The sequence below is a fragment of the Bounagaea algeriensis genome (genome assembly GCF_054491375.1).
The window spans coordinates 2,971,484-3,196,319 of the sequence record NZ_CM137102.1 but is presented as its reverse complement, the minus strand read 5'-3'; the positions used below and the strand labels follow the sequence as shown (position 1 = coordinate 3,196,319).

Here is a 224,836-nt window from a genome sequence, read left to right as displayed (position 1 = left end):
TGTCGCTCCGCCCGCGTTGTGCGAGTTCCGAAAATTCCGGCGATTCGAACGCCGGTTTTCGCCTGCTACGCCGATTTGCGCGCCACCGCACCCATGATCGCCGCCGGTTCCTGCTCCGCGGTTCCGCACCACTCCGCGCAGCGAACGAGGCCCGGCGGAACGTACTCCAGGCCTTCGAACAGGAGGTCGAGTTGTTCGGGGGTGCGGAGGTGGTAGGGCACCGGCGCGCTCTCGTTGTAGCGGCGTTCCGCCTCGACCACGCCTTCGTCGAGGCTGCTGCCGTCGTAGAGCGCCAGGTAGCTGCCCGCGGGCAGCGGGGCGAGCAGCGCGTCGACGACCTTCTTGGCCTCCTCCGTGTCCTCGATGTGCCCGAGGATGCCCATGAGCAGCACTGCGATCGGCTGGTTCAGGTCGAGCGTCTCACCGGCGCGGTCGAGGACCTGCTGAGCGTCGTGCAGGTCCGCGTGCACGTAGCGGGTTTCCTCGTCCGGTGCGGAGCGCAGGAGCGCACGGGCGTGCGCGAGCACGAGGGGGTCGTTGTCGACGTAGACCACGCGGCATCCCGGGGCGCTGCGGTGGGCCACCTCGTGGGTGTTGTTCGCGGTGGGCAGACCGGTGCCGATGTCGAGGAACTGCCGCACGCCGAGGTCGGTCAGGCGTTCCACGGCGTGGACGAGGAAATCCCGACCGCCGCGCGCCATCGCGCTGATGCTCGGGTAGTCGCGGTGGATGACATCGCCGAGTTCGCGGTCGACCTCGTAGTTGTCCTTGCCGCCCAGCCAGTAGTTCCACACGCGTGCTGAGTGCGGCACGCTCGTGTCGATCTCATCGGACGGAATGCAGGAAACCATCGGGAGCCCTCCCCAGGGGTGTGATCAACTTTTCCGTCGGGGAGTCTCGCACGGGCGGGGGGCTCCTGTCCTGCGTTCGCCGGCGACCAGCGGGATCCGGAGCCTCACCCGCCGGCCATGGCGCCGATGATGAGGAACGGCTCCCTGCCGGCGGCGACCTCGGTGGGCAGCGGATCGTCCGGGGACTCGTGCGACAGGTCCTGCTGGCAGGCGTAGAACCGGACGTACGCGCGGCGCCGGTACGTGTCCTGGTCGCGGATGGTCCCCCGCAGCATGGGGTAGCGGGCTTCCAGCGCGTCCAGCACGGACCGCTGGGTCGCGTTCCCGTCGACGTCGAGTGCGACCTCGTGCTCGTCGACCTTGGCGAGCGTGCGCAGGTGCGCGGGCAGGCTGACGCGGATCATGAGACCGTCTGCACCTCCACCGAGAGCACCGCGGGCAGGTCGTGGACCACCGGTGTCCAGCTGTCGCCCTCGTCGGCGGAGGAGTAGACCTGACCACCGGTGGTGCCGAAGTACACCCCCGGAACGTCCAGCGTGTCCACGGCCATCGCGTTGCGCAGCACGTTGACGTAGCAGTTCCGCTGCGGCAGCCCCTTCGTCAGCGGTTCCCACTCGCCGCCGCCGGTGCGGCTGCGGTACACGCGCAACCGGCCCTCCGGCGGGTAGTGCAGCGAGTCGCTGGTGATCGGCACGACGTAGACCGTGTCCTCCTCGTGCGGGTGCACCGCGATCGGGAAGCCGAAGTCGCTGGGCAGGTCCCCGCTGATCTCGTGCCAGGAGTCCCCGCCGTCGGTGCTGCGCATCACGTCCCAGTGCTTCTGCATGTACAGCACCTGCGGCCGCCGCGGGTGCATCGCGATGCGGTGCACGCAGTGGCCCACCTCGGCCTGCGGGTCGGGGATGCCGTCGGTGTGCAGCCCGCGGTTGATCGGCTGCCAGCTCGTGCCGCCGTCGGTGGTGCGGAAGGCCCCGGCCGCCGAGATGGCGGTGTACATGCGCTCGGGATCGTCCGGGGCGGGGATGATGGTGTGCAGGCACATGCCGCCGGCCCCCGGGTGCCAGTCGGGCGCGGTGCCGTGCTCGCGCAGCCCGGGCAGTTCCTGCCAGCTTCGGCCACCGTCGGTGGTGCGGAACAGGGCCGCGTCCTCCACCCCCGCGTAGACCGTGTCCGGGTCGCTGCTGAGCGGTTCCAGGTGCCACACCCGGGTGAACTCCCACGGGCGCTGGGTGCCGTCGAACCACTGGTGCGTGCCCGGTTCGCTGGCGTAGGAGAAGTGGTTGCCGACCGGCTCCCACGTCGTGCCGCCGTCGTCGGAGCGCTGGATCAACTGGCCGAACCAGCCCATCGACGGCGCTGCGTACAGCCGGTCCGGATCGGCGGGGGAGCCGGCCAGGTGGTAGACCTCCCAACCGGCGAAGTAGGGGCCGTCGACCGACCAGGAATTGCGATCACCGTCGGAGCGCAGCACGAACGCGCCCTTCCGCGTACCGACGAGAACCCGGACCTGTGTCATGCCTTCTCCTCAAGCATCGTGCGCGGTCCCGCCGGACTCGGCGAGCGCCATCACCGTATGGCGCGCCGCAGCGGCCGGTCTTCTTCGATTTTGCGGTGTTCGCGCGGCCAGCGGCGGCAGTGCCACCAGCACGGGTGACGTCCACTCGGGGGCGATGTCGAGCGCGATCGCGTGGCCGGTGCTGACCTGCTGCGCCCGCACGCGGACCGGGTGCGGGCACTGCCCGACGGCCTGCTGCGCGGGTGCGAGGTGCGCCCGCGGGTCGGCCACGGCGGGCAGTGCCGTGCCGAGCAGCCAGTACTGCCCGGCGGGGACTCCGGTGAAGGTGAATGTTCCCGGGCGGTCGAGCAGTGACCCGGTCACGGGCACGCCGCTGGGGCTGCGTTGGCCGAACAGGCCGACGTAGATCGCGGCACCGGGCAGCTGGGCCAGCGCGGCCGCGCTCAGCGCCACCGTGCCGGTGACGGTGGCGCCGCGGCGTGCCCCGCCGGGCCGGTGCATCGGCTCGTGCGGATTCTCGGTGAGCACGTCGGGCAGGCGGCGGAACGCGGTGGGGCTCATGCCGACGGCGCGGGCGAAGCGGCTGGTGAAGGTTCCCGGGGAGTCGAAGCCGACGGCCAGGCACACGTCGAGCACGCGGTCGTCGCCGGCGAGCAGCAGCGCTTTGGCGCGTTGGAAGCGGTGCGCGGCGAGGAAGCGGCCGGGTGGTTGCCCGATGGCGCGTTCGAACGTGCGGGCCAGGTGGTAGGGGCTGTAGCCGACGTGGTCGGCGACGTCGCCGAGGCGGAGGGGCTCTGCCGCGTGGGTTGTGATGAAGCGCGCCGCTGCGGTGATGGAGTCGGACGCGGTTGCGGTATCGGGCATGGCGTTGCTCCGCGGTGGGGGATGCGCGGGGTGGGGGAAGTGCGGTGGTGGAGGGTGCGTCGGCGCACGGGTGCGTTCGTCGTGCGCCGACCGTAGCGCTGCCCACCGACGACCGCCTGAGCTCGTGCGCCGGTACCTCCGCCGGGCCGGGGACCGGGACCGCGTGTGCTGTTCGGCGTTCGGGCCCGTCCTCGGCGTTCCACGCGCACCAGCAGCGGGGGAGGGTGGCCTTGTCGAGCGCGGCGCGCTGGCCGAGGGCGGTCTGCTCGGTGCCGCGCGGCCCTACGAACCGGTGCCGACGGGCACGGCGGGTTCCTCGGTCCGGCGTTTTCCCGCGTTGCGCGGCAGGAACCGGTCGAGCGTCACGAACAGCAGTCCCAGCAGCCAGAACGCCGCGCCGTAGAGGACCACGTTCTGCGCCACCCCGGCCGGGCCGAGCATGTCGACGTTGATGAACGGGTAGGGGTAGCGCAGCTCGGCGTCGATGAGCGCGCCGCGCGCGAGGGCGAACACGAAGTAGCAGACCGGATAGGCCAGCCAGTACAACCCGTGGCGCCAGCGCAAGCGGCGGTGCTCGTCGAAGAGCAGCCAGTCGAGCACCGCCAGCACGGGCACGGCGGTGTGCAGCAGCCAGGTCGACAGTTCCATCGCCGCGGTCGGGGCGGCATCGCCGCCCTCCAACGTGTCCGCCGGCGCCTCGGCCAGCACGAAGTTGTACACCAGTCCGGTGATGACGATGTACAGGGTGGCCGCGCTCTTGAGCCAGCCCGGCAGCGGCGCGCCCCGCCCGAACGAGCCCCCGGCCGACCACGCGAACGCCGCGGCCAGCAGGACGTTGCTCTGCACGGTGAAGAACACGAGGGAATCACCCGCGCCGTGCTCGTGGACGTTGAGCACCACGCCGGCGACGGCGAGCAACGCGACCACGACGCGATAGAAGCCGGCGAGCAAACTGCCGCGCACACCCCACCCCCGAGATCAGGACGCACAAACAGTCCAACCGTAACCGAGGCGAAAGGTCCCGGATTCCGGTGCGGTGTGTGATGTGCGCGGCAGCGCGCCGCAGAACTGAGCAACCGCGGAACTCGGGATGCCGGAGGAACGTGTCGCCAGCCGCCATTCGTTTCGGTTCGGGTGATCGGTAGCGTTCGCGCATGGCGCGGGAGTTGGATCAGGACGAGCTGGTCGAGCACTGGACGCTGATCGGTGACGATCTGGACCGGGTGGCGGGCAAGCGCGGCGCGGCGAAGCTGGGCTTCGCGCTGTTGCTGAAGTTCTTCGCTGCCCGTGGTCGGTTTCCCCGTGGGCGCAGTGAGCTGCCGCCGGCGGCGGTGGAGTTCGTGGCCAAGCAGCTGCAGCTTTCGGTTGCTGATCTGGGGTTTTACGTGAACACCCGCATGCTCCAGGACGTGCTCGCCGAGGACGCATGGGCGCGCCTGCTCAGCAGCGAGGACTACCGCGGCCTCATCCCGTTGATCTGGGCCACGTAGCCATGCACGGCGAATTCGAACTGAACATGAACAGCCGTCTCGACCTCGGCCAGACACGTCCGTAAGCGAATCCGGCTTGCGTATGTACGGTAAGGATCCCCGAGAGATCCGCCCGTTTATGCCGATGAGGTTTGGCGGTCCGGGTGTTGTGGCTGCTCGTTGTGCTCTTGCAGCGTGGTGGAGCGGGACGGTGTTTGGGTGATGACGGCGGCGGCCAGGATCAACGCGACCGGGTCGTGCGCGATGGCGGTGATCCCGGTCAGATCGGGCGAAGATCAGGATGGGCACGAGGCCGAACGTCACGCGCAGCAGCGTCGTTTGCGCTGGGCTGATGAATGGCGCGGCAAGGTGCACGAACACGAAGTTCGTGCCCTGACCTGCAAGGTTGGACCGCCTCGCTCGAGGTCGAACGCGGCATCCGCGCGGACGGCAAAAGCTCGGACTCGTGGGAAGACGCCATCCGGATGTGGATCGGCAACGGACACAGGCTGTTGATCGGTCTTTGCAGTTTACCCGACAGCGCTGTTGCGCTACTGTAGCGCTATGGCGACGATCCAGATCCGAGAAATCCCGGAAGAGGCCTACGAGACGATCCGCAAGCGTGCACGCGCGGCGGGCGTGTCGATCCAGACCTACATGCGCGACCAGGTGATCGAGGTGGCCAACCGACCTACCCCCGCTGACCTGTGGCAGTCGGTGGAAACCATTCTTGCCTCGGAAAACACCCCGGGTGCCACGCACGACCAGATCATCAACGACCTGCGAGAACTCCGTGGCGACGACTGATCGCGTGCTCGATGCCTCCACGCTGATCGAGGCCCTGACCAGCAAGAGCGATGCCGCCGTCGCCCTCCGGGCGCGTCTAGACGACACCATCTGCCATGCGCCCCATCTCCTCGACGCGGAAGTCGGCAGCGTGCTGCGCAAGCAGGTGCGCCGCGGCGATATCAGCGCGACACAAGCACATGGACTGCTACACGTGGCGCACGCCCTCATCCGCGATCGCTACCCACACGGCCCGCTCGCCGATGCCGCCTGGCGACTGCGCGAGAACCTCACCTTTTACGACGCACTCTATGTCGCACTTGCCGCTCGGCTGAAACTGTCTCTGCTCACGACCGACCAGCGCTTGGCCAACGCTCCGGCCCTGCCTTGCACCGTTGAACCAGCACCGGACCAACCCCCACCGGACAGCCACTGAGGCGGTGTTCCACGGCCCGTGGCCTGCGGCGTCTCACATACCTGGTCCGGTGAAAATCTCACTTGTCGGCTCGCGGTCCCCAAGCTCGACCGGCTGGCCCGATCGATGCCGGACGCCCGCGCTATCGGCGACGCGCTGGCCGAGCGTGGCATCAAGCTCTCCCTCGGCGGGCAGGTCTACGACCCCGCCGACCCGATGGGCAAAATGTTCTTCAACATCCTGGCCTGACTCGCCGGTCGTTCAGCGGCTCAGCCGCTGAACCGCTCAGCCGCGGGTGATCAGCGAACGCGCGAAGAAGCCGAGATTGGCGGGGCGTTCGGCGAGCCGGCGCATGAAGTAGCCGTACCAGTCCGCGCCGTAGGCCACGTACACGCGCAGCCGGTTGCCCTCGGCAACGATGCGCCGCTGCTCGTCCGGGCGGATGCCGTAGAGCATCTGGTACTCGAAGTCCCCGGCGCCGCGCCCGCACCGCGCGGCCAGTTCGGAGGCGATCGGCACCAGCCGCGGATCGTGCGTGGCCACCATCGGATAGCCGTCGCCAGCCATGAGCACCCGCAGGCAGCGCACGTAGGAGCGGTCGACCTCGTGCCGCTGCTGGAACGCCACCGATGCGGGCTCGGCGTAGGCGCCCTTGCACAGCCGCACCCGCGCCCCGCCAGCGGCCAGCTCCCGGCAGTCGCCCTCGGTGCGGCGCAGGTAGGCCTGCAGCACGGCACCGACCCAGGGGAAGTCCACCCGCAGGTCCCGCAGGATGCCCAGGGTGGAGTCGATGGTGGTGTGGTCCTCCATGTCCAGGGTCACCGTGGTGCCCGCAGCGGCGGCCGCCTCGCAGATCGCGCGCGCGTTGTCCAGCGCGATCTTCTCGCCGTCGGGAGCCAGGAACTGGCCCACCGCCGAGAGCTTCACCGACACCTCGGCCTGCTCGGCCAGCCCTTCGGCGTGCAGCGCGCCGAGCACCTGTTCGTAGGCCCGGACCGCGTCGGCGGCCCGAACCCGGTCCACCGCGCCCTCGCCGAGGTGGTCGAGGCTGACGGTCATGCCCTGGTCGACGAGCCGGTGCACGGCGGACACGGCCTGTTCGGTCGTGGTGCCGGCGACGAAGCGGTCGACCACGGCGCTGGTCAGCGGGTTGGATTCGACGAGACGACGCATCTGCGGCGAGCGCGCGGCGGCCAGCAGGGTGCTCCGGAACATGGCTGCTCTCCTGGAGTCGATGCGGACAGGTGGGAGACCGTCGCCGGACCCGCTCGCGGCGGAGCGGGTTCGGCACCAGCGGTGGCGGGCCGGTTCCGCGCTCGGTGTCAGCGCGGAACCGGCGTGGGCCGCGTCAGCCCATGTGCGGGTAGGTGTGCTCGGTCGGAGCGACGAAGGTCTCCTTGATCGCCCGCGGGCTGATCCACCGCTGCAGGTTGAACATCGACCCCGCCTTGTCGTTCGTGCCGGAGGCCCTGCTGCCGCCGAACGGCTGGCGCGACACGATCGACCCGGTCGGCTTGTCGTTGACGTAGAAGTTGCCGGCGGCGAACCGCAGCCGCTGGTGCGCCTGCTCGACCGCGGCCCGGTCGGTGGCGAACACGGCGCCGGTCAGCGCGTACGGGCTGCTCGCGTCGACCTGGTCGAGCACCTCGGGGTAGGCGGCGTCGTCGTAGACGTGCACCGCGATGATCGGGCCGAAGTACTCGGTGGTGAACGCCTCGTCGTTCGGGTCGCTGCCGACGAGCACGGTCGGTTCGACGAAGTAGCCGGTCGTGTCGTCGCAACCGCCGCCGACGAGCACCTCCAGCGAGGGTTCGCGCGCCGCGCGGTCGAGCGCGGCCTTGTGCTTGGCGAACGCGCGGTGGTCGATGACCGCCCCGCCGAAGTGCGAGAAGTCGGTGACGTCGCCGAAGGAGATGGTCCGGGCGGTGTCGGCGACGCGTTCCCGCAGCCCGGACTCCCACAGCGACCGCGGCACGTAGGCGCGGGAGGCGGCCGAGCACTTCTGCCCCTGGTACTCGAACGCGCCGCGCACCATCGCCGTGGCCAAGGCCTCCGGATCGGCCGACGGGTGGGCCACGATGAAGTCCTTGCCGCCGCTCTCGCCGACGATGCGCGGGTAGCTGCGGTAGGTCTGGAGGTTCTCGCCGATGGTGCGCCACAGCTTGCGGAACGTGGCGGTGGAGCCGGTGAAGTGCAGCCCGGCGAAGTGCGGATCGCTCAGCGCGACCTCGCTGACGGCCTGGCCGTCGCCGGTGACCATGTTGATCACGCCGGGTGGCAGGCCCGCGGCCTCCAGCATCCGCAGCGAGTAGTGGGCCGCGAACTGCTGCGTCGGCGTCGGCTTCCAGACCACGGTGTTGCCCATCAGCGCCGGCGCGGTGGGCAGGTTCGCCGCGATCGCGGTGAAGTTGAACGGCGTGATCGCGGTGACGAAGCCGTCCAGCGGCCGGTAGTCCATGCGGTTCCACTCGCCCGGCACCGAACGGGGCTGTTCGGCGAGGATCCGCTGGGCGAAGTGCACGTTGAACCGCAGGAAGTCGGCGAACTCGCAGACCGCCTCGATCTCGGCCTGGTGCACCGACTTGGACTGGCCGAGCATGGTCGCGCCGTTGATCGTGTCCCGCCACGGCCCGGACAGCAGGTCGGCCGCGCGCAGCATCACCGCGGCCCGCTCGTCGAACGGCGTGGCGGCCCAGTCCGCGGCGGACTCGGTGGCCGCGGACACCGCGTCGGCGACGTCGGTGGCCGTGGCCTGCGCGGACGTGCCGAGCACGTGCCGGTGCTCGTGCGGCTGCACCACGTCGAAGCGCGCACCGCCGGCCATGCGCTGCTCGCCGCCGATGGTGCAGGTCAGCTCGACGCGGTCGGCCTCGAGCTCGGCGATGCGCTTCTGCAGCGACTCCCGCTGCGCCGATCCGGGGCGGTACTCGTGCACCGGCTCGTTGGCGGGTGCCGGAACGGACGTGAGCGCGTCCATGGCCATCCTCCTCATCGCGCGGTTCGCGGGTGGTCGTATCTCGCTCGTACCGGAAGATTAGGTGTTTTCCACGTCACGTGTGTTGTTCGATCGTCTATTGTTGTCCCGACTCGGTTGTACTGCTGCACGAACGGACCAAGGTGTGGGAGTGGACGAACAGCACGAAGTGAGCGAGTCGGGTCAGCGTGACTCAGTTCGGGGCGAGCCGGGCCGGCGCGAGCGGACTCAGCACGAGTCGGACCGGGGCGACCCGGCGGCGCAGCATGAGCCGGCCCAGCGCCCTGCCCGGGAAAGCGGGGCGCAGGAGCACGACGCGCGTGCGGGCGAGGAACGCGAGGTGCCGCTGCGGCAGTTGCTCATCGCCGTGGGCGACCCGCTGGTGGAAGTGCTCGCCGCACCCCGCGGCTTCGACGCCGCCGTCGCCGACGTCGTCATCCTCGACCCGGAGGAGGACATCAGCAGCCACCGCGGTGACTTCGTCCTCGTCATCGGCGCGCGCGGGCGGGCGGCGCTGCGTGTGGTGCGCGCCGCCGCCCGCGCGGGCGCGGTGGCCGTGGCCGTCAAGGTGACCAGCGACCAGGACGCGCGGGTGCTGCGCGACTCGGCCATCGACGAGGGCATCGCCCTGCTGGGCGTGCGCGGCGAGGTGCGCTGGGAGCAGCTCGAGTCGTTCGCCCGGTCGGCGCTGCACCACGCCCGGCTGGCCGCCGACGCCGAAGCCGCCGAGTCCATCGGCGACCTGTTCTCCCTGGCGCAGACGGTCGCGGCGATCACCCGCGGCAGCGTCAGCATCGAGGACACCGCCAACCGGGTACTGGCCTACTCGCGCTCCGACGAGGACGTCGACGAGCTGCGGCGCCTGTCCATCCTCGGCAGGCAGGGCCCCGAGTCGTACCTGGTGATGCTGCGCGAGTGGGGCGTGTACGAGCGGTTGCGCTCCAGCGAGGAAGTCGTGCGCATCGACGAGCACCCCGAGCTGGGCATCCGCGGCCGGATGGCCGTCGGCATCCACGCCGGCGCGCAGCCGCTGGGCACGATCTGGGTGCAGGAGGGGCACCGCGAACTGGCCCCCGACTCGGAACGCGCCCTGCTCGGCGCCGCCCGGGTCGCGGCGCTGCACCTGATCCGCCAGCGCACCGAGGCCAGCGCCGGCCCCCGCTTCCGCGAGAACCTGCTGACCGGTTTGCTCGACGGGCGGGTCGACGCCCGCTCGGTGGCCGACAACATCGGCGCCGACGTGGACCGGCCCGCCGCGGTCGCGGTGTGCACGCTGCGACCGGCCGAGGCCCTCGCGTCCGACCACGCGGCGCGCGAGCTGCAACGGGCCGAACTGACCAGTCTCATTTCGGTGCACGCGGCCGCCTACCGGCGCAGCGCGCTGGTGACAGTGCTCGGCTCGCGGGTGTACGTGCTGCTGCCGGACCTGCCCGCACGCGGCGCCGGGACGTCCGCGCTGGGGCTCGTGCAGGAGATCGCGCAGGCGGCGCGCCAGCACCTGCGGGTGCGGATCCGCGCCGGCATCGGCTCAGCGGCGGGGACGCTCGAGGAAGCGGCGGAGTCGCGCGCGGAGGCCGACCGCGTGCTCGGCGCGCTGTCGGCCGAGGACGGTCCGGAGATCGCCACGTTGGACGACGTGCGCGCGCACGTGCTGCTCGGCGAGGCGCTGTCGGTGCTGCGGAGCCAGGACCGGTTCCGCGACGCGCGGTTGGACGCGCTGCGGGGGCACGACGCCGACCACGGGGCCGAACTGACCCGCTCGCTGCTGGCCTACCTCGACGCGTTCGGCGATGTCCGCAGCGCCAGCGCGCAGCTGCACGTGCATCCGAACACGCTGCGGCACCGCGTCCGGCGGGCGGCCGAGATCGCCGGTGTCGACCTCGGCGACGCTTCCGAACGCCTCAACGCCCAGCTGCAACTGCGGGCCTTCGGCACCGGGCATCAGAGCTTGCGCAGGCGCACCCGGTTGATGGAGTGATCGGCATCCTTGCGCAGCACCAGCGACGCCCGCGGGCGCGTGGGCAGGATGTTGTCCACGAGGTTCGGTTCGTTGATGGTCTTCCACAGGTGCCGCGCCTCGTTGCGCGCCTCCTGGTCGGAGAGGTCGGCGAAGTGGTGGAAGTGCGCCTGCGGGTCGGCGAACGCCAGTCCGCGCAGCGCGAGGAACCGGTCGACGTACCACTGCTCGATGTTGTCGGTGTGCGCGTCGACGTAGATGGAGAAGTCGAACAGGTCCGACACGGTCAGGCTCGGGCCCGGCTGGAGCACGTTGAGCCCTTCCAGGATGAGGATGTCGGGTTGGCGGACGACCTGGCGCTCCTCGGGCAGGATGTCGTAGGCGCGGTGCGAGTACACGGGCGCGGAGACCTCGGGCTCGCCGGATTTCACCTCGGTGACGAACCGCAGCAGCTTGCGGCGGTCGTAGCTTTCCGGGAAGCCCTTGCGGTGCATGATGCCGCGGCGCACGAGTTCCGCTTTCGGGTGCAGGAACCCGTCGGTCGTGACCAGGTCGACGCGCGGGTGGTCGGGCCAGCGGGCCAGCAGGGTGCGCAGGATGCGCGCGGTCGTCGACTTGCCGACCGCGACGCTGCCGGCGATGCCGATGACGAACGGCACCTTCGCCGTGTTCCCGCCGTCCCCGAGGAAGGTGGTGGAGGCCGTGTGCAGCTGCTGCCGGGCGGCCACCTGGAGGTTGATCAGCCGCGACAGGGGGAGGTAGACCTCGGCGACCTCGGGGAGGTCCACCGGCTCCCCCAGGCCGCGCAGCCGGTCGAGCTCCTCCTCGGTCAGCGGCAGCGGCAGGCTGTCGCGCAGCTCTCGCCACTGCTCGCGGTGCAGTTCGACGTACGGGCTCTGCTCGCGAACGCGCGTCACGCTATACCCCTCGACGATGAGGCGGGGACAACAACGACCCGTGCTGCCGCAGCGGCAACGCCGGAAGGCTAGACCCGCACGTTCACCGCGTGCAGTGATCCACTGCACTGTGAGAGCAACGGAACAACGCGCCGCGCAGTTGCGCGGGCAGCTGAAGGGGCGGCCCGTGCGGCGACGGCCACCGAACGGCACCGGTGGTCGCCGCCGGATCACTGCCCGCGGTGCAGCGCCGAATGCCGGTAGCTGCAGGCGAAGTGGACCGCGAGAGCGATGGGAAACCAGATGCCGAAGCGTTCGAGGGTGCGTCGAAGGACTACCGTGCTACCGACGAGCAGGCGGCTGAAGACATGCAAGGTGGGTTGCGGCGGTGAACGGGATCAGCCCGTTCCATGCTGGGCGTTTCTCGCCGCTCGATCGCTCGGTACGTGTCGGCGGGGATCTTGGCTCCGGAGTTGTACACGCCGGGCGGGCAGGCCCGGTTCCGGCTGGAGGATGCGCGGGAGCAGCTCCGCGAGCACTCTCGGCGCCAGCGGGAGCAGTGATTCTTCGGGAGTTGCCCCGAGAAAGCAGTTCACCTCCCAATTCGGCGGGAAACGTACGCCGCCACCGGAGATGTGGTGTTGTACGAGTGCACAACCCTGATCGCGATCGGTTGGGCGATCAGATGAAGGGTGGCTGCGCGGGGCGTGTCGCGCGACGCGGAACGGTGCGCTCGTGCGCCCTGCGTGACCGCGGTTGGCCGCGATCGTTAGTGTTCACGCCGGTTCTCACGGCGCCAGGGGATCGTGTTCAGCGGAAGGAAGCAGTCGATGTCCAACTACGCCACGGTCGTCGTCGGCACGGACGGATCGCCGCCGTCGCTGCAGGCGGTCGGCAGGGCCGCAGAGGTGGTGCGCGACGCCGCCTCCGAGCTCGTGGTGGTGTGCGCCTACACCCCGAACGACGAGCGGCAGATCAACGAAGCCCGCGACGAGCTCGGGGACGAGGCCTTCCAGGTCGTCGGTTCCACACCCGCCGAAGACACGCTGCGCGAGGCCGCCGACATCGCCCGCGCCGCCGGTGCGAAGCAGGTGCGCACCGCGGCCGAGGTGGGCAACCCCATCGGGGTGCTGCTCGAACAGGCCGAGAACAACGCGGCGGACCTGCTCGTGGTGGGCAGCCGTGGCCTCAACACCCTCAAGGGGCGCATCCTGGGGTCCGTGCCCTCCGAAGTATCCCGCCGAGCGGAGTGCGATGTCCTCGTCGTCCGAACAGCACGCTGAGTTCCGCGGACACGCCGACGAGGTCGCCGAGGTCCTGCTCGGCAGCGAGCCGCAGTACCGCAAGGCCGAGGTCGCCGCGGCGGCCGGTGTGGAGCTCGAGCGCGCCGAACGCCTCTGGCAGGCCATGGGCTTCTCCCACGTGGGCGACGACGACGTCGTGTTCACCGACGCCGACGTGGGCGCGCTGCGCGCGCTGGTGCAGCTCGTCTCCGCCGACGTGATCCACCCCGAGCTGGAGACCGCGGTCGCGCGCAGCCTCGCGCAGACCATGTCGCGCCTGGCCGAGTGGGAGGTCGGCATCTTCCGCTCGGTGCTGGGCGAGACGTTCACCCAGGACCCGGCGACCACGGCGGAAGTCGCCCGGGCGATCCTGCCGGTCATGGAGCGGATGCAGAGCTACGTGTGGCGGCGGCACCTGGCCGCCACCGCCGCGCGGGAGCTCTCCGACACCGCGTCCTCGGAAGAGCGCGTCCAGGTGATCGGATTCGCCGACATCGTCGGCTACACGCGGCTGATCAGGGACTTCACCGAGCTCGAACTGGCGCGGCTCATCGACGCGTTCGAGGAGCTGGCCACGGGCGTCGTGGCGGAGAACCGCGGTCGCATCGTCAAAACCGTCGGTGACGAGGTGCTGTTCGTCACCGAGCGCCCCGGCGACGCGGCCGAGGTCGCGTTGACGCTCAACGAGCGCATCGCCGAGAGCGAGCTGCCACCGCTGCGCATCGGTCTGGCCCGCGGCACGGTGCTCAGCCGTTTCGGCGACGTGTACGGCTCGACGGTGAACATCGCCAGCAGGCTGACCTCGGTGGCGCGGCCCGCGTCGGTGCTCGTCGACCAGCAGCTGGCCGAGGCGCTGCGCCCCGTGGGCACCTACCGCCTCGCCCCGCTGGGACCGCACAAGGTGCCCAGTTTCCGCGGCGTGCGGGCCTGGGCGCTGCGGCGGGCGAACTGACGAGCGAGTGCGCCGTTCGCACCCTCACCATCGTCCGGAGGAGTGGCGCCCCGGGGTGACGAGCGAAGGCCGGGCGCGCCGGCGAACGTGGGGCACGGCATAGCCGCATGCCGGGGGCTGCTCGTCGGCGGTCGGCGCCCTAGAGTCGGGGTATGCCGGATACCTCCGCGACGCCCGCGCACGCCGACCGGGTCGAGAACCTGCGCCGCCAGTACTCCGCCATCCCGTCCGGACAGCCGGTGCGCCTGGCCAAGCCGACGTCGAACCTGTTCCGCTTCCGCTCCACCGAGGACCGTCCCGGCCTCGACGTCGCGCCGTTCGACCACGTCCTCGAGATCGACCGCGACGCCGACCGCGCCCAGGTCGAGGGCATGGCGACCTACGAGTCCATCGTGGACGAACTGCTGCCGTCCGGATACATCCCGAAGGTCGTGCCGCAGTTGAGGACCATCACGCTCGGCGGTGCGGTCGCCGGGCTGGGCATCGAATCCACCTCGTTCCGGAACGGACTCCCGCACGAATCCGTGCGGGAGATGGACATCCTCACCGGCGACGGCCGCGTGGTCACGGCACGGCCGGACAACGAGCACGCCGCGCTGCTGCGCGGATTCCCCAACTCCTACGGCACGCTCGGGTACTCGTTGCGGCTGGACATCGAGCTGGAACGCGTCGCGCCCTACGTGCGGCTGCGCCACCTGCGGTTCACCTCCGCGGCCGAGTGCGTCGCCGAGCTCGTGCGGCTGTGCACCGAGCGCGACTGCGAGGGGCGCCGGGTCGACTTCCTCGACGGCACCGTGTTCGGTCCGGACGAGCTGTACCTGACCGTGGGCACCTACACCGAGGACGCGCCCTACACCAGCGACTACACCGGTCAGGACATCTACTACCTGTCGCTGCGGCAGCGCCACGTCGACTACCTGCGGACGTACGACTACGTCTGGCGCTGGGACACCGACTGGTTCTGGTGTTCGCGGGCTTTCGGCACGCAGAACCGGTGGATCCGTCCTCTGTGGCCGAAGAAGTACCGGCGCTCCGACGTGTACCGCAAGCTGGTCTCGCTCGACCGGCGCTACGCGCTGACCGACCGGATCTCCGTGCTGCGCGGACGCGGCGGCAACGAAGCGGTGATCCAGGACGTGGAGATCCCCGCCGAGCGGTTGGCCGAGTTCCTCGAGTTCTTCGACCGCGAGATCGGCATCAGCCCCGTGTGGCTGTGCCCGGTGGCGCTGCGTGATGCGCAGGGCTGGCCGCTGTACCCGATGGATCCGGACACGCTCTACGTCAACGTCGGGTTCTGGTCCATGGTGCCGCTGCGGCCCGGCGAAGCACCGGGCACGTACAACCGGCGCATCGAGACCGCGGTGCGCGAACTCGGCGGGCACAAATCGCTGTACTCCAACGCCTACTACACCGAGGACGAGTTCTGGCAGCTGTACAACGCCGAGTCCTACCGCGCGCTCAAGCAGGAGTACGACGCGGACGGGCGGCTGCCGGACCTGTACGACAAGTGCGTGCGCGAACGCTGAGCGAAGCGTCCTGCGCGGCGAGGCCTCCTGCGTGGACTTTCCACAAGGTGGGCGAAGAAAGAAAAAATCGAACGAGCAGGGGAGGAGTCGCGATCATGGGCTGGGCAGACATGGTGCGACGGGTGTTCGGCGAAGATCTCCCGGTCGAGGTCACGGCCTTCGACGGCAGCGGCACCGGGCGAACCGGAGCGGCAGCGAGGGTGGAAATCACGTCCCCGCTGGCACTGGCGCACCTCGCGGCTGCCCCCGGTGAACTCGGTCTGGCACGGGCCTACGTCAGCGGTGCCATCGACGTGCGCGGTGACATGTACACCGCGCTGTCCGGTTTCCCGACCCCGCAGCTGGGGGAGTTGCCGGCCGGGTTGCGCACCGAGCTGCTGACCAAACTGGCCGCGTACCGCGTGTGGTGGCCCGTGTCCGTGCCGGAGGTGGAGCACCGGCCACGCGGGTTGCTGCGCGGACTGCGCCACTCGAAGCGCCGGGACAGCACGTCCGTGTCGTACCACTACGACGTGTCCAACCGGTTCTACGAATGGGTGCTGGGGCCGTCGATGGCCTACACGTGCGCGGTGTTCCCCTCCGCGGATTCCACGTTGGACGAAGCCCAGCACGCCAAGCACGACTTGGTCGCGCGGAAGCTGGGGCTGCGTTCCGGGATGCGGTTGCTGGACGTCGGCTGCGGCTGGGGCGGCATGGTCGTGCACGCTGCTGAGAACTACGGCGTCCGCGCCCTCGGCGTGACGCTGTCGCGGCAGCAGGCGGAGTGGGCGCAGAAGGTGATCGCCGAGCGGGGGCTCACGGAGCTGGCCGAGGTGCGCCACCTGGACTACCGCGACGTGCCGGAGTCCGGTTTCGACGTGGTCAGCTCGATCGGCATGACCGAGCACATCGGACGCGACCAGCTCGCCGGGTACTTCCGCTCGATGGCGGCGAAATTGCGGCCCGGCGGTCGGCTGCTCAACCACTGCATCACCCGTCCGCAGGACGGCTACGGCATCCGTGCGGGCAAGTTCATCGGCAGCTACGTGTTCCCGGACGGCGAGCTGGAACCGGTGGGCACGCTGGCCTCCGAGATGAACGACAACGGGTTCGAGATCCGGCACGAGGAGAACCTGCGGGAGCACTACGCCAAGACGCTGGCGGGCTGGTGCGCGAACCTGGACCGGAACTACAGCGCCGCGGTCGCGGAGGTCGGACCGCAGCGGGCGCGCGTGTGGCGGTTGTACATGGCGGCCTGCCGCATCGGCTTCGAACGCAACGTGGTCCAGCTGCACCAGATCCTGGGAGTCAAGCTCGACGGAACCACCTCGGGCATGCCCCTGCGCCCGGACTGGTAACACCTCGTCCCGGCATCCCAGCACCCTTCCTGCCGGGGAAGCCGCGGCCGGGGGTGTGTACATTTCTCGAGAAACGTCGGCGACTTTTCTCGAGAAATGTTCCACCACGGGGCCGCGGACGGGACGCGGGCTCGGGCAGCACCTCGGCCGGGGCTCCTGGTCAGTGGGAATCCTGGCCAGTGGGGTTCGTGGTCGACCGGGGCCGTCGTCAGCGTGCGAGGTCCTCGCGCGTCTGCGGTGGGATGAGCTCGCCGACGGGTTCGCGCGCCCACCACGCTCCGCTGGATCGGCGTTGCTCGCGCGTGGTGAAGCGGTAGTGGAACATGCGCGCCCGCACCAGCACCGGCGGCTCGTCCGGGAAGGGGTTGTGCCGCAGCAGCCGGAGCACGTTCCGGTCGTTGCGCAGCAGCGCGTCGAGCAGTCGCGGCAGCCATCCGCGCCCGTATCCGGGGGCGATCGCGCAGAACCACATCAACCAGTCCAGGCGCAGGTGGTACGGCGCGATCTGCGGCGGTCGCCGCTGCGGATCCCCCGGTTTGCCGCGGAACTCGTACTCCCACCACCCCTGCTCGGGGTCGCTGGTGCCCTCCAGCACCACCTCGTAGCGGCTGCGGGTGATCGAACCGAAGGCACCGTAGGTGTTGCCCACGTGGAACTTGTTGAACGAACGGTTCATCACCTGCCGCCGTCCGAGCATGTTGCGGACCGGCCAGTAGCTGAGCACCACGATGAGCACGGTGACCGCCGCGACGAGCGCGGCGAACCACACCGGTGGCGCGGACACGTCCTGCGGCACGGGCACGAGCGCACCCAGCCACCGGTCGTCGAGCGCGGACACGGCGAGGGTGAGCGTCACCGCGTTCAGCCACGCGAAGTTGCCCGACAGCATCAACCACGCCTGCGTGACGATGACGCACAACGCGGCGATGCCGGCCACCGGCTGGGGAAGGAACAGCGCGAACGGCACGACGAGCTGGGTGGCGTGGTTGGCGAGCACCTCGACGCGGTGCAGCGGTTTCGGCGCCTGGTGGAACCAGCGGCTCAACGGTCCCGGCATCGGCTGCGTTTCGTGGTGGTAGTACAGCGCCGTCAGGTCCCGCCAGGCGGGATCGCCGCGGATCTTGATCAGTCCGGCACCGAACTCCACGCGGAACAGCAGCCAGCACAGCAGCCATATCGTCGGTGCCGGCGCGGCGACGTGCGCGGGACCCAGCAGCGCCACGAGAAGGCCCGTTTCCAGCAGCAGGGATTCCCAGCCGAACGAGTACCAGATCTGCCCGACGTTGACGATGGACAGGTACAGCGCCCACAGCAGCAGCCACCACAGCAGATTCGCCCACACGGGCAGGATTTCGGTGAGTCCCAGCAGGGCGAGCGCGCTGAGGGCGATGCCGGCCCACGCCACGGCGGCGAACCCGCGGTCCGAGTAGTGCCAGTGGAAAATGCTGGGGCTGCCGCGGAAACCCGTGGCGGCGAGGTAGCGGGGGATCGGGGTGAGCCCGTTCTGCCCGAGCAGGCCGCGGAACTGGTTCAGCGCGCAGGTGAACGCGAGCAGGTACAGCAGCGCCACCAGCCGCTGCACCACGAAGCGCGCCGCCCAGTAGTTCTCGGCGGTGAACCACTCCCACGTCATGTCCGCACCTCGGTGCGCTCGACGGAACCGTCCGGGCTACCGCGGCGGACGGTCCGGCGCAGCGGCCGGAGCACCGCCGACATACGTCCTCCTTCCGCATGTGCGGGGCGGGACCGGTGCCGTGTCACAGCGTGAGCGGCTGCGTGCGCCCAGTCTGCGTGCGCCCAGTCTAGGACGAGCGGACCGCGCGGGCGCACCAGTCGCCTCGACCGTGCCGGTCCCCGGGGTGGTCCGTGTCGCAGTCGGTCATGCCGCAGGGGCGCCGGTTGGCCGCGGCGGGCCGGCAGCTGCGGATAGACTGGTCACCCGACGGTGCGGCGTGCAGGCCCCGCGGTGGCGCCGCCGGTGATCGACGAGGAGGAGAGCGTGCTCGACGACCTGGTCGGGTTGTTGGCATGCCCGCACTGCGGGGGCGGGCTCGTCGCCGAGCCGGGGAGGTTGTGCTGCGCTGCCGGACACGGATTCGACATCGCACGCCAGGGCTACGTCAACCTCGCCACGGGTTCGTCGAGCCTCGGGGATGCGGCGGAGATGGTGGCGGCGCGGGCCGCGTTCCTCGCCGCCGGTCATTACGAACCCATCGCCGAGTTGCTCGCGGCGCAGGTGGCGGCGCACGCCCCTTCCGGTCCGGTGGCGGACGTGGGTGCGGGCACGGGCTACTACCTGGCGCGTGTGCTCGACCGCCGCCCGGGCGAGGCGGGGCTCGCGTTGGACGCGTCGAAGTACGCCTGCCGCCGCGCGGCGAAGGTCCGTTCCGGTGTGGCAGCGGTGGTGGCCGACACGTGGCGGCACATCCCCGTCCGCGACGGTGCGGTCGCGGCGGCGTTGAACGTGTTCGCCCCGCGCAATGCGGCCGAGATCCACCGCGTCCTGCGGCCGGTGGGGCGCCTGTTCGTGGTGACGCCGCGGAGCGGGCACTTGGCGGAACTGGTACGTGGGCTGGGGCTGCTGACGGTGGAGGAGGGCAAGCAGGACCGGCTGGACCGCCGGCTCGGCGCGTACTTCACGCAGGTCGACCAGCGCGCCTGCACGTTCCGGATGCGGCTGGATGCCGACGAGGTGCGCGCGCTCGTGGGGATGGGGCCGAGCGCGTGGCACGCGGGTGCGCAGAGCTCGGCCGAGCGCGTGGCGGCGCGCGGGCGGTTCACGGAGGTGTCGGCGGCGGTGACGCTGGGCGTGTACCGCCCACGTGCCGAACCGCAGGCCGCCCGCACCGGACAGTAGGCCCGGCGCGGGTGGTGGCGAAGGGACGTTTCTCGAGAAAAGTCGGGTACTTTTCTCGAGAAATGTCCTCACCCCTCGGTCGGGTGGGCCGAACGGGTGTGGTGTCCGGCGAAGCGGGCCGCGTGTGCTCAGCGCACGGTTTGCGGTACGCCCCACGGGTTGTCGCTGCGCACGGGGGTGGGCAGCAGGGCTTCCGGGGTGTTCTGGTAGGTCACCGGCCGCAGGAAGCGTTCGATGGCCGCCGTGCCGACCGAGGTGAACCGGGAGTCGGTGGTGGCCGGGTACGGACCGCCGTGCTGCATCCCGTCGCTGACGGCGACGCCGGTGGGCCAGCCGTTGACGAGCACACGTCCGGCTCGCCCGCGCAGTCGGCGCACCAGTTCGCGGCTGAACGCCGCGTCCGCGTCGCCGTCGCCGCTCGTTTCGGTGTGCACGGTTGCCGTGAGGTTGCCGTGCAGCTCCTCGGCGGCGAGCAGCGCGTCCTGCTCGGACCGGTAGGTGGCCACGATGGACAGTGGGCCGAACGCCTCGTCGAGGAGCGTTTCCCGGTTGTTCAGCAGCGTGCGCACGTCGGTGGTCACGAGCGTGGGCGTCGGCTGCTCGTCGGCGGTGCCCGCGGTGAGCACGCGCACGCCTGGCACCTGGGTGATCTCGGAGCGCCGTCCGCAGTAGCCCTCGTGCAGCCGGTCGTTGAGCAGCGCGTGCCCGGGCACCGCGGCGGATGCCGCGGCCAGGGTGTCCTCGAGCCCGTGGTCCTCCGGCAGGAACAGCAGGCCCGGTTTGGTGCACAGCTGCCCGGCGTTGCCGGAGAACGAGGTGACGAAGCCCTTGGCCAGTTCCTCGCCGCGGGCGCGCACGGCCTCATCGGTGGCGAAGGCCGGGTTGATGCTGCCGAGCTCGCCGAAGAACGGGATCGGCGTGGGCCGAGCGTTGGCGATGTCGAACAGGGCGCGTCCGGCGGGCACGGATCCGGTGAACGCCGCGGCGGCGATCCGCGGGTCGCGCAGCGCCGTGGTCCCGGTTTCGAAGCCGAGCACGACGGCGAACGTCCCGTCACAAGCGCCGGCGCCGCGCAGTGCTTCGGTGACGATCTCACCGGTGCGCACGGACAGGCGCGGGTGCCCCGGGTGGGCTTTGAGTACGACCGGGCAGCCGGCGGCCAGGGCGGAGGCGGTGTCCCCGCCGGCCACGGAGAACGCGAACGGGAAGTTGCTCGCCGCGAAGACGAGCGTCGGTCCCAGTGGCTGGTTTACGCGGCGCAGGTCGGGTTTCGGTCCGAGCGGGAAGTCGCCGTCGGCGCGGTCGATCGTCGCGCCGAGGTAGGTGCCTTCGTCGAGCACCCGAGCGAACATCCGCAGCTGGTAGGTGGTGCGTTTCAGCTCGCCGGTCAGCCGCCCTTCGGAGAGGTGGGATTCCTCCTGGGCGAGCGGTACGAGTTCGGCGGAGGCGGCGTCCAGCGCGTCGGCGACCGCGGTCAGCTGCCGCGCGCGGTCGGCCGGGGGCTGGGTGCCGAAGGCCTCGGCGGCTTCGGTGGCGCGCGTCAGGATCGCGTCGAGTTCTTCCGGTGTCGTGTTGACGAGGGGATCGGTGGCGGTCAACGGTGCCTTCCTCCGGTGCGACGGCGTTCACCGCCACGGTAGTACACGGCGCGCAGCCGTGTGCGGGATGTCGAACCAGGTTCGGCATTTTGTTGGCTGCTCGTGAAGCTGGAGCCACACCAGGTGGGTGACCGACCGCGCTTCGTGTCGCTAGGATTCGAGTCGATCAAGGAGTCACTCTGTGGGATTACGGCGTGCAGCGCGGGCTTCGGGGCGGCGCCGGATCCCGGGAACGGGAGGACGCTGAGCATGCAGCGAAACGACTGGTTGCCGCCCGACATCGATCTGGAGAAACCCAGCGCGGCGCGGTGCTACGACTTCTACCTGGGCGGGGCGCACAACTTCGAGGTCGACCGCGAGCTCGGCCGCGAGGTGATGGAGGTCGTGCCCAACATCCGGGAGATCGCGCAGAACAACCGGGCGTTCATGCGGCGAGCGGTGCGGTACTGCCTGGACCGGGGCGTCCGGCAGTTCCTCGACCTCGGGTCCGGCATCCCGACGGCGGGCAACGTGCACGAGATCGTGCACGCGGTCGACCCCGAGGCCCGCGTGGTCTACGTGGACAACGAACCCGTCGCCGTCGCGCACAGCGAAACGATGCTCGCCGAGGAGCCCAACGCGACGGTGATCCAAGCGGACATGCTCGACGCCGACAAGGTCGTCGGCGCCCCCGAAACGCAGCGGTTGCTGGACTTCTCGCGGCCGGTGGCCGTGATGATGATCGCGGTCGTGCACTTCGTCGACGAGGACGCGCAACCAGGTGAGATCATCCGCCGCTACCACGAGCGGGTGGCACCGGGCAGTTATCTCGGCTTCTCGCACGTCACCGGCGACGACTACCCGGAAGGCACCCGCGGGCTGGTCGAGCTCTACGAGAACAGCTCCAACCCGGGGACCCTGCGCAGCCGCTCCCGCGTCGAGCAGCTGCTGTCGGACTTCTCCCTCGTCGACCCCGGCGTGGTCTACGCCCCCGAGTGGCGGCCCGACGCGCCCGGGGACGTCGGAGACCACCCGGAGCGCTCGATCGTCTACGGAGCCGTCGGGTACAAGGACTGACCCAGCACCGCAGCCGGCAGGCCGCCAGAACCAGGCCGCCATAACCAGGACGGAGAACGCTGATGACGCAGGACGCGAACCGACTGCCCGCGGACGTCGATCTGGACCGACCCAGTCCGGCGCGGTGCTACGACTACTACCTGGGCGGGGCGCACAACTTCGAGGTCGACCGGCAACTCGCGCAACAGGTCGTGGCCGCCGTTCCCCAGGTGCAGGACATCGCGCGGAACAACCGGGCGTTCCTGCGGCGAGCGGTGCGGTACTGCCTGGACCGGGGCGTCCGGCAGTTCCTCGACCTCGGGTCCGGCATCCCGACGGCGGGCAACGTGCACGAGATCGTGCACGCGGTCGACCCCGAGGCCCGCGTGGTCTACGTGGACAACGAACCCGTCGCCGCCGCGCACGGCCGGTCCCTGCTCGCGGAGGTGGACACCGCCACGGCGATCCAGGCGGACCTGCTCGACCCGGCGAGCGTGCTCGAGCACCCCGAGACGCAGCAGCTGCTGGACTTCTCGCAGCCGGTGGCGGTGATGCTGGTGGCCGTGCTGCACTTCGTGCCCGACCAGCAGCGGCCGGACGAGGTCATCCGCAGCTACCACGACCGGCTCGCCGCCGGCAGCTACCTGGCGCTGTCACACGGCACCGCCGACGGCAACCCCGCAGCGGTGGAGGCGGTTTCGAACCTCTACGCTGCCGGTGACACGCCGCTGGTCACCCGAAGCCGCGAGGAAGTCGCCGAACTCGTGCGAGACTTCGAGCTCGTCGAACCCGGAATCAGCTGGGTGACGGAGTGGCGCGCGGAAAGCCCCGAGGACCGCGCGGCGGATCCGGCGGAAACGCTCATCCACACGGCGGTGGGACGCAAGGTGGTGCGGTGACCGACGAAGGCGCGGACGCGAGTGCGAAGTCCCCGGAACGTGACGCGCTCGCGCGGGAGTGGGCCTCGCGGATCCTGGCGACCAGCTACGTGCCGCTGTCCCGCCAGGAGATCGCGGCGCTGCTGCGCGGACACGTGGACACGCTGCTCGACGTGGCCGGCCTGGCGCGGCCGGCGCGCGCGGCTGTCGAGGTGGGCCGGCACCTCGTGCAGCTGCACTTCACCCGCTCGGTGGCGTTGGAGCGCAGTCTCGAGCTGCTCGGTGACCGCCTGCCCGCGTGCCGCTCCGATGCCGACCCGCGGCAGCTGAACGCGGCGCTGGCCTCGTTCGCCGCCGGTTTCGCCGGGCAACTGCGCGAGACCACCCTGCAGCAGCAGGAGAACGTCAAACAGGCGGTGATGAACGCCCGCGACCGAGCGGAGGAGGCGCTGCGCGCCAGCGAAACCCGCTCGCGCACGGTGTTCGAAGCCTCCGCCGTGGGCATCGCGATCGCCGGTCTCGACGGGTTCGTCGAGGAGACGAACCCCGCGATGCACCGCATCTTCCAGGCCTTCCCCGAGGAGCTGCTCGGCACGCACGTGGTGCGGCTCGCCGACGGCGAGTGGGAGCAGGAACTGCGCGAGGGCCAGCAGGTCGTCACCGCGGGCGAGCAGGACTTCCACCAGATCGACCTGCGCTTCACCGGCAGCGACGGCGAGGAGGTCTGGACGCAGCTGTCGGCGACGTTGGTGCGCGACCAGCGGGGCGAGCCGGAGTACCAGGTGCTGCTGTACGAGGACATCACGCACCGGCACATGCTGCAGGAGCACTTCCGGCGGCAGGCCACGCGGGATCCGCTGACCGGGCTGGCCAACCGGACGCTGCTGACCAGCCGCATGGAGTCGGCGCTGCTGCCGGCCCCGCCGGGGCGCCGGGTCGGCATCTGCTACTTCGACCTGGACGGGTTCAAGGCCGTCAACGACAGCCTGGGTCACCCTGTCGGGGACGAACTGCTGCGCCAGGTCGCCCACCGGCTGCAGGCGCTGACCGAGCCGGAGGGGACGCTGGCCGCGCGCATGGGTGGTGACGAGTTCGTCGTGCTGGTGCCGGACGCGAAAGGTGCCGAACCGCTCGTGCGGCGGGTCGAGGAGATGCTCGCCGAGATCACCCGGCCGGTGCGGATCGGCCAGCACGAGCTCACCGCGGAGGCCAGCGTCGGGGTCGTGGAGCGGCCCGTCGCGGACACCGATGCCGAAGAGCTGCTGCGCGATGCCGACATCACGCTCTACCGGGCCAAGGTCGACGGCCGCGCCCAGTGGGTGCTGTTCGACGCGGAGCACAACGCCGCGGCCCGCGACCGGTTCCGGCTCTCGGCCGACCTGCCCAGCGCCCTCGACGGCGAACAGCTCTACGTCGAGTACCTGCCGGTGCGGGCGCTCGGCAGCGAGCGGGTGGTCGCCGTCGACACGCAGGTGTGGTGGGACCACGAGGAGTTCGGCGAGCTGCACGCCGAGCGGTTCTTCGGCTTGGCCGAGGAGACCGGCATGATCACCCGGCTGGGCAACTGGATGCTGGAGCGGGTGTGCGAGCACGTGGCCACCTGGACCGAGCAGCTCGCCGAGCAGTGCCCGGTCGCGCTGGTGCGCCTGTCCGAACGGCACTGCCGCGACGCCGAGGTCATCGGCGACGTGCAGCGTATCCTGACCAGTAGCGGGGTGCGGCCGGACCGCTTGGCGCTAGGCCTGCCCGAGTCGGCGCTGTTCGACGCCGACGGCGATCCCGTGGACGTGGTGGAAATCTTCGCCGACATGGGCGTGCGGGTGGTGGTGCACCGCTTCGGCGAGGACCCGACGCGGCTGCGCGGGATGCGGCAGCTGCCCGTGCACGCCGTGGAGATCGGTGGCAGCTACCTGGACAGCTTCGCCGAGGAGGCGGGGCCCGAGGTCTTCGACGAGCACCACCTGCGCACGCTCACCACCGCCGCGGGCCTGCTGGAGCTGCCGGTGTTCGCCACCGGGGTGCGCACCGCGGTGCAGGCCGAACGGCTGCGCGCCCGCGGGGTCGCGCTCGCGCAGGGTGAGCACACCGGCGGTTTGCACTCCGCGCTGGAGGTCAGCGCCGCGCTGCGGGGCTGATCGCCGCCGTCCACCCGTTCGAGGCAGCGGTGCGCAGCGCGGTGTCGAGCGGACCGCGGTGCGCGGCGCGCGGGCGGGTGGTCTCGGCGACGCGACCGAAACCGGTGCGGAAACGGCGTGCCTGGCCTCGATAGCATCGACAGTGTCCAACGCAACCGTCGTGCCGGCCGTGGAGCCGGCAGCAGCCGAGGAGTGACCCGTGTCCGTACTGCCTGCCCAAGCCCAGAACGCCGCCCGGGTGAAGGTTCCGGCGGGCACTACCGCGGGCGAGGCGGTCGCCGAGGCCGGGCTGCCGGCCAAGGGGCCGGAAGCGATCGTCGTCGTCCGGGACGAGGAGCAGAACCTGCGCGACCTCGCCTGGGCTCCCGAGGTCGACGCGGAGGTCGAACCCGTCCCGGCCAGCACCGAGGCCGGCCGGTCGGTCATCAGGCACTCGGCCGCGCACGTGCTCGCCCAAGCGGTGCAGGAGCGGTTCCCGGAGGCCAAGCTGGGCGTGGGGCCGCCGGTGACCGACGGCTTCTACTACGACTTCGACGTGGCCCGCCCGTTCACCCCGGAGGACCTGCAGGCGCTGGAGAAGCGCATGAAGCAGATCATCAAGTCCGGGCAGAAGTTCAGCCGGCGGCGCCTGGAATCCGTGGAAGCGGCCGAGGAGGAGCTCGCCGCCGAGCCGTACAAGCTCGAGCTGATCGGGGCCAAGGCGGCCAGCGGTCTCGACACCAGCGAAATCATGGAGGTCGGTCAGGGCGATTCCGCGGAGCTGACCGTCTACGACAACATCGACCGGCACGGCGAGACCGTCTGGGGCGACCTCTGCCGCGGTCCGCACGTGCCGCACACCCGGTTCCTGCCAGCGGTGAAGCTCATGCGCGTGGCGGCCGCCTACTGGATGGGCGATCAGAACAACCAGCAGCTGCAGCGGATCTACGGCACCGCCTGGGAGTCGAAGGAACGGCTGGACGAGTACCTGGAGTGGCTGGCAGAGGCGGAGCGGCGCGACCACCGCCGGCTCGGCCAGGAGCTGGACCTGTTCTCCTTTCCCGACGAGATCGGCTCCGGCCTGCCCGTGTTCCACCCGAAGGGCGGCACGGTGCGGCGCATCATGGAGGAATACTCGCGGCGCAGGCACGAGCAGGCCGGCTACGAGTTCGTGAACTCGCCGCACATCACCAAGAGCGCGCTGTTCGAGACCTCCGGGCACCTCAGCTGGTACGCCGACGGCATGTTCCCGGCCATGCACTTGGACGAGGAGCGCACGTCCGACGGCGAGGTGCGCAAGCCCGGCCAGGACTACTACCTGAAGCCGATGAACTGCCCGTTCCACAACCTGATCTACCGCTCCCGCGGCCGGTCCTACCGGGAGCTGCCGCTGCGGCTGTTCGAGTTCGGCTCGGTGTACCGCTACGAGCGCTCCGGCGTGATGCACGGCCTCACCCGGGTGCGCGGGATGACCCAGGACGACGCGCACATCTACTGCATGCCGGAGCAGTTGCAGGGCGAGCTGAAGTCGCTGCTGTCGTTCGTGCTCGGCCTGCTGCGCGACTACGGCCTGGAGGACTTCTACCTCGAACTGTCCACGCGCAACGAGGAGAAGTACTCCGGCAGCGACGAGCAGTGGGAGCGGGCCACCGAGGCGCTGCGGCACGCCGCCGAGGACTCCGGGCTGGAACTCGTGCCCGACCCGGGCGGTGCCGCGTTCTACGGGCCGAAGGTCTCCGTGCAGGCCAAGGACGCGCTGGGCCGCAGCTGGCAGATGTCGACCATCCAGGTCGACTACGACCTGCCGCAGAAGTTCGACCTGGAGTACACCGCGCCGGACGGCAGCAAGCAGCGTCCGATCAAGATCCACCGGGCGCTGTTCGGGTCGATCGAGCGGTTCTTCGGCGTGCTCACCGAGCACTACGCCGGGGCGTTCCCCGCGTGGCTGGCGCCTGTGCAGGTCGTCGGCATCCCGGTGGCCGACGAGCACATCGAGCACCTGCAGCGGGTGGCCGAGGGGTTGCGCGCCAAGGGACTGCGCGTCGAGGTCGACGCCGGTGACGACCGGATGCAGAAGAAGATCCGGACGCACACCACGCAGAAGGTGCCGTTCATGCTCATCGCCGGCAACGACGACGTCGAGGGCGACTCGGTGTCGTTCCGGTTCCGCGACGGCAGCCAGCTCAACGGCGTCGGGGTGGAAAGCGCGGTGGCGGGCATCGTCGACTGGGTTCAGCGCCAGGTCAACGACTCGCCGAGCGCGGAGAACTTCCAAGCGGAGGTGGAGTGAGCGAGCCGCACGGCAAGCCAGAGGGCGTCGAACTCACCGAGCAGGACGGTGTCGGTGTGTCGGACGCTCTGCAGCGACTGTGGACGCCGCACCGGATGGCCTACATCCAGGGCGAGAACAGGCCGGAAGGTGAGACCAGCGACGGCTGCCCGTTCTGCCGGCTGCTGGAGTCGTTCGAACCGGACCGGGACACGTTGATCGTGGCCCGCGGTGAGCTCGTGTTCGCGGTGCTCAACCTGTACCCGTACAACCCCGGGCACCTCATGGTGCTGCCCTACCGCCACGTCGCCGACTACACCGAGCTCACCGCGGCGGAGACGGTGGCGGTGGCGGAGTTCACCCAGCGCGCGATGCGGGTCATCCGCGGCGTGTCCGGGCCGCACGGGTTCAACATCGGGCTGAACCAGGGGCCGGTGGCGGGCGCGGGCATCGCGGCGCACCTGCACCAGCACGTCGTACCGCGCTGGGGCGGTGATTCGAACTTCATGCCGGTCATCGGGCACACGAAGGTGCTGCCGCAGCTGCTGGGAGAGACCCAGGAGCTGCTCGCCCGGGCCTGGCAGCAGGCGTAGGGCGCGGTGGCTCCCCCGTCAGCTGCGAAAGCCGGCGCCGGGAACGATTCCCGACGCCGACTTCCGTCGCGCGTTGGCGTGTCGCCGCGGTCGTGCGGTCGCTCGCGGCGCGGTCTCAGTTGCGCTGCTGGGCCTCGATCTCGAGGGTGATGGTGGCCTTCTCGCTGATCATGGCACCGCCTTCGGGGCCGACGCCGAAGTCGCGGCGGTTGATCGTGGTGCTCGCCGACAGGCCGAGCATGCCCTCGTTGAAACCGCCGGGCTCGACCGTGAGGGTGACCGGCTTGGTCACGCCGTGCAGGGTGAGCTCGCCGTCGACGTAGAAGTCCTCGCCGTCCTGGCGCACCCCGGTCGAGGTGAACGTCATGGTCGGGTAGTTGGCGGTGTCGAGGAAGTCGGCGTTGCGGACGTGGTTGTCGCGGTCGGCGTTGCCGGTGTTGATCGAGTCGGTGTCGATCGTGGCGGTCACCGTGGACTCGAGCGGGTTGTCCGCAGTGGTGATCTCCCCGCGGAAGCTGTCGAACCGGCCGCGGGACTTGCCGACCCCCATGTGCCGGACGGTGAACTCGACGACCGAGTGCACCGCGTCGATGTCCCAGGTGCCGGTGGTGTAGCCGGGGATCGTGGACGTGGCCGTCATGCAGCAGTCTCCTCGTGCATTGAAGTGGACATGTCATCTACTTCCAACTCCTGGGATGCCGGGCGCATTCCTCGCGCATCGAGGTGTGTCTGAGATCATGTTCCACGCGCTTCGCGGGGGCGCAACGGTGGCGGAGGACTCGCCGCGCCCCGGTGCTGATCGCCGGAGGACGGCACGGGAGCTAGTCTGCGGGAGGCACAGGCATTCGAGGGCAGCGGACGATCCCAGGGCACGGTGCGGACTTCGGGCGATGTTGAACCTATTCGCGAGGGCTTCCCTGGCGCGGCTGACCGATCCCGTCGGCATGGTGCTGGTGCGGGCGGGGATCACCCCGAACGCGGTGACGCTCACCGGTGCTGTCGCCGCCTCGGTGGCGGCGCTGGGACTCCTGCCGCGCGGCCACCTCGTGGCGGGCACGCTCGTCGTCGCCGTCTTCCTGCTGTTCGACCTCCTCGACGGGGCCATGGCCCGCGCCGGAGGCGTCGCCTCGGCCTTCGGTGCGGTGCTGGACGCCACCTGCGACCGCATCGTCGACGGGGTGCTGTTCGGCTCGCTGGTGTGGTGGGCCCTCGTCCACGACGGCAGTCCCGGCCGAGGTGCGGGCCTGCTGGTCTGCCTCGTGCTCGCCCAGGTCATCTCCTACGTCAAAGCCCGCGCCGAAGCCGCCGGGTTCGCCGCCGACGGCGGGCCGGCCGAACGCGCCGAGCGGTTCCTGGTGATCCTCGTCGGTACCGGCCTGCACGGCTTCGGCGTGCCGGTCGTGCTCGACGTCGCCATCTGGGGGCTCGTCGTGCTTTCCGCCTGGACCGTCCTCCAGCGGTTGCACACCGTGGCCACGTCCGCGGGCGGGTGATCCCGGGGTGCTGTTCGGCGCTGGCTCCGGCGGGCTGCGTCCCGGCACCGAGCCGCCGTGCGCGCCACCGGGGACCCGCCTGCGGTTCAATCCTGCCGGGTCAGGCTCTCCGGCATCGGCTCGTAACCGTCGAACCGCCGGGTGAACCGCGCAGCACCGGAGCTGAGCGACCGCACGTTCACCGCGTAGCGCACGAGCTCGCTGGCGGGCACGTGCGCCCGCACGACCGTCCAGCCGGGCTCCTCCGGTTCGGTACCCACCACCCGGCCGCGGCGGCTGGAGAGGTCCCCGAGGATCGCACCGAGGTGCTCGTCCGGCAGGTGGACCTCGACCTCGTCGACGGGTTCCAGGGTGACCAGCCCGGCCTTCTCGGCGGCGGCCTTGACCGCCAGCGCCCCGGCCGCCTGGAACGCCGCGTCGGAGGAGTCGACGCTGTGGGACTTGCCGTCCACGAGAGTGACCCGCACGTCCACGATCGGGCACCACCGCTCGGCCAGCCCCTTGGCGAGCTGGGCGCGCACCCCCTTCTCAACGCCGGGGATGTACTGGCGCGGCACGACGCCACCGACGATGCGTTCGTCGAACTCCACGCCGGACCCGCGCTCCAGCGGTTCGATCTGCACGTCGCACACCGCGTACTGGCCGTGCCCGCCGGACTGCTTGACGTGCCGGCCGTGGCCGCTGGCCGCGGCGGCGAAGGTCTGCCGCAGCGGCACGCGGACCGGTTCGGTCTCCACCGTCGCCCCGCCGTCGCGGAGCCGCTGCAGCACCACGTCGGCGTGCGCCTCGCCCATGCACCACAGCACGAGCTGGTGCGTTTCGGTGTCCCGCTCCAACCGGAGCGTCGGGTCGGCGGCGACGAGGCGGTTGAGGTTGCGCGCCAGCGCGTCCTCGTCGCCGCGGCCGCGACCGGTCACCGCGATCGGCAGCAGCGGCTCCGGCATGGCCCACGGCCGCACCAGCAGCGGATCCGACGGTGCGGAGAGGGTGTCGCCGGTTTCGGCGGAGCTGAGCTTCGTCAGCGCGCACACGTCCCCTGCCACGCAGCGGCCGACGGGGCGCAGCCGCGAGCCCAGCGGGGAGTACACGTGCGAGACGCGCTCCTCGGCGGTGTGCTCCTCGTGGCCCTGCGCGTCCACGCCCTGACCGGCGATGGTGATCTCGGTGTCCGGCTGCAGCGAGCCGGAGAACACGCGCAGCAGCGAGACCCGTCCGACGTAGGCGTCCGCGGAGGTGTGCACCACTTCGGCGGCCAGCGGACCGGACGGGTCCGTGGTCAACGTGCGGGCGGCGTCGGTGCGCAGCTCGACCGCGTCCGGGATCGGCCGCTCCGGCGGGGAGGGGAAGCCGCGGGCGATGCCGTCGAGGATCTCCGCCAGCCCGAGGCCGGTGGCCGAACAGGCGGGCAGCACGGGGAACAGGCCTCCGCGGGTGACCGCGCGTTCCAGATCGGTGATGAGCGTGTCCTCGTCGACCTCCTCCCCGGCGAGGTAGTGCTCCATGAGCGATTCGTCCTCGCTTTCGGAGATGATCGCCTCGATGAGCTGCCCGCGGTAGAGCTCGGCGCGTTCCGGCGCGGTGTCCGGCAGGCTCTCGACCTGGCCGGAGACGGTTTCGGTGATGAGTCCGCGGATGCCGGTGTGCTGGCCCCCGAGGTCCCGCTGCGGCAGGTACAGCGGTAACACCCCGTCCCCGAACACCCCCTGGCACGCTTCCAGGGCCGCGTCGAAGTCGGCCTGCGCCTGGTCCAGTCGCGAGATGATCACGGCGCGCGGCATGCCGACCTCGGCGCACTCGTGCCACATCGCGCGGCTGGCGGCGTTGACCCCTTCGGCTCCGGCGAGCACGAACAGGGCCGCGTCGGCCGCGCGCAGTCCGGCGCGCATCTCGCCGATGAAGTCGGCGTAGCCGGGGGTGTCGATGAAGTTGATCTTCAGCTCGCCGTACTGCACCGGCGCCACGGCCATGCCCACCGAGCGCTGCTGCTGGCTCGCGGCGGGCTCGTAGTCGCAGACCGTGCTGCCCTCGACGACCGAACCGGGGCGCGCGATCGTCGCGTTCGCCGCCAGCAGCGCCTCGGCCAGCGTCGTCTTGCCGGCACCGGAAGGGCCGACGAGGGCGACGTTGCGGATGCTCGCCGGTTCGGCGGGCGCTGGCGCGCCCGCTGCATCACCTGTTCTGCCGTTGGAGTGTTTGCTGCTCATCGCTGCTCCGCTCGCGGTGTGCCGATGTGCCTCCTCGTGTCACCGATCACACCCGGTGTTCATGGCTTGCGCAACAGCGGAGCGGTGTGAATCTGCCGCGCAGGCCGAGTGCTCGCAGTGGACTGCTGAAACAGGGCGGAATTGGCCCGTGAACCAGTCCGGCGCACCGCCTAGCGTGACGGGTGTCCAGGCAGTCACGAGCGGAAGGGGAGCACCGGTGACTACTCCCGCGAACGGGCACGCGCGCACCACCGGCACCGAGGGCGTCAAGCGCGGCATGGCCGACGTGCTCAAGGGCGGTGTGATCATGGACGTGGTCACGCCTGAGCAGGCGCGCATCGCCGAGCAGGCCGGTGCCGCCGCGGTGATGGCGTTGGAACGCGTGCCCGCCGACATCCGCGCCGACGGCGGTGTGGCACGGATGTCGGACCCGGACATGATCCGGGGCATCGTGGAGGCCGTGTCCATCCCGGTCATGGCCAAGGCCCGCATCGGCCACTTCGTCGAAGCGCAGGTGCTGCAGTCCCTCGGGGTCGACTACGTCGACGAGTCCGAGGTGCTCACCCCGGCCGACGAGGACAACCACATCGACAAGTGGGCGTTCACCGTGCCGTTCGTCTGCGGCGCCACCGACCTCGGCGAGGCGCTGCGGCGGATCTCCGAGGGCGCGGCGATGATCCGTTCCAAGGGCGAGGCCGGCACCGGCGACGTCGTCGAGGCCACCCGGCACATGCGGCAGATCCGCGCGGACGTCCGGCGGCTTTCGGTGCTGTCCGACGACGAGCTCTACGTCGCCGCCAAGGAGCTGCGCGCTCCGGTGGAGCTGGTGCGCGAGGTCGCGGCGAGCGGCCGGCTGCCGGTGGTGCTGTTCACCGCGGGCGGCCTCGCCACTCCGGCGGACGCGGCGATGATGCGCCAACTCGGCGCGGAAGGCGTCTTCGTCGGCTCCGGCATCTTCAAGTCGGGGGAGCCGGCGCGGCGCGCCGAGTCGATCGTCAAGGCCGCGACCTTCCACGACGACCCGGACGTGCTGGCCAAGGTCTCCAGCGGGCTCGGGGAGGCGATGGTCGGCCGCAACGCGGACGGCCTGGACGAGCAGCAACGCCTCGCCCAGCGGGGATGGTGAGCCCGCGGCGGTGAGCCCGGTGCGCGGGCCGGTGGGTTGCGGGCCCGGCCGGTGGCACCGAGCGCGGCGGCGTCGGACTCAGGTGTGCTCCATGATCAGCACTGCCGCGGTCTCCGGCGCCAGCGCCTCGTAGAGGTGCGGTACGTCGCCGGAGAAGGTCACGTAGTCGCCCGGATCGACGTCGACGGGCTGCTCCTGCGGGCCGACCCGGGCGCGACCTGCGGTGAGCAGCAGGTGCTCGACCGTTCCGGGGTTGTGCGCGGCGGCCAGTCGCGGTTCGCCGGGGGACAGTTCGAGCAGGTAGAGATCCCGCCGCGCCCCCGGCGGGCAGGAGGACAGCAGGGCCGCGGTGTAGGGCGCCTGTTCGGAGCGCACCACCGGAGCCTCGCCGGCGCGCAGCACGTGCAGGTGCGGTCGCGGCGGGTCGACGAGGCGGCTGAACGGGGTCTGCAGTGCCACGGCCAGCGCCCACAGGGTTTCCACGCTCGGGTTGCCGGTGCCGCTTTCCAGCTGCGACAGCGTCGACTTGGCGATGCCGGCCTGGCGGGCCAGCCCGGTCAGCGACATGCCGGCGCGGTCCCGCTCCCGGCGCAGCGCGGCGGCGATCGTGGCGAGCGGGGGGCTGTCGGCCTCGGACATCGGGACTCCGGTTCGAGAGACTGCGTTCGCTGGAACGTACATTCGGTCGTCTTTGACGAACACATCGCGTGCGTTCATTATAGTGGACGTGCGTACGTTACAGCGAACAGCAGCTGTGTGGCGGGACTCCACGGTCCGCAACGCCCTGTCCGTGGCGCTCGCCCTGGGCATCGTCGCCGCCTCGCTCGGCGCGATCGCCGTGACCAGCGGCGTGCCGCTCTGGCTCGTCACCGTCATGGGCGTGCTGGTCTTCGCCGGCGGCTCGGAGTTCCTCGTCGTCGGCATGATGACCGGCGGTGCCTCCGCGGTCACCGCCGTGGCCGGCGGGCTCATGCTCAACGCGCGGCACCTGCCGTTCGGCTTCGCCGTCGGCGGGCTGCTGCGCGAGTACGGCTGGGGCAAACGCCTGCTCGCCACCCACCTCATGGTCGACGAGAGCGTGGCCGCAGCGCTGGCCCAGCAGGACCCGCGCGAGCGCACCCGCGCCTACTGGATCACCGGGATACTGCTGTACAGCGCCTGGGGACCCGGGGTGCTGCTCGGCGGGCTGCTGGGTCGGGCCATCGGCGATCCCGACGTGCTGGGGCTCGACGCGGCCCTGCCCGCGGCGCTGTTCGCGCTCATCGCCCCGGCCCTGCGCGAACACCGCGTGCTCCGCGCCGCCGCTCTCGGCGCCGTGCTGGCCGTGGTGACCACGCCCGTCCTGCCGGAAGGGCTGCCCGTGCTGGTGGCGCTGCTCGGCGTGGCCGCCGCGCTGCCGCTGCCCGCGCAGGGCGGGGACCCGCCCGCCGGCGGTGGTTGCGCCGAGGCCTCCGGGGAGGTGCGCTCATGACGTTGCCCGTGGTGTTGGCGCTGGCCTGCGGGACCTACCTGCTGCGGCTGGCCGGACCGCTGCTGCGCGAGCGGATGCGCCTGTCCCAGCGCTGGGAGCGCGGCATGTCGATCGGCGCGATCACGCTGCTCGGCGCCTTCGTGGTCACCAGCGCCGCGTTCGACGCCGGCGAGTTCGCCGGCGTCGAACGCGTGGCCGGAGTCGTCGTGGGCGGGGTGCTGGCCTGGCGCCGCGCACCGTTCGCCCTGGTCGTGCTCGCCGCCGCGGCCACCACCGCGCTGCTGCGGTTGGCCCTGCCGCGCTGACCGGCTGCCGCCCTGACCGCTTGCTGCCTTGACCGGCTGCTGCCTTGACCGGCTGCTGCCCCGATCGTCTGCCGCGCTGACCGCCTGTTTTCCGGTGCCGAGAACGGCGGGGAGAATGCGGTTCCATGACGACGCGACCGAGGATCGGCGTGCTCGCCCACGGATCCTGCGCGGGCAGGATCCTGCTCGCCGAACGCGTGCTCGACGACGACCAGCGGGAAGACGTGCGGCCCCTGCAGGCGTTGGACATCGTGGTACGCCGCAACGCGTTCGGCCGCCAGGTGGACTCGTTCGAGATCGACCTCGACGTCGCGGGAATCCCCGGTCCGCCCGTGCGCGGCGTGTTCATCCGGGCCCCGCAGGTGGTCAAGGCGGGAACCGGAGTCGACGTCCTGGCGACCGTGCCATCCCCGGACAGCGTCGACGGTGCTGACGGCGACGATAGGATCGTGCCGTTGCGCAGGGGCCCGTGCTCGCGACCGCTTTCCACCCGGAGCTGGTCAGCGGTGACGAACGCGTGCACCGGTATTTCGTGCAGACCGTACGCGCATCCTAGAAGCGCCGGGGAGGCGTTGCCCCGACCGGCGCGGAGGCGACGTCCGAGGAAGACGGAGGAGAGATGAGCGGCCACTCCAAGTGGGCCACCACCAAGCACAAGAAGGCCGCAGTCGATGCCAAACGCGGCAAGCTCTTCGCGAAGCTCGTCAAGAACATCGAAGTCGCCGCGCGGACCGGCGGTGGTGACCCGGAAGCCAACCCCACCCTGTACGACGCGCTCCAGAAGGCGCGGAAGAACTCCGTGCCGCTGGACAACATCGAGCGCGCGCGCAAGCGCGGATCCGGCGAAGAGAGCGGCGGTGTCGACTACGAGAGCGTGATGTTCGAGGGCTACGCGCCCAACGGTGTGGCGATCCTCATCGAGTGCCTCACCGACAACCGCAACCGCGCCGTCGGCGACGTGCGCACGGTCATGAGCCGCGGCGGCGGTTCGATGGCCGATGCGGGCTCGGTCGCCTACCTGTTCAGCCGGCGCGGTGTCATCATCCTGCCGAAGAACGGGCTGACCGAGGACGACGTGCTCGACGCGGTGCTGGAAGCCGGCGCCGAGGAGGTCAACGACCTCGGCGAGAACTTCGAGATCCTCACCTCGCCGAGCGACCTCGTGGACGTGCGAAAGGCGCTGCAGGAGGCCGGGATCGAGTACGACTCGGCGGACATCAGCTTCCTCGCCAGCGTCAACGTCCCGCTCGAGGCCGAGGCCGCGCGCAAGGTGTTCAAGCTCATCGACGCGCTCGAGGACTGCGACGACGTGCAGAACGTCTACGCCAACTTCGACGTGTCGGACGAGACGATGCTGCAACTCCAGAGCTAGTTGCCGCGCCGGTTCCGAGGTGGATCAGCTCAGCAGCGACGCGGAAGCAGCGGCGCGGAGTCGCCGACCGCGGTTGCCGCCTGAGTGCTCGGTCCCGGGTGCTCGGCCCTGAGTGCTCGGCCCTGAGTGCTCGGCCCCGGGTGCTCGGCGGAGTCGGACATCCTCCGCGCCCGCCGGTTGGACCGAGTGGCGCGGAGGGTGGTTCCGCACAACGCCTTGTTCGGCCTGCGGCCGGACGGCGGAGCGGGAGACCGGGGCCGCTCGGGCTCGGCGGGAAGCAGGCCCCAGACGTGGTTGCCTGCCCCTCGAGAACATCCCGTTGCAGACAGCAGAACGGATCCGGGCAACGCTTCCAACACCACCGGGGCGCACGACCAGCTCCGTTTCCCCGCACTTGCGCGTCAAGACCGTCTCTTCGACGTGCGCTGGGAACAATTCGACGCCATCTTCCAGGTACCGAAGGTGATCGCCCAGCACGTGCGGAGTGATGTGCAGTCGGAGCGTGGCGGGGATTTCTGGATCGTCCCACTGCCCGCTCAGCTCGATCCACCTGCCGCCCTCGGCGGCTCTGATGTTTCCGCCCGACTCGCCTCTGAGACGAGCGAGTGGTTCCTCGTGGAGTTCTTGGTCGTTGTTGCGGTCGAGGTTCACCGGCGTCTCCGCTCACCAACGGGTCGCGCGGTGAGCACGTTTACATGCGTTCCCGAGATCACCTCGGGGCCGTATGAGGGCGTGCAGGGTCGGCCGATTATCGGGCGGTCCACCGCTCGCCGGTCTTCTCCTCCACCCAGGAGGCCGAGACGAACCCGTCGTCGAAGAGCTGGACGGCGATGTGTTCGGCGGTGTGCTGCTCGGAAATGGCGGTCACGAACACGTGCGACTCGGAGTCTCCGTCATTGGTTCGGTACACGACGTCGTACACGGAGCCCCCTCCCAGCATCGGATGCGAAGCGCAGCGCGCGAGCGTCGGAGGCCGGTCAGGGCCGGCGTGGGCTCGGTGGGCGGGGTCTGCAGCACCGCGCGGTCGTGTTCGACGCGGGCGCGCAGTAGCTCGCGCAGGTAGGCGTTCGACGACTGCCCGGCGGCCGCAGCTGCGGCCTTGAGCGCGGCGACATCGTCCGGGTCGAGGTCGCGGACCGCGAGCCGGTGCGTGGCAGCGTCGGTACTCATGGCCTCATGGTAGGACACCGTGCTGCATCAACATGGCTGCGCTTCTTGGCCACGATCACCAAAGTTCGGCTTTAGCCGAAGTTGACATCGGAGCACGAGTAGAAGGCGTTGCTGGTGTTTGCGATCTCCCAGGCAGCGAAGATCATGTGCTTGCCCTTCTTGCCTTCGGGCAGGGTGATTTCGTGCGCAACAGTGGAGCCGGGCTTCTTGCCTCCGAAGTCGACAGTTTGGAACGCTGCCGGTTCCAGCTGGTCCCGCGTCAGCGGCTTGGTCGGGTCCCAGTCGTCCTTGGTGACGTAGTACCGGAACGACTCGGTCGCGTGTGCGGCGGTGACCTTCCACTTGAACGGGACCGTTTGTCCGGCCTGCACTTCGTTGGCCGGCCAGGCGCCTCCGCGGGGATCGTCCAGGGCTGCGAAGCGCTCGTTGCCGCCGCTGCACAGGTTTCCGTCAGCGGGCCCGCCCCGGGGGAAGTTGCCGGGCCCCTCCACGCTCTGCGGTTCCCACTGGATCGGCCCGCAGTCGCCGACCTTGCCGTCGGCGCACAACATTTGCCGGCTCGGGGGGTTCTGGGTGAAGCCGTGGGCCTGCGCCGCGCCGGCTGTGAACACCGGGGTCGTCACCATGACCAGCCCGAACAGGGCGGCTCCGATCTTCCGGTTCACTTGCTTGGTGAGCACGTGTGCTCCTTTCGGGGTTCTGCAGCACAACATGAACATCAATCATGTCTTGTCGGGGAAGCACAGCTTATAACCTCAGTTCGAAAATGCAACTCCCCGAAGGAGAATCCACTGAACCAACACTGGCACGCACGCAGAGTCCAAGTTGTTGACAGTTCATTTGGAAATAAGGACAACCATGGCTGCCGCCGACCCCCTGTTGGTTGTACGCATACGACAAACACCGAATTTCCCGTGGCCACGCAGAGCTAACGCGCGCACGTTCGTGCGGGTGCCACGCCGTCGAAGCCAGCGGTGACGTGCTGGATGGCCGCGCGGTCTAACTCGACCGAACCGGTCGGATCTCCCGGAACACGAAGGAACGCTGCCGAAAACCGCTGCCGGGCAGCGAATTCATTCGCACGTGACGAGCATGGTCCGTTCCTCAAGTGGTGCTCGTGGCAGCTCTGGTGGAGTCCCAGTGGTCCTGGGCCTTCGCCGCGGCACCGATGAGCCCGGCTCGTCGGCCGAGTTCGGTGCGCACGAAGGGCGGCACGACATGGTTTTCACGATCGCCCCCGACGGATCCGTCGAGGTGCTCGCCACGCTCGCGCCAGGATCCGGACTCGCCGACCTCCCACTGGTCGGCACGCGGATGACTGTGGCCGACGGCTTCGAGAACCTCACGTGGTACGGGCGCGGCCCGCACGAGAACTACTGGGACCGCAGGGACAGCGCGTTCGTCGGGCGCCATGAGAGCACCGTCGACGATCGGTTCGTCCCGTACGCGCGGTGCCAGGAGACGGGCAACGTCACGGACGTGCGGTGGGCGCGGATCACCGGCGACGACGGTTCCGGGCTCGAGGTCGAGGCCGACGGACTCGTGGAGTTGAACGCCCTGCACTTCACGACGGAGGACCTGGAGGCCAGCCGGCATCCGCACGAGCTGACCCGCTCCGCGACGACGCTGCAGCTCAACCACCGCCAGATGGGCGTTGGTGACAACAGCTTCGTCAGCTCCGGCCGCCCGCGTCCGGAGTACCGCCTGCCCGCGGGCCGGCCCTACTCGCACGGCTACACCCTGCGTCCTCACCAGGGCTGATCGGGATTCTCGGCACCGAGGGACCGGAAAGCCCCGCCGGGTGGGACTCGGTTGCTCTCATCCCGGCGTTTCCCGAGATTTCGCGCGCCGCGTGGCATGACACCGGTTGTCGGGCCGACAGCGTAGGCTTGCTCGCCTCGCAACCGCACCGATTCGGGGAGTGGCCATGTCGTTGCCGGAAGCCGTCCAGCAGATGCCGCTGGACGAGGCAGTGGCGGAGTTGCCCGAGCTGATCGGCGACGCCCGCGTCGTCGCGATCGGCGAGAACAACCACCAAATCGGGGAGTTCACCGCCCTGCGCCACCGGATCGTGCGGCGACTGGTGACCGAGATGGACTTCGGCGTGCTCGCGTGCGAATCGGGTTTCGTCGAGGGGAACCTGGTGGATGCGTGGATCCGCGGCTGCTCGGCCGAGCTCGACGCGGTGGCCCGCGACGGACTCACCTTCCGCGGCGGAGACTCCGAGGAGATGCGCGCTGTGCTGCGCTGGCTGCGCGCGCACAACGCCGCGGGCGGCCGGGTGCGGTTCGCCGGACTCGACCTGCCCGCCTCCGGCGGTTCGGCGCAGCCCGCGCTGCGGCGAGTGCGCGCCCACCTCGTCGAGCACGCCCCGGACGCTGTTCCGCTGGCGGACGCGGCGATCGAGGTGAGCGCACCGTACGCAGCCGCGAACAACGGGCTCGCGCTCGGCTTGTACGCCGAACTCGACGACGTGCAGCGCAACACCGCCACCGCTGCGCTGACTCGCCTGGTGCTGCGACTCGACGCGCTCGTCCCCGGTGCCGACCGGTGCGCGCACCGGGTGGCGCGCCACCACGCGCTCGCGGCGCTGCGCCTCGACGAGCAACTCCGGGAGTTCGCGGCGCTGTTCTCCCGCGATTCGAGCAGTCCCGCGCAGCGGGCGGTGTCCTCGCGGGACGTGTACATGGCCGAAACGGCGCGACTGCTGCGCGAGCTGCACGGACACGACGAGCGCATCGTGCTGCTGCTGCACAACGGGCACGCGCAACGCGCACCGCTGCAACTCGTGCCGGGTGTGCAGGTGGACCCGACCGGAAGCTACCTGGCCGACGAGCTGGACGACGACTACGTCGTGTTGGGTCTCACCGCACGCGCGGGCAGCACGACCGAAGCGCGGGTCGACGAAACCGCGCGGCACGGCATCGAGGTGAGCGAGCGGACGCTCGACCTGCCCGAGGAGGGGAGCTTGGAAGGTGCGGTCGCGTCGGAGGAGCCAGTACTGCTGGACCTGCGGCCGGCGCGCGGCGAGGCGGGGCCGACGAGCCTGCGGCACGCGCACACCACCGTGCCGGTGGACGTGCTCGCCGCGTTCGACCTGTTCGCGTGCCTGCCGGAGATGTCGCCGAGCACGCTGGCGGCCGCTGAGGACTGCGGGGAGCGCGCCGCCGAACGCGACCGCGGAGGCCCCGGTTGCGCTGATCCGGGAGGGGAACGGGAGCAGGCATGAGCGAGCAGCGCTGCGTCGCCTTCCTGCGCGCGGTCAACGTGGGCGGGCGGACGGTCGCGATGGCCCGCCTGCGGGAGGCCCTCGCCGGGCTGGATCTCGACGCCGTGCGGACGTATCTGAACAGCGGCAACGCCTTCTTCACCGCACCGGGGGCGGATCGCGGCGAGCTGACCGCGCGGGTCGAAGGGGCGCTGAGCGAGGCATTCGGGTTCGCCGTCCCCGCAGTCCTGCGCACGCTGCCGGAACTGCGCGATGACCTGGCCGCGGCCGAGGAGGGGTGAACGGTGCTCCAGGCGGGCGAGTCCGAACGGGTCCGCGGTGCAAGCGTCCGCGCACGCCCCGCACGCCGACGGGGGTGGCGCCGTCCGCCAGAATGGCGCTCGTGGCCGAGAGTGATGCTCAACTGCGCGAATGGATGGTGCGGACCGCCGAGGAGCACGGCGCCGCGGTGCTGCACGTGGCGGGTGACGACTCCGGTGCGCCGTTCGCCTTCTCCGCGGGGGTGTGGCGCCGGTTCGGAAAGCCCGAGGTGGTGGTCATCGGACTGCCCCGCGAGGTGGCGCACTCGGTGATCAACACCTATGCGCGTCGCGTCGCCGCCGGTGAGCGGTTCGTGCCCGGGCAGCTGTACGAGGGCTTCCTCAAGGGTTTGCCCGTGGTCGCGGAGAACGTGGCGCACGGCCACTACCCGCAGTTCCTCGGCAGCGCGATGCTGCTCTACGAGGGCGACGACTTCCCGGCGATCCAGCTCGTCGTGGCCTCCCCGGGCGGCAAGTTCCCCTGGCAGGACGACGCCCCGGGCGGGTTCGCCGCGTACCAGCCGGTGCTCACCGGCAGCGGTGCCCCGGAAAGCTGGACACCCGGCGTCACGGGTCCGTGAGGAGGTGGCTGGCTACCGGTCCGTGGGGCGAGGGCCGGTGCGCGCGGCGCGTCCTGGGGGTGCGCGGCATCGCCGGCGGAGTGCATCGTTGGTGCGCAGGGTGAGTGAGCCGCGGGGCGTCGGCCCCGCGCGGCGGTGCGCAGCAGAGCTGCGCGGGGTGCCGGCGGTGGCGCGGGCCTGGTCAGGCCTCGGCGTGTCGTCGGCGGTGCACCCCGCCCGTCCGGTAGGATTCGAACGAACGTTCCCGGTGGAATGGGCCGATGCCCACGTCTCGGGGGAACAGCAAGCCGGTGGTGCAGGGCTCCAGTGACAGCAGGGCGCCAGTGACAGCAGGGAGCAGGTGCGGTGTGCGGGTGTTGGGGATCGATCCCGGGCTGACCCGGTGCGGGCTCGGCGTCGTGGACAGCGGACGCGGCGGCCAGGTGCAGTGCGTCGCGGTCGACGTCGCGCGCAGCTCCGCCGAGTCCGAGCTCGCCGACCGCCTGTTGACCATCAGCCGGACGGTCGAGCACTGGCTCGACGCCTACACCCCCGAGGTCGTCGCGGTGGAGCGCGTGTTCAGCCAGCACAACGTGCGCACCGTCATGGGCACCGCGCAGGTCTCCGGCGTGGTCGCGCTCGCGGCGGCGCAGCGCCAGATGCCCGTGGCGTTCCACACGCCCAGCGAGGTCAAAGCCGCCATCAGCGGCTCGGGCCGCGCGGGCAAGGACCAGGTCACCACGATGGTCGCGCGGGTGCTCGGGCTGGGCAGCAAGCCGAAACCGGCCGATGCCGCGGACGCGCTCGCGCTGGCTGTCTGCCACGCCTGGCGGTCACCGATGGTCGGGCGGCTCGCCGACGCCGAGGCCGAGGCCGCGCGCATGGCGCGCAACCACCGGGCGCGGTTGCAGCAGGCGGCGCAGCGCGGCAGGGGTTCGGGGACCACCGCGCGGCAGACGAAGGGATTCCGAGCATGATCGCCTCCGTGCGCGGGCCGGTGCTGTCCGTGGGACTGGACCACGCCGTGATCGAGGTCCAGGGCATCGGCTACGCCGTGTACGCGACGCCGGCGACGTTGGCCGGGCTGCGGCGCGGGGAGGAGACCCGGCTGTGGACCGCGCTGATCGTCCGCGAGGACTCGCTGACGCTGTACGGCTTCGCCGACGCCGAGGCGCGCGACCTGTTCACGCTGCTGCAAACCGCCTCCGGGGTGGGGCCGCGGTTGGCGCTGGCCGCGTTGGCCGTGCTCGCGCCGGAGCAGCTCAGCAACGCCATCGCCGACGGCAACATCAGCATCCTCACCCAGGTGCCCGGTGTGGGGAAGAAGAGCGCGGAACGCCTCGTGCTGGAACTGCGGGACAAGGTCGGCGCTGTCGCGGGCAGCACCGCGGTCGCCGACGGGGCGCAGCAGCAGCTGCGCACCGAGGTCGCCGAAGCCCTCGTCGGGCTGGGTTTCTCGGCGAAGCAGGCCGAGCAGAGCGTGCAGGCGGTGCTCGACGAGAGCGATGGGGAGGCGGACACGGCCACGGTGCTGCGCCGCACGTTGGCCACGCTCGGACCGAGCTGACCCGCGCTGGTCCGGGCCGGGGGTGCGGTCGCGGCTCGCCAGCGCAGTTCGACGACATCGACATGTTTCCCGGACGGAGAGCGATGCACGAGGACGAGCCGGTTGGGCAGGACGCGTTCGAAGCTGGCGGTGCGGAGGACGCCGGCAGTTCCGTCGCGCTCACGCCGCACCAGCAGCCGGCCGAGCACGAGCTCGAAGCGAGCCTGCGGCCGCGGCACCTGTCCGAGTTCGTCGGGCAGTCGCGGGTGCGCGAGCAGTTGGAGCTCGTGCTGCACGGGGCCGTGCGGCGCGGCGACCAGCCGGACCACGTGCTGTTCTCCGGCCCGCCCGGACTGGGCAAGACGAGCCTGGCCATGATCATCGCCGCGGAGCTGGGTGCCTCGATCCGCGTGTCCTCCGGCCCGGCGCTGGAAAAACCCGGCGACCTGGCCGCGATGCTGTCGAACCTCACCGCCGGCGACGTGCTGTTCATCGACGAGATCCACCGGATCGCCCGCCCGGCCGAGGAGATGCTCTACCTGGCCATGGAGGACTACCGGGTGGACGTGGTCGTCGGGAAGGGGCCGGGGGCGACGAGCATCCCGCTGGAGCTCGCGCCGTTCACGCTGGTCGGTGCGACGACGCGGTCCGGGGCGCTGACCGGTCCGCTGCGCGACCGGTTCGGCTTCACCGCGCACATGGAGTACTACGCGTCCGCCGAGCTCGACGAGGTGCTCCGCCGCTCGGCGGGGATCCTCGGCGTGGAGCTGCGCGAGGACGGGGCCGCCGAGATCGCGCGCCGCTCCCGCGGCACCCCGCGGATCGCGAACCGGCTGCTGCGCCGGGTGCGCGACTACGCCGAGATCCGCGCGGACGGCGTGGTCACGCTCGAGGTGGCGCGCGCGGCGCTGGAGGTCTACGACGTGGACGAGATCGGGCTGGACCGCCTCGACCGGGCCGTGCTCGGTGCGCTGGTGCGTTCCTTCCACGGCGGCCCCGTCGGGATCTCCACCCTGGCCGTGGCCGTGGGCGAGGAGTCGAGCACGGTGGAGGAGGTGTGTGAGCCGTACCTCGTCCGCGTAGGCTTGCTGGCGCGCACGCCACGGGGGCGTGTGGCAACGGTGGCCGCCTGGCGGCACCTCGGTCTCACCGCTCCGGAGCACGCTCCGGGGGAGGCGACGCCGAGCCTGTTCGACGAGTGACATCGCGGCCGGTCGCACCAGCGGTGGGGCGGGGCTTCGAAAACTCCGGGTGTTTCCGGCACACTGAGAGGTTGGACATCCGCACAATTCGGGTCGGTGCTCGTCGTGGTCGGGGCGGCCCGGAACGTGTTCACTGAACGGAGCATCATGGAATTTCTTCCCATCGTCCTGATCCTCGCGATCGGTCTCATGCTGTTCTTCCAGGTCCGCAAGCAGAAGAAGATGATGGCGGACCAGCAGAAGCTGCAGAACTCGCTCACCGTCGGTGACCGGGTCATGACGACCTCCGGGGTTTACGGCACGATCACCGCCACCGCCGAGGACACGGTCGACCTCGAGCTCGCGCCCGGCGTGACCACCACGTGGCTGCGGCAGGCGATTCGCCAGAAGGCGAACGACGAGCAGACCGACGCCGCGGACTCCTCGACCCAGGACTCCGCGGCGCAGGGCTCCGCGGAAGCCGAGCCGGCCACGACGGCTTCCGACTCGAACGCGCAGTTCGCCGAGCCGATCGAGAACCAGAAGAACTGATCGCAGGCACGGGCCCGGGAGCGGTGCTGCGGCTCCCGGGGACCGCGCGTGCCGGCGGAGGTCGTGCCACGTGGAAGGCGCCGGTCCGCCGGCGCATGCGCATGTCGCCGCACGCCGGTGCCACCCACGCCGGTGCCACCTGCACCCCGGTGCCACCCCACGCCGGTGTCCGCGAAGCCTGCTGCGTCCGCCCTGTCGCCTCCGTCGCTTCCGGTGCGTCGCCCCTGGGCACACACCGTGTGCACCCAGGGGAGGGGATGCATCGCGGTCCTGTCAGACTGGTCCCGTGCGGTCTCCCGGTGTCGGTGTGCGCGGGTGGCCGCTCACTCTGCCATCCGCGTGAACAGGAGACCGAGAAAGCGTGGCACCTCCGGCCGGTCACATCCGCCCAGGGCGTTATCTCGCGGTTTTCGCACTGATCATCGCGGTCCTGTACTCGTTGGTGTTCTTCACCGGGGACCGCGATCCGTCCCCCAAGCTCGGCATCGATCTGCAGGGCGGCACCCGCGTGACGTTGACCGCGCAGACCCCCACGGGAGAACCGCCGAGCAACGAGTCGCTGGACCAGGCCCGGCAGATCATCGAGACGCGGGTCAACGGCATGGGCGTCAGCGGCTCCGAGGTGAGCCGGGACGGGAACAACCTCGTCATCACGGTCCCCGGTGCGGGTGGTGAGCAGGCGCGCCAGCTCGGGCAGACCGCGAAGCTCCAGATCCGCCAGGTCGCCCAGCAGGTGCCGAACAACGCGCCGCCGCAGCAACAGCAACCTCAACAACAGCAGCAACAGCAGAACGTCGGCGACCAGCCCGAGCGGATCGCCGCGGCGAAGGAGACGCGGCAGAGCAGCGATCCGAACGTGCTGCGGCAGGCGGCGCAGAACTTGGACTGCAACGCGCCCGACCCGCTGCGCGGGCACGCCGACCCGACGAAGCCGCTGGTCACCTGCAAGCGCGACGGCAGCAACAAGTACATCCTGGAACCCGTGCTGCTCGAGGGGCAGCAGATCGAGGACGCCCAGGCGAGCGCCCCGGGTCAGCAGGACCCGCAGTGGACCGTGAACCTGCGGTTCAAGCCGGAGGGCGCGCAGAAGTGGGGCCAGTTCACCTCGGCCAACCAGGGGCAGCAGGCCGCGTTCGTGCTCGACAGCGAGGTGGTCTCCGCGCCGCGGATCCAGAGCCCCTCCAGCTCGAGCACGCAGATCACGGGCCAGTTCAACCAGGAGTCGGCGACCCAGCTGGCCGAGACGCTCAAGTACGGCTCGTTGCCGCTGGCGTTCCAGCAGTCCGAGGCGCAGACCGTTTCCCCCACGATCGGTGTGGCCGCGCTGAAGGCGGGGCTCATCGCCGGGGCCATCGGGTTGGCCTTCGTCGCCGTGTACTGCCTGGTCTACTACCGCCTGCTCGGTGTGCTCACCGTGCTGTCGCTGGTGCTGTCCGGCGCCGTGGTCTACGGCGCGCTCGTGCTGCTGGGGCGCTGGATCGGGTTCACGTTGGACCTGGCCGGCGTGGCCGGGTTCATCATCGCCATCGGCATCACCGCGGACTCGTTCATCGTGTACTTCGAACGGATCAAGGACGAGATACGCGAGGGCCGCACGTTCCGCTCCGCCGTTCCCAGAGCCTGGGAACGAGCACGCCGCACGATCCTCGCCTCGGACGCGATCAGCGTGCTCGCCTCGGTCGTGCTCTACATCCTGGCCGTCGGCGAGGTGAAGGGTTTCGCCTTCACCCTGGGCATGTCGACCGTGCTGGACCTGATCGTGGTGTTCCTGGTCACGCACCCGCTGGTCGCGTGGGCGTCGCGCAAGAAGGCCCTGTCCAAACCCGGCGTGACCGGTCTGGGCGCGGTGCAGCGGATCGCCGCCGCCAGTCGCGGACAACGCAGGCGGACCGCGAACACCAAGGAGGCGTGAGGTGACGACCCCCGGCACCGAGACGACAGGGAGCGAGCAGGGCAGCGAGCAGGCGTCCGCGCGTCGCGGCTCCGTGTTCCACCAGCTGCACACCGGAACCGGCGCGTTCAACATCGTCGGACAGCGCCGCCGGTGGTTCCTCGCGCTCGGACTGGTGGTGGTGATCTGCCTGGCCGGCATCGGTCTGCGCGGGTTCAACCTCGGCATCGACTTCGTCGGCGGTACGCAGATCACGGTGCCCGCCACCGGCGACAACGGGCGGATCACGACCCAGCAGGTGGAGGACGGCTACCGCGACGCGCTGGGATACGTGCCGGAGAACGTCCAGATCGTCGGCGCGGGCGGCAACCAGACGATCGAGCTCCAGTCGCGGACGCTGGACACCCAGGAGACCGACGAGGTCAAGGACTCGCTGTTCAACCAGCTGCGTCCGCACAACACGCAGGGCAACGCGGATCCGCAGGTGATCAGCGACAGCGCGGTCAGCGGCACGTGGGGCGGCGAGATCACCCGGCAGGCGGTCATCGCCCTGGTGGTCTTCCTCGCCCTGGTCACGGCGTTCCTGGTGTTCTACTTCGAGCGGTGGATGGCCGTGAGCGCCGTGCTCGCGCTGCTGTACGACCTGTCGGTGACCGCCGGTGTGTACTCGTGGACCGGTTTCGAGGTCACCCCGGCCACGGTGATCGGTCTGCTGACGATCCTCGGCTACTCGCTGTACGACACGGTCGTCGTCTTCGACAAGGTGAAGGAGAACACCCGAGGTCTGCTCGGCGCCAACCGCCGCACCTACGGCGAGGCGGCGAACCTCGCGATCAACCAGACGTTGATGCGGTCGATCAACACTTCGGTCGTCGGGCTGCTGCCGGTGCTCGGCCTGCTCATCATCGGTGCGTGGCTGTTCGGCGTGGGCGTGCTGCGCGACCTCGGCCTGGTGCAGGGCGTGGGGATGTTCGTCGGCACGTTCTCCTCGGTGCTGCTGGCGGTGCCGCTGCTGGTGACCTTCAAGATGCGCGAGCGGCGTTACCGCGAGCACGCCGAGAAGGTGGTGCAGCGGCGCGCCGGGTCCGGCGGGACCGAGCGGCGTGCCGGATCCACCGGGGACGAGCAGCCGGCCGGTGCCACCGGGCAGCGGGAGGCCGGCGAGGAGGCGCCCGCGCAGCACGAACCCGAGACCTGGAGCGTCCCGGTGAACGCCACCGGCGGCGGTGCCGGCACGTCCGCGCGCAGCGGCACGGCGAGGAAACCGCGTCCGGGACGCAAACCCGCCGGCGGGACCGGCAGGTCCGGTCAGGCGGCGAAGCCCACGGGCAAGGCGGGCCGACCGTCCGGCAAGCGCCGCCGGTGAGCGCGGGGCGGCCGGTGAGCACGGGACGGATGTGACTGTCTGATGCGGGCGACGGAGAACATCGCGGTGGCCGGCAGCGACGCGGAGCTGCAGCGGGCTGCCGAGCTGATCCGCGAGGTACCGGACTTCCCGGAACCCGGGGTGCTCTTCCAGGACATCAGCCCGATGTTCGCCGATGCACGCGCCCTGGCGGCGATCGTGCGCGAACTGGGTCACGGTGCGGAGTTCGACCTGGTGGCCGGCGTGGAGGCGCGTGGCTTCCTCGTCGGCGCCGCCGTGGCGCACGCGTTCGGCACGGGCGTGGTCGGCTTGCGCAAACCCGGCAAGCTGCCCGAGGTGGCCGATCGCGTCGACTACGAACTCGAGTACGGGCAGGCCTCGCTCGAACTGCCCGCGGGCACGTTGCGTTCCGACCGGCGGGTGCTCGTGGTGGACGACGTGCTGGCGACCGGCGGCACGCTGGCCGCGGCGGCCGAACTGGTCCAGCGGGCGGGGGCCTCGGTCGCGGGTCTGGCGGTCGTGCTCGAACTGAGCGCGCTGGGCGGGCGTGCACGCTTCGGCACGTACCCGCCGCACGCCCTGTTCAGCGCGTGACACCTCCGCCCGCGCGGGATCGTGGCCGGCGCGGAGGAGCGGTCCGTGCGGGAGCGCGGTCGGTGCGGGAGTGTCGGGGGCGTGCGTCGGCGCTGGTGGGCGGTGGTGTTGGAGGCGGTGCCGGGAGTGCACCGGGCCCGCTCGTCGTCGCCGACGGGTGTGCGGCTGATCGGTGCGGGCGAAGTGGTGCTGTCGCTCGCAGCGGTACGGGACCGCTCGCCGGACACACGCGCGGGCGGGGGAAGGTCACTGCGGCGAACGGCGTTATTCTCAATGCCCGGGCCATTACGACCGACCCGGGCCGAACGCCACAGTCGCCAGTGCCTCGGGAGCGTGCGGTGAGTCAACACGTGGAATCCCCCGCTTCATCCGGATCGTCCGCGCAGCCGCGGGGTGCCTCCGCGACCCGCCGGGTGCGCGCCCGGTTGGCGCGGCGGATCACGGCGCAGCGCGCCACACCGGTCAAGCAGGTCCTGGAGCCGCTGGCCGCGGTGCACCGCGAGGTGCACCCGCAGGCGGACCTGGGCGTGTTGCAGCGCGCCTACGACACCGCGGCCCACGCGCACCGCCACCAGCAGCGCAAGTCCGGGGACCCGTACATCACGCACCCGCTGGCGGTGGCGACGATCCTCGGTGAGCTGGGGATGGACACGACCACGCTCGTGGCGGGCCTGCTGCACGACACGGTCGAGGACACCGAGTACTCGCTGGACAAGCTCACCACCGACTTCGGCGAGGAGGTCGCCCACCTGGTCGACGGGGTGACCAAGCTGGACAAGGTCAAGCTGGGGCAGGCGGCGGAGGCCGAGACCATCCGCAAGATGGTCATCGCCATGGCCCGCGATCCGCGGGTGCTGGTGATCAAACTGGCCGACCGGCTGCACAACATGCGCACGATGCGCTTCCTGCCGCCGGAGAAGCAGGCCACCAAGGCCCGCGAGACCCTCGAGGTGCTGGCGCCGCTGGCGCACCGGCTCGGCATGGCCACGATCAAGTGGGAGCTGGAGGACCTCGCCTTCGCGATCCTGCAGCCCAAGAAGTACGACGAGATCGTGCGGCTGGTCGCCAACCGGGCGCCGTCGCGGGACACGTACCTGCGCACGGTCATCGACGAGCTGTCCGGCCACCTGGACGCGGCCAAGCTCTCGGCGAAGGTCGAGGGGCGGCCGAAGCACTACTACTCGATCCACCAGAAGATGATCATGCGCGGTCGGGATTTCGACGACATCCACGACCTCGTCGGCGTGCGCATCCTGGTGGACGAGCTGCGCGACTGCTACGCGGCCATGGGCGTGGTGCACGCGCTGTGGCAGCCGATGCCGGGGCGGTTCAAGGACTACATCGCCCAGCCGCGCTTCGGCGTGTACCAGTCGTTGCACACGACCGTGATCGGCCCGGAGGGCAAACCGCTCGAGGTGCAGATCCGCACCCACGAGATGCACCGCACCGCCGAGTACGGCATCGCGGCGCACTGGCGCTACAAGGAGACGCGGGGGCGCAACGGCAGCGGGCAGTCCGGGGTCGAGGTCGACGAGATGGCCTGGATGCGGCAGCTGCTGGACTGGCAGCGGGAAGCCGCCGACCCGGGCGAGTTCCTCGAATCGCTGCGCTACGACCTGGCCACCCGCGAGATCTTCGTGTTCACGCCCAAGGGCGATGTGATCACGTTGCCCTCCGGGGCGACCCCGGTGGACTTCGCGTACGCGGTGCACACCGAGGTGGGGCACCGGTGCATCGGTTCCCGCGTCAACGGCCGGCTCGTCGCGCTCGAGCGCAAGCTGGAGAACGGCGAGGTCGTCGAGATCTTCACCTCCAAGGCCGAAGGTTCCGGGCCGAGCCGCGACTGGCTGTCGTTCGTCGCCTCACCGCGGGCGAAGACGAAGATCAAGCAGTGGTTCGCCAAGGAACGCCGCGAAGAGGCGATCGAGAACGGCAAGGAGTGGATCACCAAGGAGGTGCGCCGGCTGGGCATGCCGGTGCAGCGCCTCGTCTCCTCCGAGTCGCTCGGTGCCGTCGCCAAGGAGATGCACTACGTCGACGTGACCGCGCTGTACGCGGCGGTCGGGGAGCGCCAGGTCTCGGCGCACCACCTCGTGCAGCGGCTGGTGTCGCTCATCGGCGGGCCGGAGCAGGCCGCCGACGAGGTCGCCGAGCGCGCCACGCCCTCCACGCTGCAGGGGCAGCGGCGGGTCTCCGGCGACTCCGGCGTGGTCGTGGCGGGCACGGGCGACGTGTGGGCCAAGCTCGCCCGCTGCTGCACCCCGGTGCCCGGGGACGACATCCTCGGCTTCGTCACCCGCGGCGGATACGTGAGCGTGCACCGCACCGACTGCACCAACGCCGACGACCTGCGCAGCAAACCGGAACGGCTCGTCGACGTGCACTGGGCGCCGTCGGCCTCCTCGGTGTTCCTCGTGGCCATCCAGGTGGAGGCGCTGGACCGGCACCGCCTGCTGTCGGACGTGACCAAGGTGCTCGCCGACGAGCGCGTGAACATCCTGTCCGCTTCGGTGGCCACCTCCAACGACCGGGTGGCGGTGAGCCGCTTCTCGTTCGAGATGGGCGACCCGAAGCATCTCGGCCACGTGCTCAAGGCCGTGCGCAACATCGAAGGCGTCTACGACGTCTACCGCGTCACCTCGGCCACCTGATCCGCGGGTGCCACCTGAGCTGCGGGAACGCCCGCCCCGGCCCCCACCGCCTGCTGATCGGGCAGCGCCTGCTGGTCGGACTGCGTCAGCACGACGTAGCCGCCCGCGAGAGCGGCCGCGACCACGAGCACGGTGACCACCAGGGTCACCACGCGGCGCCGACGCGTGCGCTCGGCGCGCTGCTGCAGCTCGTTCCGCAGCTTGCGCTTGGCCTCCTGGCGACGCTCCTCGTTGTCGTGACCGGTCCCGGTCATGCGCACCTCCGGCGAACGTGGTGACCTCCGCCCGGGAGTGTAAGGACGCGTACTGCCCGGTACGCGTGCGGTACCGCCCGTCGCCGGGGGCCGCCGCCACCGGGCGGTACTCTAGGGTGGCTTCGGTTCCCGGCTGTCGCGTGCACCTCGCAGCCCCGGGTTCGCCCACCAAGACCGCGGAAACGAGAAGGGACCGGCTGGCGTGCTAGTGCTGGGATTCCCCGTCGGACCGTTGCAGGCCAACTGCTACGTGCTCGCTGCCTCCGACGACGCCCCGTGCGTCGTGATCGACCCGGGCCAGGACGCGACCGAGGAGTTGGACGCGCGGCTGGCAGAACACCGCCTCACGCCGGCGGCGGTGCTGCTCACGCACGGCCACTTCGACCACGTGCTCTCCGCGGGCGAGGTCTGCGAGCGCCACTCCGTCCCGGCGTGGATCCATCCCGACGACGAGTACATGCTCGCCGACCCGGCGGCGGCGCTCGGCCCGATGGGCACGCAGCTGTTCGGCGAGGACTTCGCCGCCCACCCGCCGCAGGACGTGCGGCAGGCCACCGCGGGCGCGCGGCTCGACCTCGCCGGACTGCGCATCGACGTGCTGCACACCCCCGGTCACACCGGCGGTGCGGTCGTCTACAGCGCGGAGACCGCGGAAGGCGGGCGGCTGCTGTTCACCGGCGACACGCTGTTCGCCGGTGCGATCGGCCGCACCGACCTGCCCGGCGGTGAGCACAGCGAAATCCTGGACTCGCTGCACACCACCCTGCTGGGCATGCCCGACGAGGCCGTCGTCCTGCCCGGGCACGGACCGACGAGCACGATCGGCCAGGAGCGCGCGGGCAACCCGTTCCTGCAGAACGCCTGAGGACACGCCGGCACTTCGAAGAGAACCGAGACCGATGAGCACATTCACCGCCCCGAAGGGCATCCCGGAGTACTACCCGCCGCGGTCGGCGGCGTTCCTGACCGTGCGCGACACGCTCGCCGACGCCGCGCGCCGCGCCGGGTACGGCTACCTGGAGCTGCCCCTGTTCGAAGACACCACCCTGTTCGCCCGCGGAGTCGGCGAGGCCACCGACGTCGTGTCGAAGGAGATGTACACCTTCCCCGACCGCGGCGGCCGTTCGGTGACGCTGCGCCCGGAGGGCACGGCCGGGGTGATGCGTTCGGTCATCGAGAACGGCCTGGACAAGGGGCAGCTGCCGGTGAAGCTGCAGTACGCCGGCCAGTTCTTCCGCTACGAACGCCCCCAGGCCGGTCGGTACCGGCAGCTGCAGCAGGTCGGGGTCGAGGCGATCGGCGTCGACGACCCCGCGCTGGACGCCGAGGTCATCGCCATCGCCGACGAGGCCTACCGGCGGCTGGGCCTGACCGGCTACCGCGTCGAGCTCACCTCGCTCGGCGACAGCACCTGCCGCCCGGCCTACCGGGCGAAGCTGCTGGAGTTCCTGCGCGGGCTGCCGCTCGACGAGGAGACGCAGCAGCGGGCGGAGCTGAACCCGCTGCGCGTGCTCGACGACAAGCGCCCCGAGGTGCGCGAGCTGCTCGCCGACGCGCCGCTCATGGCCGATCACCTGTCGGCCTCGGCCGAGGAGCACTACGAGCAGGTCAAGCAGCACTTGGCCGACCTGGGCGTGCCGTTCACCGAGAATCCGCGGCTGGTGCGCGGTCTGGACTACTACACGAAGACGACGTTCGAGTTCGTCCACGACGGGCTCGGCGCCCAGTCGGGCATCGGCGGCGGCGGTCGCTACGACGGTCTCATGGCCGAGCTCGGCGGGGCGGAGCACTCCGGCGTCGGCTTCGGCCTGGGCGTGGACCGCACGTTGCTGGCCTGCGAAGCCGAGGGGCTGGACATCGGCGAGACCGCGCACTGCGACGTGTACTGCGTGCCGCTCGGCGAACAGGCCAAGCGCCGGCTGGTGGCCGTTGCCGGGCAGCTGCGCCGCACCGGGACCCGCGTGGACATGTCCTACGGCGACAAGGGGCTGAAGGGCGCGATGAAGGCGGCCGGCCGGTCCGGTGCGCGGTTCGCCCTCGTGCTCGGCGAACGCGACCTCGCCGACGGCACGGTCCAGCTCAAGGAGCTCGACAGCGGTGAGCAGCGCTCGGTCGCGCTGGAGACCGTGCGCGACGAGGTGCTCGGTGCGCTGGCGGAGGCGCGATGAGTGCCACCGAGGAATCGGTGCCGCTGAACCTGCTCGACCGCTCGCTCATCCGGGCCCGGGCGCGCAACGTCGCCATCGCCGCGGTGATCGTCGGGGCGGCGCTGGGCGGCGTGATCGGACTGTTCGCCGGGCCGCTCGGCTTCGTCGTACCGTTCGCGGTCGTGGCGGTGCCGCTGCTGCTGCTGGCGCTTACCGAAGCGCGCCGGGACACGTCGCTGCGCGGAACCGAAGTGCGGGTGCGGGCCCTGGGCACGCGGGTGGTCGACCTCGCCCGGGCGGGGGAGCTGGACCTGCTGGTCACCGACGTGCGCGGGGCGCGGACGATCAGCCTGCTGGCGACCGGTCCGCCGAAGAACAAGACGGTCACCCTCGCGCTGGCGATGTACGCCGGGACCGGTGGGCGCGAGCTGGACATCCTCGCGCTGCGCCGGATCGCCGACACGTTGGCGGGCATCGGCACGGCGCAGGCCCTGGTGCTGTCCGACCTGATCGTGGCCCAGCTGCGGGCCGAAGCCCGCGGCGACGCGGCCGCGGAGCGCCCGCTGTACCGCCTCGGCTCGATGGCACCGGAAGGCCGCGTGGCGCAGAAGCTCGACCCGTCCGCGGTCGCGCGCTTCGTGGCCGCGCTGGACAGCTGACCAACTGAGTCCGCCCGGTGCGCGGTGCCGTCCGCTCCGGATGCCGCTGCTGGTGCTGGGCTGGGTGCTCGGTGCTGCGCGTTTCGGCGGTGCCCTCATCGGGGTGCGCGCGCCGTCTGTGCGGTGGCGGACCGCGCCGACGCCGCCGCACCCGCCCGCACGGCCCGCACGGCGGGGTGCGGACCGGCTGCGGACCCGCTGCGGACCACGGCCGCGGCGAGCGCGGTGGTGACGGGCACCGCGGCGATGATGCCGATGCTGCCGACGAGGGTGCGCACGGCTTCCTGCGCGACGTCCTGCGAGGTCGCGATCGTGCGGAAGTCGCCGCCGGAGAGGCTGTAGGACAGCAGCAGCGGCAGCGCGGCACCGGCGTAGGCCAGCACCAGGGTGTTGACCGAGGACGCGACGTGGTCGCGCCCGATGCGCAGCGCGGCGCGGTACAGCTGCCGCCAGCTCAGCCGGGGGTTGGCCTCGTGCAGTTCCCACACCGCGCTGGTCTGGGTGACGGTGACGTCGTCGAGCACGCCGAGCGCACCGATGACGATCCCGGCCAGCAGCAGGCCCCGCGCGTCGATCGGCGCGTTCAGCGCCCCGATGAGCTGGGTCGTCTCCTCGTCGAGGCCGGTCAACCGCGTCGCGCCGGAGAACACCGCGCTGAGCAGGCCGATGAGGCCCAGGCTAGCGAGGGTGCCGAGCACGGCGGTGGAGGTGCGCGCGGACAGTCCGTGCGCCAGGTACAGCACCGCGAACATGATCACTCCGGAGGCCACCAGCGCCACCAGCAGCGGATCGCGCCCGGCGAGGATCGCGGGCAGGGCGAAGCCGATGAGGACGGCGAAGCTCACGAGGATGCCCAGCAGCGAGCGCAGCCCCTTCCACCGGGCGAGCACCAGCACCGCGGCGGCGAACAGCGCGACGAGCGCGAGCAGGCCGTGGTCGCGCTGGAAGTCCACCACCTGGTACGAGCCGGCGCTTTCCGGAGCGGCACCGGAGTAGGACAGGACGACGCGGTCGCCCGCTCCGAAGCGGGGCGTGCCGGAGTCGACCGGCACGACCTGCTCGACCGTGTTCCCGGCCGCGGGTCCGTCGGACATGCTCACGCGCAACCGGGCGCAGTCCCCGCCGGAACTGCCGGAGCTATTGGAACTGCCGGTGCTGCCGAGCGTGCAGGAGCCGCGTTCGGCGGCGACGACCTCGCCGTGCACCGATGCGGTGTCGAATCCCGGGCCCGCAGCTGAGCGGGGCCGTTCCCCGAACGGGTGGAGCACGAGCATCCCGATGAGCGCGGCCAGCAGCACCGGTCCGAGCACGGCGGTGAGCACTGCCCGCACGCGCGGGGAGGCCGAAGCGGCCGGGCCGTGACCGTGGCCCGCGTTCGGGGCGGCGGTGTGCGCGTCCGGGCCGTGTTCCGCGGGCGAGTAGTGCGGCCGTGCGTGCGGCGAGGTGCGGTGGTCCCGGTGCGTCTCGGCGGACTCCCGATGCCTCGCGAGCGAACGGTGCGCCTCGGACGAGTGCGGGGTGCGGGACCGGTGCGGTTCCGACGGGCGTCGCTCGGGCACCCGATCATTATGCGCGGGCGCGGTCGGAGGGCTGGCCGCGTGGTCGTGCGTTCGCGACGCTCACCGGTGCGCCGACTGCCGCCGGTGAAGCGGCCGGTGCCCTCCTCGCGGGCGAAAGCGCCTCAGCCGTGGGTCGGGAACCGCAGCAGGGCGCCGACGCCGTCCGGCAGAGCGGTTCCGCCGGCGACCAGCGAAAGCTGCGAGTCGGTCTCCGCGCACGCCTTGAGCAGCGAAGCCTCCCGTTCGGCTTCGGCCCCGTCCTCGAACAGGAGCGTGTCGACCGCCGCCATCTCGGCGGCCTGCGCGACGCGCTCGGCTCCCTGCGCCGAATTCCCTTGCGCCAGACCGGTTTCCAGTCGCGCGGAGTTGTCGCTGCGGAGGCGCTCGTTCGCGTTCTGCGCGGTGGTCACCAGTTCCTGGGAGAGGACGTCCTCCGAGGCGCCCTCGTTGCGGCCGCTGCGTTCGGTCTCGGTGAGGATCCCCACCAGGTCGGGCGGCAACACCTCGCGGAGCTTGGTGCGCGCCTGGGGGGCGCCGGCCAGGACGAGCACGTCCGGGGCGAAGTCGGCGGCCAGGTCGCTCACGCGGGAGGCGATGTCCTTGGCGTTGCGGCCGAGGTTCTCGTCGGCGTGCCGTTGGATGTGCTTGTGCGACAGCGCCTGACCGCGGGGCTTGTGCACGCCGGTCTGCGCGCTTCCCTCGACGACTTCGGAGTCCACGTTCCGCGGGTTGTGCTGCTCGGCGACGACCGTCCGGCGCACCTGGGCGCCTTCCTGGTCGATGAGCACGACGAGTTCGCGCACGGCCCGAGCCTGCTCGCGCACGTACGCACCGAGTTCCGGCACGTTGGTCCAGTGCGCGGCGTCCCCGGCGCCGAGAGCGGCGTCCCACTGCTCGTCGAGCACCACTCCGGAGTCGTCGGCCACGAGCACGCGCCCGTCGACCTGCGCCTCACGGGGGGTCGCGCCGGACAGGGCGTCGTCGAGGGCGCTCACCGCGGCTTCGTTCGCCGCCCAGGACTGCAGGCGCTCCCGGAGCGCCTTCCAGCGCAGGCGGAACTGCTCGTTGGCGTCCTCGGCCGGGGGGCGGCTTTCCAGGTACACCGTGGCGAACGGGCCCTGCCTGCCGTACACGTGCCGCAGCGGGGACAGTTGCATCGTGCCCTCCCGATTCGTCGAAGGTCAGCGGTCGCGTGCTGCTCCGGGAGCGGTCACGTCGGCACCACCGGAGCCACCCAGCCGTCGTCGGCCTGCGTCCACTCGGCGTCGGGGCGCCGCGTCCAACCGGCCGCGCGCAGTTCCGCATCGGCCTGCGTCGGCTCGTTCACTCCTGCGGGCAGATCCAGCTCGGTGACGGGGGCGCCGCGGTCGTCGCGGACGGTCACTCGTGCGTGTGCGCCTGCCTGGGAGGTGACGAAGTGGGCGTTGTTCGCCATCGTGGCGGATCACCTTCTTCCCGGCTGGGCGTGCCAGCCGCGTGTGCTCGTTCCGGTTCGCACGTCCCGGAGCTGCGGTGCGTCCTCCTGCGGTGCGCCCTTCTGGTGTGCGCCGCTGGACGTCCCGCACCGGGCCGTCATCGGTAGGAGCGATGTACCCGGTCGCGGGTGGCGGGCAAACGTGAGCCGGGCGGGCCGGTGGGCGGTGCTGCGCTCGCGGCCGTGTTGCAGCTGCGGCGGAGTCCACTCGATCGCGGGACGCGGAGCACCTCGACAGGTTTTCGATTGTTTGTTCGAATAGATCTATGCGTTGGGAACAGCAGCGAGTGCACCCTCCGGTATCCCCGCCGGCAGCTTCTACACCGACAGCATCTCCGCCGGCAGCTTCTACATCGGCAGCATCCCCGCCGGCAGCGGGCTCCGCCGGCACGGCCGGACGGCCACGCACCGCGGAGCTGCCCTTGGAGGTGCCGGACGCGGCGTCGCAGTCGGAGCGCGGGGATCGCCGTGCGGGGCTGCGGCTGCCGGATCCGGTGCCGATCGAAGCGGGGGAGCAGGACGCCTACGCCATCGAAATCCGCGCCAAGTCGATCCTCAATCGCGTTCCCGGCGCTTCGCGGGTGCCCTTCGAGTGGACGATCAATCCTTATCGTGGTTGCACGCACGCCTGCCGCTATTGCTTCGCCCGCAGAACGCACACCTATCTCGAGCTGGATTCCGGCTACGACTTCGACAGCAAGATCGTGGTGAAGGTCAACGCAGGCTCGCTGCTGCGCCGCGAGCTCGCCTCCCCGCGGTGGCGGGGCGACCCGGTCGCGCTGGGTACGAACACGGATCCGTACCAGCGGGTGGAGGGGCGTTACGGGCTCATGCGCGAGATCATCGCCGCGCTGCGGGATCACGCCAATCCGTTCTCGATCCTCACCAAGGGCACTCTCGTGCTGCGGGATCTGGACCTCATCGGCGAGGCGGCCGCTGCGACCTCGGTCTCCATGGCCGTGTCCATCGGTTCGGTGGACGAGCGGTTGTGGCGGCAGGTGGAACCGGGCACGCCCTCGCCGCTGCGGCGCGTTGACGTGGTCCGGCAGTTCGCCGCGGCCGGTATCGGGTGTTCGGTGCTGATGGCGCCGATCCTGCCCGGGCTGACCGACGGGGAGGAGCACATCGACGGGACGGTCGCCGCGCTGGCGCGGGCCGGTGCTGCGAGCATCACGCCGATCGTGCTGCATCTGCGTTCGGGCGCTCGCGAGTGGTACCGCGAGTGGTTGCGGGAGGCCTACCCCGAGCTGCTGCCGCTGTACGCGCGGCTGTACGGCGACGGGGCGTACGCGCCGCAGTCGTATCAGCGCGATGTGCTGGCGCGGGTGCGCGAGGCCGAGCGGCGCCACGGGCTCGGAGGGCCGGCCGGCGAGTCGTTCCGCCGCCCTGGTGGCGAGGAATCGGCGGAAGGTGGGAGTCCGGCCCGCGGCGGGTCTCCGCAAGAGCCCTCCGCGCCCGACGCGGCGGTGGTTCAGGAGCAACTCGCGCTGCTGTGAAGCCCGCCCCGCGGTCGTGGCCGAACCGATTCCCTTGAGCCGTTCCGAGGGGGCTCGAGGGGGCCGCCGGGCGAGGCCTGCCGGAAGCAGGACTGCCGGCGGAAGGGCCGTCGGAGCAGGGGCGGTCACTCCCGGACGGGGCTGGTCACGAAGCGCCGGGAGTTGCCGATAGTCTGAAGGCCTCGCGTGCCCGCTGTGCAGGTCCACCGCGTGGCGGAACCGCGCAGCGAGGCAGCGAACGCGAGCGAGGAACTCGAGCAAGCCGCGACCCGCAAGGAGCACAGTCCCGTGATGCGCACGCACAAGGCCGGATCGCTGCGCGCCGGTCATGCCGGGCAGTCCGTCACCCTCAGCGGATGGGTGGCGCGTCGCCGCGATCACGGCGGAGTGATCTTCATCGACCTGCGCGATGCATCAGGGGTGGCTCAGGTCGTCTTCCGCGAAGGGGAGATGGCCGAACGCGCTCACCGGCTGCGGGCGGAGTTCTGCGTGCGCGTCACCGGTGAGGTCGTGCAGCGCCCGGAGGGCAACGAGAACCCCGAGATCGGCACCGGCTGGATCGAGGTCACCGCCACCGACCTGGAGGTGCTGTCCGAGGCCGCCCCGCTGCCGTTCCAGCTGGACGAGAACCTCGAGGCCGGTGAGGAAGTGCGCCTGCGGCACCGCTACCTCGACCTGCGGCGGCCCGAGCAGACGCGGATCATGCGCCTGCGCAGCGAGAGCAACCGGATCGCGCGTGATGTGCTGTCCGACCGGGAGTTCGTCGAGGTCGAAACGCCGACGATGACCCGCTCCACGCCGGAGGGGGCGCGCGACTTCCTCATTCCGGCCCGGTTGCAGCCGGGCAGTTGGTACGCGCTGCCGCAGTCGCCGCAGCTGTTCAAGCAGCTGCTCATGGTCGGCGGCTTGGAGCGCTACTTCCAGATCGCGCGCTGCTACCGCGACGAGGACTTCCGCGCCGACCGGCAGCCGGAGTTCACCCAGCTGGACATCGAGATGAGCTTCGTCGAGGCCGATGACGTGATGGAGCTCGGCGAGGCCATCATGGCGGGGCTGTGGCGGGAGCTGCGCGGGCACGAGATCCCGCTGCCGATCCCGCGGATCAGCTACGCCGACGCCGTCGCCAAGTACGGCACGGACAAACCGGACCTGCGGTTCGGGCAGGAACTGGTCGAGTTGACCGAGTACTTCGCGGAGACCCCGTTCCGCGTGTTCCGCTCCTCCTACGTCGGCGCCGTGGTCATGCCGGGAGGGGCGGACCAGCCGCGCCGGCAGCTCGACGCGTGGCAGGACTGGGCCAAGCAGCGCGGCGGCAAGGGGCTGGCCTACGTGCTCGTCGGCGAGGACGGCACGCTGTCCGGGCCGGTGGCCAAGAACCTCTCCGATTCCGAGCGGGAGGGGTTGGCCAAGGCGGTCGGCGCCAACCCGGGTGATTGCGTGTTCTTCGCCGCCGGTGAACCCGGCCCCTCGCGGGCGCTGCTCGGTGCGGTCCGGCTGGAGATCGGTGAGCTGTGCGGGCTCATCGACCACGAGGCCTGGGCGTTCGCGTGGATCGTGGACGCGCCGATGTTCCAGTCCACCGCCGAGTCCGACGACGTGGCCGTCGGCACCGGCAACTGGACCGCGGTGCACCACCCGTTCACCGCGCCGAAGCCGGAGTGGGTCGAGGAGTTCGATCAGGATCCGGGCGGTGCCCTGTCGGACGCCTACGACCTGGTGTGCAACGGCAACGAGATCGGTGGTGGATCGATCCGCGTGCACCGCTCGGACGTTCAGCAGCGCGTGTTCGACGTGCTCGGCATCAGCGAGGAGCAGGCGCAGGAGAAGTTCGGCTTCCTGCTCGAGGCGTTCAAGTACGGCCCGCCGCCGCACGGCGGTATCGCGTTCGGCTGGGACCGGATCTGCATGCTGCTGGCCGGGGCCTCCTCGCTGCGCGACGTGATCGCGTTCCCGAAGACCGGTGGCGGTTTCGACCCCTTGACCGGTGCGCCCGCCCCGATTACCGCGCAGCAGCGCAAGGAAGCGGGCGTGGACGCGAAATCGACGCAGAAGAACGCATCGAACAAGTAGTACCTGCCAGACGAGTGGCACGTGCCGGGTCGACCGGGACAGGCGTAAGCGGCCGGTGGCAAGATTCGCGCCACGCGCGATCAGGCGTGCGGCGGCGGGTGTTGAAGGTCACCGCTGTCGGCCGGGGCGGTGGCGGTGTGCCCCTGTTCGGGTTGAACCTGTACGGATCCGGTGACGCCGCGGACGCGGTGTGTGTACTGTTCCCCTGATCATGTGGTGGGTGCGGCGCGGTGCGCACATGCGCGGCGGGCCGCGAGCACAACACGTGGTCGGTACACGTGTCCGGAATGATCAACTTGACCGGTCATGCGCAGCCGTGCCCGGACGAGTCGGGGTAGTGTCGGGAGACGATGAGCGTAGAGATCACCAGCGGTCCTCCGGAGATTCGCGCTGCCGCCGGCGGGGAGGTCACCGACACGGTCGGAACCGCGGAGGCGGTTCTGAGCAAGTGGACCGGGGCCGCGGTGCGGTTGGCCGACGCCGAGGACCTGGGAGGTAGTGGCCGGTCCGTCGTGCTCCGCGTGCGGGTCGCCGAATCGCCGTTCGACCTGCCTCGTACGCTCGTGGTCAAGCATTACGGCGCCTGCTCGGAGCAGGCGCGGTCGGACCCGTTCGCGCACGAGGCGGCGAGTTGCCAACTCGCCACAGCGTTGTCACCGGAAGCACGGGTCGGGCCGGAGCTCATCGCGCACGACGCTGCGCAGCGCATCCTGGTGCTGGAAGACCTGGGGCGCGGGTCCACGCTGGCCGATGTGCTCTTCGCCGATGACGCGCGCGCGGCCGAGCGGTCGCTGCTGGCCTGGGCGCGTGCGCTCGGCAAGTTGCACAGCACCACCGCCGGCTGCGACGCCGATTTCGACGCGCTCATGCGCCGTCTCGGTTCGCAGCAGGCGAGCGACCCGGTCACCGAGGACATCCTGCAGGCCTGTTCGGAACTTCCCGGCCTGTTGGCGGACACGCTGGGCGTGACGGTTCCGGCGAGCGTGTCGGAGCGGCTGGCCGCGGCCACGGAGTTGCTCACCTCGGGGCGGTACCGGGCGTTCAGTCCTTCCGACATCTGCCCGGACAACAGTTTAGTGACCGAAACCGGGGGGCGTTTCCTCGATTTCGAGGGGGGCTGCGTGCGCGACGTGGTGCTGGACGCGGCTTACCTGCAGTATCCGTTCCCGTCCTCGTGGTGCTCCTACGCGCTGCCGGACAACGTGGCGCGCGGAATGCTGGACACCTGGCGTTCCGAGGTCTCCCAGGTGTGGCCGGAGCTCGACGACGATGCGGTGCTCATGCCACGCCTGTTCGAGGCCGAGTTGCTCTGGGTGTGGGTGTCCACGTGGTGGTTCCTGCCGCGTGCCGGTGAGAACGACCGGCCGGTCGACCTGCAAATGCCCTCGCCGCGCCGCAGCACGGCACTCGTGGACCGGTGGCGGCACGTGCGGTCCAGCGCCGAGGGGGCTGAGATGGGGGATCTCGCCGAGTTCGCCGGGGCGGTCGTGGACGCGCTCGTCGAACGTTTCGGCGCCGGAGCGCTGCATCTCGTGCCGTACCCCGCGTTCGGGGAGGGAGAGCGCGGCTGAAGCGGGCGGCACCGCCGAAAATGAAATCGATTCGGTTAATTCGCGTGCCGCACGACCAAGAGTGCTGCGTCGGGAAACACCGCGTTCACGTGTAGTCGAATGCGCATACCACCATCGCGGGAAGTGTCGCGACGCGTGCTTCGGACGAGGCTTTCGGCGCTTTCCCGAAATGTGGGCGGCGGGGTGGATCCGTTGCGTTGATCACCCGTTCCGTGGCTTGCGGGATCACGAGTGCGATCGGTTACCCTGAGTTCAGCCCTTCGTCATTTCCTTCGGCCAGGGTGGTCGCCAGCGAAGGTTGGGCTGTAGTTTCCGGGAGGCTCGGGTGTGCGGAACTCGGCGTGTTGCGCGAGTGGTGGTCTGGGTGCTGCTCGGTCTGGGGCTGGTCGTGCTCTCGCCGCTGGCCGCGACCGCAGAAGTGGATCCGTACACCGTGGCGGAAATGACGAAATCACGCTCCACCGCGGAAATAGCGAAAACCCAGAGCGCTGAGCAGGAGGAGCAGCAGCGCGAGCATGCTTCCGGTGAGGTGCTCAAGCGACGGTTCGTCGTACCGGGCCATGCTCCGCCGTGCTTGTTCGAATTCAATTTCCGCTCCTTCTCCGGTGCCGACCAGGTGCTGTCCTCGGAGGAGCACCTCGTTTTTGGTGACAATTCGCACCAACTGGGCCTGCGAAAGAGACCTCCGGCAGTCGTGCTCAGCGTGTTCCGACTGTGAATCCGTCGGTTCGAAAACAGTTCCGCCCTGTTTGCAACAGGTGGTGCCGACGACGTCGCTGAACACGACTGTGAGGCGAATTGTGAATTTCGAAGCGTACCTCGCGCGTGTCAAAAACCATGCGAGCACGGTGACCGAGGAGTACTGCCACGAGCTCGCCGCCGGGCAGAGTCCGGACGCGCTTTTTGTCACCTGCTCGGATTCCCGCGTGATCCCCAGCCGGCTCACGGGCGCCGAACCGGGCCAGCTGTTCGAACTGCGCACCGCGGGCAACGTGGTACCGGCCTACCTGCCCGACGCGGGCAGCAGTGAGATGGCCACGATCGAGTACGCGGTGCTGCGACTGCGCGTGCCCGAGATCGTCGTGTGCGGGCACTCGCACTGCGGAGCGGTGACCGCGATGGCCACCGCCGGTCGCGGCCTGTCCGACATGCCCGCGTTGTGCACCTGGTTCGAGCTCACCGGTGGTGCGGACGGGAACGACCCGGGCGGGGACGACACCGAGGTCGACCCCGCGGTGCGCGCCGCGAGCCAGCAGCACGTGCGCGATCAGCTCACCAAGCTGCGCGAATACCCCTTCATCCGAGACCGGATCGCCGATGGGGAACTCGGCCTGCACGGCTGGTTCTTCGAACTCGACACCGGTCGAGTCCACACATTGGAGTGTGGCTCCGACGCAGCCGACGCGAACACGGCTGTCTTCCACCCCCTGTGAAGCCGCGGACGACCCGGGCACGGGGAGGAGTGCGCCTCCTTCCGCCGCGAGTCGGGCCGTCCTGTCGACGCGCCTGGAGTGCACAGTGACTCGAACGTCTCAGAACGAGACTCGGAAGCCATCCAACCGGAGCGGTGGCCCCGCGCCTTCCCGCTCCTGGTCCAAACAAACCCTGCTGGCGGACTTCTCCGCCTCCCTCGTCGTGTTCCTCGTGGCCGTGCCCCTCTGCGTCGGGGTTGCGGTCGCCTCCGGCGTCCCCGCCGAACTCGGCATGATCACCGGCATCGTCGGCGGACTCGTCGTGGGCTTGTTGCCCGGTAGCACGATGCAGGTCAGCGGGCCCGCAGCCGGACTGACCGTGGTGGTGTCCTCGGCCGTGGCCGAGCACGGGCTCGCCACGCTCGGCATCATCGTGCTCATCTCGGGACTGCTGCAGATCCTGCTCGGCCTCTCCGGGCTCGGCAGCTGGTTCCGGGCGATCTCACCCGCCGTGGTGCAGGGCATGTTGGCCGGCATCGGCCTGGTGCTCATCCTCGGCCAGATCTACCCGTTCGGCGGGCAGGAGCAGCCCGCCACCACAGGGGAGAAGTTCTCCGGCGTGCCCGATCTGGTCGGCCACGCGCTGACCGCGCCCACCGGCCTCGCCTCGCTCGGTCTGGGGCTGGCCACGCTCGTGCTGCTCGGCACGTGGAAGAAGCTGCCGAAACCGCTCAGCTCCGTGCCCGCTCCGCTCGTGGCCGTGGTCGTCGTCAGCACGGCCGCGGCGGTGTTCGCGCTGCCCGTGAGCACCGTCGAGGTGGGTTCGCTGCTGGAGGCCGTGAACATGCCGTTCCACGGTTCGGCGTTCGACGAGCTGCTCACCCCCGCGCTGTGGGGCACCGTGCTCACGTTCACCCTGATCGCCTCGGCCGAGAGCCTGTTCAGCGCCGCCGCGGTCGATCGGATGCACAGCGGTCCGAAGACGCACTACAACAAGGAGCTCGCCGCGCAGGGCGCCGGCAACGCCGTCTGCGGCGTGTTCGGCGCGCTGCCGATGACGGCGGTCATCGTGCGCAGCTCGACCAATGTCAACGCGGGGGCGGTGACGAAGACCTCGCGCATCCTGCACGGCGCCTGGCTGCTGCTGTTCGTCGTGTTCCTGCCCGAGGTGCTGGCGTTCATGCCGAACGCGGTGCTGGCCGCCCTGCTCATCCAGGCCGGGTGGAAGCTGCTCGACCTGCGCCAGGTCGTGCGGCTGGTGCGCACCAACAGGGCCGAGGCCGTCGTGCTGCTGGTGACCACCGGCATGATCGTGGGCACGGACCTGCTCATCGGCACGCTGACCGGTCTGGCCCTGGCCGTGGTCAAGAGCGCGTTCGAAATGTCCCGGATGTCGCTGCGCTCGCACCACGACGAGGAGCACAACCAGGTGCGGGTGGAACTCGGCGGCAACGCCACCTTCCTGCGGTTGCCGCGGTTGCTGGACCACCTCGAGCGGCTGCCCAGCGAGCGGCACGTGCGCCTGGACCTCACGCGGGTGCGCCACCTCGACCACGCCTGCCAGCAGGCCGTGCAGAGCTGGGCCAGCCAGCGGCGCGGTGAGAGTGAGCACGACGTCGAAGTCGCGTTGCCGCACCAGCAGGACGATCACGAGGGGGAACGGGGCCTGGCCACCACTCGCTGAACAGGCCCGGCGCCAGGTGTTCACCCCGCGGTGAGGTGGAACATTTCTCGAGAAAAGTCGCCGACATTTCTCGAGAAATGTTCCACGCGGGGGCGCGGCGTGCGCGGGCGGGACGCGGGCCGCGGCGGCCGGGGTGTCCGCTGCGGCGGGTAGCGTCGGGGCCGTGAGCGATGGCCTGTTCGACGAGGGGTTGTTCGGCGCCGATGCGGAGGAGCGCGCCGAAGAGCAGTTGACCGAGCACGCGCCGCTGGCGGTGCGGATGCGTCCGCGCAGCCTCGACGAGGTCGTCGGACAGGAGCACCTGCTCGGCGCCGGAGCGCCGCTGCGCCGCCTCGTCGAAGGCGCCGCACCCGCCTCGGTGCTGATGTACGGCCCGCCCGGGACGGGCAAGACGACGCTGGCCAACCTCGTCTCCCAGGCCACCGGCCGCCGTTTCGTCGCGCTGTCGGCGCTGTCGTCCGGGGTCAAGGAAGTGCGCGGGGTCATCGAGGAGGCTCGCCGCAGGCTCGGTCGCTCCGCCGAGGCGACCGTGCTGTTCATCGACGAGGTGCACCGCTTCTCCAAGACCCAGCAGGACGCGCTGCTCGGCGCCGTCGAGGACCGCACCGTGCTGCTGGTGGCGGCGACCACGGAGAACCCGTACTTCTCGGTGGTCTCCCCGCTGCTGTCGCGCTCGCTGGTGCTGCAACTGCACAGCCTCACCGAGGACGGCCTGCGCGGGCTGCTCCGGCGCTCCGTGGCCGAAGAGCGCGGGCTGGACGGCGCGGTGTCGGTCGAGCAGGACGCCGAGGACCACCTCGTCGCGCTGGCCGCCGGCGACGCGCGGCGCGCGCTGACCGCGCTGGAGGCCGCGGCCGAGTCCACCCTCTCCACCGGTGGTGAGCGCATCGACCTGGCCACGGTGGAGGCCACCGTGGACCGGGCGGCAGTGCTCTACGACCAGACCGGCGACCAGCACTACGACATCGCCAGCGCGTTCATCAAATCCATCCGCGGCTCGGACGTGGACGCGGCGCTGCACTACCTGGCGCGGATGGTCGACGCCGGCGAGGATCCGCGCTTCATCGCCCGCAGGTTGGTGGTGCACGCCAGCGAGGACGTCGGCATGGCCGACCCCACCGCGATGCAGGCGGCCGTGTCCGCCGCGCACGCGGTGCAGTTCATCGGCATGCCGGAGGGGCGGCTGTCGCTGGCCCAGGCCACGGTCCACCTGGCCACGGCGCCCAAGTCGAACGCCGTGATCACCGCTATCGACGAGGCCGTCACCGACGTGCGCGCCGGCAAGGCGGGACCGGTGCCGCCGCACCTGCGCGACGGCCACTACGCGGGGGCGAGCAAGCTCGGCAACGCGCAGGGCTACGCCTACCCGCACGACCGGCCCGAGGGTGTGCTGCCGCAGCAGTACCCGCCGGACGAGCTCGTCGGCCGCGACTACTACCGGCCCACGACGCACGGGGGCGAGCGCACGCTCGCCGACCGCGTGCCGAAGCTGCGCGGGCACGTGCGCGGCGACGTGCGCGGCGAGGCGGAGTCCTGAGAGCAGCCGGGCGCGGGGCGTCCGGTCACCGGTGGCCTGCCAGCGGCCGCGGCGCGGTAGATTGCCCGCCGAACCCGGCGCGAGGAGGTCGCGGTGCCCAACCGGATCGTGGTCACCAGGTGGATTCCCGAGCAGGCGCGGCAGCGTCTCGCCGAAGCGGGCGAGGTGCACGTGTGCGGCCAGGACCGGCCGCTGCAGCGGGCCGAGCTGCACGAGGTGGCGAGCGGGGCCGACGCGCTGGTGACGATGGTGCAGGACCGCGTCGACGCCGAGCTGGTCGAGGCCGCCGGTCCGAACCTGCGCGTGGTGGCCAACGTGGCGGTCGGGCACGACAACGTCGACGTGGCCGCGCTGCGCGAACGCGGCGTGGTCGTGACGAACACCCCCGACGTGCTCACCGACGCCACCGCCGACCTGGCGCTGGGGTTGCTGCTCATGGTCACCCGCCGGCTCGGCGAGGGCGAGCGGTTGCTGCGCGCGCAGCAACCGTGGAACTTCCACCTCGGTTTCATGCTCGGCAGCGGGTTGCAGGCGAAGACCCTGGGCATCATCGGGCTCGGCGGGATCGGGCGCGCCGTCGCCCGGCGCGCCCGCGCCTTCGGCATGCACATCGCCTACACCGGGCGGAGCCGGGCCGACGCCGAGGTGGAACGCGAGCTCGAAGCCACCTACCTCGGTCAGGACGAGCTGCTGCGCACTGCGGACGTGGTCAGCCCGCACTGCCCGCTGACCCCGCGGACGCGGCACTTGATCGACGAGGAGGCGCTGCGGGCGATGCGGCCGGAGGCGGTGCTGCTGAACACCAGCCGCGGGCCCGTGGTGGACGAGCGCGCCCTCGTGCGCGCGCTGCAGGCCGGGGAGATCGCCGGTGCCGCGCTGGACGTGTTCGAGCGCGAACCCGAGGTGCAGCCGGAGCTGCTCGGCATGGACAACGTCGTGGCCGTGCCGCACCTGGGGTCGGCGACCCGGGAGACGCGGGGGGCGATGGCCGACTTGGCCGCGCGCAACGTCGTCGGGGTGCTCGAGTCCGGGACCCCGGTCACCCCGGTGGGCGGCTGAGAGCAGCAAACCCGGCACCAGATCTTTCCGGCACGCGCGCGGGTGGAAGCGGTCAACCCGAAGCGACGCGGTAGCCTGACGGCGATCACAAGGCCACCCGCGTGCGAGCCGGCACCGGTGGTCGCAGTACGTCGTCGAAATTTCGGGAGGGCACGTGACGCCCACGCAGATCGCCGCGCTGATCGCAGCGGGCGCGTTCGTGCTGCTGGTCGTGCTGCTGGCGATCCCGCTGGTCAAGCTCGGCCGCACGCTGGATGCGGCGACCACCGCGATTCGCAAGGCGCACGAGAACTCCGACCCCCTGTTCACCGGCGCGAACTCGACGCTGAACCACGTGAATACCCAGCTGGAGCGGGTGGACGGGATCACCGCGCACGCCAAGACGGTCAGCGGCAACGCCTCGGCGCTGTCCTCGCTGTTCACAGCTACACTGGGAGGGCCGCTGGTAAAGACGGCCGCCTTCTCGTACGGGGTGAACAAGGCCGTGCGGGCGCGCCGGAAGAGGAAGGCGGCTCCCACGGGCCGGCATTCCCGCCGCAGGGGCAAAGGAGGACCCAAGTGAGGCGCCTGTTCTGGTTCGGTGCCGGGGTCGCGGCCGGAGTGGCGGTGACCCGCAAGGTCAACGCGACCACCCGGAAGGCCACGCCGGCAGGTGTGGCCGAGCAGCTGGGCGGCGCGATGCGCGATCTGGCCGACTCGGTGGGCGCCTTCGGCGCCGACGTGCGCGCGGGGATGCGGGAACGCGAGCAGGAGCTCGACGAGGCCGCGCAGGACGGGCGGGTCGCCGAGGCGGCGCGCGCGGCCGCCGCGACGCCGGGGGAGCGCACTGCGAACACTCCCGGCGCCGGTGCTGCGGCGGCCGACCAGCGCCGAGCGCGCCGGGCTGGACGCTGAACGCTCCAGCGCAGCGCCGCTCGTCCCGCCGAGAGCTCGTTTCGACCATCGCCTGAGGACTTCACCGTGCAGACCCACGAAATCAACCGTCGCTTCACCGAGCACTTCCGCGCCGCCGGCCACACCGTGGTGCCGAGCGCGTCGCTGATCCTGGACGACCCGACGCTGCTGTTCGTCAACGCGGGCATGGTCCAGTTCAAGCCCTACTTCCTCGGTGACGCCCCGGCCCCGTACCCGCGTGCCACCAGCATCCAGAAGTGCGTGCGCACCGGGGACATCGACGAGGTCGGCAAGACCACGCGCCACAACACGTTCTTCCAGATGGCCGGCAACTTCTCGTTCGGCGACTACTTCAAGGAAGGTGCGATCGCGCAGGCGTGGGACCTGGTGACCAAGTCCCAGGCTGACGGCGGGTTCGGCTTCGACCCCGCCCGGTTGTGGGTGACCGTCTACGAGCACGACCGGGAGGCCGCCGAGCTGTGGCGGTCGGTCGCCGGTCTGCCGCCGGAACGCATCCAGACCCGCGACGCCGAGGACAACTACTGGGACATGGGCGTGCCCGGTCCCGGCGGCCCGTGCTCGGAGATCTACTACGACCGCGGTCCCGAGTACGGCCACGAGGGCGGCCCCGTCGTCGACGAGGACCGCTACATCGAGATCTGGAACCTCGTGTTCATGCAGGACATCCGAGGCGAGAGCAGCCCGAAGGAAGGCGCGCCCGTGCTCGGTGAGCTGCCGACGAAGAACATCGACACCGGCTTGGGCATCGAACGGGTCGCCTGCCTGCTGCAGGGCGTGGACAACGTCTACGAAACCGACCTGGTCCGCCCGGTGATCGCCAAGGCCGAGGAGCTGTCCGGCCGGCGCTACGGCGATTCGCACGAGGACGACGTCCGATTCCGCGTCATCGCCGACCACGCCCGTTCCGGCGTGATGCTCATCAGCGACGGCGTCACACCCGGCAACGAGGCCCGCGGCTACGTGCTGCGCAGGCTGCTGCGCCGCATCGTCCGGTCGGCCCGCCTGCTGGGCGTGCACGAACCGGTGCTCGGCGAGTTCGCCGCCGTCGTGCGCGACGCCATGGCTCCGGGGTATCCGGAACTGGTCGACGAGTTCGACCGGATCGACTCGGCGGTGCGCAACGAGGAGTCGGCCTTCTTGGCCACGCTCTCGACCGGGTCGAAGATCTTCGACACGGCCGCGCGGGAGACGAAGAAGGCCGGCGGTACCCAGCTGCCGGGCGACAAGGCCTTCCAGCTGCACGACACGTACGGGTTCCCCATCGACCTGACGCTGGAGATGGCCGCCGAGCAGGGGCTGTCGGTCGACGAGCAGGGTTTCCGGAGCCTGATGGACGAGCAGCGGCGGCGCGCCAAGGAGGACGCCAAGGCCCGCAAGCAGGGCCACGCCGACCTGTCCACCTACCGCGATCTGCTCGACCAGCACGGCACCACCGAGTTCATCGGCTACACCGACCTGGGCGGGCAGAGCCGCGTGCTGGGACTGCTCGTCGGCGGCCAACCCGCCAAGACCGCCGGTGCGGGCACCGAGGTGGAACTGGTGCTGGACCGCACCCCGTTCTACGCCGAAGGCGGCGGGCAGATCGCCGACACGGGCAAGCTCGTCGGCAGCGGTGCGGAGGTCAAGGTGCACGACGTGCAGCGCGCCGTGCCGGGCCTGTTCGTGCACCGCGCCACCGTCCTGGCCGGTGAGGTCGGCGTGGACGCCGTGCTCGAGGCCGAGGTCGACGCCAACCGCCGGCGCGCCATCGCCCGTTCGCACTCGGCCACGCACCTGGTGCACGCGGCGGTGCGCGGCGCCTACGGCAAGCGGGCCGCGCAGGCGGGCTCGCTGAACTCGCCGGGACGGATGCGCTTCGACTTCACCGCCCCCTCGGCCGTGTCCGCCTCCGTGCTCGGCGGTGTCGAGGAAGAGGTCAACGAGTACCTGCAGAACGACGTCGAGGTGCAGTCCTACAGCACCACGATGGACCGGGCCATGGAGCTCGGCGCGATCGCGCTGTTCGGCGAGCAGTACGGCGACCAGGTGCGCGTGGTCGACATGGGCGACTACTCGCGCGAGCTGTGCGGTGGCACCCACGTCGGCAGCATCGGCCAGCTCGGGGTGGTCAAGCTGGTCAGCGACTCCTCGGTCGGCTCCGGGGTGCACCGCGTCGAAGCCCTCGTCGGCATGGACGCGATGCGCTACATCAACAAGGAGCACATGCTGGTCAGCCAGATCGCCGATCAGATGAAGGTGCCCGCCGAGGAACTGCCCGGGCGCATCGAGCAGACGGTCACGCGGCTGCGCGACACGGAGAAGGAACTCGAGCAGTTGCGCGTGCAGCAGGTGCTGTCCTCGGCCGGGGATCTGGCCGAGAAGGCCGTGGACGTGCACGGGGTGACCTTCGTGGCCGAGCGGGTCGCCGACGGCGTCGACGGCAACGCGTTGCGCTCGCTCGTCGGCGAGGTGCGCGGCCGCCTCGGCAGCCGCCCGTCGGTCACCGCGCTGTTCTCCGTGCAGGACGGCAAGGTCAACTTCGTCGTCGGCGTCAACGAAGCCGGGCGGGACGCGGGCCTGGCAGCCGGCAAGCTCGTGCCGGTGTTCGCCGGCGATGTCGACGGCCGCGGCGGCGGCAAACCGGACATGGCCCAGGGTGGCGGCTCCAACCCGGAGGGCATCACCGCCGCCGCGTCGACGCTGCGCGAGGAGATCGGCCGGGTGATGCTCGGGTGAGTGCCGACTGCCCGGATCCCGGTCCGGGGCGGCGGCTGGCCGTCGACGTCGGCGGAACGCGCATCGGCGTGGCGATCAGCGATCCCGCGCCGGTGCTGGCCACCCCGGTGGAAACGGTTCGGCGGGACCGGCGTCGCGGCAGCGACCTGCGGCGGCTGGCCGCGCTCGTCTCCGAGTACGGCGTGGTCGAGGTCGTCGTGGGACTGCCCGTGACGATGGCGGGGGAGGAAGGCCACTCCGCCGGCATGGCCAGGCGGTTCGGCGACGCTCTGGCGCCTCGGATCGCTCCGGTGCCGCTGCGGTTCACCGACGAACGGCTGACCACCGTCACCGCGAGCCGTATGCTGAGCGAGCGGGGGGTGCGGGGCAAGGAGCAGCGCGCCGTGGTGGACCAGGCCGCGGCCGTGGAGATCCTGCAAGCATGGTTGGACGCTCGGGGGCGTAGTGCGGAAAGGGACAATTGGTGAGCGACGATCTCGGATTGTTCGCGGACGACCCCGATGACGACGATCCGTCCCGGACGGAGCGCGGTCCGGGATTATTCCGCCGGCGCAAGCGGCGCCGCTGGGTGACCGCCATCGCCGGGGTCTGCGTGTTCGTCCTGGTGGTGGCCGGTGCGCTGTACGGCGTGAGCCAGATCCGCGAGCTGCGGTCCTACGAGGACTACGAGGGCGGCGGTCACGGCGACGTCGTCATCGAAGTGGCCTCCGGCGACACGATCAGCGCCATCGGATCCACCCTGAGCGAGAAGAACGTGGTGGCCAGCGCCCAGGCGTTCGTCGCAGCTGCCGAGGAGAACCAGCGGATCAACAGCATCCAGCCCGGCTACTACCTGATGAACAGGGAGATGTCGGGACGCGCCGCTGTCGAGCACATCGTCTCCGACGAGGCCCAGGTGGGGCGTGTCGAGGTGCGCGGCGGGATGCGGTTGGAGGACCAGCTCACTCCCGACGGCGGGCGCGAACCGGGCGTGCTCACGCGGCTCGCGCAGGCCACCTGCACCGGCGGTGCGCAGGAGTGCGTCACCTCCGAGCAGATGCACCAGGCCGCCGCGACCGCGGACCTCGCCGAGCTGGGCGTGCCGGAGTGGCTGCGCGGCGAAGCCGCCGAGGGAGAGGGTTTCCGCAGGTTGGAGGGTCTGATCCAACCCGGCGTCTACGACATCGAACCGGGTGGCGACGCGGCGAGCGTGCTGCGTTCGGTGCTGCGCAGCTCCACGGCGAAGCTGGAAGCCGCCGGTGTGCCGCAGGCCGCGGAGCAGACCGGTCGTTCCCCGTACGAGCTGTTGACGGTCGCGTCGCTGGTGCAGAGCGAGAGCATCGAGAAGGACTTCCCCAAGGTGGCCCGGGTCGTGTACAACCGGCTCAACCCGCCGGGGATGCATCTCGGGATGGACTCGACGATCAACTACCCGCTGGACAAGCCCAGCCTGTTGACGAAACCGGAGGACCGCAACCGGCCCGGCCCGTACAACACGTACCAGAACTACGGGCTGCCGCCGACGCCGATCTCCGCGCCCAGCCAGGAGGCGATCGCCGCGGCGAAGGAACCGGCCGAGGGCGACTGGAAGTACTTCGTCAAGTGCTACCCGGACGGGACGTCGTGCTTCGCCGCGACGCAGGAGGAGCACGACCGCTACATCCAGCAGGCCCAGGAACGCGGGGCGTTCTGACGGCCCCTGAAGCTGGCAACGCCGGGCCGGTCCGGGTCCGACATCGGTGAGCGGTGGACATTTCTCGAGAAACGTCGGGAACGTTTCTCGAGAAATGTCCACCCGGTCGAGGAACGAGGAGGGTGAACCGCGCACATGTCCGAGCGGAGCACCGCGCAAGCGCGGCGGGCCGGCGTGGTGGGCTCGCCGATCGCGCATTCGCTCTCGCCGGTGCTGCACACCGCGGCCTACCGCGAGCTCGGCCTGCTCGGCTGGTCCTACGACCGCCACGAGGTCACCGAGCAGGAACTTCCCGGCTTCGTCGCCGCGCTCGGTCCGGAGTGGACGGGGTTGTCGGTGACCATGCCCGGCAAGCACGCGGCTTTGCGGCTGGCGGACGTGCGCACCGAACGCGCGGCGGCGGTCGGCGCGGCCAACACCCTGGTGCGCAGGGCGGACGGTTGGTTGGCCGACTGCACGGACGTGGACGGCGTGGTGGGCGCGCTGGGCGCGGTACCGGGTGCTGAGCGCGGGCTGGTCCTCGGTGCCGGGGGAACGGCCGCGGCCGCGCTGGCCGCGTTCGCCGAACTGGGCATGAGCGAGAGCGTGCTCGCCGTGCGCGAACCGGCACGTGCGCGTTCGGCCGTCGCCACGGCCGAACGCCTCGGGTTGCGGGTGCGGGTGGAGCGGTTGGACACCGCAGCACTGTCCGAACTGGCCGGAGCCAGTGACGTGGTGGTGTCCGCACTGCCCGCGGGCGCCTGGGACGGCCTTGCGGCCGAGCACTCGGCGGTCGCGCCGCACGTGCTCGACGTGCTCTACGCCCCGTGGCCCACACCGCTGGCGCGTGCGGTCTCGGCGGCCGGCGGTCGCCTGGCCACCGGTCTGGACATGCTGCTGCACCAGGCTTTCGGGCAGGTGGAGTGGTTCACCGGTCTGCCCGCGCCGCGGGCGGCGATGCGGGCCGCTCTGGCCGAGGCCACGGGCGGGCAGGCGCTCGCCGAGCTTTGATCCGCGGCCGCCGCGGTGCGCGGCGGCCGCGGGAGGTGTCACTCGTCGGCTGTCACGCGCTGGTGTCCAGCTCGGACGCGACGAGCTCGGCCACGTGCTCCAGCGCGGTCTCCGCACCGTCGCCCTCGGCGGAGAGGACGACTTCGTCGCCGCCGGCGGCCCCCAGCGCCATGAGACCGAGGATGCTGCCGCATTCGACGGGTTCGGTGCCCTCCTTGCGGATCTTGATCGGCACCTGTTGCTGGGCGGCGGCCTTGGCCACCAGCGCTGCGGGCCGCGCGTGCAGCCCGACCTTGCTCGCCACCGTCACCTGTCGTTCGGCCAATGTCGCTCCGTTCCACCTGCCGATCGCACCGACCGGCGTCACTGCTGGTCGCGGGACGTGTCTCCCGCGGAATCGCCCCGTCCGCCGGCCCCGCCGGACGAGGCCCCACCGGACGAGGCCCCACCGGACGAGGCCCCACCGGACGGGGACCCGCCGGACGGGGCACCGCCGCCAGTATCCGCCTCGGAAGTGGATGTCTGCTCCGGCCCGTCCTCCTCCCGGCCCGGTGTGGGCAGGTTCCACTTCGCGATCACGAAGCGGAAGATCACGTAGTACAGCACGGCGTAGCCCAGTCCGATCGGGATGAGCCACAGCGACCGCGTGGACAGTCCGAAGTTGAGCACGTAGTCGATCGCGCCGGCGGAGAACCCGAAGCCGCTGTGGATGTCCAGCGCGTTCACCAGCGCCATCGAGCTGCCGGTGAGCACGGCGTGGATGAGCAGCAGCGGCCAGGCCACGAAGACGAAGGAGAACTCCAGCGGTTCGGTGACGCCGGTGAGGAACGCCGTCAGCGCGACCGAGACCATGATGCCGCCGACGACCGGGCGCTGTTCGGGCTTGGCCGAGTGCCAGATCGCCAGGGCAGCGGCCGGCAACGCGAACATGAAGATCGGGAAGAACCCGGTCATGAACGTGCCGGCGGTCGGGTCGCCCGCGAAGAAGCGGGAGATGTCGCCGTGTTGGCCCTGGTAGTCGCCGAACAGGAACCACACGACGTTGTTCGGGATGTGGTGCAGGCCCAGTGGCAGCAGCAGCCGGTTGACCACGCCGTAGATCCCGCCGCCGATGACCGCGTTGGCGGTGATCGCGTTGCTGAACGCGGTCAGCCCCGCGTCGAACAGCGGGTAGAGCACGCCGAGGATCGCGCCGATGACGAGCATGGCGCAGGCGGTGATGATCGGCACGAAGCGGCGGCCGCCGAAGAACGCGAGGTACTGGGGCAGTTTGATCCGGTAGAAGCGCTGCCACAGGAAGGCCGCGGTCAACCCGGCGACGATGCCGCCGAGCACGCCGTAGGGGCCCTCGTTGTAGACCGTGCCGTCCTCCTGACCGGTGATCTCCCACATGACCCCGGCCAGCACGACGTAGCCCACGGTCGCCGCCAGCGCGGTGGAGCCGTCGGACTTCCTGGCGAACCCGATGGCCACGCCGACGGCGAACAGCAGCGGCAGGTTGTCGAACAGCGCCCCGCCGCCGGCGCCGATGACACCGGCCACGGGCTGCAGCGGGCCGATGGCGCCGAGCAGGTCGTCCTGGCCGAGCCGTTGCAGCAGCGCCGCGGCGGGCAGCACGGCGATGGGCAGCATGAGGCTGCGTCCCAGGCGCTGCAGCAGTGCGAATCCGCTGCTGCCGCCGGACGCCTTCTCGGCGCTAGTCAAGGCTTCTCCTTCTCCACGCGGACCCGGTGGCCACCGGGCCCGCGTCGACACGCGTGTCCGAACGGAGTGTCTACGATGCCGGTGCGCGGAGCGCGGCGACTCGGCGCTCGGGCTGGCAGACGTTGGTACTGTCCGGTCTAAACCAGTAGCGAACGATGCGTGGTCGCCACAACGGGTGTCAAGAGGTGCGCTCCTTCGTTGCCGTATCGACACCGGGCGGCGCAGGATCATCGGCAGGACCGCGTCAGCGCGGTCCGGACGGAAGGGAGGCCGCGGTGGCCGAGGACAAGGCGACGGCGATCCTCACCGCGCTCGGCGGTGGGGACAACGTGGTGGAGATCGAACCGTGCATCACCCGCCTGCGCTGCGAGGTGCGCGACGGGGGCAAGGTCGACGAGGCGAGGCTCAAAGCGGCCGGCGCGCACGGTGTGATGCTGCAGGGCACGGCGGTGCAGGTCGTCGTGGGCCCGGAGGCGGACACGATCGCCGAGGACATCGAGGACCTGCGGTGAGCCTGGAAGTGGGCAGCCCGGTCGACGGCCTGGCGACCTCGCTCAGCGAGGTTCCGGACGCGGTGTTCTCCCAGGCCGTGGTGGGCCCGGGCGTGGCGGTGCGGCCGGCGGCGGGTGCGGCCGCCGCGGTCGCGCCGATCAGCGGCACGGTGGTGACGCTGCACCCGCACGCGTTCGTCATCGCCGCCTCCACCGGGGCGGCGGTGCTGGTGCACCTCGGCATCGACACGGTCAAGCTCGCCGGCGAGGGTTTCACCGTGCACGCGGCCAAGGGCGACAGCGTCGAAGCCGGCGACAGCGTGGTCACGTGGGACCCCTCCGCGGTGGAAGCGGCCGGGTACGCCTCGATCTGCCCCGTGGTGGTCCTCGAGGTCGGGCCGGAGGCGTTGAGCGAGCGGCGGGAGGACGGCGAAGTCGGCGCCGGCGACGTGCTGTTCGCCGTGGACTGACCGCACCGGGGGAACCCTCCCGACACGCGCCTGCGCGGTGCGCGGAGGCGCGGCCTGCGACGCACGTGCCCGCAGGCTGGGGCGGTGGACACGACGACGTTCGACTGCGGGAGCGCAGGTTCCGGTTGCGGCGTGGCGGGCGCGGTCGCGGTCGCCGCGGTGTGCGGCCTGCTCGGCGCTGCGGCGGGCCGTCTCGGCCGGTCCGTCCTGCTGCGGCTGTCCCGGGGCGTGCGCCCGCCGGCGGGGTGGTGCGAGCTCGGCACCGCTGCGCTGTGGGCGGTCGCCGCCGTGCGGTGGTTCCTGCCCGGGGTCTCGTGGTGGTGGCTGCCGGTCCCGCTGGTGCTGGCCTGGTTCGGCGTGCTGCTCGGCGTCTGCGACGTGCGGGCGTGCCGCCTGCCGGACGGGTTGACCCTGCCGCTGTACCCGGTGCTGGGGCTGCTGCTCGCCGCCGCCTCGTTCGGGGCCGGGCGACCACGTCTCGCGGCCACGGCCGCGGTCGGCTGCGTGCTGTGCGGCGGTGCCTACCTCCTCGTGCGCCTGGTGCTCGGCGACGCGCTCGGACCCGGGGACGTGAAGCTCGCCGGCGCGCTCGGCGCGGCCGTCGGCGGGGTCTCGCTGCAGGCCGTGGCCGGCATGGTGGTGGTCTCGGCGGTGCTCACCGCCCTGCTGGGGCGGTTGCTGCGGTGCCGTGATCAAGGCCGGGATGTGCCGCACGGCCCCGCGCTGCTCGCGCCCGCATGGCTGCTGACCGTCCTCGGCCCGTGACACCTCGCCGCCGCGGCGAGGTGTTCGCGGTGCGCTGTACCCGGCGGGTGCCGGCACCCCGGAGGCCTGCCCGTGCCTGCGCACGTGACAGGATGATGAGTTGTGCTGCGTTGGATGACTGCCGGAGAGTCGCACGGTCCCGGCCTGGTCGCGATGCTGGAAGGCATGGTGGCGGGCGTCGAGGTGACCACGGGCGAGATCGCGACCCAGCTGGAACGCCGGAAACTCGGTTTCGGGCGCAGCCCGCGCATGAACTTCGAGGCCGACGAACTCGAGGTTCTCGGCGGTTTGCGGCACGGTCGTACGCAGGGCGGCCCGTTCGCGATCCGCATCGGCAACAGCGAGTGGCCCAAGTGGGACAAGGTCATGGCCGCCGACCCGGTCGATCCCGCGGAACTGGAGTCGCTCGCCCGCAACGAGCCGCTGACCCGGCCGCGCCCGGGGCACGCCGATCTCGCCGGCATGCAGAAGTACGGCTTCACCGAGGCGCGGCCGGTGCTCGAACGCGCCAGCGCGCGGGAGACCGCGGCGCGCGTGGCCGTCGGCACGGTGGCGCGGGCGTTCCTGCAGCAGCTGTGCGGTGTGCAGATCGTCAGCCACGTGGTCAGCCTCGGCGACGTGGACGCGGAGCAGGAAACGCTGCCGACGGCGGCGGACCTCGAGGCGATCGACGACAACCCGGTGCGCGCCTTCGGCGATGCGGCCACCGAGCGCATGACCGCCGAGGTGGAAGCGGCCAAGCGCGACGGGGACACCCTCGGCGGTGTCGTCGAGGTCATCGCCCACGACGTGCCGCCGGGACTGGGCTCGCACGTGCACTGGGACCGCAAGCTGGACAGCAGGTTGGGCGCGGCGCTGATGAGCGTGCAGGCCATCAAGGGCGTGGAGATCGGCGCCGGTTTCGCGAACGCGCGGCGCCGCGGTTCGTCCGCGCACGACGAGATCCATCCCGCCTCGGGGGCGCGGTGGGTCACCCGCTCCAGCAACCGCGCCGGCGGTGTGGAAGGCGGCATCAGCAACGGGGAACCGCTCATCGTGCGCGCGGCGAAGAAACCGATCTCCAGCCTGCCGCGCCCGCTGGACACCGTGGACGTGTCCACCGGGCAGCCGGCGCACGCGATGCACCAGCGCTCCGACGTCACCGCCGTGCCGCGCGCCGCGGTCGTCGCCGAGACGATGGTCGCGCTCGTGCTCGCCGAGACCGCGCTGGAGAAGTTCGGCGGGGACGAGCTCTCCGAGACGCGGCGCAACATGCGCGGCTACCTCGATAGCCTGGCGGAACGCGCGCAGGAAAGGTCCGAACGCTCATGACACCGCGCGCGGTGGTGATCGGCCCGCCGGGAAGCGGCAAGACGACGGTGGGCCGCCTGCTCGCCGAGCACTGGGGCGTGCCCTTCCGGGACACCGACGAGGAGGTGCGCGCCTCCAGCGGCAGGGAGATCGCGGAGATCTTCACCGTCGACGGCGAGCCGGCCTTCCGCGAGATGGAGGAGAGCGCGGTGGCCACCGCGCTGACCTCCGACGGCGTGCTCGCCCTCGGCGGCGGTGCGGTGCTGTCCGACCGCACGCGGCGGCTGCTGACCGAGCACCCGGTCGTGTTCCTCGCGGTCGGCCTGCCCGAAGGAGCCCGGCGCACGGGCCTGTCCACGGCGCGGCCGCTGCTCTCGGGGGTGAACCCGCGGGCGACGTTCAAGGCCTTGCTGGATGCGCGGATGCCGTTGTACCGCGAGGTGGCGACGGTGGAGATCGAGACCGACGAGCTCGCACCGGTGGAGGTGGCGCGGCGCGTCGACGCCGCGCTGACCGGTGCTGACCCGTCGGCGGACCCCCGAATCGGAAAGGGGCGAGGATGACCGAGCCGGTGCGGATCAACGTCGCGACCCGGCAGCCGTACGAAGTGCTCATCGGGCGCGGCATGCTCGGTGATCTCATCGAGCAGGTGCGCGGGGCGTCCACGGTGGCGCTGGTGCACCAGCCGACGTTGACGACCACGGTGGAGAACGTTCGCGAGGAGATGGCCGAGGCGGGCGTGGACGCCCACCGGGTCGAGGTGCCGGACGCCGAGGAGGGCAAGAGCCTCGCCGTGGCGGGCTTCTGCTGGGAGGTGCTCGGCAAGATCGGCATGGACCGCGACGGCGTGGTCGTCGCCTTCGGTGGTGGCGCTGTTACCGACATGGCCGGTTTCGTCGCCGGGACGTGGATGCGCGGGGTGCGTGTCGTGCACGTGCCCACGACCCTGCTCGGCGCGGTGGACGCGGCGGTCGGCGGCAAGACCGCGATCAACACCGAGGGCGGCAAGAACCTCGTCGGCCTGTTCCACGAGCCGAGTTCCGTGCTCGTCGATCTGGCCACATTGGAGGGTCTGCCGCAGAACGAGGTCATCGCCGGCATGGCCGAGGTGGTCAAGTGCGGTTTCATCGCTGATCCGGAGATCCTGGACATCATCGAGCGGGACCCCGCGGCCGCGCTCGACCCGGCGGGGCGGACGCTGGGTGAACTGGTGAGCCGGGCCATCCAGGTGAAGGCTTCGGTGGTGGCCGAGGACCTCACCGAGTCGCACTCGCGGGAGGTGCTCAACTACGGCCACACGCTGGCGCACGCCATCGAACGCCGCGAGCGCTACCGCTGGCGGCACGGTGCCGCGGTGTCGATCGGTCTCGTCTTCGCCGCGGAACTGGCCCGCATGGCCGGCAGGTTGGACGACGCGACGGCGGACCGGCACCGCAGCGTGCTCGACGCGCTGGGATTGCCGACGAAGTACTACGCCGGCGCGCTCAACGAGCTCATCGAGAACATGCAGTCGGACAAGAAGACCCGCTCGGGCATGCTGCGGTTCGTGGTGCTCGACGAGCTCGCCAAGCCCGGCCGGTTGGAGGGTCCCGACCCGTCGCTGCTGGCGGCCGCGTACTCCGCGGTGACCGGCGATGCGGAGCAGCGTCCGAGCACGGAGGTGTTCCTGTGAGGGTGCACGTGCTCAACGGGCCGAACCTGGGGCGGCTCGGTTCGCGGGAACCTTCGGTGTACGGCACGGCGAGCCACGCCGACCTCGTCGGGCTGTGCGAGCGCACCGGCGGTGAGCTCGGGGTGGACGTGCTGGTGCGGCAGACGGACCACGAAGGCGAGATGGTCGGTTGGCTGCACGAGGCGACCGACGAGCAGGCACCGGTGGTGCTCAACGCGGCCGCGTGGACGCACTACTCGGTCGCCGTGCGCGACGCGGCGGCACAGCTGCGGGCCGATCTCGTGGAACTGCACATCTCCAACGTGCACCGGCGGGAGACGTTCCGGCACACCAGCTACCTCTCCGACGTCGCCACCGCGGTGATCGCCGGGTTCGGGGTGGAGGGCTACCCGCTCGCGCTGCGCTGGTTGGCCGGCCGCGGCTGAGGCGAGCGCGGCGCCGCCGGCTGCTGCCCCCCCCCGGTGCCAGACCTCCGGTGCCAAACCCCCGGTGCCAAACCGCGGGGTCCCGGATTCGCGGGGTGCCGGATTCGCGGGGTGCCGGATTCGCGGGGTGCCGGATTCGCGGGGCCCGGACCCACGGGGGTTCCCGGACTCGAGGTGTCAGCTTCGCGGGTGTGGAAAACCCCGGCACGGCTGCTGTTGTGCCACCTCGTCCAGTGTGGGGAGTGCTTCGGGTGGGGGTCCGCTGACGCCAGCGCGCTACTCTGGGGTCGATGACCGGCGGTGAGGACCTCGCGCGCGCCACGAGCGAGCGCGGCGAGCTGCTGCTGCGCCGCCGTCCGGGCGACGGCGCAGTGGAGCTGCGGGTCAACGGCGTGTTCGTGATGGACACCGTGCACACCGAGTCCGAGCGGCTGCTCGCCGCGACGATGCTGGAATCCGCACCGCGGCGGCGGCTGCGCGTGCTCATCGGCGGTCTCGGCCTGGGGTTCACCGTGCGCGAGGTGCTCACCGACCCGCGGGTGCGGGCGGTGGAGGTCTACGAGATCGAAGACGACCTCGTTCGGTGGTTCCGCGAAGGGATCGTGCCCGGTGCGGACGGGATCCTCGCCGACCCGCGGGTGCACCTCCACGTCACGGACGTGGGCGACGCAGCAGACGTGGGCGAGGCTGCGGAGGTGAACGGGGCAGCAGACGTGGACGAGGCTGCGGACGTGGACGGGGCCGCGGGCGCGGCCCGGGCGGCTCGCACTGCCGGCGGCGCCTACGACGCGGTGCTGCTCGACGTGGACAACGGTCCGGGCCAGCTGGTGCACACCGCGAACACCGCGTTGTACGAGGCCTCGAGGCTGCGGGCTTGGCGCGCCGCGCTGCGCCGCGGCGGTCTGTTCGCCGTCTGGTCGGCCGAGTCCGCACCCGAGCTGCTCGCGGGTCTGCGGGCGGCGTTCGGCAACGGCTGCGAACGGGAGGTCCCCGTGGTGCTCGGCACGCACCGCACGGCCTACTACCTGCTCGCGGCTCGGGCCGGTGCGGCGGAAGCACCGGCGAGCGCGCAGCACCGCGAGCACCGCACATGAGGACGATCCGGACTTCGCCGGCACCGCGGGGCCCGCTAGGCTGCCGGCATGCCTGATATGCACGCCCGCCGCCGGCAGCGCCTGCGCGCTTCGCTGCGCGCGGAGGACCTCGACGCGCTGCTGGTGACGAACCTGCTCAACGTCCGCTACCTCACCGGCTTCACCGGGTCCAACGCCGCGCTGCTCGTGCACGTCGCCGACGAGGGTTCCGAGCGGGGCACGGTGCTGTGCACGGACGGGCGCTATCGGGACCAGGCCGCCCGGCAAGTTCCGGAGCTGGCGCACGTGATCGCCCGGTCCAGCGCTGTCGCCCTGGCCGAGCACGCGCGCGAGCGGGCCGGGGCGCACCGGCGCGTCGGGTTCGACAGCCGGCACGTCACCGTGGACGAGCGTGACGCGCTGGCCGAGGCCGCTGCAACGGTGTTGCTGGAGCGCGCTCCCGGGCTGGTGGAGGAGCTGCGCGCGGTCAAGGACGAGGAGGAGGTCGAGGCCCTGCGCACCGCCTGCGCCGCAGCGGACCGGGCCCTGGCGGAGCTGCTCGAGCACGGCGGGCTGCGCCCCGGGCGGACCGAGCGCGAGGTGGCCCGCGAGCTGGAGGAGCGCATGCGCGACCAGGGCGCGTCCGGTCCTGCGTTCGACACGATCGTCGCTGCCGGGGCGCATTCGGCGATCCCGCACCACAGCCCCACGGATGCGCAGCTGGCCCGCGGTGATTTCGTGAAGATGGACTTCGGTGCGCTCGTGGACGGGTACCACTCGGACATGACCCGCACGGTCGTGCTCGGCGCGCCCGCGGACTGGCAGCGCGAGCTGTACGAGCTCGTCGCGCGCGCCCAGGCGACGGGCCGGCGCGCACTCGGCGACGGCGTCCCCGCCCGGGAGGTGGACGCGGCGGCGCGCTCGGTCATCGCCGAAGCCGGTTGCGGCGAGCAGTTCCTGCACGGTTTGGGGCACGGCGTGGGGCTGGAGGTTCACGAGGCACCGGCGCTGTCCGCACGAGGGGACGGTAAAATTGCGGCAGGAATGGCGGTCACCGTCGAGCCGGGGGTGTACCTGACGGGGCGGGGCGGGGTCCGCATCGAGGACACGCTGATCGTGCGTCCCAGTACGCCGGAGCTCCTGACGCTGACGACCAAGGAGCTCCTCGCCGTCTGATCGCGGTGTGCCAGATCGCGCGAGTTCGCCAATCGCGCACCGAGGAAACCTGTCCCAGTCATCTACAGGAGAGACTTCCACGTGGCGACGACAAACGACCTGAAGAACGGAATGGTGCTGAATCTCGACGGCCAGCTGTGGTCGGTCGTGAGCTTCCAGCACGTCAAGCCCGGCAAGGGTGCCGCGTTCGTGCGGACCACGCTGAAGAACGTGCTTTCCGGCAAGACCCTGGACAAGACGTTCAACGCCGGCGTCAAGGTCGACACCGCCAACGTCGACCGGCGTGTGATGACGTACCTGTACTTCGACGGCAACGACTACGTGTTCATGGAGCCGGAGACCTACGACCAGGTCTCGGTCGGGCCGAACGTGGTCGGCGGCATGGCCGGCTACATGCTCGAGAACAGCAGCGTGGTCGTGGCCCGGCACAACGACGAGCCGCTGTACATCGAGCTGCCCGCCGCGGTCGAGCTGCAGGTCACCGAGACCGCTCCGGGCGTGCAGGGCGACCGTTCGACCGGCGGCACGAAGTCGGCCACGTTGCAGACGGGTGCGGAGGTCTCCGTCCCGCTGTTCATCAATGAAGGCGACACGCTGAGGGTCGACCCGCGCGACGGTCGCTACCTCAGCCGTGTGAGCACCAAGTGAGCGTCCGCGCCGACGTATTCGCGTCCGTGGCGCGGCGACCAGGTACGGCCGGAAAGAGGGTGTGAGGTGGGTTCCCGGAGCAAGGCCCGGAAACGCGCGGTTGATCTGCTCTACGAAGCGGACCAGCGCGAGATGGACCCGGTGACGCTGCTGGCCGACCGCATCGGGGCGACCGAGGTCACGCCGATCCAGGAGTACACGCAACGACTCGTCGAAGGCGTCTCCGAACACCGCGAGCGCATCGACGAACTGCTCAACCAGCACGCCGAGGGCTGGACGCTCGACCGGATGCCGGCGGTGGACCGCTCGGTGCTGCGGCTCGGCGTGGGCGAACTGCTCTACGGCGAGGACGTCCCGGGTCCCGTCGTCATCGACGAGGCCGTGGAGATCGTCAAAGCACTGTCGACGGACGACTCGCCGCGCTTCATCAACGGCGTCCTCGGGCGGCTCGCGAAACTCGCGCCGCGGCTGCGCCAGGAGGAGCAGGACCGCCGGGAGGAGCAGGACCGCCTGGAGGGGCAGGCCCGTGCGACCGAGCCGCAGCGGCAGGACTCCCCGTCGGAGCAGGCGCACGGCGCGGAGACGGAGGAGGAGCCGTCCGAGCAGGCGCAGCGGGCCCCCTCGGCCGAGTCGCGGGGGTCTGACGCGGCCGACGGGTGAGGTGATCGTCCGCAGGAACGGCACGAACGCGGCGGTGGGCCGGACCTTTCACGGGTCCGGCCCGCCGCCGCGTTTCGCAGGTACCGGCCGTCCGCGGTGCCGGCCCGTCGAGATGCCGGCCGTCCGATCAGGCGCGGAGCGGGAGCGCCCGAGGGGAGCACCGAGCTCGGCCGGGCGGCGCACCGCTGCCGCGCGGGCGCGTTCCCGGCATCGCACCGGTGGCGTTTCCCACCGTGGCGGTTCTCACGCGGCGCGCGGCGAGATCAGTCCTCGCGGGCGGGCCGCGCCTCCGGTGGCAGCACTCCCCAGTCGATGAGCTGTTCGGTGAGCTCACCCGGGGTCATGTCGTAGATGATGGCCAGTGAACGCAGGTCCTCGGTGCGGATGGACAGCACCTTGCCGTTGTAGTCCCCGCGCTGGCTCTGGATCGTGGCCGCGTAGCGGGCCAGCGGTCCGACCTTGTCGGCGGGCAGCTGCTGCAACCGCTCGAGGTTGATCACGACCTTCGTCGCCGGCTCGGCGCCCGAGGGCACGCGGCCCTCCGGGAGCAGTTCCGCGACCGGGACGCCGTAGAAGTCGGCCAGCTCGGCCAGCTTCTGAACGGTCACCGCTCGGTCGCCGCGCTCGTAGGACCCGACGACCACGGCCTTCCACCGCCCGCCCGATTTCTGCTCAACACCGTGCAGCGACAGTCCCTGCTGCTGGCGGATCGCGCGGAGCTTGCTGCCCAGCGCTTTGGCGTAGTCGCCCATGTGGCGTTTCTCCGTTCCCATTCGCCCCGTCAGTCGACACTGATCACCGAGGAGGAAAGCTCAAATCAATACGGAGAGTAATGTTCGCTCGTGAGCGTCACCAGGTCAAGTTGGTCTTCCTCGACTGCGAAGCGAGGACCACCACACCACCCGGACGTTTGACCTCCCGATGCTGATAGCGTACATGCCAGCCCGACGGGCAGCGCCACCACCCGATACCGCTGCTGAGGGGCGATCGCACACCATCCTTTAAGGACCCGTCCGGTGAGGCGGGGAAGGAGGTCACACCGTGGCGTCACGCCAACAGGCGGGCGCGACGGACCCGGCCGAGCAGCGGGAGCTGCTGGCGGCTGGTGACGTTGCGCGCACGATCGCCAGGATCGCGCACCAGATCATCGAGAAGACCGCGCTGGATTCCGACAACAGCGACGTCGTCCTGCTCGGCATCCCCACCCGCGGCACCCCGCTCGCGCACCGGCTCGCCGAACGCATCGCCGAGTTCAGCGGCGTGCAGGTGCCCGCCGGTGCGCTCGACATCACGCTCTACCGCGACGACCTGCGGCGCAGGCCGAACCGCCCGCTCGAACCGAGCACCGTGCCCGCCCGCGGGGTCGACGACGCGCTCGTCGTGCTCGTCGACGACGTGCTGTACTCCGGCCGGACCGTCCGCGCCGCGCTCGACGCCCTGCGCGACCAGGGGCGCCCGCGCGTGGTGCAGCTGGCCGTGCTCGTCGACCGCGGGCACCGCGAGTTCCCCATCCGTGCCGACTACGTCGGCAAGAACCTGCCCACCGCCCGGCACGAGGACGTCGCCGTCCGCCTGGCCGAGGTGGACGAGGCGGACTCGGTGCTGCTGCGGCGGGGTGAGAAGCGGTGATGCGCCACCTGCTGTCCACCGAGAACCTGGACGCCGACGCGGCGACCGCCGTGCTGGACACCGCCGACAGCCTCAAGCGAACCCTGCTGGGGCGCGAGGTCCGCAAGCTGCCCACGCTGCGCGGGCGGACCGTGATCACGATGTTCTACGAGAACTCGACGCGCACCCGGGTCTCCTTCGAGCTCGCCGGGAAGTGGATGAGCGCCGACGTGGTCAACGTCTCCGCCGGCGGCTCCTCGGTCGGCAAGGGCGAGTCGCTGCGGGACACCGCGCTGACCCTGTCGGCGACCGGCGCCGACTGCGTCATCGCCCGGCACCCGGCCTCCGGGGCCGCGCAGCGGCTGGCCGAGTGGCTCGACGAGACCAGCACCCAGATCGTCAACGCCGGCGACGGCATGCACGAGCACCCCACGCAGGCCCTGCTGGACGCCGCGACCCTGCGCGAACGGCTCGGCGGGCTCGCCGGCCGGCGCGTGGCCATCGTCGGTGACCTGCTGCACAGCCGCGTGGCCCGGTCCAACGTGCACCTGCTGCGCACGCTCGGTGCCGACGTGGTGCTCGTCGCACCGCCCACGCTCGTGCCCGCCGGCGTGGAATCCTGGGGAGCACCGATCGTGCACGAGTTCGACCCCGAGCTGCCGCAGCTGGACGCGGTGATGGTGCTGCGGGTGCAGGCCGAGCGCATGCACGGCGGCTTCTTCCCGTCCGAGCGCGAGTTCTCGCTGGCCTACGGGATGAACGCGGCCCGCCTGGCGAGGCTGCCGGAGCACGCCGTCGTGCTGCACCCCGGTCCGATGCTGCGCGGCATGGAGATCGCACCGGTGGTGGCGGACTCGCCGCGCGCCGCCGTGACCGAGCAGGTCCGCAACGGAGTGCACGTGCGCATGGCGGTGCTCTACCACCTGCTGGCCGGAGAGGAGGCCACCGCATGACCCGGGTGCTGCTCAGCGGGGTCCGGCCCTACGGCGCCGGCGAACCGCAGGACGTGCTCGTCGACGACGGCGTGATCGCCGAGATCGCGCCGGAGAGCTCCGCCACCGCCGACGAACGGATCGACGCCGCGGGCGCGGTGCTGCTGCCCGGTTTCGTGGACCTGCACACGCACCTGCGCGAACCCGGCCGGGAGGACGCCGAGACGGTGGACAGCGGCGCCGCCGCGGCCGCCCTGGGCGGCTACACCGCGGTGTTCGCCATGGCCAACACCGACCCGGTGGCGGACAACGCGGTCGTCGTCGAGCACGTCTCGCGACGCGGCCGCGAAGTCGGCCTGGTCGACGTGTACCCGGTCGGCGCGGTCACGCACGGACTGGCGGGGGAGAAGCTCGCCGAACTGGGCGGGATGGCCGGCTCGGCCGCCGGGGTGCGCGTGTTCTCCGACGACGGCCGCTGCGTGCACGACCCGCTGATCATGCGCCGCGCGCTGGAGTACACCCGCGCCTTCGGCGGGGTGATCGCCCAGCACGCCGAGGAGCCGCGGCTGGCCTCGGGTGCGCAGGCGCACGAGGGCGCCAACGCCGCCCGGCTGGGCCTGGCGGGCTGGCCCGCACCGGCCGAGGAGTCCATCGTCGCCCGCGACTGCCTGCTGGCCGGGCACACCGGCGGCAAGCTGCACGTGTGCCACGTCTCCACCGCCGGTGCGGTCGAGTTGCTGCGCTGGTGGAAGTCGCAGGACCGGGCGGGGCGCGCCACCGCCGAGGTGACTCCGCACCACCTGCTGCTGACCGACGAGCGGCTGGCCACGTTCGACCCGGTGAACAAGGTGAACCCGCCGCTGCGCGAGGACCGCGACGTCACGGCCCTGCAGCAGGCGCTCGCCGACGGCACCGTCGACTGCGTGGCCACCGACCACGCGCCGCACGCCGAGCAGGACAAGGACAGCGAGTGGTCCGCGGCCCGCCCCGGCATGCTCGGCCTGCAGACCGCGCTCGGCGTGGTGCTGCGGACGATGCACCGCCCCGGGCTGCTCGACTGGCGCGGCGTGGCCCGCGTGCTCAGCGAACGCCCGGCGGAGATCGCTGGCCTGCCCGACCAGGGCCGGCCGATCGCGGTCGGCGAACCGGCGAACCTGACCCTCGTCGACCCGGACGCCGAGTGGACGGTGCGGGGCGCCGAACTGGCCAGCACGGCGGCGAACACGCCCTACGCGGGGCTCACGCTGCCGGGGCGCGTGCTGGCCACCGTGCTGCGCGGCCAGGTCACCGCGCACGAAGGCCGCGTCGTCGCGCAGAACGGTGGGAGGGGCTGATGAGTCGCGCGCTGTGGGTGCTGGCGCTGACCGCGCTGGCGGTGTTGTGCGTGTACGGGATGCGCCGGGGGTGGCGGAACCGGGCGCGCCGACAGGCGGCGTTGCCGGAGCTGCCGCAGCCGCCGGCGGAGCTCGGCGGGGAATTGGTGGCCGCGCTGAGCGGGTTGTACGTGGGAACGGTCCGCGCCGGGGACTGGCAGGACCGCATCGCCGCGTCCGGCCTCGGATCCCGCGCCTCGGCGACCGCGCGGCTTTACGCGGCCGGGATGTTGATCGAGCGCGAGGGCGCGGACGACGTGTGGATCCCCGCGGAAGCGATCGCGCGCGCCCGGGTGGACCACAAGCTGGCGAACAAGGTGGTGCCGCGGATCGGCCTGGTCGTGGTGACCTGGCGGCTCGGCGAGCACGAACTCGACACGGGTGTGCGCGGCACCGACCAGGAGGAGCACCGGCGGTGGGCCGAGGCGGTCGAGACCTTCGCCCACCCGGTGCAGCAGCGGGACGAGCAGACGGACGAGCAGATGGGCGAGCAGACGGCGAACGGGCGGGCGGACGGCCCGCGGCAGAGAGGTGAGGGAGCATGACCGCGCAGGCGCCGGCCGCGCTGGTACTCGAGGACGGTCGGATCTTCCGTGGGCAGGCCTACGGCGCGGTGGGCGGCGCCCTCGGCGAAGTGGTGTTCACCACCGGGATGACCGGCTACCAGGAAACGCTGACCGACCCCTCCTACCACCGGCAGATCGTGGTGCAGACCGCCCCGCAGATCGGCAACACCGGTTGGAACGACGAGGACGACGAATCGCAGCGCATCTGGGTCGCGGGCTACGCCGTGCGCGACCCCGCGCGGCGCCCGTCGAACTGGCGCAGCGCCCGCTCGCTGGAGGACGAGCTCGCACGCCAGGGCGTGGTCGGCATCGCCGGCATCGACACGCGCACCCTGACGCGCCACGTGCGCGAGTTCGGCGCGATGCGCGGCGGCGTGTTCTCCGGCGCGGAGCTCGGCTCGGACGAGGAGATGCTGCGGCGGGTGACCGGCAGCGCCGGCATGGTCGGCGCCGACCTGGCCGGTGACGTCACCACCGCCGAGCCCTACGTCGTGCCCGCCCGGGGCGCGACCCGCTTCCGCGTGGCGGCACTGGACCTGGGGATCAAGTCGAACACGCCGCGGATGATGGCCGAGCGCGGCATCGAGGTGCACGTGCTGCCCGCGGCGGCGACGCTGGACGAGGTGCTGGCAACCGGCGCCGACGGGGTGTTCCTGTCCAACGGCCCGGGCGATCCGGCGACCACCGACGGCCAGGTCGAGCTGGCGCGGCAGGCCGTCGACCGCCGGCTGCCGCTGTTCGGGATCTGCTTCGGCAACCAGATCCTCGGCCGCGCGCTGGGCCGCGGCACGTACAAGCTGCCGTACGGGCACCGGGGCATCAACATCCCGGTGATCGACAACCACACGGGCAAGGTCGCCATCACCGCGCAGAACCACGGCTTCGCCGTGGAAGGCGAGCCGGGCGAGGTCTTCGACAGCGACCTGGGCCGCGCGATGGTCAGCCACCACTGCGCCAACGACGGCGCGGTCGAGGGGCTGCGGATGCTCGACCGGCCCGCGTTCAGCGTGCAGTACCACCCCGAAGCGGCCGCCGGTCCGCACGACGCCGCCCCCCTGTTCGACGAGTTCGTGACGTTGATGAGTGAGGCCCGCTGATGTCGAAGAGGACGGATATCGAGCACGTGCTGGTCATCGGGTCGGGCCCGATCGTGATCGGTCAGGCGTGCGAGTTCGACTACTCCGGCACGCAGGCGTGCCGGGTGCTGCGCGCCGAGGGGATGCGGGTCTCGCTGGTGAACTCGAACCCCGCGACGATCATGACCGACCCGGAGTTCGCCGATGCCACCTACATCGAGCCGATCACCCCGGAGTCGGTGGAGAAGGTCATCGCCAGCGAGAAGGCGGCGGGGCGGCCGATCGACTGCCTGCTGGCCACCCTCGGCGGCCAGACGGCGCTGAACACGGCGATGCAGCTGCACGAGCGGGGAGTGCTCGACTCCTACGGCGTCGAGCTCATCGGCGCGGACGTGGAGGCGATCCAGCGCGGTGAGGACCGCCAGCGGTTCAAGGACATCGTGCGCTCCATCGGCGGCGGCGTGCCGGAGAGCGCGGTGTGCCGGTCGATGGAGGAAGTGCGCGCCTTCGTCGACAAGCACGACCTGCCGGTGGTCATCCGGCCCAGTTTCACCATGGGCGGCCTCGGTTCGGGCATGGCGCACACCCACGAGGAGCTCGAGCGGATGGCCTCGTTCGGGCTGTCCGAGTCCCCGGTGCACGAGGTGCTCATCGAGGAGAGCGTGCTCGGGTGGAAGGAGTACGAGCTCGAGCTGATGCGCGACCACGCCGACAACGTGGTCGTGGTGTGCTCCATCGAGAACGTCGACGCGATGGGCGTGCACACGGGCGACTCGGTCACCGTGGCGCCGTCGATGACGCTGACCGACCGCGAGTACCAGAACATGCGCGACGTGGGCATGGCGGTGCTGCGCGAGGTCGGGGTGGACACCGGCGGGTGCAACATCCAGTTCGCCATCCACCCGCGCACCGGGCGCATGGTCGTCATCGAGATGAACCCGCGGGTGTCGCGCTCCTCGGCGCTGGCGTCGAAGGCCACGGGCTTCCCGATCGCCAAGATCGCCGCCGAGCTCGCCGTCGGCTACTCGTTGGACGAGATCAGCAACGACATCACCGGCGAAACGCCCGCCAGTTTCGAACCGACGCTGGACTACGTGGTGGTCAAGGTGCCGCGGTTCGCCTTCGAGAAGTTCCCCGGGGCGGACACCGAACTGACCACGACGATGAAGAGCGTCGGCGAGGCCATGGCCGTCGGCCGCAGCTTCTCCGAGTCCATGGGCAAGGCGCTGCGGTCGATGGAGACCAAGGCCGCCGGCTTCTGGACCACCCCGGACCCCTCCGGCAGCACGCTCGAGTCCACGCTGGACCAGCTGCGCACGCCGCACGACGGCCGGCTGTACACGGTGGAGCGCGCGCTGCGGCTGGGCGCGGACGTGGAGGCCGTGCACCACGCCTCCGGCATCGACCCGTGGTTCGTCGACCAGATCGCCGCGTGGGTCGAGCTGCGCGGCGAGATCGTCGAGGCCCCCGTGCTGGAGGCAGAGCTGCTGCGGCGGGCCAAGCGCGCCGGGCTGTCGGACCGCCAGATCGCCGCGCTGCGGCCCGAGCTCGCCGGCGAGGACGGGGTGCGCGCGCTGCGCCACCGGCTCGGCATCCGCCCGGTGTACAAGACCGTGGACACCTGCGCGGCCGAGTTCGCCGCCCGCACGCCGTACCACTACTCGGCCTACGAGTCCGATCCGGCCGCGGAGTCGGAGGTCGTCGAGCAGCGCGAACGGCCCAAGGTGATCATCCTCGGCTCCGGTCCGAACCGGATCGGGCAGGGCATCGAGTTCGACTACTCCTGCGTGCACGCCGCCATGGCGCTGCGCGAGTCCCCGGACAACTCGGGCCGCGGGTACGAGACGGTCATGGTCAACTGCAACCCGGAGACCGTCTCCACCGACTACGACACGGCCGACCGGCTCTACTTCGAACCGCTGACCTTCGAGGACGTGCTCGAGGTGGTGCACGCCGAGCAGGCCTCCGGCACGGTCGTCGGCGTCATCGTCCAGCTCGGCGGGCAGACCCCGCTGGGGCTGTCCGAACGGCTCGCCGCGGCCGGGGTGCCGGTCGTGGGCACCCAGCCGGAGGCGATCAACCTGGCCGAGGACCGGGGCGCGTTCGGCGACGTGCTGGGCGGCGCGGGCCTGCCCGCGCCGAAGTACGGCACCGCCACCAGCTACGAAGGCGCCAGGCGCATCGCCGACGAGATCGGCTACCCCGTGCTGGTGCGCCCGTCCTACGTGCTCGGCGGACGCGGCATGGAGATCGTCTACGACGAGCACTCGCTGTCCGACTACATCTCGCGCGCGGCCGAGGTCAGCCCCGAGTACCCGGTGCTGGTCGACCGGTTCCTCGACGACGCCATCGAGATCGACGTGGACGCGCTCTGCGACGGCACCGACGTCTACCTCGGCGGCGTGATGGAGCACATCGAGGAGGCCGGTGTGCACTCCGGTGACTCGGCCTGCGCGCTGCCGCCGATCACGTTGGGGCGGCAGGACGTCGAGAAGGTGCGGGCCTCCACGGAGGCGCTGGCCCGCGGCATCGGGGTGCACGGGCTGCTGAACGTGCAGTACGCGCTCAAGGACGACATGCTGTTCGTCCTCGAGGCCAACCCGCGCGCCTCCCGCACCGTGCCGTTCGTGTCCAAGGCCACGGGGGCGTCGCTGGCCAAGGCGGCCTCCCGCATCATGCTCGGCGCCAAGATCGCCGACCTGCGCGCCGAGGGCATCCTGCCGCCGGTCGGCGACGGGGCGGACGCTCCGGTGGACGCGCCGGTGGCGGTCAAGGAGGCCGTGCTGCCGTTCCACCGCTTCCGCACCCGCGAGGGCTACGGGGTGGACTCGCTGCTCGGGCCGGAGATGAAGTCCACCGGCGAGGTCATGGGGCTGGACGTGTCCTTCGGCGAGGCCTTCGCCAAGTCGCAGACCGGCGCCTACGGTTCGCTGCCCGCTTCGGGCAGGGCGTTCGTGTCCGTGGCGAACAAGGACAAGCGCGCGCTGATCTTCCCGGTGAAGCGGCTGGCCGACCTGGGCTTCGAGATCCTGGCCACGCGCGGTACCGCCGAAGTGCTGTGGCGCAACGGGATCTCCGCCGCGGTCGTGCCCAAGCACACCGAAGCCGGTGCGGACCAGCGCGACATCGTCGCGCTGGTCAAGGCCGGGGAGATCGACCTGATCATCAACACCCCGTACGGCAACCCGGGGCCGCGCGTCGACGGTTACGAGATCCGCACGGCGGCGGTCTCCCGCGACGTGCCGTGCGTGACCACGGTCCAGGGCGCTTCGGCCGCGGTGCAGGGCATCGAGGCCGGGATCAGTGGCACGATCGGCGTGCGGACGGTGCAGGACTTGCAGTCGACGCTGCGGCAGGGTGGTGAGCACCGGTGACAGCAGCTGGCGTGCGGGCCGGTTTCGGACAGCGGCTGACCGAGGCGGTCAGCTCGCGGGGGCCGTTGTGCGTCGGGATCGACCCGCACCCGTCCCTGCTGCACGCCTGGGACCTGGAGGAAACGCCCGCGGGGGTCGAACGCTTCGCCATGACCGCCCTGGAGGCGGTGGGCGAGGAGGTCGCGGTGCTCAAACCCCAGGCCGCGTTCTTCGAGGGCCACGGTTCGGCGGGCATGGCGGTGCTCGAGCGAGTCGTCGCCGCCGCCAAGGACGCGGGTGCGCTGGTGCTGCTGGACGTCAAGCGCGGCGACATCGGCTCCACCATGGCCGCCTACGCCAAGGCCTACCTGGAGGAGGGCGCCCCGCTGGCGGCCGACGCGGTGACCGCGTCGCCCTACCTGGGCTTCGGTTCGCTGGCGCCGGCCCTCGGCATCGCCGAGCAGACCGGGCGGGGCGTGTTCGTGCTGGCCCGCACGTCGAACCCGGAGGGTGCGACGTTGCAGCGGGCGCAGCAGGAGTCCGGACGCGGGGTGGCGCAGTCGATCGTGGACGCCGCGGCGGAGGTCAACGCCGAGGCGCGTCCGATGGGGCACGTCGGGGTGGTCGTCGGGGCGACGAACCGCTCCTCGGAGTTGGACCTGTCCCACCTCAACGGGCCGATCCTGGCTCCGGGCCTCGGCGCCCAGGGCGGCACGGCGCAGAGCCTGCGGGCCGTGTTCGGGGCGGCGCTGCCGCGGGTGCTCCCGGTGGCGGCGCGGGAAGTGCTCCGGTACGGGCCCGATCCGCAGAAGCTGCGCACCGCTGCGGGACGGCTCAACGACGAACTCGCCGGAGTGCTGTCCCGGTAGCCGGTACCCCGCTGCCCGGTCCGCCGGGTGAACGTTTCGCGCGAAATGCACGAACACCTGGTCAGGTGGGGTGCGGTTGGCAGGTGGAGCGGCTGGAGCTGTCGGGTCACCGCACGCTGGTGGTGCGCATGCGGCGCACACCCTGCACGAGCACGACCACCAGCAGCAGGCTGGACGTCGCGCTCAGCGCGAGCAGCACGCGCTGCGCGGTGTCGTCGTAGCGCTCCGGTGGCAGGTAGGTCGTCGGAGCGGTGCAGCGGATGTCGGCCCCGCCGTCGAACCACGCGTAGTCCGTGCGCTGCGGAGCCGGGTTGTGCAGGCTGAACGAGTTCGGTGCCGTACCGGCGCGCAGGCTGCGCGGCATGCCCCGGTCGGGCGCGATGTGGCAGTGCACCGGTGGTTCGCGGTCGCTCACCAGTCCGAAGGGCTCTCCGTGGCGGAGCTCCACCCGGGCGGTGTGCGTGATCGCGATGCTGTTGCTGCCGAGCAGGTGCGATGCGATCGCGCCTTCCGTGGAGACGAGGAACACCACGAACGTCGCCATCCAGCTCAGCAGGCACAGCAGGACCCAACGTGCGAGTCGCGGTGTCCTTCTGGTCATCCGCGACATATCGGAACGTGTGGGCTGGGAGGTCACGATCAATTCCTATCAAACACGACCCGGAAGCGGTCCGGGATCACCGGAATGGCTCCGCGTTCGGTGCGGGCCGACCGCTCTCGCGGGTTCGTCCGGAAATCTGTGCCGAGAATGCTGACGCGAGCCGCCTGGCGGCTCCCGTTCGTGGATAGTAGCAGGCGCACTGCGGTGGGTGGGCGAGTTGCCGCGCCGTGCCCAGCAGAAACCCGAATCGTCCGGTTCGTGGCGTGGCGTGCGCGATCGCAGGTGCGGTGCCGGTCGCGGTTCGGTGCGCGACGTGCGCGGCGAGCACCGGATTTCCGGCGTGCTGAATTGTCGGTTTTCCGGAAAAACCGTTCCGGGTGGAATTGTCGGTGCGGCGCGGAAACGATTCGTCGGCGTTTCGCGGTCCCGGCGCCGGCGAGCGCGGTTTTGTCCGTTCGCGCCGGGAGCTGGTCAGCGATTCCCCCGGTGCCGGGCGTCGCCGATGGGGGCTCGCGCCGGCGGGCGGCCGCGGTCGCCGGGCAGGAACGATTCATCCCCGGTTCGAGGGACGCGCCGGTGCGAGGTCTTGCTCACGTTGCGCTCCTGCGTATGCTGTGTCCGCCTGACCTGCGAGTACGCCGGTGCGCACGCCGAACCTCGTGCGCACTGCGCGAAAATGGGACACAACGGAAGAGTTCTGCTGAGGGTTGGTGCACTTCAGCGGCTTCGTTGGTAGTACTTGCAGCGGCCGTGGCGCCCGTGCAAGCCGTGCACGGGTGGCTGTCACGGGGCGTGCGGCGGTTTGGTTGAATCGCGCCGGACAGACCGGGACCCCCGGTGGGGCCCGGCTGCGCGGGGTCGATACCGTCGCCGCACCGATCAAGAAAACCCCACATCACGGAGGACATGGTGGCCCTTCCCCAGCTGACCGAGGAGCAGCGGGCCGCAGCGCTGGAAAAGGCGGCTGCCGCCCGTCGCGCCCGAGCTGAGCTCAAGGAGCGCCTCAAGCGAGGCGGAACCAGCCTGGCAGAGGTCCTGGACACCGCGGACAACGACGAGGTCCTGGGCAAGATGAAGGTCTCCGCGCTGCTCGAAGCCCTTCCCGGCGTGGGCAAGGTCCGCGCGCAGCAGATCATGGAGCGGTTGGAGATCGCCAACAGCCGTCGGCTCCGGGGGCTGGGTGAGCGGCAGCGCAAGGCCCTGCTCGCCGAGTTCACCGGCGAGTGAGCGACGCGGAAGCCGGCGCTGAGCCGAGGCGCGCCCATCCGGGCGGGCCTCGGCTCACCGTCGTCTCCGGCCCTTCCGGCGTCGGCAAGTCCAGCGTGCTCGAGGAGCTGCGCGCGAATGCGCCCGGGGTGTACTTCAGCGTCTCCGCGACGACCCGCCCGCAACGGGAGGGCGAGCAGGAGGGCGTGCACTACCACTTCGTGGACACCGCGGAGTTCGAGCGCATGATCGCTTCCGGCGAGATGCTGGAGTACGCCCGCTACGCCGGCAACCTGTACGGGACGCCGCGCAAGCCCGTCGAGGCCGCGCTGGCCGCGGGGCATCCCGCCGTGCTGGAGATCGAGCTGCAAGGGGCCCGGCAGGTCCGGCAGGCGATGCCGGAAGCCCAGCTGGTCATGCTGCTGCCGCCGTCGTGGGACGAGCTGGTGCAGCGGCTCTCCGGCCGCGGCACCGAGGACCCCGAGGTGGTCGAACGTCGGCTGGCGACCGCGCGGGCGGAACTGGCGGCCCGGTCGGAGTTCGACGCCAGCGTCGTCAACACCGAGCTGCGTTCCGCGACGCGGGAATTGCTAAGCTTGATAGGCGGCCCCGGTCGGTGAAGCCCCGCCGGGAGCCCGCGAGTTCCCGGCGGGCCGGCCGGTACCCGCGGACGGTCCTCCGCCCGGTCCCCGGCGGCGCGGTCACGGGCCGGCGCAGTCGCTGGCAGTCATCGTAGTTGCGACCACTGGTCGTTGCGGCCGGGTGGATACTGGCCGCGGGAGTCGCACCGCGGTAGTCACCGGGGTAGTAACCGGGGCCTATTCCGGCGCCACCGCCGCGCGGCACCGTCCGGTGCCGCTGTCCGACGTACGAGAGCAGGAGCCACCCACGTGAGCACCCCGAGCGCTCTGACCGCGCTGAACAGCAGCCCGACCACCGACACCGCGGAAGGCATCACCTACCCGCCGATCGACGACCTGCTCGGGCAGGTCAGCTCCAAGTACGCGCTGGCGATCTTCGCCTCCCGCCGCGCGCGCCAGATCAACGACTACTACGCCCAGCTCGGCGAAGGCCTGCTGGAGTACGTGGGCCCGCTGGTCGAGCCGGGACCGCGTGAGAAGCCGCTGTCGATCGCCCTGCGCGAGATCCACTCCGGCGTTCTCGAACACACCGAAGGCGAATGACCGGCGCCGAGTCCGAGCGCCGCCCGCGCGTGGTGCTCGGGGTCAGCGGCGGTATCGCTGCTTTCAAGGCGTGCGACGTGCTGCGCCGGCTGACCGAGACGGGTCACGACGTGCGGGTGGTGCCCACCGAGGCGGCCCTGCAGTTCGTCGGCGCGGCCACGTTCGAGGCCCTGTCCGGTGCACCCGTGGACACCGGGGTGTTCACCCGGGTCGACGAAGTGCAGCACGTCCGCCTGGGCCAGCAGGCCGACCTCGTGGTCGTCGTGCCCGCCACCGCGGACCTGCTGGCGCGCGCCGCGCACGGGCAGGCCGATGACCTGCTCACCTCCACGTTGCTCACCGCGCGGTGCCCGGTGCTGATGGTGCCCGCGATGCACACCGAGATGTGGGAGCACCCGGCCACCCGGGACAACGTGGCGCTGCTGCGCAGCCACGGCGTGACCGTCGCCGAACCCGACCGGGGCCGGCTCACCGGCCCGGACAGCGGCAAGGGGAGGCTGCCGGAACCGGCGGAGATCGCCGACCTCTCCCGACTGCTGCTGGCCGAACCTCGCGGGCTGCCGCACGATCTCGAGGGACGGCGGGTCGTCGTCTCCGCCGGAGGTACCCGCGAGCCGTTGGACCCGGTGCGCTACCTGGGCAACCGCTCCTCCGGGCGGCAGGGCTACGCACTGGCCAGGGTGGCCGCCCAGCGCGGCGCGGAAGTCACCCTCGTCGCAGCGCACACGGCTGATCTGGCGGATCCGGCGGGGGTGCGCATCGTGCGCGTCGGCACCGCCGAGGAGCTGCGCACCGCGATGCTCGAGGAGTCCGACGGGGCCGACGCGGTGGTCATGGCCGCCGCCGTGGCCGATTTCCGGCCGGTCAACAGCACCGAGCACAAGGTGAAGAAGACCGACCGCGATCCGGATCCGGTGGGGTTGACCCGCAACCCGGACGTGCTGGCCGAGCTCATCCGCGCGCGGCGGCAGGGCGGGCTGCGCACGGGGGTGATCACCGGGTTCGCCGCCGAGACGGGTGATCCGAACACGACGGTGCTCGAGCACGGGCGCGCGAAACTGGCGCGCAAGGGCTGCGACCTGCTCGTGGTCAACGCGGTCGGCGACGGACGCGCCTTCGAGGTGGAGGACAACGACGGCTGGCTGCTCGCCGCCGACGGGACCGAGCGCCCCATCCAGCACGGTGCGAAATCCCGGCTCGCCGCCGCTGTGTGGGATGCTGTGCGGGAACAGCTGGACTTCGGGTGGCCCAGCGGAGGACGAAGCTAGGGGAGAGCCGTGACCGAGCAGTCGGACCTGCGCGGTGGGCGCAGGTTGTTCACCAGCGAGTCGGTGACCGAGGGTCACCCGGACAAGATGGCGGACGCGATCAGCGACTCCATCCTGGACGAGTTGCTGCGCACCGACCCGCGTTCGCGGGTGGCCGCCGAGACCATGATCACCACCGGCCAGGTGCAGGTCGCCGGTGAGATCACCACCGGCTCCTACGCCGACATCCCCGGGATCGTGCGCAACACGCTGCTGGAGATCGGTTACGACTCCTCGGCCAAGGGCTTCGACGGGAACTCCTGCGGTGTGAACGTGGCCATCGACGCGCAGTCGCCGGACATCGCCCAGGGCGTCGACGACGCGCACGAGACCCGTGTGGGTGGCTCCGAGGACGAGATCGAGAAGCAGGGCGCCGGCGACCAGGGGCTGATGTTCGGCTACGCCTGCAACGACACCGACGAGCTCATGCCGGTGCCGATCGCCCTGGCGCACCGGCTCTCGCGCCGCCTGGCCAAGGTCCGCAAGGACGGGGTGCTGCCGTACCTGCGCCCGGACGGCAAGACCCAGGTGACCGTGGAGTACGCCGGTGACCAGGCGGTGCGGCTGGACACGGTGGTGCTGTCCACGCAGCACGCGGCCGATGTCGACCTGGGCGGCACGCTGACCACCGACGTGCGCGAGCACGTGGTCGAGCCGGAAGTCGACCGGCTCGGGCTGGACGCCTCGGACATGCGGCTGCTGATCAACCCGACCGGCCGGTTCGTGGTGGGTGGTCCGATGGGTGACTGCGGCATGACGGGCCGCAAGATCATCGTGGACACCTACGGCGGGATGGCCCGGCACGGTGGCGGTGCCTTCTCCGGCAAGGACCCGTCGAAGGTGGACCGCTCGGCGGCGTACGCGATGCGCTGGGTGGCCAAGAACGCCGTGGCGGCGGGCTTGGCCGACCGCATCGAGGTGCAGGTGGCCTACGCGATCGGCAAGGCCGCGCCGGTGGGCCTGTTCATCGAGACCTTCGGCACGGAGAACGTGGACCCGGTCAAGATCCAGGCCGCGATCAACGAGGTCTTCGACCTGCGTCCGGCGGCGATCGTGCGCGACCTGGACCTGCTGCGCCCGCTCTACGCGCAGACTGCGGCCTACGGCCACTTCGGCCGCGACGACGTGGACCTGCCGTGGGAGCGCACCGATCGGGCCGCGGCACTGCGGCAGGCCGCAGCGGCCTGATCGCAGGTCCCCGACCAGCAGGCCCTGAACGGCGCACCCCCGGCGGCAGGTCCTCGGCGCTGAGGCGCTGACCGGGAGGTACCACCGCGTTTACCGTGGGTGCATGGGCGGGCTCGCGGCGGTGCAGCGGAGCTTCGAACCGTACGGTCCGTCGCACTGGGTGCTCATCGCGCTGCTGCTGGTCGGGGGAGTGCTGGTGGTCCTGCTCGGCAGGCGCCTCGGTGCGCGGCGGACCGGATTCGCGCGGGGCTTCGCGGTGGTGATCGTCGCGTTCCAGCTCCCGCTGCTGGTGTGGCGGATGCTGCCGCCCCGGTGGGATCTCACGGAGTCGCTGCCGCTGCACCTGTGCGACCTGGCCTGGCCGGTGGCGGCCTACGCGCTGTGGACGCGGCGGCAGTGGGCCTACGCGCTGACCTACTACTGGGGCCTGACGCTCACCCCGCAGGCGGTGATCACGCCCGCGCTGGACGCGCCGGACTTCCCGCACTGGGTGTTCATCGAGTTCTGGGGCCAGCACCTGCTCGTCGTGTGGGCGGCGGTGCTGCTCACGTGGGGTCTGGGGATGCGGCCGACGTGGCGGGACTGCGGCCGGTCGCTGCTGGTCACCGCGGGCTGGGGGGTGGCGATGCTCGGCTTCAACGCCTGGGCGGGCAGCAACTACGGCTACGTCACGGAGAAGCCGGAGAACCCCTCGCTGCTGGACCTGCTCGGCGGCTGGCCCTGGTATCTCGCCGTCGCGCTGCTGCTCGGCGCGTGCGCCTGGGCGGCGGTCACGCGTCCGTGGACGGGCCGCTGGCCGTGGTCTCCGGTGCCGCGGTGATCGCCTCCGCCGCGGACGGCAGCGCGTAGCCCTGCTGGCGCCACGCCTCGTAGACGGCCACCGCCGCCGAGTTCGCCAGGTTCATCGAGCGGATCCCCGGGCGCATGGGGATGCGCAGTTCCCGGGTGACCCCGGCGCGCACCTCGGCGGGCAGCCCCACCGACTCCGGGCCGAACAGCAGCGCATCACCGGGCTGGAAGGACGCGGTGCTGAAGCACTGCTCGGCCTGCACCGTGAAGGCGAACACCCGCGGGGGGCGGATCGCCGCCCACGCCGCTGCCAGGTCGCGGTGCACGTGCAGCCGAGCGCGGTCGTGGTAGTCCAGGCCCGCCCGGCGCAGCTTCGCGTCCTCCACCGCGAATCCCAGCGGTTCGACCAGGTGCAGCGCGGCCCCGCACCCGGCCGCCATGCGGATGGCGTTGCCGGTGTTGCCGGGGATTTCCGGCCGGTAGAAGACCACGTGAAACACCTCGAACCGTATCGCACCGGCCGCCGCAGCCGTGTGCGCGGCCGCTGCGGACCGGCGCCGGGCGGTCGCGCGCGGGCGTCCCGCCGCGTTCTGGTATGCAAGGAGCATGGCGACGCGGGGGAAGTCGACGCGGGGGGAGTCTCAGCAGCGGACTCCGGCGGAGCACCTGCCGATCGCCCGCGTCCTCGTCGACATCGCCCTGCCCGCGCACTTGGACCGCCCCTTCGACTACCAGGTGCCCGAGCACCTGTCCGCCACGGCGCACGCGGGCTGCCGGGTGCGGGTGCGGTTCCGCGGCAAGCTCGCCGACGGGTTCGTCCTCGAACGCGCCGAGAGCACCGACTTCCCCGGCAAGCTCGCCTGGCTGGAACGCGTCGCCGCCGCCGAACCGGTGCTCACGCCGGAGCTGCTGCAGCTGTGCCGCGGTGTCGCCGCCCGCTACGGCGGCATGCTCGCGGACGTGGTGCGGTTGGCCGTGCCGCCGCGTTCCGCCTCGGGGGAGAAGACCGCGCCGACCGAGCCCGCCGCCGCACCCGCCCGACCCGCTGCCGAGGCGTGGCAGCGCTACCTCCGCGGGCCCGCCTTCCTCGACGCGCTCGCCGGCGGACGCGGTCCCCGCGCCGTGTGGCAGGCGTTGCCGGGGGAGGACTGGCCGCGCCGGCTCGCGGAAGCCGCGGCCACCACGGCCGCCGCCGGCCGGGGTGCGCTGCTGGTCGTACCCGACCACCGAGACTTGGCGCGGCTGCACGAGGCCTGCGTCGAGCTGCTCGGAACCGGAGGCGTGACCGCGCTGACCGGTGAACTGCCCCCGGGCGAGCGGTACCGGCGGTGGTTGGCGGTGCTGCGCGGGTGCGCCCGCGTCGTCATCGGCACCCGCGGCGCCATGTTCGCCCCCGTGCGCGACCTCGGCCTCGCCGCCGTGTGGGACGACGGGGACGAGTTGCACAGCTATCCGCAGGTGCCCTACCCGCACGTGCGGGACGTGCTCACCCACCGCGCGCACGCCAACGGTGCCGGGCTGCTCGTGGGCGCGTTCGCCCGCACCGCCGAAGCGCAGCTGCTCATCGAATCCGGCTGGGCCCCGGAGATCACCGCCGACCGCGACACCGTGCGCGCGGCGTCCCCGCGGGTGACCGCGATCGGCGAGGACGACTTCCAGCTCGCCCGCGACCCCGCCGCCCGCGCGGCGCGCCTGCCGTCGGTGGCCTTCGACGCGGCTCGCGCTGCGTTGCAGCGCGCTGCCCCGGTGCTCGTGCAGGTTCCGCGCAAGGGCTACGTGCCGGCGTTGGCTTGCGGGCACTGCCGGGAACGGGCCCGTTGCCGGCACTGCGCCGGGCCGCTGGCGCTGTCGCACGGCGAGGGCGGAACGCGCCCGGCGGCGTGCCGCTGGTGCGGGGCGACCGAGGCCGCGTTCCGCTGCCCGCAGTGCGGGTCGCGGCGGCTGCGCGCCGTCGCCGTCGGCGCGGAACGCACCGCCGAGGAACTCGGCCGGGCGTTCAGCAACGTGCCCGTGCGCACCTCGGCGGCCGGGGACGTGCTGGCCACGGTGCCCGCGAAACCCGCGCTGATCGTGTCCACACCGGGGGCGGAGCCGGCCGCGGAAGGCGGCTACGGGGCGGCGCTGCTGCTGGACGGCGGCGCCCTGCTCGGCAGGCCGGAACTGCGCGCGACCGAGACCGCGCTGCGGCTGTGGTTCGCCGCGGCGGCGCTCGTGCGGCCGGCGAGCTCGGGCGGGCGCGTCGTCGTCATGTCCGACTCCGAGCTGCAACCCGTGCAGGCGCTGGTGCGCTGGGATCCGGGTTGGTACGCGGAGCTGGAACTGGCCGAACGCGCACAGCTCGGATTCCCGCCCGCGCGCCGCGTCGCCGCGGTCGACGGCACGCCCGAAGCCGTGGAGTCGCTGGTGGGCTCCGCCGAGTTGCCGGAGACGGCCGAAGTGCTCGGTCCCGTGCCGCTGGGCGAGGTCGCGGGCGCGGCCGAGCCCGTCGACGAGGAGGACGAGCGCGAACGCCTGCTGGTGCGCGTGGACCGCAGCGAAAGCCGCGCCCTGGCGCGGGCCCTGCACGCGGCGCAGGTCGCGCGCGCCGCGCGGAAGGCCAGTGAGCTGCGGGTCCGGCTCGACCCGCTGGAGATGATCTAGCGGGTCGCCGTGCGCGATGTCGAGCTGGACGTTCAGTGCTCAGGTGCGCGTCTTGTTCCACGTGCAGGTGCCCAGCGGCCGTGTGGAGACGTGCAGTTGGGCGCCAGTGCGATGGCTATCGCTGATGCGGGTGGCTGGTGACCCGGCGTGGCTGTTGCACCGGTGTTGATGGGGAAGTGCTGGATCAGGCGTTGGGGATGTTCTTGAGGACCTCGGTGGCGATCGTGTCCGCGTAGCCGCAGGGGTCCTGCATTTCGGGTGCGTCGCCGCCGGTGCGCGTGAAGTCGATCCGGAACGATGCGCTGTCGGAGACGCCGACGTCGACGGAGCAGAGGTTGCTCATGCGGTCCCTGTGGTTGGCCGGATAGCCCTGCACCTTAGCGGGGTGGAACTCGTCGAACGTCTTGGCGTTCTGGTACATCGTCTCGGGGCTGGTCCGGTTCAGCTGGGTTACCGAGGCCATGGCGTTGTCGTTTCGCCAGTCGCAGGAGGAATCGCCCCACATCGATTCGTCCGGTTGTGGTTCGCCGCCGAGACCGAGTTGCTGGAGTTGCTCCGGGGTGAGCAGCTCGCACGCACCGCCAACGGCTTGCAGGTTCTTGGGCTGGTCGATCTGCGGGGTGTTCTGCTGCTGGCTCGGCGTCGACTCGGCTGGGCTGCTGGGCTGCTGATCCTCCGAGCCGGCGTCGGTGGGCGTGACGCAGCCGGCCAGGCCGAGCGCGGCGAGCACCGCGGTGGTGCCCTGTGCGGTGCGGCCCAGTGTGGGGTGGCGGAGCACGGTCGTGGTTCTCACTGGTTCCGGGTTGTTGACGTGGTGTAGTCGGTTCTCGGACTCTTGTCGGCGATGGCAGCGCATGGGTGCGCCCAGCGGTTTCCTTGATGGCGTTCCCGCCTTGATGGCGCTCCGCTGGGCGCGCGTTGCTGATGTGAGCTCTCGGTCGTTCGATGCGGTTTTGCACCGGTGTTGAGCGGGGATGGCCGCTGGATCAGGCGTTGGGGATGTTCTTGAGGACCTCGGCGGCGATCTTGTCCGCGTAGCCGCAGGAGTCCTGCATTTCGGGTGCGTCGCCTGCGTAGCGCGTGTAATCCACTGAGAACGAGGCGTCCTTGGAGACCGCGACTTCTGTCCGGCACAGCAGGCTCTGCCGGTTCTTGTGCAGGGCCGGGTAGCCGTGCAGCTTGGTCGGGTGGAAGTCACCGGACGATTGGGCGCTCGCATACATTTGCTGTGGACCTGTTCCCAGCTGTGTGTCCGGAGTGACTGTCACAGCGAATTGCTCTCCTGACCAGTCGCATGCCGGTCCTCCCCACCCCGACTCTGTCGGCTCAGGTTGAGCTGTTTCGCCCAGTTGTTGGAGCTGTTCCGGGGTGAGGAGACTGCACGGGTCTTTGACGGCGCGCAGGTTTTTCGGCTGGTCGATGCTGAGAGCGGCGTCTTGTTGCCCCGAGGTGGCCTGCTGGTTGGTGGGCGGCTGCTCGGGCTGCGATCCGCTGTCCGTGGGCGTGGCGCAGCTGGCCAGGCCGAGCGCGGCGAGCACCGTGGTGGTGGCCAGTGTGGTGCGGCGGAGCGTGGGGTGGCGGAGTTTGGTGCGGCGGAGCACGGTCGGGGTCCTCACAGTTGCCGGGGGGTGGCTTCCTCGTCGGTGGACTGGTAGTCGCGCTGCGCGGCCTCGAGCTGCTCGATCTGATTCTGAAGACGCTCAATCGTCTTGTTCACAACCCAGGCGAGGTTGCCAGGTTCTTCGCCGGCCATCTGATTCAGAGATGTGGCAATCTTCTGGCTCACCTCATCGGTTCCCGGCCCCGTCATCTTCTGCATGTCAGTGGTTTTGGAGAGGATTCCCCGCAGCTTGTCCTGCGCCTCCTTGTACTTGGCGACGAGGTCGGGGATCTGCTCGACGTCGACGCTGAACGAGGCCTGCTGCACGCCGCCGCTGCCGTCGTTGACGTGCGTGTTCACCAGTGCCTGCGGTGTGCCGGCGCCGTTCTGCTGCAGCAGCCCGAGGCCGGCCAGCGGCGGCACGGCGCCTCCTGCGGTGTCGGTGCTCGCCAGCGGCAGCGGCGGTGGCGCCGCGTTCGGATCGGTGTTGTCGGCCATCGCTCCGGCGTCCTCCTGCTGGATGTGCTCGCGCGATCAGTGCTTGATCCGCAGCGGAGCATACAACCTCGGCCCGGGCGATGGGGTCGGAACCGGTGAATCCGGCTCGCGCGGACGCTCCTGACCAGCCCGGCTGCACCGGGTCGGTGCCCGGCCGGTGGGCAGGGGGCAGCGCCGCGCGAGCACCTCGAGCAGGCCCGCGCGCAGCACGAACGCGCCGGCGTCAGCCGGTGGACTTCGACAGCAGGGTCAGCTCCTCCTGCGTCAGCTCCAGTTCGACCGAGGCCAGCAGGGCCTCGAGCTGGCGCAGGTCGCGGGCACTGGCGATCGGCGCCGTCACCGTGGGTTGCTGCCGCAGCCAGGCCAGGGACACGGCCGTCGGCGTGCTGCCGTGCGCGGCGGCGACCTCGTCGAGCGCGGCCAGCGCGCGCTCCCCGCGCTCGTCGAGGTAGGCCAGCGCGCCTTCCGCGCGCGGACCGCCGGCCGCGCCGTCGTTCGTGCGGTACTTGCCGGTCAAAAAGCCCTTGGCCAACGAGTAGTACGGCAGCACGCCGAGGCCCTCGCGGTGGGCGAGGTCGGCCAGTTCCGCTTCGTAGTCCCGTTCCACGAGGTTGTAGTGCGGCTGCAGCGCGACGTAGCGGGGCAGACCGTCCCGGTCGGCCGCGTGCAGCGCGGCGCGCAGCCGCTCGGCGCTGAAGTTCGACGCTGCGACGTGGCGCAGCTTGCCAGCGCGGACGAGCTCGTCGAACGCGCCGAGGGTCTCCTCCACCGGCACCGACGGGTCGTCGAAGTGCACGTAGTACAGGTCGATGTGGTCGGTGCCCAGCCGCCGCAGCGAATCCTCCGCGGCGGCGCGGATCGTCGGTGCCGAGATCCCGTTGTTCGGCGGGAGCGCGCCGCCCTTGGTCGCGATGACGACGTCGTCGCGCCGACCGCGCCGCTGCAGCCAGTTGCCGATGATCGTCTCCGACTCGCCGCCGGAGTTGCCCGCGGCGAACGCGCTGTACACGTCCGCCGTGTCGATGAAGTTGCCGCCAGCCGCGGTGTAGGCGTCGAGCACGGCGAAGGACTGCTCCTCGTCAGCGGTCCAACCGAAGACGTTGCCTCCGAGGTTGAGCGGGAACACGTCGAGGTCGCTGCTTCCGAGTTTGGCCATGCCACCGACCCTAGCGCGGTCCGCGCGGGTGCCGGGTGCCTCCGGAACCGCTGCCCCGGTCGGAGCAATCCTGATTGCACGGTGCGTGGTGTTGTGCGTGCGCTCGGTGGTGGGCAGAGTTGGGAGATCACTGCTGCGTGGAGGTGCGGATGTCGACGGGACGGGTGCTGCTGGGGCTGCTGTGCGCGGGGACGTTGACGATGTCGGCGACGCCGGTGGCGACCGGTGCTGCCGAACGGCACGTGCCCGTGCCGCCGAAGCGGCCTGAGGCCGTGGGGTACGGCGGAGCTGTCTCCAGCGTGGACGCGGACGCCACGCGTGCGGGCGTCGACGTGCTGCGCCGCGGCGGCAGCGCGACCGATGCCGCGGTGGCGGTGGCCGCGGCGCTGGGGGTGACCGAACCGTACTCCGCGGGCATCGGTGGCGGCGGCTACTTCGTGCGCTACGACGCCGACACCGGTGAAGTGTCCACTCTGGATGGTCGTGAGACCGCGCCGGCCACGGCGCACGAGCGCATGTTCACCGTGGACGGAGAGCCGATGCCGCGGGACGAAGCCGTCACCAGCGGGCTGAGCGCGGGCGTGCCCGGCACCCCGATGCTCTGGCAGGAGGCGCTCGACCGCTGGGGGAACACGGACCTCTCCGAGGCGCTGCGCCCCGCGGAACGCTTGGCGCGCAACGGGTTCACCGTCGACGAGACGTTCCGCGAGCAGACCAGGGACAACGCCGAGCGGTTCCGGGACTTCCCGGCGACGGCGGAGCTGTTCCTGCCCGGCGGCGAACCGCCCGAGGTCGGCACCCGGATGCGCAATCCCGACCTCGCCGAGACCTACCGGACGCTGGGGCGCGAGGGGGTGGAGGCGTTCTACGACGGACCGATCGGTGCCGACGTCGCCGACACCGTCAACGACCCGCCGGTGCGCCCCGGCGCGGACCGCACCGTGCGCCCGGGCGGGATGAGCCGGCAGGACCTGCGCGACTACCGCGTCCTGCAGCGCGAACCCGCGCGCACCACCTACCGGGGTCGCGACGTCCACGGCATGGCCCCCGCCAGTTCCGGTGGCACCACCGTCGGCGAGGCGTTGAACATCCTGGAGCGCTCGGACCTGGGCGGCATGGACCGGACGAGCTACCTGCACCGGTTGTTCGAGGCCACCAAGATCGGCTTCGCCGACCGCAACCGGTGGGTCGGGGATCCGGCGTACTCCGACGTGCCCACCGAAGGACTGCTCGACAAGCGGTTCGCCGCCGCGCGGGAATGCCTCATCGACGACGGCTCGGCGCTGCCGACCCCGGTCGCACCGGGCGACCCGACCGAATCCGGTGACTGCCGCGGCGGCACCGCGCCGCAGCGCCCCGACGCGGAAGGGCCGAGCACGACCCACCTGACGGTCGCCGACGCCGCGGGCAACGTGGTGTCCTACACGCTGACCATCGAGCAGACCGGCGGCAACGGGATCGCCGTGCCCGGCAGGGGATTCCTGCTCAACAACGAGCTCACCGACTTCTCGTTCACCCCGGACGCCCCCGGAGTGCCGGATCCGAACCTGCCGGAACCGGGCAAGCGCCCGCGCAGCTCGATGAGCCCGACGATCGTCACCGACGGCGAAGGCCCCGTCGCGGCGCTCGGCAGCCCGGGTGGGACGACGATCATCAGCACCGTCACGCAGCTGCTCACCGAGCACTTCGACCGCGGCCGGCCGCTGGTGGACGCGATAGCCGCACCGCGGGCCTCGCAGCGCAACGAGCCCGAGACCGAAGCCGAACCCGCGTTCCTCGCCCGGCCGGAGGCCGCGGAGCTCCGCTCGCGCGGGCACCGCTTCGCGGCGGCGGACGAGATCGGTGCGGCGACCGGTGTGCGCCGGCTGCCCGACGGGCGGTGGGCCGCCGCGGCCGAACCGACCCGGCGCGGCGGTGGATCGGCCGCGGTGGTCGTTCCCGCATCCGCACCGTGAGCAGCCGCACCGTTCAGAAAGTGTGTAAAAGCGTGCACTTCCTGAGCTACGTATTGCTGCGCTGCTCCGCAGCCACCGTTCGGGGTGGTCTTATGAACCGTCCTGGAGTGGCTGGAGACTCTCGGTTCACGCCGCCTCGGTGAGGGCGGCAGAGCCTCCAACCCACCCAGGACGGTTCAAGGATCCGTCTGCGGACACTCACAGCAACAGCGATCCAGTCAGCACCACAAGACGAGCCAACCGGAACAAACCCGGCACTCGATCATGCTCCTCAAGATCATGTACGGATAGGCATGTGGAATACCTCTACTGGGATCTCGGACTGTGCACCACCGGCCTCACCGTGGAAGTGGAGATCAGCGGTGTTGAGGCCTTCGTTCGCCTCATGGACGCGGCCAACTTCCAGGACTACCTCGACGACGGCGACTGCACCTACTACGGCGGGGTCTGGCAGGAAAGCCCCGTCGACCTGGACATTCCCCACGACGACCACTGGTACCTCGTCATCGACGGCTACGAAGGACGCATCAAAGTCCACCAAGTCACCACACACGACGCTGCTTGATGCGGATCAAACCTCTGCCCTGAGGATCACGGCTTCACCGGACTCGAAAAGTACTGCAGACCGCGAGCAGGGACCGCGCCCGCAGGGAACGCCTGCGGGCGCTTCGTCTGCCGCGTGAATCACTGCCCGCTGCGCACGGGCTGAATCGCGTCGAGTTGGTCTTTGAGCGCGTCCTTGGCCACTTCACGGTCGTAGTCAGCCTGCAGCCCGGTCCAAAACCCCTCGGACATGCCGAAGTAGCGCGACAACCGCAATGCGGTGTCCGCCGTGATGCTGCGCTTTCCCTTGGTGATCGCGCTGATCCGCGTCTGGGGCACCCCGATGTCCTGGGCGAGGCGGTACTCGCTGATGCCCATCGGCTCGAGGAACTCCTCGCGCAGGAGCACACCCGGGTGCGTCGGCGTCATGACCACCTCATCCTCGCCGGCCATGTGCCGGCACCCCCTTTCAGTGGTAGTCCGTGATCTCGACATCTTCCGGACCGGCATCGGTCCAGGTAAAGCAGATCCGCCACTGCTTGTTGATCCGGATACTGTGCTGGCCGACCCGATCCCCGCGCAGCTGCTCCAGGCGGTTGCCTGGCGGCACCCGCAGATCCTCGAGCGTTGCCGCCTGATTCAGCATGGCCAGCTTGTTCCAGGCACGCCGCTGCACATCGACAGGCCACCGGGTGCGCAGGCGATGCCACACACGTTCGGTGTGCTTGTCCGCGAACGACCGAATCACACACCCCATAGTAACGTGACGCGTTACTAACGTAAAGCGTCACTACGGTGCGGGCGTCGCGGCGACCCACGCCGATCCGCCGGCGTGGCCCCGCAGGACTCGGGAGCCGCCTCAGCAACGGTCAACGCTGCTCAGCAAATCGGCGGCTCGCTGGGCACCGCCCTGCTCAACACGATCGCGACCACAGCCACCGCGTCCTACCTCGCCGACCACGCGGCCTCGCCGCAGAGCGCAGCCACGGCCACGGTCCACGGCTTCACGATCGGACTCACCGTAGCCACGGCCATTCTCGCGGCCACGGCCGTGCTCACCGCCGCGCTAATGCCGAAAGCAGGCCGCACAACTGTTTCGGCGAAAGCGAACCAGGTCGGACAGACCGCAGATTGATCAACCCCGCGGCTCCGCCCGGGGCATCGCCGGTGCCTCGGCCGGTACCCGCGGGCGCCCTCCGCGGCGGCGTCTCCGTAGACTCGGTGGGCAGTCACCGCGCGTCGAGACCAGGAGCCCCCGTGACCGTCCAGCCCGTCCGCCTGTTCGGCGATCCCGTGCTGCGCACTCCCGCCGAGGAGGTCGTCGACTTCGACAAGGAGCTGCGCACCCTGGTCAAGGACCTGTGGGACACGATGGAGGACCAGGGCGGAGCGGGCCTGGCGGCTCCCCAGCTGGGTGTGGGGCTGCGCGTGTTCACCTACCACTGCGACGGCTTCGCCGGGCACCTGATCAACCCGGGTTTCGACGTGGTCGGCGACGAGGAGCAGTTCGGCCTCGAAGGCTGCCTGTCGATCCCGGGCATGGGCTGGGACTGCCTCCGGTACCGCCGGGTCGTGGCGCGGGGCTGGAACATGCACGGTGAGCCCGTCGAGGTGGAGGGCAGCGACCTGCTCGCCCGGTGCGTCCAGCACGAGACCGACCACCTCGACGGGGTGTTGTTCGTCGACCGGTTGGACCCGGCGACGCGCGAGCAGGCGCTGCGCGAGATCCGGCAGGCCGAGTGGTTCGACGGCACCGAACCGGTGATCAAGCAGGATCCGCACCCGTCCTTCGGGGGGCGGTGACATGCGGCTGGTGTTCGCTGGCACGCCCGAGGCGGCCGTGCCGGGACTGCGCGCGCTGCTGGCCTCGCCGCGGCACGAGGTCGCGGCCGTGGTGACGCGCCCGGACGCGCCGACCGGCCGGGGGCGCAGGGTGGAACGCTCCCCGGTGGGAAAGCTCGCCGAGGAGCACGGCGTCGAGGTGCTCACGCCGAAGCGGGCCGATGATCCCGACTTCCTGCAGCGGCTGGCCGAGATCGACCCGGACTGCTGCCCGGTGGTGGCCTACGGCGCACTGCTCAAGCAGCAGGCGCTGGACGTCCCCCGGCACGGGTGGGTCAACCTGCACTTCTCGCTGCTGCCGGCCTGGCGCGGGGCCGCACCGGTGCAGGCGGCGCTGCGGCACGGCGATGAGATCACCGGGGCGAGCACGTTCCGCATCGTGCCGGACCTGGACGCGGGGCCGGTTTTCGGCGTGGTGACCGAGGAGGTCGGCCCGCGCGACACGACCGGGGAACTGCTCGTGCGCCTGGCCGACTCCGGCGCCCGCCTGCTCGAGTCCACGATGGACGGGATCGAGGACGGAACGCTGCAAGCACGCCCGCAGTCGGACGACGGCGTCAGCTACGCGTCCAAAGTGACCGCCGACGACGCCAAAGTGGACTTCACCCGCCCCGCCCACCTGGTCGACAGACTCGTCCGCTCGGTCACGCCCGAGCCGGGCGCGTGGGCCTGGCGGGGCGAAGAGCGGCTCAAACTCGGCCCGGTGCGGCCGCTGCCCGAGCAGCCGCGGCTGCGACCGGGCGAGATCGCCGTCGAGCGCAAGCGCGTGCTCGTCGGCACCGGCACCGACGTCGTCGAACTCGGCGAAGTGCAGGCTCCGGGCAAGAAGCGCATGGCCGCGTCGGACTGGGCGCGCGGCACGAGGATCGAACGAGGAGAGCAGCTGAGTTGAACGACCGCGGCAAGGACCGTCGCACGGGTGAGCCGCGCCGCGACGCGCGCTCCGGCGGCAACGACCGCCGGTCGGGCAAGGCCGCTCGGTCCGGTGGAAAGGACCAGCGCCCCGGGCGGCGGGCGGCGAACGAGGACCAGCGCCCCGGTGGCGACAACCGATCCGGCGAGGAGAAGGATCCGGCGCGGCTGGCCGCACTGGACACGCTGCGCGCGGTTCGGGAGCGAGACGCCTACGCCAACCTGGCGCTGCCGAACCTGCTGCGGCAGCGCAACATCACCGGCCGGGACGCGGCCCTGGCCACCGAACTCGCCTACGGAGCCAGCCGGGCGCAGGGCCTGCTCGACGCGATCATCGGCGAGTGCAGCTCCCGCCCGCTCGGCGAGATCGAGCCGAAACTGCTCGACGCGCTGCGCATCGGTGTGTACCAGCTGCTGCGCACGCGCATCCCCACGCACGCGGCCGTCGGTGCGACCGTGCACCTCGTGCGGGCGGTCATGGGCGACCGGCCCGGCGGTTTCGCCAACGCGGTGCTGCGGCAGGCGGCCAAGCGCGACGAGCAGCAGTGGATCGACCGGGTCGCCCCGGACGCGGCCGAGGATCCGGTCGGGAACCAGGCCATGCGGCACGCGCACCCCCGCTGGATCGCGCAGGCCTTCGCCGACGCGCTCGGCTCCACCGCTGAACTGGGCGACGTCCTCGCCGCTGACGACGCGCGCCCGGAGGTGCACCTCGTCGCCCGCCCCGGGCAGATCAACGCCGACGAACTCGCCGCGATCACCGGCGGTGATCCCGCGCCGTACTCGCCGTACGGGGTGCGGTTGGAAGCAGGTGCGGGCGATCCCGGCGAGCTGGAGCCGGTGCAGGAGGGCTTCGCCGGTGTGCAGGACGAGGGCAGCCAGCTCGTCACGGTCGCGCTGGCCAAGGCCGAGCTCGGCGAAGGCCCGGACAGCAGCTGGCTGGACCTGTGCGCCGGACCCGGCGGCAAGGCCAACCTGCTCGGCTCGCTGATCACGATGGACGGCGGCCGGCTGGACGCGGTGGAGCAGACCGCGCACCGCGCGGACCTCGTGCGCCGCGCGACCGAGGAACTCTCGGTGCAGGTGTACGAAGTGGACGGACGTGATCCCGGGTTCGAACCGGGTTACGACCGGGTGCTGGTGGACGCGCCCTGCACCGGGCTCGGCGCGCTGCGGCGCCGACCGGAGGCCCGGTGGCGGCGCCAGCCCTCCGACGTCGATGATCTCACCGAGCTGCAGCGGCAACTGCTGCGTTCGGCGGTGCGCCTGACCCGCTCCGGCGGCGTCGTCGCCTACGTGGTCTGCTCGCCGCACCTCGCTGAGACCGGGGGCGTGGTGTCCACTGTGGTCCAAGACGGGGTCCGAGACGGGGGAGTGGAGCAGCTCGACGCGCGGCCGTACTTCCCCGGAGTGCCCCAGCTCGGCGACGGTCCCGGGGTGCAGCTGTGGCCGCACCGGCACGGCACGGACGCGATGTACTGCGCGTTGTTGCGGAAGCGGTGAGCACCATGAGTTCGGACTACGCGCCCACACCGGAGCAAGCGCAGCGCTGGACCGCGTGGCTCGACGTGGCCGTGCGGGAGGCACGTGCCGGCGAGGCCGAAGGCGGCGTCCCCATCGGTGCGGCCCTGTTCGACGCCGACGGGAACCTGCTGGGACGCGGGTGCAATCGCCGCGTCCAGGACGACGATCCCTCGGCGCACGCGGAAACCGCCGCGTTCCGCGCTGCGGGGCGGCAGCGCTCCTACGCGGGAACGACGATGGTGACCACGCTGTCCCCGTGCTGGTACTGCAGCGGCCTGGTCCGGCAGTTCGGCATCGGCCGCGTCGTGATCGGGGAGGTGCGGAACTTCCACGGCGGGCACGACTGGTTGGCCCGGCACGGGGTGCACGTGGGAGTTCTCGACGACGCGGCGTGCCGGCGGATGATGGCCGACTTCATCGCCCGGCGCCCGGAGCTGTGGAACGAAGACATCGGAGAATGACCTCGCACGGCGCGGCCGTCGCGCACGGCGCGTGCGACCGGGCCGCGCGCCGAGACGAGCAGAACAGGTGGTGGTGATGTCCGAGCAGAGCGCTGACGCGGGAGCGGACCCCAGCGGGCAGAGCGGTTCCGCGGCTGGCACTCCGGTGCGCGTGACCCGCACCGGCGAGCACGCGTTCACCGCCGTCAACGAGCGCGGCGCGCAGGTCGCCATCGGCCGCGAAGGCATGCCCGGCTCGTTCACCCCCGGTGAGCTGCTGCTGGCGGCCATCGCCGGCTGCTCGGCGGTGACCAGCGAGAACCTGCTGGTGCGTCGGCTGGGCGCGGACGCCGAGATCACCGTCGACGCCGACCGCAGCAAGAACGCCGACGACAAGCACCGGTTCGCCTCGGTGCAGACGCAGCTGCGCGCGGCGCTCGACGAGATCGACGACGGTGAACAGCGGGAGAAGCTCGTCGCGGCGGTCGAGCGCGCGATCGCGAAGTACTGCACCGTCAGCCGCACCGTCGAGGAAGGCACCCCGATCCACCTCGACATCGCCGACGGTCGGGAACCGGGGGACTGAGCACGTGGACGACACCGCGCACACGCCGCAGCAGACGGCATCGCCGGGACTGCGGCGGGAGCTGAGCGGTCGTCAGGTGACGATGCTCGCCGTCGGCGGGGCGATCGGCACCGGCCTGTTCCTCGGCTCGGGTCTGGCCATCTCCATCGCAGGTCCCGCCGTCATCATCGCCTACCTGGTCGCGGCGCTGGCGGCGCTGGCCCTGGCGTACGCGCTGGCCGAGATGGTCGTGGTGCACCCGGAGGCGGGTGGGTTCGGCCCGATCGCCCAGCGCTACCTCGGCGGGCTCGCCGGGTTCGTGCAGCGCTGGATCTACTGGGCCGCCCAGGTGGTCAACATCGGCAGCGACGTGGTCGCGGCCGGGCTGTACATGCAGTTCTGGTACCCGGAACTGCCGCTGTGGCTGCCCGTGGTGGTCTTCTCCGCGCTGCTGCTGGTGGTCAACGCGGGCGCGGTGCGCTTCTTCGGCGAGTTCGAGTACTGGTTCGCGATGGTCAAGGTCGTCACGATCATCGCGTTCATCGCCATCGGCCTGCTCGGGATCTTCGTCGGCCTGCCCGGTCGCGAACCCGCCGGGCTGGCCGCGCTGACCGAGCACGGCGGGTTCCTGCCGAACGGTGCGGGCGCGGTGTGGCTGGCGCTGACGATCGTCACGTTCTCCTACCTGGGTACCGAGGCCGTGGCGGTGGCCGCGGCCGAGTCGCAGGAGCCGGGGCGGGACGTGCCGCGGGCAGCGCGCGGGATGGTGCTGCGGCTGGCCCTGTTCTACGTGCTCGGCATGTTCGTCGTGGTGGCGATCCTGCCGTGGAATCAGGTCTCGACCGAGGAGGACGTGCTGCAGAGCCCGTTCGTGCAGCTGTTCGCGATGGCCGGCGTGCCCGCAGCGGCGGGCGTCATGAACTTCGTAGTTCTGACGGCCGCTTTGTCGGCGGTGAACACGAACCTGTACGTCTCCTCCCGCATGGGGCATTCGCTCGCCCTGGACGGATACGCCCCGCGCTGGTTCGCCCGGGTCGGCCGCAACGGGGCGCCGCGGCGCGCGCTGGGGTTGTCCGCGGCGGGGCTGGTGCTGGCCGCGGTCGTCTCCGCGGTCTCGCCGGAGACGGCGTTCCCGTTCATGGTGGGGCTGGCGCTGTTCGGTGCGCTGGTGACGTGGCTGATCGTGTTCGCCAGTCACCTGGCGTTCCGCCGCCGGCGGCGTGCCGAGGGGGAGCCCGCCTCCCCGGTGCGGCTGCCGGGGGCGCCGGTGACCGCGGTGCTGGCGATGCTGTTCCTCGTCGCGGTGCTGGCGACCATGCCGTTCACCGAGCAGTTCGCCACCGCTTGGCAGTCGGGGGTGCCGTTCCTGCTGCTGCTGGTGGTGGCGTACGTGGTGGTGCGGCGCCACCACCAGAGCCGGAGCTGACCGGGCCCTCATACCCCGGTGGGGTTGTGCGTTTCGCGCGAAACGCACAACCCCACCGGCCGGTCGCACCCGACTGGACGTTTCCGCGCCACCGCGGCTGCTGCACGCTGGGGGAGCCGCGGAAACACGCGCAGGCGCGGGCAATTCGGGGGCGCGGGACGGAGATGGCTGCCAGGTACGCCCAGATCGCCGAGGACCTGCGGGAACGCATCGCGGCAGGGGAGTACGCACCGGGTGCGCGCCTGCCCAGCGAACCCGAGCTCGGTGAGGCCTACGGCGTCAGCCGCATCACGATCCGCTCCGCTTTCGACGCGCTCCGCGACGAAGGAGTGCTCACCATTGCCCGCGGGAAGGGGGTCGTGGTGGCACCACCGAAGCGGATCACACGAGTCAACTCGCAGGAACGGCTGTCGCGGGCCCGGCGGCAGGCGAACGTGGCGGCCTTCCTCGCCGAGGCCGACCGGTACGGCTTCCGGGCGGCGAGCAACGTCAAGGTCCGGTTCGAAGCCGCCGGGGACACCTACGCCGCGGTTCTCGGCATCGGCCCGGACGAGGCCGTCTGCGTGCGCGACCGCGTGCTGCGCGCCGACGGCGAGCCGGTGCAGCTGGCCACCTCCCGCCTGCCGCGTGCGGTCACCCGCGGTACGGCGCTGGAAACCGCGGACACCGGCGCCGGCGGTGCCTACGCGCGGCTGGACGAGTCGGTGGGGCTGACCCGCTTCGCCGAGAGCGTCGGCGGGCGGACGGCCACGAGCACGGAACGCTCGGCGCTGAGCACCACCGTGGTGCTGCACGTGCGACGGCTGGCCTACTCCGGCGCGCGCGTGGTCGAGTGCAACGACATGGTCATGCCCGCCGAGCGCTACGAGCTCGAGTACAGCTGGCCCGCGGACTGAGCGGTCCCCGCCGCTGCGGCCTCCGCCGGGCGGCTCGCAAGCTCCGCGCGGCTCCGCGCGGAGCGGACGGAGAAGCGCGTTGGTGGAAGCGCGCGGCGCGTAGGCGGGAACCCACCGCGCGGGCGGAAGCGCGCGGGCGAGACGCGCGGTGCGTAGGCGGAACCCGCCAGGCGGGGCGGGACCCACCGCGCGGGCGGAGAAGCGCGGCGGAAACGCGCGGTGTGGGCGGGATCCCGCGATGCGGAAGCCCGCAACGCGGGCAGGACGCTGGATTCGCGGGCGGAACCGCGCTCAGCTCGCCGCGCCGGCGGACTCGGCCAGCGCGGAAGTGACCGCGCGGGCGCAGTCGAGCCCGGCGAGGTCGGCCTCCAACCATCCGCGCGGTGGCGACGGCTGCGTCGGCGCGTCGATCATCGCTTCCAGCAGGGCGGCGAGCTCGGCGGCGGATTCGGGGTTCATGGCCGCGGCGCGCTCGCGCAGGTCGCCCCACGGCTGCGCGGTTTCCTCGGTGATCACCAGCTGCCGCACCTTGTGCCGCAGCGCGTCCACGCTCATGGCAGCCGCGGCCGGAACGGTGCTGTTCTCACCCAGAGCCGCCACCGCGGCGCGCTTGTCGTCAACGGGGGCCATCGCGCACCTTCCGCTGCTCACCTTCCGCTCGTGCCGCGGGCGTTCCCGTGGCCGGAACCGAATGTAGCAGGACGGGGGATTTACAATCCCGCTGTGTCGAACGGACAGCGAACCGCCCAACCGCTCATCGCCCCGTCCATCCTGTCGGCCGACTTCGCGCGGCTCGCCGACGAACTCGCCGCGATCAACGGCGAGCCCGGCCAGCGCGCCGACTGGGTCCACGTCGACGTGATGGACGCGCACTTCGTGCCGAACCTGACGCTCGGCCTGCCGGTGGTCGAATCCCTGCTCAAGGCCACCGACATCCCGATGGACTGCCACCTGATGATCGACGACCCGGACCAGTGGGCGATCGGCTACGCCGAGGCCGGAGCGCACAACGTGACCGTGCACGTCGAGGCCGCCGAGGACCCGGTGGGGCTGGCCAAGAACCTCCGCGCGGCCGGCGCGCAGGCGGGGCTGTCGGTCAAGCCGAACACCCCGTTCGAGCAGTACGTCGACGTGCTGGCGCACTACGACACGCTGCTGGTGATGTCGGTGGAGCCGGGCTTCGGCGGGCAGAAGTTCATGCCCGACGTGCTCGAGAAGGTCCGCGCCGCGCGGCAGATGGTGGACACCGGCCACCTCAACCTGCTCGTCGAGATCGACGGCGGCATCAACAACGACACCGTGGAACAGGCGGCAGAGGCGGGCGTGGACTGCTTCGTCGCCGGCTCCGCCGTCTACGGCGCCGAGGACCCCTACCGAGCCGTGCGCGCGCTGCGCGAGCAGGCAGCGCCGGGTTTCGCGCGCTCGAGGCACTGACCCGTGCACGAGCGGGAACCGCAGGGCCAGCGCAACGATCCGGCCGGGGGCGGTGCGCCCGCTGACGCCTGGGACGCGGCCATGCTCGAGGCGATCGAGCTCGGCCGGGGCGTGCGCGGTTCCACCAGCCCCAACCCGCCCGTCGGCTGCGTCGTCCTCGACGCCGCGGGCCGCGTCGCCGGTCGCGGCGCCACCAGCCCGCCCGGCGGGCCGCACGCCGAGGCCCGCGCGCTGGAGCAGGCCGGCGCGCGAGCGGCGGGCGCAACCGCGGTGGTCACGCTGGAGCCCTGCGCGCACGCCGGGCGCACACCGGCGTGCGTGGACAGGCTCGTGGACGCGGGCGTGGCCCGCGTCGTGCACGCCGTGTCCGACCCGCACCCCTCCGGTGCCGGCGGTGCCGAACGGTTGCGCGCCGCCGGCGTCGAGGTGCGCTCGGGGCTGCGAAGCGCCGACGCGACCGCGGGTCCGCTGCGCGCGTGGCTGCACTTCGCCCGCACCGGCCGCCCGCACGTGACGTGGAAGTACGCGGCCAGCCTGGACGGCCGGGCGGCGGCCGCCGACGGCACGAGCCAGTGGATCAGCTCCGAGGACTCGCGGGCCGAGACGCACCGCCTGCGCGGCGCCGTCGACGCGATCGCGGTGGGCACCGGCACGGTGTTCGCCGACGATCCGCAGTTGACCGCCCGCGGTGCGGACGGCGCGCCGCTGCCGCGGCAGCCGCTGCGCGTCGTCCTCGGCGACCGCGAGATCCCGGCGGGCGCGCGGATCACCGACGCCGCGGCCGAGACCGTGCACCTGCCGGGTGGCGACCCGGCCGCGGTGCTGGCCCAGCTCGCCGAACGCGGCGTCGTCGACGTGCTGCTCGAAGGCGGGCCGCGCTTGGCCGGGGCGTTCGTCGGCGCCGGACGTGTGGACCGCGTCCTGGCCTACATCGCCCCGGTGCTGCTGGGGGCGGGCCCGGCCGCGCTGGTCGACGCGGGCGTCGGCACGCTCGCCGACGCCTCGCACTGGGAGATCGAGGACGTCACCCGCACCGGGGAGGACCTGCGCGTCAGTGCGGTGCCCCGGACGAGCGGGACTGCGTCATGACGGCCCCGACGGCGGGATGATGGCCCCGGCAACAGCGTCGTGTGAGCGAGGAGGAAGCAGGTGTTCACCGGAATCGTCGAGGAGCTCGGCACGGTCGTGGCCGTGGAGCCCGGCGACAGCGGCAGCCGGTTGACCGTGTCCGGACCGCTGGTGACCGGCGATGCCGGTCACGGCGACTCCATCGCGGTCAACGGCGTGTGCCTGACCGTCGTGGACGTCGACGGCGACCGGTTCACCGTCGACGTCGTCGAGGAGACGCTGCGGCGCTCCTCGCTGCGCGGCGGCGTGGTCGGCGACCGGGTCAACCTGGAGCGGGCGATGGCGCTCGGGGACCGCCTGGGCGGGCACATCGTGCAGGGCCACGTCGACGGCACGGCCGCCGTCCGCGGCACCGACGCAGCGGGGCTCACCCGTTTCGACCTGCCCGCCGAGCTCGCCCGCTACGTGGTGGAGAAGGGCTCGATCACCCTCGACGGCGTGTCGCTGACGGTGGCGGCGCTCGACGAGACCGACTTCGGCGTGGCGCTGATCCCCACCACCGAGGAGCTCACCACGCTCGGCAACCGCGCCGCGGGTGATGTGGTCAACATCGAAGTGGATGTGCTGGCCAAGCACGTGGAACGGTTGTCCGCAGCACAACTCAGCCGTGTCCGCCCCGACGCCGCGGCGTGCGGAGAGGACAATGGCAATGACGGGATCTCACCGCACTAGCGGCGCGGTGGGGTTCACAACGAGCAGGCCGGCAGGCCAGACGGGAAAAGGCACGGCACCGTGGACACCAGCTCCTTGGAAAGCATCGAACGCGCCCTCGCGGACCTCGAAGCAGGGCGGCCCGTCGTCGTGGTGGACGACGAGGACCGCGAGAACGAGGGCGATCTGATCTTCGCCGCCGAACACGCGACGCCCGAACTCGTCGCGTTCATGGTCCGCTACACCTCCGGATACCTCTGCGTGGCGTTGACCGGTCAGGACTGCGATCGGCTCGACCTGCCGCCGATGTACCACTGGAACCAGGACCACAAGGGCACGGCGTACACGGTGACCGTGGACGCGGCCGAAGGCGTCTCCACCGGCATCTCCGCCGCCGACCGGGCCCGGACCACGGCGCTGCTGGCCGATCCCGCCACGACGCCGGACGACCTCACCCGCCCCGGCCACGTGGTGCCGCTGCGCGCGCGGGACGGCGGGGTGCTGCGCCGGCCCGGTCACACCGAAGCGGCGGTGGACCTGGCGCGGCTGGCCGGCAAGCGCCCGGCCGGAGCGCTCTGCGAGGTGGTCAGCCAGAAGAACGAGGGCGAGATGGCCCGGCGGGACGAGCTGGACCTGTTCACCTCCGAGCACGACCTGACGCTGATCACGATCGCGGACCTCATCGCCTACCGGCGGCGCTTCGAAAAGCAGGTCGAACGCGTGGCCGAAGCGCGCATCCCCACCGTGCACGGCACGTTCCGCACGTTCGGCTACGACAGCACCCTCGACGGCATCGAGCACATCGCGCTGGTCTACGGTGACATCGGCGACGGCGAGGACATCCTCGTGCGGGTGCACTCGGAGTGCCTCACCGGCGACGTGCTCGGTTCGCTGCGCTGCGACTGCGGGCCGCAGCTCGACGCGGCGCTGGCCAAGGTCGCCGAAGCCGGCCGCGGCGTGGTGCTGTACGTGCGCGGGCAGGAGGGCCGCGGCATCGGGCTGCTGCACAAGCTGCAGGCCTACCAGTTGCAGGACCACGGTGCCGACACGGTGGACGCGAACGTCGAACTCGGCATGCCCGTGGATGGCCGCGACTACGGCCAGGGCGCGCAGATCCTCCGCGACCTGGGCGTCAAGTCGATGCAGCTGCTGACCAACAACCCGGACAAGCGCGTCGGACTGGAGGGTTACGGCCTGCGCATCGTCGGCCGGGTTCCGCTGCCGGTCCGGCCGAACCCGGAGAACCTGCGCTACCTGCGGACCAAGCGCGACCGGATGGGGCACGACCTGGACAATCTGGAGGACGGCGAGGACTCCTCGATCGGCGACACGGGAGTGACGGCATGAGTGGCGAGGGGCGCCCGCGGATCGACGTACCGCGGGCGGAAGGACTGCGCATCGGTATTGCCGCGATCCGCTGGCACCAGCAGTTCGTCGGGCAGATGCTGGAGCGGGCGCAGGAGGCGAGCCGCCAGGCCGGCGCCGCCGAGCCCACCGTGGTGCGGGTGCCCGGATCGGTCGAACTGCCCGTGGTGTGCCAGCAGCTCGCCCACGATTACGACGCCGTCGTCGCGCTCGGCGTGGTCGTCCGCGGCAGCACCCCGCACTTCGACTACGTCTGCGACTCGGTGACCCAGGGACTGACCCGCGTCGCCCTGGACGAGTCCACCGCGGTCGGCAACGGTGTGCTCACCTGCGAGACGGACGAGCAGGCGCTCGTGCGCGCCGGGTTCGAGGACTCGGCGGAGGACAAGGGCTTCGAGGCCACCGCCGCGGCGTTGGAGACCGCGCTGGTGCTGCGCGACCTCCGCGGCGGCGACATCGGGGAGCGCGGATTCCTGTGAGCGTCCAGCGAGTCGAGGCCCGTCCCCGCAAGGTGCGCCGCGTGGCCGTCCCGGTGGCGGTCGTGCTCGTCGCGCTGTTCGTCGTCGTGGCGGTGCTGCTGCGGGAGACGCCCACCGGCGTGTACTTCCGCGTGTCCGACCAGGTGGCCATGGCGCTGCTCGGTGTGCTGCTCGGCGCGGCCGCCCTGGTGCCCACGTTCCCGCGGTTGCGCGCCGATCGCTCCGGGGTGGAGGTGCGCAACGCGTTCGTGGCCAAGCACTACCCGTGGAGCGAGGTGCGTGCCATCACCTTCCCGGACGGGGCCTCGTGGGCGCGCGTGGAGCTGCCCGACGACGAGTACGCGCCGCTGCTGGCTGTGCAAGCCACCGACGGGGAGTACGCCGTGACCGTCATGCGCCGGCTGCGCGAACTGCGCCGCACCGTCGAAGCCGAGCAGGACCCGGTGCAGCAGGCTCCGAAGCAGCAGGACGCCGACGCGGGGAATGCCGATGCGGGGAGTGCCGACGCAGGGAGTTCGGGCCGGCGGGGCTCCTCCGAGCAATAGGTCCCGCGAAGCGCGCGGACCGCTGGGAGCGCACGCGCGAGCGCCCGCCGCGTGCCTCTGACCAGGGGTTTGCGCATTTCACGCGAAACGTGCAAACCCCTGGTCAGGTGTGGCGCTCGCGAAGGAACCGCGCGGACGCGTGGCGCAGGAGGGGAACGATCATGGACGAGACCGCGTTCGTCGACCACGTCGCGGACGGGCTGGCCGCGCTGCCGGGCGTGCTCGCGGTGAGCCTCGGCGGTTCGCGCGCCGAGGGCACCCACGGCGCCGACAGCGACTGGGACGTCGCGCTGTACTACCGCGGCGAGTTCGACGCGGACCACCTGCGTGCTCTCGACTGGCCCGGTCAGGTGTTCGATCCGGGGGACTGGGGCCGGGTGTTCAACGGCGGTGCCTGGCTGGAGGTCGACGGCCGCCCGGTGGACGTGCACTACCGCGACCTCGACGACGTGGAGCATCACCTGGCCGAGGCGCGGCAGGGCCGGTTCGCCTGGGAACCGCTGCTGTTCCACCTCGCCGGCATCCCCGGCTACCTGGTGGTCGGCGAGCTGGCGATCAACCGGGTGCTGCGCGGTGAGCTGCCGCGGCCCGAGTTCCCCGCGGAGCTGCGCCGCAGCGCCCCCGAGGTGTGGTGGCAGCAGGCCGACCTCGGACTGTCCTACGCCCGGCAGAACCACGCCCCGGCCGGGCGGGTGGTGCAGACCGCGGGGGCGGTGGCCCAGGCGGCCTGCCAAGCGGCGCACGCCGTGCTCGCCGCGCGCGGCGAGTGGATCACGAACGAGAAGCGGCTGCTGCCACGCGCCGGGCTGGACGGCATCGACGCTCTGCTCACCGGGCTGCCCGGCGAGCCCGCGGAGCTCGTGGAGCTGGTGGCCACCGCCCGGTCCCGGCTGGCAGCTGCGGTCGAGGCGGCCCGACCGGAGTGACCGCCGCGCTGCGCCGAGCGTTCCGCTCCGGCTGCGCGCGAGGTCGAACACCTCCGGCGACGTACGCGGGCGCGGTCCTGCTCGGGTCCGGCCGCGCGGCTGCTCCCGCGCGGCGGAGCGGATCGCGGTCGGATCCGCGTCCTGCCGCACTCCTGCCGAGCTCGCATCGACCGGTGCTCGCACCCGCGCCCGGATGGGTGACAATGGGCGGTGGCAGGTCAGCCCAGGTGGAGGGGATCGTGAGCGCAACCGCGGAACGTGACGGCGCGATGGTCGAACCGGCGGGGGACGGAGTGCGGCTCGGTGACATCCAGCTGCGCAACCGCCTGGTCACCGCCTCCAGCCTGCTCGGTTACGGGGTGTCCAACGCCCGCGTCATGGCCTACGGGATGAGCCCGATCTCCCAGTTCGTGCCGCTGGAGCGCTTCGGCGCGGTCACCACCCGCACCCTCACCGTCGAGCCCCGCGAAGGCCACTTCACCACCCGTGACCAGTGGTCGCCGCGTGAGCTGCCCGCGCTGCTCAAGCGCTACGGCCGCGCGCTGCGCCAGGTCGACGGCGGCTGGCTCAACGCGTTCGGCTGGTGCAACGTCGGCATCGACGGCTACCTGCGCGACTACTACCCGCGCACCCGCGGGCAGAACACGATCATCTCGGTGGGCGGGTTCTCCGCCGAGGAGTTCGTCACCCTCGTCGACCGGATCAACGCGGCCGTGCCCGCCGGCGACATCGCGGCGGTGGAGTTCAACGTCTCCTGCCACAACGTCAACTTCGACTTCGGCGCGATCATCGAGTCGGTGCTGTCCGAAGCGGTTCCGCGCAGCGCACACCCGGTGATCCTCAAGCTCTCCCCGGACTACGACTACCTCGGCCACGCGCGGCTCGCCGCCAGGCACGGGGTGTCCGCGCTGACGGCGATCAACACGGTCAAGGGACTGCGGCTGGACCCGGACACGGGCGCGCCGCTGCTGGCCAACGGCTTCGGCGGGGTCTCCGGCCGGGCGATCAAGCCGGTCGGGCTGCGCGTGGTGCGCGAACTGCGCGACGCCGGGGTGCGACTGCCGATCATCGGCACCGGCGGGGTGCGCACGTTCGACGACTGCCGCGAGTACTTCTGGGCCGGTGCCGACGCGGTCAGCCTCGGCAGCGCCAGCTGGTTCGCCAGCTACCCGGGTTACGCGCTGTCGCCGGTGCACGGCGTGCGGATCCGCCGCCTGCTGCACCGGATGCAGCGCTACGAACCGCCGCAGGAACCGCCGCGGCGCGGCTGAGGTGGCTCGGTTGGGGCGACACGGCTGAGGTGGCGCGGCCCATCGCCCACCCGCCTGCCCCGCAGGAGTGCCGGGGTCGAACACGTAGGGTGGGGGCGTGGCCGATCCGTCCACTTATCGCCCCGCACCCGGAACCGTCCCGGATCAGCCCGGTGTGTACCGGTTCCACGACGCCTCCGGGCGGATCATCTATGTTGGCAAGGCGAAAAGCCTGCGCAGCAGGCTGGCGAACTACTTCGCCGATCTGTCGCGGCTGCACCCGCGGACGCAGCAGATGGTCACCACGGCCACCGGGGTGCGGTGGACGGTCGTCAACACCGAGGTCGAGGCGCTGCAGCTGGAGTACTCCTGGATCAAGGAGTACGACCCGAAGTTCAACGTCCGCTACCGCGACGACAAGTCCTACCCGGTGCTGGCGGTGACGCTGCACCAGGAGTACCCGCGACTGCACGTCTACCGGGGGCCGCGGAAGAAGGGCGTGCGCTACTTCGGCCCGTACGCGCACGCGTGGGCGATCCGGGAAACGCTGGACACGCTGCTGCGCGTGTTCCCGGCGCGCACCTGCTCGGACAACGTGTTCCGGCGGCACACGCAGATGGGGCGGCCGTGCCTGCTCGGCTACATCGGCAAGTGCTCCGCGCCGTGCGTGGGCCGGGTCAGCGCGGAGGACCACCGCGCGATCGTCGACGACTTCTGCGACTTCCTCTCCGGGCGCACCGATCAGCTCATGCGCCGCCTCGAACGCACCATGAACGAGGCGTCCGAACAGCTCGAGTTCGAACGGGCCGCACGGCTGCGCGACGACCTGGAGGCCCTGCGCCGCGCCATGGAGAAGCAGGCGGTGGTGCTCGGCGACGGCACCGACGCCGACGTGGCCGCCTTCGCCGAGGACGAGCTGGCCGCGGCGGTGCAGGTGTTCCACGTGCGCGGCGGCCGGGTGCGCGGACAGCGCGGCTGGGTCATCGACAAGGTCGAGGACACCGATCTGGCGGGGCTGACGGCGCAGTTCCTCACCCAGTTCTACGGGGAGCAGGCCGCGCTGGCCGATCAGGCCGACGCCGGCGGCAGCCCCGTGCCCAAGCGGATCCTGGTGCCCCAGCTGCCGGAGGACGTCGACACGATCTCCTCGTGGCTCGGCGAGCTGCGGGGCAGCAAGGTCGCGGTGAGCGTGCCGCAGCGCGGCGACAAGCGCACCCTGCTGGAAACGGTGCAGCGCAACGCCCAGGAGGCCTTCCAGCAGTACAAGCTGCGCCGCGCCGGGGACCTCACCGCGCGCTCGGCCGCGCTGCAGGAGCTGCAGGAGGCGCTCGCGCTGGACAGCGCGCCGCTGCGGATCGAGTGCGTCGATGTCAGCCACGTGCAGGGCAGCGACGTGGTCGCCTCGCTGGTCGTGTTCGAGGACGGGGTTCCGCGCAAGTCCGAGTACCGGCGGTTCTCCGTCCGCGAGGGTGCCGAGGGCGGCGACACCGCCTCGATCGCGGAGGTCGTGCGCCGCCGGTTCGCCCGCTACCTCGCCGAGACCGGCGGCACTCCGCAGGGGGTGCAGCCCGATGCGACGAGCGAAGCCGCCGCAGGGTTCGCACCCGCCGGGGAGGAGGTCACCGGGGAGACCCCCGGCGCGGACTCCGGGGAGGAAGAGCCCGGTGCGGAGCTCGGCGCGGGAGCCGGCGGCGAGCGGGCCGGCCGTTCCGGCTCGGAGGAGCGCCCCGACATCGCGGATGCCGACGAGACCGGTGGGTCCGCGGGCACCGGGGGTGCAGTGGCGACCGACGGGCCCGGCGAGAGCGCGGAGGCGGAGGGCTCCGCGCCGGGGATCGATCCGGAGACCGGCAAGCCGCGCAAGTTCGCCTACCCGCCGAACCTGCTCGTGGTCGACGGTGGTGCGCCGCAGGCCAACGCCGCCGCCGACGCGTTGGCGGAGCTCGGAGTGACCGATGTGGCGGTCATCGGGCTGGCCAAGCGGCTCGAGGAGGTCTGGCTGCCGGCCGAGCCGGATCCGGTGGTCCTGTCGCGCACGAGCGAGGCCCTGTACCTGCTGCAGCGCGTGCGGGACGAGGCGCACCGCTTCGCGGTCAGCTATCACCGCGGCAAGCGCAGCAAGCGCATGACGGCCTCCGAGCTGGACTCGATTCCCGGGCTGGGGCAGGCACGGCGCACCGCGCTGCTCAAGCACTTCGGCTCGGTGCGCAAGGTGCGCCAGGCCAGCGTGGACGACATCGCGCAGGTGCCCGGCATCGGGCGGCGCATCGCAGAAACCGTGCACGCCGCGCTCGCGGGGCAGCAGAATGGTAGCGGCACGGGTTGATCTCGGCGAGCACTCAAGGGGGAGCACGTGAACAACGAGCAGTCGGGCATCGAGGTCGCGCTGGTCAGCGGCTTGTCCGGCGCCGGCCGCAGCACCGCGGCCAAGTGCCTGGAGGATCTGGGCTGGTTCGTGGTGGACAACCTGCCGCCCGAGCTGATCTCGACGATGGTGGAGCTGGGGGCGCGGTCGAGCGGGGCGATCACGCGGGTCGCCGTGGTCATGGACGTGCGCAGTCGGGCCTTCACCGAGGATCTCGGTTCGGTGATCAAGGATCTGGACGCGCGGGGGTACAAGCCGCGCGTGGTCTTCCTCGAGGCCACCGACGCGGAGTTGATCCGGCGGTTCGAGCAGGTGCGGCGGGGACATCCGCTGCAGGGCGAGGGCCGGTTGGCCGACGGGATCGCCGCGGAGCGGTCGTTGCTGTCGAAACTGCGCGCCGAGGCCGACCTGGTGCTGGACACGACGGGCCTGTCGGTGCACCAGCTGCGGTCGAAGATCGAGGACGCCTTCGGCAGCGAGGCGCACACGAGCACGCGGGTCACGGTGCTCTCGTTCGGCTACAAGTACGGGTTGCCGATGGACGCGGATCTGGTGATGGACTGCCGGTTCCTGCCGAACCCGTTCTGGATCCCGGAGTTGCGCGAGTACAACGGCCTCGACGACGAGGTCAGCAACTACGTGCTGGGCCAGGAGGGCGCCGACGATTTCCTCACCCGGTACCGCGAGCTGCTGCAGCTGGTCGGTGCCGGGTACCACCGCGAGGGCAAGCGCTACCTCACGTTGGCCATGGGTTGCACCGGTGGCAAGCACCGCAGCGTGGTCCTGGCCGAGGAGCTGGCCCGCCGCATCGGCGAGGACGGGACCGTGGTCAAGACCGTGCATCGGGATTTGGGGCGTGAGTGAACGCGGAAACGGACGAGCACCGGAAAGCGGCCGACGGCGCGGCCCCCCGCGTGGTGGCGCTGGGCGGCGGGCACGGTCTGCAGGCCACGCTGTCCGCGCTGCGCAGGATCACGCCGAACGCGACCGCGGTGGTCACCGTCGCCGATGACGGCGGTTCCTCGGGGCGGCTGCGCCAGGAGCTGGGCATGCTTCCGCCGGGGGATCTGCGCAAGGCGCTCGCCGCGCTGGCCGGTCCGGACGACGCGGAACACCTGTGGGCGCAGCTGTTCGAGCACCGCTTCGGCGGTGACGGCGCGCTGGCCGGGCACGCGGTCGGCAACCTGGTGCTGGCCGGGCTGCTGGACGTGCTGGGCGATCCGGTGCGGGTGCTCGACCACGCCTGCGCGCTGCTCGGCACCGCGGGGCGGGTGCTGCCGATGTCGCGGAGCCCGCTGGACATGCAGGCGGACGTGGTCGGGCTCGACTCCGATCCGGACGCGGTGCGGTCCATCCGCGGCCAGGTGGCCATCGCAAGTACACCCGGTCGTGTAAAACAGGTGCGGTTGTCCGCCACGGGGGACGAGGCTCCGCGGGCCTGCGCGGAGGCCGTGCAGGCCGTGCTCGAGGCCGATCTCGTGGTGCTCGGTCCCGGATCGTGGTTCACCAGCGTGTTGCCGCACGTGCTGGTCCCGGAGCTGCGGGAGGCTCTCGTGGCCACGGGGGCGCAGCGGTGCGTCGTGCTCAATCTTGTCCCTCAACCAGGTGAAACAGCGGGTTTTTCGCCCGAACAGCACCTCGACGTACTCTCGCAGCACGCGCCGCAGCTGCGGGTCGACGCGGTGTTGGCCGACGCCGCCTCCGTACCGACTCCGGGCCGCCTTCGCACTGCGGCGAATGATCTCGGTGCGCAGACTGTGCTGTGCTCCATCGCTTCCGGAAGCGCCCGCGGGCGGCACGACCCGGAGGCGTTGGCGGCGAGTCTGCGAACCGCGCTGGAAAGGAGGATGGACCGGTGGCGATGACCGCAGCGGTCAAAGACGAATTGAGTCGGTTGTCGGTGACCAAGACGTGCTGCCGGCGGGCAGAGGTGTCCTCCCTGCTGCGCTTTTCCGGCGGTTTGCACATCGTCGCCGGGCGGGTCGTCGTCGAGGCCGAGCTGGACAGCGGCTCCACGGCGCGCCGACTGCGCAAGGAGATCCACGACCTGTTCGGGCAGCACTCCGACGTGCACGTGATCACCTCGGGCGGCCTGCGCAAGGGCACCCGGTACGTGGTGCGCGTCGTCTCCGGCGGGGAGAGCCTGGCGCGGCAGACCGGTCTGCTCGACCCGCGCGGCCGACCGGTCCGCGGGCTGCCCGCCCACGTCGTCTCCGGCGGCGAGTGCGACGCCGAAGCCGCCTGGCGGGGTGCGTTCCTCGCGCACGGCTCGCTGACCGAACCGGGGCGCTCCTCCTCGCTCGAGGTGACCTGCCCCGGTCCGGAGGCGGCGCTGGCGCTCGTCGGCGCGGCCCGGCGGCTCGGGGTGCAGGCCAAGTCGCGGGAGGTGCGCGGCGCCGACCGCGTCGTCGTCCGCGACGGGGACACCATCGGTGCGCTGCTCACCCGGCTCGGCGCGCACACCAGCGTGCTCGCCTGGGAGGAGCGGCGGATGCGCCGCGAGGTGCGGGCCACGGCCAACCGCCTGGCCAACTTCGACGACGCCAACCTCCGCCGCTCCGCGCGGGCGGCCGTGGCCGCGGCCGCGCGGGTGGAGCGCGCGATGGAGCTGCTCGGCGAGACGGCGCCGGAGCACCTGCTGGTGGCGGGCCGGCTGCGGCTGTCGAACCGGCAGGCCTCCCTGGAGGAGCTGGGCCAGCTCGCCGACCCGCCGATGACCAAGGACGCGGTCGCCGGGCGGATCCGGCGGCTGCTGGCCATGGCGGACAAGCGCGCCCGCGAGCTCGGCGTGCCCGACACCGACTCCGCCGTGACGCAGGAGATGCTCGAAGCCGAGGTTTGATCACCCCGGGCGGGCGGCAACGATGTGCGGGGCGCGCGCCGGCCGCCTCCGCGCCCTGCGGCCGGCTCGCGCACCTGCTCGGGCGGGCTCGGAAGGGGCGCTGACGTGCGGCGGGAGGGTGATCGGCGCCGCGCGCCCGCCGGGTGCGCCGGCTCGCGGGACAGATAGGGTGGACCCGAGACCAGCAACCTCACCCACCGCCGCGGCGGCTGGGTCAGTCACGAGGAGAGATCAGCGTGACCATTCGCGTAGGGATCAACGGCTTCGGTCGCATCGGTCGGAACTTCTGGCGCGCCGCTGCCGCCAGCAACCAGGACATCGAAGTCGTGGCCGCCAACGACCTCGGCGACGTCGCGACCATGGCGCACCTGCTGAAGTACGACAGCGTCCTCGGGCGCGTCGACGAGGAGGTCAAGGTCACCGACGAGGGCATCGAGGTGGGCGGCAAGCTCATCAAGATCCTCGCGGAGAAGGACCCGGGCAAGCTGCCGTGGGGTGACCTGGGTGTGGACGTGGTCCTCGAGTCGACCGGCCTGTTCACCCAGGCCGACCAGGCGCGCAAGCACGTCGACGAGGGCGGCGCGAGCAAGGTCCTGGTCTCGGCGCCGGCCAAGGGCGAGGACCTCACCGTGGTGCTGGGCGTCAACGACGACCAGTACGACGGTTCGCAGACCATCCTGTCCAACGCCTCGTGCACCACCAACTGCCTGGCGCCGATGGCCAAGGTGCTCAACGACTCCTTCGGCATCGAGCAGGGCCTGATGACCACGGTGCACGCCTACACCGCCGACCAGAACCTCCAGGACGGCCCGCACAAGGACCTGCGCCGCGCGCGCGCCGCCGCGGTCAACGTGGTGCCGACCTCCACCGGTGCGGCCAAGGCCATCGGCCTGGTCCTGCCGGAGCTCAACGGCAAGCTCGACGGCTACGCCATGCGCGTGCCGGTGCCGACCGGCTCGGTCACCGACCTGACCGCCACGGTCTCGGCCAGCGGCGTCACCGAGGAGGACGTGAACCAGGCGTTCCGCGAGGCCGCGGCCGCCGGCCGGCTGCAGGGCGTGGTGCGCTACAGCGAGGACCCGATCGTCTCCAGCGACATCATCACCGACCCGCACTCCATGATCTTCGACTCGCCGCTGACCAAGGTCATCGGCAACCAGGTCAAGATCGTCGGTTGGTACGACAACGAGTGGGGTTACTCCAACCGCCTGGTGGACACCACCGCGCTGATCGGCAAGAAGGCCTCCTGACTCGGAATCCGGAGCGGATCGTGAAGAACCTGGACGATCTGCTGTCCGCGGGCGTTGCGGGTCGGCGCGTGCTCGTGCGCGCCGACCTCAACGTTCCGCTGGACGGCGAGACGATCACCGACGACGGCAGGGTGCAGGCGGTGCTGCCGACGCTGCGGAAGCTGCAGCAGGCCGGTGCCCGCACGGTCGTCACCGCCCACCTGGGCCGCCCGAAGGGTGAACCGGACCCGCAGTTCTCGCTGCGCCCGGTGGCCCAGCGGTTGGGTGAACTGCTGGGCACCACTGTGGACCTGGCCGGCGACGTCGTCGGCGAGTTCGCGCAGGCCGAGGTGCAGGCGCTGACCGACGGCGGCATCGTGCTGCTGGAGAACGTGCGGTTCGACCCGCGGGAGGCGAGCGAGGACGCCGCCGAGCGGGCCGCGCTGGCCGATGAGCTCGTGGCCCTGGTGGGGTCCGACGCCGCCTTCGTCTCCGACGGTTTCGGCGTGGTGCACCGCGAGCAGGCCTCCGTTTACGAGGTGGCGAAGTTGCTGCCCGCCTACGGCGGCGGTCTCGTCCGGTCCGAAGTGGACGTGCTGCGCACGTTGACCGGCGATCCGCAGCGGCCGTACGTGGTCGTGCTCGGCGGCTCGAAGGTCTCGGACAAGCTCGGCGTGATCCAGGCGCTGCTGCCCAAGGTGGACAAGCTGCTCATCACCGGCGGCATGGCCTACACGTTCCTGGCCGCCCAGGGCTACGAGGTCGGCCAGTCGCTGGTGCAGCAGGAACAGCTGGACAGCACCCGCGACCTGCTGCGCGAGCACGGTGACAAGCTCGTGCTCCCGGTCGACGTCGTCGTCGCCGACCGGTTCGCCTCCGACGCGCGGACGAGCACCGTGGGCGTGGACGCGATTCCGCCCGAGTGGATGGGGCTGGACATCGGCCCGGACAGCCGGCAGCGCTTCGCCGAGGTCATCGGCGGGGCCCGGACGGTGTTCTGGAACGGGCCCGCGGGCGTGTTCGAGTTCGCCGCCTTCGCCGAAGGCACCCGCGCCATCGCGCAGTCCATCGTGGACTCCGCGGCGTTCAGCGTCGTCGGCGGCGGCGATTCCGCCGCCGCGGTGCGCCAGCTCGGCCTGCCCGAGGACGGCTTCTCGCACATCTCCACCGGCGGCGGCGCTTCCCTGGAGTTCCTGGAAGGCAAGACGCTGCCCGGCGTGGCGGTGCTGGAAGGCGGTGAGCGATGAGCCGGCTGCCGCTGATCGCGGGCAACTGGAAGATGAACCTCAACCACCTCGAGGCCATCGCCCTGGTGCAGAAGCTCGCCTTCGCCCTTCCGGAGAAGTACTTCTCCAAGGTCGAGGTGGCCGTGCTGCCGCCGTTCACCGACATCCGCAGCGTGCAGACGCTCGTCGACGGCGACAAGCTGCTGGTCAAGTACGGCGCGCAGGACGTCTCCCAGCACGAGTCCGGCGCCTACACCGGTGAGGTCTCCGGGAGCATGCTGGCCAAGCTGGGCTGCAGCTACGTCGTGGTGGGCCACTCCGAACGGCGCGAGCACCACGCGGAGACCGACGAGGTCGTCAACCGCAAGGTGCGGGCGGCGCTGAAGAACGACGTCACGCCGATCATGTGCGTCGGCGAGGCACTGGACGTGCGCGAGTCCGGCGAACACGTCGCCCACTGCACCGGCCAGCTCATCGAGGGGCTCAAGGGCCTCAGGGCCGAGCAGGTGCGCGGCAGCGTGATCGCCTACGAACCGGTGTGGGCCATCGGCACCGGCAAGGTCGCCACCTCCGACGACGCCCAGGAGGTCTGCGGGGCGTTGCGGCAGGCGCTGACCGACAAGTACGGCTCGGAGGTCGCCGAGGAGGTTCGCGTCCTCTACGGCGGCTCGGTGAAGTCGGGCAACATCGGCGAGTTGATCGGTCAGCAGGACATCGACGGCGCGCTCGTCGGGGGCGCGAGCCTCAACGGCGACGAGTTCGCCAAGATGAGCGCGATGGCCGCAGGTGGCCCGCTGCCGTGAGCCGGGTGCGGTGACCCGGTTGCGGTGCACCTCCCGCCGGGGGCTCGCGGAGGGACGTTGACGGGGCGCCGGTCACGAGTCCGCTCGGGCCGGCGCCCCACTTCGTCGGCGCGGGTGCCCGTGCGCACCGGCGCGTGCGGCGTCTCGTTACCCTGGCGCCGTACCGCACCGCGCGTGGGTGGCCGCGCGCGACCGGGTGATCACCTGCGGTGGGAAGCCCGGTACGCTGTGTTGCGAACCGCTGTACGAACGAGGACGAGATGACTCTTATTCTGCAGATCGCGCTGCTCGCGCTGAGCGTGCTGCTCGTGTTGCTGGTGCTGTTGCACAAGGCCAAGGGCGGCGGCCTGTCCTCGCTGTTCGGCGGCGGTATGCAATCCAACCTGGCCGGTTCCAGCGTGGCGGAGAAGAACCTCGACCGCTTCACGCTGTTCGTCATCGCGTTGTGGGTGATCTGCATCGTGGGGACCGGCCTGGTGATCAAGATGGGCGGTTAGCACGAGCGGCTGCGAACCGCGATCGCGCTGTCGACGCGGCGCCGACGGCACCAGTGCCGGTGCGCCGACGCCACGAAGAGCACAGCGGTGAACGCAGCGGAGACCGGTCGCGCGGGCCGCACGTTCGCGCAGGCCACACGGTGGGGTGAGCAGGGATGACTGGTGGCGAGGCCATTCGCGGAGTGCGGGTCGGTTCCGGCCCGGTCGTGAGCGAGACCGAGCGCGGCGAGTCCGCGCCGCGGCAGCGGGTGGACTACTGGTGCGCCGAGGGGCACCGGACCCGGCCGTCCTTCGCCGCGGAGGTCGCACCGCCCGCGGAGTGGGAGTGCACGCGCTGCGGCCGGCCTGCGGGCCGTGACCGCGATACTCCGCCGCAGAGCAGGCGCACCGAGCCGTACAAGAGCCACCTCGCCTACGTGCAGGAACGCCGCACCGACGAGGACGGCGCAGCCCTGCTCGGCGAGGCGCTGAATCGGTTGCGCGCCCGCCGCGGCGAATCCTGACCCGCGACACCACGGTCCGCGTGCCCCTCTGCCCAGGGGTTTGGACGTTTCTCGAGAAAAGTCCCCGACATTTCTCGAGAAATGTCCGCCCCTCCGGGTGCGTGTGTGGCTTACGTCTAGGCGGAAGGTCAACGCTGCGGTCACCGGGTTAGGCTCGCCGTTTCGGAAAGCGCTCCGGCACGCTCGGCGCAGTGCCACGCTCGGTGCAGTGCCACGCTCGGCGCAGTGCGTTGTCGGGCGCGTCTACGCGGAGGTGAGTCATGACCCCTGCCACCACGGATCTCGCGGACCGCGACGGCGAATCGGTCCGCAGCTGCGATGTGCAGTTCCGCGACTACGGCGGCACCGTGCACTTCTCCGGGCCCATCCGCACGGTCCGCTGCTACCAGGACAACGGCCTCGTCAAGAAGGTCCTCGCCGAGCCGGGCGAGGGCGCGGTGCTCGTCATCGACGGTGCCGGCTCGCTGCACACCGCCCTGATGGGCGATCTCATCGCCGAATCCGGCCGCGCGCAGGGCTGGAGCGGTGTGCTCATCAACGGCGCGGTGCGCGATGCCGCCGTGCTCGCCGACATGCGGTTCGGTGTGAAGGCCCTCGGTACGAATCCCCGGAAGAGTTCCAAAACCGGCGAGGGCGAACGCGACGTTCCGGTCGAACTCGGCGGGGTGCGCTTCACGCCGGGCGAGCACGTGGTCTGCGACGGCGACGGCGTGGTGGTCACGGCCGACCTCGTGTTCTGAGCACCACGGTCCGGGAGTACTCTGCGCGGGTGTTTTCGGCAGGCATGGCGTCGGTGAACACGCCTTTGGCGAGTGCGCAACGGCGGGGTGCGGCGTTGTTGCGCCGACCGCCCGTTCTCGTCGTGGTCGGGTTCGCCCTGATGATCGCTGTCGGCACTGCTGTGCTGATGTTGCCGATGGCGACCGAGACCGGCGAGGTCGACTTCGTCACCGCGTTGTTCACCGCCACCTCGGCCGTGTGCGTGACCGGGCTGATCGTGGTGGACACGCCGACCTACTGGTCCACTGCGGGCGAGGTCGTCCTGCTGGTGCTGTTCCAGATCGGCGGTGTGGGCATCATGACGCTGGCCTCGCTGCTGAGTGTGGCGGTGTTCCGGCGGTTCGGCCTGCGCATGCGGTTGAGCGCGCAGACCGAGACGAAGACCGCCGGGCTGGGCGAGGTGCGCGGTGTGGTGTGGCGCATCCTCGCGCTGGCGGTGACGATCGAGGCGGTCACGGCGGTTTTCCTGGTCACGCGTCTGCACGTGGCCTACGGGCGGGAGTGGCCGCGGGCGCTGTACGAGGGGGTCTTCCACGCGGTGTCGGCGTTCAACCACGCCGGTTTCGCGTTGTACTCCGACAGTTTGAGCGGTTTCGTCGGCGATGCGTGGATCTGCGTGCCGGTGATCGTCGCCGTCGTCGCGGGCGGGCTCGGTTTTCCGGTGTGGTTGGAGCTGTTCCGCCGGTTCCGCGTGCCGCGGCACTGGAGCCTGCACACCAAGATCACGCTGCTGGCCACGGGCGTGCTCTTCGTGGTGGGCATCGTCGCGGTGATGGCGGGTGAGTGGACCAACAGCGCCACGCTCGGGCCGCTGCCCGTGCCGGAGAAGCTGCTGGCCGCCACCTTCGCCGGCGTCATGCCCCGCACGGCCGGGTTCAACACCGTTCCGGTGGGGGAGATGCACTCGGTGACGCTGCTCGTGCAGGACGTGCTCATGTTCATCGGCGGGGGCAGCGCGGGCACTGCCGGCGGCATCAAGGTCACCACGTTCGCGCTGTTGGCGTTCGTCGTGCTCGCCGAGGTCCGCGGGGAACCCAGCGTGCACGTGATGGGGCGTAGGATTCCCGAAGGAGTGCAGCGGCAGGCGCTGACCATCGTGCTCATCGGCGTGGCCGCTGTCGTGGCCTCCACGATCGTGCTGCTGGCCATCACTCCGTTCCGGCTGGACCGGGTGCTGTTCGAGTCGATCTCGGCGTTCGCCACCGTGGGGCTGTCCACGGGGATCACCGCGGATCTGCCCGCGGCGGGCAAGGTCATGCTGGTGGTGCTGATGTTCGCCGGGCGGCTCGGTCCGATCACGCTGGCCTCGGCGCTGGCGCTGCGCGAGCGCACGCGCCGCTACGAACGACCGGAGGAGCGACCCATCGTTGGCTAGACGAGGCACGGAGAACCAGATCGTCGTCATCGGCCTGGGCAGGTTCGGCAGCTCGCTGGCGAGCGAGCTCCTCCAGGGCGGGGCCGAGGTCATGGGCATCGACACCCACCCCACGGTGGTGCAGCGGCGCGCCGACTCGTTCACGCACACGGCCGTGGCCGACACCACGGATCCGGAGAGCCTGCGCCAGCTCGGCGTGCACCAGTTCCGGCGCGCCGTCGTGGCCATCGGCACCAGCTTGGAGGCCAGCATCCTCACGAGCTCGCTGCTGGTCGATTTCGGCATCCCGAAGATCTGGGCCAAGGCGACCAGCCGCCAGCACGGCCGGATCCTGGAGCGGGTCGGCGTGCACTACGTGGTCCTGCCCGAGCACGACATGGGCGAGCGCGTCGCGCACCTGGTGACCGGGCGGATGCTCGACTACATCGAGATCGAGGAGGACTACGCGCTGGCGAAGACGCTGGCGCCGGCGGAGGCGGTGGACCGCGCGCTCGGCGAGAGCCAGCTGCGGCACAAGTACGGCGTCACCGTGGTGGGCATCAAAACACCGGGGCACGAGTTCACCTACGCCACACCCTCGACCGTGGTGCAACACGGCGATGTGCTCATCGTCGCCGGCAACACGCGGGCCGTGGAACACTTCTCCGACATCACCTGAACCGGCTCGCCGCTGCGCCGATTCCGCCTCCTCGGAGCCCGTGCGGTCTGTGCCGGCTACCGGCGGCCCCGGCGGCGCGCGGCTCGGGAGGCGGGGTCAGGCGGTGCTGGTGGCGCGCTGCCGCGCGAGGCGTCGCGGCCGGTGGGTCGCGGGGTGCGTCCGGAGATCGCCGGTGATCCGGTGCTCGGTCGTTGCGAACGCGGCCCGGATCCGTCCGGGCGCGATCGTCAGCAGCGCGCCGACCGCGGCTCCGGTGGTGTTGAGCACGATGTCGTCGGTGGAGGCGACACGGCCGGGGATCAGGAAGAACTGGGCGATTTCGATCCCGCAGCTCAGCAGCAGACCGCTGAGCGCCGCTCTGCCGATGTGCTGGAACCAGCCCAGGCGCAGCGGTGCGAGCATCCCCAACGGCAGGAGCAGCATGAGGTTGCCGCCGAGCTGCACCCACGGCAGGAGGTTGTCCGGGGCTGCGGACAGCGCGGTGGCGAGGTCCGTGCCGGGGCCCGGCCCGACCGGGCTGCTCGGGCCCGGTTGCGGTGTGCCGACCAGGAACGCCACCGACAGGGCCGCGAACACCAGGGCGCCGTCGATCATCGGATCGCTCGGGTTGACCCGTGGTGCGCGCCCGCGCCGCAGCAGCGCCGAGAGCGCGCACGCCGCGAGCCCGGTCGGCAGCAGAACGGTCAGCATCGGGGCGAACCCGTGGAAAGCAGTAAGCGGTTGAGGCACGTTCGCCGCACCTTTCCCGGCCGGACGGGCCGGTCCTCGTGCGGCCACCGGCAACAGCGCACTCCATTGTGGAATGCCGATGACCTGTTCCGACAGGACGTGTTCACCGGGAGGCGAGCCGTCCGCGGCGGTCCGCGGGAACCTGCTCAGGAATGCGCCTCCGGTGGACGCGGTCGGGTATCAACTCGGTCACGATCGAATATATCTCCGACCGGTGCGGGACGCCCGTCTCGCGGGAATACGTCACACGTCCCTTGACGATCCACAGTGGATACTCGTGTCCGGTTCCTGCGCGATGCCGCGCATATCCTGAAAATAGGTGCGCTGCGCGAAAATTCGGAAGCGCTCGGGCGAACAACCCGTCAACGCGAGGCGAAACGGGCGGAATTGCGCCTCGTTGTTCGCCCGAGCCGGGCTTCCGCGATCCTGCGCCCGGCAGCGGTGATCACCGGCGCCGGATCTGTCCTGAGTGATCAGCAGGGCTGTGCGCACGAGACGGGACGTCAGCCCGCCGGCAGCTCGGCCGCGGCCGCCTCGTCCAGCAGGTACAACGTCCGCTGCCGCCCCCGCGCGCCCGCGGCGGGGATGTCCTCCGGCGGGGTGGCCGTGGACAGCGCTGCGGCCACGGCCTGGGCCTTGCCGGAGCCGGTCGTCATCAGCCACACCTCGGAGGCCGCGTTGATCGCCGGCAGCGTCAGCGAGATGCGCGTCGGTGGCGGTTTCGGGCAGTCCCGCACGCCGACGACGGTGCGCACCGACTCCCGCACGTGCTGGGTGTCGGGGAACAGCGAGGCCGTGTGCCCCTCCTCGCCGAGCCCGAGCAGGCACACGTCGAACCGCGGCACCTGCGGGTGCGCGTCCTCCGGAGCGTGCTGGGCGAGGACCTCGGCGTAGTGCGCCGCGGCCGCCTCCACGTCCTCGCCGAACGCCCCGTCCGCGGGCGGCATGCAGTGCACGCGGCGCGGGTCGAGCGGCAGGTCGTCCAGCAGCGCCTTCCGCGCCTGCCCCTCGTTGCGCTCCGCGTCGTCCGCGGGCACGTAGCGCTCGTCGCCCCAGTAGACGTCCACGCGCGACCAGTCCACCGCATCCCGGGCGGGGGCCGCGCGGACGTGCTCCAGCACGGCGTTGCCGGTGCCGCCGCCGGTGAGCACGACCGAGGCGGTGCCGCGTTCGGCCTGGGCGTCGGCCAGTTTCGTGATCAACCGTGCTGCGGCCGCAGCGGCGAGCAGATCACCGTTGTCGTGGACGAGGGCGGTGGTCATGCTCCGGTCTCCGTTCCTGCTGCGGCCTGCTCCTGCTCGGAGCTCTGCGCGTCGTCCGGGCCTTGCCGGTCGACCCGGTCGAGCCAGCCCAGCGTCTCCTCGTAGATCTCGTCGCGGTCGAGGCGGCGCAGCTCCTCGGTGAGGCAGTCCCGCACGTGCCGGCGCTGCAGCGCCACTCGCCGCTCCGGCTGCCCGGGCTGGGTGAGCGTGCCGGTCTGGCCGTCCGGCCGGACGATCTCGACGTTGCCGGAGGGGCGTTCCAGCACGGCAGAGACGATGCCGGGGCCGCGTTCGTGCTCCTGGCGCCGCACCGTGATGTTCAGGTTGCTGGCCAGCCACGCGGCCAGCAAGTCCGTCGACGGCGAGTCCGCGGCACCGGTGACCGCGGCCCCGGTGATGCCCTCGTGCGGCGGCAGGTCCAGCGAGGCGGTCAGCAGCGCGCGCCACGAGGTCAACCGGGTCCAGGCCAGGTCCGTGTCACCACCGGCGTAGGACTTCGCCCGCTGCCGCAGCGCCTGGATCGGGTCGACCTCGGCGGCCGCGTCGGTGATCCGCCGGTGCGCCAGCGCCCCGATCGCGTCCTTGGCCGGCGTCTCCGGGGAGTCGGAGGGCCACCAGACCACCACCGGGGTGTCGGGCAGCAGCAGCGGCACCACGCTGCCCGCGCCCTCGTCCGCGAGCGGGCCGTACAGCCGCAGCACGAGCACCTCGGAGGCCCCGGCGTCACCGCCGATGCGGATCTGGGCGTCCAGCCGCGGAGCGGCCTGCCGGGCCCCGCGCGCCACCACGATCACCCGACAGGGGTGCTCGCGGCTGGCGTCGTTGGCGTCCTGGATGGACTGCTCCACCTCGGTGCCGTCCCCGGTGACGATGACCAGGGTCAACACCCGGCCCAGCGCGACCGCACCACCGGTCTCGCGCAGCTCGACGAGCTTGTTGTTCACCTGCGACGTGGTGGTCGACGGCAGGTCGATGATCACGGTCGCCTCCAGGAGCGTCCACTGCGGGCCAGCATCTTGTCCGCCGACTGCGGGCCCCACGTGCCCGCCTTGTACTGCTCGGGCTTTCCGCGCTCGGCCCAGTGCGCCAGCACCGGATCGAGGATCTGCCAGGACAGCTCGACTTCCTCGTTGACGGGGAACAGCGAGGGCTCCCCGAGCAGCACGTCCAGGAGGAGGCGCTCGTAGGCCTCCGGCGAGGTCTCGGTGAAGGCGTGCCCGTAGCCGAAGTCCATGGTCACGTCCCGGACCTCCATGGAACTGCCGGGCACCTTCGCGCCGAAGCGCATGGTCACGCCCTCGTCCGGCTGCACCCGGATGACCAGGGCGTTCTGTCCGAGCTCTTCGGTCATCGTGCTGTCGAACGGCAGGTGCGGGGCGCGTTTGAACACCACGGCGACCTCGGTGACCCGCCTGCCCAGCCGCTTGCCGGTGCGCAGGTAGAACGGCACGCCCGCCCACCGCCGGCTCTCCACTTCCAGGGTGATCGCGGCGAAGGTCTCCGTGGTGGAGTCCGAGGCGAAACCGCCCTCCTCGTGCAGGCCGGGGACGAGCGAGCCGCCCTGCCACCCGCCGGTGTACTGGCCGCGGGCGGTGGTCTGGTCGAACGGCCCGACCGGCTTCGTCGCCGAGAGCACCTTGCTCTTCTCCGCCCGCAGGTCCTGCGGGGAGAACGAGACCGGTTCCTCCATCGCCGTCAGCGCCAGCAGCTGCAGCAGGTGGTTCTGGATGACGTCGCGGGCGGCGCCGATGCCGTCGTAGTAGCCGGCGCGGCCGCCGAGACCGATGTCCTCGGACATGGTGATCTGTACGTGGTCCACGTAGTGCGAGTTCCACAGCGGCTCGAACATCTGGTTGGCGAACCGCAGCGCCAGGATGTTCTGCACCGTCTCCTTGCCGAGGTAGTGGTCGATGCGGAACACCGACTCCTCGGGGAAGACCTCGTTGACGATGCGGTTGAGCTCCTGGGCGCTTTCCAGGTCGTGGCCGAAGGGCTTCTCCACGACCACGCGCCGCCAGCTGTCCTCCGACTGCTGCGCCAGGCCCGAGCGGGACAGCTGGGTGAGCACCGTGGGGAAGGCGTTCGGCGGCACCGACAGGTAGAACGCGTGGTTGCCGCCGGTCCCCCGGTCAGCGTCGAGCTCCTTGACGGTGTCGGCCAGCTGGTCGAACGCGTCGGGGTCGTCGAAGGAGCCGGAGACGAACCGGAAGCCCTCGGCCAGCCGGTCCCACACGGTCTGGCTGAACGGGGTCCGCGCGTTCTCCTTGACGGCTTCCCGCACGATCTGCTCGAAGTCCTGGTTCTCCCAGTCGCGCCGGGCGAAGCCGGTCAGCGCGAAGCCGGGCGGCAGCAGGCCCCGGTTGGCGAGGTCGTAGATCGCCGGCATCAGCTTCTTGCGGGAGAGGTCCCCGGTGACGCCGAAGATCGTCAACCCGCACGGGCCGGCGATGCGCGGCAGTCGCTTGTCGCGCGGGTCGCGCAGCGGATTGCTGTTCTCGGTGGAGGCGGTCACGCCGCACCCCCTCGGGGGAGTTGCTGGATCGCTTGCATGAGCTCGACGAGTCCCGCAGCGCGGTCGGTCAGGTGCAGCCGCAGCACGGGGCGGCCGCGCTCGGCGAGCACCTGGCCGTCACCGAGCGCCTGGGCGCGCTGCAGACCGCCCAGCGTGTACGAGCGGTCGGTCACCTCGAGGTCCTGCTCGGAGGAACCGGTGATCTGCAGGAACACGCCGTTCTGGTGCCCGCCCTTGTGGTACTGGCCGGTGGAGTGCAGGAACCGCGGGCCCCAGCCGAAGGTCGTCTGCAGGCCCGTGCGGCGGGCGATCTCGGAGCGCAGCACGGTCGCCGAGGCGTCCTCCAACCGGTCGAGGTAGGCCTGGACGGCCACGTAGCCGGTGCTCGGCGCGTGCGCCAGGAACACGCGCAGCGCGTCGCGCACCGAACCGGTGCCGGCGCTGAGCCAGTCGCCGCCGGGGTGCACCTCGATGGAGCCGTCCACCAGGGCCGGCGTGGCCGCGGGGCCGCCGGTCGGCCCGTCGAGCAGCGCGCGGGTGGCCTTCTTCGCCGCCTCCACGTCGGGCTGGTCGAACGGGTTGATGCCGAGCAGCCGGCCCGTCACCGCTGTGGCGAACTCCCACAGCAGGAACATGGCGCCGAGCGGGCCGGTGGTGGACACGGCCGCGCCGGAGGCGGCGGGGCCCACGGCGATCGTGGTGGCGTCGGAGCCGGCGTCGCTGAAGCCGGGGGACTCGGGGCTCTCCACGACGACGGGCAGCAGGCCGGTGCCGTTCTTGCCGGTGGATTCGGCGATGAGCTGCTCCACCCAGTCGCCGAAGCCGGAGAGGTCCGAGCCGGTGTCGGCGAACACGGCCTTCTCGGCGCCGCCGCCGTGCGCGGCGCCCAGCGCCGCGGCCAGCCACAGGGCGGGGTTGTCGGTGCTGTCGGCGCGCAGCCGGTCGAACACGGCGGCGGCGTCGTCGAGCAGCGTGGCGATGTCCGCGCCGGCGAGCCCGGCCGGGACCAGCCCGAAGGCGGTCAGCGCCGAGTAGCGGCCGCCGACGTTCGGGTCTGCGGTGAACACCTTGCGGTAACCGGCCTCGTGCGCGGCCGATTCCATGGGCGAGCCCGGGTCGGTGACGACGATGATCCGGCTCACAGGATCGATTCCGTCGTCGGAGAAGGCCTTCTCGAAGATCCGGCGGTGGCTGTCGGTCTCCACGGTGGTGCCGGACTTCGACGAGAGCACGAGGACGGTGCGGGTCAGGTCGCCCTGCAGCGCATCGGCCACCTGACCCGGGTCGGTCGTGTCCAGCACGGTCAACCGCACGTTCGCCGTGGCGGCGATGACCTCGGGCGCCAGCGAGGAGCCACCCATGCCGGCCAGGACGATGCGGTCCAGGCCCTCGGCGTGCAGCTCGGCGCGCAGCGCGTCGATCTCGGCCAGCAGCGGGCGGGAGCTCTCGTGCAACGTCGTCCAGGACAGCCGGACGGATGCCTCGCTCTCGGCCGCGGGGCCCCACAGCGTGGGGTCGCCCGCCGCGAGCTTGCCGGCAACCTCCTCGGCGGCGAGCCGCTCGACCAGCGGTCGAGCCTCGGCCGCCAGCGTCACATCGGGAATGTCGACGGAAAGATCGGTTGCCAATGTCGTTCCTTTTGCACGATCGGTGATGTGGCGGGCAGCGACCACAGTGTCGCCCATCCGGGCCGGCGCGGCAGGCAGCACGCGCCGCACCGGCCCGGATCCCAACGGACGGGAGGGGCGGTCAGCCGCTCCGCTGCAGCTGGTCGGCCACGGTGTCGAGCAGTTCGTTCCAGGACTTGGCGAACTTCTCGACGCCCTCGCGCTCCAGCACCGCGTACACGTCGTCGAGGTCGATGCCCAGCTCGCTGAGGCGGTCGAAGACCTGCTGGGCCCGTTCGGCGGTGCCGCTGACGACGTCGCCGCGCACGTCGGCGTGGTCGGCGGTGGCGTAGAGGGTGTCCTCCGGCATCGTATTGACCGTGTTCGGCGCGACCAGCCCGTCGACGTAGCGGGTGTCGGACATCGACGGGTCCTTCACACCGGTGGAGGCCCACAGCGGGCGCTGCTCGTGCGCACCGGCGGAGGCCAACGCCTGCCACCGCTCGGTGGAGAAGCGCTCCTGGTAGGCGGCGTAGGCCAGCTGCGCGTTGGCGATGGCCGCCTGCCCGGTGAGGTCGTCACCGCCGTCGATCCGGGCGATCCGCTTGTCGACCTCGGAGTCCACGCGGGACACGAAGAACGACGCGACGGAGAAGATCGCGCTCAGGTCGTGGCCGTTGGCCTTGGCCCGCTCCAGGCCGGCCATGAACGCGTCCATGACCGCCTTGTAGCGCTCGACCGAGAAGATCAGCGTCACGTTGACGCTGACGCCCTCGGCCAACGTGCGGGTGATCGCCGGCAGGCCCTCCTCCGTGGCGGGGATCTTGACCATGAGGTTCGGCCGGTCGACGGCCTTCCACAGCTCCAGGGCCTCGGAGACGCTGCGCTCGGTGTCGTGGGCCAACCGCGGGTCCACCTCGAGCGAGACCTTGCCGTCGACGCCGCCGGTGGCCTCGTAGGTCTGCCGGAACACGTCGGCCGCGTCCCGGACGTCGGCGGTGGTCAGCTCCCGCACCGCGTCGTCCACGCCGGCACCGCGGGCGGCCAGCTCGCGGATCTTGGCGTCGTAGTCGGCCTCGTTCGACATGGCCTTGGCGAAGATCGTGGGGTTGCTGGTCACGCCCACGACCGCGTAGTCGCGGATCAGTTCGGCGAGGTTGCCGGATTCGATGCGCTGGCGGGACAGGTCGTCCAGCCAGATCGACACCCCGGCCTGGCTCAGCGCCGTGAGGTTCGCGTTGCTCGTCACTGGTGTTCCTCCGCTCACGCGTTGCGTGTGTTGCTCAGGCTGCGCCGGGCGGCGTCGACGACCGCGTCGCTGGTGATGCCGAACTCGGCGTACAGCGTCTTGTAGTCCGCCGAAGCGCCGAAGTGTTCGAGGGAGACCGCCTCGCCGGCGTCACCCACGAATCGTTCCCACGGCTGGGCGATGCCGGCCTCGACGGAGACCCGGGCGCGCACCGCGGACGGCAGCACCTGTTCGCGGTACGCGGCTTCCTGCGCGTCGAACCACTCCACGCACGGCATGGACACCACACGAGTGGAAACGCCGTCGGCCTCGAGATTCTTCCGCGCCTCGACCGCGAGGTGCACCTCGGAACCGGTGGCGATGATTGCCACCTCCGGGTTCCCGTCACCCGCCTCGGCCAACACGTATCCACCGCGGGCGACGCCCTCGGCGTCGGTGCCCTCCAGCGTCGGCACGCCCTGCCGGGTCAGCGCCAGGCCGGCCGGACCGGTCGGGTTCTCCAGCACGGTCCGCCACGCGGCCGCGGTCTCGTTGGCGTCGGCCGGGCGGATCACCGACAGGCCGGGGATCCCGCGCAGCGAGGCGAGGTGCTCGATCGGCTGGTGCGTCGGACCGTCCTCGCCGAGACCGATCGAGTCGTGCGTCCAGACGTAGACCACGGGGGTGCGCATCAGCGCGGCGAGCCGCACCGCGGGGCGCATGTAGTCGCTGAACACCAGGAACGTGCCGCCGTAGGGGCGGGTGCCGCCGTGCAGCGCGATGCCGTTGAGCACCGCGCCCATCGCGTGCTCGCGGATACCGAAGTGCAGCGTGCGGCCGTAGGGCTGCGCGGTGAACTGCGGCGTGGAGATGCTCTCCGGGCCGAAGGAGTCCACGCCCTTCATCGTCGTGTTGTTGCTGCCGGCGAGGTCGGCCGAACCGCCCCACACCTCCGGCAGCACGTCGGCCAGCGCCGACAGCACCTCACCGGAGGCCTTGCGGGTGGCCACGCCCTTGGCGTCGGGCTCGAAGCTCGGCAGCTTCTCCTGCCAGCCGGCGGGCAGCTCGCGCTTGCGCAGCCGTTCGAGCAGCGCGTGGCGCTCGGGGTTGGCCGCGGCCCAGGTGTCGAACCGCTGCTGCCACGCGGCGCGGGCGGCCTTGCCGCGCTCGGCGACCTGGCGGGCGTGGGCCAGTACCTCCTCGGAGATCTGGAAGGACTGCTCCGGATCGAAGTCGAGCGCCTTCTTGACCTCGGCGACCTCGTCGGCCCCGAGCGCCGCACCGTGCGCGTCACCGGTGTTGATCTTGTTCGGCGCCGGGTAGCCGATGACGGTGCGCAGCACGACCAGGCTCGGGCGGTCGGTCTCGGCCTTGGCCGCTTCGAGCGCCTCGAGCAGGCCCTGCACGTCCTCGCCGCCGTGCACGGTCACCACGTGCCAGCCGTAGGCCTCGTAGCGCTTGGCGGTGTCCTCGCTCAGGGCGATGTCCGTGTTGTGCTCGATCGAGATCTCGTTGGCGTCGTAGATCACCGTGAGGTTGCCGAGCTGCTGCGTGCCGGCGAGCGAGGAGGCCTCGGAGGTGACGCCCTCCTCGATGTCGCCGTCCGAGGCGAGCACGTACACCTGGTGGTCGAACACGCTCTCGCCGGTCGCCGCCTCCGGGTCGAACAGGCCCCGCTCGCGGCGCGCGGCCATGGCCATGCCCACGGCGGTGGCCAGCCCCTGGCCGAGCGGTCCGGTCGTGGTCTCCACGCCGGTGGTGTGGCCGTACTCCGGATGCCCCGGGGTCTTCGACCCCCAGGCCCGCAGCCCCTCGATGTCGTCCAGTTCCAGCCCGTAGCCGGACAGGAACAGCTGCAAGTACAGCGTGAGGCTCGAGTGCCCGGCGGAGAGCACGAAGCGGTCGCGCCCGAGCCAGTCGGGGTCGCCGGGATCGTGCCGCATCACGCGCTGGAACAGCGCGTAGGCGGCGGGGGCCAGGCTCATCGCGGTTCCGGGGTGGCCGTTGCCGCGGTTCTCCACCGCGTCGGCGGCCAGGACCCGGACCGTGTCGACGGCGCGCTGGTCCAACTCGGACCAATCGTCGGGAAGGCGCTTCGTGGTCAAGCGTTCAAGATCGTCGGTGACGGACACGGACGCAGCTCCAGTAGTTCCCTCGGCGCGGTGGGCGTGCCTGTACCCACCGCGGTTGTCCTCGTCCGACGGGCAGCTTAATCGTGCCGGTTCGGGCACGGCCCACCCGCCGGTGTTGCCGTCGGCCGCGCAGGGCGGTGCGGACCCGCGCGCGTAGCAGACCGGTTCGCCGGGGATCGTTGCAGAGGCGCTCGCGGTCGGCCCGGCCGGGTTCGAAGCGCGGCGGGACGTGGTCGAATCGCCGGGATCGGTGTCGGGGCCGCGCGGCGGTCCCCGCCTGCGCGGGACCACCTTCCAGCGTACGCCCGTACGGTTGCTGCACGTGGAAGCCGGGTTGATCGCTCGGGCCAGCCCCGGGCACGCACGTTCGCGTAGCGCGCCTACTATTCGGGGAGGCCGGAGTTTTCGTGCGAAACAGGTGCGAAGCGCCGGCAGTCGAGAAGCGAGGAGCCAGCCGTTGGTGAGCGCGTCGTGACCAGCACGCTCGAAAACCCCGTCCGGCACGCTCGGCGTCCCGTCGAGCTGCTCAAGGCCTACGCCGGGTTGATCAAGCTGTACGTGATCGAGCTGCTGCTGGTCACCACGATCCCGGCGATGCTGCTGGCCCAGCGCGGCATCCCGCAGCCCGGGCTGGTGCTGGCGACGCTGGTCGGCGGCGGCATGGCGGCGGGCAGCGCGAACGCGCTCAACTGCGTCGCCGACGCGGACATCGACCAGGTGATGCACCGGACGCGCGCGCGTCCGCTCGTGAAGCACACCGTGTCCAACCGGCACGCCCTCGTGTTCGGCCTCGTCCTCGGCGCCGGTTCCTTCGCCTGGTTGTGGGTGACGGCGAACCTGCTGGCCGGTGCGCTGGCCGTGGCCACGATCCTGTTCTACGTCTTCGTCTACACCCTGCTGCTCAAGCGCCGCACCACGCAGAACATCGTCTGGGGCGGCGCCGCCGGCTGCATGCCCGCCGTCATCGGCTGGGCCGCGGTCACCGGTCGGGTGGAGTGGCCCGCGCTGGTCATGTTCGGCATCGTGTTCTTCTGGACGCCGCCGCACACCTGGGCACTGGCGATGAAGTACCGGCAGGACTACGCCCGCGCCGGTGTGCCGATGCTGCCGGTCGTCGCCGAAGCCGCCGACGTCTCCCGCCGCATCCTGCTGTTCAGCTGGCTCATGGTCGTGTGGTCGCTGCTGCTCGTGCCGGTGGCCGGCTGGCTCTACGCGGTTTGCGCCGTGCTCGCCGGGGCGTGGTTCGTCGGCATGGCCCACCGGCTGCACGCGCGGACCAAGCGCGGTGAGCGGACCAAGCCGATGCGGCTGTTCCACATGTCCAACACCTACCTCATGATCGTGTCGGTGGCGTTGTCGGTGGACTCCGCGCTGAGCCTGGCCGTGCTCGGCTGGCCTGTCTGAGCAGAACTGCGCGGTCCTAAGCTGAACAGCATGAGGTGGTCCTGATGGAACCCCGGCTCACCGAGCAGCAGCGCGCCGCGGTCCACCGCCTCGTCGAGGAGGGGACGCTCGGCCGCGAGCAGGCGGACGCCGTGCTCACGGCGCTGCAACACCCGACGGCGGGGCAGGACCCGGACGCGTCGCCCGGTGCGGGAACGGGCGAGCGGGAGCGCAGCGGCACCGCGCCGCGGCGGGGGCGTTCCCGGCGCGGCGTGCTCTTCGAAGTCCTGGCCTACGTGGGCGGCGCTCTCGTGCTGGGCGCTGCCGTGTCCGTGTTCTCGTTGACCTGGGGCGAGCTGGGCCGCACCAGCCAGGTCACCGTGCTCGGCGTGATCACCGCGGTGCTGCTGTTCGCCGCGCTCGCCTTCGGCGGTCCGCCGCGCGCGCTGCCGCGGTTGTCCGGGTCGCGGCAGCGCATCGTCTCGCTGCTGCTGGCCTTCGCCGGTATCGCCCTCGCCGGGGCGGTCGGCATCGCGGACTCCGGCCACGTGGGCAACGTCGACTGGTCGGCCACCGGCTTCGTCGCGGTGCTGCTCGGCTACCTGCTCGTTCCCGCGGCACCCGGTGTGCTGCTGACGTGCCTGTTCAGCGCGCTGCTGACCGGTGCCCTCGTCGAGCAGTACGGCAGCGGCGCCGGTGCGGTGGGCACGGCGCTGCTGCTGCTCGGAGTCGTCTGGGCGGTGCTGGCCCAGACGGGGGCGCTGCCGCAACGTGCGCTGCCGACCAGCGCCGGGTTGATCATCGCCCTGGTCGGCGCGCAGTGGCTGCAGGGCGTCGCGCTGCCCTGGGGGTACGGCCTGACTCTCGCGTTGGCCGTGCTGTGCTTCGCCGGGTTCTTCGCCCGCCGCGACCAGGTCCTGCTCGCCGGCGGCGTGGTCGGGCTGACGATCGGAGTGCCCGAGGCGGTGTGGGACCTCACCGGGGGAATGCTGAGCGGGCCGGTCGTCGTGCTCATCGCCGGAGCGGTGCTGCTGGTCAGCGCCGCGCTCGGGGTGCGGTGGGAGCGCTCCCGCGCGCAGCCCTCCCGCGCGCAGCCCTCCCGCTCCGCGTGACACGCCGACCAGCGCGGGGCGGTCCGCGGCACGTCGAGCGGGAGCGCGGTGCGGCGGTGTTGCTCGGCCAGCTGGGTTACTCGCCCGGCTGGATCAGCAGTTGGCCGCTGGTGCGCCGGCCTTCCAGGTCGCGGTGCGCCCGAGCGCTGTCGGCGAGCGGGTAGCTGGGGCCGATCTGCGGGCGCAGCCGCCCTTCCTCGATGCGGTTCCACAGGTCCCCGGCGCGCCACTGCAGCTCGGTGCGGGTGAGGATGTGGTGCGCCAAGCTCGGCCGGGTGAGGAACAGCGAGCCGCCGGAGTTGAGCCGCTGCGGGTCGATCGGCGGCACCGGCCCGCTGGCCGCGCCGAACAGCGCGAGCACACCGCGCGGGCGCAGGCTGGACAGGCTCGCCTCGAAGGTGTCCTTGCCGACGCCGTCGTAGACCACGTCCACGCCGCGGCCGTCGGTGAGCGAGGAGATCTCCGCGGCCACGTCCTCCTCGGTGTAGCGGATGATCTCGTCGGCCCCGTTGTCCCGGGCGATGCGCTCCTTCTCGTCGGTGGACACGGTGCCGATGACGTTGCCGCCCGCGGCTTTGACCAGCTGCGTCAGCAGCAGCCCCATGCCGCCCGCGGCGGCGTGCACCAGCGCGGTCTCCCCGGTGGAGACCGGGTAGGTGCTGGTGACCAGGAAGTGCGCGGTCATCCCCTGCAGCAGCGAGGCCGCTGCGGTGCGGTCGTCCACCCCCGCGGGCACGCGCACCGCCTTGTCGGCCGGGATCACGGCGCGTTCGGCGTACGCGCCCGGGGTCATGGCCCACGCGACGCGGTCGCCCGCGGCGAACTCGGTCACGTCGGCACCGGCCTGCACGACGTGCCCGGCGCCTTCCACGCCCGGGGTGAACGGCAGCGTCATCGGGTAGAGCCCGCTGCGCTGGTAGGTGTCGATGAAGTTCACCCCGGCGAAGGTGACCTCGACCAGCAGCTCGCGCGGTCCCGGTTCGGACGGCGTGACCTCGGCCGTCTCCAGCACCTCCGGCCCACCGTGCTCCCGTACCTGTATTGCGCGCATGCGCCCACCTTCCACGCGTTGATCGGACCGCACCAGCGTAGTGTTCGCGCTCGCCCGCGCGCGATCTCGGCCCGGTGCGCTCGCCTGCTGCGGGCACCCGCGCGGGTGGGAGGCGTGCGCCACTCCCGGGCTCCGGACCGGGCGGATCCGCGGCTACGATCAGGGTGTGTCTGATGCGCAGGAACAGCAGGTGAATCCGTCCGAGAAGGACGTGGCCGCGGCGAGCGAGTTCGTCCGCGCGCACGGCGAGTCGGCGCGCGCCGTCGTGGAGAACATGGGCCGGGCGGGCGCTCGCGTCGTGCTGATCGGCGAGGACGGCGCCTTCGGCGACGTGGTCGTCGCGGACGTGGCCACGGGACGGGCCCTGGTGGCCGCCGTGGACGGGCTTTCCGAGCACGAGTGGGACGCGGAGACCACGGGCGCACTGCGCATCGGGCCGGAGCACCGCTACCGCATGGGCGGGGTGCGCCGGTGACCTCGCCGCAGGTGCTGCTCGCCAGCTGCGCCGACCTGCCCAGCTCCGACGGGGATGAGTCGGGCCTCGTCGCCGCGTTGGAGGCGCTCGGCCTCCGGGCCGCGTGGGCGCCCTGGGACGACGCCGAGACCGACTTCGCCGCGGCCGACCTGGTCGTGCTGCGCGCCACCTGGGACTACCCGCACCGCCGCGAGGAGTTCCTCAAGTGGTGCGAGTCGGTTCCGCGGCTGGCCAATCCGGCGCACGTGGCGCGGTGGAACACTGACAAGGCCTACCTGCTCGACCTGGCCGAGCAGGGCGTTGCGGTGATCCCGACGCAGATCGTCGGCCCGTCGGACCGTCCGGAGTGGCCGGAGGGCGAGTTCGTCGTCAAACCGGCCGTGGGCGCGGGTTCGCGCGGGGCGAGCCGGTTCCGGCCCGCCGAGCACGGCGCGGCCGCCGAGCACCTGAGCGCGCTGCGCGCCGAGGGGACCCGCGCGGTGGTGCAGCCCTACCAGCCAGCCGTCGACCGCGAGGGCGAGACCGCCCTGGTCTTCTTCAACGGGGTGTACTCGCACGCGTTCGGCAAGGCGCCGATGCTGCCGGACGAGGACGCCGCCGCGCCGGACCCCTCGGGTTTGTTCGCGGGGGAGAAGCTGCGGCCGAGCCGGCCGGCCGAGGACCTGCGACGCGCGGGCGAGGACGCGCTGGACGCGGCCTGCCGGGTGCTCGGACTCGGCCGGGCGGAGCTGCTCTACGCCCGGGTGGATCTGGTGCGCGATGCCGGTGGCGCACCGCTGCTGCTCGAGCTCGAGGTGACCGAGCCGGCTCTGGGCTTCGCGCAGACCGACGCGGCGGCCGCCCTGGAGCGCTTCGCCTCGGCGGTGCGCGCCGGCCTGGCCGGCCGGATTTGGCCACACGCTCCACGTGCATTACGTTTTCAGTAGTTACTGAATTCGATCTCGGGGAGGTGTCGTGGCCGAGTACGTCCAGCGCACCGATCGTCCCGCCATGTCCGAGTGGGTCGAGCAGATGGCGGCGCATTTCGAGGCCACGGAGGGGATGCCGCTCATCGCGGGCCGGATCCTGGCCTTCCTGCTCATCTGCGACCCGCCGGAACGCACGGCCGCGGAACTCTCGCACGCGCTCAGCGCCAGCACCGGATCGGTTAGCACGAACGTGCGCCTGCTGATGCGGCTCGGCGTGGTCTCCAAGACCACCCGGCACGGCAGGGAGGCCGCGCTGTACCGGGTGGAGGAGGACCACTGGCCCGAACTGGTGCGCCTGCGCATGCGCCGCGTCACCGAGATCGAGGAGCTCACCGAGCAGGGGCTGCGCATGTTCAGCGGGCAAACCGAACGGGCCCGCCGCCTGCGCACGGTGCACGAGTTCTACCGCTGGCTCTCCGCCGAGCTGCCGGAGCTGTGGCGCCGCTGGGAGCGGGAACAGCGGGGGCGCTGATCCGCGCTTGGCAGGAAACCGCTAGTGGGACATCGTCAAGGCGTTTTGCCCGTTGAGGGTGGGTCCGGTTGCGAGTTGGGTCGGCGGTCGATGCAGCCGCGAGCTGCAAGCCGTCGCACCGAAACGACGAAGGGCGTGCGGCCTCCGAACAGCGACCGGTGGGGACTCAACAACGTCCTACTGGGCGTTCAGCTGCGGGTGCTCGCTGCCGGTGCGGAGGGTAGCGCTCTCCCGCGCGGGGTCGGCGGAGGCCGGTCCGCGGTAGCGCGCCTCGCTCCACAGCAGACCGCTGCTGATGATCACGAGCGTGGCTCCGAGCACGTGCAGCACGACGAGCAGCTCGGGCACGCCGAGGTAGTACTGCGCGGAGCCGAGCGCTGCCTGCGCCAGCACGAGGACCGCGGCGCCGCCGTAGACGCGGAGCAGGCCCTTGGTGGGGCGCGTGCCGCGCAGCCACACGCCGAACACGGCGAGGATGAGCACGTAGGCCATCGCCAGGATGGCGTGCGTTTCGGTCAGCCGCGGCACCGGCAGGTCCAGCCGCGGCGTGGCCGCGTCCCCGGCGTGCGGCCCGGCGGCGGTGACCAGCGTGCCCGCGAAGGCCAGGCCGAAGGTGACCACGACCAGCGCCGCGAGCAGGCGGCGGGAGCGGGCGGGTACCAGCCAGGTCGGCGGCCCGTCGCCCTCGCGGGTGGCCTTGAACAGCTGGGTGGCCACGTAGATCAGCACGGCCGAGACCATGAAGTGGATGGACACGCTCCACCACAGCAGGTCCACCCACACGGTCATGCCGCCGATCACCGCTTGCACGAGCACGCCGAACGGGATGATCAGCGCGTAGGTGCGCAACCGCCGCCGCTTCGGGCGCACCAGCCACGCGGCGATGCAGGCGAGCAGCGCGATGATGCCCACGACCGGGGTGAGCATGCGATTGCCGAACTCGATGACCTGGTGCAGCACCGCCACCTCGGGGTGCTGCCGAGGCACCATGCTGCCGGGGAAGCACTGCGGCCACGTGGGGCAGCCGAGCCCGGATCCGGTGACGCGCACGGTGGCGCCCGTGGTCGCGATCAGCGCCTGGCTGATCACCACCAGCAGCGCGAACACGCGCGCGGCGGCGGGAGCGGAGTTCGAGATTCGCGCAGGCACCGTGGGCACGGAAACGATGGTAAGCACCGGGCCCTCGACGCCCCATCGCCGGGCTGCCCCGGCGTGATCCGGGGCTCGCCGCCGCCGCGCGGCACCGGGTCTCAGTCGCGGCCGAACAGGCCCAGCGGAATGCCGCCGGCCTCGCTGACCAGGCGCGACAGCCGCTCGGCGTGCCCGGACAGCGTCTCGGTGGCGTCGGTGCCGATCGCCTCCCACGGCGGCATCGACATCGCGTCGGTGTGCGCCTCGACCTCCTCGCGCAGCTGCGCGCCGGCTTCGGTGATCTCGCCGTCGGCGTCGACGAGGCCGCGTTCGCGCAGCTCCTCCAGCGCCGCCTCCCACTGCTCGTCGGACCACTCGCGCAGCGACTTCGCCGCGGAGGGCTTGAAGCCCTTGCCGGTGCAGCTGTGCAGCACCAGCGCGGAGAGCCCGTCGAGGCGGGCCTGCTGCAGCGCCGCGACGTGCGCGTCGCCGCGGAACTCCCGCAGCAGGGTGATCGCGTGCCACAGTCGCATCGCCGGCTGCTCGGGCCAGGCCACGTCGGCGTGCCCGGCGAACAGCGGTTTGCCCGCGACGGGGCAGGCCCGGGCGGCGCGTTCTGCCAGGTCCGCCGCTTCGGCGATCCAGGGTTCCGCGAGCGTGTCGGCACCCGCGATGCGGGTCAGCGCGGCCTCGGCGGTCCGGTAGCGGGTCGCGATGATGGTCTCCGGGGAGGCGATCGACCAGGCGCGCGGGATCGCCCGGGCGACGGATTCCGGGTTGAAGTTGTAGAAGGTCGCCGCCACGACACCGGGGTCCACCGGCCCCATGGCGGCCGCGCGGCCGGCGTAGTAGGCCATGCGTCCGCGGCCCAGGCCGAGTTCGGCGAAGGCCTCTTCGGCCTCCGGGGCGAAGTAGATCATCGAGTGCGGCGCTTGCAGCGCGGAGGCTGCTCGGCGAGCGATCTTGGTCATGGGCGAACCCTAAAACGCGCAGTCGGGAAAGTCCCGAGCCCGCTGGCGCGCGCACCCGGACCGTTCGGGTCGGGCAGCGGCGCGGGCGGATCGGGGCGCGGTCAGGTCAGCCGGGTGGTGCGGGCGGCGAGGCCCCCGGTGACCGCGCCCCAGGCGAGCAGCACCAGCACCGGTCCCCAGCCGGGCGGGGCGCCGTGCAGCAGGGCCGCGTCGAGCCCTTCGGCCAGGGCCCCGGACGGCAGGTAGCCGACGATGGTGCCGAGGTGGGCCGGCAGTTGCTCGGCGGGCAGCGCCAGGCCGCCGGCGAAGACCAGCACCAGCCAGACCGCGTTCGCCAGGGCCAGCACGATCTCGGCCCGCAGCGTGCCGCCGACGAGCACGCCGAGCCCGCCGAAGGACAGCGTGCCGAGCACCAGCATGAGCACCGCCGGAGCGATGCCCGGCAGGTGCGGCGACCAGCCGAGCAGGGCGGCGACCACGCCGAGCACCGCCGCTTGGATCGCCACGACGAGCAGGGTCGCCAGCACGCGTCCGGACACGAGCGTCCACCGCGGCAGCGCGGTGGCGGCCAGGCGTTTGAGCACCCCGTAGCGGCGGTCGAAGCCGAGCGCGATCGCCTGGCCGGTGAAGGCGGTGGACATGACCGCCAGCGCGAGGATGCGCGGGGTGACCGAGTCGACCCGCGGTTCGGGCAGGTCACCCAGGTGCAGCAGGCTCAGGCCGATGAGCATCAACAGCGGGATGATCAGCGTCAGCAGCACCTGCTCACCGTGCCGCAGGATGAGCAGCGTCTCGATGCGGGTCTGCCGCGCCAGCATGCGCGCGGCGCTGCCGCGGCCGGGGGCGGGCAGGAAGGTGCCCGGGGGGAACGCCGAGTCGCGGCCGCCGGACGCGCCGCCTGCGGTCACCGCGGTGTCACCGCGCAGGTTGGTTTCGGGGTCCGCACTCAAGATCGCAGCTCCCGTCCGGTCAGCTCCAGGAACACGTCTTCCAGGCTGCGCCTGCTCACCCGCAGTTCCTGGGCCAGGACCCCGTGCTGGGCGCACCAGGAGGTCACGGTCGACAGCATCTGCGGGCCGACGTCGCCGTGCACCACGTAGTCGCCGGGGCGCAGCTCGCGCGCCGAGCACTCCTCGGGCAGCGCGGCCACCAGCAGGTCGAGGTTGAGGCCCGGCTGGGAGCGGAACCGCAGCTGCTGGCGCCCGTCCGGTGGCGCGGTGAGCTCGGCGACGGTGCCGGCGGCGACGCTGCGGCCGTGGTCGACGATGGTGACCCGGTCGGCCAGTTCCTCCGCCTCGTCCATGAGGTGGGTGGTGAGCAGGACGCCGACGCCGTCGCGGCGCAGTGCCGAGACCAGGTCCCAGACGAGGCGCCGCGCCTGCGGGTCCATGCCGGCGGTGGGTTCGTCGAGGAACACCAGCTCGGGCCGTCCGACGACGGCGCAGGCCAGGGACAGGCGCTGCTGCTGGCCGCCGGAGAGCCGCTTGAAGGGGGTGCGGCGCGCGCCGGACAGTCCGAGGATGTCGAGCAGCCACCCGGTGTCGAGCGGTTTCGCCGCGCAGGAGGCGACGAGGTCGAGCATCTCGTCGACCCGCACGCCGGGGTAGGCGCCGCCGCCCTGCGGCATCACGCCGATGCGCGGGCGCAGCCGGGCCGCCTCGGCGGCCGGGTCGAGCCCGAGGACGCGCACTTCACCGCTGTCGGCGCGCTGGAACCCTTCGCAGATCTCCACGGTGGTCGTCTTGCCCGCCCCGTTGGGGCCGAGCAGCGCGAGCACGCTGCCGCGGTCCATCTCGAGGTCGAGCTCGGCGACGGCTCGGGTGTCGCCGAAGCGCTTGGTCATCCCGCGGAGGTGGACGGCCGGACTGTCGGCACTGTTCACGGGAACCCAGCCTAGGCCGTGCCGTGAAGCTCGCTGTCGCGGGTGCCGGGCGCGCCGCCCCCTCCCCCCCCCCCACCCCTCGTGGTGCGCGGGCGCTACTCGGGCAGGCCGAAGCGGCCGCGGAGAGGTGCGGGCCAGGGCAACCGGTTGCGCAGGGTCCACGTCAGCACGCCGAACACGATCAGGGCGGCGATCACGGCCAGCGGCACCTGGTAGGCGCGCAGCACGAACCCGGCGCCGGTGGGCGGGATGAACAGCGACACAGCGGCGCAGATGACCACCGCGGTGATGCGGAACCGGCGGTCGTTGGTGGCCAGGGCGAGCGGGATGACCGCCCACAGCAGGTACCACGGCCACAGCACGGGCGCGGTCAGCGCGAGCACGAGCCACGTCAGCCCGAGCCCGACCAGCGGGGTGACGCGGCCGCGGAAGGTCTGCCACAGCATGCCCAGGCACACCACACCGGCGATGGCGTAGCCGAAGTACTTGGTGATCTCCAGCATCGCTTCGGTGTGGTTGCCGAGCCCGAGCAGCATGCCCGCGCCGGCGCCGGTCATGCCGAAGGCGGTCAGCGGGGCGAGGAAGCTCTTCACCCGGTTGGGCACGTCGAGGGTTTCGAGCCAGCCGAGTCCCCAGCCGCTGGCGAGGGTGATCAGGGTCATGGTGGTGAGGAACACGGCGAGCAGCACCGCGGCCACGCGCAGCAGCTCGCCGAAGCCGCCTCTGCGGCGCACCACCAGGGCCATGCCGAAGAACCCGAGCGCGACGAAGCCGGGGAACTTGATCGCCCCGGCGATGGTGAGCAGCACGCCGACGACGATGGTGCCGGCCCAGGTGTTCCAGCGCAGGCCCAGTTCGAAGGCGGCGAGCACGAGGCCGACCATGAGGATGTCGTTGTGCATGCCGCTGATGACGTGCAGCAGCACGATCGGGTTGAGCGCGCCGAGCCACATCGCCGGCACGGGGTGCACCCCGCAGCGGCGCGCCAGGTGGGGGACGGCCCAGATGGCCGCGGCCAGGCCCAGCAGCATGACCAGGCGCCACACGAGCACGCCGAGCACGACGTTGTCGCCGATCACCCGCGAGACCACCTGGCCGAACATGAGGAACAGCGGTCCGTAGGGCGAGGGCGTGTCGCGCCAGATGTTGGGGACGTTGGCGGTGAAGGGGTGCTCGATGCCCAGCGCGGCGTCGGATCCGAGCACGTAGGGGTCGAACCCGCGGGCGGCCACTTCGCTCTGGGCCAGGTAGGAGTACATGTCGGTGCTGAACAGGGGAGGGGCCACGGCCAGTGGCAGCGCCCACATGACGAGCGTGCGCCCGGTCTGGGCCATGGACAGGATGCGGCCGAGGCCCGGTCGCGCCAGCGTGCCGAGCCAGAGCCAGGCGCCGACGAGCATGAACACGCCGAGCCAGGCGCAGGCCATGGACACGGTGGGGATGCGCGGGAACATGCCGAGCACCGGGAGCCCGGTGGTGGGGTTGTGGACCGGGTTGGCGCCGGCGCCGATGGCGCCGACGGCGAGGATCATCGATCCCGCGGTGCCGAACCGGCGGACGACGTCGTAGTGCCGCTGCTCCCGCGCGCCGAGCGCTTCCGGTTCGCGCGCTCGTTCCGCGCGGTCCGCCCGCTGTTCGGGGGCCCGGTCGAGTGTCGGCTCTCCGGACGTTTCACCTGACGCCACGTCGATGAAGCGTACTGGGTGACTCGGATCACCACACCGGTGCGGATGCCGGCTCGGACCACATCATGACGAGGTTTGCCAAATTAGATAACATCACTGTTGTGGAAAACGCCGGAGCTTCGTCCCGAGCAGCGGAGTCCCGTGTAGCGGAGTCCCGCGCAGGGGAGTCCTCGGCCGGACCGGAAACCGATCCGGCCCGGTCCGGCGTGTCCCACAGCGAAGGACGGACGCGCACCGAGGTCGCGCGGCTGCTGCTGCAGCGGGGGCCGATCACGGCCGCCGAGGTGGCCGCCGAGCTCGGAGTGAGTCCCACCGCGGTGCGCAGGCACCTCGACGCCCTCGTGGCGGAGGGGGAGGCGTACTCGCGGGAGGCCTCCCCGCGCAGCCGGCGCGGCAGGGGGAGGCCGGCTCGTCTGTTCCTGCTGACGGAAGTGGGCCGTGCCCGGTTCGGGCACGCGTACGACGACCTGGCGGTGGCCGCGCTGCGGTTCATCGCCGAGGAGAAGGGTGAGCAGGGCGTGCGTCAGTTCGCCGAACGTCGGATGGCCGGGCTCATGGCCGACCACCGAGCGGCGCTCGACGCCGCGCGGACCCCCGTCGAGCGGGCGGAGGTCCTCGCTCGCGCTTTGTCCAAGGAGGGATACGCTGCGACGACACGGGACGTCGGGAGTGGTGAGCAGATCTGCCAACACCACTGCCCGGTGGCGCACGTAGCTGCGGACTTCCCGCAGTTGTGCGAAGTCGAGACGGCGGCGTTCGCCGAAGTCCTCGGCACCCACGTGCAACGGCTGGCCACGATCGCCAACGGCGACGCGGTGTGCACGACCCACGTGCCGCACAGCCAGCACGCGAAGCGGAGCGGCGGGCGCCGCTCCGGTTCACCTGAGACTTCCGCGGATCCGGTAGCGGAGACGCGGGAACCTGCCCCGAGTCCATACGGAGGGGAGTCCACATGACTGCCGCTGCGGAGCAGCGACCCACCACATCCGGCCAGCTCAGCCAAGAGGAAACTCTGGAGACGCTGGGCAACTACGAGTACGGCTGGGCCGACCCGGACGTCGCGGGTGCCAACGCGCGACGGGGCGTCGACGAAGAGGTCGTCCGGGAGATCTCGGAGAAGAAGGGCGAGCCCGAGTGGATGCTGCAGGCTCGGTTGAAGGCCCTGCGCCTGTTCGACCGCAAGCCGCTGCCCACCTGGGGCGCTGACCTCTCGGAGATCGACTTCGAGAAGATCAAGTACTTCGTCCGGTCCACCGAGGAGCAGGCCCAGACCTGGGACGACCTGCCCGAGGACATCAAGAAGACCTACGACAAGCTCGGCATCCCCGAGGCGGAGAAGCAGCGCCTCGTCGCCGGCGTCGCCGCGCAGTACGAGTCCGAGGTCGTCTACCACCAGATCCGCGAGGACCTGGAGGCCCAGGGCGTCGAGTTCCTGGACACCGACACGGCGCTGCAGAAGCACCCGGAGATCTTCAAGGAGTACTTCGGTTCGGTCATCCCGGCCGGCGACAACAAGTTCTCCGCGCTCAACAGCGCGGTGTGGTCCGGCGGCTCGTTCATCTACGTGCCGAAGGGCGTGCACGTCGACATCCCGCTGCAGGCCTACTTCCGGATCAACACGGAGAACATGGGCCAGTTCGAGCGGACGCTGATCGTCGTCGACGAGGGCGCCTACGTGCACTACGTCGAGGGCTGCACCGCTCCGATCTACTCCAGCGACTCGCTGCACTCGGCGGTCGTGGAGATCGTGGTCAAGAAGAACGCCCGCTGCCGGTACACGACCATCCAGAACTGGTCGAACAACGTGTACAACCTGGTCACCAAGCGTGCCAAGGCCGAAGAGGGCGCGACCATGGAGTGGGTCGACGGCAACCTCGGCTCCAAGGTCACCATGAAGTACCCCTCGGTGTTCCTCATGGGCGAGCACGCCAAGGGCGAGGTGCTGTCGGTGGCCTTCGCGGGTCAGGACCAGCACCAGGACGCGGGCGCGAAGATGGAGCACATGGCTCCGCACACGTCCTCGTCGATCGTGTCCAAGTCGATCGCCCGCGGCGGTGGCCGTACGTCGTACCGGGGACTGGTCAAGGTCGCCAAGCGCGCCAACCACTCCTCGTCCAACGTCAAGTGCGACGCCCTCCTGGTGGACACCGTCAGCCGGTCGGACACGTACCCGTACGTGGACATCCGGGTGGACGACGTGACCATGGGCCACGAGGCGACCGTGTCCAAGGTGAGCGATGACCAGCTGTTCTACCTGATGCAGCGCGGTCTCACCGAGGACGAGGCGATGGCCATGATCGTGCGCGGCTTCGTCGAGCCGATCGCGCGCGAGCTGCCCATGGAGTACGCACTGGAACTGAACCGGCTCATCGAACTGCAGATGGAAGGGGCCGTCGGCTGAGATGGCAGACACCAAGCTCGACCCGACCGGGTCTTCATCCACCGCGACCGACGGTGCCGAGCCCGCTCAGCACGGGCTGGGCGAGCACTCCCACGGAGCCGTGCCGCAGGTCTCCCGCGGGGAGCGCTTCACCTCCTACGACGTCGAGGCCTTCGAGGTCCCCGGCGGCCGCGAGGAGGACTGGCGCTTCACCCCGCTGAAGCGGCTGCGCGGCCTGCACGACGGTTCCGCCGCGGCCACCGGAGCGCTGCGGGTGGAAGTCGACGGTCCCGAGGCCAAGGCCGAGACCGTGGGTCGCAACGACTCGCGGCTCGGCTCCGGCGGCGCCCCGTCCGACCGGGTCGCCGCCCAGGCCTGGAGCTCGTTCACCGAGGCCACGGTCGTCACGGTGCCGAAGGAGACCCGTCCGGAGGGTCCGATCACCGTGACCGTGCACGGCCCCGGCGAGGGCGAGACCGCCTACGGGCACGTCCAGGTGCGCGCCGAGCAGTTCGCCGACGCCACCGTGGTCGTCGACTACCGCGGCAGCGGCACGGTCGCGGACAACATCGAGTTCGTCGTGGAGGACTCGGCGCGGTTGTCCGTGGTGTCGGTGCACGACTGGGCCGGCGACGCCGCCCAGGTCAGTTCGGAGCACGCCAAGCTGGGGCGCGACGCGCAGTTCAAGCACCTGGCCGTCACCCTCGGCGGTGACCTGGTGCGGGTGAACACCACCCTCTCCTACGGCGACAAGGGCGGCGACGCCGAGCTCCTCGGGCTGTACTTCGCCGACGAGGGCCAGCACCTGGAGCACCGGATGCTCGCCGACCACTCCGAGCAGAACTGCCGCAGCAACGTCCTGTACAAGGGCGCGCTGCAGGGCAACTCGGCGCACACCGTGTGGATCGGGGACGTGCTCATCCGCGCCGCGGCCGAGGGCACCGACACCTACGAGCTCAACCGCAACCTGGTGCTCACCGAAGGCGCCCGCGCCGATTCGGTGCCGAACCTGGAGATCGAGACGGGCGAGATCATCGGTGCCGGCCACGCCAGCGCCACCGGTCGTTTCGACGACGAGCAGCTGTTCTACCTGCGCTCCCGGGGACTGCCGGAAGACCAGGCGCGGCGGCTCGTGGTTCGCGCGTTCTTCGGCGAGATCCTGCAGAAGATCACCGTGCCGGAGGTCCGCGAGCGGCTCGAGGCCTCCATCGAGGAAGAGCTCAACGCGGTCGGCGCCTGACCCGCCCGCACACCAGCTTTCGCAGACACCGGGAGAGACGAACAAGAACATGGCCACTCTGGAGATCAAGGACCTGCACGGATCGGTCGCCACCGAAGAGGGCGAGAAGCCGATCCTCAACGGCGTGAACCTGACCATGCGCTCGGATGAGATTCACGCGATCATGGGGCCGAACGGCTCCGGCAAGTCGACCCTGGCCTACGCCCTGTCCGGGCACCCCAAGTACCGGATCACCTCCGGCTCGGTGCTGCTGGACGGGGAGGACGTGCTGGAGATGAGCGTGGACGAGCGCGCTCGCGCCGGCCTGTTCCTCGCCATGCAGTACCCGGTCGAGGTGCCGGGCGTGTCGATGTCGAACTTCCTGCGCAGCGCCGCCACCGCCGTCCGCGGGGAGGCTCCGCAGGTGCGCCACTGGGTCAAGGAAGTCAAGGACTCGATGGGCAAGCTGGGCATCGACTCCTCGTTCGCCGAGCGCAGCGTGAACGAGGGCTTCTCCGGCGGTGAGAAGAAGCGCCACGAGATCCTGCAACTGGACCTGCTGGACCCGAAGTTCGCCGTGCTCGACGAAACCGACTCCGGCCTCGACGTGGACGCGCTGCGCGTCGTCTCCGAGGGCGTGAACCGCTTCGCCGGCAAGGGCGACAAGGGGATCATGCTGATCACCCACTACACGCGCATCTTCAAGCACATCAAGCCGGACTACGTGCACATCTTCGCCGACGGCAAGGTCGCCGCGTCCGGTGGTTCGGAGTTGGCCGACCAGCTCGAGGAGCACGGTTACCAGCAGTTCACCGGCAGCAAGGAGGCAGCGGTCTAGTCATGAGCATCCAGCCTCCTCGTACCACGGGTGCGAGCACTGCCTCGGAGACCGCGTCGCTGGACGTCGCGGCGATCCGGGCGGACTTTCCGATCCTGGGGCGCACGGTCCGCGACGACCGCCCCCTGGCGTACCTGGACTCCGGCGCGACCTCGCAGCGTCCGCGCCAGGTGCTCGACGCGGAGCGCTCCTTCCTGGAGAGCTCCAACGCGGCGGTGCATCGCGGTGCGCACCAGCTCGCCGAGGAGGCGACGGATGCCTACGAACTGGCGCGGCGCAAGATCGCCGACTTCGTCGGCGTGGGCACCGACGAGGTGGTGTTCACCAAGAACGCCACCGAGGGCGTGAACCTGGTCGCCTACGCCATGAGCAACGCGGCCACCGCCGGGGCGGAGGCCGAGCGCTTCCGCCTCGGCCCCGGCGACGAAGTCGTCGTCAGCGAGATGGAGCACCACGCGAACCTCGTGCCGTGGCAGCAGGTGTGCCAGCGCACCGGTGCCACGCTGCGCTGGTTCGGCGTCACCGACGAGGGACGCCTCGACCTGTCCGACATCGACGGCGTGATCACCGACCGGGCCAAGGTCGTCGCGGTCACGCACCAGTCGAACGTGCTCGGCACGGTCAACCCCCTGGACGAGGTGGTGGCCAGGGCGCACGCGGTCGGCGCGCTCGTCGTCGCCGACGTGTGCCAGTCCGTGCCGCACGGTCCGGTGAACCTCGCCGAGCTCGGGGTGGACTTCGCCGTGTTCTCCGGGCACAAGATGCTCGGCCCCAGCGGTATCGGCGTGCTCTACGGGCGGCGGGAGCTGCTGCAGGCCATGCCGCCGTTCCTCACCGGCGGTTCGATGATCGAGATGGTCTACATCGACCACTCGACCTTCGCCGAACCGCCGCAGCGGTTCGAGGCGGGCGTGCCCATGACCTCGCAGGCCATCGGCCTCGGGGCGGCCGTGGACTACCTGTCCGCGGTGGGCATGCAGCGCGTGGCCGAGCACGAGCGGCAGCTGACCGAGCTCGCCCTGCGCGAGTTGTCCGAGGTGGAAGGTGTGCGGATCATCGGTCCGACGAGCACCGAACACCGGGGTAGCGCCGTGTCCTTCGTCATCGACGGGGTGCACCCGCACGACGCCGGACAGGTCCTCGACAGCATGGGCGTCGAGGGCCGCGTCGGACACCACTGCGCCTGGCCGTTGCACCGGCGCATGGGGGTCCCCGCGACGGTGCGCGCCTCGTTCTACCTGTACAACGAGCTCGACGAGGTCAAGTCCCTGGTGGACGCGGTGCATGAGGCGCGGCGGTTCTTCGGGGTCGCGTAGCGAGGATTGATCGATGCAACTGGAGCAGATGTACCAGGAGATCATCCTGGACCACTACCGCAACCCGCATTGCAGCGGTCTGCGCGAGCCGTACGACGCGGAGTCCTTCCAGGTCAATCCGGTCTGCGGCGACGAGCTCACGCTGCGGGTGCGGGTGGCCGGATCGGGCCCGGACGCGACCGTCGAGGACGTGTCCTTCGCCGGCCAGGGCTGTTCGATCAGCCAGGCGGCCACATCGGTGATGACCGATCTCGTGGTCGGCCGGTCCGTGAAGGAAGCGATGCTGACCGAGTCGTCGTTCAACGAGATGATGCACGGGCGCGGTCAGGTCGAACCGGACGAGGACGTGTTGCAGGACGGCATCGCCTTCGCCGGAGTGGCGAAGTATCCGGCACGGGTCAAGTGCGCCCTGCTGGGGTGGATGGCCTTCAAAGACGCCGTATCGCGGGTTGTCGAAGTCGAGGCGTCCTAGGGCAGACTGGGACGCTGCGGGCAAGACAGCCGCAGGACAGGAGTGGGAGCGTCATGACGGACGAAACCCAGGTTCAGGACAGGGCCGGTGCCCCGGAGGCGGCGGCTGACGCGGAGGCCGCCGAGGACTCCGTGCAGCGCGGGGCCGAAGGCATGCCGGAACCGCCGGCCCCGGCCGCCGAGCTCGCCAAGGTCGAAGACTGCGAAGAGGCGATGCGCGACGTCGTCGACCCCGAGCTGGGGATCAACGTTGTCGACCTCGGCCTCGTGTACGGCATCACCGTCGAGGAGGACAACACGGCCACGGTGAACATGACGTTGACCTCGCCGGCGTGTCCGCTCACCGACGTCATCGAGGAACAGGCCGGTTCGGTGCTGCTGGGCGGGCCGAACGGCGGGCTGGTCCGCGACTTCCGGATCAACTGGGTCTGGATGCCGCCATGGGGCCCGGAGAAGATCACCGACGAGGGCCGCGAGCAGCTGCGCGCCCTCGGCTTCACGATCTGACAGCACGCTGCCAGACACGCGAAACGCTGCCAGGCACGCGAACGCGGCCGGTGCGAAGTTGTGGCACCGGCCGCGTTTCGCGTGTTGCGCGAGCCGCTGATCACGGACGCTTGGCGCGGTTTGCCTGCCTCGACCCTCGCACGTTGCTACGCGCGCAGCGATGCGTCGTCGAGTTCGAGCCCGGTCACCCCCGCTAGCCGGGCGAGGTCGGCGTCGTAGGACAGCAGGACGGCGTTCCGGCGCCACGCCACGGCGGCGATCGTGCAGTCCAGCAACCCGCGTGGCGTGATTCCGGCTTGGCGGCACCGTCGGTAGATGCGTGCGGCGGCGTCGAAGTCGGTGACGGGATCGAAATGCAGCAGCTCGAAGCGCAGCAGCAAGCGGCGCAGGTCGTCCTCGCGAGCTTGGGTGCGCGCCCCGGCCAGGACCTCCATCATGACCGGTTCGGTGATCGCCAAGGCTTCCTCGTCCGCGATCAGCGCTGCCACCCGCTTGTCGACCGCACTGCCGGTGGCCCGGTCGTATTCAATCCAGGCGGAGGTATCGGCCAGGATCATGCGGCCCCGCGCGGAGCGATGTCCTCGGGGGGCGCCTCGATCGCGTGCGCTCCTCGCATCGCCAGCGCCTCTTCCCGACCCATCGGCTGGCCGGCCAGGTGTCGCAACGCCAGCTCCACGGCCTCGGTCTTGGTGTGCACCCCGTACCGGTCCATGATCATCCGGACGTAGACGTCCTCGAGCTCGATGTTCGTCCGCACCCTCGACATACACGTACTCTACACCTTAGGTGTGTTCCACGTGCACCCCGCGGTGTGCCTGGGTGAAGGATGGTCTTCCCGTGCGGACATCCTTCTCGTGACGGTTCGATGGAGACTCATCTTCGCCGTGGTGCGCTCAGCCGTCGACCGGGATCCGTCAGTGGGACCCGGGCATCGCCTTCTGGGCGGTCAGCCAGGCGATGCCGGACAACGCGAGGCGCAGTTTGTTGAGCCGATGCCAGCGGCGCAGCAGCTTTTGCCTGTTGGTGGGCGGGAGGGGCTGGGCTGCGAAGAGCAGCTCGTGGTTGATGCCGCGGACAGCGTAGGCCGTCACCAGGGCACCGGACACGGTGCTCGCAGCGCTTGCTCCGAGCCAGGCCCGCTCGCGGGGGTTGTCCCATCCTGCGATCAGCGCACCCACGGAGGTGGCAACCACCACCGGCGCAACCGGCAGCCAGTAGCGCGCGGGACTGCCCGGGCGGAGCACGGTGGACAAGCTCGGCCGTTCGCTGCGGATGCTGGAGTCCACCTCGACGGCCAGGCGATCGGGGATGTGCGCGAGGGCCTCGTAGAGATTGCCGAAGAACCACTGCGCCTGCCCGAGCTGGGCCGCGGTCAGCAACGCCGCAGTGACCCCGTGCCGACCCGACCGACGAGTTGTCACTGGCCACCTCCCAGGATGAGCACCTGTTGCAACAGTACCCATGTGCTTGCACCTTCGGTTGATCGTCTTTTTCAGCGAGTACCCCCGGATGCGGTGGGCATCCGTGCGCATCCGCCACAGCAGCTCCTGCCCCTTCCTGCACGTCTACGTCGACGTCGCGCTCCTGCGCTGGGCTACCCAGACGGGACCGTCGAAGGGGCGCGCTAGCATCGCGCGATGAGCTCCACGGAAGACGTCTCGGCAGCCTGGGAAGACAACGCGAACGACTGGATCGACTGGACTCGAACTCCCGATAACGACGCGTTCTTCCGGCATTTTCAGCACCCGGCTTTCACCCGTGGGCTTTGGGGGTTATGTGGCTGCTTCGGCCCAGGCTTGGTGGATGGCGAGGGTTTCCTGTGGGGTGGGTGTGCGCTGGGTTTCTGGTTGAAATTGTGCGGCGATGATCAGGCGGCGGAGCTTGACGAGCATGTCTTGGTAGGCGGGTTCGGTCTTGCTGGTGTACCAGGGGGCGGCTTGGCGTCGTTGTTGCACATCGCTGGGGTTGTGGCCGGCCAGCGTGTACCACACGGTGGTGAGGCTGTAGGTGATCAGTCCGAAGGGCACAGTGCGTTCCACGGCGTGGGTGACGCGGTTTTCGGCGTGGCCGACGCCGGCGAGGTGTTTGGCGTCGTGGAAGGTGACTTCGATGGCCCACCGGGCGGCGTACCGTTCGATGAGGAGCTCGGCCGGGCTGTCGAGGTCGGTGGTCACCAGCGCCACATCGTGGTTGCGGCTGCGCGTGACTGTGGGTTCGCGGACGCAGATGAGGCGGATGTGCTGGTCGCGGAGCACGCCGGGCCAGAGGCACCGGCGTTCACAGATGTCGATGGCCGCGGTGCGGCCGTAGCGGGTGACGGTTCCGGTTCGCCAGGGCCCGGTTGCGGCGATCGCGGTCGGTGTGCCGATCTTGGGGCCCTTGTAGCGCGGGCGACCGACCCCGGGTTGGGGGGTGTGCACCGCGTAGAAGGCGGCGTTGCTCCGGGGCCGCACGGTCACCGTCACCGTGGGGGGCATGCCGCGCCAGTAGCGGGTGCCGTACAACGCATCAGCGACGACATGCACCCGGCGTTGCGGATACGCACCCGCGATCTGTGTGATCAACTCGCGGGCGAGGGCGGGTTTGGACGGGGCCTGCTCGGCACGGGGGTTCCACAGCCGTGCCAGGATCGGCAGACACACCGGGCGGGTGGCGAAGGGCAGCGTGATCAGCACGCCGGCCACGACCCAGGTGTGGCCCCACGCGCTGGCCGCGCCCGGGCTGGCGCTGGTGGGATCTCGGTGCCACGCGGTGCCATGCGTCTTACGCCCCGCCCGGCGGAACAGCGTGTCATCGACGGCCACCCGCACCGGCTCCTCCGGGCCCAGCACCCGGTCGACGATCACCGACAGCAGCTTCAGCCCGACCCGGTCGACACTCCACACCGCGCGGGAGAAAAACCAGTGCGCCCGCTCATGGCGCCACCGCCGGGCCAGGCCGGCCGCGGTGAGCATGCCGCACACCGTGGCCCGACCGGTCTGACTGATCATGCCCGTCACCAGCACGACAAACGTGGCAAACGACGGCGCCGTGAAACACGGCCGGAACACCTCCACCAACACCGCGAACGAACCGGGTAACCTCACCGGCCGGAGCATCGGCGGCACTCTCCTTACCGAGACGTGATGAGCAACCGCCGATGCTCCTTTCCATGATCAACCCACGTCACGCTGACACGCCGAAACCCAAAAACCCCAAAGCCCACTTCACCCAGATCGTGCCGGGGCCGGGTCGCCGCACGGTGGAGATCGGCTGCGGCGAGGGGCGGGTGGGTCGGTGGCTGGCCGAGGAAGGCCACTCGGTGGCCGGCATCGATAGCGCGCCCACGCTGGTGGACAGCGCGCGGGCAGCGGGTGGCTACGACGAGCTCGTGTGCGGAGACGCCGCCTCACTGCCCTGGCCGGACGACGAGTTCGACGGGGCTGTCGCGTTCATGGCCTTGCACGACATGCCCGTCATGCCCCAGGCCATCCACGAGGTCGCGCGCGTGCTGCAACCCGGTTCGCCGTTCTGCATCGCGATCGTCCATCCGGCCAATCGCCCGAGCGAACATCTCGAGGACTACTTCACCGAGCATCGCAACAGGGACGAAATCGAGCAGAACGGGCTGCGGATGACGTTCGTCGGCATCAACAGGCCGTTCGAGGCGTACACACGTGCACTGTGCGCCGCGGGCTTCGTCATCGAAGAACTGCACGAGCCGCGCCCCGATCCCGCCGCCGTCGAACGTGTCCCTGACCTCGCCGCCGCGACGCGGAGCCCGTTCTTCCTGCACATGCGCTGCCGCCTCGCCGGTGAACGCTAGCGAGCACTACTCCGGCCTGGTGCACATCGGGGCAGGACGGATCTTCGCCGAAACAGCGCTCGGGTCCGATGCGCTCCGGGGCGCCCTGACGTGGCGGGCGCCTTTGAGCTGTTCTGCCAGCGCCTGACTAGTGCTGCCGGTGTTCGAGGTAGTGCTTGGCGAGTGCGAGCTCCTCGCGCACCTCGCGTTCGAGGCGGCGGCGAAACAGCGGTTCCAGCAGCCACCGCGCCAGCGGCGTGAACCGAAACTCGAGCGTGCGCACCACCCGAGTGCCTGCCTCGACTGCTTCGCACTCGAAGCTGGCCTGAAACTGCGCGAGGGCGTGCGCGATGCGGTTGGCTGGCAACGGCGTCAGAGCGATGTCGATGCGGTGGCCAGGTGTCAGCCGGGCGTACTGGATCACTTTCGGCTGGCGTAGTCCCGCGAGCTTGGGGCGGCAGGCGAACTCGACCACGTCACCGTCGCGGCGCTGCCACAGCACCGGGCTGATCTTCTTGTCGACCTGCGCATAGCGCTCGATGTCCATGACCAGACCGAGGAACTCCTCCGGCGTGGCGCGCACCGTCTCCTGCACCTGCACCCTCACCACAGGGCTGAGCGTAACTCACGTCACCGCCAATGATCAGAATCCGCACGTGGGTCATGACCGGGCCCAGAGCCCGCCCTCAGTGCCCACCGGCTCCGGCAGCCACGGACCCACATACTGTTCGCGCCTGCAGGTGTCGGCGCCCCAGCGTTTGCTCGGCCGTGGCAGTCTGCACGCGTGCCGACGTCTCTGCCCGCCGCGTTGCCTCGTCTGGAAGAGGCGCCGCTGGTGCTGCGCGGGTTCGGTGAGTCCGACGTGCCCCTGATCCAGGAGGTCGCGACCTACCCCCTCATTCCGCTGATCACGACCGTGCCCGCCGATCCCGATCCCGAGGCCGCCATTCCCAGACGTACCCACCACGGTGCTCGCCGCCGCGATACGGCCAGAGCGCATGCCGGCCAAGCATCGCCAGCACCTCGACGCCAGCCATCAGCAGCTGGCCGATCTCGCCCCCAGTGGCCGCGTCGTCCTCGCAGAGCACGCCACCCATCAGCTCACCCTGGAACAGCCACAACTCGTCCTGCAACACATTGCGGAAACCATCGCGATCCCAGAGCACGAATGAGAACGAAGCCTGGGAAGCGCGTCCGCAGCGGAACGGTAAGCGGACACACGTCTGGGGTTGCGACTGGTGCCGCAGCGGCGCCGTCCCCGGACGAAGACGGCCGGGCTGTGGGAAGCTGTGTCAGGCGAGTCCGAGGAAGACCACCAGAGCGCGGCCCAGGGCGAGCATGTCGGTATCGGAGACCTCGCCGACCCGTTCGCCGAGCTTGGACCGGGGCATGGTGGTGAGCTTATCGACCATTATGCTGCTGCTCCTGGTCAGCCCAATGCCCGGTTCGGGCTCCAAGGGAATCCGCAGCAGCGGAATTTCGGTGGGGTCACTGGTCAGTGGGCAGACGGTGATCGAATCGGTGGCGTCGAACCGGTCGTCCTGGACGACGAGCACCGGGCGCGGTCTACCCGCGTAGTGTGTTTCCCCGGAGGCGGTCCAGATCTCGCCCCGCCTCACTCCTCATCCTCGTCGTCGCCTTCGTCATCAAACCACGAGATGGCGTCGACGAACGCCTGGTCCTCGGGCTCATGCGGGCTGGCGGCCGCCAGCGCAGACTGGCGATGAGCCTCGGCGGCAAACCCGGGTGCCCGCACGTCGGGCACCCAGATCTGCACTGGCCGCAACCCCTGGCGGCGCAGCCGTGCCCGGTGCGCGGCTACTCGCTGCCGAACCGGAGGGGTCTCTTGTTCAGCCATGTTCCCATGGTTACATGTAACTAGGCCAAGTTGCCAACCACGTCAGCACGCCAGGGTCGACGCCATCTCACTTGCCGATCCGCTCGCGTACGCGGTAGTCAGCACAGCAGCTCGATGTGGCATTCGGGGCCGGGCGCGTTTGCCAGCCGGGCGTCGGTGGTCAGCAATGCGGTGGCGTCGGCCAGTTCGGTCAAGGCGACGTAGGTGGCGTCGTGGGCGCTGAGGTTGTGCCGCAGCGCCCACATCCGCGGTCGTAACCAGTCGGCTGGGAACCTGGTCAGCGTGAGCTGGGTAAACCCCTGCAGCGCGAGGTCTCCTTGCTGATCACTGAGGGCGCCGCGGCGGACAAGGCCTCGCAGTACGTGGGTGACTTCGCTGTCGATCAGATGCGGAGCCGCCAGTTCTTCGTCGCCGAGCCGCTCGGGAGCGAGGCTTCCGGCGAACAGCTCCACGACGACGCCGGCGTGGACGATCCTCACTCGCCGCGACCCTCGTGCAGCACCGACAAGATCGTGTCGCGATCCGATCGTCCCCGAACGCTGGCCTGGGTCCGGCGAATCACCCCAGCGTTGTGCCCGACAACCTGGGCTCGCTTGGCGAGGTGCTCGAGTTCGCGCTGGAGATATCTGGTCAGCGAGAGTCCCTGCGCATGGGCGGCCTCGACCAGGGCGTCGTGAACCTCGTCGGGTACGTCGCGAATGTGCATGACCTTCGACATGCCACCAATCATACGAAGGTGGGTGCAAAATGCACCCAAAGAGACTCAGTGGGGATTCCGCTGCGGACGCCGGGTTGTCGGGGGGTGCGGGCAGGGTAGTGGCATGGACACCAACGAGGAGATCGTGCTCCCGGCTCACTCCGTTCCCGACGCCGGTGCCGTGCTCAACCCGTTCGTCATCGTGGATGATGCGGCCGGCCTGATCACTTTCATCTCCGAGGTCTTCGGCGTTCCGGAGACGACCGAGGCCAGAACCCCCATGCCTGATGGGAAGCTGATTCATGCCCAGCTGCGGCTCGGCACCGTCGATGTGATGCTGGCCGACCGGCTCGAGGGTTGGCCAGCATGGCCCGGCTTGCTGCAGGTGTGGGTTCGGGATGTGGCAACGGTGCTCGAGCGGGCCACCGCGCAGGGCGCTGCCACGGTCACCGACCCGATCCCGTTCTACGGTGAATCGACCCTCGGCAGGATGCTCGATCCCTGGCACAACCTCTGGTGGTTGTGGGCACCCGCGCCGGGCCAGCCCGACCCGGCACTCGATGGGGACGGCGGTTCGGACGCGATGTTCGACATGCTCGACGAGGCCCTGCGGTCACTGGCGAGGTGAATCGACCTGGAGCGGGCGGACCCGCCGAGACGAGACCCGCCGCGGAACTGTGTGGCACCACCGTTGGCAGCGGGATGCCCGTCGGTGGCCATGACAGGGATCCCGTCGGGTGTCGGCTTGCACCAATACTGTTCGGTGACGTCACTGTTGATCGTGGAGGGTCCTGTGGCAGAGGTCCCCACTGACGATCTCACCGTGGTTCTCGGTGCTGTTGGCGACCTGCTCGCCGAGGTTCGGCGCGATCCGGGGTTTGCGTAACCTTCGATGAGCACGTTGCCCGGGTTCGGGCCTGTGTCGCTGGGCGCACATGCCCGGCGGCGGAGAGCGGCTGTCGGCTGCGGGGCTGGGGTGCTCGCAGCCGCTCGCATGGGGTCGCGAGCACCCCGCAGGCGCGGGACGACGTGGCCCACGCCTTCCTCCTCTTTTTCACCGCGGCCGCGTCGCTGCTACCCGCGAAGCCCCACCTGCGAGGATGCGTACGTTGCGGTGACTCGCCCGCGCTGAGCCACAGCGCGGGCGGGGCGGGCCAAGGGGGGAAGGGCGAGGGCCCGACCCGCCCGCGCCGGTGATGCTGCGGCGGCCGGCACGGAGGTACGGCTGGCCGCCGACCTGGCCTGCCTGGGGACAGCCCCAGCAGGCAGGCATCATCCTGCCGCACGGCGAGCCGGGGGTGATCATTGCCTCGAGTCACTTGGTTTGCCGGTTCGGGGAAAGCAGGGACCCGAGGGTCACCAGGATTTCCACGCCGCCGACGATCCAGAGCACGTTGCCGAGGGTTGTCAGGTTGACCGGCCCGACATCGGTGTCCCCGCCGTAGACGCGCAGCAGGATTCCGACGAGCACCAGGGCTGCGCCGAGCAGGATGTATTTGACGCCGAACACCACGTACCTCCTCCGAACACTGTTGAGATACGACTGTATCTCAACGGGCGGAGCTGCGGGTACACCCGAAGGGGATACGGCTGTATTCTCGAATATGTGCCGAAGCTCGTGGACCGAGAGGCCGCCCGTCGGGAAATCGCCGCCGCGCTGCTGTCGGTGCTCGCCGAGCAGGGCATCGACGCGGTCAGCGTGCGCACCGTGGCCACCGCGGCCGGGCGATCGCCCGGCGCGGTGCAGAAGTACTTCGCCACCAAGGACGAGATGCTCGCGGCCGCGCTGGAGCTCTACTGCGAACGGTCCGGCGCGCGCATCGACGCCGTCGCCCGGGACGGCGACCCGGTCGAGACCGTGACCGCGCTGGTGGCCGCAACCCTGCCGCTGGACGAGCCACGCCGGGTGGACACGCTGGTGCTGCACGAGTTCGCGCTGCGTGCGGCACGCGATGAACGGCTCGCCGACCGGCTGCGCGTGCTGGACCAGCAGATACAGGACGAGCTCACCGCATACCTGGGCACCGCGCCCGAGACGGCCGCAGCGATCATCGCCCTCTCCGACGGTCTGGCCATGCGGCTGCTCTACGGTTCCCAAACGCCGTCGCAGGCCCTGGCAGCGCTACGCACCGGGATCGCCGCCGTGCTCGCGCAGCCGCCCACAGCCTGAGCGGCAGCCGCGTACCAAGGGTCGGAGTGGGGGAGTCGATGAGGCAGGCGCCGCAGGGGCGGACGGAGCGGATCACGTCGTGGCCACGACTGATCGGGCTGCTCCTGCTGCTGGTCGGGATCATTGTGGGCGGTTCCATCGCGGCCACGGTGGCCCTTCCCGCAGACCCGGCGGTGGCCCCGGAGCGCTATGTCGCCTCCTACCGGCCACCCCAGGGCAGCGGCCTCACCGTCGACGACGCGACCGCCGCGGTGCGGGAGGTGCGCGAAGCGTCGTGAGCCTGGCCGTGATCGACGCTTCCGTCCTGACCGCCTTCTACGCAGCCGACGATCCTCGCCGTGACGCGGTCGCGGCACGCCTGGCCACCGGCGACGCCCTGGTTGCCCCTGCCCACGTGGATGCTGAGGTCGTTTCCGCGTTGCGCCGCACGGCCCGCCGCAGCCCCGTGCTGCACGCCGCAGTACCCGCCGCCCTGCAGCATCTGGCGGAGTTCCCCATTCGGCGCATGCCGCTGGCTCCTGCTGCTGCAGCGCATCTGGGAGCTCCAAGACAACATCACGTCCTACGCCGCTGCGTACGTCGCACTGGCCGAACGCCTCGACGGCGCGCTGATCACCGCAGACGGCAAGCTCGCCGCAGCCAGCGGGGCTCGCTGCAGCGTCGACCTCATCACCTGACCCCGCGTCCGGTTGCCGTCCCGTTACGGACGCGAACTCGTATGCCCGACCTGACTCCATGGGTTGTGGCAGCAAACGCCGAGGGGCTCGAAGTGTTTGGTGTTTCCCGTCACGACGATCATCTCTGCCGCCTGTGCGATGGGGGCGATGAGGACGCCGTCCAACGGTGCGTGCTCGGGAACCGAAAGGTGGCAAGGATCCGCGCGGCTGGCAGGTCGAACGGCAGTACGTGGTCGGCGAATGCCGGCAAGACGCGCTCCTCGAGCCACCGGCGCAGGACCCCGCCTTGTGCCGCGTCGGTTCGTTCCTTGGCGACGACACCGCGTTCGATCTCTGCGATCGTCGTGGCAGTCACGAACTGGTCAGTTGCCGGAATCGACGCTACCCAGGCCTCGACCGATGGATTGCGTCCGCGGACTGCCCAGCTCGCCTTCAGGCGGCTGCCCTTCCAAGCTGTGGAAGCCCACGGGTTCGCCCCCGCTGTCCGCGATGACTCCCCGGCGCGCCTCCAGCTCTTCCGGGTGCAACGTCAGTTCGTCACGGCACGCTTCAAGGAACGCCTGGTCATATCCCCAGTAGCCTTTCGACCGTATGGCCAACTCCGTCAAGATGCCCGCCTCAGCAGCAGCACGATCAAGACTCCAGCCGGCCGGTCTCCTCGTATTTCGTGATCACCGCGATCTTCTCCGCGGACGCGGAGGACGGGTCGAACTGATAGCCGAGCCAGTCGGTGACCAGGCGCTCAGCGAGCTGGAAACCGACCACCCGTTCGCCGAGCGCGAGCACCTGGCAGTTGTTGGACAGCACCGAGCGCTCCAAGGAGAACGGGTCGGTGGCCACGGCCGCCCGGATCCCGCGCACCTTGTTCGCCGAGATCGCCTCGCCCAGTCCGGTCCCGCCGAGGACGACGGCCCGATCGTCGTGCCCGTCGCGCACTGCTTCGGCCGCCCGGATGCACGGCACCGGGTAGGGGGTGGTGTCGCTGCGGTCGCGCACTCCGAAGTCGTGCACCTCGCTGACCCGCGGGTCGTTCCGCAGTGCCGCGGCGAGGTGGTCGCGGAGCGCGACACCGGCGTCGTCCGTGGCGATCGCGATGCGGTGGTTCGCGGACTCGGTCCTCGCAGTCGTCATGCCCGCGGGGTACCTCGTGAGCGCGGCGCTAATCAGCGGGGAGGTCCATTTCACACGCCCGGTCGGCACGCCGGTGTGCACCGGTTCCGCGGATCCAACGGAGCGATGGCCCAGCACGCGATGGTACCGGGCCAAGGCCGGGGCGCGTCCGCTTCGGCCGAACTGCGACCGCAGCACGCGGCGCCGGCCGAGCCGCTGTCGTGCGCGTTGCGCGCGGTGGAGCGGGCGCGCATCGCCTCCGGCGGCGTGGTCGTCGTGCCCGGCAGCGATGCGCCGTCGTCACGGATCTTCCGCAGACCCCGGGTCGCTGCCGGACTCGGCGGCCCGCACGGTCCGCCGCAGCGCCCCGGCGAAGCTCTCGTCCACGCTGCGCTTGTTGCTCTGCCGCGGCACTTCCGAACCGTTCTTCGGCGTGCCGCGCAGCACGTTGACCTGCTCCGAGCCGGGGCGGGAGAGCACCCAGCTGGAGCCGGACAGCGACTTGGCCTCGTGCTTGAGCGGGGCCAGGCGTTGCGAGGCCTGTTCGTAGGACGTGACCGTCGACGGGGTGCACACCACGGTCGCCAGGGACAGGCCCACTTCCACGTCCCCGATGCGCCGCGGCGGGTCGAGCACCCGTTCGGACAGGGCGACGACGTCGTCGACATCGGCGACGAGCAGGAAGTCATCGCCGCCGACGTGGCCCACGGCCACCGAGTCGAACGCGGTGGCGGCGTCGGTCAGCGCCCGCCCGAGGGCGCGGATCAGCTCATCGCCCGCGGAGAACCCGACCTCGTCGTTGACGGCTTTGAACCCGTCCACGTCGAGCCAGCTGACCGTGAACACCTCGCCGGCGGCGATGCGGCGCGCCACGTCGCGGGCGACCGCGTCGCTCCCGGGCAGCCGCGTCAGCGGGTTCAGCGTCGCGGCCTGTTCGACCTTCAGGTCGGCCATGCCGCGGATCAGGTCGCCGGCCTGGATCACGCCGAGGCAGCGGCCGTCCTCGTCGACGACGACCGCGTCGTCGTACATCCGGTTCTGACTGGATTCGGTGACCAGGCCCAGCGCCTCCATCGCCGTGGTGGCGGTGGTGACCACCCGCGGTTCGTCGGCCAGCCGGGAGGCGGGTCGTTTCGCGTGCAGCGCGTGCCCGTACGGGCCGGTGACGGCGAGCAGGAAGCGGTTGCGCTCGACCGTCCACTGCGGAGCGTTGTGCTCGTCGACGAGGACGACGCCGCTGACCTCCGGCTGCTGGGCGAAGACTTCGCGCACCTCGTCGGCGAGGACCGCGTGCGACAGCGTGACGGCCGGAACCAGGAACTCGGACACGCGGGGGCCCGCGGCGAGCGTGCGCACCTGCGTCGAGCCCGGATCGGTGACCTCCGCGGCCACACCGGGGACCGTGCGCGTGGCCGGGGGCCGCCGGGCGGCGGGCCCGAGCAGGTTGCCCTGGACCATGCGCACGCCGTTGTGCCGCAGTGCGGTGAGTTGCCGTTCGGAGCTCACGCCGACGGCGTGCAGGCGCGCGTCGATGCTGCGGCACAGGTGCGCCAGGGCTTCCAGCGTCGCCACCCGGTGCGGATCGTCGGGCACTCCCGCGACCACGGAGGAGTCCACTTTGATCAGATCCGGGACGAGGTCGGTGATCACCTTCAGCGGGACGTCGCCGCTGCCCATGTCGTCCAGCGCGAGCCGGAAGCCCGCCTCGCGCAGCTGCTGCGCCGCAGCCAGGAACCGGTCGGTGTCCAGCCGGGTGAACGGCGGCCCGATCTCCAGGGTGATGTCGGCTTCGTGCCGTCCGGTGGCGCGGACGTGATCGCGCAGCGCCAGCACCTGCTCGGTCGACTCGACGATGGTGCCGGCGAAGACGTTGACGTGCAGCGGCACGTGCGCCTCGTGCTCGGCGGCCACGCCCAGCGCCGAGGTCACCAGCGCGACGTCGAGGTCGGCGAGCCGGCGCTGCCGCGCCGCGGCGCGGAACAGCGATCCCACGTTGCCGCTGGCCGGCCGGGACAGCACTTCCGCCGCGACGATGGCACCCGTGCGGACGTTGACGACCGGTTGGAAACCGAACCGCACGGCGTTGAGCAACGCGCGCACGGAGTCCGCACTGCCTGCGAACATCGTCTCGCCGGTGCTGTGCACGAACCGCTCCGTGACATGTCAGTCCTCCACTGCGGTGAAGGAACGTCCGCCTCCCACTCCGGACCAACCTAGCGCGGTTGAGCAGTGCGTAACACCGTCCTCACGGGCAGGTTGTGGCCATGGACACAACCGAACGCGGCGGCGCGGCTACAACTCGTGTGGTCCGGTGCGGCCGAAGCCGTGCCGCGCGACCGGGCGGCCCGGGCGCACGCTGCCCCACACCAGGCGGCGCCGCACCCGCCCGGGGGCGGTCCGGAACATCGCGGACATCGCCGTTGCGGTGCGCACGGGATCCCCGTCGCCGGCGAGGAACGCCGCGCGGTGCCGCGGGGGCAAGGTGAAGAACGCTTCGAACATCTCCGGCACCAGGCGCGGCGGAAGCGTCAGCATCGCGTCCAGCGCCCGCCGCCGCAGCAGGTGCGCACCGACCTGGCGCGGTGGCCACAGCATCGCCCAGGCGGCGCGGGCGGCCTGCTGCGGTCCGCTGCCCAGCCCGGCGCTGATGGCCGCCGCCAGCCACGGTGCGCGGCGCAGCGAGGTGGCCACGCTGAAGCCGCTCGCCGGGTGCACCATGCCGGCCGCGGCGCCGAACGGGACCACCCGCCCGGGTTTGGGCAGCGGGTCGTCGACCGGGAACCGCACGCGCTCCTCGGCGAGGCGCTGGTCGACGTCGACGCCCGCGGCCGCCAGTCGTCCGGCCAGCCGTCGGCGCAGCAGCGCCAGCGGCAGCGCGGGCCGGCGCGCCAGCGCGGTCTCCTCGACGAGCAGGCGCCCCGGCCCGGTGTGCACGGCGTAGCGGAAGGTGGGCCAGCCGCCGTCGCTGTCAGGTGGCGGACGCCAGTCCATGAACACGTCGGCGTCCTCGCCGTCCGGCAGCTGTTCGGCCGCGAGCACGACGCCCACGGCGCTTTGCTGCGCGGGAGTGCGCGGCGGTCGCCCGCCGCAGAGCACGCGGGCCGCGCCGGTCGCGTCCACGACCGCGGCCGCGGCCAGGCACCGCCCGTCGCGCAGGTGCACCGTCGACCCGGTCGGTCCGTGCTCGGCGCCGGCGACGCGGCCGGTGACCTCGGTGATGCCGGGGCGTTGCAGGTGCTCCCGCAGCACGGTGTTGTCGAGCACCACGTACGGGCCGTGCCAGGTGTGCCAGTCGGTGCCGTGCACGCGGACCCGGGGCATGGCCGCGGCGATGGCCGCTTCCGGCAGCGCGGGAGGCAGTTCCGCCTTCCAGGCCGCGTAGGTGTGCGGCCAGCCGCGCCGCGGGTTGGGGTCGACGAGCGCGACCTGAAGTCCGGTGTCGGCGCAAGCCGCGGCTACCGAACGGCCCGCGGGGCCGGCGCCTGCGACGAGGACATCCACCACGCTCCGCATCAGATCATGGCCTCTCCGGCACGGTGCGCAGCCCCTGGCCGGTGCGCGCCGGCGCTCCCGGTAGCGTGACACCATGCCGACACGTTCCGAACTCCGCGCTCGCCGCTTCGGGGGGAACGCGAGTGCGGCCTCGACCGAGGACCTGGCGGGCAGTCCGTTCCGCGCGGACCGGGACCGGGTGTCGACTTCGGCGTTCTTCGCCCGCCTCGGCGGTGTGACGCAGGTCGTCAGCCCCGGCGGCCCCGGTCTGCTGCTGCACAACCGCCTGACGCACAGCCTCAAGGTGGCGCAGGTGGCCCGCGCCGTGGGAGAGCGCCTGCTGGCGGAGCAGGAGATCGCGACCACGTTGGACCGGCTCGGCGGCTGCGACCTCGACGTGGTCGAGGCGGCCGCGCTCGGCCACGACCTGGGGCACCCGCCGTTCGGGCATCTCGGTGAGGTCGTGCTCGACCGGTTGGGTCGCCACCGGTTCGGGCTGGTGGACGGTTTCGAAGGCAACGCCCAGAGCTACCGCGTGGTCACGCGGATCGACGTGCACGGCACCGGCGGCAGCGGCCTGGACCTGACCGCGGCGGTGCGCGCGGCGCTGCTGAAGTACCCGTGGACGCGGGTGCCGCATCCCGAGGCGCCGGATCCGCGCGGGGTGGCCGGCCCGCCGCGCGGCGCCTCGGAACCGGCGGACGCCGCGGGAACGGGTTCGGTGAAGTTCTCCGGCTACCTCAGCGAACTCGCGGACCTGCGGCACGCGCGGGCTCCGTTCGACGAGCTGGAGCACTGGCAGCAGACCGTCGAAGCGTCCATCATGGACACCGCGGACGACATCGCCTACGCGATCCACGACCTCGAGGACTTCCACCGCGTGGGAGTGCTGCAGGGTGCGAACGTCGACAGCGAACTGACCCAGTGGTTGGGCGATTCCCTGATGTTCGCCGGCGTCGCCGACGCGGAGCTCGCGGAGAACGAGCAGCGGCCGGGCGCCTCCCTGGAGGCGCTGCGCCGCCGCATCCGCGACAAGGACGCGTGGATCGCCAGCGACGAGGCCTTCGTCAACGCGGTCAAACGCGTGCGGGACAAGCTGGTCCGCAGTCTGCTGTGGACACCGTTCGACCGCTCCCAGCAGGCTGAGCGGGCGGTCGCCGAGTTCTCCGGCGAGTGGACCCGCCGGCTGGTCGAAGGCGTCGAGGTCGAGGAGAAGCCCTCCACCCGCTCCGGGCACGTGCTGCTGGCACCCGAGCAGTGGCACGAGGTGCAGGTGCTGAAGTTCGTCCACCGCCGGTTCGTGCTGCAGCGCCCGGACCTCGCGCTGCACCAGCGCGGCCAGGACCGGCTGCTGAGCAAACTGGTCGAGGCGCTGGACAACTGGGTCATCGACCGCAGCGAGGTGGCCCGGCTGCCGCACCGGCTGCGCGACCTGTTCGACCTCGCCCGGCAGGAGACCACCGAACTGTGGGACGTGTACCAGCAGCTCAGCGACGAAGCTGCGCGAGCGGGGACGGCCGCCGAGCGCGCGGAGACCGTCGAGCGGATGGCCCGCGGCCGCGCGGTGCTCGACTTCGTCGCCTCGCTGACCGATGACCAGGCCGCCGCGCTGCTGGAGTCGTTGTCCGGGCGGACCACGCAACTCTGGAACGACGCCTTCGTGCTTTGAGCGGCCTTTCCGCAGTGACCGCCTCCACGCGTGAACGCGGTGAAGCGGCAGAGGAGGTCTCGTGGCGAGGGTGCGTGAGCTGGGCGGGGGCGGGCGGGCGGTCGAGGTCGAGCCCGAACGGGTCGCGCGCTGGTTCGACCGCTTCGCCGAGCGGCACGGCGGCGTCCAGCGCACCGAGCGCAGCGCCGAGCGGGTGACGGTGACCGCGGTCGACGGCTCCACCGCCGCGGTGGCCGTGCCGTTCGGCCCGCTGCCCGGCCCGCACGGCGCGGTGGCCGGGTTGGGCATCTCCGCGCTCGTGGAGCACCTGCGCCGCGACCGCCGGATCGGGCTGGTACTGGTGCGTCGCGGCGCGCACAGCATCGGCATCGCCGACGGCGGGCGCGTCGTGCGCTCCAGCACCGACCGCCACCGGGTGCAGGGCAGGACGAAAGCGGGCGGTTGGTCGCAGCAGCGCTACGCGCGCCGCCGCGCCGGGCAGGCCCGCGAAGCGCTGCGGGCGGCCACCGAGGCCGTGGCCAGCACGCTCGTGCCGGAGCTGCCGAGGCTCGACGGCGTGGTGCTCGGCGGTGACCGCGGCGCGCTGGACGAGCTGGCCGCCGATCGGCGCCTGGCCGACCTGTTCGCGCGGGCCGAGCCGCGCCTGCTCGACGTGGGCGAACCGCGCCGCGCGGTCCTCGACGAGGCGGCCCGGCGGGCGGTGGCGGTGGAGATCGAGGTGCACGAGGTGTGAGCACCGCGGTTTCCGCCCGGATCAACGGTGTGGCGCCTCGACGGGTACACTCGGTCCGTGGTCCGCAGGTCGAGAGCAGTGGTGAAGAGCCCCGCAGACGTGGGTTGACCGCTGTCCGCGCGGTTGCTCGCTTTCGCCGATCGTTCGTACTTGACCACGACTTTTCCCGGAGCTTTTGTTGATTTCTGCCAGCGGCCTGGAGCTGCGCGCGGGCTCGCGCATCCTGCTGTCCGACGCCACGTTGCGCGTGCAGCCCGGCGACCGGATCGGCTTGGTCGGCCGGAACGGCGCGGGCAAGACCACCACGCTGCGCGTCCTCGCCGGCGAGGAAGAGCCCTACGGCGGCACGCTGCAGCGCAGCGGCGAGATCGGCTACCTGCCGCAGGACCCGCGGGAAGGGGATCTGCGCGTCACCGCCAAGAACCGGGTGCTGTCGGCCCGCGGTCTGGACCAGCTGCTGCGGGAGATGGAGAAGGCGCAGTCGGCCATGGCCGAGCTCGCTGACGAACGGGAGCGGGACAAGGCCGTCGCGAAGTACGGCCGGCTGGAGGAGCGCTTCGCCGCGCGCGGCGGTTACGCCGCGGAAGCGGAAGCCGGCCGCATCTGCGGCAACCTCGGCTTGGAGCAGCGCGTCCTCGACCAGCCGCTGAGCACGCTCTCCGGTGGGCAGCGCCGTCGCGTCGAGCTGGCACGCATTCTCTTCGCCGCGGCCGAAGCCGGACCGGGCGGACGTTCGACCACGACCCTGCTGCTCGACGAGCCCACCAACCACCTCGACGCGGACTCGCTGAGCTGGCTGCGCGAGTTCCTCAAGGGCCACGAGGGCGGGCTGGTGGTCATCAGCCACGACGTGGAGCTGCTCGACGACGTCATCAACAAGGTTTGGTACCTCGACCCGATGCGCGGCGAGGCCGACGTCTACAACATGAACTGGCGGCGCTACCAGGAGGCGCGCGCCACCGACGAGCAGCGCCGCCGCCGCGAACGCGCGAACGCCGAGAAGAAGGCAGCGACGCTCAAGGCGCAGGCCGACAAGCTGGGGGCGAAGGCCACCAAGGCCGTCGCGGCCAAGAACATGGCGCGGCGCGCCGAGCAGATGCTGGAGGAGACCGAAGCCGAAGGCCCCGGCGAGAAGATCGCGAACATCCGGTTCCCCGAACCGGCCAAGTGCGGCAGCACACCGCTGCGCGCGTCGGGCCTGACGAAGTCCTTCGGTTCGTTGGAGATTTTCAGCGGCGTCGACCTGGCCGTGGACCGCGGTAGCCGGGTCGTCGTGCTCGGCCTCAACGGTGCGGGCAAGACCACGCTGCTGCGGCTGCTGGCGGGCAAGGAGCTCCCCGACTCCGGCCAGGTCGAATCCGGGTACGGGCTGCGCACCGGTTACTTCGCGCAGGAGCACGAAACGTTGGATCCGGACGCCTCGGTGTGGGACAACATCCGCACCGCCGCTCCGGACACCTCGGAGCAGGAGCTGCGCAACCTGCTCGGCGCGTTCCTGCTCCGCGGCGAGCAGCTGCAGCAGCCCGCCGGTTCGCTCTCCGGTGGTGAGAAGACCCGGTTGTCCCTGGCCGGCCTGGTTTCCAGCGCCGCGAACGTGCTGCTGCTCGACGAGCCGACCAACAACCTCGACCCGGCCAGCCGCGAGCAGGTGCTGGCTTCGCTGCGCGCGTACACGGGTGCGGTCGTGCTCGTCACCCACGATCCCGGCGCGGTCGAGGCGCTGCAGCCGGAACGCGTGATCCTGCTGCCGGACGGCAGCGAGGACCACTGGTCGGAGGAGTACCTCGACCTGGTCCAACTGCACTGATCCGCCTCCGCACCGCCGCGCGCGGTGCGGTGTTCCGGATGAGTGCCGGTGATCCCCTCGGTCGTGGTGAATGCCACTTTTTCGCGGGCGGATCATGCCGGAACTCGCCGAATGCGCGCCCTTGGACCGGCGTGTCAAGGATCTTGGCGTGTGATCGCGCAAAGATCACCCGTGTAGGTGGGCTTGTCGCTTGGGCGAGTGTGAAACGGGTCGTCACTTGAGTACGCACCGTTGCTGTGCCGCCGGATGGCCTAGTGCGTTCCGGTGATCGGAAGCCCCCGATTTCAACTATTGGCCGATCTTTTTTTCATGATCACCTGGCGTTCGCGCTTTTCCTGTTCGATCATTGCGCTGACAGGGGTCGCGAGGCCCGACCTGCTCGGAGGGAAGGCGGGGACACTGTGACTGAGCTGAAGAAAGGCGCGCGCATCACGGGAAGCGCACGCGACAAACTTGCCGCTGACCTGAGAAAGAAGTACGAGAAGGGAGCGAGCATCCGCGCCCTGGCCGAATCCACCGGACGGTCGTACGGGTTCGTGCACCGGGTGTTGACGGAATCCGGCGTGCAGCTTCGCGGCCGGGGCGGTGCGACGCGGTCCAAAAAGAAGTGAACGGCGGCCACGCCCGGTCGTTCTCGGGCGTGGCCGCTCAGTTCGTGCCCGGGCGTGCTGCGCACACGACCCGGCCACCCTGACGGAGGCGGCCGGTGCCGAAGACGGAAATGGACACCGAGCTGTTGGCGCGGGCCGGGGTTGACCTGGCCGTGCAGCAGCGGCACGCCACGGTCACCCTGAATCGGCCGGAAACGCGCAACGCGCAGACCCCGCTGACCTGGCGGGCGCTGCGGGAGGTCGGTGCGCATCTGGATCCGGCGATCCGCGTGGTGGTGGTGCGCGGCACCGGAGGCGTGTTCTCCGCAGGCCTCGACCAGCGGCTGCTCGACGAGGACGCGGTCGACGGCATGTCGGGGCTCGCGGACCTCGTGCGTCGCCCCACGGAACTGGCCGACGGGGAGATCGAAACGGCGCAGCAGGGTTTCACGTGGTTGCATGATCCCGAGCGGCTGACCATCGCCGCGATGGACGGCCCCGCCGTGGGAGCGGGGTTGCAACTGGCGTTGGCGTGCGACCTGCGCATCGTGTCGGAGCGGGCGCGGCTGCGGGTGGACGAAACGGAGCTGGGGCTCGTACCGGATCTCGGTGGGACCCGTCCGCTGGTGCAGACCGTGGGCTACGCGCGGGCCGTCGAGCTGTGCGTCACCGGACGGGAGGTGTCCGCACACGAGGCCGAGCGCATCGGCCTGGTGAACACCGTCGTGCCGATCGAGCAGTTCGACGGCGAAGTGGATCGGATGGTGAGCACGGCCTGCCGGCTTCCGGAAACGGCGCTGCGCGAGACGCTCGCGCTGCTGTCGCAGGACGCCGACGAGGCCGTCGACCCCGAGCAGCAGCTCGCGGCCGAACGCTCCGCCCAGCTGCGCTGCATCGGAGACCTGGCCGAACGGCACGGCTGGGAATGATCCCCAGCCGCGCCGCGGCGCCACCCGCGCCCGGGCGTCCTACGGTTGCTTCATCTGCGGTGCAACCACTCGTTCCGTCGCCGCCCGAGCAACGCGCGCCGCGGGTGCTTTCCCGTTTGCCCGGGGGAATGGCGGGTCAGAGTTCTGCGGGGTTCGCGGGCGGCAGCGCATCCGGCAGTTCCACCGGTGCGAGGCGTGCGAACTCGTCACCGGGACCGGGATTGGTGCCGTCCGTGCCGCCGCCGAAGTGGTGCAGCACGCCCCACACCGCGTTCAGCGCGGTGTGCACGGCGCCTTCGGCCCAGCCCGCCGTCCAGGACACGTCGTCGCCGGCGAGGAAGAATCCGCGGTGGTGCTCGGCGAGGTCGTCCTGCGCGAAGTGCGTGAACAGGCGCCGCTGATACCGGTAGTGCCCGGGCAGGTTCGCCTTGAACGCGCCCGTGAAGTAGGGCTCGTCCTCCCACGAGACGGTCACCGGATCGCCGATGATGTGCTCGCGGATGTCGACCTCCGGATAGATCTCCCCCAGGGAGCCGAGCATGATCGACATCCGCTCCGCCGCCGGCAGCGGCAGCCACTTCAACGAGTCGTCGCACCAGGTGTACGACAGGCACAGCGCAGCGGGCCGGTCCGCGCCGAAGTCCAGGGGATAGGTGCTGCGCGTCATGCGGTCGGTGAGCGTGGTGCTGAGCACGTCGCGTCCGGTGCGCGGATCCGCGTCCTTCCAGAAGGGACGGTCGACCGGGACGAACGTCTTCGACGACTCCATGTAGTGGGTCCGCTCGATCGCCGTCCACTGCTGCATGGGCAGCAGCGACTCGTCGCAGGCGATCTTGTTCAGCAGCATCCAGCTCTGCCCGGTGAACACGGCGGCGTCAAAGTGCGCCGTTTCCCCCGAGGTGTCGGTGACGGCGATGGGGCCGGCCCCCTGCCGGCGCAGTTCCGTGACCGCGGGGCGCGGAACTCCGCCGTGCAGCGAGCGCAGGCTCGTTCCGCGTTGCCAGTGCACCGGCTTGTCCGGCTCGTGCCGCCACAGCCGCTGCGGCAGCTGCTGGCACCCGCCGATGATGCTCAGGTGGTCCTCGTCCGCACCGGTGTAGACCACGCGCAGGATTTCCAGCATCGAGTTCGGGAAGTCGGTGTCCCAGCCGCCGGTGCCGAAACCGACCTGGCCGAAGATTTCGCGGTGCGTGAACGAGGCGAACTCCGGTGAGGTGCTGAGGAAGCCGTAGAAGGACTGGTCGTCCAGCTCGACCACGAGGCGGTTCCAGAGCTCCTTGATCCGCGCGGTGTCCCGTCTGCGGATCGCGTCCTGCACCTCGGCCAGCTGGGCGCGGTCGCGCAGGGTGCGCTCCCACGCGCGGGAGACCTCGGAGAACACCGCCGGCAGGTCCTCCAGGGTGCGGGCGTAGTGCGAGTGTCCTTTGAGGTCGATCACCGTGCTGCGGGCGCCGGGGCTCAACGGGTTCGGGAACGGTGCGGTTTCCAGGCCGACCTCGTCGATGTAGTGGAACAGCGCCGTGGCCGAGGCCGGAAAGCGCATCGCCCCCATTTCGGCGACCACGTCCTCCGGGCAGCCGGGCAGTGCAACGCTGCGCATGCGTCCGCCGATCTCGTCGGCTTCGTACACGACCGGTTGCAGCCCGGTTCTCATGAGTTCGTAGGCGGTGATGATGCCGGACAGGCCGCCGCCGATCACGGCGACCTCGGTGCCGTGGCGCTCGGCGGGCACGGATCCCAAACCCGCCGGGTGCGCCAGGTAGTCGTCGTAGGGGAAGGGGAAGTCGGGGCACAGCATCGTGATCGGTTCCTGCGCGCCGGGCGCAGCGGGACTGGAGTACACGCTCGCAATCTCCTGGTGTTGCGGGGTCACGGGCGGGGCGCCGGCGCCACACCCACGTAGTGGTGCGGCTGCCGGTCGGCGAGGTGCGTGTTGTTCGCGCGGGCTGCGGTCAGCGCGGCCGGGTCGACCTCGGCGGTGAGCAGCTGCGGTTCGGCGCCGGCGCGGACCACCTCGGCGCCTTCGGGCGAGACCAGCACGCTGCGCCCGCAGTAGGTGCTCGCGTTCTCCCCGCCGCACCGGTTCACGTAGGCGAGGTAGAGCTGGCTTTCGAAAGCGCGTGCGGGAACGACGGTTTCGGCGACGAACTCGTGTGGGCGGGCGAGGGCGGTGGGAACGACGAGCAGTTCGGTGCCGGCGAGCGCGTGGGCGCGCACCATCTCGGGGAACTCCACGTCGTAGCAGATCAGCAGTCCGATTCGGACTCCGCGCAGATCGGCCTGCACCAGCGCAGTGGTTCCCGGTGCGAACCAGGTGCGCTCGAACTGCCCGAAGAGGTGGGTCTTGCGGTAGTGGGCCACTTCGTGACCGCCTTCGTCGACGATCCGGACCGCGTTGTACACCTGCTCCCCGTCCCGCTCGGGATAGCCGTAGGCGATGGCGGTACCGCGTTCCGCCGCCACCAGCGCACCGAGCGCCAGCACCGCCGACCGCAGCGCTCCCGCACCCGTGGGGCTCGCCAGCACCTGGCTGAGCACCGCCTCGCCGCCGGCGAAGTCGGTCCACGGCACGGCACCGACCGCGGCGAGCCCGGCGAGGCAGTACAGCGCGGTGACGATCACCAGCGACAGGGTGATCGCGCGCGGGGCAGGTCGCGCTCGGCGTTGCGGGCTTCCTCGCCCGCCGTGGAGGCGGCGTCGAAACCGATGCAGGAGAAGAACAGCGTCGCCCCCGCCGCGCTCACCCCGGACAGGCCCAGTGGTGCGAAGGGCGCGTAGTTCTGCGCGCGCACCGCGAGGAAGGCCACGCCGCAGAACACCAGCAGCGTGGCCACTTTGACCACGACCATGACGGCGTTCACCCGTGCGCTCTCCCGCGCGCCGCCGAGCAGCAGGAACATGGCCAGCAGCACCACGGCCACGGCCGGGATGTTGAAGATCCCGCCTTCCCCCCGGGGGCTGGCTGAACGCGTCGGGGATGACGGTGCCGGTGGCGATGTGCAGCAGCGGCCCGCCCCGGTCGACGAGATCCCAGTGCGCCGAGCTGCGCGGCATCCGGGATATCCTCGCGCGGGGAGAAGTCGATCAGCTCCGGCCGGGGGTATCCATGTCGCACCGAGGCAACCGCAGAGCAGCGCTCGCCGAAGCCGCGATCGCGGTGCTCGCCCGCGACGGTGGCCGGGGACTGACCCACCGGGCGGTCGACCGTGAAGCGGGCTTTCCCGAAGGCACCGCCAAGAACTACTACGTCGCGCGCAGCGCGCTGCTGCGCGCCGTGGCGGAGCACGTCGCCGCCGAGCACGCGGCGGCGATGCGGCAGCTGCGGGAGACCGCGCCGGCCGGACTCGCGCCCGACGACATCACCGCCCTGTACGCCTCGATGCTGCGGCGCATGACCACCGGTGCGCGCAGCCGGTTCCTCGCGCTGTTCGAACTGCACCTCGAAGCCGTGCGCGACGCGGACGTCAGCGCCGCCCTCGGCGACATGGCCGAGGCCAACGCGGACACCGCGGTGGCCCTGCACGCCGAGGTGGACCAGCAGTTCAGCCGCCCAGCAGCGGCCCTGCTGGATGCGGGCATGCTGGGGGTGGCCCTGTCCGCGCTGAGCCTGCCGCGCAAGACGCTGCAGCGCAGCGGGCTCGACGATGCGGACCTGCTCGCTCGGGCGCTGCTGACCGCATCGCGCAACCTGCCGCCGAGCGCCACCTCGATCATGGGGCTGGTCGACGGACGAGCCAGTTGAGCGGTGGCGGTTCGGGGTGATCAGGCGACGCGCGGTAACCTGCGCCCGGCTGGTGTCGCGGACGCAGCCTCATTACCGCGTGTGGCCAGCGATACTCGGACGCGCTGGGGAAGGGCCGCCACCGACCGGGAGTGATTGCGGAGAACATGTCGAATCCGTCAGCAGACAACGAGTTCGCCAACGACAACCCCGCAGGCGGGTCGGACGCCCCGGCCGTGGTGTTCGCGCGGCTCGCCGACGTTCCGCTTGACGCGGTGGACAAGTTGATCGAGACGACGCAGGCCGTCTACGACGACCTGAACAAGGTCATGGGTCACCCGTACTGGGGTCATCTCGTCTTCCACCAGGGCGCAGCGCTGCGCGCGATGCACGAGGCGCGGGACTCGCTGCTCGGGCTGCGGGCCGAAGCCACCGGTGCCCGCAACACCGAACTGGACGTGACGGTCACGACCGCGGTCGTCGACGGCGGGCGGCACTACGCGCACACCTCGGCCGACAAGGCCTCCCTGGTCGACCAGGTGCTCAGCACTCCGGGACCGCGGGCGCGGCACCTGTACGTGTGGGACCGGCCGTACGAGGACGAGGACGGCCCGGCACCGGGCGTGCAGCTCCGCGTGGTCGTGGACACCGATGCGGAGGTCGGTGCGCTCAACTACACCGAGGAGCTCGAGGACGGCGAGCTGGCTTCCTGGCAGCCGCAGAACGCGCAACCCGTGGCCGAGGCGCCGCGGCTGCACTTCGACGCGGGCAGCGCGTTGCAGTTCCCCCGCGACGCGGTGCTGCCGTTGCGGCAGCTGCGCAGCGCCCTCGACGAGTTCGTCCGCACCGGGCAGCGGCCCGAGGCGCTCCCGTGGCAGACCGCACGGTGGGGCGATTTCTGAGGTTGCGGGGCGCCCCGGTGGTATCGGCCCGGTGGTTCAAAGCGCGTCGATGACGGCGGGGCGCTCGCTGCGGTCCACGCGCACCGCCACGTCGACGCAGCGTTCCGGCAGCACCTCGGCCCCGTAGCGGTGCAGTGCGGGCAGGGTCCACTGCTCGTCGTCCGGCACCCGCTTGGGCAAGGCCGCGTCCGGTACTCCCAGGTGCACCGCGAAGTCGAACGGCAGTCCGGCGCCGAGCAGCAGCGGCCCGTCCACCAGGACCACGCCGCGCGGCGGCAGCGGAACCCGCGCCATCCGGGGTGAGCGGTCGCGCTCGGCGTCCCACAGCGCCGGTAGCACCGTGCCGCGACCGCCCTCGGCTGCCGGATCGAGCACCTCCCGCTGCAGTCCGGCGAGGTCGAACCAGCCGCTGTAGTACGACTCCGGGTCCTGCTGCCCGAACTCCAGTCGCAGCGACGCGGAGCGCAGGTAGTCGCGCATCCGCACGCGCACGGTCTCCCGTCCGCGCGTGCGCAGCGGCGCGACCAGCTCATCGGCCAGTTCGCCGGTGCCGAGGCCGGAAGCACCGTCGACGGCCACCCGCAGCCGCGTGCCGCCCGCCGCGTCGATCCGGTCGGCCAGTTCGGTCAGCAGGTCCTGCCGGGCAAGCGAGCGCACGCGCATGCCCCGGTTCTACCGCGCGCGAGCTGCGGCACCGACCGCGGGCCGGTATCAGCGCAGCGCGGGCCCGGTCAGCCGCAACTGGTGCTGCTCGGCGTCGAGTTCGGTCACCGCCCCAGCGGTACCGTGAGCTGCCCGGCGCAGCGGCCGGATCCCGCTTCCCGCAGCACCGCGCGCACGTCCGGGGCGCACCAGGCCGCTGCAGGTCCGCGACCCGCCGGGCACCGGTCCCGGTCAAGTGCTCCAGCCGGGGGCACCGCGCGCACGTGTTCGCGTACGGCGAAACCACCTGCATCCTGCCATCGGCGCAGCGCACCGGCGGCGAGCGGCAACACGCCCGGGCACGGGCCCGCGCCCGCGGGCCGTGCAACCGGGCCCGGGCGCACACGCCGAGGCCGGCGTGGCTTAGTGTCGACGGTGCCATGGCTCGTGTCATCCACGTCTTCCGTCAACCCGACCGCTTCGTCTCCGGAACCGTCGGGGAACCTGGGGATCGCACCTTCTACCTCCAGGCGACCGAGAGTCTGCGCACCGTCAGCGTCCAGCTGGAGAAGCAGCAGGTCTCCGTGCTCGCGGAACGCATCAGCGCGTTGCTCGACGAGGTGCAGCGGCGGTTCGAACTCGAACTCCCCTCGGACACTCCCGAGGAAGTGCTCGACAGCGAACCGTTGGAGGTGCCGGTGGAGGAGGAGTTCCGCGTCGGCACGATGGGCCTGGGCTGGGACGCCGAGACGGAGGCCGTCGTCGTGGAGGTCCTCGCGATGACCGAGGAGGAGATCGACGAGTCCATCGTCCTCGACGACACCGAGGAAGGTCCCGACGCGCTGCGCGTGTTCCTCAGCCCGGTGTACGCCCGCGCGTTCGCCGAACGCGCCGAGCGGATCATCAACGCCGGACGCAAGCCCTGCCCGCTCTGCAACGAGCCGCTGGACGCGGAGGGACACATCTGCCCGCGGCAGAACGGTTACCGGCGCAGCGAAGAGGTGTGATCGGCGTGCTGCACACCGACGAGCACGCCCGCGAACTGCTCAGCCGGGGGCGGCTCGACGTGCGCGGCCGCCTCGTCGCCGCCTCCAACGCCACGATGCTGTGCGGCGTGGAATCCGGGGGTGCCCGCGCCGAGTGCGTCTACAAACCGGTGCGCGGGGAACGCCCCCTGTGGGACTTCCCGAACGGCACGCTGGCCGGTCGCGAAGTGGCAGCGGCGCTCGTCTCCGATGCGCTCGGGTGGCACCTGACCCCGCCCACGCTGCTGCGGGACGGCCCGTTCGGGCCCGGCATGGTGCAGCTGTGGATCGACGACCACGGCGATGCCGACCTCGTCGACGTGTTCCGCTCCGAGGAGGTCCCCGCGGGTTGGCGGGTGGTGCTGCACGCCGAGGACGAGGAGGGCGAACCCGTCGCTCTCGCCCACGCCGATGACGAACGCCTGCAGCGCATGGCCGTGTTCGACGCTGTCATCAACAACTCCGACCGCAAGGCCGGGCACGTCCTGCAGACCACTGAAGGTCGCGTGCTCGGCGTGGACCACGGCGTGAGCCTGCACACCGAGGACAAGCTCCGCACCGTCCTGTGGGGCTGGACCGGTGAACCCCTGCCGGCGTGGGCCGTCGAGCGGCTCCGCGAGCTGCGCGGCCTGCTCGACGGGTCGTTGGCCGCGCAGTTGGCCGAGCACATCGACGCCGCGGAGATCCGGGCGACGGCCGAACGCGTGGACCGGCTGCTGCAGACCGGCGCCTTCCCGGAACCGTCGGACTCCTGGCCCCCGATCCCCTGGCCGCCGTTCTGATCCGACCGGTGTTCTGGTTCAACAGCGTTCTGGGGCTGGTGCCCCGGGGGTGGCCCCGGCCGGGTACGCGCCGGTCCGTCTCCTCCGCGGAACCCCGGTGGCGTCCGCGGCTCCTCCGGTCGTAGGACCCGCAGGCCGCCGAGCTCGCCGCATCCGGCTGCAACGGGCAGGCTGCCGGTGTGCACTCCCAGCAGCGACGGTTCCCGCTACGGCCGCAGCGCGGTTCCTACGCGGATCGTCTCGCGGACGTGCCTCCCGGGTGGTTCGACGTGCTGCGGTTCGCCTGGACCGCGGACGAACGCGCCGGGCAGGAGCCCGCCGACGACATCCCCGTGCACCGCGGCGAACTCGCTCCCGTCGGCGAGGACGACATCGCCCTGACCTGGGTCGGCCACGCCACCTACCTCGTCCGGATGCAGGGCGCCGCCGTGCTCACCGACCCGGTGTGGTCGACGAAGATCCGCGGCGTGCCGCAACGGCTGACCCCGCCGGGTGTCGAGTTCGGCGACCTGCCGCCGATCGCTGCGGTGCTCATCTCGCACAACCACTACGACCACCTGGACGCGCCGACGCTGCAGCGGTTCCCGCGCAACACGCCGATGCTCGTGCCCGCCGGTCTCGCCCGGTGGTTCGAACGCCGCGGATTCACCTACGCCGTCGAACTGGACTGGTGGGAGTCCGTCCGCATCTCCGGTCTGCGGTTCACCTTCGTCCCCGCACGGCACTGGAGCCGCCGCATGCCGTGGGACACCGGCGACAGCCTCTGGGGCGGCTGGGTCATCACCGGCAGCCGCAGCCGCGTGCTGCACGCGGGCGACACCGGGTACGGACGGCACTTCGCCGAGATCGGTCGGTGGTACTCCGGCATCGACGCGGTCATGGTGCCCATCGGCGGTTACGAACCGCGGCGGGACCTGCGGGAGATGCACATGAGCCCGGAGGAGGCGGTGCACGCCGTGCGCGACCTCGGCGCGCGCTACGGGGCGAGCATGCACTGGGGCACGTTCCCGCTCAGCCGCGAGCCCGCGGTCGAACCGCTGCAGCGGTTCCGCGCCTACTGGTCGCGGCTCGGCCTCGACGAGCAGCGCAGGTGGGACCTGGCGGTGGGGGAGACGCGGGTGGTTCCGCGGCGGCGCAGGTGAAGTCCTCCCCGTTCGGGAGTCCGCCGCTTGCCTGGCGAACCGGTGCGGCCGAGCAAGCGGCCGCCAATCCGCACGTCCGCTTACTCGGGCCGTGCGCGCACGCGGGGTCGTGCGATGCGGGCACGTGGAGCTGCGCGGTGCGCACGCTGCGGGATTCGCCTGCGCACGCGGTCGATCTGGGGCAGCGTGCTCTCCGCCTGCTCGGGGAAAACCCGTGGGCGGGTGGGTGAAACTGGTGGGCGTGGTCGAACAACCCGCACGCGATCCGCATCCGCTGCGCGGCCGGACGGCCGTGGTCACCGGAGTGAGCCGGCGCGCCGGTATCGGCTTCGCCCTCGCCCGGCGGCTGGCCGCCTGCGGTGCCTCGCTGCTGCTGCAGCACCACCAGCCGCACGACGCCGAGCAGCCGTGGGGAGCCGACGACCTCGACTCCGTGCTCGGTGGCGTGCGCGAGTGCCTGTCCGGCGACGCCCGGCTGACGGCAGTGGCCGCGGACCTGGCCGAGCCGGACGCGCCGCGGCACGTGCTGGACGCGGCGGTGCGTGCGCACGGCCACGTCGACGTCCTCGTGTGCAACCACGCGCGCAGCGGCTCCGACGGCGCCCTGGGCGAGCTCGACGCGACCGTGCTCGACGGCCACTGGGCGGTGAACACCCGCTCGTCGATCCTGCTTGCCCAGGAGTTCGCCGCCCGCCACGACGGACGGGCCGGCGGGCGGGTGGTGCTGATGACCTCCGGCCAGCAGCAGGGACCGATGCCGGGCGAGGTGGCCTACGCCGCGTCGAAAGGTGCGCTGGCGGAGATCACGCTGACGCTGGCGGACCAGCTGGCCGAGGCCGGCATCACCCTCAACGCGGTCAATCCCGGCCCGGTCGACACCGGTTACCTCGACGCGGACACGTGGCAGCAGGTCGCGCCCATGTTCCCGTTCGGCCGTTTCGGCGAACCGGACGATCCGGCGCGGCTGATCGCGTGGCTGGTGACCGACGAGGCGCGCTGGATCACCGGCCAGGTGCTCAACACCGAAGGCGGCTTCGGCCGCTGGCGGCCCCGCGGCGACCGACCGCAGCCGGGGGCCGGTAACTCGGCCGAGCGCTGACCCGCGGAGGCACCTCAGTCCACCAGCGCCTGGCGGACGAGCTGGTGCAACTGCGAGCGCAGCGGGTGCGCACCGGAGGGCAGCAGCTGCGTGAGGAACACGACGGTGATCTCCTCGGCCGGGTCGACCCAGAAGGCCGTGCTCGCCGCCCCGCCCCAGGCGTACTCGCCGGCCGAGCAGGGCACCTTGCCCGCCACCGGGTCCTCGACCACCGAGAACCCCAGGCCGAACCCGGTGCCGGCGTTGCTCGCCTCGGAGAAGGACCCCATCGCCAGTGATTCGAGCGTGGCCCCGCCGGGCAGGTGGTTGCGCGTCATGTACCGCACCGTCCGGCTGCCGAGCAGCCGCACCCCGTCCAGCTCGCCGCCGCGCAGCAGCATCTGCGTGAACCGGTGGTAGTCGTGCGCCGAGGAGATCAGGCCTCCGCCGCCGGAGAGCATCTTGGGCTGCTCCAGCGACAGCTCGTGCGCGCGCTGCGCCCGCGGGTGCGGCTTCGCGCGCTTGGCCTCGTCGGCGACGTGGAGCGTGGCCAGGCGCTGCTCGTCGGCCGGGGCGGCGCTGAACCCGGTGTCGTGCATGCCCAGCGGTTCGAAGATCCGCTCCCGGAAGAACGCGTCCAGCGGCTGCCCGGAGGCGACCTCGACCAGCCGCCCCAGCACGTCCGTGGCCAGCGAGTAGTTCCACCCCGAGCCCGGGTCGAACAGCAGCGGCAGACCGCCCCACACGTCGCAGCACTCGGCCAGGTCCAGCCCCTTGGCCATCCGCTCGTCGAAGCCGGCCGCGCGGTACATCGCGTCCACCGGGTGGCGGTGGTGGAAACCGTAGGTCAGCCCGGCGGTGTGGGTGAGCAGGTGCCAGATGCGGATCGGTTCGGTGGCCGGCCGGGTCTGCGGCGCGTCGGGCGTGCCGCCGAGGTACACCCGCGGTTCGGCGAACGCGGGCAGGAACCGGCTGATCGGGTCGGTCAGTTCGAACACGCCCTGCTCGTGCAGCATCATCGCCGCCACCGAGGTGATCGGTTTGCTCATCGAGTAGATGCGGAACAGCGTGTCGGGACGCACCGGTGTGTCCGTGCCCAGGTCCTGCCATCCCCGGGTGGACAGGTGGGCGATCTTGCCGCGGCGCGTGACGAGCGCGAGCCAGCCGGGCAGCAGCCCGTCGTCGACGTAGCGGGCGAAGTGCTCGTCGAGCCGGCGCAGCCGCGCCGCGTCGAAACCGACCTCGCCGGGGGATACCTCGATGTCCATGCCGTCACCTCAGTCGCCGTTGCACTCGCTGCCGCCGGTAGGCAGCTCCCCGATCTTTCTACCGCCCGCCGGGTCCTTGCCGAAACCGCTGCAACCCTCGCGCAGCGGGGGGACCGCCGCCGCCAGGGAGGGACGTTTCTCGAGAAAAGTTCTCGACATTTCTCGAGAAATGTCCGCAACCGACGCCGTGCGGTCGGGCCGGTGCGGTCGGTGGGGCGGATGGCAGCGGCGCGTCCTGCGGCGCGGCGGCTAGGGTCGAAGGCATGCAACCCTGGTCGTCGGTTCCCGTGCCCCAGGTGCCGGGCACGCCTCGTCCGCTGCAGTTGTACGACACGTCCTCCGGAGCCGTGCACCGCACCGACCCCGGTCACGTGGCGCGGATGTACGTCTGCGGCATCACCCCCTATGACGCGACCCACCTCGGGCACGCCGCCACCTACCTGGCGTTCGACCTCGTGCACCGGATCTGGCTGGACAACGGCCACCGCGTGCACTACGTGCAGAACGTCACCGACATCGACGATCCGCTGCTGGAACGGGCCGCGCACGACAACGAGGACTGGGTCGTGCTCGGCATGCGCGAAACCGCCCTGTTCCGCGAGGACATGGCGGCGCTGCGCGTGCTGCCCCCGACCGACTTCATCGGCGCGGTGGAGGCCATGCAGGAGATCACCGAGGCGGTGGGCAAGCTGCTCGCCTCGGGCGCGGCCTACCGGGTGGACGATCCCGAGCACCCGGACATCTACTTCCGCCACCAGGCCACCGGCCGGTTCGGCTACGCCTCCGGCTACGACGAGCAGACCATGAACGAGTACTTCGCCGAACGCGGCGGAGACCCCGAACGCCCCGGCAAGGAGCACCCGCTGGACGCCCTGCTGTGGCGCGCCGAGCGCGAGGGCGAGCCCTCGTGGGACTCGGAACTCGGCCCCGGACGTCCCGGCTGGCACCTGGAGTGCTCGGTGATCGCGCTGAACCGGCTCGGCCTCGGCTTCGACGTGCAGGGCGGCGGATCGGACCTGATCTTCCCGCACCACGAGTTCAGCGCCGCGCACGCCGAGGCCATCTGCGGCGAGTTCCCGTTCGCCAAGCACTACGCGCACGCGGGGATGCTGGGACTCGACGGGTCGAAGATGTCGAAGTCGCAGGGCAACCTGGTCTTCGTGTCCCGGCTGCGCGGGGACCGGGTGGAGCCGATGGCGATCCGGATGAGCCTGCTCGACGGGCACTACCGCGCGGACCGGTCGTGGACGGCCGACGTGCTCACCACCGGAACCGCCCGGTTGGCGCGCTGGCGGCAGGCCGTGTCCGCCGCGAGCGGTCCGCCGGCCGAACCCGTGCTGGACCGGCTGCGCGAGCGCCTCTCGGACGATCTGGACACCCGGGGGGCCCTGGCCGTGGTCGACGAGTGGGCCGATCAGGCGCTGGCGGGGCGCGGCGAGGACTCCGAATCCCCTGCACTGCTGCGCACGGCCGTGGACGCGCTGCTGGGCGTGCGCCTTTGATCGGTGCCGGTGGTCGTAGGTGCACTGATCGTCCTCTCCGCGCCGCGGAGACGACGCGGGCGACACCGAACCACCGAGGTGCTGAGTGAACACGACGCGGCGGGCGAGTCCTGCGGCCCGGGAGGTGCTGCGCGCCCGGTACGTGCCCAGGCTGCTGTCGGCTTTCGCGCTGGTGGCGGGCACGACTACCGGAGGACGCGACCACCGGGGCGCACGCCTGGGTGATCACGTCGTTCGGCGTGGGCAACGCCGCGGGCTCGGCCTCGGCCGGCGTCGTGCTCGACTTCGCCGCGGCAGCGCCCGCGCTCGTCCTCGGCGTGCTGACGGCGGGCGGCCGCGCTCGTGATGCCCGCGCGGCTGCGAGCTCGCGCGGACCCGGCGCGTACTCCGGCGCAGCAGGAGGTCCTCGCCCGTCCCCGGGGCGCGGAGGAACGAGGCGGGGGAGAACGAGGCGGCAGACGCAACGGTGCCCGCGAGCCGACAGCTCGCGGGCACCGTTGCGCGTGGGGCCGCGCAAGACCCGGCCGGAGGCGTGCAACACCCGGCCGGGGGCGCTGTCGCCGGGGCCTCAGCCCGGCCCGGGGCCGGTGGGGCCCTTGCCGGGACCGCCGGGGCCGCGGCGGCGCAGGTAGCGCTCGAACTCGGCGGCGATCGCGTCGCCGCTGGTCTCGGTGAGCTTCACCTCGGCGTCACCGCGTTCCTCCAGGGCGCGGACGTAGTTGCGCACGTCCTCGTCCTCCTCGGCCATCTCGCTGACCGTCTGCTCCCACTCGTCGGCCTGGTCGGGGAGGTTGCCGAGCGGGACCTCCACGTCCAGCGCCTCTTCGACGCGGTGCAGCAGCGCCAGCGTGGCCTTCGGCGAGGGCGGCTGCGAGACGTAGTGCGGTACGGCCGCCCAGAAGGAGACGGCGGGGATGCCGACCTGCACGCACGCGTCTTGGAAGATGCCGAGGATGCCCGTGGGGCCTTCGTAGCGCGAGCGCTCCAGGTCGAAGCGGCTGGCGGATTCGGCGTCGTAGGCCGCGCCGGTCACCGGCACCGGGCGGGTGTGCGGTGCGTCGGCCAGCAGCGCGCCGAGGGTGACCACGGTGCGAGCGCCCACTCGCTCCATGAGGTCCACGAGCTCCGCGCAGAAGGCGCGCCAGCGCATGTTCGGTTCGATCCCGTGCACCAGCACCACGTCGCGCTCGCTGCTCGGCGGGCGGCACACGGTCAACCGCGTCGTGGGCCAGGTGACCTCCCTGGTGATGCCGTCGACGAGCTTCACCGTGGGACGGCTGACCTGGAAGTCGTAGTAGGGGTCCGGGTCGATCTCGCTCAGCGATGTCGCGTCCCAGATGAGCTGAAGGTGCTCGATCGCGGAGCTGGCCGCGTCGCCCGCGTCGTTCCAGCCCTCGAAGGCGCAGACGACGATGGGATCGGTGAGCTCGGAGAGCTCGGCGCGCTGTTGGTCCGTGGAGGATAGGTCGCGATCGGTCACGGCGCCAGCCTACGACGTCACCCCCGGGGGATGCCTAATTCCTCGGGTTGGGCGCTGTGCACAGCGCAGTCGCTGCCGGGGTGCGGCGTGTGCGCTGCGTCGTTCCGACGTGCCACCGCCCGGTGCGGGGGTGCGGCGGCGTGTTGCTGCCCCCGGCGGGCGGCGGGGCCGGAGGGTGTCCGCTCTGGGCGAACGGTGGCGTGCGCGCACGTGCGCAATCCTGTGGATGGCTGGTGCGTTCGGCGGCCTCGCGGGTCGGCGTGCGCAGGCGTGCGCGGCCCGTGCGTGCGGCGGTGCCTGCGGGGGCGCTCGCGGCCGCGGTTACGGCGAGGGGTATCCCGGCGCCGGTGGGTGCGTTCCGCGAGCGGACAAATACGCATCGCGCCGATCAGCGGGAAAGCGGTGCAACGGACGCGTCGGTGCGTTTCCGGTCGGAAAATTCTCGGGGAGCACTCGCGCATCCCGCAATGAGGTGCGTCTGCTTTGCCTGGTTGATCTCCGTTTTCTCCTGATGGTGCGCAATGCGCCAATTCTGCTGGCATCCACCCGTTGGGAATGCGCGGCGGGGCCTGGTAGGTTTCATATCGTGCAATCACGGATCGGCAAACACCTTCGCGTGCGCCCGCAATTGTCCGCTTTCCGGGAGGCCGCGCTCCAGTGCACCTAGGAGGCCATGTTGCAAGCTGTTTCTGCGCCGCACCAACATTCCATCCCGTTGCCGGCGCGGGACACCAAGCCGCGTGCCCGCGGCTTGACGATGGTCATCGACAGCGGGTTGGCAACGAGCCACTTCCGTGACATCATGGCCAGCTTCGGCGAATTGATCGATCTCGTCAAATTCGGCTGGGGGACGTGCCTGGCCACCCCGGGCATCGAGGAGAAAGTCGCGGCCGCGGCGGACAACGGGGTTGATTTCTTCTTCGGCGGTACGCTGTTCGAGAAGTTCCTGCAGCGGGACCGCGTCGATGAATGGTACAAACTGTGCTTTGACAGCGGTGCGGGCACGGTGGAGATCTCGAACGGGAGCGTGGAACTCACCAACGCGGAGAAAGCCCGGTACGTCAGGCGCTTCTCCGAGGAATTCCGCGTTCTTTCCGAGGTCGGTTTCAAGGACCCGGCCCGCTCGCAGCAGCTGTCGGCGCAGGAGTGGGTCGACAGCATCCGCCGCGACCTGGACGCCGGGGCCAGCCGCGTCATCACCGAGGCGCGGGAGAGCGGTTTGAGCGGCATCTGCAGCGCCGGGGGTGACCTCCGGCACGAGCTGATCGACGAGATCGCCGAAGCGGACATCGAGCTGAACAGCCTCGTCTTCGAGGCGCCCACCAAGCAGTTGCAGACGTATTTCCTGGGGCAGCTGGGGCCGCAGACGAACCTCGGCAACATCCGTCCGGACGACGTGGTCGGTGTGGAGACCTTGCGCCTGGGGCTGCGCGCCGACACGTTCAACGATTTCTGAGGAGCCCGCACACCATGCGCGACATGCACGACGCGTTCCACCTCGCGATCCCGACGCACGATCTGGACGCGGCGCAGGAGTTCTACGTGACCGGGCTGGGCTGCAAGCTCGCCCGCCGCTACGACGACCGGATCACGCTGGACTTCTTCGGTGACCAGGTCGTGTGCCACCTCTCGGACAACATCGGCACCGATCCGCCGCAGCTGTACCCGCGGCACTTCGGCGTCACCTTCCGCAACCGCGAGGACTTCGACCGGCTGGTGAACCTGGCGCAGACGCGCGGGCTGGAGTTCTTCGTGAAGCCGAGCAGCCGCTTCGAGGGGTCCGTGGAGGAGCACCTGACCGTGGTGCTCAAGGACCCGTCCAACAACCTGCTCGAGTTCAAGCACTACTACGACCCGCGGATGATGTACTGACGGCGGGGCGGGCGCGTCGCCGGACCGGCGGCGCGCCCCGCGAGCAGCCCGCCGCCGTCACGTTCCGCCCGCGAGCAGCCCGGGAAGCTCGTCGAGCCCGTCGATCACGGCCAGGCACTGCGCCGCGGACGCGTCATCGGCGTGCAGGGCGCCCCACGGACCCCGGCGCAGCCGCACGGCTGCCATGCCGGCGTCCGCGGCGGGGCGCACGTCGTTGTCCCACTGGTCGCCGACGTAGGCGATCCGCTCGGACGGCAGGTCGCACTCCTGCGCGATCCGCGCGAAGAACTCGGGGGCGGGTTTGGCCGTCGCCCACTCCGCCGAGGTGGCCACGAGATCGGCGGGCAGGCCCAGCGCCCGGAGGTTCTCGGCCAATCCCGGGTCCTGGTTGCCGCACACACCGACGAAGATCCCCGATTCGCGCAGCTTGCCGAGAGCCGGTCGCACGTCGGAGTACAGGTCGTCCTCGATGACGTCGGTGCGCCCCGCTCCCGCCGCGCGCGCCGCGGACCAGCTCAGGTCCGGGCGCAGCAGCGGCACCACTTCGCGGAAGTCGGCTCCGCGCGCCAGCAATCCGCCGAACACGGCCGAGAACGTGTGCGGTGCAACACCGAGGAATGCCGCCATCGCCGCGTAGTCACGCGATTTGTCCACAATGGTTTCACCGATGTCGAAGAACACCGCGTCGAATCGAGGCATGCGCCGCAGCCTAGCGCCGGGCCTGCCCGGGGCAGGTGCCGGTGGTGTCGCCGGCGGTCCTCGATCTCTCCCGGTGGCGACCTGAGCGGCGACTTGAGCGGTGACCTGAGCGGTGACCTGGGCAGCGGCGCCGGTGCGATGCCGAGAAGTGCCGCGTGATCGGCCGGAGCCGGGGCTCGCCCTCCGCGGGCGCCCACGTGCGCGCCACCGCGAGCCGCGGGAGCAGCTGCGAGCCGCGGGCGCAGCCGAGGACCGTCCTTCGGCGCCGAGCGCGCGGAACCCGGCACCTGACACGTGCCCGGTGCCGGACAGGTGCCTGCCTCGACCACGTGACCCGTGCTCGCGCTGGTCGGTGCGCAGCTGCGACCGCCCCTGCCGGACGCGCGGGAGCCCGTGCTGGCAGCGGCCGCGGCGTCTTGCAGAGGCGGTGGGTGTGGCCGATACTCATCCCAGGAACAACGCCATATGTTCCCGGTGTCGGATTTTCACCCCGGCGGGGCGGCCAGCCGCGCCGAGAAGTGGCAGTTTCCGCGAACCGCACGAACATCTCGCCGAGGAGGGGCACACCGGCGGACCCGCGTCCGCGACGCATCGGCACAGCACCGAGTTCCGGCCGGCGTGGGCCGGCCATCCGTGACGGGCGGAAGGTGACCACTGTGTACAGCTACATCCGATCGCACACGAATCCTCCGGTGTTCCTCATCTCGGGGGTCGTCGCGGTGGCGTTCGTCCTGTGGGGAGTGCTCGCCCCCGGATCGCTGTCCGACGTCGCCACGGCGGTGAACACGTTCATCACGTCGACCTTCGGCTGGCTCTACATCATCGCCGCGAGCCTGTTCGTCGTCTTCGTGGTGATCCTGCTGTTCACCCGCTGGGGGACGATCCGCATCGGACCCTCGGACTCCAAACCGGAGTACAGCAGCCAGGCGTGGTTCGCCATGCTGTTCACCGCCGGCATGGGCATCGGCCTGGTGTACTTCGCCGTCAGCGAGCCGATCTCGCACTTCACCAGCCCGCCCACGGGAGCCGGCGGTACCGACGCGGCCGCCAGTGGCGCGATGCAGTACACCTTCTACCACTGGGGGCTGCACCCGTGGGCGATCTACATCATCCTCGGGCTCTCGCTGGGCTACTTCGCCTTCCGTCGCGGCATGCCGCTGCGGCCGGCCTCGGCGTTCTACCCGCTCATCGGTGAGCGGATCTACGGCTGGACCGGGCACATCATCGACATCCTGGCAGTGTTCGGCACCCTGTTCGGGCTGGCCACCTCGCTGGGGCTCGGCGGCCAGCAGGTCGGCGCCGGCTTCAACACGCTGTTCGGCGTGGACAACACCCCCACGCTGCAGGTCATCATCGTGCTGGCGATCACCGCGATCGCGGTCGTGTCGGTGATGCTCGGCATCGACAAGGGCATCCGCAACCTGTCGCTGATCAACCTGTGGCTGGCGTTCGCGCTGATGGTGTTCGTCTTCGCCGTCGGTCCCTCGTTGAACCTGCTGAACTCGGTCGCGGCGAACATCGGGACGTACCTGCAGAACCTGCCGGGAATGAGCTTCCAGACCTTCCCCAACGACCCGGCGGGCCAGTCCTGGCAGGGGGAGTGGACGTTGTTCTACTGGGGGTGGTGGATCTCCTGGTCGCCGTTCGTCGGCATGTTCATCGCCCGCATCTCCTACGGGCGCACGATCCGCCAGTTCATCCTCGGCGCGATGCTGGCCCCGGTCGGTGCCTCGTTCGTGTGGCTGACGGTCTTCGGCGAGTCGGCGCTGCGGCTGCTGCTGATGAACCCCGCCAACCCGCTGGCCGAGGCGAGTTCGGAAACGGCCATGTTCGTGCTGTTCAACCAGCTGCCCATCGGCGCGATACTGCACACGGTGGCCTCGGTCGTGGCGATCATCGTCGTGGTGCTGTTCTTCGCCACCTCCTCGGACTCCGGCTCGCTCGTGGTCGACATCCTCACCAACGGCGGCGATCCCAACCCGAGGTGGCAGCAACGCCTGTTCTGGGCGGTCCTGGAGGGGGTCATCGCCGTGGCGCTGCTGCTGGCCGGCGCGGCCAGCGGGGAGGACGCGCTCACCGCGCTGCAGACCGCCTCGCTGGCGGCCGGGCTGCCGTTCTGCATCGTGCTGCTGGCGATGTGCTTCGGTTTGGTCAAGGGGCTGTCCGAGGAGCGGATGAGCGTGGTGCAGGCCGAGCCGCCTCCCGGAGCGGGTCTGCGGGTCAGCGCCGACATCGGCCGGCGCCGCCAGCTCGAACAGGAGCGCGCGGAGACCGAGACCACCGAGTCGCCGCCCGAGCAGGAGAGGTAGCCGGGTACGGCGCAGCGCGGCCGCGGGCACGTGCACGCCCGCGGCCGCGAGTGCTTGGCCACGTTCGCGGGTGCCGGCGCCGGTGTCGATGCTCTACTGGGGCGGACGAGGTTCCGCCCGAGAGGAGTGCACCGCGCGATGACGACCGCACCCGCTGCCACGGGGATCGCCGCCGTCCTGTTCGACATGGACGGCACGCTGGTCGACTCGGAGAAGTTGTGGGGCGTGGCGCTCGAGGACTACGCCGCCCACCGCGGCGGCGCGCTCAGCGAGGAAGTCCGGGAGACCATGGTCGGCTCGAACATGCCGCGCAGCATGCGGCTGATGCTCGAGGACCTGCACCTGCCCGCGGCCGAGGAGGACATCGCCGCCGCGGGCGAGTGGGTCGCGGGCCGGATGCGCGAGCTGTTCGCCGCGGGGCTGCCCTGGCGACCGGGAGCGCAGCAGGCGCTGCGCGCCGTGCGGGCGCAGGGGCTGCGCACCGCCCTGGTGACCTCGACGATCCGCTCGCTGACCGAGCAGGCGCTGCAGACGGTGGGGCGCGAGCACTTCGACGCGACGGTGTGCGGTGACGAGGTCGGCGGCCGCAACAAACCCGAGCCCGAACCCTACCGGCGGGCTTGCGAACTGCTCGGCCTCGAACCCGAGCGGTGCCTCGCGGTGGAGGACTCGCCGACCGGGGTCGCCGCGGCCGAGGCCGCCGGCTGCCTCGTGCTCGTCGTGCCGTGCGAGGTGCCCGTGCCGGCGGGGCCGCGGCGGGTGCTGCGGGAGTCCCTGGAAGGGATCGATTTCGGTGCGCTCGACGTGCTCGCACGCGAGGCGGCGTGACTCCGCCCGCCCGCGCAGTGGTTCCGCGGGCACGCGGTACGAGGCCGCGGGCACGCGGCAAGACCGCGAGGCGCGGGGAGTCCGGGGCGAGCCCGCGTGATCCCGGCGGCCTCGGCGATGAGCAGCACGATTTCGGCGAGCCCGCGGGCGCGCCCGCGTGATCGGGCCCGCACGCGGGCGGGTCCGCTGTCACGCCCGCGGACGCGGGATGCAAGGATTCGGGTGTGAAGACCTTCGACGACCTGTTCAGCGAGCTGCGCGACCGCGCCCGCACCCGTCCGGAGGGTTCGTCGACGGTCGCCGCGCTCGACGCCGGGGTGCACGCCCAGGGCAAGAAGGTGTTGGAGGAGGCCGGCGAGGTGTGGCTGGCCGCCGAGCACGAGTCCGACGGCGAGCTGGCCGAGGAGATCTCGCAGCTGCTGTACAGGGTGCAGGTCATCATGGTGCAGCGCGGCCTCTGCCCGCAGGACGTCTACCGGTACCTGTGACCGAGCGCCCGACCCGTTCCGACCAGACGAGGAGTTCGTAGTCCCATGCTGCGTGTGGCGGTGCCCAACAAGGGCACGCTGGCCGGTCCCGCCTCCGACATGCTCGCGGAAGCCGGCTACCGGCAGCGCCACGAGCAGCGGGACCTGACCGTGCTGGACGCGGTCAACAACGTCGAGTTCTTCTTCCTGCGACCCAAGGACATCGCGGTCTACGTGGGAAGCGGCCGGCTGGATCTGGGCATCACCGGCCGCGACCTGGCGCTCGACTCCGGTGCCGAGGTGAACGAGCGCCTGTCGCTGGGCTTCGGCGGGTCGACGTTCCGCTACGCCGCGCCCACCAGCCCGCGCGAGTGGACCGCGGCCGATCTCGAGGGCAAGCGCGTGGCCACGTCCTACCCGAAGCTGGTCGGCGACGACCTGCGGCGGCAGGGCATCGACGCCCACGTCATCCGGCTCGACGGGGCGGTGGAGATCTCCATCCAGCTCGGCGTCGCCGATGCGATCGCCGATGTCGTCGGCTCGGGCCGCACGCTGCGCCAGCACGGGCTGGCCTCCTTCGGCGACGACATCTGCGTGTCCGAGGCCGTGGTGCTCGAAAGCGGCTCCGGGCGCGTGGCGGCCGAGGACGAGGACTCCGAGAGCGATGATCGCGCCAAGGAGCAGCTGATCGCGCGGCTGCAGGGCGTGGTGTACGCCCAGCAGTACGTCATGCTCGACTACAACTGCCCGCGGGAGCTGCTGCCCGAGGCGACGCGGACCACCCCGGGGCTGGGCTCGCCCACGATGTCGCCGCTGGCCGACGACAACTGGGTGGCGGTCCGCGCCATGGTTTCGCGCAAGCAGGCCCCGGCGATCATGGACCGGCTCGCTGCGCTGGGCGCGAAGGCCATCCTGTCCTCGGACATCCGCGCCTGCCGCCTGTGATCCGGCGAAGGTGATTTTCCGGGGTGTTCCGGTCGATTGATCTTCCCCCGTCCCGTTCCGTCGGATCTGTGCGCATAATGAGGCGCACGGCGTCGATCACGGGCGTGTTCGACCGGGGCAACCCGCCCGGGTGGCGCCGTCGTGGAAGACGTTCAGGCCGGCCGGCTCGCCGAGGGGCCGGGCGTTCGGTGGGGGTGTGGTCATGACGGTGATCGTTCCCGGGGAAACTCCGCCGCGGTGGGAACTGTACGCAGGCATGCCCTGCTGGATCGAACTCGCCACCGCTGATGTCGACAGCGTCGCCGAGTTCTACGGGGAGCTGTTCGACTGGACGTTCGCCCGCCCCGAGGCTCCGGAAGCGGGAGTGCACGTCATCGCGCACCGGGAGGGCTACCCGGTGGCGAGCCTGCGCGAGTCCGCCGACGGGGAGTCCGCGTGGCGGCTGTACCTGGCCACCCGGGACCTGGACGGCAGCGCGGAACGCGCCGAGGAGCTCGGGGCGCAATTGCTCGTGCCGCGCGGGCACCTGCCCGGGGTCGGTCATCAGGCCGTGCTCAACGGCCCCGCGGAAGGCGAGGTCGGGCTGCTCGAGCCGGAGGAGTCGTGGCAGTTCGACGTGGGGCTGCCGGGCACGCTGATGTGGGCGGAACTGGTCACGATCAAGGCGCAGACGGCGGACCACTTCTACCAGGAACTGTTCGGCTACGACGCCGAGCAGTTCGGTACGGAGAACCGCTCCGACTACTCGGTGTGGTACCTCGGCGGGGAGTCCGTGCTCGCCCGGGTGAGCATGATCCGCGAGCACATCACCCCGGCGACGGCGCCGCACTGGCTGCTGTACCTCGGCGCCGATCCGGAGGTCGGGGTGGACGATCTCGTCCGCAGAGCCATTGGTTCGGGTGCTCGGGTGCGCGTCGACCCCTACGACTCGAGCATCGGGCGCGCGGCGGTCCTGCGCGATCCCGCCGGCGCCCGGTTCGCCGTCGTCGACCCCACGCAGGCCGGGGAGTTCGGCAGCGCGGCCAACTTCGACCCCTACGACGACTGAGGTCCGGCTCAGCGGTTCCGCCGCTCAGCTTCGCTGACGAACCGGTGCGGCCGAGCGAACGACCGCCGATCAGCGCATCCGCCTGGTGCTGAACCGCCGGGCCGGACGCCCGGCGGTTGTCGGCTCCTCCGGGCAGCACCGGTACTGCGGTGCGGCGCCGGTTGCTCGGTGCCGGGCCGGCCGTCCGGCGCCGGGCCGGTCGCTCGGTGCCGAGCTGAGCACCGAGCGCCGGGCCGGTCGTCCGGTGTGGCGCCGGTTGCTCGGCGTGGGCCCGTTGCTTGGCGCGGCCCGTTACTCGGCGTCGGAGCGGGTGCCGTCCGCGGAACCTCCCGGCCAGCCCGGGTAGGGCGGGGGCGTGCCGCCGAAGGCTGGGCACACGGCCTGGTGATCGCAGAAGTTGCACAACTTGCTCGGATTCGGGCGGAAGTCCCCGGTACTGCCGGCGCGCTGGATCGCCTGCCACATGGCTTCCAAGGTGCGCTCGAACCGCCGCAGCTCGGCCTCGTCGGGCGTGTAGGTCAACGCCTGCTTGTTCGCCAGGTACAGCAACAGCAGCTGGCGCGGGACCACGCCGCGCTTGCGCCAGAGCACCAGCGCGTAGAACTTCATCTGGAACATCGCCCGGGCCTCGCCGACCTCCGGCGGGGCGGAGCCGGTCTTGTAGTCCACCAGGCGCACCTCGCCGGTGGGAGCGACGTCGACGCGGTCGATGAACCCGCGCAGCAGCAGGCCCGAGTCCAGCTCGGTCTCCACCCGCATCTCGCAGGCCTCCGGGTCGAGGCGGCGCGGGTCCTCCAGCTCGAAGTAGGCGTCGACGAGCTTCTCCACCGAATCCAGCCACGGCTCCAGCTCGGGATCGTCCGGCCCGGTGAACAGCTCGGCCAGTTCCGGCTGCTCCTGCTGCAGCCGCTCCCAGGAAGGCCGCACGAACTCGCGTGCCCGGCCCGACCGCCGATCGGCGCGGGAGAGCTCGAACAGCTGCTCCAGCACCGAGTGCACCACGGTGCCCCGCGCCTGCGCCCGGGTCGGCGTTTCCGGCAACCGGTCGATCGCGCGGAAGCGGTACAGCAGCGGGCACTGCTTGAAGTCGCTCGCGCGGGACGGCGACAGCGCCGGGCGGCGGTGCGACCGGGCGGCGGTGGCAGTGCTCACGTCCGCGCTCGCGGACTCCGCCTGCTCCGGAGCGGGCGGGGCCGTCGACGCGGTGGCGCTCGGCTCGGCGGATGGTTCGGTCATGCCCCGAAACCCTAGTCGAGTGCCAGGACAGCTTGGAGGGCGATGTCGACGGCGTGCATTCCGGCGCCGTCGAGCCGGCCGGCGAACTCGCCGAGGCGCGTCTGCGGGTCGACCACGGTGAGCCGTTCGACCATCACGCGCGTCCGGGTGCCGTTGGTCTCGATCTCCGGTCGGAACGATGCTGCGCGCCGTCCGATCGAACCGCCTCCGAACGTGACTGCCCCTCGCTCGTCAACGACTCCAGGGCCCGCTCCACCTCTGGATCAGTGCGCATCGTAAGCGTGCTCGTGCAACGAATCGTAGTACGCGCTGTCTTGCGTGGGACAGCTGTCCGGAGCTGTCAGCGGCTCGTCCGCGGCACGGCGGATACCCTGCGACCATGGCCACCACGTCGCACAGCGAGTCGCCGCGGTCGGCAGGTTCCGGCGGTTTGCTCCTCGCCCGCGTCGCGGGCGTGCCGGTGCAGCTGTCCGGGTCGTGGTGGATCGGAGCGGCGGTGATCGTGCTGCTGTACGCACCGCTGGTGGGACGCATCCTGCCGCACGCCGGGATGTGGGAGAGCGCGCTGATCGCGGCCGCGTTCACCGTGCTGCTCGGCGTGTCCGTGCTGCTGCACGAGCTGGGGCACTGCGTGGTCGCGCTGCGACTCGGCCTGCCGGTGCGACGGGTGCGGCTGTTCCTGCTCGGCGGGCTCACGGAGATGAACCGCAACGCGCCCCGCGCGGGGCAGGAGGCCGTCGTCGCCGTGGCCGGCCCCCTCGTGTCGCTCGCGCTGGGCGTGCTGGCAGGAGCGGGCTGGTTCGCGCTCGCACCCGACGGAGCGCTGTGGTTGCTCGTGGCGCAGACCTGCGTGGCGAATCTCGCCGTCGGCGTGTTCAACCTGCTGCCCGGGTTGCCGCTGGACGGCGGGCGGTTGGTGCGCGCGGCCACCTGGTCGCTGACCGGCAACCGCGGGCGCGGGACCACCGCCGGTGTCGTCGGCGCGGGGATCGTGGCCGCGGGCCTGCTCGTCTGGGCGATGGCGGGACTGGTCACCGGTGCGCAGGACCAGTGGCTGCGGCTCGGGGTGGCGGTGCTCATGGCGTGGTTCGTCGTGGCGGGCGCGAGTTCCGAGCGCGCGGCCGAGCAGGAACGGCACTGGTCGGGTGAGCTGCCGATCCGGCGGCTGGTGCGTCCGGTGTTGCAGCTGCCCGCCGAGTGCCCGGTGGGCGACGCGCTCGCCGCGGCCGCCGGACGCGGCGTCGTGCTGGTGCGCGCCGACGGGATCGCGGTCGGCCTGCTCGACGAGAAGGCGGCCGAGCAGGTGGTTGCCGCCAATCCGGCGGAACCGGCCGAGCGGGCCGCCGAACCCGTCCTGCCCGAGACGGTGCTGCTCGCGGACGACAGCTCCGATGACGTGCTGGAGCGTCTGCGCAGCGTGGATGCCTGGCAGTTCCTCGTGGTCGACGCGGACGGGCGCCCGAGCGGGGTGCTGCGACGCGTCGACGTGCGCAGCGCACTGCGCGGGCAGCGGCCCGCAGGACTGTGAGCCGCGCGCTGAGTGCCGGCGAGTTCCCGGGGAGACCGGACCGGCCGGATCTGGACGCAGCGGGCGCGGCCCCCTCTGCGACGATGGTGCGTCGCGTCGAGGCCGATGCAGTCGGGCAGGGAGGATAGGAACAAGGTGACCAACCCCGTCAGCGGTGCGTTCGAACCGGGCGACCGGGTGCAGTTGACCGACCCCAAGGGACGGCGTTACACGATCGTGTTGCGTACCGGCGGGGAGTACCACACGCACCGCGGCGTGCTCGCCCACGACAAGATCATCGGGCAACCGGAGGGCTCGGTGATCGCCTCCAACGGGGGGATGTCGTTCCTCGCGCTGCGGCCGCTGCTGACCGACTACGTGCTGTCCATGCCGCGCGGGGCGCAGGTGATCTACCCGAAGGACACGGCGCAGATCATCACCTGGGGCGACATCCGGCCGGGGGCGCGCGTGCTCGAAGCCGGAGCCGGATCGGGGGCGCTCACGCTGGCGCTGCTGCGCGCGGTCGGTGAACACGGCCAGGTGATCTCCTACGAGTCGCGCGAGGACCACGCCGAGCACGCTGTCCGCAATGTGGAACGGTTCCTCGGTGAGCGGCCGGACAACTGGTCGTTGCACGTCGAGGACCTCGCCGCCTACGACGGCGGGCAGGTGGACCGGATCGTGCTGGACATGCTCTCCCCGTGGGAGGTGCTCGACACGGCGCACGAGAAGCTCGTTCCCGGCGGGGTGCTCGTGGTCTACGTGGCCACCACGACCCAGCTCTCACGCATCACCGAGGCGATCCGCGAGCAGCAGAACTGGACCGAACCGCAGGCGTGGGAGACGCTGCTGCGTCCCTGGCACGCGGTCGGCATGGCGGTGCGGCCCGAGCACCGCATGATCGCGCACACCGCGTTCCTGCTCATCACGCGGCGACTGGCGGACGGGGTGACGCCGCCGCGCCCGCAGCGGCGTCCCAGCAAGGGTTGAGGCGGCCGGCGCCGACGTCGTTCAGTTCGCTTCGCAGACCTTCCAGCCGTCGTCCTCCTTGGTCAGGGAGAACCAGATCAGCTGCGAGTCCTCGCCGGGCGAGGCCATGTCGTAGTAGGCGCGGCCCTGGTCACCGTCGGTTTCGACCCGGTTCAGGTCGACCGTGAGCCCTTCGGTTCCGTCGTCCCAGCCGGGAGCCGCGCCCTCCTCCTGCGTCTCGAGGAACGTGTAGAAGGACTGGCAGAGGATCGGTTCGAACTCCTGGACCGGCACGGCGGTGGGGTCCTGCTCGTAGCGCTCCATGAGGTCGCCGAAGTCGGCGGCGACCTCCTCGGCGTCGTTGCCACCCAGGGTGAGCACGAGCACGACGGCCACGAGGGCGAGCACGAACGTGCCGCCGCCGACGCCGGCGATGATCCACGGTGTCTTGGACCTCTTCGGCGGCCCGCCGTACGGGTTGCCGAAACCGCCCGGCTGCGGGTGCGGGGCGAACGCACCGTAGCCGGGTTGTCCCGGCTGCTGGGGATGACCGGGTTGTTGGGGATGACCGGGCTGCTGGGGGAAGCCGCCGGACTGCGGCCAGCCCTGTTGCGCACCGCCGGGCGGGAGGCCGCCTCCCGGCTGCTGCGGGGCTCCCGCGGCCTGCCCGTCCTGCTGGGGCCACTGCCCACCTTGCTGGGGCCACTGCTGCTGCGGACCGCTCTGCGGATGCTGCCCACCCGGCTGCGGTCGCCCCCAGCCGCCGGGCTGCTGCCCCCAGTTGTCCTGACCCGGTTGCTGCGGTGGGTGGCTCACTATCTCCCCTGGTGCTGTTTCTGCTCGGTGCGGTCTCTGCCCGGTGGTTCTCTGCCCGGATGCGATCTCTGTCCGGGGCGATTCACACTGCGCCTGACCGTTGTCGGCGCTTCGGCCCGCACGACCGCGAACCGGTGAATCGTGCGCGAAGACCCTATCGGGAACATTTCGGAGCACCGCGTCCCGTCATGTGGGCCGGAGCGGAGCCGTGCGCACCGGCGGCCCTCGGGTCATGGCTCGGGGGTCATGGCTCGGGGCGCATGGTCTGCCCGGAGGGCGGGTACCGGACGTGGAGTGGCGTGTCGGGTGCACGAGCACCGAGCGCAGGCACACCGAGCGCAGGACACCGGGCGCAGGCACGCCGCGTGCACGCGCATCGCGTGCAGCGGGAGGAAGGAGAAATCATCACCCGGATGCCGCAAGGAACACCCGAATGTCCGTCCCGTCGTGCCCACTCCTGGTCGTCACGACCGCTCCGCGCGGTGGTGTGCGACGCGGCGGGCCCGGGTCGTCGGGGTGTCCGGAGGATGATCATCGACGCACCGTGGCCGGCTGGTGAAGCAGCCGGGCCACTGCGGCGGACCGAGTTGGCGTCAAGTTGGCGCACTGCATGGGTATCGGCCGATTTTTGTGGCACGCTGGGCGATCCGGTGCACATTCACGACGCCGCCGTCGTCGGTGATCGCCGGTACCGTGGTGGTACGAGCACGGGAGGAGGGTGCCGACATGCAGCACGACCGTCCCGGCAACCTGCCTGAGCAGGGCGGTGAGCAGCAGAACCGCAGCAACGCCGAGCTTCGGGACCAGATCCGTCTGCTCGAGGACGAGGTGGCGACGCTGCGACGCAAGCTCAACGAATCGCCCCAACAGGTCCGGGTGCTGGAAAAGCGGCTTGCCGAGGCATCCGAGAGAGTGAGCCAACTCACCGAACGGAACACCAAACTCACCGAAACCCTCAAGGAAGCCAGAAGCCAACTCACCGCGCTGCGGGAGGAAGTGGATCGCCTCGCACAGCCACCGAGCGGCTACGGCGTCTTCCTGGCGAGCTACGAGGACGGCACGGTCGACGTGTTCACCTCGGGCCGCAAGATGCGGGTGGCGGTGTCGCCGAACGTGGACGTGGAGCAACTGCAGCTCGGCCAGTCGGTGCGTCTCAACGAGGCGTTGACGGTGGTCGAGGCCGGCTCGTTCGAGCGGACGGGTGAGGTCTGCACCTTCCGGGAGCTCCTCCCAGGGACGTCGGGTGATTTCCCGCGCGCTCTCGTGCTGGGGCACACCGACGAGGAACGGGTCGTGTGGCTCGGCGGGCCCCTCGCCGAGGCCCAGTTGAGGTCCGGCGATTCGGTGCTGGTCGATAGCAAGGCCGGGTACGCCTACGACGTGGTCCCGAAATCCGAGGTGGAAGACCTCACCTTGGAGGAGGTCCCGGACGTGGAGTACCACAGCATCGGTGGCCTCGGGGGGCAGATCGAGCAGATCCGCGATGCCGTGGAGCTGCCGTTCCTGCACTCCGACCTGTACGTGCAGTACCGGCTGGAGCCGCCGAAGGGCGTCCTGCTGTACGGGCCGCCCGGGTGCGGGAAGACGCTGATCGCCAAGGCGGTCGCCAATTCCATGGCGAAGAAGGTGGCTGCGGCCAGCGGGGAGGAGGACGCTGCGGCCAAGTCCTACTTCCTCAACATCAAGGGCCCCGAGCTGCTCAACAAGTTCGTCGGTGAGACCGAGCGGCACATCCGCACGATCTTCCAGCGGGCGCGGGAGAAGTCCTCGGAGGGGACGCCCGTCATCGTGTTCTTCGACGAGATGGACTCGATCTTCCGCACCCGCGGCAGCGGTGTGTCCTCGGACGTGGAAACCACGATCGTGCCGCAGCTGCTCAGCGAGATCGACGGTGTCGAGGGGCTGGAGAACGTGATCGTCATCGGTGCCTCCAACCGGGAGGACATGATCGATCCCGCGATCCTGCGCCCCGGCCGCCTCGACGTGAAGATCAAGATCGAGCGGCCCGATGCCGAGGCCGCCAAGGAGATCTTCGCGAAGTACCTCACGCCGGACCTGCCGATCGACGAGGAGGACCTCAAGGAGTTCGGCGGGGACAAGGCCACGTGCGTCGAGGCGATGATCCAGACCACGGTCGAGCGGATGTACGCCGAAACGGAGGAGAACCAGTTCCTGGAGGTCACCTACGCCAACGGGGACAAGGACATCCTGTACTTCAAGGACTTCAACTCCGGCGCCATGATCGAGAACATCGTGGACCGGGCGAAGAAGTCGGCGATCAAGGGCGTGCTGGAGAACGGCTACTCCGGTTTGCGGGTGCAGCACCTGCAGGACGCGATCGTCGACGAGTTCACCGAGAACGAGGACCTGCCCAACACGACCAACCCGGACGACTGGGCCCGCATCTCCGGCAAGAAGGGCGAGCGGATCGTCTACATCCGCACGCTCGTCAGCGGGAAGAACCAGGAGTCCGGCCGGGCGATCGACACGGCCACGAACACCGGCCAGTACCTGTAACCGAAACGCCGCTGTGGTGGGGCGGTCGCAGCACCGCCCCACCACGCGTGCGTCGGCGGCCGGGACCGCGTCCGCCGGTGGTGTGCCGTTTTCGAGCGGGTGGTCGGCTGCGCGCCGAGTGTCGTCCCCGCGCGGCACCCGTTACGTTGACGCCATGACCCCGCCGACGCGACGGCTCGGGCTGGGCCTCGCCGCACTCGGGCGGCCCGCCTACATCAACATCGGGCGCCAACCGGAACTACCGCCGCAGCGCACCGAGGAAGCGATGCGCGAACGCACCCGCACCGTGCTCGACGCCGCCCACGCGCGCGGCATCCGCTGGTTCGACGCGGCGCGCTCCTACGGCAGCGCCGAGCAGTACCTGGCGCACTGGTTGGCCGCTCACGAACACGGCGACGTCACCGTCTCCAGCAAGTGGGGCTACGCCTACGTCGCCCAGTGGCAGGTCGAAACCGAAGTGCACGAGGTCAAGGAGCACTCGGTGGAGCGGTTGCGCAGCCAGTGGGACGAGACGCGCCGGCTGCTCGGCCGACGCGTGGACCTGTACCAGGTGCACTCGCTGACCGTCAGCAGCCCGCTGTTCGAAGACCTGGCGCTGCAGCACGCCCTGGCCCGCATCCGCGACAACGGCACACCCCTGGGATTCACCACCAGCGGCGCGGGCCAGGCCGAAACCATCGAACGCGCCTGGGAGCTCGAAGTGGGCGGGCGGCAGCTGTTCAGCGCGGTGCAGTCCACGTGGAACGCGCTGGAACCCTCGGTCGGCCGCACCCTCGCCGAAGTCCACACCGGCGGATGGCGGGTCATGCTCAAGGAAACCCTGGCCAACGGACGCCTGGCGGTGGACCCGCCGCAGGTGCTGCGGCGCGTCGCCGGCGAACACGCGGTCACCACCGACGCCGTGGCCCTGGCGCACGCGCTGCACCAGCCCTGGGCCGACATCGTGCTCATCGGCCCGGTCAGCGTGCCCCAGCTGGAGTCGAACCTGGCCGCCCGCGAGGTGCTGCTCTCCGGAGCGGAACAGGACGAGCTGGCCGGGCTTGCCACCGAGCCGGCGGGGTACTGGGGGGAGCGAGCCCAGCTCACCTGGCACTGAGGAGAAGACTGGGCCGCCTGCTGGCAGTGGGGCCCTGTGGCGGAACCTCCCGCACGGCTCTCGCTCCGGGGCGCTCGACATCGGGTAGCCACGCGAGTGCGCCTCGCGAGGGCCTCAGCAGGGCTGTGCGGGGTGCTGGTCGAACCGCTGGAACCACTCCTCGAGGAACTGCCTGCCGTCCGGCACGAACGGCAGGTGCGGCCCGTCCAGGCGGCTGCGCAGCTGAGCGAGCGGCATCCACCAGCCCGCGGCGATCTCCTCGGGCTGGTGGTGCACCGGCCCGTCCGAGCGGACCTCGTAGCAGAAGCCGTGGAACCGCACGGTGCCGTTCACGTGCACCGAGCGGAAGGTGAACTCGGGGACGGCGTCGATGCCGAGTTCCTCGGCGAGTTCGCGCCGCGCGGTCTCGTCCGGGGTCTCGCCGGCGGCGACGACACCGCCCGCCCAGCAGTCGTGCAGACCGGGGTAGACGTCTTTGCTCGCGGTGCGCCGGTGCACGTACGCGGACTCGCCGGTGCGCGAGCGCACGAGCACGAACGCGGCCGCGTGCCACAGGCCCTCGCGGCGCATCCGCTCCCGCGGCGCCGCCCCGATCAGCCACCCGTTCGGGTTATACACGGCGACCTGCTCCCCGCTGCCCACGGACGCATCCTCGCATTCCGCACGCGAGGGGGAAGCTCACACTCTGCCTATTTACCAGAAACCCGTACGCTGCGGTGTATGCGGCGGATCATGGGAACCGAGGTGGAGTACGGCATCGCTGTGCCCGGCGACTCCAGCGCCAACCCGGTGCTGAGCTCGACGCACATCGTGCTCGCGTACGCAGCGGCGGCCGACATCCCGCGGGCGCGCCGAGCGCGTTGGGACTACGAGGTCGAATCGCCCCTGCGGGACGCCCGCGGGTTCGACCTGACGGCGACGACCCAGCAGAACAACGGCAACGAGGGCGACGACCTCGGGGCCGCCAACGTGATCCTGACCAACGGGGCGCGCCTGTACGTCGACCACGCCCACCCCGAGTACTCGGCGCCCGAGGCCACCAACCCGCGGGACGCCGTGATCTGGGACAAGGCCGGCGAGCGCGTGATGGAGGACGCCGCCGGCCACGCCGTGAGCGTGCCCGGCACGTCACCGATCCAGTTGTACAAGAACAACGTGGACGGCAAGGGTGCCAGCTACGGCGCGCACGAGAACTACCTGATGTCGCGTTCGACGGCGTTCAACACCGTCATCACGGGCCTGACGCCGTTCTTCGCCTCGCGCCAGGTGATGTGCGGTTCCGGCCGCGTGGGCATCGGCCAGGCCGGGGAGAAGGCCGGCTTCCAGCTGTCGCAGCGGGCCGACTACGTCGAGGTCGAGGTGGGGCTGGAGACCACCCTCAAGCGCGGCATCATCAACACCCGCGACGAGCCGCACGCCGACGCGGACAAGTACCGGCGCCTGCACGTCATCGTCGGCGACGCCAACCTCGCGGAGACCTCGACCTACCTCAAGCTCGGTGCGACCGCGCTGGTGCTGGACATGATCGAGGCGGGCGAGCGATTCGAGGACCTGCGCCTGGCCGACCCGGTGCAGGCGATCCACATGATCAGCCACGACCCCTCGTTGAAGCAGACGGTCGAGCTCGCCGACGGGCGGCGGTTCACCGGCCTGGACCTGCAGCGCGCCTACTTCGACCGGGCGGTGCACTTCTACGAGAGGCGGGGCGTCGAGCCGGCCGAGCGGGACGTGCTCAACACCTGGGGAGAGGTCCTGGACGTGCTGGCGGGCGATCCGATGGACTGCGCCGACCGGCTGGACTGGCCGGCCAAGCTGCGGCTGCTGGAGAACTACCGCACCCGGGAGAACCTCGGCTGGGCCTCGTCCCGGCTGCACATGATCGATCTGCAGTACTCGGACGTGCGCCTGGACAAGGGGCTGTACAACCGCCTGGTGGCGCGCGGCTCGATGCGCCGGATCGTCGACGAGGAGGAGGTCCGCACGGCGGTGACCGACCCGCCGGAGGACACGCGCGCCTACTTCCGGGGGCGGTGCCTGGAGCGCTACCCCTCCGATGTCGCGGCCGCGTCGTGGGACTCGGTCATCTTCGACCTGGGCCGGGAATCGCTCGTGCGCATCCCCACGCTGGAGCCGTTGCGTGGTACCAAGGCCCATGTCGGCGAGCTGCTGGAATCCGCGCAGAGCGCCGAGGAGCTGGTGGACTCGCTCACGCGGGGATGATGCGGGAGCGTGAAGATCGAGACAACGCCCGCGAGATTCTGGGCGAACGATTGGTCGGATGGGTAATCTGCGCAGAGGAGGCGCACTCCGCCGGAGCGGCGACCTCCGCGCAATCGACCACCGGGAGGGCGACATGGCCCAGGAGAAGGCGCAACGCCACGGCGACGGCGACGACGAGGAACAGCAGGGTCCCGACGCCGCCGGCCAGGAACAGCGAGAGAAGGTCGGTGAGGACGTCGACACGATCCTCGACGAGATCGACGACGTCCTGGAGGAGAACGCCGAGGACTTCGTCCGCGCCTACGTGCAGAAGGGTGGCCAGTAGCCGTCCTCGCCCCGTAGGCGCCCGACGTCGCCGGGCGTGATCGACGATTTACAGTGCACTCTGACGATCGCCGCGACCTCCGGTCCGCGGGCGGGCCGGAGGTGCGGGGACATGTGCGAGCACCCGCGAGTTCGAGCAGGAGACGATGTCGCCGATGGATTCCAGTGCGACCCGAGGTTCGGGTCCGGCCTTGCCCGACGCCTACCTGGCTCCGGGGAACTCGTTCACCGACTTCCTCCGGTCCGCGGCTCCCGAGATGCTTCCGGGGAGCCAGGCGAAACCTGATGCGAACGGGAACGGTTCCGTGGACGCCCCGCACGGCACGACGATCGTGGCGCTGACCTTCCGCGGCGGCGTGCTGCTGGCCGGGGACCGCCGGGCGACGATGGGCAACCTCATCGCGCAGCGGGACATGGACAAGCTGTTCGTCACCGATTCCTACTCCACCGTCGGCATCGCCGGCACCGCCGGGATCGCGCAGGAGCTCGTGCGCCTGTTCGCGGTCGAACTGGAGCACTACGAGAAGCTCGAGGGCGTGCCGCTGTCCCTCGACGGCAAGTCGAACAAACTGGCCACGATGCTGCGCGGCAACCTGGGCGGGGCGATGCAGGGGCTGGCCGTCGTCCCGCTGTTCGCGGGTTTCGACCCCGAGGCCGCCGACCCCGACCGGGCCGGGCGCATCGTCTCCTACGACATCACCGGAGGGCGCTACAACGAGATCAGCGGGTACCACGCCGTCGGCTCCGGTTCGGTGTTCGCCAAATCGGCGTTGAAGAAGCGCTACGACGCGGACGAGGGAGCGGACGCGGCCGTCCGGACCGCGATCGAGGCGCTCTACGACGCCGCCGATGACGACACGGCCACCGGTGGACCGGACGTGACGCGTCGGATCTACCCCTCGGTGGTCACGGTGACCGCGGCGGAGGGGGCCGTCCGCCTGTCCGAGGAGCGCGCGGCCGAGATCGTGTCCGAGGTCATCGCGGGCCGGCAGGACAACCCCGGCGGCTGAGGCGCCGCTTTCCCGTTCGTTCGTCCCGCCGCTCGCGTCCACCACGAGGCGAGCCGATCCGACCCAGGAGTGCACACCCGTGACGATGCCGTTCTACACCTCCCCCGAGCAGCTCATGCGCGAGCGCTCCGAGCTGGCCCGCAAGGGCATCGCTCGGGGTCGCAGCGTGGCCGTGCTCAAGTACGCCGGGGGAGTGCTGTTCGTCGCCGAGAACCCGTCCCCGACGCTGCACAAGGTTTCCGAGATCTACGACCGCATCGGCTTCGCCGCGGTCGGCCGCTACAGCGAGTTCGAAGCGCTGCGCGTGGCCGGCGTGCGCATCGCCGACGTGCGGGGCTATTCCTACGACCGCCGGGACGTGACCGGTCGGTCGCTGGCGAACACCTACGCCCAGCACCTCGGGTCGATCTTCACCGAGCAGATCAAACCGTTCGAGGTGGAGATCTGCGTGGCCGAGGTCGGCCGCACCGCCGAGGGCGACCAGCTGTACCGCCTCACCTACGACGGCTCCATCGTGGACGAGCCGCAGTACGTGGTGATGGGCGGTCAGGTGGACACGATCACCAGCAAGCTCAAGGACACCTTCGCCGACGGCATGGATCTGGAAACCGCCACCGGGGTGGCGATCCGGGCGCTGTCGGCCGGTGGTGAGAGCAACCGCGAGATCGGTGTCGACCAGCTCGAGGTCGCCGTGCTCGACCGGGAGCGTGACAACCGGACCTTCCGCCGCATCCGCGGTGCCGCGCTGCGCGGGCTGCTGCCGGGCGACACCGGCGGGCAGTCCGGCTCGGGCGAGGGCGAGTCCGGCGGTGACGGCGACGGCAACGACAGCGCGAGCGGTTCCGCCGGCTCGTGACCGGCCCCGCCGTCCGCGAGACGGCGGGACCGGCCCGCCCGCCGGCAGTCAGTGATTCAGCTCACGTGAGCGGTGCGTGTCGAACTGGCGGTCCCCGCTTGACCGGAATCGGTGCGGACACCCCCGCATCTGTGCGCGGGGCGTGTTCGACGCGCCGGCGACGGGCGGGATTTTCCGGTGGGCGGAGGGAAAACGGCGATCAGGCCCGAACGGCGGACCGTCGAAATTCGCGATTTGCGCCTAGTGTGGAGGCATGCAGCGGCGGATCTTCGGCATCGAGACCGAGTTCGGGGTCACCTGTACCTTCCACGGTCAGCGCAGGCTCTCCCCGGACGAGGTGGCCAGGTATCTCTTCCGGCGGGTGGTCTCCTGGGGGCGTTCCTCGAACGTCTTCCTCCGCAACGGCGCCCGCCTCTACCTCGACGTGGGCTCGCACCCCGAATTCGCCACGGCCGAATGCGATGACATCACCCAGCTGATCACGCACGACAAGGCCGGCGAACGCATCCTCGAAGACCTGCTCGCCGATGCCGAGCGGCGGTTGGCCGACGAGGGCATCGGTGGCGACATCTTCCTGTTCAAGAACAACACCGACTCGGCGGGCAACTCCTACGGCTGCCACGAGAACTACCTGGTGGGCCGTTCCGGCGAGTTCTCCCGCATCGCGGACGTGCTGCTGCCGTTCCTCGTCACGCGCCAACTCATCTGCGGGGCGGGCAAGGTGCTGCAAACCCCGCGCGGGGCGGTGTACTGCCTGTCCCAGCGGGCCGAGCACATCTGGGAAGGCGTCTCCAGCGCCACCACGCGGTCGCGGCCCATCATCAACACCCGCGACGAACCGCACGCCGACGCCGAGCGCTACCGGCGGCTGCACGTCATCGTGGGCGACTCGAACATGTCCGAGGTCACCACGCTGCTCAAGGTGGGCACGGCCAACCTCGTGCTCGAGATGGTCGAGAACGGCATGCAGTTCCGGGACTTCACCCTGGACAACCCGATCCGGGCGATCCGCGAGATCAGCCACGACCTGACCGGGCGGCGCGGCGTGCGCCTCGCCGGCGGCCGGGAGGCCTCCGCACTGGACATCCAGCGCGAGTACTACTCCCGAGCCTGCGACTACGTCGCCCGGCGCGGTTCCGACCCGATGACCGACCGGATCATGGACCTGTGGGGCCGTGCGCTGGACGCGGTCGAATACCAGGACTACTCGGGCATCGACCGCGAGATCGACTGGGCCATCAAGCTGCGGCTGCTGGACCGCTACCGCAGCAAGCACGGGCTCGAGCTGTCGAGCCCGCGGATCGCCCAGCTGGACCTGTCGTACCACGACCTGCGCCGCGGACGCGGGCTGTTCGACATGCTGCAGCGCAAGGACCTGGTCGACCGGGTGACCGAGGACGGCGAGATCGAAGCGGCCAAGGACACCCCGCCGCAGAGCACCCGGGCCAAGCTGCGCGGCGACTTCATCGCGGCGGCCCAGTCGGCCGGGCGGGACTTCACGGTCGACTGGGTGCACCTCAAGCTCAACGACCAGGCCCAGCGCACCGTGCTGTGCAAGGACCCGTTCCGGGCCGTGGACGAACGCGTGGAACGCCTCATCAGTTCGCTGTAGCCGACCTTCAGCGCTCGGGGTCCTGCCCCGTGGGGCGGATCGTGATCTCGTTGACGTCCACGCCGCCCGGTTGCTCCAGCGCGTACAGCGCGGCGTTGGCGATGTCCTCGGCGCGCAGCTTCGGCACGTCCTGCCGCCCGGCGGTCATCCGGGGTCCAATCGGCGGAAACCCCGGCGTTCACGCCGGGGAGGAGCCGATCCCGAGTGGTTCCGGGTGACCAACCGAGAACGATCTCTCACGTACAAAGTTGCTAGCATGTAAGTATGAGTCGGACGCAGGTGAAGCGGGCCTACAAGTACCGCTTCTACCCAACAGAGCAGCAGCGCACCGAGCTGCTGCGCACGTTCGGCTGTGTCCGCAAGGTCTACAACCTCGCCCTGGAAGCCCGAACCCGCGCGTGGTTCGCCGAACAACGCCGGGTGAACTACGCGGAAACGTCGAAGCTGCTGACGGAGTGGAAACGCTCCGACGAGCTGTCGTATCTGGGCGAGGTGTCCAGCGTGCCGCTGCAACAAGCCTTGCGGCACTTGCAAACCGCGTTCTCGAACTTCTTCGGGAAACAGGCGCGCTACCCGCGGTTCAAGTCGCGGAAGAAATCGCGCCAGTCGGCCGAGTACACCAAGTCCGGATTCAAATGGCGTGACGGACAGCTCACGTTGGCGAAGATGCGCGAACCCCTCGCCATCGTGTGGTCCCGCTTGCTTCCTGAGGGTGCGGAGCCGTCCACGGTGACCGTCTCCCGCGACGCGGCCGACCGGTGGTTCGTGTCGTTCCTGGTCGAAACCAGCACCGAACACCTGCCCGCGACGGACACGGCGGTCGGCGTCGACGCCGGGTTGGATTCGCTGGCGACCCTGTCGACCGGCGAGAAGATCATCAACCCCAAGCACGAACGCCGGGATCGGAAACTGCTGGCGAAGGCCCAGCGGGAGCTGTCCCGCAAGGACAAGGGCTCGAACAATCGGGCCAAGGCGCGGCGGAAGGTGGCCCGCGTGCACGCGCGAATCACCGACCGCCGCAAAGATCACTTGCACAAGGTCACCACTCGACTCGTCCGTGAGAACCAAACGGTCGTGATCGAGGACCTTCAGGTGCGCAACATGCTCGGCAACCATAGTCTCGCTCGCGCGATCAGCGATGCGTCGTGGTCGGAGTTCCGCACGATGCTGGAGTACAAGGCCACCTGGTATGGCCGCGAGGTGGTCGCGGTCGACCGCTGGTTCCCCTCCAGCAAAACGTGCTCCGCGTGCGGCCGGCTCGCCGAGGCGATGCCACTGCACCTGCGCACCTGGACCTGCTCCGGGTGCGGCACCACGCACGATCGCGACGTGAACGCCGCGACGAACATCAAGGCCGCCGGGCTGGCGGTGTCGGCCTGTGGAGCCGGTGTGAGACCTCAACGGGAGTCCTCCCGGACGGGGCAACTGGCTGGGAAGCAGGAACTTTCTGGCGCGAGCCGGAAGGGAATCCCCGCCCTTCAGGGCGGGGAGTAGTCAAGTCCGTTTCGACCATGCCAGGGGTTTCCGCTTCGGCGATCGCGGCGGTCAGGCTCGTCCAGTCGGTCACGTCGCAGGGCCAGGCCGCCGCGCGGTCGGGCCCCAGCTCGTCGACGAGCGCGCTCAGCGCTCCCGTCGAGCGGGAAAGCAGCGCCACCCGGTAGCCGGCGGAGGCCGCCAGGCGCGCCGTGGCCTCGCCGATTCCGCGGGAGGCTCCGGTGATGAGCAGCACGGGGTCGGACATGGGCACCAGCGTAGTCGCTCGTCGATCTTCGCGGGGAAACCGCGGCGGCGTGCCCTCCGCCCACCGAAGCCGGGCGCGCTATCGTCGCCGCGTGGCCACCGCGCGCGTCGAACGTCTGGTGAACCTGGTGCTGTGCCTGCTGTCCACGCGGCAGTACCTGACGGCCGAGCGGATCCGCGCGACGGTGCCCGGCTACGCCGACGGCGCCGGCGACGAGGCGTTCTACCGCAAGTTCGAGCGGGACAAGGCGGAACTGCGCGACCTGGGGGTTCCGCTGGAGACGGGGCGCAACTCGATCGTCGATCAGGTCGACGGCTACCGGATCGCCCGGCGGGACTACGAGCTCGGCGAGATCGCCCTCTCGCCGGAGGAGACCGCGGCCGTGGGCGTGGCGGTGCGCCTGTGGGACGCTCCGGAGTTCACCGCCGCGGCCCGCAGCGGCCTGCGCAAGCTGCGGGCGGCCGGGGTCGACGTGGACGAGAGCGTCCCGGCGGTGGTCGAACCCCGCGTGCGCGGCGAACCGGCCGTTTCCCCGCTGGTCACGGCCGTGCGGCAGGCCAGGGCGGTGACCTTCGACTACCGGCGGCCCGGTGACCGGCAGGCGGCTGCGCGGCGCCTCGACCCGTGGGGAGTGGTCTCCTGGCGGGGGCGTTGGTACGTCGTCGGCCACGACCGCGACCGGCGGGCCACGCGGTGCTTCCGGCTCTCGCGCATCCTCGGCGACGTGCGGCTGACGGGACGTGCCGGGCAGGTGCGCCAACCTCCCGACGTGGACCTGCTGCGGATCGTCGCCGGCAGCGACCGGGAGGCCGCCGGCGGTGTGGAAGCCGCCGTGTGGGTCGTCGCCGGGCGGGCGCACGGGTTGCGGCGGCACGGCACGGTCGTGCGGCAGCGGACGATCGACGGCGAAGCGGGGGAGGTGCTGCACTTGCACGTGGAGTCGCCGGAGGCAGCGGCGGCGTGGCTCGCCGGATACGGCCCCGATGCGCTGGTGCTCTCCCCGGAACCGCTGTGCAAAGCGGTCGACGAGCTGCACCGGGCCGCGCAGGTGCCGGAATGACCGCCGGCGCGACCGAACGGGTGCCGCGGCTGCTCACCCTGGTGCCGTACCTGCTCAACCACCCGGGGATCCGCATCGCCGAGGCGGCCGCGGACTTCGGCGTGACCGAGCAGCAGCTGCGCCGCGACCTCGAACTGCTGTGGATGTGCGGCCTGCCCGGCTACGGCCCCGGCGACCTCATCGACCTGTCCTTCGACAGCGACACGGTCACGGTGACCTTCGATGCGGGGATGCGCCGCCCGCTGCGGCTGACCACCTGGGAGGCCACCGCGCTGCTGGTGGCGCTGCGCGCCCTGGCCGACACGCCCGGAACGGCCGATGCGGCCGCCGTGCGCGGGGCCGCGGCGAAGATCGAGGAAGCCGTGGGCCAGGCCCGTCCCACCGGGGTCGCGCTCGGGCTGGACACGCCCGACCGGGTCGCCGGCGGCGTGCACGAGGCGGTGCGCGGGGCCGTCGAGCAGCAGCGGGCGCTGTGGTTGCGCTACTACACGGCCTCCCGCGACGCGATCAGCGAACGCACCGTCGACCCGATGCGGATGCTGCTGCTCGACGGGCACCACTACCTCGAGGCGTGGTGCCGCCGGGCCGCCGGGGTGCGCCTGTTCCGCCTGGACCGCATCGACGCGGTCGAGCGGTTGGACGAGCCCTCCGCACTTCCTGCGCAGGCCGAGTTCACCGATGTCACCGCAGGCTCGTTCCCCGCGGTTTCCGAGCAGCCGGATGCCGTGCTCGACCTGGCGCTGGACGCGCGCTGGGTCGCCGAGTACTACCCGGTGCAGGTGCTCGCCGACCGCGAGGACGGCGGCCTGCGAGTGCGCGTGCACTACGCGGACCGCTCGTGGATCGTGCGCCTGCTGCTCGGGCTCGGCGGCGCGGTGCGCGTGGTGGAGCCGGCCGCGCTGGCCGAGGAGGTGCGTCACCGGGCTGTTGCCGCGTTGGCGCGGACGCGTCACCGGCCGGACACGTGAGGCGGCTACGCTGTGGGACCGTGCCCTATGTGTGGAGTCTTGTGCTGGTGCTCGCCGCTTCGGTGCTGCTCGCGTGGGTCGTGGTGCGCACCGTGCGCCGGCAGAACCGGTTCCGCACCGGGCAGCGCGCGGTCGTCGCCGATGTGCGCGCCCGCATCGGACTGCTGCAGGCGCGCGCCGCGGCGCTGCGGGTCGCGGTGTCCGAGCGGTGGAAGAGCTGAACCAAGTCCCTATGGGGCGGACCTCTCGCCGCGTAGCATGACGGCGAAGAGGCAGTCACGGAAGGTTGCGGAACATGGGTATGCCCGGCGGCTGGGAACTCGTCATCGTCGTGTTGATCCTGGTGGCGCTGTTCGGTGCCTCCAAGTTGCCGAAGATGGCTCGTTCGTTGGGGCAGTCCGCTCGCGCGTTCAAGGCCGAGGCGCGGGGACTGCGCGAGGACGACGAGAAGGCGAAGCGGGAGTCCGCGGAGCGGACGGACCGGCCGGACACGGAGCTCACCTCCGGTGACGGGGGTGCCACTCCACCGGTCACGCCGCAGGAGCAGCAGCGCGACAGCACGACCAACAACCAGTGACGCGAACGGGGACGCTCGGTGGCCGCTAGTCCACTTCCGCGCCTGAACCCGTTCCGCGCAGACCGCCGTCGCTGGGGTCGCAGGCACAACCCCGACGGCACGATGACGCTCGTGGAGCACCTCTACGAGCTGCGCTACCGCCTGGGCGTCGCGCTGGCCGCGATCGCCGTCGGCGCGGTGTTCGGGTTCTGGTGGTTCACCAATTCGATCTTCGTCGTCCCGTCGTTGAACGACCTGCTGCTGGGGCCGTACTGCGCGCTGCCGTCCGAGTGGCGGTTGAGCCCGAACGGCGAGTGCCAGCTGTTGCAGACCCGTCCGTTCGAAGTGTTCTTCCTGCGGATGAAGGTCGGTGTCGCGGTGGGTGCGCTGGTGCTCAGCCCGGTGTGGCTGTACCAGCTGTGGGCGTTCATCACTCCCGGGCTGCACACGCGGGAGCGGCGCTTCGCGCAGGTGTTCGTCGGCTGCGCCAGCGTGCTGTTCATCGCGGGTGCCGTGCTCGCCTACTTCATCGTGCCGATCGGTCTGCGGTTCATGGTCGGGCTCGGCGGCGACGGCTTCTTCACCGCTCTCAGCGGTGGCGACTACATCAACTTCGTGCTGCTGCTGCTGCTCATCTTCGGGGTGAGCTTCGAGCTGCCGCTGGTGCTGGTGATGCTCAACTTCGCCGGCGTCGTCAGCCACGAGCAGCTCAGGAGGTGGTGGCGCGGGGTGGTCTTCGGCCTGTTCATCTTCGCCGCGGTCGTCACGCCGCAGGACCCGTTCTCGCTGCTCGCCCTGGGCGGGGCTCTGTCGCTGCTGTACGCGGCGGCCCTGCTCATCTCCCGCGTGCACGACACGCGCAAGCACCGGCGCGACGAGTTCGCCGGCCTCGCCCCGGACGAGGCCTCGAAGGTCGAC

General features: G+C 71.1%; 224 protein-coding genes and 4 pseudogenes (1 of these 228 only partly in view). 156 read left to right on the top strand and 72 right to left on the bottom strand.

What is annotated here, in order from left to right:
• Nucleotides 1-65: 65 nt before the first annotated feature.
• From ACVGV2_RS14530 to ACVGV2_RS14510, 5 genes are all read right to left on the bottom strand, one after another.
• A complete protein-coding gene (locus ACVGV2_RS14530; RefSeq protein ID WP_459162907.1) occupies nucleotides 66-851 on the bottom strand; it encodes an SAM-dependent methyltransferase in 786 nt (261 codons plus the stop codon).
• 104 nt (nucleotides 852-955) lie between these two features.
• A complete protein-coding gene (locus ACVGV2_RS14525; RefSeq protein WP_459162906.1) occupies nucleotides 956-1,255 on the bottom strand; it encodes a MoaD/ThiS family protein in 300 nt (99 codons plus the stop codon).
• Entirely contained in the window at nucleotides 1,252-2,367 is a 1,116-nt protein-coding gene (locus ACVGV2_RS14520) for a WD40/YVTN/BNR-like repeat-containing protein (protein ID WP_459162905.1), read from the bottom strand. The genes ACVGV2_RS14525 and ACVGV2_RS14520 overlap by 4 nt, the downstream gene beginning before the upstream one ends.
• A gap of 9 nt (nucleotides 2,368-2,376) precedes the next feature.
• Complete coding sequence (locus tag ACVGV2_RS14515; RefSeq protein WP_459162904.1) at nucleotides 2,377-3,231, bottom strand: helix-turn-helix transcriptional regulator; 855 nt, start codon at nucleotides 3,229-3,231, stop codon at nucleotides 2,377-2,379.
• A gap of 282 nt (nucleotides 3,232-3,513) precedes the next feature.
• On the bottom strand, nucleotides 3,514-4,194 hold the full coding sequence (locus tag ACVGV2_RS14510) for a Pr6Pr family membrane protein (RefSeq protein WP_459162903.1): 681 nt from the start codon (nucleotides 4,192-4,194) through the stop codon (nucleotides 3,514-3,516).
• A gap of 191 nt (nucleotides 4,195-4,385) precedes the next feature.
• On the opposite strand from ACVGV2_RS14510, the gene ACVGV2_RS14505 reads away from it, so the two are divergent.
• The 4 genes and pseudogenes from ACVGV2_RS14505 to ACVGV2_RS14490 all read left to right on the top strand — a co-directional run.
• Complete coding sequence (locus ACVGV2_RS14505) at nucleotides 4,386-4,721, top strand: DUF4158 domain-containing protein (protein ID WP_459162902.1); 336 nt, start codon at nucleotides 4,386-4,388, stop codon at nucleotides 4,719-4,721.
• Between the two features lie 543 nt (nucleotides 4,722-5,264).
• Nucleotides 5,265-5,507: a FitA-like ribbon-helix-helix domain-containing protein gene (locus ACVGV2_RS14500; protein WP_459162901.1), complete on the top strand. Its 243-nt coding sequence runs from the start codon at nucleotides 5,265-5,267 to the stop codon at nucleotides 5,505-5,507.
• Nucleotides 5,494-5,922 carry a type II toxin-antitoxin system VapC family toxin gene (locus ACVGV2_RS14495; RefSeq protein ID WP_459162900.1) on the top strand — a complete coding sequence of 143 codons (429 nt, stop codon included), beginning with the start codon at nucleotides 5,494-5,496 and terminating at the stop codon, nucleotides 5,920-5,922. The genes ACVGV2_RS14500 and ACVGV2_RS14495 overlap by 14 nt, the downstream gene beginning before the upstream one ends.
• 69 nt (nucleotides 5,923-5,991) lie before the next feature.
• Nucleotides 5,992-6,147: pseudogene (locus ACVGV2_RS14490) on the top strand (recombinase family protein); the annotation flags it as partial.
• Between the two features lie 39 nt (nucleotides 6,148-6,186).
• On the opposite strand, the gene ACVGV2_RS14485 reads toward ACVGV2_RS14490, so the two are convergent.
• Both ACVGV2_RS14485 and pruA read right to left on the bottom strand, forming a co-directional pair.
• Entirely contained in the window at nucleotides 6,187-7,116 is a 930-nt protein-coding gene (locus ACVGV2_RS14485) for a proline dehydrogenase family protein (RefSeq protein ID WP_459162899.1), read from the bottom strand.
• A gap of 133 nt (nucleotides 7,117-7,249) precedes the next feature.
• Nucleotides 7,250-8,878, bottom strand: a complete 1,629-nt coding sequence (gene pruA / locus ACVGV2_RS14480) for an L-glutamate gamma-semialdehyde dehydrogenase (protein ID WP_459162898.1) — start codon at nucleotides 8,876-8,878, stop codon at nucleotides 7,250-7,252.
• Between the two features lie 337 nt (nucleotides 8,879-9,215).
• Between pruA and ACVGV2_RS14475 the strand changes: the two genes are divergently transcribed.
• On the top strand, nucleotides 9,216-10,853 hold the full coding sequence (locus ACVGV2_RS14475) for a PucR family transcriptional regulator (protein WP_459165998.1): 1,638 nt from the start codon (nucleotides 9,216-9,218) through the stop codon (nucleotides 10,851-10,853).
• Here ACVGV2_RS14475 and coaA read toward each other — a convergent pair.
• Nucleotides 10,817-11,749: a type I pantothenate kinase gene (gene coaA, locus ACVGV2_RS14470; RefSeq protein ID WP_459162897.1), complete on the bottom strand. Its 933-nt coding sequence runs from the start codon at nucleotides 11,747-11,749 to the stop codon at nucleotides 10,817-10,819. The two genes, ACVGV2_RS14475 and coaA, sit on opposite strands and share 37 nt — an antisense overlap.
• A gap of 809 nt (nucleotides 11,750-12,558) precedes the next feature.
• On the opposite strand from coaA, the gene ACVGV2_RS14465 reads away from it, so the two are divergent.
• The 4 genes from ACVGV2_RS14465 (at nucleotide 12,559) to ACVGV2_RS14450 (ending at nucleotide 16,826) form a co-directional block, all read left to right on the top strand.
• Nucleotides 12,559-13,011: a universal stress protein gene (locus tag ACVGV2_RS14465; RefSeq protein WP_459162896.1), complete on the top strand. Its 453-nt coding sequence runs from the start codon at nucleotides 12,559-12,561 to the stop codon at nucleotides 13,009-13,011.
• Nucleotides 12,983-13,963 (top strand): adenylate/guanylate cyclase domain-containing protein, encoded by a 981-nt coding sequence (locus tag ACVGV2_RS14460; protein WP_459162895.1) that lies wholly within the window; start codon nucleotides 12,983-12,985, stop codon nucleotides 13,961-13,963. Before ACVGV2_RS14465 ends, ACVGV2_RS14460 begins: the two co-directional genes overlap by 29 nt.
• Nucleotides 13,964-14,115: 152 nt before the next feature.
• On the top strand, nucleotides 14,116-15,489 hold the full coding sequence (locus ACVGV2_RS14455) for an FAD-binding protein (RefSeq protein ID WP_459162894.1): 1,374 nt from the start codon (nucleotides 14,116-14,118) through the stop codon (nucleotides 15,487-15,489).
• Nucleotides 15,490-15,584: 95 nt separating this feature from the next.
• The gene (locus ACVGV2_RS14450) at nucleotides 15,585-16,826 is read left to right on the top strand and encodes a class I SAM-dependent methyltransferase (protein ID WP_459162893.1); all 1,242 of its coding nucleotides are present in this window, start codon (nucleotides 15,585-15,587) and stop codon (nucleotides 16,824-16,826) included.
• Nucleotides 16,827-17,034: 208 nt separating this feature from the next.
• On the opposite strand, the gene ACVGV2_RS14445 is transcribed toward ACVGV2_RS14450, so the two are convergent.
• Entirely contained in the window at nucleotides 17,035-18,459 is a 1,425-nt protein-coding gene (locus tag ACVGV2_RS14445) for a lipase maturation factor family protein (protein WP_459162892.1), read from the bottom strand.
• 312 nt (nucleotides 18,460-18,771) lie between these two features.
• Between ACVGV2_RS14445 and ACVGV2_RS14440 the strand changes: the two genes are divergently transcribed.
• Nucleotides 18,772-19,683 carry a putative RNA methyltransferase gene (locus ACVGV2_RS14440; RefSeq protein WP_459162891.1) on the top strand — a complete coding sequence of 304 codons (912 nt, stop codon included), beginning with the start codon at nucleotides 18,772-18,774 and terminating at the stop codon, nucleotides 19,681-19,683.
• Between the two features lie 128 nt (nucleotides 19,684-19,811).
• On the opposite strand, the gene ACVGV2_RS14435 is transcribed toward ACVGV2_RS14440, so the two are convergent.
• Nucleotides 19,812-21,281, bottom strand: a complete 1,470-nt coding sequence (locus ACVGV2_RS14435; RefSeq protein ID WP_459162890.1) for an aldehyde dehydrogenase (NADP(+)) — start codon at nucleotides 21,279-21,281, stop codon at nucleotides 19,812-19,814.
• 249 nt (nucleotides 21,282-21,530) lie between these two features.
• On the opposite strand from ACVGV2_RS14435, the gene ACVGV2_RS14430 reads away from it, so the two are divergent.
• From ACVGV2_RS14430 to ACVGV2_RS14410, 5 genes are all read left to right on the top strand, one after another.
• On the top strand, nucleotides 21,531-22,337 hold the full coding sequence (locus tag ACVGV2_RS14430) for an SAM-dependent methyltransferase (RefSeq protein WP_459162889.1): 807 nt from the start codon (nucleotides 21,531-21,533) through the stop codon (nucleotides 22,335-22,337).
• A gap of 62 nt (nucleotides 22,338-22,399) precedes the next feature.
• Entirely contained in the window at nucleotides 22,400-23,215 is an 816-nt protein-coding gene (locus ACVGV2_RS14425; protein ID WP_459162888.1) for an SAM-dependent methyltransferase, read from the top strand.
• A complete protein-coding gene (locus ACVGV2_RS14420; RefSeq protein ID WP_459162887.1) occupies nucleotides 23,212-25,329 on the top strand; it encodes a putative bifunctional diguanylate cyclase/phosphodiesterase in 2,118 nt (705 codons plus the stop codon). Before ACVGV2_RS14425 ends, ACVGV2_RS14420 begins: the two co-directional genes overlap by 4 nt.
• A gap of 238 nt (nucleotides 25,330-25,567) precedes the next feature.
• Nucleotides 25,568-27,598 carry a threonine--tRNA ligase gene (thrS, locus tag ACVGV2_RS14415; RefSeq protein WP_459165997.1) on the top strand — a complete coding sequence of 677 codons (2,031 nt, stop codon included), beginning with the start codon at nucleotides 25,568-25,570 and terminating at the stop codon, nucleotides 27,596-27,598.
• The gene (locus ACVGV2_RS14410; protein WP_459162886.1) at nucleotides 27,595-28,170 is read left to right on the top strand and encodes an HIT family protein; all 576 of its coding nucleotides are present in this window, start codon (nucleotides 27,595-27,597) and stop codon (nucleotides 28,168-28,170) included. The genes thrS and ACVGV2_RS14410 overlap by 4 nt, the downstream gene beginning before the upstream one ends.
• Before the next feature lie 115 nt (nucleotides 28,171-28,285).
• Here the strand turns inward: ACVGV2_RS14410 and ACVGV2_RS14405 are convergent, their stop codons facing one another.
• Nucleotides 28,286-28,810: a YceI family protein gene (locus ACVGV2_RS14405; protein WP_459162885.1), complete on the bottom strand. Its 525-nt coding sequence runs from the start codon at nucleotides 28,808-28,810 to the stop codon at nucleotides 28,286-28,288.
• A gap of 250 nt (nucleotides 28,811-29,060) precedes the next feature.
• Here ACVGV2_RS14405 and pgsA point away from each other — a divergent pair, with 250 nt between their 5' ends.
• A complete protein-coding gene (gene pgsA, locus ACVGV2_RS14400) occupies nucleotides 29,061-29,663 on the top strand; it encodes a phosphatidylinositol phosphate synthase (RefSeq protein ID WP_459162884.1) in 603 nt (200 codons plus the stop codon).
• Between the two features lie 86 nt (nucleotides 29,664-29,749).
• Here pgsA and ACVGV2_RS14395 read toward each other — a convergent pair whose 3' ends face one another.
• Nucleotides 29,750-31,867, bottom strand: coding sequence for an elongation factor G-like protein EF-G2 (locus ACVGV2_RS14395; protein ID WP_459162883.1), 2,118 nt, complete (start codon nucleotides 31,865-31,867; stop codon nucleotides 29,750-29,752).
• A 217-nt stretch (nucleotides 31,868-32,084) separates the two neighbouring features.
• On the opposite strand from ACVGV2_RS14395, the gene pdxS reads away from it, so the two are divergent.
• Nucleotides 32,085-32,993 carry a pyridoxal 5'-phosphate synthase lyase subunit PdxS gene (gene pdxS / locus ACVGV2_RS14390; RefSeq protein ID WP_459162882.1) on the top strand — a complete coding sequence of 303 codons (909 nt, stop codon included), beginning with the start codon at nucleotides 32,085-32,087 and terminating at the stop codon, nucleotides 32,991-32,993.
• A gap of 78 nt (nucleotides 32,994-33,071) precedes the next feature.
• Here the strand turns inward: pdxS and ACVGV2_RS14385 are convergent, their stop codons facing one another.
• On the bottom strand, nucleotides 33,072-33,632 hold the full coding sequence (locus ACVGV2_RS14385) for a helix-turn-helix domain-containing protein (protein WP_459162881.1): 561 nt from the start codon (nucleotides 33,630-33,632) through the stop codon (nucleotides 33,072-33,074).
• An 88-nt stretch (nucleotides 33,633-33,720) separates the two neighbouring features.
• Between ACVGV2_RS14385 and ACVGV2_RS14380 the strand changes: the two genes are divergently transcribed.
• From ACVGV2_RS14380 to ACVGV2_RS14365, 4 genes and pseudogenes are all read left to right on the top strand, one after another.
• Nucleotides 33,721-34,464, top strand: coding sequence for an AzlC family ABC transporter permease (locus tag ACVGV2_RS14380; protein WP_459162880.1), 744 nt, complete (start codon nucleotides 33,721-33,723; stop codon nucleotides 34,462-34,464).
• The gene (locus ACVGV2_RS14375; RefSeq protein WP_459162879.1) at nucleotides 34,461-34,769 is read left to right on the top strand and encodes an AzlD domain-containing protein; all 309 of its coding nucleotides are present in this window, start codon (nucleotides 34,461-34,463) and stop codon (nucleotides 34,767-34,769) included. Before ACVGV2_RS14380 ends, ACVGV2_RS14375 begins: the two co-directional genes overlap by 4 nt.
• A 146-nt stretch (nucleotides 34,770-34,915) precedes the next feature.
• Nucleotides 34,916-35,325, top strand: a pseudogene (pdxT, locus tag ACVGV2_RS14370) (pyridoxal 5'-phosphate synthase glutaminase subunit PdxT); the annotation flags it as partial.
• A gap of 63 nt (nucleotides 35,326-35,388) precedes the next feature.
• A complete protein-coding gene (locus tag ACVGV2_RS14365; RefSeq protein WP_459162878.1) occupies nucleotides 35,389-36,141 on the top strand; it encodes a YebC/PmpR family DNA-binding transcriptional regulator in 753 nt (250 codons plus the stop codon).
• Nucleotides 36,142-37,005: 864 nt separating this feature from the next.
• On the opposite strand, the gene ACVGV2_RS14360 is transcribed toward ACVGV2_RS14365, so the two are convergent.
• Both ACVGV2_RS14360 and ACVGV2_RS14355 read right to left on the bottom strand, forming a co-directional pair.
• A complete protein-coding gene (locus tag ACVGV2_RS14360; protein WP_459162877.1) occupies nucleotides 37,006-37,311 on the bottom strand; it encodes a FitA-like ribbon-helix-helix domain-containing protein in 306 nt (101 codons plus the stop codon).
• A gap of 71 nt (nucleotides 37,312-37,382) precedes the next feature.
• Nucleotides 37,383-37,976, bottom strand: a complete 594-nt coding sequence (locus ACVGV2_RS14355; RefSeq protein WP_459165996.1) for a lytic polysaccharide monooxygenase auxiliary activity family 9 protein — start codon at nucleotides 37,974-37,976, stop codon at nucleotides 37,383-37,385.
• Nucleotides 37,977-38,451: 475 nt separating this feature from the next.
• Here ACVGV2_RS14355 and ACVGV2_RS14350 point away from each other — a divergent pair, with 475 nt between their 5' ends.
• The 12 genes from ACVGV2_RS14350 to ACVGV2_RS14295 all read left to right on the top strand — a co-directional run bounded on the left by ACVGV2_RS14350 (nucleotide 38,452) and on the right by ACVGV2_RS14295 (nucleotide 51,180).
• Complete coding sequence (locus tag ACVGV2_RS14350) at nucleotides 38,452-39,072, top strand: beta-galactosidase small subunit (protein ID WP_459162876.1); 621 nt, start codon at nucleotides 38,452-38,454, stop codon at nucleotides 39,070-39,072.
• Between the two features lie 166 nt (nucleotides 39,073-39,238).
• Entirely contained in the window at nucleotides 39,239-40,540 is a 1,302-nt protein-coding gene (locus ACVGV2_RS14345) for an erythromycin esterase family protein (RefSeq protein WP_459162875.1), read from the top strand.
• A complete protein-coding gene (locus ACVGV2_RS14340) occupies nucleotides 40,537-40,821 on the top strand; it encodes a DUF1697 domain-containing protein (RefSeq protein WP_459162874.1) in 285 nt (94 codons plus the stop codon). The genes ACVGV2_RS14345 and ACVGV2_RS14340 overlap by 4 nt, the downstream gene beginning before the upstream one ends.
• Before the next feature lie 92 nt (nucleotides 40,822-40,913).
• Nucleotides 40,914-41,420, top strand: a complete 507-nt coding sequence (locus ACVGV2_RS14335; protein ID WP_459162873.1) for a DUF4262 domain-containing protein — start codon at nucleotides 40,914-40,916, stop codon at nucleotides 41,418-41,420.
• A gap of 347 nt (nucleotides 41,421-41,767) precedes the next feature.
• Nucleotides 41,768-42,376 carry a crossover junction endodeoxyribonuclease RuvC gene (ruvC, locus tag ACVGV2_RS14330; RefSeq protein ID WP_459162872.1) on the top strand — a complete coding sequence of 203 codons (609 nt, stop codon included), beginning with the start codon at nucleotides 41,768-41,770 and terminating at the stop codon, nucleotides 42,374-42,376.
• A complete protein-coding gene (ruvA, locus tag ACVGV2_RS14325; protein WP_459162871.1) occupies nucleotides 42,373-42,966 on the top strand; it encodes a Holliday junction branch migration protein RuvA in 594 nt (197 codons plus the stop codon). Before ruvC ends, ruvA begins: the two co-directional genes overlap by 4 nt.
• 83 nt (nucleotides 42,967-43,049) lie before the next feature.
• Nucleotides 43,050-44,147 carry a Holliday junction branch migration DNA helicase RuvB gene (gene ruvB, locus ACVGV2_RS14320; protein ID WP_459162870.1) on the top strand — a complete coding sequence of 366 codons (1,098 nt, stop codon included), beginning with the start codon at nucleotides 43,050-43,052 and terminating at the stop codon, nucleotides 44,145-44,147.
• 147 nt (nucleotides 44,148-44,294) lie between these two features.
• Nucleotides 44,295-44,678, top strand: coding sequence for a preprotein translocase subunit YajC (gene yajC, locus ACVGV2_RS14315; RefSeq protein WP_459162869.1), 384 nt, complete (start codon nucleotides 44,295-44,297; stop codon nucleotides 44,676-44,678).
• A 361-nt stretch (nucleotides 44,679-45,039) separates the two neighbouring features.
• Complete coding sequence (gene secD, locus ACVGV2_RS14310) at nucleotides 45,040-46,590, top strand: protein translocase subunit SecD (RefSeq protein WP_459162868.1); 1,551 nt, start codon at nucleotides 45,040-45,042, stop codon at nucleotides 46,588-46,590.
• Between the two features lies 1 nt (nucleotide 46,591).
• Nucleotides 46,592-47,935, top strand: coding sequence for a protein translocase subunit SecF (gene secF / locus ACVGV2_RS14305; RefSeq protein WP_459162867.1), 1,344 nt, complete (start codon nucleotides 46,592-46,594; stop codon nucleotides 47,933-47,935).
• Between the two features lie 42 nt (nucleotides 47,936-47,977).
• On the top strand, nucleotides 47,978-48,529 hold the full coding sequence (locus ACVGV2_RS14300) for an adenine phosphoribosyltransferase (protein ID WP_459162866.1): 552 nt from the start codon (nucleotides 47,978-47,980) through the stop codon (nucleotides 48,527-48,529).
• 338 nt (nucleotides 48,530-48,867) lie between these two features.
• A complete protein-coding gene (locus ACVGV2_RS14295) occupies nucleotides 48,868-51,180 on the top strand; it encodes a RelA/SpoT family protein (RefSeq protein WP_459162865.1) in 2,313 nt (770 codons plus the stop codon).
• Here ACVGV2_RS14295 and ACVGV2_RS14290 read toward each other — a convergent pair.
• Entirely contained in the window at nucleotides 51,156-51,434 is a 279-nt protein-coding gene (locus ACVGV2_RS14290; protein WP_459162864.1) for a hypothetical protein, read from the bottom strand. The two genes, ACVGV2_RS14295 and ACVGV2_RS14290, sit on opposite strands and share 25 nt — an antisense overlap.
• Before the next feature lie 202 nt (nucleotides 51,435-51,636).
• Between ACVGV2_RS14290 and ACVGV2_RS14285 the strand changes: the two genes are divergently transcribed.
• From ACVGV2_RS14285 to ACVGV2_RS14275, 3 genes are read left to right on the top strand one after another with little or no spacing between them, the layout of a single operon-like run.
• Entirely contained in the window at nucleotides 51,637-52,299 is a 663-nt protein-coding gene (locus ACVGV2_RS14285) for an MBL fold metallo-hydrolase (RefSeq protein ID WP_459162863.1), read from the top strand.
• A gap of 34 nt (nucleotides 52,300-52,333) precedes the next feature.
• The gene (gene hisS / locus ACVGV2_RS14280; protein ID WP_459162862.1) at nucleotides 52,334-53,602 is read left to right on the top strand and encodes a histidine--tRNA ligase; all 1,269 of its coding nucleotides are present in this window, start codon (nucleotides 52,334-52,336) and stop codon (nucleotides 53,600-53,602) included.
• Nucleotides 53,599-54,240 (top strand): hypothetical protein, encoded by a 642-nt coding sequence (locus ACVGV2_RS14275; protein ID WP_459162861.1) that lies wholly within the window; start codon nucleotides 53,599-53,601, stop codon nucleotides 54,238-54,240. Before hisS ends, ACVGV2_RS14275 begins: the two co-directional genes overlap by 4 nt.
• Before the next feature lie 95 nt (nucleotides 54,241-54,335).
• On the opposite strand, the gene ACVGV2_RS14270 is transcribed toward ACVGV2_RS14275, so the two are convergent.
• From ACVGV2_RS14270 to ACVGV2_RS14260, 3 genes are all read right to left on the bottom strand, one after another.
• Nucleotides 54,336-55,799 carry a YibE/F family protein gene (locus ACVGV2_RS14270; RefSeq protein WP_459162860.1) on the bottom strand — a complete coding sequence of 488 codons (1,464 nt, stop codon included), beginning with the start codon at nucleotides 55,797-55,799 and terminating at the stop codon, nucleotides 54,336-54,338.
• 122 nt (nucleotides 55,800-55,921) lie between these two features.
• Complete coding sequence (locus ACVGV2_RS14265) at nucleotides 55,922-56,956, bottom strand: baeRF2 domain-containing protein (protein ID WP_459162859.1); 1,035 nt, start codon at nucleotides 56,954-56,956, stop codon at nucleotides 55,922-55,924.
• Nucleotides 56,957-57,009: 53 nt separating this feature from the next.
• Complete coding sequence (locus tag ACVGV2_RS14260; RefSeq protein ID WP_459162858.1) at nucleotides 57,010-57,234, bottom strand: hypothetical protein; 225 nt, start codon at nucleotides 57,232-57,234, stop codon at nucleotides 57,010-57,012.
• A gap of 305 nt (nucleotides 57,235-57,539) precedes the next feature.
• Here ACVGV2_RS14260 and ACVGV2_RS14255 point away from each other — a divergent pair, with 305 nt between their 5' ends.
• The 14 genes from ACVGV2_RS14255 (at nucleotide 57,540) to ACVGV2_RS14190 (ending at nucleotide 74,394) form a co-directional block, all read left to right on the top strand.
• Nucleotides 57,540-58,769 carry an Rv2578c family radical SAM protein gene (locus ACVGV2_RS14255; protein ID WP_459162857.1) on the top strand — a complete coding sequence of 410 codons (1,230 nt, stop codon included), beginning with the start codon at nucleotides 57,540-57,542 and terminating at the stop codon, nucleotides 58,767-58,769.
• 288 nt (nucleotides 58,770-59,057) lie between these two features.
• A complete protein-coding gene (gene aspS / locus ACVGV2_RS14250) occupies nucleotides 59,058-60,839 on the top strand; it encodes an aspartate--tRNA ligase (RefSeq protein ID WP_459165995.1) in 1,782 nt (593 codons plus the stop codon).
• 350 nt (nucleotides 60,840-61,189) lie between these two features.
• Nucleotides 61,190-62,410, top strand: coding sequence for an aminoglycoside phosphotransferase family protein (locus ACVGV2_RS14245; RefSeq protein ID WP_459162856.1), 1,221 nt, complete (start codon nucleotides 61,190-61,192; stop codon nucleotides 62,408-62,410).
• 352 nt (nucleotides 62,411-62,762) lie between these two features.
• The gene (locus tag ACVGV2_RS14240) at nucleotides 62,763-63,128 is read left to right on the top strand and encodes a hypothetical protein (protein WP_459162855.1); all 366 of its coding nucleotides are present in this window, start codon (nucleotides 62,763-62,765) and stop codon (nucleotides 63,126-63,128) included.
• A gap of 130 nt (nucleotides 63,129-63,258) precedes the next feature.
• Nucleotides 63,259-63,843 carry a carbonic anhydrase gene (locus tag ACVGV2_RS14235; RefSeq protein ID WP_459162854.1) on the top strand — a complete coding sequence of 195 codons (585 nt, stop codon included), beginning with the start codon at nucleotides 63,259-63,261 and terminating at the stop codon, nucleotides 63,841-63,843.
• A gap of 85 nt (nucleotides 63,844-63,928) precedes the next feature.
• The gene (locus tag ACVGV2_RS14230) at nucleotides 63,929-65,506 is read left to right on the top strand and encodes a SulP family inorganic anion transporter (RefSeq protein ID WP_459162853.1); all 1,578 of its coding nucleotides are present in this window, start codon (nucleotides 63,929-63,931) and stop codon (nucleotides 65,504-65,506) included.
• A 163-nt stretch (nucleotides 65,507-65,669) separates the two neighbouring features.
• Nucleotides 65,670-67,043 (top strand): replication-associated recombination protein A, encoded by a 1,374-nt coding sequence (locus ACVGV2_RS14225; RefSeq protein ID WP_459162852.1) that lies wholly within the window; start codon nucleotides 65,670-65,672, stop codon nucleotides 67,041-67,043.
• A gap of 93 nt (nucleotides 67,044-67,136) precedes the next feature.
• Complete coding sequence (locus ACVGV2_RS14220) at nucleotides 67,137-68,102, top strand: 2-hydroxyacid dehydrogenase (RefSeq protein WP_459162851.1); 966 nt, start codon at nucleotides 67,137-67,139, stop codon at nucleotides 68,100-68,102.
• Between the two features lie 154 nt (nucleotides 68,103-68,256).
• A complete protein-coding gene (locus ACVGV2_RS14215; RefSeq protein ID WP_459162850.1) occupies nucleotides 68,257-68,664 on the top strand; it encodes a DUF948 domain-containing protein in 408 nt (135 codons plus the stop codon).
• Nucleotides 68,661-68,996: a hypothetical protein gene (locus ACVGV2_RS14210; protein WP_459162849.1), complete on the top strand. Its 336-nt coding sequence runs from the start codon at nucleotides 68,661-68,663 to the stop codon at nucleotides 68,994-68,996. Before ACVGV2_RS14215 ends, ACVGV2_RS14210 begins: the two co-directional genes overlap by 4 nt.
• Nucleotides 68,997-69,062: 66 nt before the next feature.
• Nucleotides 69,063-71,732 (top strand): alanine--tRNA ligase, encoded by a 2,670-nt coding sequence (alaS, locus tag ACVGV2_RS14205; RefSeq protein WP_459162848.1) that lies wholly within the window; start codon nucleotides 69,063-69,065, stop codon nucleotides 71,730-71,732.
• Nucleotides 71,729-72,199 (top strand): Holliday junction resolvase RuvX, encoded by a 471-nt coding sequence (gene ruvX, locus ACVGV2_RS14200; protein WP_459162847.1) that lies wholly within the window; start codon nucleotides 71,729-71,731, stop codon nucleotides 72,197-72,199. Before alaS ends, ruvX begins: the two co-directional genes overlap by 4 nt.
• A complete protein-coding gene (locus tag ACVGV2_RS14195) occupies nucleotides 72,196-73,404 on the top strand; it encodes an endolytic transglycosylase MltG (protein WP_459162846.1) in 1,209 nt (402 codons plus the stop codon). Before ruvX ends, ACVGV2_RS14195 begins: the two co-directional genes overlap by 4 nt.
• A gap of 135 nt (nucleotides 73,405-73,539) precedes the next feature.
• Entirely contained in the window at nucleotides 73,540-74,394 is an 855-nt protein-coding gene (locus ACVGV2_RS14190; RefSeq protein WP_459162845.1) for a shikimate dehydrogenase, read from the top strand.
• A 52-nt stretch (nucleotides 74,395-74,446) separates the two neighbouring features.
• Here the strand turns inward: ACVGV2_RS14190 and ACVGV2_RS14185 are convergent, their stop codons facing one another.
• On the bottom strand, nucleotides 74,447-74,719 hold the full coding sequence (locus tag ACVGV2_RS14185) for an HPr family phosphocarrier protein (protein ID WP_459162844.1): 273 nt from the start codon (nucleotides 74,717-74,719) through the stop codon (nucleotides 74,447-74,449).
• 38 nt (nucleotides 74,720-74,757) lie between these two features.
• Nucleotides 74,758-76,098, bottom strand: coding sequence for a PTS transporter subunit EIIC (locus tag ACVGV2_RS14180; RefSeq protein WP_459162843.1), 1,341 nt, complete (start codon nucleotides 76,096-76,098; stop codon nucleotides 74,758-74,760).
• A 275-nt stretch (nucleotides 76,099-76,373) separates the two neighbouring features.
• On the opposite strand from ACVGV2_RS14180, the gene ACVGV2_RS14175 reads away from it, so the two are divergent.
• The 11 genes from ACVGV2_RS14175 to nusB all read left to right on the top strand — a co-directional run bounded on the left by ACVGV2_RS14175 (nucleotide 76,374) and on the right by nusB (nucleotide 84,768).
• Nucleotides 76,374-76,610 (top strand): glucose PTS transporter subunit EIIB, encoded by a 237-nt coding sequence (locus tag ACVGV2_RS14175; protein ID WP_459162842.1) that lies wholly within the window; start codon nucleotides 76,374-76,376, stop codon nucleotides 76,608-76,610.
• Nucleotides 76,607-77,059: a PTS sugar transporter subunit IIA gene (locus ACVGV2_RS14170; protein WP_459162841.1), complete on the top strand. Its 453-nt coding sequence runs from the start codon at nucleotides 76,607-76,609 to the stop codon at nucleotides 77,057-77,059. Before ACVGV2_RS14175 ends, ACVGV2_RS14170 begins: the two co-directional genes overlap by 4 nt.
• Before the next feature lie 84 nt (nucleotides 77,060-77,143).
• The gene (locus tag ACVGV2_RS14165) at nucleotides 77,144-77,824 is read left to right on the top strand and encodes a prepilin peptidase (protein ID WP_459162840.1); all 681 of its coding nucleotides are present in this window, start codon (nucleotides 77,144-77,146) and stop codon (nucleotides 77,822-77,824) included.
• A gap of 102 nt (nucleotides 77,825-77,926) precedes the next feature.
• Complete coding sequence (gene aroC / locus ACVGV2_RS14160; protein ID WP_459162839.1) at nucleotides 77,927-79,135, top strand: chorismate synthase; 1,209 nt, start codon at nucleotides 77,927-77,929, stop codon at nucleotides 79,133-79,135.
• Complete coding sequence (locus tag ACVGV2_RS14155; protein WP_459162838.1) at nucleotides 79,132-79,677, top strand: shikimate kinase; 546 nt, start codon at nucleotides 79,132-79,134, stop codon at nucleotides 79,675-79,677. The genes aroC and ACVGV2_RS14155 overlap by 4 nt, the downstream gene beginning before the upstream one ends.
• Nucleotides 79,674-80,786 (top strand): 3-dehydroquinate synthase, encoded by a 1,113-nt coding sequence (aroB, locus tag ACVGV2_RS14150; RefSeq protein ID WP_459162837.1) that lies wholly within the window; start codon nucleotides 79,674-79,676, stop codon nucleotides 80,784-80,786. Before ACVGV2_RS14155 ends, aroB begins: the two co-directional genes overlap by 4 nt.
• Nucleotides 80,783-81,211, top strand: a complete 429-nt coding sequence (aroQ, locus tag ACVGV2_RS14145) for a type II 3-dehydroquinate dehydratase (RefSeq protein WP_459162836.1) — start codon at nucleotides 80,783-80,785, stop codon at nucleotides 81,209-81,211. The genes aroB and aroQ overlap by 4 nt, the downstream gene beginning before the upstream one ends.
• Nucleotides 81,212-81,501: 290 nt before the next feature.
• Entirely contained in the window at nucleotides 81,502-82,305 is an 804-nt protein-coding gene (locus ACVGV2_RS14140) for a polyamine aminopropyltransferase (RefSeq protein WP_459162835.1), read from the top strand.
• 48 nt (nucleotides 82,306-82,353) lie between these two features.
• Complete coding sequence (locus ACVGV2_RS14135) at nucleotides 82,354-83,460, top strand: M24 family metallopeptidase (protein WP_459162834.1); 1,107 nt, start codon at nucleotides 82,354-82,356, stop codon at nucleotides 83,458-83,460.
• 81 nt (nucleotides 83,461-83,541) lie between these two features.
• Entirely contained in the window at nucleotides 83,542-84,108 is a 567-nt protein-coding gene (gene efp, locus ACVGV2_RS14130) for an elongation factor P (protein ID WP_459162833.1), read from the top strand.
• 66 nt (nucleotides 84,109-84,174) lie between these two features.
• Complete coding sequence (gene nusB, locus ACVGV2_RS14125) at nucleotides 84,175-84,768, top strand: transcription antitermination factor NusB (RefSeq protein ID WP_459162832.1); 594 nt, start codon at nucleotides 84,175-84,177, stop codon at nucleotides 84,766-84,768.
• Between the two features lie 263 nt (nucleotides 84,769-85,031).
• Here the strand turns inward: nusB and bldD are convergent, their stop codons facing one another.
• Entirely contained in the window at nucleotides 85,032-85,520 is a 489-nt protein-coding gene (gene bldD / locus ACVGV2_RS14120; protein WP_459162831.1) for a transcriptional regulator BldD, read from the bottom strand.
• 289 nt (nucleotides 85,521-85,809) lie between these two features.
• On the opposite strand from bldD, the gene pyrR reads away from it, so the two are divergent.
• The 7 genes from pyrR to pyrF are packed head-to-tail and all read left to right on the top strand — an operon-like array spanning nucleotide 85,810 to nucleotide 94,545.
• Nucleotides 85,810-86,397: a bifunctional pyr operon transcriptional regulator/uracil phosphoribosyltransferase PyrR gene (pyrR, locus tag ACVGV2_RS14115; RefSeq protein WP_459162830.1), complete on the top strand. Its 588-nt coding sequence runs from the start codon at nucleotides 85,810-85,812 to the stop codon at nucleotides 86,395-86,397.
• Nucleotides 86,397-87,329: an aspartate carbamoyltransferase catalytic subunit gene (locus ACVGV2_RS14110; RefSeq protein ID WP_459162829.1), complete on the top strand. Its 933-nt coding sequence runs from the start codon at nucleotides 86,397-86,399 to the stop codon at nucleotides 87,327-87,329. The genes pyrR and ACVGV2_RS14110 overlap by 1 nt, the downstream gene beginning before the upstream one ends.
• On the top strand, nucleotides 87,326-88,642 hold the full coding sequence (locus tag ACVGV2_RS14105) for a dihydroorotase (RefSeq protein WP_459162828.1): 1,317 nt from the start codon (nucleotides 87,326-87,328) through the stop codon (nucleotides 88,640-88,642). Before ACVGV2_RS14110 ends, ACVGV2_RS14105 begins: the two co-directional genes overlap by 4 nt.
• Nucleotides 88,642-89,226, top strand: a complete 585-nt coding sequence (locus ACVGV2_RS14100; RefSeq protein ID WP_459162827.1) for a PH-like domain-containing protein — start codon at nucleotides 88,642-88,644, stop codon at nucleotides 89,224-89,226. Before ACVGV2_RS14105 ends, ACVGV2_RS14100 begins: the two co-directional genes overlap by 1 nt.
• Nucleotides 89,223-90,344 carry a glutamine-hydrolyzing carbamoyl-phosphate synthase small subunit gene (carA, locus tag ACVGV2_RS14095; protein WP_459162826.1) on the top strand — a complete coding sequence of 374 codons (1,122 nt, stop codon included), beginning with the start codon at nucleotides 89,223-89,225 and terminating at the stop codon, nucleotides 90,342-90,344. The genes ACVGV2_RS14100 and carA overlap by 4 nt, the downstream gene beginning before the upstream one ends.
• Nucleotides 90,344-93,697 (top strand): carbamoyl-phosphate synthase large subunit, encoded by a 3,354-nt coding sequence (carB, locus tag ACVGV2_RS14090; RefSeq protein ID WP_459162825.1) that lies wholly within the window; start codon nucleotides 90,344-90,346, stop codon nucleotides 93,695-93,697. Before carA ends, carB begins: the two co-directional genes overlap by 1 nt.
• Nucleotides 93,694-94,545, top strand: a complete 852-nt coding sequence (gene pyrF, locus ACVGV2_RS14085) for an orotidine-5'-phosphate decarboxylase (protein ID WP_459162824.1) — start codon at nucleotides 93,694-93,696, stop codon at nucleotides 94,543-94,545. Before carB ends, pyrF begins: the two co-directional genes overlap by 4 nt.
• Before the next feature lie 106 nt (nucleotides 94,546-94,651).
• On the opposite strand, the gene ACVGV2_RS14080 is transcribed toward pyrF, so the two are convergent.
• Nucleotides 94,652-95,182 (bottom strand): hypothetical protein, encoded by a 531-nt coding sequence (locus tag ACVGV2_RS14080; protein ID WP_459162823.1) that lies wholly within the window; start codon nucleotides 95,180-95,182, stop codon nucleotides 94,652-94,654.
• A gap of 873 nt (nucleotides 95,183-96,055) precedes the next feature.
• Between ACVGV2_RS14080 and mihF the strand changes: the two genes are divergently transcribed.
• The 6 genes from mihF to ACVGV2_RS14050 all read left to right on the top strand — a co-directional run bounded on the left by mihF (nucleotide 96,056) and on the right by ACVGV2_RS14050 (nucleotide 100,851).
• Complete coding sequence (gene mihF, locus ACVGV2_RS14075; protein ID WP_459160032.1) at nucleotides 96,056-96,373, top strand: integration host factor, actinobacterial type; 318 nt, start codon at nucleotides 96,056-96,058, stop codon at nucleotides 96,371-96,373.
• Nucleotides 96,370-96,972 (top strand): guanylate kinase, encoded by a 603-nt coding sequence (gene gmk, locus ACVGV2_RS14070; protein ID WP_459162822.1) that lies wholly within the window; start codon nucleotides 96,370-96,372, stop codon nucleotides 96,970-96,972. The genes mihF and gmk overlap by 4 nt, the downstream gene beginning before the upstream one ends.
• 270 nt (nucleotides 96,973-97,242) lie before the next feature.
• Nucleotides 97,243-97,536 carry a DNA-directed RNA polymerase subunit omega gene (rpoZ, locus tag ACVGV2_RS14065; RefSeq protein ID WP_459162821.1) on the top strand — a complete coding sequence of 98 codons (294 nt, stop codon included), beginning with the start codon at nucleotides 97,243-97,245 and terminating at the stop codon, nucleotides 97,534-97,536.
• A complete protein-coding gene (gene coaBC / locus ACVGV2_RS14060; RefSeq protein WP_459162820.1) occupies nucleotides 97,533-98,804 on the top strand; it encodes a bifunctional phosphopantothenoylcysteine decarboxylase/phosphopantothenate--cysteine ligase CoaBC in 1,272 nt (423 codons plus the stop codon). The genes rpoZ and coaBC overlap by 4 nt, the downstream gene beginning before the upstream one ends.
• 27 nt (nucleotides 98,805-98,831) lie before the next feature.
• Nucleotides 98,832-100,031, top strand: a complete 1,200-nt coding sequence (gene metK, locus ACVGV2_RS14055; RefSeq protein WP_459165994.1) for a methionine adenosyltransferase — start codon at nucleotides 98,832-98,834, stop codon at nucleotides 100,029-100,031.
• 103 nt (nucleotides 100,032-100,134) lie between these two features.
• Nucleotides 100,135-100,851 (top strand): YwaF family protein, encoded by a 717-nt coding sequence (locus ACVGV2_RS14050; protein WP_459162819.1) that lies wholly within the window; start codon nucleotides 100,135-100,137, stop codon nucleotides 100,849-100,851.
• Here the strand turns inward: ACVGV2_RS14050 and ACVGV2_RS14045 are convergent.
• Nucleotides 100,802-101,320: a tRNA (cytidine(34)-2'-O)-methyltransferase gene (locus tag ACVGV2_RS14045; protein WP_459162818.1), complete on the bottom strand. Its 519-nt coding sequence runs from the start codon at nucleotides 101,318-101,320 to the stop codon at nucleotides 100,802-100,804. The two genes, ACVGV2_RS14050 and ACVGV2_RS14045, sit on opposite strands and share 50 nt — an antisense overlap.
• Nucleotides 101,321-101,426: 106 nt before the next feature.
• Between ACVGV2_RS14045 and ACVGV2_RS14040 the strand changes: the two genes are divergently transcribed.
• Nucleotides 101,427-103,460 carry a primosomal protein N' gene (locus ACVGV2_RS14040; protein WP_459162817.1) on the top strand — a complete coding sequence of 678 codons (2,034 nt, stop codon included), beginning with the start codon at nucleotides 101,427-101,429 and terminating at the stop codon, nucleotides 103,458-103,460.
• Between the two features lie 184 nt (nucleotides 103,461-103,644).
• Here ACVGV2_RS14040 and ACVGV2_RS14035 read toward each other — a convergent pair whose 3' ends face one another.
• The 4 genes from ACVGV2_RS14035 to ACVGV2_RS14020 all read right to left on the bottom strand — a co-directional run bounded on the left by ACVGV2_RS14035 (nucleotide 103,645) and on the right by ACVGV2_RS14020 (nucleotide 106,714).
• A complete protein-coding gene (locus ACVGV2_RS14035) occupies nucleotides 103,645-104,253 on the bottom strand; it encodes a DUF3558 domain-containing protein (RefSeq protein ID WP_459162816.1) in 609 nt (202 codons plus the stop codon).
• Between the two features lie 193 nt (nucleotides 104,254-104,446).
• Complete coding sequence (locus ACVGV2_RS14030) at nucleotides 104,447-105,061, bottom strand: DUF3558 domain-containing protein (RefSeq protein ID WP_459162815.1); 615 nt, start codon at nucleotides 105,059-105,061, stop codon at nucleotides 104,447-104,449.
• An 11-nt stretch (nucleotides 105,062-105,072) separates the two neighbouring features.
• Nucleotides 105,073-105,558, bottom strand: coding sequence for a hypothetical protein (locus tag ACVGV2_RS14025; RefSeq protein ID WP_459162814.1), 486 nt, complete (start codon nucleotides 105,556-105,558; stop codon nucleotides 105,073-105,075).
• A 223-nt stretch (nucleotides 105,559-105,781) separates the two neighbouring features.
• Nucleotides 105,782-106,714 (bottom strand): aldo/keto reductase, encoded by a 933-nt coding sequence (locus ACVGV2_RS14020; RefSeq protein WP_459162813.1) that lies wholly within the window; start codon nucleotides 106,712-106,714, stop codon nucleotides 105,782-105,784.
• A 149-nt stretch (nucleotides 106,715-106,863) separates the two neighbouring features.
• Between ACVGV2_RS14020 and ggt the strand changes: the two genes are divergently transcribed.
• Both ggt and ACVGV2_RS14010 read left to right on the top strand, forming a co-directional pair.
• The gene (gene ggt, locus ACVGV2_RS14015) at nucleotides 106,864-108,669 is read left to right on the top strand and encodes a gamma-glutamyltransferase (protein WP_459162812.1); all 1,806 of its coding nucleotides are present in this window, start codon (nucleotides 106,864-106,866) and stop codon (nucleotides 108,667-108,669) included.
• Nucleotides 108,670-108,964: 295 nt separating this feature from the next.
• Nucleotides 108,965-109,234, top strand: coding sequence for a DUF1883 domain-containing protein (locus tag ACVGV2_RS14010; protein ID WP_459162811.1), 270 nt, complete (start codon nucleotides 108,965-108,967; stop codon nucleotides 109,232-109,234).
• 119 nt (nucleotides 109,235-109,353) lie between these two features.
• Here ACVGV2_RS14010 and ACVGV2_RS14005 read toward each other — a convergent pair whose 3' ends face one another.
• Nucleotides 109,354-109,665 carry a HigA family addiction module antitoxin gene (locus ACVGV2_RS14005; protein WP_459162810.1) on the bottom strand — a complete coding sequence of 104 codons (312 nt, stop codon included), beginning with the start codon at nucleotides 109,663-109,665 and terminating at the stop codon, nucleotides 109,354-109,356.
• A 16-nt stretch (nucleotides 109,666-109,681) separates the two neighbouring features.
• Entirely contained in the window at nucleotides 109,682-109,960 is a 279-nt protein-coding gene (locus ACVGV2_RS14000; RefSeq protein ID WP_459162809.1) for a type II toxin-antitoxin system RelE/ParE family toxin, read from the bottom strand.
• An 84-nt stretch (nucleotides 109,961-110,044) separates the two neighbouring features.
• On the opposite strand from ACVGV2_RS14000, the gene ACVGV2_RS13995 reads away from it, so the two are divergent.
• The 8 genes from ACVGV2_RS13995 (at nucleotide 110,045) to ACVGV2_RS13960 (ending at nucleotide 116,817) form a co-directional block, all read left to right on the top strand.
• The gene (locus tag ACVGV2_RS13995) at nucleotides 110,045-110,347 is read left to right on the top strand and encodes a hypothetical protein (RefSeq protein ID WP_459162808.1); all 303 of its coding nucleotides are present in this window, start codon (nucleotides 110,045-110,047) and stop codon (nucleotides 110,345-110,347) included.
• A gap of 122 nt (nucleotides 110,348-110,469) precedes the next feature.
• A complete protein-coding gene (gene def, locus ACVGV2_RS13990) occupies nucleotides 110,470-111,015 on the top strand; it encodes a peptide deformylase (protein ID WP_459162807.1) in 546 nt (181 codons plus the stop codon).
• A 1-nt stretch (nucleotide 111,016) separates the two neighbouring features.
• Nucleotides 111,017-111,946 carry a methionyl-tRNA formyltransferase gene (fmt, locus tag ACVGV2_RS13985; RefSeq protein WP_459162806.1) on the top strand — a complete coding sequence of 310 codons (930 nt, stop codon included), beginning with the start codon at nucleotides 111,017-111,019 and terminating at the stop codon, nucleotides 111,944-111,946.
• Nucleotides 111,943-113,469 carry an RsmB/NOP family class I SAM-dependent RNA methyltransferase gene (locus ACVGV2_RS13980; RefSeq protein ID WP_459162805.1) on the top strand — a complete coding sequence of 509 codons (1,527 nt, stop codon included), beginning with the start codon at nucleotides 111,943-111,945 and terminating at the stop codon, nucleotides 113,467-113,469. The genes fmt and ACVGV2_RS13980 overlap by 4 nt, the downstream gene beginning before the upstream one ends.
• A gap of 5 nt (nucleotides 113,470-113,474) precedes the next feature.
• Nucleotides 113,475-113,951, top strand: a complete 477-nt coding sequence (locus ACVGV2_RS13975) for a nucleoside deaminase (RefSeq protein WP_459162804.1) — start codon at nucleotides 113,475-113,477, stop codon at nucleotides 113,949-113,951.
• A gap of 76 nt (nucleotides 113,952-114,027) precedes the next feature.
• Nucleotides 114,028-114,516: an OsmC family protein gene (locus ACVGV2_RS13970; protein ID WP_459162803.1), complete on the top strand. Its 489-nt coding sequence runs from the start codon at nucleotides 114,028-114,030 to the stop codon at nucleotides 114,514-114,516.
• Nucleotides 114,517-114,520: 4 nt separating this feature from the next.
• Nucleotides 114,521-115,921 (top strand): amino acid permease, encoded by a 1,401-nt coding sequence (locus tag ACVGV2_RS13965; protein WP_459162802.1) that lies wholly within the window; start codon nucleotides 114,521-114,523, stop codon nucleotides 115,919-115,921.
• Between the two features lie 164 nt (nucleotides 115,922-116,085).
• Nucleotides 116,086-116,817 (top strand): GntR family transcriptional regulator, encoded by a 732-nt coding sequence (locus ACVGV2_RS13960; RefSeq protein ID WP_459162801.1) that lies wholly within the window; start codon nucleotides 116,086-116,088, stop codon nucleotides 116,815-116,817.
• 291 nt (nucleotides 116,818-117,108) lie between these two features.
• Here ACVGV2_RS13960 and ACVGV2_RS13955 read toward each other — a convergent pair whose 3' ends face one another.
• Entirely contained in the window at nucleotides 117,109-117,447 is a 339-nt protein-coding gene (locus tag ACVGV2_RS13955; protein WP_459162800.1) for a hypothetical protein, read from the bottom strand.
• Nucleotides 117,448-117,540: 93 nt separating this feature from the next.
• Here ACVGV2_RS13955 and rpe point away from each other — a divergent pair, with 93 nt between their 5' ends.
• The 20 genes from rpe (at nucleotide 117,541) to ACVGV2_RS13855 (ending at nucleotide 136,873) form a co-directional block, all read left to right on the top strand.
• Entirely contained in the window at nucleotides 117,541-118,251 is a 711-nt protein-coding gene (gene rpe, locus ACVGV2_RS13950) for a ribulose-phosphate 3-epimerase (RefSeq protein WP_459162799.1), read from the top strand.
• Between the two features lie 81 nt (nucleotides 118,252-118,332).
• On the top strand, nucleotides 118,333-119,340 hold the full coding sequence (gene ribD, locus ACVGV2_RS13945) for a bifunctional diaminohydroxyphosphoribosylaminopyrimidine deaminase/5-amino-6-(5-phosphoribosylamino)uracil reductase RibD (protein WP_459165993.1): 1,008 nt from the start codon (nucleotides 118,333-118,335) through the stop codon (nucleotides 119,338-119,340).
• Between the two features lie 60 nt (nucleotides 119,341-119,400).
• Complete coding sequence (locus ACVGV2_RS13940; RefSeq protein WP_459162798.1) at nucleotides 119,401-120,051, top strand: riboflavin synthase; 651 nt, start codon at nucleotides 119,401-119,403, stop codon at nucleotides 120,049-120,051.
• Nucleotides 120,052-120,111: 60 nt separating this feature from the next.
• Nucleotides 120,112-121,377, top strand: coding sequence for a bifunctional 3,4-dihydroxy-2-butanone-4-phosphate synthase/GTP cyclohydrolase II (locus ACVGV2_RS13935; RefSeq protein ID WP_459162797.1), 1,266 nt, complete (start codon nucleotides 120,112-120,114; stop codon nucleotides 121,375-121,377).
• Nucleotides 121,374-121,874 carry a 6,7-dimethyl-8-ribityllumazine synthase gene (ribH, locus tag ACVGV2_RS13930; RefSeq protein WP_459162796.1) on the top strand — a complete coding sequence of 167 codons (501 nt, stop codon included), beginning with the start codon at nucleotides 121,374-121,376 and terminating at the stop codon, nucleotides 121,872-121,874. The genes ACVGV2_RS13935 and ribH overlap by 4 nt, the downstream gene beginning before the upstream one ends.
• On the top strand, nucleotides 121,871-122,419 hold the full coding sequence (locus tag ACVGV2_RS13925; RefSeq protein WP_459162795.1) for a PH domain-containing protein: 549 nt from the start codon (nucleotides 121,871-121,873) through the stop codon (nucleotides 122,417-122,419). The genes ribH and ACVGV2_RS13925 overlap by 4 nt, the downstream gene beginning before the upstream one ends.
• Nucleotides 122,420-122,580: 161 nt before the next feature.
• Nucleotides 122,581-123,345: a nucleotidyltransferase domain-containing protein gene (locus tag ACVGV2_RS13920; RefSeq protein WP_459162794.1), complete on the top strand. Its 765-nt coding sequence runs from the start codon at nucleotides 122,581-122,583 to the stop codon at nucleotides 123,343-123,345.
• A gap of 239 nt (nucleotides 123,346-123,584) precedes the next feature.
• A complete protein-coding gene (locus ACVGV2_RS13915; protein WP_459162793.1) occupies nucleotides 123,585-124,616 on the top strand; it encodes a beta/alpha barrel domain-containing protein in 1,032 nt (343 codons plus the stop codon).
• Between the two features lie 97 nt (nucleotides 124,617-124,713).
• Complete coding sequence (gene uvrC / locus ACVGV2_RS13910; protein ID WP_459162792.1) at nucleotides 124,714-126,921, top strand: excinuclease ABC subunit UvrC; 2,208 nt, start codon at nucleotides 124,714-124,716, stop codon at nucleotides 126,919-126,921.
• A gap of 27 nt (nucleotides 126,922-126,948) precedes the next feature.
• A complete protein-coding gene (gene rapZ, locus ACVGV2_RS13905; protein WP_459162791.1) occupies nucleotides 126,949-127,824 on the top strand; it encodes an RNase adapter RapZ in 876 nt (291 codons plus the stop codon).
• On the top strand, nucleotides 127,821-128,825 hold the full coding sequence (locus ACVGV2_RS13900; RefSeq protein WP_459162790.1) for a gluconeogenesis factor YvcK family protein: 1,005 nt from the start codon (nucleotides 127,821-127,823) through the stop codon (nucleotides 128,823-128,825). The genes rapZ and ACVGV2_RS13900 overlap by 4 nt, the downstream gene beginning before the upstream one ends.
• Entirely contained in the window at nucleotides 128,816-129,802 is a 987-nt protein-coding gene (gene whiA, locus ACVGV2_RS13895; protein WP_459162789.1) for a DNA-binding protein WhiA, read from the top strand. The genes ACVGV2_RS13900 and whiA overlap by 10 nt, the downstream gene beginning before the upstream one ends.
• A 236-nt stretch (nucleotides 129,803-130,038) precedes the next feature.
• On the top strand, nucleotides 130,039-131,052 hold the full coding sequence (gap, locus tag ACVGV2_RS13890) for a type I glyceraldehyde-3-phosphate dehydrogenase (RefSeq protein WP_459162788.1): 1,014 nt from the start codon (nucleotides 130,039-130,041) through the stop codon (nucleotides 131,050-131,052).
• Between the two features lie 20 nt (nucleotides 131,053-131,072).
• Nucleotides 131,073-132,278 carry a phosphoglycerate kinase gene (locus ACVGV2_RS13885; RefSeq protein WP_459162787.1) on the top strand — a complete coding sequence of 402 codons (1,206 nt, stop codon included), beginning with the start codon at nucleotides 131,073-131,075 and terminating at the stop codon, nucleotides 132,276-132,278.
• Entirely contained in the window at nucleotides 132,275-133,060 is a 786-nt protein-coding gene (tpiA, locus tag ACVGV2_RS13880) for a triose-phosphate isomerase (protein ID WP_459162786.1), read from the top strand. The genes ACVGV2_RS13885 and tpiA overlap by 4 nt, the downstream gene beginning before the upstream one ends.
• A gap of 260 nt (nucleotides 133,061-133,320) precedes the next feature.
• Nucleotides 133,321-133,557, top strand: a complete 237-nt coding sequence (secG, locus tag ACVGV2_RS13875) for a preprotein translocase subunit SecG (protein WP_459162785.1) — start codon at nucleotides 133,321-133,323, stop codon at nucleotides 133,555-133,557.
• A gap of 155 nt (nucleotides 133,558-133,712) precedes the next feature.
• On the top strand, nucleotides 133,713-134,060 hold the full coding sequence (locus ACVGV2_RS13870; protein WP_459162784.1) for an RNA polymerase-binding protein RbpA: 348 nt from the start codon (nucleotides 133,713-133,715) through the stop codon (nucleotides 134,058-134,060).
• Between the two features lie 260 nt (nucleotides 134,061-134,320).
• Nucleotides 134,321-134,800, top strand: a complete 480-nt coding sequence (rraA, locus tag ACVGV2_RS13865) for a ribonuclease E activity regulator RraA (protein WP_459162783.1) — start codon at nucleotides 134,321-134,323, stop codon at nucleotides 134,798-134,800.
• A 44-nt stretch (nucleotides 134,801-134,844) separates the two neighbouring features.
• Nucleotides 134,845-136,215 (top strand): TrkH family potassium uptake protein, encoded by a 1,371-nt coding sequence (locus ACVGV2_RS13860; RefSeq protein ID WP_459165992.1) that lies wholly within the window; start codon nucleotides 134,845-134,847, stop codon nucleotides 136,213-136,215.
• Nucleotides 136,208-136,873: a potassium channel family protein gene (locus ACVGV2_RS13855; protein WP_459162782.1), complete on the top strand. Its 666-nt coding sequence runs from the start codon at nucleotides 136,208-136,210 to the stop codon at nucleotides 136,871-136,873. Before ACVGV2_RS13860 ends, ACVGV2_RS13855 begins: the two co-directional genes overlap by 8 nt.
• 96 nt (nucleotides 136,874-136,969) lie before the next feature.
• Here the strand turns inward: ACVGV2_RS13855 and ACVGV2_RS13850 are convergent, their stop codons facing one another.
• The 7 genes from ACVGV2_RS13850 to tkt form a co-directional block, all read right to left on the bottom strand.
• Nucleotides 136,970-137,602, bottom strand: coding sequence for a VanZ family protein (locus ACVGV2_RS13850; protein ID WP_459162781.1), 633 nt, complete (start codon nucleotides 137,600-137,602; stop codon nucleotides 136,970-136,972).
• Nucleotides 137,603-138,105: 503 nt separating this feature from the next.
• Nucleotides 138,106-138,864, bottom strand: coding sequence for a 6-phosphogluconolactonase (pgl, locus tag ACVGV2_RS13845; RefSeq protein ID WP_459162780.1), 759 nt, complete (start codon nucleotides 138,862-138,864; stop codon nucleotides 138,106-138,108).
• Complete coding sequence (locus ACVGV2_RS13840) at nucleotides 138,861-139,844, bottom strand: glucose-6-phosphate dehydrogenase assembly protein OpcA (protein ID WP_459162779.1); 984 nt, start codon at nucleotides 139,842-139,844, stop codon at nucleotides 138,861-138,863. The genes pgl and ACVGV2_RS13840 overlap by 4 nt, the downstream gene beginning before the upstream one ends.
• Nucleotides 139,841-141,376 carry a glucose-6-phosphate dehydrogenase gene (gene zwf / locus ACVGV2_RS13835; protein WP_459162778.1) on the bottom strand — a complete coding sequence of 512 codons (1,536 nt, stop codon included), beginning with the start codon at nucleotides 141,374-141,376 and terminating at the stop codon, nucleotides 139,841-139,843. Before zwf ends, ACVGV2_RS13840 begins: the two co-directional genes overlap by 4 nt.
• Nucleotides 141,373-143,004, bottom strand: a complete 1,632-nt coding sequence (locus tag ACVGV2_RS13830; RefSeq protein ID WP_459162777.1) for a glucose-6-phosphate isomerase — start codon at nucleotides 143,002-143,004, stop codon at nucleotides 141,373-141,375. The genes zwf and ACVGV2_RS13830 overlap by 4 nt, the downstream gene beginning before the upstream one ends.
• Before the next feature lie 121 nt (nucleotides 143,005-143,125).
• Nucleotides 143,126-144,232, bottom strand: coding sequence for a transaldolase (tal, locus tag ACVGV2_RS13825; protein WP_459162776.1), 1,107 nt, complete (start codon nucleotides 144,230-144,232; stop codon nucleotides 143,126-143,128).
• A gap of 14 nt (nucleotides 144,233-144,246) precedes the next feature.
• Nucleotides 144,247-146,316, bottom strand: a complete 2,070-nt coding sequence (gene tkt, locus ACVGV2_RS13820; RefSeq protein WP_459162775.1) for a transketolase — start codon at nucleotides 146,314-146,316, stop codon at nucleotides 144,247-144,249.
• A 498-nt stretch (nucleotides 146,317-146,814) separates the two neighbouring features.
• On the opposite strand from tkt, the gene ACVGV2_RS13815 reads away from it, so the two are divergent.
• On the top strand, nucleotides 146,815-147,747 hold the full coding sequence (locus ACVGV2_RS13815; RefSeq protein WP_459162774.1) for a heme o synthase: 933 nt from the start codon (nucleotides 146,815-146,817) through the stop codon (nucleotides 147,745-147,747).
• A gap of 44 nt (nucleotides 147,748-147,791) precedes the next feature.
• A complete protein-coding gene (locus ACVGV2_RS13810; RefSeq protein ID WP_459162773.1) occupies nucleotides 147,792-148,838 on the top strand; it encodes a hypothetical protein in 1,047 nt (348 codons plus the stop codon).
• Nucleotides 148,839-148,914: 76 nt separating this feature from the next.
• Here ACVGV2_RS13810 and ACVGV2_RS13805 read toward each other — a convergent pair whose 3' ends face one another.
• Entirely contained in the window at nucleotides 148,915-149,889 is a 975-nt protein-coding gene (locus ACVGV2_RS13805; RefSeq protein ID WP_459162772.1) for a quinone oxidoreductase family protein, read from the bottom strand.
• A 166-nt stretch (nucleotides 149,890-150,055) separates the two neighbouring features.
• Between ACVGV2_RS13805 and ACVGV2_RS13800 the strand changes: the two genes are divergently transcribed.
• Genes ACVGV2_RS13800 through ACVGV2_RS13790 form a run of 3 tightly spaced genes read left to right on the top strand, consistent with a single transcriptional unit; the run spans nucleotide 150,056 to nucleotide 151,804 of the window.
• Entirely contained in the window at nucleotides 150,056-150,364 is a 309-nt protein-coding gene (locus ACVGV2_RS13800; RefSeq protein ID WP_459162771.1) for a hypothetical protein, read from the top strand.
• Nucleotides 150,361-151,290, top strand: coding sequence for an ATP-grasp domain-containing protein (locus ACVGV2_RS13795; protein ID WP_459162770.1), 930 nt, complete (start codon nucleotides 150,361-150,363; stop codon nucleotides 151,288-151,290). The genes ACVGV2_RS13800 and ACVGV2_RS13795 overlap by 4 nt, the downstream gene beginning before the upstream one ends.
• A gap of 28 nt (nucleotides 151,291-151,318) precedes the next feature.
• Nucleotides 151,319-151,804: a GbsR/MarR family transcriptional regulator gene (locus ACVGV2_RS13790; protein WP_459162769.1), complete on the top strand. Its 486-nt coding sequence runs from the start codon at nucleotides 151,319-151,321 to the stop codon at nucleotides 151,802-151,804.
• A 177-nt stretch (nucleotides 151,805-151,981) separates the two neighbouring features.
• On the opposite strand, the gene ACVGV2_RS13785 is transcribed toward ACVGV2_RS13790, so the two are convergent.
• The 5 genes from ACVGV2_RS13785 to mptB form a co-directional block, all read right to left on the bottom strand.
• A complete protein-coding gene (locus ACVGV2_RS13785) occupies nucleotides 151,982-152,962 on the bottom strand; it encodes a COX15/CtaA family protein (RefSeq protein ID WP_459162768.1) in 981 nt (326 codons plus the stop codon).
• A 92-nt stretch (nucleotides 152,963-153,054) separates the two neighbouring features.
• Nucleotides 153,055-153,906 carry an SCO6745 family protein gene (locus ACVGV2_RS13780; RefSeq protein WP_459162767.1) on the bottom strand — a complete coding sequence of 284 codons (852 nt, stop codon included), beginning with the start codon at nucleotides 153,904-153,906 and terminating at the stop codon, nucleotides 153,055-153,057.
• A gap of 101 nt (nucleotides 153,907-154,007) precedes the next feature.
• Nucleotides 154,008-154,724, bottom strand: coding sequence for an ABC transporter permease (locus ACVGV2_RS13775; protein ID WP_459165991.1), 717 nt, complete (start codon nucleotides 154,722-154,724; stop codon nucleotides 154,008-154,010).
• Between the two features lie 128 nt (nucleotides 154,725-154,852).
• Nucleotides 154,853-155,749, bottom strand: a complete 897-nt coding sequence (locus ACVGV2_RS13770; RefSeq protein ID WP_459165990.1) for an ABC transporter ATP-binding protein — start codon at nucleotides 155,747-155,749, stop codon at nucleotides 154,853-154,855.
• Between the two features lie 134 nt (nucleotides 155,750-155,883).
• Nucleotides 155,884-157,473 carry a polyprenol phosphomannose-dependent alpha 1,6 mannosyltransferase MptB gene (mptB, locus tag ACVGV2_RS13765; RefSeq protein ID WP_459162766.1) on the bottom strand — a complete coding sequence of 530 codons (1,590 nt, stop codon included), beginning with the start codon at nucleotides 157,471-157,473 and terminating at the stop codon, nucleotides 155,884-155,886.
• A gap of 101 nt (nucleotides 157,474-157,574) precedes the next feature.
• Here mptB and ACVGV2_RS13760 point away from each other — a divergent pair, with 101 nt between their 5' ends.
• From ACVGV2_RS13760 to ACVGV2_RS13730, 7 genes are read left to right on the top strand one after another with little or no spacing between them, the layout of a single operon-like run.
• Nucleotides 157,575-158,429: a helix-turn-helix transcriptional regulator gene (locus ACVGV2_RS13760; RefSeq protein ID WP_459162765.1), complete on the top strand. Its 855-nt coding sequence runs from the start codon at nucleotides 157,575-157,577 to the stop codon at nucleotides 158,427-158,429.
• Nucleotides 158,426-159,874, top strand: a complete 1,449-nt coding sequence (sufB, locus tag ACVGV2_RS13755) for a Fe-S cluster assembly protein SufB (protein ID WP_459162764.1) — start codon at nucleotides 158,426-158,428, stop codon at nucleotides 159,872-159,874. Before ACVGV2_RS13760 ends, sufB begins: the two co-directional genes overlap by 4 nt.
• 1 nt (nucleotide 159,875) lies before the next feature.
• Nucleotides 159,876-161,093 (top strand): Fe-S cluster assembly protein SufD, encoded by a 1,218-nt coding sequence (gene sufD / locus ACVGV2_RS13750; protein WP_459162763.1) that lies wholly within the window; start codon nucleotides 159,876-159,878, stop codon nucleotides 161,091-161,093.
• Between the two features lie 49 nt (nucleotides 161,094-161,142).
• Nucleotides 161,143-161,910 (top strand): Fe-S cluster assembly ATPase SufC, encoded by a 768-nt coding sequence (gene sufC / locus ACVGV2_RS13745; RefSeq protein ID WP_459162762.1) that lies wholly within the window; start codon nucleotides 161,143-161,145, stop codon nucleotides 161,908-161,910.
• A 2-nt stretch (nucleotides 161,911-161,912) separates the two neighbouring features.
• Nucleotides 161,913-163,226, top strand: a complete 1,314-nt coding sequence (locus ACVGV2_RS13740) for a cysteine desulfurase (protein WP_459162761.1) — start codon at nucleotides 161,913-161,915, stop codon at nucleotides 163,224-163,226.
• A gap of 13 nt (nucleotides 163,227-163,239) precedes the next feature.
• A complete protein-coding gene (gene sufU, locus ACVGV2_RS13735; RefSeq protein ID WP_459162760.1) occupies nucleotides 163,240-163,698 on the top strand; it encodes a Fe-S cluster assembly sulfur transfer protein SufU in 459 nt (152 codons plus the stop codon).
• A 53-nt stretch (nucleotides 163,699-163,751) separates the two neighbouring features.
• Nucleotides 163,752-164,204 (top strand): metal-sulfur cluster assembly factor, encoded by a 453-nt coding sequence (locus tag ACVGV2_RS13730; RefSeq protein ID WP_459162759.1) that lies wholly within the window; start codon nucleotides 163,752-163,754, stop codon nucleotides 164,202-164,204.
• A 146-nt stretch (nucleotides 164,205-164,350) separates the two neighbouring features.
• Here the strand turns inward: ACVGV2_RS13730 and vapC are convergent, their stop codons facing one another.
• From vapC to ACVGV2_RS13710, 4 genes are all read right to left on the bottom strand, one after another.
• A complete protein-coding gene (gene vapC / locus ACVGV2_RS13725; RefSeq protein ID WP_459162758.1) occupies nucleotides 164,351-164,761 on the bottom strand; it encodes a type II toxin-antitoxin system VapC family toxin in 411 nt (136 codons plus the stop codon).
• Nucleotides 164,758-164,970 carry a type II toxin-antitoxin system VapB family antitoxin gene (locus ACVGV2_RS13720; protein WP_459162757.1) on the bottom strand — a complete coding sequence of 71 codons (213 nt, stop codon included), beginning with the start codon at nucleotides 164,968-164,970 and terminating at the stop codon, nucleotides 164,758-164,760. The genes vapC and ACVGV2_RS13720 overlap by 4 nt, the downstream gene beginning before the upstream one ends.
• A 148-nt stretch (nucleotides 164,971-165,118) precedes the next feature.
• Nucleotides 165,119-165,625, bottom strand: a complete 507-nt coding sequence (locus tag ACVGV2_RS13715; protein ID WP_459162756.1) for an anthrone oxygenase family protein — start codon at nucleotides 165,623-165,625, stop codon at nucleotides 165,119-165,121.
• Between the two features lie 351 nt (nucleotides 165,626-165,976).
• Nucleotides 165,977-167,302 (bottom strand): IS701 family transposase, encoded by a 1,326-nt coding sequence (locus ACVGV2_RS13710; protein ID WP_459162755.1) that lies wholly within the window; start codon nucleotides 167,300-167,302, stop codon nucleotides 165,977-165,979.
• Nucleotides 167,303-167,355: 53 nt separating this feature from the next.
• Here ACVGV2_RS13710 and ACVGV2_RS13705 point away from each other — a divergent pair, with 53 nt between their 5' ends.
• Nucleotides 167,356-168,009: a class I SAM-dependent DNA methyltransferase gene (locus tag ACVGV2_RS13705; protein ID WP_459162754.1), complete on the top strand. Its 654-nt coding sequence runs from the start codon at nucleotides 167,356-167,358 to the stop codon at nucleotides 168,007-168,009.
• Between the two features lie 127 nt (nucleotides 168,010-168,136).
• On the opposite strand, the gene ACVGV2_RS13700 is transcribed toward ACVGV2_RS13705, so the two are convergent.
• From ACVGV2_RS13700 to ACVGV2_RS13675, 6 genes are all read right to left on the bottom strand, one after another.
• Nucleotides 168,137-168,589 carry an SRPBCC family protein gene (locus tag ACVGV2_RS13700; RefSeq protein ID WP_459162753.1) on the bottom strand — a complete coding sequence of 151 codons (453 nt, stop codon included), beginning with the start codon at nucleotides 168,587-168,589 and terminating at the stop codon, nucleotides 168,137-168,139.
• Nucleotides 168,590-168,896: 307 nt separating this feature from the next.
• On the bottom strand, nucleotides 168,897-169,154 hold the full coding sequence (locus ACVGV2_RS13695) for a hypothetical protein (protein ID WP_459162752.1): 258 nt from the start codon (nucleotides 169,152-169,154) through the stop codon (nucleotides 168,897-168,899).
• Nucleotides 169,155-169,280: 126 nt separating this feature from the next.
• Entirely contained in the window at nucleotides 169,281-169,607 is a 327-nt protein-coding gene (locus ACVGV2_RS13690) for a type II toxin-antitoxin system PemK/MazF family toxin (RefSeq protein ID WP_459162751.1), read from the bottom strand.
• Entirely contained in the window at nucleotides 169,604-169,846 is a 243-nt protein-coding gene (locus ACVGV2_RS13685; RefSeq protein ID WP_459162750.1) for an antitoxin MazE family protein, read from the bottom strand. Before ACVGV2_RS13685 ends, ACVGV2_RS13690 begins: the two co-directional genes overlap by 4 nt.
• A 98-nt stretch (nucleotides 169,847-169,944) precedes the next feature.
• On the bottom strand, nucleotides 169,945-170,325 hold the full coding sequence (locus ACVGV2_RS13680; protein WP_459162749.1) for a type II toxin-antitoxin system VapC family toxin: 381 nt from the start codon (nucleotides 170,323-170,325) through the stop codon (nucleotides 169,945-169,947).
• Nucleotides 170,322-170,564, bottom strand: coding sequence for a hypothetical protein (locus ACVGV2_RS13675; protein WP_459162748.1), 243 nt, complete (start codon nucleotides 170,562-170,564; stop codon nucleotides 170,322-170,324). Before ACVGV2_RS13675 ends, ACVGV2_RS13680 begins: the two co-directional genes overlap by 4 nt.
• Before the next feature lie 103 nt (nucleotides 170,565-170,667).
• Here ACVGV2_RS13675 and ACVGV2_RS13670 point away from each other — a divergent pair, with 103 nt between their 5' ends.
• Entirely contained in the window at nucleotides 170,668-171,171 is a 504-nt protein-coding gene (locus tag ACVGV2_RS13670; protein WP_459162747.1) for a VOC family protein, read from the top strand.
• A 687-nt stretch (nucleotides 171,172-171,858) separates the two neighbouring features.
• Here ACVGV2_RS13670 and ACVGV2_RS13665 read toward each other — a convergent pair.
• Nucleotides 171,859-172,053: a hypothetical protein gene (locus ACVGV2_RS13665; protein WP_459162746.1), complete on the bottom strand. Its 195-nt coding sequence runs from the start codon at nucleotides 172,051-172,053 to the stop codon at nucleotides 171,859-171,861.
• Nucleotides 172,054-172,149: 96 nt separating this feature from the next.
• Between ACVGV2_RS13665 and ACVGV2_RS13660 the strand changes: the two genes are divergently transcribed.
• From ACVGV2_RS13660 to ACVGV2_RS13650, 3 genes and pseudogenes are all read left to right on the top strand, one after another.
• Nucleotides 172,150-172,713 carry a TetR/AcrR family transcriptional regulator gene (locus ACVGV2_RS13660; RefSeq protein ID WP_459162745.1) on the top strand — a complete coding sequence of 188 codons (564 nt, stop codon included), beginning with the start codon at nucleotides 172,150-172,152 and terminating at the stop codon, nucleotides 172,711-172,713.
• Nucleotides 172,714-172,751: 38 nt separating this feature from the next.
• Complete coding sequence (locus ACVGV2_RS13655; protein WP_459162744.1) at nucleotides 172,752-172,991, top strand: hypothetical protein; 240 nt, start codon at nucleotides 172,752-172,754, stop codon at nucleotides 172,989-172,991.
• Nucleotides 172,988-173,158, top strand: a pseudogene (locus tag ACVGV2_RS13650) (PIN domain-containing protein); the annotation flags it as partial. The gene ACVGV2_RS13655 and the pseudogene ACVGV2_RS13650, both read left to right, overlap by 4 nt.
• A 594-nt stretch (nucleotides 173,159-173,752) precedes the next feature.
• Here the strand turns inward: ACVGV2_RS13650 and ACVGV2_RS13645 are convergent.
• The 4 genes from ACVGV2_RS13645 to ACVGV2_RS13630 all read right to left on the bottom strand — a co-directional run bounded on the left by ACVGV2_RS13645 (nucleotide 173,753) and on the right by ACVGV2_RS13630 (nucleotide 178,013).
• Nucleotides 173,753-173,998: a hypothetical protein gene (locus tag ACVGV2_RS13645; protein WP_459166093.1), complete on the bottom strand. Its 246-nt coding sequence runs from the start codon at nucleotides 173,996-173,998 to the stop codon at nucleotides 173,753-173,755.
• Nucleotides 173,999-174,023: 25 nt separating this feature from the next.
• Complete coding sequence (locus tag ACVGV2_RS13640) at nucleotides 174,024-174,521, bottom strand: RpiB/LacA/LacB family sugar-phosphate isomerase (protein WP_459162743.1); 498 nt, start codon at nucleotides 174,519-174,521, stop codon at nucleotides 174,024-174,026.
• A 279-nt stretch (nucleotides 174,522-174,800) separates the two neighbouring features.
• Entirely contained in the window at nucleotides 174,801-176,645 is a 1,845-nt protein-coding gene (locus ACVGV2_RS13635) for an EAL domain-containing protein (protein ID WP_459162742.1), read from the bottom strand.
• 147 nt (nucleotides 176,646-176,792) lie between these two features.
• On the bottom strand, nucleotides 176,793-178,013 hold the full coding sequence (locus ACVGV2_RS13630) for a lycopene cyclase family protein (RefSeq protein ID WP_459162741.1): 1,221 nt from the start codon (nucleotides 178,011-178,013) through the stop codon (nucleotides 176,793-176,795).
• A 73-nt stretch (nucleotides 178,014-178,086) separates the two neighbouring features.
• Between ACVGV2_RS13630 and ACVGV2_RS13625 the strand changes: the two genes are divergently transcribed.
• From ACVGV2_RS13625 to ACVGV2_RS13605, 5 genes are all read left to right on the top strand, one after another.
• Nucleotides 178,087-179,661: a deoxyguanosinetriphosphate triphosphohydrolase family protein gene (locus ACVGV2_RS13625; protein ID WP_459162740.1), complete on the top strand. Its 1,575-nt coding sequence runs from the start codon at nucleotides 178,087-178,089 to the stop codon at nucleotides 179,659-179,661.
• 61 nt (nucleotides 179,662-179,722) lie between these two features.
• Complete coding sequence (locus tag ACVGV2_RS13620; protein WP_459162739.1) at nucleotides 179,723-180,394, top strand: acVLRF1 family peptidyl-tRNA hydrolase; 672 nt, start codon at nucleotides 179,723-179,725, stop codon at nucleotides 180,392-180,394.
• A 178-nt stretch (nucleotides 180,395-180,572) separates the two neighbouring features.
• The gene (locus ACVGV2_RS13615) at nucleotides 180,573-182,201 is read left to right on the top strand and encodes an ABC-F family ATP-binding cassette domain-containing protein (RefSeq protein ID WP_459162738.1); all 1,629 of its coding nucleotides are present in this window, start codon (nucleotides 180,573-180,575) and stop codon (nucleotides 182,199-182,201) included.
• 401 nt (nucleotides 182,202-182,602) lie between these two features.
• Nucleotides 182,603-182,812 carry a helix-turn-helix domain-containing protein gene (locus ACVGV2_RS13610; RefSeq protein WP_459156449.1) on the top strand — a complete coding sequence of 70 codons (210 nt, stop codon included), beginning with the start codon at nucleotides 182,603-182,605 and terminating at the stop codon, nucleotides 182,810-182,812.
• Between the two features lie 95 nt (nucleotides 182,813-182,907).
• The gene (locus ACVGV2_RS13605) at nucleotides 182,908-183,720 is read left to right on the top strand and encodes an enoyl-CoA hydratase/isomerase family protein (RefSeq protein ID WP_459162737.1); all 813 of its coding nucleotides are present in this window, start codon (nucleotides 182,908-182,910) and stop codon (nucleotides 183,718-183,720) included.
• Nucleotides 183,721-183,856: 136 nt separating this feature from the next.
• Here the strand turns inward: ACVGV2_RS13605 and ACVGV2_RS13600 are convergent, their stop codons facing one another.
• The 3 genes from ACVGV2_RS13600 to ACVGV2_RS13590 all read right to left on the bottom strand — a co-directional run bounded on the left by ACVGV2_RS13600 (nucleotide 183,857) and on the right by ACVGV2_RS13590 (nucleotide 186,641).
• Nucleotides 183,857-185,518, bottom strand: coding sequence for a flavin monoamine oxidase family protein (locus tag ACVGV2_RS13600; protein ID WP_459165989.1), 1,662 nt, complete (start codon nucleotides 185,516-185,518; stop codon nucleotides 183,857-183,859).
• Nucleotides 185,519-185,589: 71 nt separating this feature from the next.
• Entirely contained in the window at nucleotides 185,590-186,291 is a 702-nt protein-coding gene (locus ACVGV2_RS13595) for a nitrilase-related carbon-nitrogen hydrolase (RefSeq protein ID WP_459165988.1), read from the bottom strand.
• 47 nt (nucleotides 186,292-186,338) lie between these two features.
• Nucleotides 186,339-186,641, bottom strand: coding sequence for an amino acid permease (locus ACVGV2_RS13590; RefSeq protein ID WP_459162736.1), 303 nt, complete (start codon nucleotides 186,639-186,641; stop codon nucleotides 186,339-186,341).
• A gap of 185 nt (nucleotides 186,642-186,826) precedes the next feature.
• On the opposite strand from ACVGV2_RS13590, the gene ACVGV2_RS13585 reads away from it, so the two are divergent.
• Entirely contained in the window at nucleotides 186,827-187,462 is a 636-nt protein-coding gene (locus tag ACVGV2_RS13585) for a TetR/AcrR family transcriptional regulator (protein ID WP_459162735.1), read from the top strand.
• A gap of 146 nt (nucleotides 187,463-187,608) precedes the next feature.
• Nucleotides 187,609-188,343 (top strand): Imm1 family immunity protein, encoded by a 735-nt coding sequence (locus ACVGV2_RS13580; protein ID WP_459162734.1) that lies wholly within the window; start codon nucleotides 187,609-187,611, stop codon nucleotides 188,341-188,343.
• A 36-nt stretch (nucleotides 188,344-188,379) separates the two neighbouring features.
• Here ACVGV2_RS13580 and ACVGV2_RS13575 read toward each other — a convergent pair whose 3' ends face one another.
• A complete protein-coding gene (locus ACVGV2_RS13575) occupies nucleotides 188,380-189,006 on the bottom strand; it encodes a nucleoside/nucleotide kinase family protein (RefSeq protein WP_459162733.1) in 627 nt (208 codons plus the stop codon).
• A 419-nt stretch (nucleotides 189,007-189,425) separates the two neighbouring features.
• Here ACVGV2_RS13575 and ACVGV2_RS13570 point away from each other — a divergent pair, with 419 nt between their 5' ends.
• From ACVGV2_RS13570 to ACVGV2_RS13555, 4 genes are all read left to right on the top strand, one after another.
• A complete protein-coding gene (locus tag ACVGV2_RS13570; protein WP_459162732.1) occupies nucleotides 189,426-189,992 on the top strand; it encodes a DUF3090 domain-containing protein in 567 nt (188 codons plus the stop codon).
• On the top strand, nucleotides 189,992-190,792 hold the full coding sequence (locus tag ACVGV2_RS13565) for an SCO1664 family protein (protein WP_459165987.1): 801 nt from the start codon (nucleotides 189,992-189,994) through the stop codon (nucleotides 190,790-190,792). The genes ACVGV2_RS13570 and ACVGV2_RS13565 overlap by 1 nt, the downstream gene beginning before the upstream one ends.
• A gap of 248 nt (nucleotides 190,793-191,040) precedes the next feature.
• The gene (locus tag ACVGV2_RS13560) at nucleotides 191,041-191,934 is read left to right on the top strand and encodes an MBL fold metallo-hydrolase (RefSeq protein WP_459162731.1); all 894 of its coding nucleotides are present in this window, start codon (nucleotides 191,041-191,043) and stop codon (nucleotides 191,932-191,934) included.
• Nucleotides 191,935-192,148: 214 nt separating this feature from the next.
• The gene (locus ACVGV2_RS13555; RefSeq protein ID WP_459162730.1) at nucleotides 192,149-193,033 is read left to right on the top strand and encodes an SDR family oxidoreductase; all 885 of its coding nucleotides are present in this window, start codon (nucleotides 192,149-192,151) and stop codon (nucleotides 193,031-193,033) included.
• A 14-nt stretch (nucleotides 193,034-193,047) separates the two neighbouring features.
• Here the strand turns inward: ACVGV2_RS13555 and ACVGV2_RS13550 are convergent, their stop codons facing one another.
• Nucleotides 193,048-194,280 (bottom strand): serine hydrolase domain-containing protein, encoded by a 1,233-nt coding sequence (locus ACVGV2_RS13550; RefSeq protein WP_459162729.1) that lies wholly within the window; start codon nucleotides 194,278-194,280, stop codon nucleotides 193,048-193,050.
• Nucleotides 194,281-194,543: 263 nt separating this feature from the next.
• Between ACVGV2_RS13550 and mshC the strand changes: the two genes are divergently transcribed.
• Entirely contained in the window at nucleotides 194,544-195,782 is a 1,239-nt protein-coding gene (mshC, locus tag ACVGV2_RS13545; RefSeq protein ID WP_459162728.1) for a cysteine--1-D-myo-inosityl 2-amino-2-deoxy-alpha-D-glucopyranoside ligase, read from the top strand.
• Nucleotides 195,783-196,350: 568 nt separating this feature from the next.
• Here mshC and ACVGV2_RS13540 read toward each other — a convergent pair.
• On the bottom strand, nucleotides 196,351-197,262 hold the full coding sequence (locus tag ACVGV2_RS13540) for a PAC2 family protein (RefSeq protein WP_459162727.1): 912 nt from the start codon (nucleotides 197,260-197,262) through the stop codon (nucleotides 196,351-196,353).
• Between the two features lie 715 nt (nucleotides 197,263-197,977).
• Between ACVGV2_RS13540 and ACVGV2_RS13535 the strand changes: the two genes are divergently transcribed.
• Nucleotides 197,978-198,718: a phosphosulfolactate synthase gene (locus tag ACVGV2_RS13535; protein ID WP_459162726.1), complete on the top strand. Its 741-nt coding sequence runs from the start codon at nucleotides 197,978-197,980 to the stop codon at nucleotides 198,716-198,718.
• A 14-nt stretch (nucleotides 198,719-198,732) separates the two neighbouring features.
• Nucleotides 198,733-199,134: a VOC family protein gene (locus ACVGV2_RS13530; RefSeq protein WP_459162725.1), complete on the top strand. Its 402-nt coding sequence runs from the start codon at nucleotides 198,733-198,735 to the stop codon at nucleotides 199,132-199,134.
• Between the two features lie 57 nt (nucleotides 199,135-199,191).
• On the opposite strand, the gene ACVGV2_RS13525 is transcribed toward ACVGV2_RS13530, so the two are convergent.
• Complete coding sequence (locus tag ACVGV2_RS13525; protein WP_459162724.1) at nucleotides 199,192-199,833, bottom strand: HAD family hydrolase; 642 nt, start codon at nucleotides 199,831-199,833, stop codon at nucleotides 199,192-199,194.
• Between the two features lie 656 nt (nucleotides 199,834-200,489).
• Between ACVGV2_RS13525 and ACVGV2_RS13520 the strand changes: the two genes are divergently transcribed.
• From ACVGV2_RS13520 to ACVGV2_RS13500, 5 genes are all read left to right on the top strand, one after another.
• Nucleotides 200,490-202,142, top strand: coding sequence for a BCCT family transporter (locus ACVGV2_RS13520; RefSeq protein ID WP_459162723.1), 1,653 nt, complete (start codon nucleotides 200,490-200,492; stop codon nucleotides 202,140-202,142).
• Between the two features lie 138 nt (nucleotides 202,143-202,280).
• Nucleotides 202,281-202,970, top strand: coding sequence for an HAD family hydrolase (locus tag ACVGV2_RS13515; protein ID WP_459162722.1), 690 nt, complete (start codon nucleotides 202,281-202,283; stop codon nucleotides 202,968-202,970).
• Nucleotides 202,971-203,194: 224 nt separating this feature from the next.
• Nucleotides 203,195-203,458, top strand: coding sequence for a phosphoribosyl-ATP diphosphatase (locus ACVGV2_RS13510; RefSeq protein WP_459162721.1), 264 nt, complete (start codon nucleotides 203,195-203,197; stop codon nucleotides 203,456-203,458).
• A 45-nt stretch (nucleotides 203,459-203,503) separates the two neighbouring features.
• Nucleotides 203,504-204,382, top strand: coding sequence for an ATP phosphoribosyltransferase (gene hisG, locus ACVGV2_RS13505; RefSeq protein ID WP_459162720.1), 879 nt, complete (start codon nucleotides 203,504-203,506; stop codon nucleotides 204,380-204,382).
• Between the two features lie 202 nt (nucleotides 204,383-204,584).
• Nucleotides 204,585-205,430, top strand: a complete 846-nt coding sequence (locus tag ACVGV2_RS13500) for a VOC family protein (protein WP_459162719.1) — start codon at nucleotides 204,585-204,587, stop codon at nucleotides 205,428-205,430.
• A 291-nt stretch (nucleotides 205,431-205,721) separates the two neighbouring features.
• On the opposite strand, the gene ACVGV2_RS13495 is transcribed toward ACVGV2_RS13500, so the two are convergent.
• Nucleotides 205,722-206,666, bottom strand: a complete 945-nt coding sequence (locus ACVGV2_RS13495) for a RecB family exonuclease (protein ID WP_459162718.1) — start codon at nucleotides 206,664-206,666, stop codon at nucleotides 205,722-205,724.
• An 11-nt stretch (nucleotides 206,667-206,677) separates the two neighbouring features.
• A complete protein-coding gene (locus tag ACVGV2_RS13490) occupies nucleotides 206,678-206,863 on the bottom strand; it encodes a type II toxin-antitoxin system PemK/MazF family toxin (RefSeq protein WP_459165986.1) in 186 nt (61 codons plus the stop codon).
• Between the two features lie 182 nt (nucleotides 206,864-207,045).
• Between ACVGV2_RS13490 and ACVGV2_RS13485 the strand changes: the two genes are divergently transcribed.
• Together ACVGV2_RS13485 and ACVGV2_RS13480 are read left to right on the top strand one after the other, a co-directional pair.
• Nucleotides 207,046-208,194 carry a site-2 protease family protein gene (locus tag ACVGV2_RS13485; protein WP_459162717.1) on the top strand — a complete coding sequence of 383 codons (1,149 nt, stop codon included), beginning with the start codon at nucleotides 207,046-207,048 and terminating at the stop codon, nucleotides 208,192-208,194.
• A gap of 135 nt (nucleotides 208,195-208,329) precedes the next feature.
• The gene (locus ACVGV2_RS13480; protein WP_459162716.1) at nucleotides 208,330-209,163 is read left to right on the top strand and encodes a tRNA (adenine-N1)-methyltransferase; all 834 of its coding nucleotides are present in this window, start codon (nucleotides 208,330-208,332) and stop codon (nucleotides 209,161-209,163) included.
• Nucleotides 209,164-209,184: 21 nt separating this feature from the next.
• Here ACVGV2_RS13480 and ACVGV2_RS13475 read toward each other — a convergent pair whose 3' ends face one another.
• Nucleotides 209,185-209,958 carry a hypothetical protein gene (locus tag ACVGV2_RS13475; protein WP_459162715.1) on the bottom strand — a complete coding sequence of 258 codons (774 nt, stop codon included), beginning with the start codon at nucleotides 209,956-209,958 and terminating at the stop codon, nucleotides 209,185-209,187.
• A 726-nt stretch (nucleotides 209,959-210,684) separates the two neighbouring features.
• On the opposite strand from ACVGV2_RS13475, the gene arc reads away from it, so the two are divergent.
• Complete coding sequence (arc, locus tag ACVGV2_RS13470; RefSeq protein ID WP_459162714.1) at nucleotides 210,685-212,475, top strand: proteasome ATPase; 1,791 nt, start codon at nucleotides 210,685-210,687, stop codon at nucleotides 212,473-212,475.
• Between the two features lie 154 nt (nucleotides 212,476-212,629).
• The gene (locus tag ACVGV2_RS13465) at nucleotides 212,630-213,571 is read left to right on the top strand and encodes an aldo/keto reductase (RefSeq protein WP_459162713.1); all 942 of its coding nucleotides are present in this window, start codon (nucleotides 212,630-212,632) and stop codon (nucleotides 213,569-213,571) included.
• Between the two features lie 114 nt (nucleotides 213,572-213,685).
• Here the strand turns inward: ACVGV2_RS13465 and ACVGV2_RS13460 are convergent, their stop codons facing one another.
• Nucleotides 213,686-214,213 carry an NUDIX hydrolase gene (locus tag ACVGV2_RS13460; RefSeq protein ID WP_459162712.1) on the bottom strand — a complete coding sequence of 176 codons (528 nt, stop codon included), beginning with the start codon at nucleotides 214,211-214,213 and terminating at the stop codon, nucleotides 213,686-213,688.
• 78 nt (nucleotides 214,214-214,291) lie between these two features.
• On the opposite strand from ACVGV2_RS13460, the gene dop reads away from it, so the two are divergent.
• The 5 genes from dop to pafA all read left to right on the top strand — a co-directional run bounded on the left by dop (nucleotide 214,292) and on the right by pafA (nucleotide 219,593).
• Nucleotides 214,292-215,791, top strand: a complete 1,500-nt coding sequence (gene dop, locus ACVGV2_RS13455) for a depupylase/deamidase Dop (RefSeq protein ID WP_459162711.1) — start codon at nucleotides 214,292-214,294, stop codon at nucleotides 215,789-215,791.
• A gap of 133 nt (nucleotides 215,792-215,924) precedes the next feature.
• The gene (locus ACVGV2_RS13450; protein ID WP_459162710.1) at nucleotides 215,925-216,116 is read left to right on the top strand and encodes a ubiquitin-like protein Pup; all 192 of its coding nucleotides are present in this window, start codon (nucleotides 215,925-215,927) and stop codon (nucleotides 216,114-216,116) included.
• Nucleotides 216,117-216,270: 154 nt separating this feature from the next.
• Nucleotides 216,271-217,125 (top strand): proteasome subunit beta, encoded by an 855-nt coding sequence (gene prcB / locus ACVGV2_RS13445; protein ID WP_459162709.1) that lies wholly within the window; start codon nucleotides 216,271-216,273, stop codon nucleotides 217,123-217,125.
• Nucleotides 217,126-217,204: 79 nt separating this feature from the next.
• Nucleotides 217,205-217,981 (top strand): proteasome subunit alpha, encoded by a 777-nt coding sequence (gene prcA, locus ACVGV2_RS13440; protein ID WP_459162708.1) that lies wholly within the window; start codon nucleotides 217,205-217,207, stop codon nucleotides 217,979-217,981.
• A gap of 253 nt (nucleotides 217,982-218,234) precedes the next feature.
• Complete coding sequence (gene pafA, locus ACVGV2_RS13435; RefSeq protein WP_459156404.1) at nucleotides 218,235-219,593, top strand: Pup--protein ligase; 1,359 nt, start codon at nucleotides 218,235-218,237, stop codon at nucleotides 219,591-219,593.
• A gap of 7 nt (nucleotides 219,594-219,600) precedes the next feature.
• Here the strand turns inward: pafA and ACVGV2_RS13430 are convergent, their stop codons facing one another.
• Nucleotides 219,601-219,741, bottom strand: coding sequence for a hypothetical protein (locus tag ACVGV2_RS13430; RefSeq protein WP_459162707.1), 141 nt, complete (start codon nucleotides 219,739-219,741; stop codon nucleotides 219,601-219,603).
• A 116-nt stretch (nucleotides 219,742-219,857) separates the two neighbouring features.
• Here ACVGV2_RS13430 and ACVGV2_RS13425 point away from each other — a divergent pair, with 116 nt between their 5' ends.
• On the top strand, nucleotides 219,858-221,087 hold the full coding sequence (locus tag ACVGV2_RS13425; protein WP_459162706.1) for an RNA-guided endonuclease InsQ/TnpB family protein: 1,230 nt from the start codon (nucleotides 219,858-219,860) through the stop codon (nucleotides 221,085-221,087).
• 40 nt (nucleotides 221,088-221,127) lie between these two features.
• Here ACVGV2_RS13425 and ACVGV2_RS13420 read toward each other — a convergent pair.
• Nucleotides 221,128-221,334, bottom strand: a pseudogene (locus ACVGV2_RS13420) (SDR family oxidoreductase); the annotation flags it as partial.
• Between the two features lie 91 nt (nucleotides 221,335-221,425).
• Between ACVGV2_RS13420 and ACVGV2_RS13415 the strand changes: the two are divergent.
• The 5 genes from ACVGV2_RS13415 to tatC all read left to right on the top strand — a co-directional run.
• Nucleotides 221,426-222,394, top strand: a complete 969-nt coding sequence (locus ACVGV2_RS13415) for a helix-turn-helix transcriptional regulator (RefSeq protein WP_459162705.1) — start codon at nucleotides 221,426-221,428, stop codon at nucleotides 222,392-222,394.
• Nucleotides 222,391-223,362 carry a helix-turn-helix transcriptional regulator gene (locus ACVGV2_RS13410; protein WP_459162704.1) on the top strand — a complete coding sequence of 324 codons (972 nt, stop codon included), beginning with the start codon at nucleotides 222,391-222,393 and terminating at the stop codon, nucleotides 223,360-223,362. The genes ACVGV2_RS13415 and ACVGV2_RS13410 overlap by 4 nt, the downstream gene beginning before the upstream one ends.
• 29 nt (nucleotides 223,363-223,391) lie before the next feature.
• Complete coding sequence (locus tag ACVGV2_RS13405; protein ID WP_459162703.1) at nucleotides 223,392-223,583, top strand: bacteriophage holin; 192 nt, start codon at nucleotides 223,392-223,394, stop codon at nucleotides 223,581-223,583.
• Between the two features lie 74 nt (nucleotides 223,584-223,657).
• On the top strand, nucleotides 223,658-223,939 hold the full coding sequence (gene tatA / locus ACVGV2_RS13400) for a Sec-independent protein translocase subunit TatA (protein ID WP_459162702.1): 282 nt from the start codon (nucleotides 223,658-223,660) through the stop codon (nucleotides 223,937-223,939).
• Nucleotides 223,940-224,041: 102 nt separating this feature from the next.
• Nucleotides 224,042-224,836: the 5' portion of a twin-arginine translocase subunit TatC gene (tatC, locus tag ACVGV2_RS13395; protein ID WP_459165985.1), read on the top strand. Its footprint extends 66 nt past the window's final position; 795 of the gene's 861 nt are visible here — the first part of the coding sequence; it begins with the start codon at nucleotides 224,042-224,044; its stop codon lies off the right edge, out of view.

Excerpts from the sequence above, each read along its gene's own strand:
- ACVGV2_RS14155 (WP_459162838.1), top strand. The coding sequence starts at position 79,132 with ATGACACCGCGCGCGGTGGTGATCGGCCCGCCGGGAAGCGGCAAGACG.
- ACVGV2_RS13580 (WP_459162734.1), top strand. The coding sequence starts at position 187,609 with ATGTCGAATCCGTCAGCAGACAACGAGTTCGCCAACGACAACCCCGCA.
- ggt (WP_459162812.1), top strand. The coding sequence starts at position 106,864 with ATGTCGACGGGACGGGTGCTGCTGGGGCTGCTGTGCGCGGGGACGTTG.
- ACVGV2_RS13425 (WP_459162706.1), top strand. The coding sequence starts at position 219,858 with ATGAGTCGGACGCAGGTGAAGCGGGCCTACAAGTACCGCTTCTACCCA.
- ACVGV2_RS13585 (WP_459162735.1), top strand. The coding sequence starts at position 186,827 with ATGTCGCACCGAGGCAACCGCAGAGCAGCGCTCGCCGAAGCCGCGATC.
- sufC (WP_459162762.1), top strand. The coding sequence starts at position 161,143 with ATGGCCACTCTGGAGATCAAGGACCTGCACGGATCGGTCGCCACCGAA.
- vapC (WP_459162758.1), bottom strand. The coding sequence starts at position 164,761 with ATGATCCTGGCCGATACCTCCGCCTGGATTGAATACGACCGGGCCACC.
- ACVGV2_RS13410 (WP_459162704.1), top strand. The coding sequence starts at position 222,391 with ATGACCGCCGGCGCGACCGAACGGGTGCCGCGGCTGCTCACCCTGGTG.
- ACVGV2_RS13575 (WP_459162733.1), bottom strand. The coding sequence starts at position 189,006 with ATGCGCGTGCGCTCGCTTGCCCGGCAGGACCTGCTGACCGAACTGGCC.
- ACVGV2_RS14140 (WP_459162835.1), top strand. The coding sequence starts at position 81,502 with ATGACCGGCGGTGAGGACCTCGCGCGCGCCACGAGCGAGCGCGGCGAG.
- sufB (WP_459162764.1), top strand. The coding sequence starts at position 158,426 with ATGACTGCCGCTGCGGAGCAGCGACCCACCACATCCGGCCAGCTCAGC.
- ACVGV2_RS13625 (WP_459162740.1), top strand. The coding sequence starts at position 178,087 with ATGCCGACACGTTCCGAACTCCGCGCTCGCCGCTTCGGGGGGAACGCG.
- ACVGV2_RS13550 (WP_459162729.1), bottom strand. The coding sequence starts at position 194,280 with ATGGACATCGAGGTATCCCCCGGCGAGGTCGGTTTCGACGCGGCGCGG.
- ACVGV2_RS14290 (WP_459162864.1), bottom strand. The coding sequence starts at position 51,434 with ATGACCGGGACCGGTCACGACAACGAGGAGCGTCGCCAGGAGGCCAAG.
- ACVGV2_RS13685 (WP_459162750.1), bottom strand. The coding sequence starts at position 169,846 with ATGGCTGAACAAGAGACCCCTCCGGTTCGGCAGCGAGTAGCCGCGCAC.
- ACVGV2_RS14455 (WP_459162894.1), top strand. The coding sequence starts at position 14,116 with ATGCCGGATACCTCCGCGACGCCCGCGCACGCCGACCGGGTCGAGAAC.
- ACVGV2_RS13485 (WP_459162717.1), top strand. The coding sequence starts at position 207,046 with ATGGCCACCACGTCGCACAGCGAGTCGCCGCGGTCGGCAGGTTCCGGC.
- ribD (WP_459165993.1), top strand. The coding sequence starts at position 118,333 with ATGCTCGAGGCGATCGAGCTCGGCCGGGGCGTGCGCGGTTCCACCAGC.
- ACVGV2_RS14245 (WP_459162856.1), top strand. The coding sequence starts at position 61,190 with ATGAGCGTAGAGATCACCAGCGGTCCTCCGGAGATTCGCGCTGCCGCC.
- aroB (WP_459162837.1), top strand. The coding sequence starts at position 79,674 with ATGACCGAGCCGGTGCGGATCAACGTCGCGACCCGGCAGCCGTACGAA.
- ACVGV2_RS14500 (WP_459162901.1), top strand. The coding sequence starts at position 5,265 with ATGGCGACGATCCAGATCCGAGAAATCCCGGAAGAGGCCTACGAGACG.
- ACVGV2_RS14485 (WP_459162899.1), bottom strand. The coding sequence starts at position 7,116 with ATGTTCCGGAGCACCCTGCTGGCCGCCGCGCGCTCGCCGCAGATGCGT.
- ACVGV2_RS14465 (WP_459162896.1), top strand. The coding sequence starts at position 12,559 with ATGTCCAACTACGCCACGGTCGTCGTCGGCACGGACGGATCGCCGCCG.
- ACVGV2_RS13920 (WP_459162794.1), top strand. The coding sequence starts at position 122,581 with ATGGACGAGACCGCGTTCGTCGACCACGTCGCGGACGGGCTGGCCGCG.
- ACVGV2_RS13710 (WP_459162755.1), bottom strand. The coding sequence starts at position 167,302 with ATGCTCCGGCCGGTGAGGTTACCCGGTTCGTTCGCGGTGTTGGTGGAG.
- ACVGV2_RS14255 (WP_459162857.1), top strand. The coding sequence starts at position 57,540 with ATGCGTTGGGAACAGCAGCGAGTGCACCCTCCGGTATCCCCGCCGGCA.
- ACVGV2_RS14345 (WP_459162875.1), top strand. The coding sequence starts at position 39,239 with ATGTCGTTGCCGGAAGCCGTCCAGCAGATGCCGCTGGACGAGGCAGTG.
- ACVGV2_RS13860 (WP_459165992.1), top strand. The coding sequence starts at position 134,845 with ATGGCGTCGGTGAACACGCCTTTGGCGAGTGCGCAACGGCGGGGTGCG.
- ACVGV2_RS13525 (WP_459162724.1), bottom strand. The coding sequence starts at position 199,833 with ATGCCTCGATTCGACGCGGTGTTCTTCGACATCGGTGAAACCATTGTG.
- ACVGV2_RS13805 (WP_459162772.1), bottom strand. The coding sequence starts at position 149,889 with ATGCGCGCAATACAGGTACGGGAGCACGGTGGGCCGGAGGTGCTGGAG.
- ACVGV2_RS13810 (WP_459162773.1), top strand. The coding sequence starts at position 147,792 with ATGGAACCCCGGCTCACCGAGCAGCAGCGCGCCGCGGTCCACCGCCTC.
- ACVGV2_RS13630 (WP_459162741.1), bottom strand. The coding sequence starts at position 178,013 with ATGCGGAGCGTGGTGGATGTCCTCGTCGCAGGCGCCGGCCCCGCGGGC.
- ACVGV2_RS13770 (WP_459165990.1), bottom strand. The coding sequence starts at position 155,749 with ATGACCAAGCGCTTCGGCGACACCCGAGCCGTCGCCGAGCTCGACCTC.
- yajC (WP_459162869.1), top strand. The coding sequence starts at position 44,295 with ATGGAATTTCTTCCCATCGTCCTGATCCTCGCGATCGGTCTCATGCTG.
- ribH (WP_459162796.1), top strand. The coding sequence starts at position 121,374 with ATGAGTGGCGAGGGGCGCCCGCGGATCGACGTACCGCGGGCGGAAGGA.
- ACVGV2_RS14505 (WP_459162902.1), top strand. The coding sequence starts at position 4,386 with ATGGCGCGGGAGTTGGATCAGGACGAGCTGGTCGAGCACTGGACGCTG.
- ACVGV2_RS13720 (WP_459162757.1), bottom strand. The coding sequence starts at position 164,970 with ATGTCGAGGGTGCGGACGAACATCGAGCTCGAGGACGTCTACGTCCGG.
- ACVGV2_RS13975 (WP_459162804.1), top strand. The coding sequence starts at position 113,475 with ATGAGTTCGGACTACGCGCCCACACCGGAGCAAGCGCAGCGCTGGACC.
- ACVGV2_RS14020 (WP_459162813.1), bottom strand. The coding sequence starts at position 106,714 with ATGGCCAAACTCGGAAGCAGCGACCTCGACGTGTTCCCGCTCAACCTC.
- ACVGV2_RS13870 (WP_459162784.1), top strand. The coding sequence starts at position 133,713 with ATGACTGGTGGCGAGGCCATTCGCGGAGTGCGGGTCGGTTCCGGCCCG.
- ACVGV2_RS13640 (WP_459162743.1), bottom strand. The coding sequence starts at position 174,521 with ATGACGACTGCGAGGACCGAGTCCGCGAACCACCGCATCGCGATCGCC.
- fmt (WP_459162806.1), top strand. The coding sequence starts at position 111,017 with ATGCGGCTGGTGTTCGCTGGCACGCCCGAGGCGGCCGTGCCGGGACTG.
- ACVGV2_RS14365 (WP_459162878.1), top strand. The coding sequence starts at position 35,389 with ATGAGCGGCCACTCCAAGTGGGCCACCACCAAGCACAAGAAGGCCGCA.
- pafA (WP_459156404.1), top strand. The coding sequence starts at position 218,235 with ATGCAGCGGCGGATCTTCGGCATCGAGACCGAGTTCGGGGTCACCTGT.
- ACVGV2_RS13600 (WP_459165989.1), bottom strand. The coding sequence starts at position 185,518 with ATGCTGTGCCCCGACTTCCCCTTCCCCTACGACGACTACCTGGCGCAC.
- ACVGV2_RS14005 (WP_459162810.1), bottom strand. The coding sequence starts at position 109,665 with ATGGCCGGCGAGGATGAGGTGGTCATGACGCCGACGCACCCGGGTGTG.
- ACVGV2_RS14190 (WP_459162845.1), top strand. The coding sequence starts at position 73,540 with ATGTCCGAGCGGAGCACCGCGCAAGCGCGGCGGGCCGGCGTGGTGGGC.
- ACVGV2_RS14300 (WP_459162866.1), top strand. The coding sequence starts at position 47,978 with ATGCGGGCGACGGAGAACATCGCGGTGGCCGGCAGCGACGCGGAGCTG.
- ACVGV2_RS13955 (WP_459162800.1), bottom strand. The coding sequence starts at position 117,447 with ATGGCCCCCGTTGACGACAAGCGCGCCGCGGTGGCGGCTCTGGGTGAG.
- ACVGV2_RS14375 (WP_459162879.1), top strand. The coding sequence starts at position 34,461 with ATGACGTTGCCCGTGGTGTTGGCGCTGGCCTGCGGGACCTACCTGCTG.
- ACVGV2_RS14105 (WP_459162828.1), top strand. The coding sequence starts at position 87,326 with ATGACCCGGGTGCTGCTCAGCGGGGTCCGGCCCTACGGCGCCGGCGAA.
- ACVGV2_RS13705 (WP_459162754.1), top strand. The coding sequence starts at position 167,356 with ATGATCAACCCACGTCACGCTGACACGCCGAAACCCAAAAACCCCAAA.
- ACVGV2_RS14340 (WP_459162874.1), top strand. The coding sequence starts at position 40,537 with ATGAGCGAGCAGCGCTGCGTCGCCTTCCTGCGCGCGGTCAACGTGGGC.
- ACVGV2_RS14525 (WP_459162906.1), bottom strand. The coding sequence starts at position 1,255 with ATGATCCGCGTCAGCCTGCCCGCGCACCTGCGCACGCTCGCCAAGGTC.
- bldD (WP_459162831.1), bottom strand. The coding sequence starts at position 85,520 with ATGGGCGACTACGCCAAAGCGCTGGGCAGCAAGCTCCGCGCGATCCGC.
- pgl (WP_459162780.1), bottom strand. The coding sequence starts at position 138,864 with ATGACCACCGCCCTCGTCCACGACAACGGTGATCTGCTCGCCGCTGCG.
- ACVGV2_RS14430 (WP_459162889.1), top strand. The coding sequence starts at position 21,531 with ATGCAGCGAAACGACTGGTTGCCGCCCGACATCGATCTGGAGAAACCC.
- pruA (WP_459162898.1), bottom strand. The coding sequence starts at position 8,878 with ATGGACGCGCTCACGTCCGTTCCGGCACCCGCCAACGAGCCGGTGCAC.
- ACVGV2_RS14265 (WP_459162859.1), bottom strand. The coding sequence starts at position 56,956 with ATGCAACTGTCCCCGCTGCGGCACGTGTACGGCAGGCAGGGCCCGTTC.
- ACVGV2_RS14385 (WP_459162881.1), bottom strand. The coding sequence starts at position 33,632 with ATGTCCGAGGCCGACAGCCCCCCGCTCGCCACGATCGCCGCCGCGCTG.
- ACVGV2_RS14405 (WP_459162885.1), bottom strand. The coding sequence starts at position 28,810 with ATGACGGCCACGTCCACGATCCCCGGCTACACCACCGGCACCTGGGAC.
- ACVGV2_RS14445 (WP_459162892.1), bottom strand. The coding sequence starts at position 18,459 with ATGACGTGGGAGTGGTTCACCGCCGAGAACTACTGGGCGGCGCGCTTC.
- ACVGV2_RS14050 (WP_459162819.1), top strand. The coding sequence starts at position 100,135 with ATGGGCGGGCTCGCGGCGGTGCAGCGGAGCTTCGAACCGTACGGTCCG.
- mshC (WP_459162728.1), top strand. The coding sequence starts at position 194,544 with ATGCAACCCTGGTCGTCGGTTCCCGTGCCCCAGGTGCCGGGCACGCCT.
- ACVGV2_RS13970 (WP_459162803.1), top strand. The coding sequence starts at position 114,028 with ATGTCCGAGCAGAGCGCTGACGCGGGAGCGGACCCCAGCGGGCAGAGC.
- ACVGV2_RS13495 (WP_459162718.1), bottom strand. The coding sequence starts at position 206,666 with ATGACCGAACCATCCGCCGAGCCGAGCGCCACCGCGTCGACGGCCCCG.
- dop (WP_459162711.1), top strand. The coding sequence starts at position 214,292 with ATGCGGCGGATCATGGGAACCGAGGTGGAGTACGGCATCGCTGTGCCC.
- ACVGV2_RS14450 (WP_459162893.1), top strand. The coding sequence starts at position 15,585 with ATGGGCTGGGCAGACATGGTGCGACGGGTGTTCGGCGAAGATCTCCCG.
- ACVGV2_RS13960 (WP_459162801.1), top strand. The coding sequence starts at position 116,086 with ATGGCTGCCAGGTACGCCCAGATCGCCGAGGACCTGCGGGAACGCATC.
- ACVGV2_RS14135 (WP_459162834.1), top strand. The coding sequence starts at position 82,354 with ATGCCTGATATGCACGCCCGCCGCCGGCAGCGCCTGCGCGCTTCGCTG.
- ACVGV2_RS13465 (WP_459162713.1), top strand. The coding sequence starts at position 212,630 with ATGACCCCGCCGACGCGACGGCTCGGGCTGGGCCTCGCCGCACTCGGG.
- ACVGV2_RS14360 (WP_459162877.1), bottom strand. The coding sequence starts at position 37,311 with ATGAGTACCGACGCTGCCACGCACCGGCTCGCGGTCCGCGACCTCGAC.
- ACVGV2_RS13515 (WP_459162722.1), top strand. The coding sequence starts at position 202,281 with ATGACGACCGCACCCGCTGCCACGGGGATCGCCGCCGTCCTGTTCGAC.
- tatA (WP_459162702.1), top strand. The coding sequence starts at position 223,658 with ATGGGTATGCCCGGCGGCTGGGAACTCGTCATCGTCGTGTTGATCCTG.
- ACVGV2_RS14025 (WP_459162814.1), bottom strand. The coding sequence starts at position 105,558 with ATGGCCGACAACACCGATCCGAACGCGGCGCCACCGCCGCTGCCGCTG.
- ACVGV2_RS13655 (WP_459162744.1), top strand. The coding sequence starts at position 172,752 with ATGAGGCAGGCGCCGCAGGGGCGGACGGAGCGGATCACGTCGTGGCCA.
- ruvB (WP_459162870.1), top strand. The coding sequence starts at position 43,050 with ATGCACGAGGACGAGCCGGTTGGGCAGGACGCGTTCGAAGCTGGCGGT.
- ACVGV2_RS14395 (WP_459162883.1), bottom strand. The coding sequence starts at position 31,867 with ATGAGCAGCAAACACTCCAACGGCAGAACAGGTGATGCAGCGGGCGCG.
- sufD (WP_459162763.1), top strand. The coding sequence starts at position 159,876 with ATGGCAGACACCAAGCTCGACCCGACCGGGTCTTCATCCACCGCGACC.
- ACVGV2_RS14335 (WP_459162873.1), top strand. The coding sequence starts at position 40,914 with ATGGCGCTCGTGGCCGAGAGTGATGCTCAACTGCGCGAATGGATGGTG.
- ACVGV2_RS13570 (WP_459162732.1), top strand. The coding sequence starts at position 189,426 with ATGGCTCGTGTCATCCACGTCTTCCGTCAACCCGACCGCTTCGTCTCC.
- tpiA (WP_459162786.1), top strand. The coding sequence starts at position 132,275 with ATGAGCCGGCTGCCGCTGATCGCGGGCAACTGGAAGATGAACCTCAAC.
- ACVGV2_RS14520 (WP_459162905.1), bottom strand. The coding sequence starts at position 2,367 with ATGACACAGGTCCGGGTTCTCGTCGGTACGCGGAAGGGCGCGTTCGTG.
- secG (WP_459162785.1), top strand. The coding sequence starts at position 133,321 with ATGACTCTTATTCTGCAGATCGCGCTGCTCGCGCTGAGCGTGCTGCTC.
- ACVGV2_RS14260 (WP_459162858.1), bottom strand. The coding sequence starts at position 57,234 with ATGGCGAACAACGCCCACTTCGTCACCTCCCAGGCAGGCGCACACGCA.
- ACVGV2_RS14425 (WP_459162888.1), top strand. The coding sequence starts at position 22,400 with ATGACGCAGGACGCGAACCGACTGCCCGCGGACGTCGATCTGGACCGA.
- ACVGV2_RS13450 (WP_459162710.1), top strand. The coding sequence starts at position 215,925 with ATGGCCCAGGAGAAGGCGCAACGCCACGGCGACGGCGACGACGAGGAA.
- ACVGV2_RS13740 (WP_459162761.1), top strand. The coding sequence starts at position 161,913 with ATGAGCATCCAGCCTCCTCGTACCACGGGTGCGAGCACTGCCTCGGAG.
- carA (WP_459162826.1), top strand. The coding sequence starts at position 89,223 with ATGACCGCGCAGGCGCCGGCCGCGCTGGTACTCGAGGACGGTCGGATC.
- pgsA (WP_459162884.1), top strand. The coding sequence starts at position 29,061 with ATGTTGAACCTATTCGCGAGGGCTTCCCTGGCGCGGCTGACCGATCCC.
- sufU (WP_459162760.1), top strand. The coding sequence starts at position 163,240 with ATGCAACTGGAGCAGATGTACCAGGAGATCATCCTGGACCACTACCGC.
- ACVGV2_RS14100 (WP_459162827.1), top strand. The coding sequence starts at position 88,642 with ATGAGTCGCGCGCTGTGGGTGCTGGCGCTGACCGCGCTGGCGGTGTTG.
- ACVGV2_RS13430 (WP_459162707.1), bottom strand. The coding sequence starts at position 219,741 with ATGACCGCCGGGCGGCAGGACGTGCCGAAGCTGCGCGCCGAGGACATC.
- arc (WP_459162714.1), top strand. The coding sequence starts at position 210,685 with ATGCAGCACGACCGTCCCGGCAACCTGCCTGAGCAGGGCGGTGAGCAG.
- ACVGV2_RS14110 (WP_459162829.1), top strand. The coding sequence starts at position 86,397 with ATGCGCCACCTGCTGTCCACCGAGAACCTGGACGCCGACGCGGCGACC.
- ruvA (WP_459162871.1), top strand. The coding sequence starts at position 42,373 with ATGATCGCCTCCGTGCGCGGGCCGGTGCTGTCCGTGGGACTGGACCAC.
- ACVGV2_RS13670 (WP_459162747.1), top strand. The coding sequence starts at position 170,668 with ATGGACACCAACGAGGAGATCGTGCTCCCGGCTCACTCCGTTCCCGAC.
- ACVGV2_RS14515 (WP_459162904.1), bottom strand. The coding sequence starts at position 3,231 with ATGCCCGATACCGCAACCGCGTCCGACTCCATCACCGCAGCGGCGCGC.
- ACVGV2_RS13775 (WP_459165991.1), bottom strand. The coding sequence starts at position 154,724 with ATGCTGGCGCGGCAGACCCGCATCGAGACGCTGCTCATCCTGCGGCAC.
- ACVGV2_RS14460 (WP_459162895.1), top strand. The coding sequence starts at position 12,983 with ATGTCCTCGTCGTCCGAACAGCACGCTGAGTTCCGCGGACACGCCGAC.
- hisS (WP_459162862.1), top strand. The coding sequence starts at position 52,334 with ATGAGCACATTCACCGCCCCGAAGGGCATCCCGGAGTACTACCCGCCG.
- carB (WP_459162825.1), top strand. The coding sequence starts at position 90,344 with ATGTCGAAGAGGACGGATATCGAGCACGTGCTGGTCATCGGGTCGGGC.
- ACVGV2_RS14530 (WP_459162907.1), bottom strand. The coding sequence starts at position 851 with ATGGTTTCCTGCATTCCGTCCGATGAGATCGACACGAGCGTGCCGCAC.
- coaBC (WP_459162820.1), top strand. The coding sequence starts at position 97,533 with ATGACCGGCGCCGAGTCCGAGCGCCGCCCGCGCGTGGTGCTCGGGGTC.
- ACVGV2_RS14275 (WP_459162861.1), top strand. The coding sequence starts at position 53,599 with ATGAGTGCCACCGAGGAATCGGTGCCGCTGAACCTGCTCGACCGCTCG.
- ACVGV2_RS13730 (WP_459162759.1), top strand. The coding sequence starts at position 163,752 with ATGACGGACGAAACCCAGGTTCAGGACAGGGCCGGTGCCCCGGAGGCG.
- hisG (WP_459162720.1), top strand. The coding sequence starts at position 203,504 with ATGCTGCGTGTGGCGGTGCCCAACAAGGGCACGCTGGCCGGTCCCGCC.
- rraA (WP_459162783.1), top strand. The coding sequence starts at position 134,321 with ATGACCCCTGCCACCACGGATCTCGCGGACCGCGACGGCGAATCGGTC.
- ACVGV2_RS13780 (WP_459162767.1), bottom strand. The coding sequence starts at position 153,906 with ATGACCAAGATCGCTCGCCGAGCAGCCTCCGCGCTGCAAGCGCCGCAC.
- ACVGV2_RS13530 (WP_459162725.1), top strand. The coding sequence starts at position 198,733 with ATGCGCGACATGCACGACGCGTTCCACCTCGCGATCCCGACGCACGAT.
- ACVGV2_RS13500 (WP_459162719.1), top strand. The coding sequence starts at position 204,585 with ATGACGGTGATCGTTCCCGGGGAAACTCCGCCGCGGTGGGAACTGTAC.
- prcB (WP_459162709.1), top strand. The coding sequence starts at position 216,271 with ATGGATTCCAGTGCGACCCGAGGTTCGGGTCCGGCCTTGCCCGACGCC.
- ACVGV2_RS13675 (WP_459162748.1), bottom strand. The coding sequence starts at position 170,564 with ATGTCGAAGGTCATGCACATTCGCGACGTACCCGACGAGGTTCACGAC.
- ACVGV2_RS14040 (WP_459162817.1), top strand. The coding sequence starts at position 101,427 with ATGGCGACGCGGGGGAAGTCGACGCGGGGGGAGTCTCAGCAGCGGACT.